General features: G+C 59.1%; 205 protein-coding genes, 3 pseudogenes and 1 riboswitch (2 of these 209 cut by a window edge). Of the genes and pseudogenes, 96 read left to right on the top strand and 112 right to left on the bottom strand.

The genetic code is table 11. The annotated features are described in order from the left end of the window. The 3 genes from AB3G35_RS13725 to AB3G35_RS13715 form a co-directional block, all read left to right on the top strand. Positions 1–1,106, top strand: the 3' portion of a protein-coding gene (locus tag AB3G35_RS13725; protein WP_369781621.1) for a NupC/NupG family nucleoside CNT transporter. It extends 154 nt beyond the left edge of the window; 1,106 of the gene's 1,260 nt are visible here — the last part of the coding sequence; the start codon falls outside the window, past its left edge; the stop codon is at positions 1,104–1,106. A gap of 77 nt (positions 1,107–1,183) precedes the next feature. After that, positions 1,184–2,272, top strand: a complete 1,089-nt coding sequence (locus AB3G35_RS13720) for an endonuclease/exonuclease/phosphatase family protein (protein ID WP_134048261.1) — start codon at positions 1,184–1,186, stop codon at positions 2,270–2,272. A gap of 50 nt (positions 2,273–2,322) precedes the next feature. Further along, positions 2,323–2,943, top strand: a complete 621-nt coding sequence (locus AB3G35_RS13715) for a TetR/AcrR family transcriptional regulator (RefSeq protein WP_134048259.1) — start codon at positions 2,323–2,325, stop codon at positions 2,941–2,943. Positions 2,944–3,235: 292 nt separating this feature from the next. On the opposite strand, the gene AB3G35_RS13710 is transcribed toward AB3G35_RS13715, so the two are convergent. Genes AB3G35_RS13710 through AB3G35_RS13695 form a run of 4 tightly spaced genes read right to left on the bottom strand, consistent with a single transcriptional unit; the run spans position 3,236 to position 6,928 of the window. After that, positions 3,236–4,102 carry an ABC transporter permease gene (locus tag AB3G35_RS13710; RefSeq protein ID WP_086796764.1) on the bottom strand — a complete coding sequence of 289 codons (867 nt, stop codon included), beginning with the start codon at positions 4,100–4,102 and terminating at the stop codon, positions 3,236–3,238. An 18-nt stretch (positions 4,103–4,120) separates the two neighbouring features. Further along, positions 4,121–4,981 (bottom strand): ABC transporter ATP-binding protein, encoded by an 861-nt coding sequence (locus AB3G35_RS13705; RefSeq protein ID WP_369781620.1) that lies wholly within the window; start codon positions 4,979–4,981, stop codon positions 4,121–4,123. A 5-nt stretch (positions 4,982–4,986) separates the two neighbouring features. After that, positions 4,987–6,006, bottom strand: a complete 1,020-nt coding sequence (locus AB3G35_RS13700) for an ABC transporter substrate-binding protein (RefSeq protein ID WP_016780706.1) — start codon at positions 6,004–6,006, stop codon at positions 4,987–4,989. 25 nt (positions 6,007–6,031) lie between these two features. Next, on the bottom strand, positions 6,032–6,928 hold the full coding sequence (locus tag AB3G35_RS13695; RefSeq protein ID WP_134048252.1) for a TauD/TfdA family dioxygenase: 897 nt from the start codon (positions 6,926–6,928) through the stop codon (positions 6,032–6,034). Between the two features lie 265 nt (positions 6,929–7,193). On the opposite strand from AB3G35_RS13695, the gene AB3G35_RS13690 reads away from it, so the two are divergent. Beyond that, positions 7,194–7,631, top strand: a complete 438-nt coding sequence (locus AB3G35_RS13690) for a hypothetical protein (RefSeq protein WP_029611386.1) — start codon at positions 7,194–7,196, stop codon at positions 7,629–7,631. Positions 7,632–8,556: 925 nt separating this feature from the next. Then, positions 8,557–8,727: riboswitch (yybP-ykoY riboswitch) on the top strand. A gap of 6 nt (positions 8,728–8,733) precedes the next feature. Further along, complete coding sequence (gene mntP / locus AB3G35_RS13685; RefSeq protein ID WP_083369494.1) at positions 8,734–9,303, top strand: manganese efflux pump MntP; 570 nt, start codon at positions 8,734–8,736, stop codon at positions 9,301–9,303. Between the two features lie 45 nt (positions 9,304–9,348). Here the strand turns inward: mntP and AB3G35_RS13680 are convergent, their stop codons facing one another. Further along, on the bottom strand, positions 9,349–10,533 hold the full coding sequence (locus AB3G35_RS13680) for a sugar transporter (protein ID WP_016780702.1): 1,185 nt from the start codon (positions 10,531–10,533) through the stop codon (positions 9,349–9,351). A 247-nt stretch (positions 10,534–10,780) separates the two neighbouring features. Between AB3G35_RS13680 and AB3G35_RS13675 the strand changes: the two genes are divergently transcribed. After that, positions 10,781–12,001, top strand: a complete 1,221-nt coding sequence (locus AB3G35_RS13675; RefSeq protein WP_086796749.1) for an MFS transporter — start codon at positions 10,781–10,783, stop codon at positions 11,999–12,001. A 55-nt stretch (positions 12,002–12,056) separates the two neighbouring features. Here the strand turns inward: AB3G35_RS13675 and nikR are convergent, their stop codons facing one another. Continuing rightward, a complete protein-coding gene (nikR, locus tag AB3G35_RS13670) occupies positions 12,057–12,464 on the bottom strand; it encodes a nickel-responsive transcriptional regulator NikR (RefSeq protein WP_029611385.1) in 408 nt (135 codons plus the stop codon). A 90-nt stretch (positions 12,465–12,554) separates the two neighbouring features. Between nikR and nikA the strand changes: the two genes are divergently transcribed. From nikA to AB3G35_RS13645, 5 genes are read left to right on the top strand one after another with little or no spacing between them, the layout of a single operon-like run. Beyond that, the gene (gene nikA, locus AB3G35_RS13665; RefSeq protein ID WP_369781619.1) at positions 12,555–14,129 is read left to right on the top strand and encodes a nickel ABC transporter substrate-binding protein; all 1,575 of its coding nucleotides are present in this window, start codon (positions 12,555–12,557) and stop codon (positions 14,127–14,129) included. 3 nt (positions 14,130–14,132) lie between these two features. After that, positions 14,133–15,074, top strand: coding sequence for a nickel ABC transporter permease subunit NikB (nikB, locus tag AB3G35_RS13660; protein ID WP_016780698.1), 942 nt, complete (start codon positions 14,133–14,135; stop codon positions 15,072–15,074). Next, the gene (gene nikC / locus AB3G35_RS13655) at positions 15,071–15,916 is read left to right on the top strand and encodes a nickel ABC transporter permease subunit NikC (protein WP_016780697.1); all 846 of its coding nucleotides are present in this window, start codon (positions 15,071–15,073) and stop codon (positions 15,914–15,916) included. The genes nikB and nikC overlap by 4 nt, the downstream gene beginning before the upstream one ends. Further along, positions 15,913–16,686: an ATP-binding cassette domain-containing protein gene (locus AB3G35_RS13650; protein ID WP_369781618.1), complete on the top strand. Its 774-nt coding sequence runs from the start codon at positions 15,913–15,915 to the stop codon at positions 16,684–16,686. The genes nikC and AB3G35_RS13650 overlap by 4 nt, the downstream gene beginning before the upstream one ends. Continuing rightward, complete coding sequence (locus AB3G35_RS13645) at positions 16,683–17,468, top strand: ATP-binding cassette domain-containing protein (RefSeq protein ID WP_169911401.1); 786 nt, start codon at positions 16,683–16,685, stop codon at positions 17,466–17,468. The genes AB3G35_RS13650 and AB3G35_RS13645 overlap by 4 nt, the downstream gene beginning before the upstream one ends. 177 nt (positions 17,469–17,645) lie before the next feature. Here the strand turns inward: AB3G35_RS13645 and AB3G35_RS13640 are convergent, their stop codons facing one another. Next, a complete protein-coding gene (locus tag AB3G35_RS13640) occupies positions 17,646–18,740 on the bottom strand; it encodes a polyamine ABC transporter substrate-binding protein (protein ID WP_369781617.1) in 1,095 nt (364 codons plus the stop codon). Next, entirely contained in the window at positions 18,737–19,561 is an 825-nt protein-coding gene (locus AB3G35_RS13635) for a carbon-nitrogen hydrolase family protein (RefSeq protein ID WP_315249532.1), read from the bottom strand. The genes AB3G35_RS13640 and AB3G35_RS13635 overlap by 4 nt, the downstream gene beginning before the upstream one ends. A gap of 93 nt (positions 19,562–19,654) precedes the next feature. Between AB3G35_RS13635 and AB3G35_RS13630 the strand changes: the two genes are divergently transcribed. Together AB3G35_RS13630 and AB3G35_RS13625 are read left to right on the top strand one after the other, a co-directional pair. Further along, complete coding sequence (locus AB3G35_RS13630) at positions 19,655–20,437, top strand: helix-turn-helix transcriptional regulator (protein ID WP_106117397.1); 783 nt, start codon at positions 19,655–19,657, stop codon at positions 20,435–20,437. 103 nt (positions 20,438–20,540) lie between these two features. After that, positions 20,541–22,280, top strand: a complete 1,740-nt coding sequence (locus AB3G35_RS13625) for a dipeptidase (protein WP_106117398.1) — start codon at positions 20,541–20,543, stop codon at positions 22,278–22,280. A 175-nt stretch (positions 22,281–22,455) separates the two neighbouring features. Here the strand turns inward: AB3G35_RS13625 and AB3G35_RS13620 are convergent, their stop codons facing one another. The 11 genes from AB3G35_RS13620 to AB3G35_RS13570 all read right to left on the bottom strand — a co-directional run bounded on the left by AB3G35_RS13620 (position 22,456) and on the right by AB3G35_RS13570 (position 33,835). Next, entirely contained in the window at positions 22,456–23,556 is a 1,101-nt protein-coding gene (locus tag AB3G35_RS13620) for a P1 family peptidase (protein WP_369781616.1), read from the bottom strand. A gap of 89 nt (positions 23,557–23,645) precedes the next feature. Beyond that, on the bottom strand, positions 23,646–24,746 hold the full coding sequence (locus AB3G35_RS13615; RefSeq protein ID WP_088377240.1) for a polyamine ABC transporter substrate-binding protein: 1,101 nt from the start codon (positions 24,744–24,746) through the stop codon (positions 23,646–23,648). 163 nt (positions 24,747–24,909) lie between these two features. Further along, entirely contained in the window at positions 24,910–26,334 is a 1,425-nt protein-coding gene (locus tag AB3G35_RS13610; protein ID WP_369781615.1) for an FAD/NAD(P)-binding protein, read from the bottom strand. Positions 26,335–26,419: 85 nt separating this feature from the next. After that, complete coding sequence (catA, locus tag AB3G35_RS13605) at positions 26,420–27,337, bottom strand: catechol 1,2-dioxygenase (RefSeq protein WP_369781614.1); 918 nt, start codon at positions 27,335–27,337, stop codon at positions 26,420–26,422. A gap of 42 nt (positions 27,338–27,379) precedes the next feature. Then, entirely contained in the window at positions 27,380–27,670 is a 291-nt protein-coding gene (gene catC, locus AB3G35_RS13600; RefSeq protein WP_016780686.1) for a muconolactone Delta-isomerase, read from the bottom strand. Positions 27,671–27,805: 135 nt separating this feature from the next. Continuing rightward, entirely contained in the window at positions 27,806–28,924 is a 1,119-nt protein-coding gene (locus AB3G35_RS13595; protein WP_369781613.1) for a muconate cycloisomerase family protein, read from the bottom strand. 26 nt (positions 28,925–28,950) lie between these two features. Beyond that, positions 28,951–29,712 carry a 1,6-dihydroxycyclohexa-2,4-diene-1-carboxylate dehydrogenase gene (locus tag AB3G35_RS13590; RefSeq protein WP_369781612.1) on the bottom strand — a complete coding sequence of 254 codons (762 nt, stop codon included), beginning with the start codon at positions 29,710–29,712 and terminating at the stop codon, positions 28,951–28,953. A gap of 20 nt (positions 29,713–29,732) precedes the next feature. Further along, positions 29,733–30,743: a benzoate 1,2-dioxygenase electron transfer component BenC gene (benC, locus tag AB3G35_RS13585; RefSeq protein ID WP_016780684.1), complete on the bottom strand. Its 1,011-nt coding sequence runs from the start codon at positions 30,741–30,743 to the stop codon at positions 29,733–29,735. Positions 30,744–30,813: 70 nt separating this feature from the next. Then, complete coding sequence (benB, locus tag AB3G35_RS13580) at positions 30,814–31,302, bottom strand: benzoate 1,2-dioxygenase small subunit (RefSeq protein WP_369781611.1); 489 nt, start codon at positions 31,300–31,302, stop codon at positions 30,814–30,816. Further along, complete coding sequence (gene benA, locus AB3G35_RS13575; RefSeq protein ID WP_369781610.1) at positions 31,299–32,657, bottom strand: benzoate 1,2-dioxygenase large subunit; 1,359 nt, start codon at positions 32,655–32,657, stop codon at positions 31,299–31,301. The genes benB and benA overlap by 4 nt, the downstream gene beginning before the upstream one ends. 221 nt (positions 32,658–32,878) lie before the next feature. After that, complete coding sequence (locus AB3G35_RS13570; RefSeq protein WP_134048214.1) at positions 32,879–33,835, bottom strand: AraC family transcriptional regulator; 957 nt, start codon at positions 33,833–33,835, stop codon at positions 32,879–32,881. 191 nt (positions 33,836–34,026) lie between these two features. Here AB3G35_RS13570 and AB3G35_RS13565 point away from each other — a divergent pair, with 191 nt between their 5' ends. After that, on the top strand, positions 34,027–35,358 hold the full coding sequence (locus AB3G35_RS13565; protein ID WP_369781609.1) for an amidohydrolase: 1,332 nt from the start codon (positions 34,027–34,029) through the stop codon (positions 35,356–35,358). A 67-nt stretch (positions 35,359–35,425) separates the two neighbouring features. Here AB3G35_RS13565 and mnmH read toward each other — a convergent pair whose 3' ends face one another. Both mnmH and selD read right to left on the bottom strand, forming a co-directional pair. Next, positions 35,426–36,523: a tRNA 2-selenouridine(34) synthase MnmH gene (gene mnmH, locus AB3G35_RS13560; protein ID WP_029611381.1), complete on the bottom strand. Its 1,098-nt coding sequence runs from the start codon at positions 36,521–36,523 to the stop codon at positions 35,426–35,428. Beyond that, entirely contained in the window at positions 36,523–37,557 is a 1,035-nt protein-coding gene (gene selD, locus AB3G35_RS13555) for a selenide, water dikinase SelD (protein WP_083369490.1), read from the bottom strand. Before selD ends, mnmH begins: the two co-directional genes overlap by 1 nt. Positions 37,558–38,142: 585 nt before the next feature. On the opposite strand from selD, the gene AB3G35_RS13550 reads away from it, so the two are divergent. Further along, positions 38,143–38,472: a hypothetical protein gene (locus AB3G35_RS13550; RefSeq protein WP_016780679.1), complete on the top strand. Its 330-nt coding sequence runs from the start codon at positions 38,143–38,145 to the stop codon at positions 38,470–38,472. A 51-nt stretch (positions 38,473–38,523) separates the two neighbouring features. On the opposite strand, the gene AB3G35_RS13545 is transcribed toward AB3G35_RS13550, so the two are convergent. The 8 genes from AB3G35_RS13545 to AB3G35_RS13510 all read right to left on the bottom strand — a co-directional run bounded on the left by AB3G35_RS13545 (position 38,524) and on the right by AB3G35_RS13510 (position 46,529). Continuing rightward, the gene (locus AB3G35_RS13545; protein ID WP_134048208.1) at positions 38,524–38,985 is read right to left on the bottom strand and encodes a hypothetical protein; all 462 of its coding nucleotides are present in this window, start codon (positions 38,983–38,985) and stop codon (positions 38,524–38,526) included. A 185-nt stretch (positions 38,986–39,170) separates the two neighbouring features. After that, positions 39,171–40,100, bottom strand: coding sequence for an electron transfer flavoprotein subunit alpha/FixB family protein (locus AB3G35_RS13540; RefSeq protein WP_369781608.1), 930 nt, complete (start codon positions 40,098–40,100; stop codon positions 39,171–39,173). Between the two features lie 2 nt (positions 40,101–40,102). Beyond that, entirely contained in the window at positions 40,103–40,852 is a 750-nt protein-coding gene (locus AB3G35_RS13535) for an electron transfer flavoprotein subunit beta/FixA family protein (protein WP_086796624.1), read from the bottom strand. 36 nt (positions 40,853–40,888) lie between these two features. After that, the gene (locus tag AB3G35_RS13530) at positions 40,889–42,316 is read right to left on the bottom strand and encodes a cytosine permease (protein WP_369781607.1); all 1,428 of its coding nucleotides are present in this window, start codon (positions 42,314–42,316) and stop codon (positions 40,889–40,891) included. A 76-nt stretch (positions 42,317–42,392) separates the two neighbouring features. Beyond that, the gene (locus tag AB3G35_RS13525; protein WP_369781606.1) at positions 42,393–43,535 is read right to left on the bottom strand and encodes an acyl-CoA dehydrogenase family protein; all 1,143 of its coding nucleotides are present in this window, start codon (positions 43,533–43,535) and stop codon (positions 42,393–42,395) included. After that, positions 43,532–44,692: a CaiB/BaiF CoA transferase family protein gene (locus AB3G35_RS13520; protein WP_369781605.1), complete on the bottom strand. Its 1,161-nt coding sequence runs from the start codon at positions 44,690–44,692 to the stop codon at positions 43,532–43,534. The genes AB3G35_RS13525 and AB3G35_RS13520 overlap by 4 nt, the downstream gene beginning before the upstream one ends. Positions 44,693–44,991: 299 nt before the next feature. Next, complete coding sequence (gene hutC / locus AB3G35_RS13515; RefSeq protein WP_369781604.1) at positions 44,992–45,744, bottom strand: histidine utilization repressor; 753 nt, start codon at positions 45,742–45,744, stop codon at positions 44,992–44,994. Positions 45,745–45,824: 80 nt separating this feature from the next. After that, positions 45,825–46,529, bottom strand: coding sequence for a YoaK family protein (locus AB3G35_RS13510; RefSeq protein ID WP_029611380.1), 705 nt, complete (start codon positions 46,527–46,529; stop codon positions 45,825–45,827). 260 nt (positions 46,530–46,789) lie between these two features. Between AB3G35_RS13510 and AB3G35_RS13505 the strand changes: the two genes are divergently transcribed. Next, a complete protein-coding gene (locus AB3G35_RS13505; RefSeq protein ID WP_016780670.1) occupies positions 46,790–47,464 on the top strand; it encodes a histidine phosphatase family protein in 675 nt (224 codons plus the stop codon). Between the two features lie 16 nt (positions 47,465–47,480). Here AB3G35_RS13505 and AB3G35_RS13500 read toward each other — a convergent pair whose 3' ends face one another. Further along, entirely contained in the window at positions 47,481–48,419 is a 939-nt protein-coding gene (locus AB3G35_RS13500; protein ID WP_369781603.1) for a DMT family transporter, read from the bottom strand. A gap of 203 nt (positions 48,420–48,622) precedes the next feature. On the opposite strand from AB3G35_RS13500, the gene AB3G35_RS13495 reads away from it, so the two are divergent. Together AB3G35_RS13495 and AB3G35_RS13490 are read left to right on the top strand one after the other, a co-directional pair. Further along, complete coding sequence (locus tag AB3G35_RS13495; protein ID WP_196882277.1) at positions 48,623–49,543, top strand: LysR substrate-binding domain-containing protein; 921 nt, start codon at positions 48,623–48,625, stop codon at positions 49,541–49,543. A gap of 14 nt (positions 49,544–49,557) precedes the next feature. Continuing rightward, positions 49,558–49,779: a YgdI/YgdR family lipoprotein gene (locus AB3G35_RS13490; protein WP_016780667.1), complete on the top strand. Its 222-nt coding sequence runs from the start codon at positions 49,558–49,560 to the stop codon at positions 49,777–49,779. 61 nt (positions 49,780–49,840) lie between these two features. Here the strand turns inward: AB3G35_RS13490 and AB3G35_RS13485 are convergent, their stop codons facing one another. From AB3G35_RS13485 to AB3G35_RS13475, 3 genes are read right to left on the bottom strand one after another with little or no spacing between them, the layout of a single operon-like run. Further along, positions 49,841–51,133 carry an FAD-binding oxidoreductase gene (locus AB3G35_RS13485; protein WP_016780666.1) on the bottom strand — a complete coding sequence of 431 codons (1,293 nt, stop codon included), beginning with the start codon at positions 51,131–51,133 and terminating at the stop codon, positions 49,841–49,843. Then, a complete protein-coding gene (locus AB3G35_RS13480; RefSeq protein WP_016780665.1) occupies positions 51,130–51,786 on the bottom strand; it encodes an amino acid ABC transporter permease in 657 nt (218 codons plus the stop codon). The genes AB3G35_RS13485 and AB3G35_RS13480 overlap by 4 nt, the downstream gene beginning before the upstream one ends. Before the next feature lie 59 nt (positions 51,787–51,845). Next, entirely contained in the window at positions 51,846–52,607 is a 762-nt protein-coding gene (locus AB3G35_RS13475) for an ABC transporter substrate-binding protein (protein ID WP_086796600.1), read from the bottom strand. Positions 52,608–52,778: 171 nt separating this feature from the next. On the opposite strand from AB3G35_RS13475, the gene AB3G35_RS13470 reads away from it, so the two are divergent. Further along, positions 52,779–53,555 carry an IclR family transcriptional regulator gene (locus AB3G35_RS13470; protein ID WP_106117445.1) on the top strand — a complete coding sequence of 259 codons (777 nt, stop codon included), beginning with the start codon at positions 52,779–52,781 and terminating at the stop codon, positions 53,553–53,555. A gap of 171 nt (positions 53,556–53,726) precedes the next feature. Beyond that, positions 53,727–54,782 carry a permease gene (locus tag AB3G35_RS13465; protein ID WP_106117446.1) on the top strand — a complete coding sequence of 352 codons (1,056 nt, stop codon included), beginning with the start codon at positions 53,727–53,729 and terminating at the stop codon, positions 54,780–54,782. A 35-nt stretch (positions 54,783–54,817) separates the two neighbouring features. Here the strand turns inward: AB3G35_RS13465 and AB3G35_RS13460 are convergent, their stop codons facing one another. From AB3G35_RS13460 to AB3G35_RS13425, 8 genes are all read right to left on the bottom strand, one after another. Then, positions 54,818–55,831, bottom strand: coding sequence for an AraC family transcriptional regulator (locus tag AB3G35_RS13460; protein ID WP_086796592.1), 1,014 nt, complete (start codon positions 55,829–55,831; stop codon positions 54,818–54,820). Positions 55,832–55,956: 125 nt separating this feature from the next. Beyond that, the gene (locus tag AB3G35_RS13455; RefSeq protein WP_016780660.1) at positions 55,957–56,994 is read right to left on the bottom strand and encodes a Rieske 2Fe-2S domain-containing protein; all 1,038 of its coding nucleotides are present in this window, start codon (positions 56,992–56,994) and stop codon (positions 55,957–55,959) included. A gap of 197 nt (positions 56,995–57,191) precedes the next feature. Next, a complete protein-coding gene (locus tag AB3G35_RS13450) occupies positions 57,192–58,028 on the bottom strand; it encodes an SDR family NAD(P)-dependent oxidoreductase (protein WP_086796587.1) in 837 nt (278 codons plus the stop codon). Between the two features lie 16 nt (positions 58,029–58,044). Continuing rightward, positions 58,045–58,812: an SDR family oxidoreductase gene (locus AB3G35_RS13445; protein ID WP_086796585.1), complete on the bottom strand. Its 768-nt coding sequence runs from the start codon at positions 58,810–58,812 to the stop codon at positions 58,045–58,047. 90 nt (positions 58,813–58,902) lie between these two features. After that, entirely contained in the window at positions 58,903–60,153 is a 1,251-nt protein-coding gene (locus AB3G35_RS13440; RefSeq protein WP_106117447.1) for a helix-turn-helix transcriptional regulator, read from the bottom strand. Between the two features lie 149 nt (positions 60,154–60,302). Further along, the gene (locus AB3G35_RS13435; protein WP_186350339.1) at positions 60,303–62,699 is read right to left on the bottom strand and encodes an RND family transporter; all 2,397 of its coding nucleotides are present in this window, start codon (positions 62,697–62,699) and stop codon (positions 60,303–60,305) included. Positions 62,700–62,721: 22 nt separating this feature from the next. Beyond that, positions 62,722–63,705 carry a YCF48-related protein gene (locus AB3G35_RS13430; protein ID WP_016780655.1) on the bottom strand — a complete coding sequence of 328 codons (984 nt, stop codon included), beginning with the start codon at positions 63,703–63,705 and terminating at the stop codon, positions 62,722–62,724. 303 nt (positions 63,706–64,008) lie between these two features. Next, a complete protein-coding gene (locus tag AB3G35_RS13425; protein ID WP_369781602.1) occupies positions 64,009–65,364 on the bottom strand; it encodes an MATE family efflux transporter in 1,356 nt (451 codons plus the stop codon). Positions 65,365–65,568: 204 nt separating this feature from the next. On the opposite strand from AB3G35_RS13425, the gene AB3G35_RS13420 reads away from it, so the two are divergent. From AB3G35_RS13420 to AB3G35_RS13370, 11 genes are all read left to right on the top strand, one after another. Beyond that, positions 65,569–66,252 (top strand): response regulator transcription factor, encoded by a 684-nt coding sequence (locus tag AB3G35_RS13420; RefSeq protein ID WP_016780653.1) that lies wholly within the window; start codon positions 65,569–65,571, stop codon positions 66,250–66,252. Next, on the top strand, positions 66,230–67,618 hold the full coding sequence (locus AB3G35_RS13415) for a HAMP domain-containing sensor histidine kinase (protein WP_016780652.1): 1,389 nt from the start codon (positions 66,230–66,232) through the stop codon (positions 67,616–67,618). Before AB3G35_RS13420 ends, AB3G35_RS13415 begins: the two co-directional genes overlap by 23 nt. A gap of 551 nt (positions 67,619–68,169) precedes the next feature. Continuing rightward, the gene (locus AB3G35_RS13410; RefSeq protein WP_369781601.1) at positions 68,170–69,993 is read left to right on the top strand and encodes an ABC transporter ATP-binding protein; all 1,824 of its coding nucleotides are present in this window, start codon (positions 68,170–68,172) and stop codon (positions 69,991–69,993) included. Positions 69,994–70,679: 686 nt separating this feature from the next. Then, positions 70,680–71,489 (top strand): energy transducer TonB, encoded by an 810-nt coding sequence (locus AB3G35_RS13405; protein ID WP_169904881.1) that lies wholly within the window; start codon positions 70,680–70,682, stop codon positions 71,487–71,489. Between the two features lie 53 nt (positions 71,490–71,542). Continuing rightward, a complete protein-coding gene (locus AB3G35_RS13400; protein ID WP_029611376.1) occupies positions 71,543–72,247 on the top strand; it encodes a MotA/TolQ/ExbB proton channel family protein in 705 nt (234 codons plus the stop codon). Beyond that, entirely contained in the window at positions 72,247–72,648 is a 402-nt protein-coding gene (locus tag AB3G35_RS13395; protein WP_016780647.1) for a biopolymer transporter ExbD, read from the top strand. Before AB3G35_RS13400 ends, AB3G35_RS13395 begins: the two co-directional genes overlap by 1 nt. A gap of 283 nt (positions 72,649–72,931) precedes the next feature. Further along, the gene (locus tag AB3G35_RS13390) at positions 72,932–75,646 is read left to right on the top strand and encodes a TonB-dependent receptor (protein ID WP_169909193.1); all 2,715 of its coding nucleotides are present in this window, start codon (positions 72,932–72,934) and stop codon (positions 75,644–75,646) included. 136 nt (positions 75,647–75,782) lie between these two features. Next, positions 75,783–77,660, top strand: coding sequence for an extracellular solute-binding protein (locus AB3G35_RS13385; RefSeq protein WP_369781600.1), 1,878 nt, complete (start codon positions 75,783–75,785; stop codon positions 77,658–77,660). A 1-nt stretch (position 77,661) separates the two neighbouring features. Then, on the top strand, positions 77,662–78,732 hold the full coding sequence (locus AB3G35_RS13380) for a microcin C ABC transporter permease YejB (protein WP_016780644.1): 1,071 nt from the start codon (positions 77,662–77,664) through the stop codon (positions 78,730–78,732). Beyond that, positions 78,732–79,754: an ABC transporter permease gene (locus AB3G35_RS13375; protein WP_369781599.1), complete on the top strand. Its 1,023-nt coding sequence runs from the start codon at positions 78,732–78,734 to the stop codon at positions 79,752–79,754. Before AB3G35_RS13380 ends, AB3G35_RS13375 begins: the two co-directional genes overlap by 1 nt. A gap of 8 nt (positions 79,755–79,762) precedes the next feature. Next, positions 79,763–81,370: an ABC transporter ATP-binding protein gene (locus tag AB3G35_RS13370; protein WP_106117076.1), complete on the top strand. Its 1,608-nt coding sequence runs from the start codon at positions 79,763–79,765 to the stop codon at positions 81,368–81,370. A gap of 155 nt (positions 81,371–81,525) precedes the next feature. Here AB3G35_RS13370 and AB3G35_RS13365 read toward each other — a convergent pair whose 3' ends face one another. After that, positions 81,526–82,269: a hypothetical protein gene (locus AB3G35_RS13365; protein ID WP_146133235.1), complete on the bottom strand. Its 744-nt coding sequence runs from the start codon at positions 82,267–82,269 to the stop codon at positions 81,526–81,528. A 204-nt stretch (positions 82,270–82,473) separates the two neighbouring features. Between AB3G35_RS13365 and AB3G35_RS13360 the strand changes: the two genes are divergently transcribed. The 3 genes from AB3G35_RS13360 (at position 82,474) to AB3G35_RS13350 (ending at position 84,762) form a co-directional block, all read left to right on the top strand. Next, the gene (locus AB3G35_RS13360) at positions 82,474–83,280 is read left to right on the top strand and encodes an ABC transporter substrate-binding protein (protein WP_016780640.1); all 807 of its coding nucleotides are present in this window, start codon (positions 82,474–82,476) and stop codon (positions 83,278–83,280) included. Positions 83,281–83,355: 75 nt separating this feature from the next. Continuing rightward, positions 83,356–84,084, top strand: coding sequence for an amino acid ABC transporter permease (locus AB3G35_RS13355; protein ID WP_106117078.1), 729 nt, complete (start codon positions 83,356–83,358; stop codon positions 84,082–84,084). A 3-nt stretch (positions 84,085–84,087) separates the two neighbouring features. Beyond that, on the top strand, positions 84,088–84,762 hold the full coding sequence (locus AB3G35_RS13350; protein WP_369781598.1) for an amino acid ABC transporter permease: 675 nt from the start codon (positions 84,088–84,090) through the stop codon (positions 84,760–84,762). Between the two features lie 151 nt (positions 84,763–84,913). Here the strand turns inward: AB3G35_RS13350 and AB3G35_RS13345 are convergent, their stop codons facing one another. From AB3G35_RS13345 to AB3G35_RS13330, 4 genes are all read right to left on the bottom strand, one after another. Continuing rightward, positions 84,914–85,249, bottom strand: a complete 336-nt coding sequence (locus AB3G35_RS13345) for a DUF3325 domain-containing protein (protein WP_134050702.1) — start codon at positions 85,247–85,249, stop codon at positions 84,914–84,916. Position 85,250: 1 nt separating this feature from the next. Further along, positions 85,251–86,789 (bottom strand): PepSY-associated TM helix domain-containing protein, encoded by a 1,539-nt coding sequence (locus tag AB3G35_RS13340; protein WP_369781597.1) that lies wholly within the window; start codon positions 86,787–86,789, stop codon positions 85,251–85,253. Next, on the bottom strand, positions 86,786–87,076 hold the full coding sequence (locus tag AB3G35_RS13335; RefSeq protein ID WP_016780635.1) for a hypothetical protein: 291 nt from the start codon (positions 87,074–87,076) through the stop codon (positions 86,786–86,788). The genes AB3G35_RS13340 and AB3G35_RS13335 overlap by 4 nt, the downstream gene beginning before the upstream one ends. Positions 87,077–87,180: 104 nt before the next feature. Next, positions 87,181–89,439: a FepA family TonB-dependent siderophore receptor gene (locus AB3G35_RS13330; RefSeq protein ID WP_016780634.1), complete on the bottom strand. Its 2,259-nt coding sequence runs from the start codon at positions 89,437–89,439 to the stop codon at positions 87,181–87,183. A 307-nt stretch (positions 89,440–89,746) separates the two neighbouring features. Here AB3G35_RS13330 and AB3G35_RS13325 point away from each other — a divergent pair, with 307 nt between their 5' ends. The 3 genes from AB3G35_RS13325 to AB3G35_RS13315 all read left to right on the top strand — a co-directional run bounded on the left by AB3G35_RS13325 (position 89,747) and on the right by AB3G35_RS13315 (position 91,957). Continuing rightward, positions 89,747–90,088 (top strand): FKBP-type peptidyl-prolyl cis-trans isomerase, encoded by a 342-nt coding sequence (locus AB3G35_RS13325; protein ID WP_016780633.1) that lies wholly within the window; start codon positions 89,747–89,749, stop codon positions 90,086–90,088. 73 nt (positions 90,089–90,161) lie between these two features. Further along, the gene (locus AB3G35_RS13320) at positions 90,162–91,232 is read left to right on the top strand and encodes a DUF1615 domain-containing protein (RefSeq protein ID WP_369781596.1); all 1,071 of its coding nucleotides are present in this window, start codon (positions 90,162–90,164) and stop codon (positions 91,230–91,232) included. Positions 91,233–91,417: 185 nt separating this feature from the next. Continuing rightward, on the top strand, positions 91,418–91,957 hold the full coding sequence (locus AB3G35_RS13315; RefSeq protein WP_016780630.1) for a DUF1523 family protein: 540 nt from the start codon (positions 91,418–91,420) through the stop codon (positions 91,955–91,957). Between the two features lie 36 nt (positions 91,958–91,993). Here AB3G35_RS13315 and AB3G35_RS13310 read toward each other — a convergent pair whose 3' ends face one another. Beyond that, the gene (locus AB3G35_RS13310) at positions 91,994–92,533 is read right to left on the bottom strand and encodes an Rrf2 family transcriptional regulator (RefSeq protein ID WP_016780629.1); all 540 of its coding nucleotides are present in this window, start codon (positions 92,531–92,533) and stop codon (positions 91,994–91,996) included. Positions 92,534–92,809: 276 nt separating this feature from the next. Here AB3G35_RS13310 and AB3G35_RS13305 point away from each other — a divergent pair, with 276 nt between their 5' ends. From AB3G35_RS13305 to AB3G35_RS13265, 9 genes are all read left to right on the top strand, one after another. Further along, positions 92,810–94,015 (top strand): NAD(P)/FAD-dependent oxidoreductase, encoded by a 1,206-nt coding sequence (locus tag AB3G35_RS13305; protein ID WP_369781595.1) that lies wholly within the window; start codon positions 92,810–92,812, stop codon positions 94,013–94,015. A gap of 94 nt (positions 94,016–94,109) precedes the next feature. Beyond that, positions 94,110–95,081: a fimbrial protein gene (locus tag AB3G35_RS13300; RefSeq protein ID WP_315247937.1), complete on the top strand. Its 972-nt coding sequence runs from the start codon at positions 94,110–94,112 to the stop codon at positions 95,079–95,081. A 54-nt stretch (positions 95,082–95,135) separates the two neighbouring features. Then, positions 95,136–97,952 (top strand): ATP-binding protein, encoded by a 2,817-nt coding sequence (locus AB3G35_RS13295; RefSeq protein WP_369781594.1) that lies wholly within the window; start codon positions 95,136–95,138, stop codon positions 97,950–97,952. Continuing rightward, complete coding sequence (locus tag AB3G35_RS13290) at positions 97,939–99,126, top strand: EAL domain-containing protein (protein ID WP_106117087.1); 1,188 nt, start codon at positions 97,939–97,941, stop codon at positions 99,124–99,126. Before AB3G35_RS13295 ends, AB3G35_RS13290 begins: the two co-directional genes overlap by 14 nt. Before the next feature lie 85 nt (positions 99,127–99,211). Then, on the top strand, positions 99,212–102,421 hold the full coding sequence (locus AB3G35_RS13285; protein ID WP_369781593.1) for an ATP-binding protein: 3,210 nt from the start codon (positions 99,212–99,214) through the stop codon (positions 102,419–102,421). A gap of 44 nt (positions 102,422–102,465) precedes the next feature. Beyond that, positions 102,466–103,110, top strand: a complete 645-nt coding sequence (locus AB3G35_RS13280) for a response regulator (RefSeq protein ID WP_106117089.1) — start codon at positions 102,466–102,468, stop codon at positions 103,108–103,110. A gap of 175 nt (positions 103,111–103,285) precedes the next feature. Beyond that, on the top strand, positions 103,286–103,873 hold the full coding sequence (locus AB3G35_RS13275; protein WP_134050688.1) for a fimbrial protein: 588 nt from the start codon (positions 103,286–103,288) through the stop codon (positions 103,871–103,873). Between the two features lie 69 nt (positions 103,874–103,942). Continuing rightward, positions 103,943–104,686 (top strand): molecular chaperone, encoded by a 744-nt coding sequence (locus tag AB3G35_RS13270; protein WP_106117112.1) that lies wholly within the window; start codon positions 103,943–103,945, stop codon positions 104,684–104,686. Positions 104,687–104,783: 97 nt separating this feature from the next. Further along, entirely contained in the window at positions 104,784–107,303 is a 2,520-nt protein-coding gene (locus AB3G35_RS13265; RefSeq protein WP_369781592.1) for a fimbria/pilus outer membrane usher protein, read from the top strand. Between the two features lie 10 nt (positions 107,304–107,313). Here the strand turns inward: AB3G35_RS13265 and AB3G35_RS13260 are convergent, their stop codons facing one another. Together AB3G35_RS13260 and AB3G35_RS13255 are read right to left on the bottom strand one after the other, a co-directional pair. Next, positions 107,314–108,615 carry an MFS transporter gene (locus tag AB3G35_RS13260; RefSeq protein ID WP_016780625.1) on the bottom strand — a complete coding sequence of 434 codons (1,302 nt, stop codon included), beginning with the start codon at positions 108,613–108,615 and terminating at the stop codon, positions 107,314–107,316. A gap of 273 nt (positions 108,616–108,888) precedes the next feature. After that, positions 108,889–109,752, bottom strand: coding sequence for a diguanylate cyclase domain-containing protein (locus tag AB3G35_RS13255; RefSeq protein WP_315247926.1), 864 nt, complete (start codon positions 109,750–109,752; stop codon positions 108,889–108,891). Positions 109,753–109,935: 183 nt separating this feature from the next. On the opposite strand from AB3G35_RS13255, the gene AB3G35_RS13250 reads away from it, so the two are divergent. The 4 genes from AB3G35_RS13250 (at position 109,936) to AB3G35_RS13235 (ending at position 114,353) form a co-directional block, all read left to right on the top strand. Continuing rightward, a complete protein-coding gene (locus tag AB3G35_RS13250; RefSeq protein WP_169885930.1) occupies positions 109,936–110,307 on the top strand; it encodes a GFA family protein in 372 nt (123 codons plus the stop codon). Positions 110,308–110,795: 488 nt separating this feature from the next. Then, entirely contained in the window at positions 110,796–112,154 is a 1,359-nt protein-coding gene (locus AB3G35_RS13245; RefSeq protein WP_369781591.1) for an 8-oxoguanine deaminase, read from the top strand. Between the two features lie 96 nt (positions 112,155–112,250). Beyond that, positions 112,251–113,765, top strand: a complete 1,515-nt coding sequence (locus tag AB3G35_RS13240; protein ID WP_134050679.1) for a nucleobase:cation symporter-2 family protein — start codon at positions 112,251–112,253, stop codon at positions 113,763–113,765. A gap of 222 nt (positions 113,766–113,987) precedes the next feature. Then, positions 113,988–114,353, top strand: a complete 366-nt coding sequence (locus AB3G35_RS13235; RefSeq protein WP_203304093.1) for a hypothetical protein — start codon at positions 113,988–113,990, stop codon at positions 114,351–114,353. Between the two features lie 45 nt (positions 114,354–114,398). Here the strand turns inward: AB3G35_RS13235 and AB3G35_RS13230 are convergent, their stop codons facing one another. From AB3G35_RS13230 to AB3G35_RS13190, 9 genes are all read right to left on the bottom strand, one after another. Then, positions 114,399–115,610 (bottom strand): YeeE/YedE family protein, encoded by a 1,212-nt coding sequence (locus AB3G35_RS13230; RefSeq protein ID WP_169845599.1) that lies wholly within the window; start codon positions 115,608–115,610, stop codon positions 114,399–114,401. A gap of 336 nt (positions 115,611–115,946) precedes the next feature. Next, positions 115,947–117,227 carry a C4-dicarboxylate TRAP transporter large permease protein DctM gene (dctM, locus tag AB3G35_RS13225; RefSeq protein WP_016780617.1) on the bottom strand — a complete coding sequence of 427 codons (1,281 nt, stop codon included), beginning with the start codon at positions 117,225–117,227 and terminating at the stop codon, positions 115,947–115,949. After that, complete coding sequence (locus tag AB3G35_RS13220; protein ID WP_086796503.1) at positions 117,224–117,862, bottom strand: TRAP transporter small permease; 639 nt, start codon at positions 117,860–117,862, stop codon at positions 117,224–117,226. The genes dctM and AB3G35_RS13220 overlap by 4 nt, the downstream gene beginning before the upstream one ends. An 87-nt stretch (positions 117,863–117,949) precedes the next feature. Then, positions 117,950–118,942 (bottom strand): TRAP transporter substrate-binding protein, encoded by a 993-nt coding sequence (locus tag AB3G35_RS13215; protein ID WP_369781590.1) that lies wholly within the window; start codon positions 118,940–118,942, stop codon positions 117,950–117,952. Positions 118,943–119,020: 78 nt separating this feature from the next. Next, positions 119,021–119,848: a CoA ester lyase gene (locus AB3G35_RS13210; protein WP_369781589.1), complete on the bottom strand. Its 828-nt coding sequence runs from the start codon at positions 119,846–119,848 to the stop codon at positions 119,021–119,023. Positions 119,849–119,864: 16 nt separating this feature from the next. Next, positions 119,865–121,070, bottom strand: coding sequence for a CaiB/BaiF CoA transferase family protein (locus AB3G35_RS13205; RefSeq protein WP_369781588.1), 1,206 nt, complete (start codon positions 121,068–121,070; stop codon positions 119,865–119,867). Beyond that, positions 121,067–122,437: an MmgE/PrpD family protein gene (locus tag AB3G35_RS13200; RefSeq protein ID WP_369781587.1), complete on the bottom strand. Its 1,371-nt coding sequence runs from the start codon at positions 122,435–122,437 to the stop codon at positions 121,067–121,069. Before AB3G35_RS13200 ends, AB3G35_RS13205 begins: the two co-directional genes overlap by 4 nt. 37 nt (positions 122,438–122,474) lie before the next feature. Then, a complete protein-coding gene (locus tag AB3G35_RS13195) occupies positions 122,475–123,638 on the bottom strand; it encodes an acyl-CoA dehydrogenase family protein (protein WP_095041078.1) in 1,164 nt (387 codons plus the stop codon). Between the two features lie 21 nt (positions 123,639–123,659). Continuing rightward, positions 123,660–124,487, bottom strand: a complete 828-nt coding sequence (locus AB3G35_RS13190; RefSeq protein ID WP_369781586.1) for a MaoC family dehydratase N-terminal domain-containing protein — start codon at positions 124,485–124,487, stop codon at positions 123,660–123,662. A gap of 123 nt (positions 124,488–124,610) precedes the next feature. Here AB3G35_RS13190 and AB3G35_RS13185 point away from each other — a divergent pair, with 123 nt between their 5' ends. Beyond that, positions 124,611–125,540, top strand: a complete 930-nt coding sequence (locus AB3G35_RS13185) for a LysR family transcriptional regulator (RefSeq protein ID WP_016780609.1) — start codon at positions 124,611–124,613, stop codon at positions 125,538–125,540. Between the two features lie 2 nt (positions 125,541–125,542). Here AB3G35_RS13185 and AB3G35_RS13180 read toward each other — a convergent pair whose 3' ends face one another. Further along, the gene (locus AB3G35_RS13180) at positions 125,543–126,601 is read right to left on the bottom strand and encodes a GlxA family transcriptional regulator (RefSeq protein ID WP_095041080.1); all 1,059 of its coding nucleotides are present in this window, start codon (positions 126,599–126,601) and stop codon (positions 125,543–125,545) included. A gap of 80 nt (positions 126,602–126,681) precedes the next feature. Between AB3G35_RS13180 and AB3G35_RS13175 the strand changes: the two genes are divergently transcribed. Next, positions 126,682–127,806: an aryl-sulfate sulfotransferase gene (locus AB3G35_RS13175; protein ID WP_369781585.1), complete on the top strand. Its 1,125-nt coding sequence runs from the start codon at positions 126,682–126,684 to the stop codon at positions 127,804–127,806. 66 nt (positions 127,807–127,872) lie between these two features. Here the strand turns inward: AB3G35_RS13175 and AB3G35_RS13170 are convergent, their stop codons facing one another. The 3 genes from AB3G35_RS13170 to AB3G35_RS13160 are packed head-to-tail and all read right to left on the bottom strand — an operon-like array spanning position 127,873 to position 130,175. After that, positions 127,873–129,048 carry a CynX/NimT family MFS transporter gene (locus AB3G35_RS13170; protein WP_369781584.1) on the bottom strand — a complete coding sequence of 392 codons (1,176 nt, stop codon included), beginning with the start codon at positions 129,046–129,048 and terminating at the stop codon, positions 127,873–127,875. Continuing rightward, complete coding sequence (locus AB3G35_RS13165; RefSeq protein ID WP_369781583.1) at positions 129,035–129,496, bottom strand: nucleoside deaminase; 462 nt, start codon at positions 129,494–129,496, stop codon at positions 129,035–129,037. Before AB3G35_RS13165 ends, AB3G35_RS13170 begins: the two co-directional genes overlap by 14 nt. A 19-nt stretch (positions 129,497–129,515) precedes the next feature. Beyond that, positions 129,516–130,175, bottom strand: a complete 660-nt coding sequence (locus AB3G35_RS13160; RefSeq protein ID WP_369781582.1) for an ankyrin repeat domain-containing protein — start codon at positions 130,173–130,175, stop codon at positions 129,516–129,518. A 108-nt stretch (positions 130,176–130,283) separates the two neighbouring features. On the opposite strand from AB3G35_RS13160, the gene AB3G35_RS13155 reads away from it, so the two are divergent. Continuing rightward, positions 130,284–131,150, top strand: coding sequence for a LysR family transcriptional regulator (locus AB3G35_RS13155; protein ID WP_029611370.1), 867 nt, complete (start codon positions 130,284–130,286; stop codon positions 131,148–131,150). Between the two features lie 2 nt (positions 131,151–131,152). On the opposite strand, the gene rssC is transcribed toward AB3G35_RS13155, so the two are convergent. The 3 genes from rssC to AB3G35_RS13140 all read right to left on the bottom strand — a co-directional run bounded on the left by rssC (position 131,153) and on the right by AB3G35_RS13140 (position 133,849). Continuing rightward, positions 131,153–131,635, bottom strand: a complete 483-nt coding sequence (gene rssC, locus AB3G35_RS13150; protein WP_016780601.1) for an anti-sigma factor antagonist RssC — start codon at positions 131,633–131,635, stop codon at positions 131,153–131,155. Further along, the gene (rssB, locus tag AB3G35_RS13145; RefSeq protein ID WP_029611369.1) at positions 131,632–132,816 is read right to left on the bottom strand and encodes a two-component system response regulator RssB; all 1,185 of its coding nucleotides are present in this window, start codon (positions 132,814–132,816) and stop codon (positions 131,632–131,634) included. The genes rssC and rssB overlap by 4 nt, the downstream gene beginning before the upstream one ends. Before the next feature lie 343 nt (positions 132,817–133,159). Then, positions 133,160–133,849 carry a VacJ family lipoprotein gene (locus tag AB3G35_RS13140; protein WP_086796475.1) on the bottom strand — a complete coding sequence of 230 codons (690 nt, stop codon included), beginning with the start codon at positions 133,847–133,849 and terminating at the stop codon, positions 133,160–133,162. Positions 133,850–134,156: 307 nt separating this feature from the next. Between AB3G35_RS13140 and AB3G35_RS13135 the strand changes: the two genes are divergently transcribed. Further along, the gene (locus AB3G35_RS13135; RefSeq protein WP_016780598.1) at positions 134,157–134,420 is read left to right on the top strand and encodes a DUF4404 family protein; all 264 of its coding nucleotides are present in this window, start codon (positions 134,157–134,159) and stop codon (positions 134,418–134,420) included. 79 nt (positions 134,421–134,499) lie between these two features. Here AB3G35_RS13135 and AB3G35_RS13130 read toward each other — a convergent pair whose 3' ends face one another. After that, positions 134,500–139,356 (bottom strand): NAD-glutamate dehydrogenase, encoded by a 4,857-nt coding sequence (locus AB3G35_RS13130; protein ID WP_369781581.1) that lies wholly within the window; start codon positions 139,354–139,356, stop codon positions 134,500–134,502. A 482-nt stretch (positions 139,357–139,838) separates the two neighbouring features. Between AB3G35_RS13130 and AB3G35_RS13125 the strand changes: the two genes are divergently transcribed. The 11 genes from AB3G35_RS13125 to AB3G35_RS13075 all read left to right on the top strand — a co-directional run bounded on the left by AB3G35_RS13125 (position 139,839) and on the right by AB3G35_RS13075 (position 153,691). Further along, entirely contained in the window at positions 139,839–140,192 is a 354-nt protein-coding gene (locus AB3G35_RS13125; protein WP_016780596.1) for a hypothetical protein, read from the top strand. A 37-nt stretch (positions 140,193–140,229) separates the two neighbouring features. Then, on the top strand, positions 140,230–140,976 hold the full coding sequence (locus AB3G35_RS13120) for an amidohydrolase family protein (RefSeq protein WP_095041084.1): 747 nt from the start codon (positions 140,230–140,232) through the stop codon (positions 140,974–140,976). Between the two features lie 356 nt (positions 140,977–141,332). Then, entirely contained in the window at positions 141,333–142,292 is a 960-nt protein-coding gene (locus tag AB3G35_RS13115) for a MoxR family ATPase (RefSeq protein WP_016780594.1), read from the top strand. Between the two features lie 3 nt (positions 142,293–142,295). Beyond that, a complete protein-coding gene (locus AB3G35_RS13110; protein WP_016780593.1) occupies positions 142,296–143,240 on the top strand; it encodes a DUF58 domain-containing protein in 945 nt (314 codons plus the stop codon). Beyond that, complete coding sequence (locus AB3G35_RS13105; RefSeq protein ID WP_016780592.1) at positions 143,237–143,731, top strand: DUF4381 domain-containing protein; 495 nt, start codon at positions 143,237–143,239, stop codon at positions 143,729–143,731. The genes AB3G35_RS13110 and AB3G35_RS13105 overlap by 4 nt, the downstream gene beginning before the upstream one ends. Then, positions 143,724–144,800: a VWA domain-containing protein gene (locus tag AB3G35_RS13100; RefSeq protein WP_088377171.1), complete on the top strand. Its 1,077-nt coding sequence runs from the start codon at positions 143,724–143,726 to the stop codon at positions 144,798–144,800. The genes AB3G35_RS13105 and AB3G35_RS13100 overlap by 8 nt, the downstream gene beginning before the upstream one ends. Next, positions 144,797–146,530, top strand: a complete 1,734-nt coding sequence (locus tag AB3G35_RS13095; RefSeq protein WP_369781580.1) for a VWA domain-containing protein — start codon at positions 144,797–144,799, stop codon at positions 146,528–146,530. Before AB3G35_RS13100 ends, AB3G35_RS13095 begins: the two co-directional genes overlap by 4 nt. Then, on the top strand, positions 146,527–148,161 hold the full coding sequence (locus AB3G35_RS13090) for a BatD family protein (protein WP_169868136.1): 1,635 nt from the start codon (positions 146,527–146,529) through the stop codon (positions 148,159–148,161). Before AB3G35_RS13095 ends, AB3G35_RS13090 begins: the two co-directional genes overlap by 4 nt. Before the next feature lie 66 nt (positions 148,162–148,227). After that, on the top strand, positions 148,228–149,469 hold the full coding sequence (locus AB3G35_RS13085) for an exonuclease SbcCD subunit D C-terminal domain-containing protein (protein WP_106116590.1): 1,242 nt from the start codon (positions 148,228–148,230) through the stop codon (positions 149,467–149,469). Next, positions 149,466–153,107 (top strand): AAA family ATPase, encoded by a 3,642-nt coding sequence (locus AB3G35_RS13080; protein ID WP_369781579.1) that lies wholly within the window; start codon positions 149,466–149,468, stop codon positions 153,105–153,107. Before AB3G35_RS13085 ends, AB3G35_RS13080 begins: the two co-directional genes overlap by 4 nt. Beyond that, the gene (locus AB3G35_RS13075) at positions 153,104–153,691 is read left to right on the top strand and encodes a glutathione S-transferase (protein WP_340079725.1); all 588 of its coding nucleotides are present in this window, start codon (positions 153,104–153,106) and stop codon (positions 153,689–153,691) included. The genes AB3G35_RS13080 and AB3G35_RS13075 overlap by 4 nt, the downstream gene beginning before the upstream one ends. Positions 153,692–153,807: 116 nt before the next feature. Here AB3G35_RS13075 and AB3G35_RS13070 read toward each other — a convergent pair whose 3' ends face one another. Beyond that, positions 153,808–154,347 (bottom strand): cytochrome b, encoded by a 540-nt coding sequence (locus AB3G35_RS13070; RefSeq protein ID WP_086796458.1) that lies wholly within the window; start codon positions 154,345–154,347, stop codon positions 153,808–153,810. Further along, complete coding sequence (locus tag AB3G35_RS13065; RefSeq protein ID WP_369781578.1) at positions 154,344–155,426, bottom strand: catalase family peroxidase; 1,083 nt, start codon at positions 155,424–155,426, stop codon at positions 154,344–154,346. The genes AB3G35_RS13070 and AB3G35_RS13065 overlap by 4 nt, the downstream gene beginning before the upstream one ends. A 162-nt stretch (positions 155,427–155,588) precedes the next feature. Between AB3G35_RS13065 and AB3G35_RS13060 the strand changes: the two genes are divergently transcribed. Next, positions 155,589–156,095: a sigma-70 family RNA polymerase sigma factor gene (locus tag AB3G35_RS13060; RefSeq protein ID WP_340079727.1), complete on the top strand. Its 507-nt coding sequence runs from the start codon at positions 155,589–155,591 to the stop codon at positions 156,093–156,095. Then, positions 156,092–156,826, top strand: coding sequence for an anti-sigma factor (locus AB3G35_RS13055; RefSeq protein ID WP_324708019.1), 735 nt, complete (start codon positions 156,092–156,094; stop codon positions 156,824–156,826). The genes AB3G35_RS13060 and AB3G35_RS13055 overlap by 4 nt, the downstream gene beginning before the upstream one ends. 179 nt (positions 156,827–157,005) lie before the next feature. Here the strand turns inward: AB3G35_RS13055 and AB3G35_RS13050 are convergent, their stop codons facing one another. The 6 genes from AB3G35_RS13050 to AB3G35_RS13025 all read right to left on the bottom strand — a co-directional run bounded on the left by AB3G35_RS13050 (position 157,006) and on the right by AB3G35_RS13025 (position 164,728). Next, a complete protein-coding gene (locus tag AB3G35_RS13050; protein WP_169844423.1) occupies positions 157,006–157,179 on the bottom strand; it encodes a hypothetical protein in 174 nt (57 codons plus the stop codon). A gap of 141 nt (positions 157,180–157,320) precedes the next feature. After that, entirely contained in the window at positions 157,321–158,493 is a 1,173-nt protein-coding gene (locus AB3G35_RS13045; protein ID WP_029611368.1) for a lactonase family protein, read from the bottom strand. Beyond that, positions 158,483–158,782, bottom strand: a complete 300-nt coding sequence (locus AB3G35_RS13040) for a DUF5629 family protein (RefSeq protein WP_086796434.1) — start codon at positions 158,780–158,782, stop codon at positions 158,483–158,485. Before AB3G35_RS13040 ends, AB3G35_RS13045 begins: the two co-directional genes overlap by 11 nt. 105 nt (positions 158,783–158,887) lie before the next feature. Further along, entirely contained in the window at positions 158,888–162,319 is a 3,432-nt protein-coding gene (locus AB3G35_RS13035) for a hemagglutinin repeat-containing protein (RefSeq protein ID WP_369781577.1), read from the bottom strand. 84 nt (positions 162,320–162,403) lie between these two features. Then, the gene (locus AB3G35_RS13030; RefSeq protein ID WP_369781576.1) at positions 162,404–164,116 is read right to left on the bottom strand and encodes a ShlB/FhaC/HecB family hemolysin secretion/activation protein; all 1,713 of its coding nucleotides are present in this window, start codon (positions 164,114–164,116) and stop codon (positions 162,404–162,406) included. 162 nt (positions 164,117–164,278) lie between these two features. Beyond that, the gene (locus AB3G35_RS13025; protein WP_134050647.1) at positions 164,279–164,728 is read right to left on the bottom strand and encodes a carboxymuconolactone decarboxylase family protein; all 450 of its coding nucleotides are present in this window, start codon (positions 164,726–164,728) and stop codon (positions 164,279–164,281) included. A 111-nt stretch (positions 164,729–164,839) separates the two neighbouring features. Here AB3G35_RS13025 and AB3G35_RS13020 point away from each other — a divergent pair, with 111 nt between their 5' ends. Next, on the top strand, positions 164,840–166,237 hold the full coding sequence (locus AB3G35_RS13020) for a PLP-dependent aminotransferase family protein (protein WP_016780575.1): 1,398 nt from the start codon (positions 164,840–164,842) through the stop codon (positions 166,235–166,237). 68 nt (positions 166,238–166,305) lie between these two features. On the opposite strand, the gene AB3G35_RS13015 is transcribed toward AB3G35_RS13020, so the two are convergent. Both AB3G35_RS13015 and AB3G35_RS13010 read right to left on the bottom strand, forming a co-directional pair. Beyond that, complete coding sequence (locus AB3G35_RS13015; protein ID WP_086796424.1) at positions 166,306–168,096, bottom strand: bifunctional diguanylate cyclase/phosphodiesterase; 1,791 nt, start codon at positions 168,094–168,096, stop codon at positions 166,306–166,308. A 129-nt stretch (positions 168,097–168,225) separates the two neighbouring features. Then, positions 168,226–168,654 (bottom strand): helix-turn-helix domain-containing protein, encoded by a 429-nt coding sequence (locus AB3G35_RS13010; protein ID WP_369781575.1) that lies wholly within the window; start codon positions 168,652–168,654, stop codon positions 168,226–168,228. A gap of 79 nt (positions 168,655–168,733) precedes the next feature. On the opposite strand from AB3G35_RS13010, the gene AB3G35_RS13005 reads away from it, so the two are divergent. Next, positions 168,734–169,228, top strand: coding sequence for a DUF2938 domain-containing protein (locus AB3G35_RS13005; RefSeq protein ID WP_369781574.1), 495 nt, complete (start codon positions 168,734–168,736; stop codon positions 169,226–169,228). Positions 169,229–169,261: 33 nt separating this feature from the next. Here AB3G35_RS13005 and AB3G35_RS13000 read toward each other — a convergent pair whose 3' ends face one another. Next, positions 169,262–171,466: an OsmC domain/YcaO domain-containing protein gene (locus AB3G35_RS13000; RefSeq protein WP_369781573.1), complete on the bottom strand. Its 2,205-nt coding sequence runs from the start codon at positions 171,464–171,466 to the stop codon at positions 169,262–169,264. Positions 171,467–172,877: 1,411 nt separating this feature from the next. Here AB3G35_RS13000 and AB3G35_RS12995 point away from each other — a divergent pair. The 24 genes and pseudogenes from AB3G35_RS12995 to AB3G35_RS12880 all read left to right on the top strand — a co-directional run bounded on the left by AB3G35_RS12995 (position 172,878) and on the right by AB3G35_RS12880 (position 199,279). Then, positions 172,878–173,318, top strand: a complete 441-nt coding sequence (locus AB3G35_RS12995; RefSeq protein WP_369781572.1) for a low molecular weight protein-tyrosine-phosphatase — start codon at positions 172,878–172,880, stop codon at positions 173,316–173,318. Between the two features lie 39 nt (positions 173,319–173,357). Next, positions 173,358–175,586 (top strand): polysaccharide biosynthesis tyrosine autokinase, encoded by a 2,229-nt coding sequence (locus AB3G35_RS12990; RefSeq protein ID WP_106116603.1) that lies wholly within the window; start codon positions 173,358–173,360, stop codon positions 175,584–175,586. A 399-nt stretch (positions 175,587–175,985) separates the two neighbouring features. After that, on the top strand, positions 175,986–177,317 hold the full coding sequence (locus AB3G35_RS12985; protein WP_369781571.1) for a UDP-glucose/GDP-mannose dehydrogenase family protein: 1,332 nt from the start codon (positions 175,986–175,988) through the stop codon (positions 177,315–177,317). Positions 177,318–177,361: 44 nt separating this feature from the next. Next, positions 177,362–178,627: a lipopolysaccharide biosynthesis protein gene (locus AB3G35_RS12980; RefSeq protein WP_369781570.1), complete on the top strand. Its 1,266-nt coding sequence runs from the start codon at positions 177,362–177,364 to the stop codon at positions 178,625–178,627. A 175-nt stretch (positions 178,628–178,802) separates the two neighbouring features. Further along, a complete protein-coding gene (locus AB3G35_RS12975; protein ID WP_369781569.1) occupies positions 178,803–179,894 on the top strand; it encodes a glycosyltransferase family 4 protein in 1,092 nt (363 codons plus the stop codon). A gap of 156 nt (positions 179,895–180,050) precedes the next feature. After that, the gene (locus AB3G35_RS12970; RefSeq protein ID WP_369781568.1) at positions 180,051–180,728 is read left to right on the top strand and encodes a glycosyltransferase family 32 protein; all 678 of its coding nucleotides are present in this window, start codon (positions 180,051–180,053) and stop codon (positions 180,726–180,728) included. Between the two features lie 175 nt (positions 180,729–180,903). After that, the gene (locus tag AB3G35_RS12965; RefSeq protein ID WP_369781567.1) at positions 180,904–182,013 is read left to right on the top strand and encodes an EpsG family protein; all 1,110 of its coding nucleotides are present in this window, start codon (positions 180,904–180,906) and stop codon (positions 182,011–182,013) included. Continuing rightward, positions 182,013–182,378, top strand: coding sequence for a glycosyltransferase family 2 protein (locus tag AB3G35_RS12960; protein WP_369781566.1), 366 nt, complete (start codon positions 182,013–182,015; stop codon positions 182,376–182,378). Before AB3G35_RS12965 ends, AB3G35_RS12960 begins: the two co-directional genes overlap by 1 nt. Positions 182,379–182,856: 478 nt before the next feature. After that, positions 182,857–183,468, top strand: coding sequence for a glycosyltransferase (locus tag AB3G35_RS12955; RefSeq protein ID WP_369781565.1), 612 nt, complete (start codon positions 182,857–182,859; stop codon positions 183,466–183,468). A gap of 43 nt (positions 183,469–183,511) precedes the next feature. Further along, the gene (locus tag AB3G35_RS12950; RefSeq protein WP_369781564.1) at positions 183,512–183,829 is read left to right on the top strand and encodes a glycosyltransferase; all 318 of its coding nucleotides are present in this window, start codon (positions 183,512–183,514) and stop codon (positions 183,827–183,829) included. Between the two features lie 254 nt (positions 183,830–184,083). Continuing rightward, positions 184,084–185,235: an acyltransferase family protein gene (locus AB3G35_RS12945; protein ID WP_369781563.1), complete on the top strand. Its 1,152-nt coding sequence runs from the start codon at positions 184,084–184,086 to the stop codon at positions 185,233–185,235. Between the two features lie 353 nt (positions 185,236–185,588). Next, the gene (locus tag AB3G35_RS12940) at positions 185,589–185,894 is read left to right on the top strand and encodes a hypothetical protein (RefSeq protein ID WP_340056103.1); all 306 of its coding nucleotides are present in this window, start codon (positions 185,589–185,591) and stop codon (positions 185,892–185,894) included. Between the two features lie 86 nt (positions 185,895–185,980). Further along, on the top strand, positions 185,981–187,093 hold the full coding sequence (locus AB3G35_RS12935; RefSeq protein ID WP_315247102.1) for a polysaccharide biosynthesis/export family protein: 1,113 nt from the start codon (positions 185,981–185,983) through the stop codon (positions 187,091–187,093). A gap of 13 nt (positions 187,094–187,106) precedes the next feature. Continuing rightward, positions 187,107–187,766, top strand: a complete 660-nt coding sequence (locus AB3G35_RS12930) for a YjbF family lipoprotein (RefSeq protein WP_369781562.1) — start codon at positions 187,107–187,109, stop codon at positions 187,764–187,766. Further along, the gene (locus AB3G35_RS12925; protein WP_369781561.1) at positions 187,763–188,530 is read left to right on the top strand and encodes a capsule biosynthesis GfcC family protein; all 768 of its coding nucleotides are present in this window, start codon (positions 187,763–187,765) and stop codon (positions 188,528–188,530) included. The genes AB3G35_RS12930 and AB3G35_RS12925 overlap by 4 nt, the downstream gene beginning before the upstream one ends. Continuing rightward, positions 188,527–190,608, top strand: a complete 2,082-nt coding sequence (locus tag AB3G35_RS12920; RefSeq protein WP_315247051.1) for a YjbH domain-containing protein — start codon at positions 188,527–188,529, stop codon at positions 190,606–190,608. The genes AB3G35_RS12925 and AB3G35_RS12920 overlap by 4 nt, the downstream gene beginning before the upstream one ends. Positions 190,609–191,191: 583 nt before the next feature. Next, positions 191,192–191,896, top strand: a complete 705-nt coding sequence (locus tag AB3G35_RS12915; protein ID WP_315247048.1) for a winged helix-turn-helix domain-containing protein — start codon at positions 191,192–191,194, stop codon at positions 191,894–191,896. Positions 191,897–191,990: 94 nt separating this feature from the next. After that, a complete protein-coding gene (locus AB3G35_RS12910; RefSeq protein ID WP_315247045.1) occupies positions 191,991–192,656 on the top strand; it encodes a helix-turn-helix domain-containing protein in 666 nt (221 codons plus the stop codon). A gap of 345 nt (positions 192,657–193,001) precedes the next feature. Then, entirely contained in the window at positions 193,002–194,318 is a 1,317-nt protein-coding gene (locus AB3G35_RS12905) for an undecaprenyl-phosphate glucose phosphotransferase (RefSeq protein WP_369781560.1), read from the top strand. A gap of 602 nt (positions 194,319–194,920) precedes the next feature. Then, positions 194,921–195,631, top strand: a complete 711-nt coding sequence (locus AB3G35_RS12900; RefSeq protein WP_315247039.1) for a serine protease — start codon at positions 194,921–194,923, stop codon at positions 195,629–195,631. 321 nt (positions 195,632–195,952) lie between these two features. Continuing rightward, complete coding sequence (locus AB3G35_RS12895; RefSeq protein WP_340056097.1) at positions 195,953–196,699, top strand: outer membrane beta-barrel protein; 747 nt, start codon at positions 195,953–195,955, stop codon at positions 196,697–196,699. A 152-nt stretch (positions 196,700–196,851) separates the two neighbouring features. Then, positions 196,852–197,209, top strand: a pseudogene (locus AB3G35_RS12890) (transposase); the annotation flags it as partial. Positions 197,210–197,531: 322 nt separating this feature from the next. Next, a complete protein-coding gene (locus AB3G35_RS12885; RefSeq protein WP_146133225.1) occupies positions 197,532–198,023 on the top strand; it encodes a hypothetical protein in 492 nt (163 codons plus the stop codon). Between the two features lie 419 nt (positions 198,024–198,442). Beyond that, a complete protein-coding gene (locus tag AB3G35_RS12880) occupies positions 198,443–199,279 on the top strand; it encodes an endonuclease (RefSeq protein ID WP_369781559.1) in 837 nt (278 codons plus the stop codon). Between the two features lie 82 nt (positions 199,280–199,361). Here AB3G35_RS12880 and AB3G35_RS12875 read toward each other — a convergent pair. Further along, positions 199,362–199,535: pseudogene (locus tag AB3G35_RS12875) on the bottom strand (nucleotidyltransferase family protein); the annotation flags it as partial. A 376-nt stretch (positions 199,536–199,911) separates the two neighbouring features. Here AB3G35_RS12875 and AB3G35_RS12870 point away from each other — a divergent pair. Next, entirely contained in the window at positions 199,912–200,478 is a 567-nt protein-coding gene (locus tag AB3G35_RS12870; RefSeq protein WP_106116624.1) for a DJ-1/PfpI family protein, read from the top strand. Positions 200,479–200,922: 444 nt separating this feature from the next. On the opposite strand, the pseudogene AB3G35_RS12865 reads toward AB3G35_RS12870, so the two are convergent. Further along, positions 200,923–201,232 (bottom strand): annotated as a pseudogene (locus AB3G35_RS12865) (DNA adenine methylase); the annotation flags it as partial. 869 nt (positions 201,233–202,101) lie between these two features. On the opposite strand from AB3G35_RS12865, the gene AB3G35_RS12860 reads away from it, so the two are divergent. Continuing rightward, on the top strand, positions 202,102–202,311 hold the full coding sequence (locus AB3G35_RS12860) for a hypothetical protein (RefSeq protein WP_369781558.1): 210 nt from the start codon (positions 202,102–202,104) through the stop codon (positions 202,309–202,311). A 54-nt stretch (positions 202,312–202,365) separates the two neighbouring features. Here the strand turns inward: AB3G35_RS12860 and AB3G35_RS12855 are convergent, their stop codons facing one another. The 33 genes from AB3G35_RS12855 to AB3G35_RS12695 all read right to left on the bottom strand — a co-directional run bounded on the left by AB3G35_RS12855 (position 202,366) and on the right by AB3G35_RS12695 (position 230,333). Continuing rightward, the gene (locus AB3G35_RS12855) at positions 202,366–202,575 is read right to left on the bottom strand and encodes a hypothetical protein (RefSeq protein ID WP_369781557.1); all 210 of its coding nucleotides are present in this window, start codon (positions 202,573–202,575) and stop codon (positions 202,366–202,368) included. Positions 202,576–203,334: 759 nt separating this feature from the next. Beyond that, positions 203,335–203,724 (bottom strand): hypothetical protein, encoded by a 390-nt coding sequence (locus AB3G35_RS12850; protein ID WP_369781556.1) that lies wholly within the window; start codon positions 203,722–203,724, stop codon positions 203,335–203,337. A gap of 440 nt (positions 203,725–204,164) precedes the next feature. Beyond that, positions 204,165–204,539, bottom strand: a complete 375-nt coding sequence (locus AB3G35_RS12845; protein WP_369781555.1) for a hypothetical protein — start codon at positions 204,537–204,539, stop codon at positions 204,165–204,167. After that, positions 204,536–205,069 carry a glycoside hydrolase family 19 protein gene (locus tag AB3G35_RS12840; protein ID WP_369781554.1) on the bottom strand — a complete coding sequence of 178 codons (534 nt, stop codon included), beginning with the start codon at positions 205,067–205,069 and terminating at the stop codon, positions 204,536–204,538. Before AB3G35_RS12840 ends, AB3G35_RS12845 begins: the two co-directional genes overlap by 4 nt. Before the next feature lie 73 nt (positions 205,070–205,142). Further along, on the bottom strand, positions 205,143–207,788 hold the full coding sequence (locus AB3G35_RS12835) for a GDSL-type esterase/lipase family protein (protein ID WP_369781553.1): 2,646 nt from the start codon (positions 207,786–207,788) through the stop codon (positions 205,143–205,145). A 117-nt stretch (positions 207,789–207,905) separates the two neighbouring features. Then, positions 207,906–208,367 (bottom strand): hypothetical protein, encoded by a 462-nt coding sequence (locus AB3G35_RS12830; RefSeq protein WP_315247700.1) that lies wholly within the window; start codon positions 208,365–208,367, stop codon positions 207,906–207,908. Positions 208,368–208,384: 17 nt separating this feature from the next. Further along, positions 208,385–211,441, bottom strand: a complete 3,057-nt coding sequence (locus AB3G35_RS12825; RefSeq protein WP_369781552.1) for a host specificity factor TipJ family phage tail protein — start codon at positions 211,439–211,441, stop codon at positions 208,385–208,387. Beyond that, positions 211,380–211,814 (bottom strand): hypothetical protein, encoded by a 435-nt coding sequence (locus tag AB3G35_RS12820; RefSeq protein WP_369781551.1) that lies wholly within the window; start codon positions 211,812–211,814, stop codon positions 211,380–211,382. The genes AB3G35_RS12825 and AB3G35_RS12820 overlap by 62 nt, the downstream gene beginning before the upstream one ends. A 2-nt stretch (positions 211,815–211,816) precedes the next feature. Then, positions 211,817–212,296 carry a DUF1833 family protein gene (locus AB3G35_RS12815; RefSeq protein ID WP_369781550.1) on the bottom strand — a complete coding sequence of 160 codons (480 nt, stop codon included), beginning with the start codon at positions 212,294–212,296 and terminating at the stop codon, positions 211,817–211,819. Between the two features lie 10 nt (positions 212,297–212,306). Further along, positions 212,307–215,828, bottom strand: coding sequence for a phage tail tape measure protein (locus AB3G35_RS12810; RefSeq protein WP_369781549.1), 3,522 nt, complete (start codon positions 215,826–215,828; stop codon positions 212,307–212,309). A gap of 92 nt (positions 215,829–215,920) precedes the next feature. Continuing rightward, complete coding sequence (locus AB3G35_RS12805) at positions 215,921–216,178, bottom strand: hypothetical protein (protein ID WP_019822897.1); 258 nt, start codon at positions 216,176–216,178, stop codon at positions 215,921–215,923. 29 nt (positions 216,179–216,207) lie between these two features. Beyond that, on the bottom strand, positions 216,208–216,558 hold the full coding sequence (locus AB3G35_RS12800; protein WP_369781548.1) for a phage tail assembly chaperone family protein, TAC: 351 nt from the start codon (positions 216,556–216,558) through the stop codon (positions 216,208–216,210). 9 nt (positions 216,559–216,567) lie between these two features. Continuing rightward, positions 216,568–217,059 (bottom strand): phage tail tube protein, encoded by a 492-nt coding sequence (locus AB3G35_RS12795; RefSeq protein WP_369781547.1) that lies wholly within the window; start codon positions 217,057–217,059, stop codon positions 216,568–216,570. Between the two features lie 57 nt (positions 217,060–217,116). Further along, the gene (locus AB3G35_RS12790; protein ID WP_369781546.1) at positions 217,117–217,482 is read right to left on the bottom strand and encodes a DUF3168 domain-containing protein; all 366 of its coding nucleotides are present in this window, start codon (positions 217,480–217,482) and stop codon (positions 217,117–217,119) included. Next, the gene (locus AB3G35_RS12785; RefSeq protein ID WP_369781545.1) at positions 217,482–217,955 is read right to left on the bottom strand and encodes an HK97-gp10 family putative phage morphogenesis protein; all 474 of its coding nucleotides are present in this window, start codon (positions 217,953–217,955) and stop codon (positions 217,482–217,484) included. The genes AB3G35_RS12790 and AB3G35_RS12785 overlap by 1 nt, the downstream gene beginning before the upstream one ends. After that, complete coding sequence (locus AB3G35_RS12780) at positions 217,948–218,283, bottom strand: phage head closure protein (RefSeq protein ID WP_369781544.1); 336 nt, start codon at positions 218,281–218,283, stop codon at positions 217,948–217,950. Before AB3G35_RS12780 ends, AB3G35_RS12785 begins: the two co-directional genes overlap by 8 nt. Then, complete coding sequence (locus tag AB3G35_RS12775; RefSeq protein WP_369781543.1) at positions 218,280–218,612, bottom strand: head-tail connector protein; 333 nt, start codon at positions 218,610–218,612, stop codon at positions 218,280–218,282. Before AB3G35_RS12775 ends, AB3G35_RS12780 begins: the two co-directional genes overlap by 4 nt. Further along, the gene (locus AB3G35_RS12770; protein ID WP_369781542.1) at positions 218,609–218,875 is read right to left on the bottom strand and encodes a hypothetical protein; all 267 of its coding nucleotides are present in this window, start codon (positions 218,873–218,875) and stop codon (positions 218,609–218,611) included. Before AB3G35_RS12770 ends, AB3G35_RS12775 begins: the two co-directional genes overlap by 4 nt. Before the next feature lie 37 nt (positions 218,876–218,912). After that, complete coding sequence (locus AB3G35_RS12765) at positions 218,913–220,082, bottom strand: phage major capsid protein (protein WP_237149447.1); 1,170 nt, start codon at positions 220,080–220,082, stop codon at positions 218,913–218,915. Between the two features lie 3 nt (positions 220,083–220,085). Next, complete coding sequence (locus AB3G35_RS12760) at positions 220,086–220,748, bottom strand: HK97 family phage prohead protease (protein WP_169883041.1); 663 nt, start codon at positions 220,746–220,748, stop codon at positions 220,086–220,088. A 17-nt stretch (positions 220,749–220,765) separates the two neighbouring features. Continuing rightward, entirely contained in the window at positions 220,766–222,037 is a 1,272-nt protein-coding gene (locus tag AB3G35_RS12755; protein WP_095003530.1) for a phage portal protein, read from the bottom strand. Then, positions 222,037–223,710: a terminase large subunit gene (locus AB3G35_RS12750; RefSeq protein WP_369781541.1), complete on the bottom strand. Its 1,674-nt coding sequence runs from the start codon at positions 223,708–223,710 to the stop codon at positions 222,037–222,039. The genes AB3G35_RS12755 and AB3G35_RS12750 overlap by 1 nt, the downstream gene beginning before the upstream one ends. After that, entirely contained in the window at positions 223,711–224,205 is a 495-nt protein-coding gene (locus AB3G35_RS12745) for a terminase small subunit (protein ID WP_340057521.1), read from the bottom strand. A 241-nt stretch (positions 224,206–224,446) separates the two neighbouring features. Continuing rightward, a complete protein-coding gene (locus AB3G35_RS12740) occupies positions 224,447–224,776 on the bottom strand; it encodes an HNH endonuclease (protein ID WP_369781540.1) in 330 nt (109 codons plus the stop codon). Beyond that, positions 224,773–224,970 (bottom strand): hypothetical protein, encoded by a 198-nt coding sequence (locus tag AB3G35_RS12735; RefSeq protein WP_369781539.1) that lies wholly within the window; start codon positions 224,968–224,970, stop codon positions 224,773–224,775. The genes AB3G35_RS12740 and AB3G35_RS12735 overlap by 4 nt, the downstream gene beginning before the upstream one ends. A 60-nt stretch (positions 224,971–225,030) precedes the next feature. Continuing rightward, positions 225,031–225,360, bottom strand: coding sequence for a phage holin, lambda family (locus tag AB3G35_RS12730; RefSeq protein ID WP_019829116.1), 330 nt, complete (start codon positions 225,358–225,360; stop codon positions 225,031–225,033). A gap of 303 nt (positions 225,361–225,663) precedes the next feature. Continuing rightward, a complete protein-coding gene (locus AB3G35_RS12725) occupies positions 225,664–226,215 on the bottom strand; it encodes a hypothetical protein (protein WP_369781538.1) in 552 nt (183 codons plus the stop codon). A gap of 156 nt (positions 226,216–226,371) precedes the next feature. Beyond that, positions 226,372–226,755 (bottom strand): antiterminator Q family protein, encoded by a 384-nt coding sequence (locus tag AB3G35_RS12720; protein WP_369781537.1) that lies wholly within the window; start codon positions 226,753–226,755, stop codon positions 226,372–226,374. 2 nt (positions 226,756–226,757) lie between these two features. Then, positions 226,758–228,053, bottom strand: a complete 1,296-nt coding sequence (locus AB3G35_RS12715) for a tyrosine-type recombinase/integrase (RefSeq protein ID WP_369781536.1) — start codon at positions 228,051–228,053, stop codon at positions 226,758–226,760. Then, positions 228,050–228,259: a hypothetical protein gene (locus AB3G35_RS12710; RefSeq protein WP_369781535.1), complete on the bottom strand. Its 210-nt coding sequence runs from the start codon at positions 228,257–228,259 to the stop codon at positions 228,050–228,052. The genes AB3G35_RS12715 and AB3G35_RS12710 overlap by 4 nt, the downstream gene beginning before the upstream one ends. Then, positions 228,252–228,947 (bottom strand): replication protein P, encoded by a 696-nt coding sequence (locus AB3G35_RS12705; protein ID WP_019829107.1) that lies wholly within the window; start codon positions 228,945–228,947, stop codon positions 228,252–228,254. Before AB3G35_RS12705 ends, AB3G35_RS12710 begins: the two co-directional genes overlap by 8 nt. Beyond that, positions 228,944–229,858: a DnaT-like ssDNA-binding domain-containing protein gene (locus AB3G35_RS12700; protein WP_369781534.1), complete on the bottom strand. Its 915-nt coding sequence runs from the start codon at positions 229,856–229,858 to the stop codon at positions 228,944–228,946. Before AB3G35_RS12700 ends, AB3G35_RS12705 begins: the two co-directional genes overlap by 4 nt. Before the next feature lie 238 nt (positions 229,859–230,096). Further along, positions 230,097–230,333: a transcriptional regulator gene (locus AB3G35_RS12695; protein WP_369781533.1), complete on the bottom strand. Its 237-nt coding sequence runs from the start codon at positions 230,331–230,333 to the stop codon at positions 230,097–230,099. A 30-nt stretch (positions 230,334–230,363) separates the two neighbouring features. On the opposite strand from AB3G35_RS12695, the gene AB3G35_RS12690 reads away from it, so the two are divergent. Beyond that, positions 230,364–230,686, top strand: the start of a protein-coding gene (locus AB3G35_RS12690) for a LexA family protein (RefSeq protein WP_369781532.1). The gene runs 421 nt beyond the window's last position; 323 of the gene's 744 nt are visible here — the first part of the coding sequence; it begins with the start codon at positions 230,364–230,366; its stop codon lies off the right edge, out of view.

The raw sequence follows: 230,686 nt of genomic DNA, 5'->3' as shown, positions 1-230,686 counted from the left end.
TGACGGCGATCAGCGAATCGGTAGCCCGCTTGCAAGACTATGGTAATGAAGGCATCAGCTTTGTGTTCGGGCCGTTGGCAGGTAGCCAGATGAGCGAAGTGTTTGGCAGCCAGGGTTTTGTATTTGCGATCAAGGTGCTGCCGTTGATTGTGTTTTTCAGCAGCTTTATCGCCATCCTCTATTACCTGGGCATCATGAGTGTGGTCATCCGCGTGATCGGCGGCGGCTTGCAACGGGTGCTGGGCACCAGCCGTACCGAGTCGATGTCGGCCACGGCGAATATATTTGTCAGCCAGTCCGAAGCGCCCATTGTGGTGCGCCCGTTTCTGGACGGCATGACCCGCTCCGAACTGTTCGCGGTGATGGTCGGCGGCATGGCTTCGGTGGCAGGTTCGGTGCTGATCGGCTACGCCAGCCTGGGCGTGGAGCTTAAATACCTGATTGCCGCCAGCTTTATGGCCGCCCCCGGCGGTTTGCTGATGGCCAAGCTGATGGAGCCGCAAACCGCTGTACCGCGCGACAGCTTCAGCGATATCGAAATCTACCCCGACGACAAACCCGCCAATGTCATCGACGCCGCCGCACTGGGGGTCAGTAACGGCCTGCAACTGGCCCTGAATGTGGGCGCAATGCTGCTGGCCTTTATTGCCCTGATTGCCCTGCTTAACGGCATCCTGGGCTGGGTGGGCAACTGGTTCGGCTTTGCCCACCTGAGCCTGCAACTGATCCTGGGGCATGTGTTTGCGCCGCTGGCTTTTGTCCTCGGTGTGCCGTGGAGTGAAGCGATGGTGGCAGGCAGTTTTATCGGCGAAAAACTGGTGCTCAACGAGTTCGTCGCCTATGTCGATTTCGCGGCCTATCTTGACCCGGTACAAGCCGCCGCCAAAGGCATCCAGGTGCTGTCGGGGCCCACCCAGGTGATCGTCACTTTTGCCCTGTGCGGTTTTGCCAACCTGTCGTCGATAGGCATCCTGCTGGGCAGCCTGGGCGTCATGGCGCCCTCCCGGCGTCAGGATATCGCCCGCCTGGGCCTGCGCGCCGTGATCGCCGGGACCCTGTCCAACCTGATGAGTGCTGCGTTGGCAGGGGTGTTTATTTCCCTGTGAACCCAATCCCGCCTTGAGCCACTCACAGTACAGGCTGACTCCCACCATCAAAAAAACTGTATCCCGGAAAAACACCTATGATTTTTTTGCGTAATCCGCTGTTGATCGCCCTTGGCGCCCTGTTTTTGAGCGCCTGCACCCACCACACCGAACCTCAGGCCGCACGCGTCTCGCTGATGACCTGGAACGTCGAAAACCTCTTCGACACCGAGCACGATGCCGGCAAGCAAGACTTCGCCTACCTGCCCCTGAGCGTGAAACGCGCCCACCCGGAGTACCTGGCCAGCTGCGCCAAAATCGAAGTCCGGGCGTGGCGCAAGGAATGTGAAGAAAACGACTGGACCCAGGCCTTGCTCGATGAAAAGCTCAAACGCCTGAGCGCAGTGATCAAGCAGATCGACCAGGGCCGCGGCCCGGACATCCTGATGCTCAATGAAGTCGAGAACATCGCGGTGATCGAACAGCTCAACGCGCGCCTTGATCAGTCCGGCTACCAGACCCGCGTGCTGATCGAAGGCCAGGATGAACGCGGTATCGATACCGCCGTGCTTAGCCGCCTGGCGCAATGGGACAGCGCCCGCCTGCACACTGTGCCCTACCAGGCGCTGGGCAATGACGACCCGGCGCGGGTCAGTAAAACCCGGGGTATTCTCGAGGTACGCCTGTTGTTGCCCGACGGTCAGAAGGCGGCGATTTTCTCCCTGCACCTGCCCTCCGGCGGCGCCCCGGGCTACCTGCGCCAGCAGGCCGTGACCTACCTGGCCCAACTCAAGCGCGAGCTGCCCGCCGATGTGCTGCCCATTGTCGGCGGCGATTTCAATATCAATGCCGGCGAAGAACAACAGCACGGCTATATCGCCAAAGACCTTGCCAGCACCTGGGCGGTGTCCCAGTTGATCGGCTGCCAGGGTTGCAAGGGCAGTTACTACTACCACAGCAAACGCGAGTGGTCGTTCTTCGACATGCTTCTGTTCCCGCCGCAAATGACCAGCGCCAGCGGTTTCAACGGCTGGCAGGTCGACCCGCAGAGCATTCGCCTGGTCCATCAGAGCCCGTATCAGGTCAACCGCTGGGGCTCGCCGGCGCGCTTCGATGGCGGCCGTCGCGGCGAAGGCGTTTCAGACCATTGGCCGTTGTACGCCGAGATCTTTCGCAACGGCAATTGATCTATGCTCACTGTCTGCCTCGCACCTCATCGCCTTAAGTCAGGAACCCGATGACCAACCCCAAAGTAAAGATCCGCCGCAAGAACATAGAGAAGATCCTGCTGGCGGCCGAGAAGGTGTTCGCCGAGCAGGGCTATGCCGGAACCAAGATGGCCGATATCGCCCAGCAAGCGCAGCTGCCGCGCTCCAACCTGCATTATTACTTTTCCACCAAGGACGAGCTGTACCGCGAAGTATTGGTCAACCTACTGGACACCTGGGAACTGGAAGGCGCGTGTTTCGAGAATTTCGACGATCCGCGGGTGGTGCTCACCAGCTACATCATGGAAAAGATGAACCATTCACGCACCCGCCCCCACGGTTCCAAACTGTGGGCCAACGAAATCATGCGCGGTGCGCCGCTGTTCCAGGACATGCTCGACGAGCACATGGCCAAGGGCGCCAAACTCATGGAGCTGAAAATACGCCAGTGGGTGGACGACAAGCGTATCAACCCGGTCGAGCCCTCGGCGCTGCTGTACATGATCTGGGCTTCGACCCAGCACTATGCCGACTTTGACTATCAGGTCTGCGCACTCAACGGCCATCAGCCGCTGTCCGACCAGCAGTTTTATCAGGCGACACAGACCATTACCGCCGTGATTCTGCGCGGCGTGGGGCTGAGCCTGTAAACATTCTGCTGCCGATCAAGGGCTCTTTGTAGCAGCTGACTCGCGGAGCGAGGCTGCGTCCGGCTGCGTAGCGGCCGTGAAGCCAGGGAGTCGGGTCCAACTGGCACACCGCAAGCGTCTGGTTTTACGACTGCTGCGTCGCAGTGGCGCACCAAACCGGACGCAGCCTCGTACTACTCGTCAACTGCTACAGGTGCAAGCGTAATCCGGGTGTGAATTCGATAGCCGCAGCCGATCGCAGCCTCGCACGGCTCGTCAACGACTACAAACTGCAACGGTCCTGTTTTGGTGGTTAGCGCTGCATGCCCCAGCGCTTGACCGTGACCCGTTCCAGGGTATCGAACACCAGGTTCTCCACCAACAGGCCAATCAGGATGACCACCGCCAGACCGGCAAATACCTTGTCGGTGTACAGCTCGTTGCGGTTCTGGAAGATGTACCAGCCCAGGCCACCCTTGCCGCTGGTGGCACCAAATACCAGTTCGGCTGCGATCAGCGTGCGCCAGGCAAAGGCCCAGCCGATTTTCAGGCCAGCGAGAATCGAGGGCAGCGCCGCCGGAACAAGGATAAACAGCACAAAGCGAATCCCCTTCAGCCCGTAATTGCGCCCGGCCATGCGCAAGGTCTCCGACACCCCGAGGAATCCCGCATAGGTGTTCAGCGCCAGGGCCCAGAGCACCGAATGCACCAGCACGAAGATCAGGCTGTTCTGCCCCAGGCCGAACCACAACAGTGCCAGCGGCAACAGGGCAATGGCCGGCAGCGGGTTGAACATCGAGGTCAAGGTACTCAGCAGATCACGGCCCAACTGGGTGGAAACCGCCAGCGTCGTCAGGGCAAACGCCAGCACGATGCCGATCAGGTAGCCCTTGAGCAACACCACCAGGGAAATGCCCACCTTGCTCAGCAATTCACCGCTGATCAGGCCGTCATACAGCGCACTGGCGGTTTGCAGAAACGTTGGCAGCAGCAAGTCGTTGTTCTGGTAGCGGGCCACCAGTTCCCACAGCACTGCCAGCACGATCAGGATCAGGCTCTTGCGCAACCAGCCCTGCTGCCACAGGCGCTGGCCCAAGGGCAGTTCACGCTCAAGCGGCACGCTCAGCAAAGGCTCCAGGACCACTTCATATTCCTGGCGTACAGATGATGATTGGCTCATCGGGCAATCCTCCACGGCTCAATAAGCGATACGGATATCGGCGAAGTTCAACGGTTGTTCGCCGCTGCCGGCGTCAGCTTCATCGAACAGCAAGCGATGGATGCGTTGCGCCGTATGCTGAAATTGCGCACCGCCAAGGCTGTGCAGGTTGTATTGATGGCTGTTGATCTCGGCCCGCACCCGTCCCGGATGCGGCGACAGCAGCAGGATACGGTTGCCGACCACCAGCGCTTCTTCGATGGAGTGAGTGACAAACAGCAGGGTAAAGCGCACCTCCTCCCAGAGCAGCAGCAGTTCTTCCTGCATCTTGCGTCGGGTCAGGGCATCGAGGGCGGCAAAGGGTTCGTCCATCAACAGGATTTTCGGCTGCATGGCCAGGGCCCGGGCAATGGCCACGCGGGCCTTCATGCCACCGGACAAGGTATGCGGGTAAGCATCGACAAACGCGGCCAGGCCGACCTTGTCCAGATAATGCAGGGCCCGTTCCTCGGCCTCGCGCCGCGGCAGGGTTTTCGACGCCAGTAGCGGGAACATCACGTTTTGCTTGACGGTTTTCCAGGGCGGTAGCTGGTCGAACTCCTGGAACACCACCATGCGGTCCGGCCCCGGCGCCGTCACAGGCTGGCCTTGCAGGCGGATCTGCCCTTCGCAGGGGGCATGAAAACCGGCCACGGCCTTGAGCAATGTCGACTTGCCGCACCCCGAAGGACCCAGCAGGATAAAGCGGTCGGCCGGATCGATTTCAAAACTGACCTGATGAGTCGCCCGCACCACACGCTGGGGCGTGCGGTACTCGAGACTGACCCGGTCGACCGACAACAGGGCTGGCCCTGTTGCGCTCAAGTGGCTGGCCGTGTGGCCTTGCACGCAGGCATTCATTATTGTCAGCTCCCCTGCAGCGGTTTTGCGTCCTGGAAGAAGTAATCCTTCCAGGAATCAGGTTTGTTTTTGATTGCCCCCACGCGGTACAAAAATTCGGCCAGCGGGTAGGTATTTTTCGGCGTCACGCTGAACTCGTACTGCGGGTTGTCGATGATTTTCAGCAGCTCGGCGCGGTCGATATTGGCCTTGGTCACCCGGATATAAGTGTCCGCAGCAGCACCCTTGTCGTTCTGGGCAAACTCGGCGGCTTCAGCCAGGGCCTCGACAAAAGCCTTGTAGGTTTTCGGGTTGTCGTTGCGGAATTTCTCGGTGGCAAACAGCACCGTTGGCGAGTTGGGGCCGAGCAAGTCGTAGGTGTTGAGCACCACATGCACGTTGGGGTTTTTCAGCGCCTGGTCCTGGAACGGCGGGTTGGAAAAATGCCCGCTCAGCTCCGTGCCACCGGCGATCAGCGCAGCGGTGGCATCCGGATGCGGGACAGCGATGGTGTATTTGTCCAGGCGGTTGAAGTCCTTGTCGCCCCACTGCTTGGCAGCCGCGTATTGCAGAAAGCGCGACTGCACTGAAACGCCTACGGCCGGTACCGCGATACGGTCTTTTTCGGTGAAGTCGGCGATGGTCTTGACCTGCGGATTATTGCTCAGCAGGTAGTACGGAAAGTTGCCCAGCGAGGCCACGGCCTTGACGTTCTGCTTGCCGTGGGTGCGGTCCCAGATGGTCAGCAGCGGGCCGACCCCGGCCCCGGCAATATCGATGGAACCGGACAACAAGGCATCATTGACTGCAGCACCGCCGGACAACTGAGTCCAGTCGACCTTGATATCGATGCCCTCCTCCTTGCCGTGCTTTTCAATCAGGTTCTGATCGCGCACCACATTGAGCAACAGGTAAACAATACCGAACTGCTCGGCAATCCGGATTTCACCTTCGGCCCGGGCGACATTCGGCGCCACAAGGCTGCCGGCAAGCAGGCTGATACTCAGGCCCAGACTTGCGGCCACGGTTTTGAACGATGCGGGCATGGCAATGCTCCTTGAAATGAGTCAATCAGAAAGGCGCGTTGCCCTGGATGGTGGTGCGATAGAGCTTGCGGCGCAGATGGGTTGGGCATCCGGCGGCGAGATGGATCAGCGAGCGGTTGTCCCAGAACACCAGGTCATGGGGCTGCCACTGATGGCGGTAGATGTTCTGCTCCAGCACGCTGTGGGCGTAAAGCTCGGCCAGTAACTGGCGGCTCTCGTCCTCGGGCAGGCCGACAATGCGAGTGGTAAAGCCTTCACTGACAAACAGCGCCTTGCGGCCGTTTTCCGGGTGGGTACGCACCACCGGGTGTACCACCTCGTTCACCTGCGCCAGTTGCTCCGGGGTCAGGGTCGGGCGCCAGTTGCCTTCGAATTTTGTTTCGCTGTAGCGCGCCGTATACGAATGCGCGGCCGAGCGCCCTTCAACCGCCTTGCGCAAGGTTTGCGGCAAGCCGTCCCAGGCTTTGTGCATATCGGCAAACAGGGTATCGCCGCCCTCGGCGGGCAGCTCCTGGGCATGCAGCATCGAGCCCAGGCTTGGCAGTTCTTTATAAGACAGGTCCGAGTGCCAGAATTTACCCGCATCGCCCAGGCCGATGGACTGACCGTTCTCAATGATGTTGGAGACGATAAGAATTTCCGGGTGACCGGTCAGCAAAAACTGCTTGAGCACATGGATCTGCAAGATGCCGAAGCGACGGCTGAAGTCGATCTGCTGCTGCGGGGTAATGCGCTGGTCACGAAACACCAGAACGTGATGTTCCAGATGAGCGCGATGGATACGCGCAAAGTCCTGGTCACTGACCGGCAGCGCCAGATCCAGACCGATGATCTCGGCTCCCACGGCGCCGTTGAACGGGCGGATGTCGAAGGCTTGAGGGGCGATGCTCAGGGCAATCGCAGAGGCAGACGGTGCAGACATAAATCACTCCCACGCAGGGCACGCCCAATGGCGCGCTGATCGATCAGAAACTCACGGAGGCTCCGTGCTGGTTCATTTCGTGCGGCGCGTCGATTGGTCGACCTGTACGCAGGGGTATGACTTTATAGATATAAGAAATTAAGTTTAAATACTTTTATTGCATAAGCATATGAGCGCTTGCCCGGCTTTTTTCAGCCGCGCCGTTAAAGAGCCAGCGCAACCTGCCGATGGCCTGTAAGACAACGAGTCTAAAGGACGCATCGACATGGTTGGCAGCATCAATCCCCTGGCATCGAGCCTGAACATTCAGAGCACGCCCGCCGCTACGGCCAGTAAGGCGACGGACAGCACCGCCGTAAGTGATGCCGGCGCGACGGCCACCGAACAGGTCAAGCCGCGGGCAGCGCGAGACGCCAATGCAGCACCGCCGGCTGACACGGATGACGACAGCTCGGACACGGTCAAGCAAATTAAAAAGCAGATCGCGCAGTTGCAAAAGCAACTTCAGCAGCAGATGCAGGCGCTGCAGAGCATTCAGGCCAGTGACCAGAACGAGGCCAGCAAGGCCGCGGCAGTGGCTGGCGCGCAGGCCCAAGTGACGGCGACGGCAGCGGCCTTGCAGGCGGCGACGGCCGCCTTGCTGCAAGCACTGACGGCCCAGGGCAGCGGCAGCTCGGGGTCGATGGTCAGCACGTCGGCATGAAGGGTGACAGGTAATCCCGGTAGAGATCCGGTATTACAATCGAGTGGCTACAACGCCAAACTCTTGTGGTTCCGGGCTTGCTCGCGATGGCATCGCTGCGGTGTACCTGCCAGACCGTGTTGTCTGCGTCGCAGGCAAGCCAGCTCCCACAGGTTATGCATGGCCAGCAGAATTCACGGCTTGCAGGATCATTGTGGGAGCGGGCTTGCTCGCGATGGCATCGCCGCGCAATACCTGACAGACCGCATCGCCTGCATCGCAGGCAAGCCAGCTCCCACAGGTTATGCATGGCCAGCAGAATTCACGGCTTGCAGGATCATTGTGGGAGCGGGCTTGCTCGCGATGGCCTCGCTGCGCAATACCTGACAGACCGCGTCGCTTGCATCGCAGGCAAGCCAGCTCCCACAGATTATGCATGACCAGCAGAATTCACGGCTTGCAGGATCATTGTGGGAGCGGGCTTGCTCGCGATGGCATCGCCGCGCAATACCTGACAGACCGCGTCGCTTGCATCGCAGGCAAGCCAGCTCCCACAGGTTATGCATGGCCAGCAGAATTCACGGCTTGCAGGATCATTGTGGGAGCGGGCTTGCCCGCGATGGCATCGCCGCGCAATACCTGACAGACCGCGTCGCTTGCATCGCAGGCAAGCCAGCTCCCACAGGTTATGCATGGCCAGCAGAATTCACGGCTTGCAGGATCATTGTGGGAGCGGGCTTGCTCGCGATGGCATCGCTGCGGTGTACCTGCCAGACCGTGTTGTCTGCGTCGCAGGCAAGCCAGCTCCCACCAGCGATGGGGTGCGCTCACCCTTTGGGGCCTCATGGTGGGCGTCAGCGGCTAGCGTTTTTGCGCAACCTTACAAACGAACAACCCAACACAAAATTTACCCTTTCACCCTTCCTGCACATTTTGCTGTTATCCTCAGCCCCTCTTTGGGGAGTAGCTGGCCGTCATGCAAGTGGCGGCGCTCTGGTCAACATTCTCGGCAACCTGCCGTGGCCACGGCATCCATCTGGATTTGCGAGACCAACGTCATACCTGTGCTGAAGTCGGGCGCGCAGTGCTATGTCGTTGTCTCAAGCCCGGCTGGATGACTCAATTGAACCCAATTGCCCTGATTCTCCTGGCATTCGCCATGTCCACCGACGCTTTTGCCGCCGCCATCGGCAAAGGCTCAAGCCTGCACAAACCCCGTTTTAGCGAAGCCCTGCGTACCGGCCTGATCTTCGGTGTGATCGAAGCCATCACCCCCGTGATCGGCTGGGCCATCGGCCAGGCAGCCAGCAGTTACGTTACCCAATGGGACCACTGGATCGCCTTCACCCTGCTGTTGGGCCTGGGCCTGTACATGATCTACAACGGGGTAAAACCCGATGAAGACGAACCCGAGGACAAACCCTCGCAACACTCGTTCTGGATTCTCGTGGTCACCGCCATCGCGACCAGCATCGACGCACTGGCGGTAGGCGTAGGCCTGGCCTTTGTCGACGTCAATATCTTCGTCGCCGCAGCCGCCATCGGCCTGGCAACCATGACCATGGTGATTATCGGCACCATGCTGGGTCGCGCGCTGGGCAGCCTGGTCGGCAAGCGCGCAGAAATTGTCGGAGGGGTGGTGCTGATGATCGTGGGTGCCACGATCCTGTATGAACATCTGAGCGTTGCATGACACTGCCGGGGGGGGCCGGCCTTGCGCCAGCCCCCCCCGTTTTATTCAAGTCGTCGAGCCGCTGCGGTTGAGCCGCTGCATGGTCCAGGCAAACCACGCCAGGGCCAGCCCCGCCAGCGTCCCCCCCACCAGACCGATCCATGCAAAGCCCAGGTGGCTGCCAACCGTGCTGCCCAGCAGCGCTCCACCGCCGATGCCGATATTGTAAATACCGGAAAACATCGCCATTGCGACATCGGTCGCATCAGGGGCCAGTGTCAGCACCCGGGATTGCATCGCCAGCCCGAATGCCATGATCGCAACCCCCCAGACAATGCTCAGTGCCCCCAGGGTGCCAATCCAGCTACTGGCCGGCAACAACAGCAACAGGCACAGCGCAAGCAGGCCTACCGCCGTCAGCAGGAAAGCCAGCGGGCCGTACTTGTGAAACCAGCTGAAGCACAACGAACCGATAATCCCTGCACCGCCGAACAACAGCAAGACCAAGGTCACCGTGCTGCCGCTCATGCCCGCCACGTTTTGCACAAAGGGTTCTATATAGCTGTAAGCAGTGAATTGCGCAGTAATGACCAGCGCAGTCAGCACATACACCGCCACCAGCGCCGGGCGTTTGAACAGCACCGGCAGGCTTCTGAGCGAGCCCGAATTCTGGCTCGGCAACAACGGCAAGGTGCGCACCAGCCATAGCACCAGCAGCACCGCCAAACCGGCAATCACCAGGAAGGTGGTACGCCAGCCCATCGCCTCCCCGAGCAAACGCCCCAGGGGCACCCCCATCACCATCGCCAGCGAAGTACCGGTGGCCAGCAGGCCCAGCGCCTGAACCTGCTTGCCCTCCGGCGCCAGCCGCACTGCCAGCGAGGCGGTAATCGACCAGAACAGGGCGTGGGACAACGCTACCCCAATACGGCTAACCAACAGGACGCCAAAGCTGTTCGCCAGGCTCGATAACACATGGCTGACGATAAACAGCCCGAACAACACCAGCAGCAACTTGCGACGTTCGACGTTGCGCGTCACCAGCATGATCGGCAGGGAAGCCAGCGATACCACCCATGCATAAATGGTGAGCATCAACCCGACATTGGCCGTGGTCATGTCAAAGCTGGCACCGATGGCGCTGAGCAGCCCCACAGGCACGAACTCGGTGGTATTGAACACAAACGCGGCCAGTGCCAGCGCGATAACCGGCTGCCAGTTGGTCTGGGAGGTAGAAGTGGGGTTGGTCATTTAAGGGGGGCGCTACTCGCTATCGGTAATCTGACAGGTTCATGGCCGGGGGTTTCGAGCCAGAACCACATGGGTCTGTAGTTTATAGCCTTCTCGCGAGGCCGGTGGTGAACATCAGGCAATTTTCTGTACGGGTTTGTTTAGAACAGGCCCATCTCAGGATTCAAAGGTTTGCATCCTGAGTCTGCCGGGTTGTCTGCTATTAAGGTTCGACGCAAAACCATAATCGAACCTCAAGGAAGACCCCATGTCATCCCCCCAACCCGCTCAGGCCAAGGTTGTTTTCGGCCTGTTCTGCCTTGCCAGCTACCTGTTGTCACTGGCCTACGGCATTACGTTTTTATTGGCCATGCTGCTCAGCGCTCACGGCGGCACTGAATCGGATGCGGGTACGATCATCTCGGCGGCCATGCTCAGTACCTTTTTTGCGGTGGTTTTTGCCGGGCACCTGACTGACCGCTTTGGTGCGCCCCGCACCATCGCCGCCGGTGCGTTGCTGCTGGCTGCGGCCTGCGTGGGGTTCGCCTGCGTGCCAGACTATGGCGCGGCGGTGCTGGCCTTCGGTTTGCTGCTGGGGTTGGGCTGGGGGGTGTTTTACACCCTGGGGCCAATTGTCGTGGCCCTGCTGGTTGAGCCCGCGCAACGGGTCAAGTACTTCGCCTTGCTGTCGGGCAGCATGATGACCGGGATCGGCACAGGCCCTCTGCTCGGTCGTGTAGCACAGGGGTTGGGTTATCCGCTGGCGGCGGCATTTATGGTGGCGGCCGGCGCCAGCCTGCTGGGTGGCCTGTTGTTCTTGCTGCTTGGCCCGAAGATCAAGGGTCAGGGGCCGGTCACAGTGTGCAAGATCACGCCCCGGGCCGCCGCGCTGGTGCTGCGCTCCAAAGCGGTCTTTGCCATTGTGATGGTCGGGCTGGGTGGCGCGATTTTCGGGGGACTGTCAAGCTTTCAGACCTCGTATGCCGCACTTAATCAGCTGGATTATTCATTATTTTTCCTGGGCTTTATGACTGCAGCGATCTCCTGCCGCTTGCTGGTCGCAGGGTTTATCGTCAAGCGCGATCCATATCTGATGTCGTGCCTGCTGACGGCCCTGATCGTGGTGTCGGTGCTGATGCTGATGTTTTTTGTCAGCAGCGCTCTCACCTATCTGCTGGCTGCGGTGGTGCTTGGGGTCGGCTATGGCCTGACCTATTCGGTGATCAACGGGCTGGCCGCCAACGAAGCGCCCACTGGCTACACACCACAGGCACTGGTGCTGTTCAGCATGGGGTATTTTGTCGGGGTATTCGGTTTTCCGTGGCTGGCCGGACGGGTGATTGTCAGCTACGGGATGACAGCATCGCTGTGGATCATTCTGCTGATCGCCCTGGGCAACTGGGCGATTACCCTGGGGCGGCTGGTGTGGCGCCGCAGTCGGGGTTTGGCCGGGGCGTGTGCGGTGTCGTCAGGTTCGGGCGCGGTTTAACGACAATACCGTCACGCCTTCAACACGAGCCTGCCGCTGCCGCAGAGGCCTGGGCTCACTCAATATCCCCCAACGGAATGATCTGCGCACTGCCATGTCGCACTCCGCGTTCGGCCATCACCTGGCGCGTGAGTTGCGTGACCTCCGCCACCGATCCCTTGAGCACCGACACTTCCATGCACTTGCCCTCGTCCAGATGCACATGCAACGTCGACAGGGTCAGGTCATGGTGCTCATGAAACGCCGTGTTCAGGCGCTTGGACAGCTCCCGGGTGCCATGCTCATACACATAACTCAGGGTCGCAACACAAGCACTGGCGGGGTTGCCCTGCTCCGGCTCCAGCAGCCCGGCGCGCAATAAATCACGTATTGCCTCCGAACGCCCCTGGTAGCCGTGGCTGCCTACCCGCTCATCAATCGCTGCCAACAAGGCATCGTCCAGCGAAATAGTGACCCGTTGCATCTGATTGGCCTCGCAGTTATGAACTTTTGACATAGACTTCATACCCGACATCTGATGAGGCTAACCGCCATCAATTGAGGGAGACGCAGTGTGAAGCAGTCACGGACTAAAAAACAGCTGGCCTTGTGGATGATTGGCGCCTGCCTGAGTACAGGTATTTCCACGGCCCGGGCCGCCGAGCCGGCCCCCACGCTTACCTACTCCTGGCCGACCAACGCCGGCCCGCTCGACCCTCGTGGCTACTCGCCCAACCAGATGTATGCCCAGGCGATGGTCTATGAACCCCTGGTGCGTTACACCGCCCAAGGCACCCTGGAGCCCTGGCTCGCCACGCAATGGCAAGTGTCGCCCGACGGCAAGACCTACACCTTTACCCTGCGCGAAGGTGTGACCTTCAGTGATGGCAGCCCCTTCAACGCCAGCGCCGCCAAGGCCAACCTTGACGCGGTGCTCGCCAACAGCAAGCGCCATCAGTGGATGGAACTGGTTTCTACCCTGGAACGCGTCGAGGCACCGGACGAACACACCCTGGTGCTCACCCTCAAACACCCTTATTACCCGACCCTGATGGAACTGGCGCAGGTGCGTCCGCTGCGCTTTGCCGCTCCCGACGCCAAGCCCGGTGTGCCGGTGGGTACCGGGCCCTGGGTACTGACCCAAACCCGCCGTGGCGAGTTCGACCGTTTTGAGCGCAACGCGCACTACTGGGGCGCCAAACCGGGCTACGGTTCAGTACTGGTGAAAGTCATCTCCGACCCGGACAGCCGCGCCATCGCCTTGCAAACCGGCGAGATTGACCTGATCCAGGGTGCCGACGGCGAAATCTCCCCCGGCACCTTTGTGCGCCTGCGCGATTCGGGTTTCAAGACTGCCATTTCCGCACCCCTGGCCACCCGTACCGTGGCGATGAACACCGCTCTGGCACCGACCAATGAACTGGCCGTGCGCCAGGCGATTAATCAGGCCGTGGACAAGGACACCATCATCGCCAAGGTGCTGCACGGCCAGGAGCCGCGCGCCGATGCGCTGTTCGCCAACAACATGCCGTATGCCGACCTGGGCCTCAAGGCCCTGCCCTATGACCCTGAACAGGCGAAAAAAACCCTCGAAGCGGCGGGCTGGCAAATGCCTGCAGGCAAACGCGTTCGGGAAAAGGACGGCCAGCTGTTGAGCACCGAACTGGTGTTCCTGGGCCCCAGCGCCCTGCAAAAAAACCTCGCCGAAATCATTCAGGGCGAACTGGCCAAGGTCGGTATCGAGGTCAAGTTACGCGCCGAAGAGGACGGCGCTCTGGTGCAACGCCAGCGCGAGGGCAAGTTCGGCATGATCTTCGCCGACACCTGGGGCGCGCCGTATGACCCGCACTCGTTTGTCAGCTCCATGCGCTACGCCGGGCATGCCGATTACATGGCCCAGCGCGGACTGCCGATGAAGGACGCCATCGACCGGAAAATCGCCGAGGTACTGGGCGAAACCGATGAAGCCAAACGGGCCGACGATTACCGCGAAATTCTCACTACCCTGCACGATCAGGCGGTGTACCTGCCGATTTCCCACCTCACGGCCATCAGCGTCAACGGCAAGACCGTCGACAACGTGCAGTTCGGCAGCACGCTGTTTGACGTGCCGTTTGAAGTCATGCACCCAACCACCGGGAAGCCCTAAACCATGCTGCGCTATATCATCCTGCGGCTTGTGCTGCTGATCCCGGTGTTGCTGGGGGTGTCATTGATCGTCTTTGTGCTGCTGCACCTGGGCAACGGCGACCCGGCCCTGGACTACCTGCGCCTGTCGCAGATCCCGCCCACCGACGCCGCGCTGGCCGAGGCGCGCCATGCCCTGGGCCTGGACCGGCCGCTGCCAGAGCAATACCTCACCTGGCTGTGGAATGCCCTGCATCTGGACTTCGGCATCTCCTATATCACCGGGCGCCCGGTGCTCGATGACATCCTCTATTACCTGCCCGCGACCCTGCAACTGGGCGGACTGGCGTTACTCACCACGCTGGTGATGAGCATTCCCCTGGGCCTGGCGGCGGCCCGCTGGAAAGGTCGCTGGCCCGATCAGGTGGTGCGTTTCATCACCTTTATCGGCGTATCGATGCCTAATTTCTGGCTGGCTTTTTTACTGATCGCGCTGTTCTCGCTGTGGCTGGGCTGGCTGCCGCCGATGGGCCGTGGCGGCCCGCAGCATCTGCTGATGCCGGTGCTGGCGATTGCCCTGATGTCGATGTCGATCAACGCCCGCCTGCTGCGCGCCAGCCTGCTGGATGTACGTGAGCATCGACACGTGTTCTACGCCCGGGCCCGCGGCCTGAACGAAAAGCGTGTGTGGCGTGACCATATTCTGCGCAATGCCTGGATGCCGCTGGTGACCGCCACCGGCATGCACATCGGCGAGCTGCTCGGTGGCGCGCTGGTGATCGAAACCATTTTCGCCTGGCCCGGCGTTGGGCGTTTTGCGGTCAGTGCGGTGCTCAACCGCGACTTCCCGGTCATGCAATGCTTCACCCTGCTGCTGACCACCCTGCTGGTGCTGTGCAATCTGGTGGTGGACATCTGCTACGCATGGCTCGATCCGCGCACACGTTTCTCGGGGGTGATGGCATGAGCACCGTGGCTGCTGTTTACACAGGCAAAAAGAACGGCGCGCGCATCGGTTATGCGCTGGTCGCCCTGCTGCTGTTGATGGCGCTGTTCGGCCCCTGGCTGGCGCCTTACGACGCCACTCTGGTGAATCTCGACGAACGCCTGCTGCCCGCCAGTGCCAGCCACTGGCTGGGCACCGACCACCTGGGTCGCGACGTACTCTCGCGGCTGATTGTCGGCACGCAACTGTCACTGGGCAGCGTGGTGCTGGTACTGGGTCTGGTACTGGTACTGGGCGTGGTGATTGGCGGTATCGCCGGGATTGTCGGGGGCAAGGTCGACATGTTCCTGATGCGCCTGTGCGACATGTTCCTGACCTTCCCCACCCTGGTGCTGGCGTTCTTTCTGATCGCCTTGCTGGGCACCGGCCTGACCAACGTGATCATCGCCATCGCCCTGTCCCACTGGGCCTGGTATGCACGCATGGTGCGCGGCATGGTCCTGGCCCAGCGCAACCGTGACTATGTGCTGGCATCGCGACTGGCCGGTGCCTCGCGCCTGACCCGGCTGCGCCAGCATGTGATGCCCAACGTCGTGGGGCAACTGCTGGTGCTGGCGTCGATGGACATTGGCCACATGATGCTGCATGTCTCGGGCTTGTCCTTTCTGGGCCTGGGCGTCAGCCCTCCGACTCCCGAGTGGGGGGTGATGATCAACGATGCCAAGGAATTTATCTGGACCCAGCCGCAACTGCTGCTGTGGCCGGGCCTGATGATTTTTATCTCGGTGATGGCCTTCAACCTGCTGGGCGACGCCTTGCGCGACCGCCTTGACCCTAGCGTACTGGCGGAGATCAAGGAATGAAGCAGACATTGGTGATTCGCGGCCTGACCCTCAAGCACCGGCAACGCACCCTGGTCGACCGCGTTGAATTGACCCTCAAGGCCGGCCAGGTGCATGCGCTGGTCGGGGCCAGCGGTTCAGGCAAGTCGCTGACCAGCCTGGGCATCCTCGACCTGTTGCCCCCCGGCGTGCACAGCACTGGTGCCAGCCTGTTGCTGGACGGCCTGCCGGTGGCTGCTGCGCAATTGCGCGGGCGCCAAGTGGCGCTGGTGCTGCAAAACCCGCGCAGCGCCTTCAACCCGGTGCGTTCCCTGCGCCAGCACGCCCTCGAAACCCTCCACGCCCGCGGCCTGCACGGGGTCGAGGCCGAGCAACTGATCCAGGCCACGTTGCATGAAGTGGGCCTGCACGATGACCGGCGGGTACTGGACTCATTTGCCTTTCAATTGAGCGGCGGCATGCTGCAACGCATGATGATCGCCCTGGCCCTGCTCGCCGACAGCCGCTTCTTGCTGGCCGACGAACCCACCAGCGATCTGGATGTGGTCGCGCAGGCGCGCTTTCTCGACCTGCTGCAGCGGCTGGTGGAGCAGCGCAACCTTGGCGTGCTGTTGATCACCCATGACATGGGCGTGGTGGCACGCTGTGCCGATCAGGTCAGCGTCATGGCCCACGGCCAAATCGTCGAACAGGCCGATGTGCACCAGATGTTCAATGCCCCGCAAAGCCAGGAAGCGCGCACGCTGCTGGCGGCGCACCACTCATTGACAATGGAGAGCTGCGCGCCATGAGTTTTATTCAAGTACGAGACCTTGAGCACGGCTACAGCGCCGGCGGACTGTTCAGCAAACGGCATCGGGTGCAGGTGCTGAGCGGCTTGAACCTGGACCTGCACGAAGGTCAAAGCCTTGGCCTGCTGGGAGGCAGCGGCAGCGGCAAAAGCACCCTGGCGCGCCTGCTGATGGGCCTGGAAAGCGCCGACCGGGGCAGCATTGTATTCAAGGGTCAGCCGCCGTTTTTGCAGCGTGTGCAGATGGTCTTTCAAGATGCACTCAGCGCCTTCAACCCCCAGCGCAGCATTGGCTGGAGCATTGCCGAGCCTTTGCGCCATCTTTCAGACATGGACGCCGCGGCGTGCAGGGCGCGGGTTGAGCAATTGCTCCAGCAAGTCCAGCTTGAGGCCCGTGACATCGACAAGCTCCCGGCACAACTGAGCGGCGGGCAACTGCAGCGCGCCGGTATTGCCCGGGCCATGGCGATCGGCCCGCAATTGATCATCCTCGACGAAGCCCTGTCCAACCTGGACCGGGTGCTGCAAGTGCAGATTCTGGATTTACTGGCGCAGGTACGGCGCGAGTCCGGCACCGGCTTTTTGCTGATCACCCATGACCTGAGCCTGGTGCAGCGATTTTGCCAGCGGGTGGTGGTATTGGCAGAGGGCAAGCTGGTGGAAGACCTGCCGGTCACAGCGCAAATGCGCTTTACCCACCCTGCAGCACGGACCTTGCAGGAGGCAGTGTTGCCGGCGATGCCGAGGGCCAGGACCGTTCGTGAGCCGCAGTTGCAGGCCTGAAGCCGCTGATCCCCGCCAACCGTAGCAGCTGCCGAAGGAACGAGGCTGCGTCCGATTGCGAAGCAATCGCAAAACCTGAACGCACGGTTTTCCTGCTAAATCGCGCATTCAGAATTTGCGACGACTTCGTCGTCGGACGCAGCCTCGTTCCTTCGGCAGCTGCTACGAGGGTTTGCTTCACGTTCCGCTTTTAACCTTGCTCCACACCCGCGTGCGCACCCGCTCAAGTTTCAGCGCCAGTGGCTCCAGCGGGAACAACGTTGCCATCACCTCTTTACCTGGGTAGATATCCGGGTTGTCGCGCAACGACTGGTCCATCAGGGGCCTGGCGTCCTGGTTCGCATTGGGATATTTGAGGTAGGTCGAAGTCTGGGCTATCACCTGCGGGCGCAGCATGTAGTCGATAAAGGCCAGCCCCTGTTGCGGGTTGGGCGCGTCGTTGAGCAATACCATGCTCTCAACCCAGATCGGCGCCCCTTCACGCGGGATGCTGTAGCGGATGTTGCGCCCATTGCCAGCCACCTGCGAGGCGGTTTTGGCGTCTTGCACCCCACCCGCCCAACCCACCACCACGCAAATGTTGCCATTGGCCAGGTCGGTAATGAACTTCGATGAGTCAAAATAGCGGATGTAAGGACGTAACGTCAGCAGCAACGCTTCGGCCTTGGCATAGTCCTGAGGTTGGTTGCTGTTGTACGGCAAGCCCAGGTAGTGCAAGGCGATGGGAATGATTTCACCGGGGGCATCGAGCATGGCCACGCCGCACTGGCTCAATTTGCTCAGGTTCTCGGGCTTGAAGATCAGGTCCCATGAATCCACCGGCGCATCCGGCCCAAGAATCGCCCTGACCTTGTCGACGTCATAACCCACCCCTGTAGTGCCCCACAAATACGGCACGGCATAGCGATTGCCGGGGTCATTGCTCTGCATCTTGGCGAGGATGGCGGGGTCCAGGTGTACGCGGTTGGGCAACTGCCCCGGATCGAGCTCCTTGAGCACCCCGGCCTTGATCAGGTTGGGTAGCAGGTCACCGGTGGCCACAACAACGTCATACCCGCTGCGACCGGCCATCAGCTTGCTTTGCATCACATCGCTATTGTCGAACACGTCGTACATCGAGCCTATGCCGGTTTCGGCCTGGAAGTTTTTCATCGTGTCCGATGCGATAAAGTCGTACCAGTTGTAGATATTCACCTGAGGCCCGGCGGCGTGAACCAGGCTGCAACCCAATAGCGCAGCCAGGGCAAGACCCATAGTGTTTTTAGTCTTCATTGGCTGGCTCCGATCAACAGTTCGCGACGCCCGTCCGGGTGCTCTGTCTGTTCGCCCGACAGCATCAATCGACGATCCTTGAGGTAATCGTAGTCACGCCGGGCAGCCTTGAGCTGACCCAGGTCCAGCTCTACAACATGGCGAACCTCATCGCGCCCTGCTTCAAACAGCACACGCCCGAACGGGTCGACCGCCATGCTGCCACCGGCAAACACCAGGCCGTCATCCCCCGCCCCGACACGATTGACCATCACCGCAAACAGCTGGTTTTCCTGGGCGCGGGCCATGATCGCAGTGCGATGCACCGGGCCGTAGGGGTCCATATTGCCGTTGGTGACGATGACTACTTCTGCCCCCAGTTGCGCCAGTGCGCGGCTGGTTTCCGGCAACTCGATGTCGTAGCAGATCAGCAGGCCAACCCGCACACCCCGCCAGAGCACGGTGGTAAAACGGTCGCCGGGGCTAAAGTCACTGCGCTCGCTTGGCCACAGATGGGTCTTGCGGTACTGCAGCGCAATACCCTCTGGAGTCACCAGTACCGAGGTGTTGTAGAACCTGCCTTGATGCACTTCGGCAAGCCCCACTACCGCCGCCACACCACGCTGACGCACGGCCTGCAACACAGTTTGCAGGGTCGCACCGTGCAAGGGCTCGGCCACCTGCGCCAGTTGCGCGCCGCCGACAAAACCGCTCAGATAGGTCTCCGGGAACACCAGCAAATCGGTATCGCCAGCGCAGGTGGCGATGGCATTCAGTGTGCGCGACAGGTTATAAGCGGTGTCGCCGTCACGGCCTGCCAGTTGCACCAATTCAATTTTCATCTCGGTTCCTTGCACGGTGGGATGAGCCGAGTATGGTGCGCGGTACCGCGCCAACAAATGACTTCGATGGGGTAACACCCGGTGGGTAGTGAGATGAATCTGACCTTGCAGGATGTGGCCTGGCACGACGCGATGGGCCGCGTGATCGAAACCCTCGACCGGCCTAATTTCTGGACTGCGCTGGTACGTTTGCTGGGCCGCTATATACCCGTGGACAACTGGGTGGTGCTGATCTACAGCGCCGGCAAGCCGCAGGTTCTGGCCGAGTCCCCCGGTGCAGACGGTGGCATGGATTCGTTGTTTCAGGACTATCTCAAAGGCCTGTACCTGCTCGACCCGTTCTATATTGCCAACCGCGAAGCACCACAGAGCGGGTTAGTCCGCCTGCAGGACGTGGCCCCGGAATGCTTTGAACAGACCGACTATTACCAGCGCTATTTCCGCGTCAATATCGTCACCGACGAGGTGCATATCAATGTGCAACTCGACAACCAACGCACCCTGAGCCTGTCACTGGGCAGCCAGTGCCGCTTCAGCCTGGAACAGGGCGCGCTGCTGGGGTTGGTACGGCCCTGGGTCGCAGCACTGATGCGTCAGCGCCTGATGTTTGAACGCGACCCCGGGGAGGCGCCGCAGCAGCCTGGCAACTGGCAAAGCCGCCTTGAAGCGGCTGCCGAGCAGCTGACCACGCCGCTGACCGCACGGGAAATGGAAGTCGCCCTGCTGCTGCTAAGTGGTTGTTCGAACAAGGAAATCGCCCGCAAACTGGTGATTTCCGCCGAGACCGTCAAGGTCCATCGCAAGCACATGTACGGCAAGTTGGGAATCAAGTCACAGTCCGAACTGTTCTCGTTGTTTTTACAGGCGCAGGAGTAAAAAGTACCTACCGTCGCACGTCCTCGCAGTGTAAGTTTGGAAATGTTTTGTTTCATTTATTGCATTTTTCTCTCCAACAACCTGTACAGGAATGCCCTGCAAAATGGACTTTTCACTTAAGCACCTGGCCGCTGCAACCATGATGATGGCCAGCCTTGCCGGGTTCAGCACTGCTGCCCACGCCACCATCACCCCGCAACAGAGCGCAGTGATCCTCAAGACTTTCAGCGACAGCAAAATCACTGACTTCCGGCAGTTTCTGGGGGCTTTGGGCAAGAGCGAGCTGGCGCAACAAGATAACCTCGGCTCGACCATCAGCGCCTTTATCGACAACAAGGCATTGAGCGCAGAGCAGCAGAACGAAATCTATCGCCTGCTGGGCCTGTATACCCGTCTCAAATATGGCAAGGCAGCCACTGAAACCCTGCGCGAACTGGTAGCCATCCCGACGGTAAACCTGGATGACGTGCCCCAGTACGAGAACCCGCAGTTCCTCAAGATCGCCGACAAGATCAAGGACCTCGCCAAGGCCTTCAACCTGAACTTTCGCAATATCGACAACCGCGTCTATGAAGTCTCCCTCGAAGGCAGTGGCGATGAAGTGGTCGGTATTCACGCCCACGCCGACGTCGTGCCGGTAACCCCGGAAAACTGGGTACTCAAGGACGGCACCAAGCTCGATCCGTTCAAGGTCACGCTGATCGGCGACCGCATGTACGGGCGCGGTACAGAGGATGACAAGAACGGCATCGTGGTGGCGATGTACGCCATGAAAGTCATCAAGGAAGAACAACTGCCACTGGCCAGGAACTTCAAGTTGCTGATCGACACCACCGAAGAAACCAGCGGTGATGCCATCCCTTATTACTTCGAACACAACCCGGTGCCCAATTACAACCTGGCGCTGGATGGCGGTTACCCGGTGGTGATCGCCGAGAAAGGCTACGGCACCGTTATGGCCAGCTTTGCCCGGCGCCCCGGTTCAGGCCAGGGTGCAGAAATCGTCTCGCTTACGGGCGGCATGGCAACCAACCAGATCCCGTCGACCTCGGTCGCCACCCTGGTCACCGCCCAGCCTGCTGAACTGGCGGCCAGCCTGAACAAGGCCGGGGCTGAATATGCCAAGCGCAATGGCGGCGATTTCGAGATCAATGCCAAGGTGGTGGGCAAGGATGTAGTGCTGACCGTGACCGGGGTTTCGGCTCATTCCTCGGAGCCCGAGTCGGGGGTCAACCCGGTGGCGCGGATGCTCGATTTTATCAGCAGCGTTGACGGCCAGATTGCCCTCAAGCACAACCACATTACCGATGCTGCGCACTATGCGGCCGACAACTGGGGCCTGGACTACAAGGGTGGCAAGCTGGGTGTCGGTTTTGCCGATGAGTTCATGGGGCCGCTGACCACTTCGCTGACGTTTGTGGGGCTGGACGACAAGGCGCTCAAATTGGCGGTCAACCTGCGCGTGCCCAAGGGCAAGTCGCCTGAAGCACTGAAAGCGCAAATTGCCGAAAAGCTGGCGGCCTGGAGCAAGAGCAAGCAGGTGCCGGTGACCTTTGACTACACCATCGCCGAGCCGATGTACCGCAACCCCGAGGGTGAGTGGGTCAAGGCGCTGCTGGCGGTGGCCAGTGAAAACCTGGGCATGGAACACAAGTTCGGCACTTCGGCGGGGGCAACCTCGGTGCATGAACTGCCCAATGGTGTGCAATTTGGCCTGGCCATGCCGGATGTTAAATACACCGGGCATACCGACAACGAGTTCAAGACGGTCGAGCAGTTTATGCTGGACCTGCAGATCGTCACCGAGATGATGGCTCGGGTAGGGCAGTTGCCGAAACTGTAAGGGCAAATACCCGTAGCAGCTGCCGCAGGAACGAGGCTGCGTTCGGCGGCGCAGCCGTCGTAAAATCAGACAATGCGGTGTGCCAGTTAGAACGGGTACACCGGGTTTACGACGGCTGCGCCGCCGAACGCAGCCTTCGTTCCTCGGCAACTGCTACGCAAGGTTGAATCAGCCCTCAGGGGGTTTTCCAGCCCACCTGCTGCAACGCCGCCAGCAAACGCTCAGGCTTGAGCGCCAGCACAGTGTTGCCGCAGCCCGTCAGGTCATCGGCGCCGAGCATGGCATTGAGTATCGCCTCCTCTACCGCATCCGCCGCCGCCACAAACAGCGGCGAGATGTAGTCGTTGTTGACCATCTTCAAGGCCGTGGTCGGCTCACCCGGATGGCCGAAGTTGGCTGCCGGCAAGTTGCTGTTACCCACCGCAAAGGCAATAAAAATATCGCCGCTGGAGTCTTCAGTTCCGCCCCCCACTCGCGCCAGCCCGACACTGGCACGCTGCGCCAGACGGGTACACTGGTGCGGCAACAACGGCGCATCGGTAGCAATGGTAATCACGATCGACCCCATGCCCGGCACCCCCACCTTTTTCTCGCTTTTAAACGGTGACGGCACGTCACCCAACACCGTACCCACCGGGTACCCCCCCACCCGCAAGGCTTCCCGCACCCCATAGTTGGCCTGCACCAACACACCGACGGTCCAGCCACCCTGCTCCGGGCTCAGCACCCGCGAGGAAGTGCCGATACCGCCCTTGAACTCGTGACAGATCATCCCCGTGCCACCGCCCACATTACCCTCCTGCACCGGGCCTGACCTGGCATCCTGCAGCGCCAGTTGCACATGCTCGGCCGTGACGTGCTGGCCCCAGATATCGTTCAGGGTACCGTCGTAGGTTTCCAGCACCACGGGCATGCACCAGTAGGTGTGCTGCTTGCCCATCTCGCGCTCGGCCGCCACCAGCGCATCGCGCACCACGCCGACGCTGTGGGTATTGGTATAGGCAATCGGTGAGGTCAGCAAACCTGCTTCGCGAATCCACTCCAGCCCCGTGGCATCGCCGTTGCCATTGAGCACATGCACGCCGGCAAAGCACGGTTGCAGGTGTGTGGCTCCAGCACGCGGTTCAATCACGGTGACACCGGAATGGATGGAAACGTCGCCGGTTTCCAGGTTGAGCGTGTGATGACCTACTCGCACACCCGGCACGTCGGTAATGGCGTTGAACACGCCGGGGGTGCCCGAACCGATGGTGATACCAAGCTCACGGATACGCATGGTGCTGTTCTCGTCGTTCGATTAAGTACGGCCAGTGTAGAAACCTGGCCGGCGCTTGACGATAACCCCCATGCACTACCCCCGAGGGGTTACTTGTCCGACTTGATACTGGTCCACACCCGCGTGCGCACGCGTTCCATTTTTTGCGGCAGCGGCTGCACCACATACAAGGACTTGAGTGCCTCGCTGGTCGGGGTCAGGTTGGGGTTGGCGGTGATGTCCTGGTTGATCAGCGCCAGCGAGTCCTTGTTGGCATTGGGGTAGCCGAGAAAGTCGCTGATCCCGGCAATGACCTTGGGCTCCAGCAGGTGGTTGAGGAACTCGTGGGCCTCTTCGACATTTTTCGCGCTTTTGGGGATGGCGAAGGTGTCAAACCAGATCGGCGCGCCCTCCTTGGGCAAGCGCCAGTCCACCACCACGCCGTTACCCGACTCTTTGGCGCGGTTGCCAAACTGGTAGAAGCTGCCCGAATAACCAATGGCCACGCAGATGTCGCCATTGGCGATATCGGTCATGTACTTGGCGGAGTTGAAGTAAGTCACATAGGGGCGGATCTTGAGCATCAGCGCCTTGGCTTTCTCGTAATCGGCCGGGTTCTGGCTGTTGGGGTCCAGGCCCAGATAGTGCAACGCCAACGGCAGGATTTCCGAAGGCGAATCGAGCATCGCCACGCCGCAGGATTTCAGCTTGGCCATGTTCTCGGGCTTGAACACCAGGTCCCAGCTGTCCACCGGGGCATTTTCCCCCAGCGCCGCCTTGACCTTGGCCGGGTTGAAGCCGATCAGCACGGTGCCGTACATGTAGGGCACGGCGTACTGGTTACCGGGGTCGTTGGTGTCCAGCAGCTTGAGCAGGGCCGGGTCCTGGTGCTGCCAGTTGGGCAGCTTGCTCTTGTCCAGCTTCTGGAACACCCCGGCCTTGATCTGGGTATCGAGGAACTGGTTGGACGGCACTACCAAGTCATAGCCGGAGTTACCGGTCAACAGTTTGGCTTCCAGGGCTTCGTTGGTGTCGAAAGAGTCCCAGGTGACCTTGATGCCGGTCTGTTTGGCGAAGTCCTTGGGCACGGACGGCAGGATGTAATCGGCCCAGTTATAGACCCGCAACTCGCGTTGCTCGGCATGTGCGGCGCTGGCCAGCAGGGTCAGCCCGCAAACAGTGGCGCCCATCAAGCGTTTTATCGTGTGCATGGATCGGTTCCCCGGGTCGGCGTAGGTGAGTTTGATTCTTGCCGACACCGGGGGACGATCACAGAGGGAGGCAGGCCAAAAGGGGATTTTGATGGCCATTGTGCGTGTCCGGTTCTATGTCCGGACGATACCCTGGATCAGTTGTGGGAGGATCAGGGGTTATTCACACAGCAGACTGCAGCCGCTGCGCCAGCGCCTTGGCTTGTAACGCGACATCCGTGACTGCGGTACTTTCCCACCACATGCCACGCAACGGTGGCCCCATCGCAAACAGCCGCTGCGCGGGCTGCAACTGTGCATTCAGCACCGCGCCGTCAGCATCGGCAGCAATGCCCAGCCCCAGGTTGCCGGGCACTACCAGCCCGCGCTGCAGCAATTGCCGGGGCAAGGCCTTGTCCACGCGGCGCCAGTCGTATTCGATACCCGTTGAGTTGATCAGGCCGTCGCCCTGCACCCACACCGCTTCGGTCTGCCCGCGATAACGCAGGCGAATACGCAGCTGCGAGCTGTCCACGCCTTGCAGCGACGCCGCATGGATCGTCAGCCGTCCTGCTTCCAGCAACCGTTGCAGCAAGGCATTGCCCTGGGGCGGTGAGCGATGGTGATGGCTTTCCCACCAGGGCCGCACATGGCGCACAAACTGGCGACGCTGGGCATCGCTGGCCTGGCTCCAGAGCCTGGCGATATGCACCCGCACCGTGTCCAGCGGCGCCTGCCAGTCGATGCCCCGGGCTTGCGCCAGGGCACATTGGCGACGCAGTTCACGCAATAACTGCAAAGGGCTGCGCACGCCCGGCGCCAGGCTCAGGAAATCTTCCCAGACCGGCGGCTGACGGCGCACATGGGGCAACAGGCCGTGACGGGAAAACACCTCGATCGGCCCCCGATGCCCGGCCTGGTTCAGCGACTCAAGGGCATCGACCATGGTCAGCCCCGAGCCGATGATCAGCACCCGGGCATCCACTGGCAATGCACGCATGGCTTCGACATTCCACGGGTCCAGCGCGGCCGCATTCAAGCCGCTGGATTGACGCTGCGCCGTGCGCGCCGCCGGGAACATGCCGGTAGCCAATACCGCTGCGCCTGCCAGCAATACTTCGCCGCTCTTGAGCGTGACCCGCACGCCGTGTTCGAGGGTGTGTAAATCGACGGTTTCATCACGCACATGGATTAGGCTTGAGCCGTTCGCTTCACCGATGACCTGTGCTTCGGCCAGGCGCTGGCGGGCATACCGACCAAACAGCCCCCGCGGCGGGAACAGTTCGGCAACCGGCACCTGCTGGCTGGCGGACTCGGGCCAGCCACCCGCAGCGATATGCGCTTGCAGCCAGCGGGTCAGGTCGTCGGCATCATCGGGGTCGACGCTCATGCGCGCGGCATTGCCGTTAAGGGTATGCCCCAGCTCGGTGGCGCTGTAGGCCTCGCCCCGGCCCAGTTCGGGGCGGGGTTCCACCACCGTGATGCGCCGGTCACCCGGCAAGCGCAGCAGTTGCATGGCCAGCAAGGCGCCGCTCAGGCCACCGCCCACAATCAGGACATCAGTGTCGCGGATGGCAGGGGTTGCCTGTGCCATGTGCGGTTCATTCATGGAGGGCTCTCTCGTACTTGGGTGCAGGATCGACCGCTGATCCTGCATCCAGCTCCCCACTGTGTCCAGCCCCGCAGCGATTGACTTATTGCAGCGCCCGCGGGCGGTGGCTGCGCTGTTCGGCAGCAGGCGCGACGGCCTGTTGCAACTGGAAGTCAAACGTCAACTCGGCATAACGCCCCGCAACATCACGGGCACCGTCGTCGCGAAACTGCACGTCGCCCACCAGGCCTTCGCGGGTGGCATAGGCAAAGTCGTCCCACAGGTATTTGTCCCCGGACAGGTTGATCTGGGTGGTCAGGTGACGGTAACCGGGGGCCGAGATAAAGAAATGCACATGGGCCGGACGCTGGCCGTGACGACCCAGTTGATCGAGGCATTCCTGGGTCGGCCCCTGCGGGTCGCAGCCATAGCCCGAGGGCACGATGCTGCGGGCGCGGTAGCGGCCTTCGGCGTCGGTGATAATGCGCCGGCGCAGGTTGTATTCGGACTGGCTCTGGTCGAAGAACGAATAGGTGCCCTTGGTGTTGGCGTGCCACAGATCGACCGTGGCCCCGGCCAGCGGCTGGCCTTGAGTGTCGAACACCTGGCCTTCGAGAAACATCACGGTGGCACCCTCTTCGCGGCCATCGTCCATCCGCGCCTGGCCTTCAAACACCGGGGCCCCGGTTACATACAGCGGGCCTTCGATGGTGCGCGGGGTGCCGCCAGTCTGGCCGGCCTGCTCGTCCTTGGCGTCTTGCAACAGGTCGATAAAATGTTCGATGCCCAACCCGGCCACCAACAGCCCGGCTTCCGAGCGAGCGCCCAGACGGTTGAGATAATCCACCGACTTCCAGAACTCATCCTCGCTGATGTCGAGGTCTTCGATGATTTTGGCACTGTCCTGCAAGACCCGCAGGATGATGCTTTTCAGGCGCGGGTTGCCGTTGTCGCTGGTAAAGCCGGCGGCTTCTTTGAAGAAGCTCTGGACGGCAGCGGTATGGGAAATTTTCACGGTCATGGGGCTCACCTCATCTTGTTCTTGTGCAAGGGATAGAAAGCGTTAACGGTCGTCGCTGTGGATCGAAGACGGATGACGGCACAGCCCTTCGATCTGGATATCCATGTAGGGGAAAAGCGGCAATTGCAGCAGGGTGTCGTGCAGGGCCTCGACACTGGCCACGTCAAATACGCTGTAGTTGGCGTAATGCCCGGCAATGCGCCATAGGTGGCGCCACTTGCCTTCCTGTTGCAGGCGTTGGGCCAGTTCCTTTTCGTCGGCCTTGAGCTGCGCGGCCTTGGCCGGGTCCATGTCGAGGGGCAGGTTGACGGTCATTTTTACGTGGAAAAGCATGGGGCTCTCCTTAAAGAAATAGGGGAAGGGTCTGTGGGAGCGGGCTTGCTCGCGATAGCATCAGCGCAGTTGGCCTGATGCACCGAGTTGTCTGCATCGCGAGCAAGCCCGCTCCCACAGGGGTTTTTCAGCGTGTCAGCGGCTGAAACGGGCCAGACGCTCTTCGTCCAGGCTCAGGCCCAGACCCGGCGTGCGCGGAATATGCAGCTCAAAATCCCGGTATTGCGGCGCCTCGGTCACGATGTCTTCGGTCAGCAGCAGCGGCCCGAACAGCTCGGTACCCCAGGTCAGTTGCTTGAGGGTGAGGAAGGCATGGGCCGACGCCAGGGTGCCCACCGAGCCTTCAAGCATGGTGCCGCCGTACAGGGCGATACCCGCCGCCTCGGCAATCTGCGCCGTGCGCAACACCGCACGGGGACCGCCGTTTTTGGCGATCTTGAGGGCAAACACGCTGGCTGCACCGTCCGCCGCCAGGCTGAAGGCGTCCTCCACGCTTTCGATGGACTCGTCAGCCATGATCGGCGCCGGGCTGCGCAGGTTCAGGCGCACCTGCCCGGAGCGGTTGACCCGGGAAATCGGCTGTTCGATCAGGTCAATACCGTTGTCACCCAGCACCTGGCAACCGCGGATGGCCTGGGATTCGTCCCAGTACTGGTTGACGTCCACCCGCACACTGGCGCGATCGCCCAGGGCCTTCTTGATCGCCAGCACATGCTTGAGGTCCTGTTCCAGCGGGTTGGCACCGATCTTCAACTTGAAGATGCGATGGCGACGCCTGTCGAGCATCTGCTCGGCTTCGGCAATGTCGCGGCCGGTGTCGCCGCTGGCCAGGGTCCAGGCCACTTCCAGGCTGTCGCGCACTCGCCCGCCCAGCAACTCGCTGACCGGCAGGCCCAGGCGCTTGCCCTGGGCGTCCAGCAGCGCGGTTTCGATACCGGATTTGGCAAAGGTATTGCCCTTGGCAATCCTGTCCAGGCTTTGCATGGCGGCGTTGATATTGGCCGCCGGCTGGCCCACCAGCATCGGCGCCAGATGCGCATCGATATTGGCCTTGATGCTTTCCGGGCTTTCGTAGCCATACGCGAGACCGCCAATGGTGGTGGCTTCGCCGATGCCTTCGATACCGTCGCTGCACCGCAGGCGCACAATCACCAGGGTCTGCTTGCGCATGGTGTGCATCGCCAGGGTGTGCGGGCGGATGGTCGGCAGGTCGACGATCTGGGTGGTCAGGCTTTCAATCAGGATTGGGTTCATGGCAATTGTCCATTCTGTCAGGGAGGTCAACCGAGGTCGCCGCCGCCCACCGGCAGGGTTACGCCGGTGATATAGGAAGCTTCGTCGCTGGCCAGGAACAGGATTGCGCCGACCTGCTCATCGAGGCTGGCGTAGCGTTTCATCAGACTGCTGTCGAGGGTCTGGTCGACGATTTGCTGGTACCAGATCTTCTCGTCAGGGCTTTGCTCGGCATCGTTGCGCGCAATCCGCCGCGGCGGTGCTTCAGTGCCGCCAGGTGCGGTGGCATTGACGCGAATTCCGCGCTGGGCATTCTCGAATGCCAGGCAGGCCGTGAGTGCATTCACGCCCCCCTTGGCCGCGCCGTAAGGTACGCGGTTGACGCTGCGGGTAGCGATTGAAGAAACATTCACAATCGCCCCGCGGCCCTGTTCAAGCATGTAGGGCAATGCGGCATGGCAGCACCACAAGGTGGGAAACAGCGAGCGGCGCACTTCGGCCTCGATTTCTTCGGCCTGGTAATGCTCGTAAGGCTTGGCCCAGATAGTCCCGCCCACATTGTTGACCAGCACGTCGAGACGGCCGAAGGTGTCCACCGCTGCGGCCATCACCCGCACACAGTCGGCGTACTGCTCAAGGTCGGCAGTCAGGGCCAGCACGCCCTCTCCTTGCAGTTCAAAGACCAGCTCGGAACGGTCGACCGCAATCACCTGCGCGCCTTCGTCCAGCAGGCGCTCGCACACGCGACGGCCAATGCCCTGGGCCGCGCCGGTGACCAGCGCGACCTTGTTGGCAAATCTGTTGTTCATCACAACCTCCGATTAAAGAATCAAGCCGCAGCGGCAAACTTCTCGTAGTAGAAATTGGCCGGGGTAATGCCCTGCTCGCGGATATAGAGGTTGACCGCTTCCACCATCGGCGGCGGGCCGCACAGGTACACATCGACATCACCGTGGTTGAGATGGCCCGGCTCGATATGCTGGGTGACATAGCCCTTGAGCGGATGCTGGCTCTGCGGGTTGGCCACGCAGGCACTGAAACTGAAGTTGGCAATGCGCTCGCTCAAGGCTTGCAGGCGATCGAGTTCAACCAGATCAAAATCATTGCTCACGCCGTAAATCAGATGCACCGGATGGGCACTGCCCTGCTCGGCGATTTTTTCCAGCATGGCAGTAAACGGCGCCAGCCCGGTGCCGCCAGCCAGCAGCAGCAAGGGCCGCTGGATCTGGCGCAGGTAGAAGCTGCCCAGCGGCCCGGCCAGGGTCATGCTGTCGCCCGCCTTGGCGATACCGGTCAAAAAGCTGCTCATCAGCCCGCCCGGCACGTTGCGGATCAGAAAGCTGACCTCGCCATCCTTTTGCAGGGTGCTGAAGGAATAGGCCCGCGTCTGCTCGCTGCCGGGCACGTTGAGGTTGACGTACTGCCCCGGCAGGAAGGCCAGGCTGCTCAGGGACTCGCCCTTGAGTGACAGGGCAATGGTGCTTTCGGACAACTGGCGCACATCACTGATGGCGGCCTCAAAGCTGGCCTGGCGGGTCTTGCACACGGATGAAGAGGCAGGCACCCGCACCACGCAATCGCTGGCGGCACGCATCTGGCAGGTCAGCACATAGCCCTGCTCGACCTCCTCTGCGCTGAGGGCGTCTTCGATATAGTCCTCGCCCAGCTCATAACGCCCGGCCTCGGCAAAGCACTTGCAGGTACCACAAGCGCCGTCACGACAGTCCAGCGGAATATTGATGCCCTGACGGTAAGCGGCGTCAGCCACGGTTTCCTGGCCATTGGTCTCGATAAAACGGGTCACCCCGTCTTCGAAGTTGAGGGCAATTTGAAAACTCATAATGTACCTCGCAGGCAATGCCGCGCCCCGGGCGCCCACAGGCACCGTGCAGCACGCATCACAGCCTTGATCAGATGTGGTAGATGTCGATGACCTGACGCACGTAGTCATTCTTGAGCACGACTTTCTTGGCCTTGATCAGCGGCTGCGGGGCGCGCATATCGAGGGTGTAGAAGCTGGTGCCGAAGTAGCTGTCGTAGGTCTTGTAGCGATAGCTGAGGGTGTGCCAGTTGAACCGCACATGGCACAGGCCATCGGCTTCGTCGACGATCTCGATATTGCTCAGGTTGTGCGAGGTACGAGTGTCGGGGATGGTCGCACTGGAGCGCTCGGTCTTGATGCGGAATACGCGGTCTTCCAGACCGCCACGGTTGCCGTACCAGATCAGCGAAATTTCGCTTTGCGGGTCTTCGGTCAAGGTGTCGTTGTCATCCCAGCACGGCATCCAGAAGCTGGCATCGGCGGCGTACAACTCCAGCCATTGATCCCACTGGCCATCGTCCAGGTAACGTGCTTCGCGGTACAGAAAGTCGCGCACAATCGCGTAGAGGCTGTTCATTGCACGGCCTCCACGGGGATCAGCGCCGGTTCGCCGGCGGCGGCCTTGAGCATGGTTTGCTGCCAGTACTTGTGTTGCAGCACAAACAGGCCTTCGTCCTCGGTGCGCACGCCGGAGAGCAGCGGCTTGAGATCGATTTCCTCGGCCGCCGCATCGGCGCCCTCGACCCAGTGTTCGGCCCCGCGGGACATGTCATTCCAGCCGCGCCCTGCGCCGTAACCGGTCTGGCAGGAGCGGAACTCTTCCAGGTCATCCGGGGTGGCCATGCCACTGACGTTGAAGAAATCTTCGTACTGGCGGATACGTTTGGTGCGCGCCTCGCTGCTCTCGCCCTTGGGCGCAATGCAGTAGATGGTGATCTCGGTCTGGTTCACGCTGATCGGTCGAGCAATACGAATCTGCGAGCTGAACTGGTCCATCAGGTACACATTGGGATACAGGCACAGGTTGCGCGAGTTCTCGATCATCCAGTCGGCGCGGGCCTGGCCGAAGTCGCGGGCCAGTTCGTCACGGCGCTCCCAGGCGGGGCGATCCTCGGGGTTGGCCCAGCGGGTCCAAAGCAGCAGATGGCCGTGGTCGAACGAGTAGAAACCGCCGCCGCCCTTGGCCCAGCTGCCGGCACTCATGGTCTTGATCTCTTCACCGGCTTCGCGCAGGGTGCGCTGGTTTTGCGTAGCGGCGTAGTTCCAGTGCACGGAACTGACGTGATAGCCATCGGCGCCGTTTTCGGCGGTGAGTTTCCAGTTGCCTTCATAGATATAGGAACTGGAGCCGCGCAGCACTTCCAGGCCATCGGCGGACTGGTCGACGATCATGTCGATGATCTTGGCCGACTCGCCCAGGTGCTCGGCCAGGGATTTCACGTCTGGGTTGAGGCTACCGAACAGAAAGCCGCGATAGGACTCGAAGTGCGCCACTTTGGTCAGGTCATGGGAGCCTTCGCAGTTAAAGCCTTCGGGGTAGCCGGCCGCAGCCGGGTCCTTGACCTTGAGCAGCTTGCCGCTGTTGTTGAAGGTCCAGCCGTGGAACGGGCAGGTATAGCTGGCGCGGTTGCCGGTCTTGTGCCGACACAGCATGGCGCCGCGATGGCTGCAGGCGTTGAGAAAAGCGTTGAGTTCACCGGCCTTGTTGCGCGCGATGAAAATCGGCTGGCGGCCCATGGTGGTGGTCAAAAAATCGTTGACGTTGGGGATCTGGCTCTCGTGGGCAAGGTAGATCCAGTTACCCTCGAAGATATGCGTCATTTCGAGTTCAAAGAGGTCGGGATCGGTAAACATCTCGCGCTTGCAGCGGTAGATGCCCTTATCCTTGTCGTCTTCCAGCATGGCATTCAAGTAATCGATACCCAGGGACATGGCCAGGGCCTCCGTTGTTATTATCCAGGCCGGGTCAGGTTAGGGAATCGATGTGCGGGGCAATATCCGTTTACTGCCAATCGTTATCCGATTAGTGCAGGCAGCCGGTTATTTCTGTGGGAGCGGGCTTGCTCGCGATGCAGACGACGCGATGATCCTGTGACACCGCAGCGATCCCATCGCGAGCAAGCCCGCTCCCACCCCAGCAGGTGGCGGCACGTTCAATACCGGCGCTTGAGGGTGCTCGAAGGCAGTTCGCCAAACTGCAGGCGGTAGCTCTCTGAGAACCGCCCCAAATGCACAAAGCCATAATCGAGCGCCAGTTCGGTGAGGCTGCGCACCGTGCAACCGGGGTCGCTCAAGCAAGTGTGGATACGCGCCAGCTTGCGCTGGCGGATGTACTGCAAAGGGGTCACGCCCAATTGGCGCTCGAACAGGCTGTAGAGCGAGCGCTGGCTGATGCACGCTTGCGCAGCCAGGTCTTCGCTGCTGATTTCCTGCTTGAGGTTGCGCTCGATGTAATCAAGGAGGCGCTCAATACTGGCACTGGCGGATGCCAGGTTTTCGCGGCTGATATTGGTCTGCATCAGGGTCAGCAACTTGCTGGCGACAATCTGCGTGTAATGCTCCTGCACCCGCAGCAGCGGGTCACTGGCCTCGGACTCCTGGCACACCATGCCCAGCAAGCCAAGAAAGCCTTCCAGCTCATCGAGCCGGTAGTGGTTGCGCATAAAACGCACCCCGCCCGCCGGCCGCCGCCAGCGCTGATCGTCACACACCGACTCAAGCAATTTGACCGGCAGCTTGAGGATGAACTTTTCACAGTCCTGAGAGTAAGTCAGATCCACCGGATCATCCGGGTTGATCACCAGCAGCTCCCCCGGCCCCAGATGCTGCTCGCGGTTCGCGCCGCGCCACAGGCAATTGCCGCGCAGCAGCACCTGCAAGTGAAAGATGCTCTCCAGTGCCGGCGAGGTCACGCGCACACTGCCGCCATAACTGATACGGCACAGATCCAGCTCGGCGAACTTGCGGTGATTGAGGCTGGCCAGCGGCCGGGTAGTTCGGGAAAGGCCAATACAGTGCTGCCCAACATGCCGGTTCACATAATCGGACACGGCATGGGGGTCAGCATGTCGGAACACACTACTGCGCTCGCTCAGCAGGCGGCTATCCATCGGTCAGGTACTCGGTGTTGTCATTATTATTGGCGTCACGTGCGCCAGAGTAGGCACGCCGACCCTGGCAGGGCAATTGGACCCTCGGCTAATGTGCGATAATCGAACGCTTTTAGCCGGGTGGTTGCGCCGCCCCTGCAAAAAACTGGCTTACCCTGTGCGCCCTAAAAACAACAAACAAGAGACTTTCGATGCTGCCCCGCCTTCGCCATGCCCCTTTGTACCTCGCCCTGTTGAGCACACTGACCGGAACCAGCCATGCGGCTGACCTGAACTGGGTCGACCCCGCCGTCGCGGCGGTCAATGACCAGGTGATTTCGCTGCGCCACACCCTTCACCAGAACCCGGAGATGGGTAATCAGGAATTCAAGACCGCCGCCCTGGTCGCCGAGCAGCTTAAAAGCCTAGGCCTGCAAGTGCGCACCGGCGTCGGCAAGACCGGCGTCGTTGGCGTGCTCAAGGGCGGCCTGCCCGGGCCGGTCGTGGCCCTGCGTGCCGATATGGACGCCCTGCCCGTCAAGGAAATGACCGGCCTGCCCTACGCCAGCACGGCTACCGGTATCCGCCTGGGCAAAACCGTACCGGTGATGCACGCCTGCGGCCATGACACCCACACCGCCATGCTGCTGGGCGCAGCCAGAATGCTGGCCGAGCATCGCGACCAGGTGGCCGGCACCGTGGTATTCCTGTTCCAGCCTGCCGAAGAAGGCGCGGCGGATGTCGACGAGTTCGAGACCGATACCCTGATCGGCGCCCAGGCCATGATCCGCGACGGTGCCCTGGACTCACCCAAGGTCGAAGCGATCTTTGGCGTGCATGTGATGGCGGGCTACCCCACCGGTCATCTGTATTACAAGGCCGGCACCGTGCTCAACAGCAGCGACGGCTTTCGCCTCATCGTCAAAGGCCAGCAGACCCACGGCTCGGCGCCCTGGAGCGGGGTTGACCCGGTGGTGGCCAGCGCCGCCATCATCGACGGCCTGCAAACCCTGGTCAGCCGCCGTGCCGACCTGTCACAAGGCATGGGGGTGATCAGTGTCGGCACGCTCAATGCCGGTTCTGCGGCCAATATCATCCCCGAGACCGTGGAAATGACCGGCACCATTCGCAGCAACAGCGCCGCGGTGCGCGACACCCTGCTGAAAAAAATGCCGCCGCTGGTGCAAGGCATTGCCAGCGCCTACGAGGCCAAGGCCGACCTGCTGCTGGTCAACCATGCGCCGGTCACCAGCAACGACCCGCAACTGACCGCAGCCATGGTCCCGGCCCTGCAACTGGCTGCGCCAGGCAAGGTGCAGTTGCTGCCTGCGTCCCTGTCGCCAAGCGAAGACTTCTCGTACTACGCCGAAAAAGTCCCGGGATTGTTTGTATTTTTGGGTGCTACGCCTGAAGGGCAGGACATGAGCAAGGCCGCCAACAACCACAGCCCCTACTTCACCGCCGACGATGCCACCCTGGCCACCGGGGTGAAGGCCCATGTGCAGTTTGTGATGAATTATCCGGGGCGGGTGCGCGGCAGTTGAATCGCAGGCAAACGCCTTGCCCACGCTGACAGCACGGCGCTGACGGGTTTGCCGTCAGCGCCACAGGCTAGTGGCTGGGTGTGCTGCGCAGATACTCCAGCACTGCGGCCTGATCCCCGGCAAAGGCAATGCGCGAGCCCTTTTTCTCGCGCTGGAAGGCGTACATCGGGTCGTAATACTCGCGCAGCAGGGCTTCGATCCAGACCCGGTGCAGGTCTACCGCACCGCAGCGTTCCTGCTCCTGCAAGGCCTCTTGCATGACCGCCTGCAAGCGCTGGTGGCGCTCGCCGCCCAGGCGCCGCTGGATATTGGCCAGGCTTTCAAGCAGGCGCCGGGAGAACAGGGCAAAGCCATGTTCGCCATTGCTGGCGGTGAACTCGGCACACAAGTCCACTACATAGTCGCGCAGGATGCGTTCAACCCGGCTTTCCAGGCGGTCTTCAAGCCAGACCACAGGGGCGCCCTGCATACGTTGATACAACGTCAGCGGCAAGGCGCAGCTACCCACCGTGCGGCTTTCGTCTTCAACCACAAAACCTTCATGGCCCTTGGCGCGCTTCTTCAGCACGTCAATGGCCAGCCGATTTTCAAAGTCGATATTCGACGGCTGCGCCGTGGCCCGCTTGCCGAAACTTGAGCCGCGATGGTTGGCATGGCCCTCCAGGTCCAGGCCATTGTTGAGCTGCACCAGCACATCGGTCTTGCCAGTGCCGGTCATGCCGCCGAGCACGGTCATGTCGCACTGGGCCACGGCGTCGTCCAGGGTCTGGATCAGGAAGCTACGCAGGGCCTTGTAACCGCCGGTCACGCGCGGGTAATCGATCCCGGCATCGTGCTTGAGCCACTGCTGGACAATCTGCGAGCGCATGCCGCCACGAAAGCAGTACAGGCAACCCTCGGGGTTGGCCCGGGCAAAATCGGCCCAGGCCTGCAGGCGCTCGGCCTTGACCTGCCCCGACACCAGTTGGTGGCCCAGCACCACCGCCGCCTGCTGGCCTTGCTGCTTGTAGCAGGTGCCCACCCGCTCGCGCTCGCGGTCGGTCATCAGCGGCAGGTTGACCACCCCGGGGAACGCCCCCTTGTGAAATTCGATCGGCGCGCGGGTGTCCATCATCGGCCGGTCATTGAGAAACAGCTCGCGATAGTCGGTGACGTCATCAGCCATCATGACACCTCAACCGCGTATGTCTGTCGCTCAACCAACTGGCCGATCGGCTCCAGGGTCAGGCCATGCTCACTGGCCATTTGCAGGAATGCCTGATTACCTTCCGGGCTCACTGCAACCAGCAGGCCCCCACTGGTTTGCGGGTCGCAAAGCACACGTTTGTGCAGCTCTTGCAGCGGCGACAGTTGGGCGGCGTAACTGTCATAGTTGCGCAAGGTGCCACCCGGCACGCAACCCTGTTCCAGGTAATACTCGACCGAGGCCAGGCGCGGCACCCTGGCGTATTCGATCTGTGCCGTCAGCTGACTGCCATCGGCCATTTCCACCAGATGGCCGAGCAGGCCAAAACCGGTTACGTCGGTCATGGCCTTGACCCCGTCGAGTTTGGCGAACTGGCTGCCCACCTTGTTCAGCGTACACATCCAGTCCCGCGCCAGGCCGACATCGGCGGTGCGCAACTTGCCCTTTTTCTCGGCGGTGGTGAGGATACCGATGCCCAGGGGCTTGGTCAGGTACAACAGGCATCCCGCCGTGGCGGTATCATTGCGCTTCATCTGGCGCTTGTTGACCACGCCAGTCACGGCCAGGCCGAAAATCGGCTCGGGGGTATCGATGGAATGCCCGCCCGCCAGCGGGATGCCGGCGTCATCACACACGGCGCGACCACCGCGGATCACTTCGCGGGCCACTTCAGGCGGCAACAGATGCACCGGCCAGCCCAGAATCGCAATGGCCATCAATGGGTCACCGCCCATTGCATAGATGTCGCTGATGGCATTGGTGGCGGCAATACGGCCGAAATCGTAAGGGTCATCGACGATCGGCATAAAGAAATCGGTGGTCGAAACCACCCCGCGCTCGTCATCCAGGGCATAGACCGCAGCATCGTCACGCGAGGCATTGCCGACCCACAGCTTGGGGTCGAGGTTTTGCGCGCCGCTGCCGGCAAGGATCACTTCCAGTACCTGAGGCGAAATCTTGCACCCGCACCCCGCACCGTGGCTGTACTGGGTCAGGCGGATCGGCTCGCTCATAAAGGTACCTCGGGTCAATTTCAAAGCAGCAGATACTAGCAGAGCCGAGCATTGCATGCGCCGGCAAGCCACGCGCGCACTCGGTACCCGGCCTGCATTGCGTCTGCATCAAGGGGTGACCGGCATACTGAAAAGCGACCTGCCGGTCACATATGTAGTGCCTGAAAATAATCACTACATACGTATTGACGGCACGATTTTCCCCCAGCATTATGCAGACGTCTTCCCCACCGGAAGCGCTGGAAAGGGTTGTTGCAAGCATGCCCGACGAGCTGTCGGGCTGTTCCGGGATAGGTACTGCCCACAAGGCAGAATTGATGAAGCTGACCTGGCTTGATCGTCCGCGTCAAAGACGACAGGGGCTAGCGAAACGTCCTCAAGAAGCTTGTGGCTGATGCGTCATGTCACTCAGGCATCCTGGTTCACGCTGCTCTCCTTCGCTTTACGCTCTTTATGTAGTGCCGAGCTTTACTACTACATATGACGAACTCAAGACAGATCTGCTTTGGATGGACACTACGCAGCGCTGCATGTGCAGTTGCGCGAATCAATTAGACAGATCAACGAGTAGTCAAGGAGTTAGCCATGAACCTGAATAACCAACCGACTGTTAACGAGCTGGCTCGACTCTTCGCTGCCCAGAAAGACACGCTGAACGACCACATCCTGTGGATCAGCGATGCCGGTGATGTGCGTATCGATCCTGTAACGTCGTGCAAGGAAGAAACCAGATTCGAGGAAGAACGCCCACAAATGCGTGCCCACCTCAAAATGTACCGCCGTGGCCAAGGCTACGTGGGCAAAAAGGCTGCAGCCGATAGCGACTACATGGCGCGCGTGCTGCAAACCTTGACCCTGACCTGGCAAAAAGCGCAAACCGCGCCTGCGCTGGTCAAGGTTAACAGCTACAGCTGATAGCCCCGCCGTACAAGAAAGCCCCGGATAACCCCCGGGGCTTTTTCAATTTCAGGCTTGCGGGGTTTTAATGCAGACCTCCGTGCCTCGGCCGCCGCCATTGTAGTCAGGCAGGTAATAGGACTTGTGCAGCGTGGTGGTGTATTGCCCCTTGCTGTCCTGGTCCCGGGTGATGGTCGCGAGCCCGACTCCGCGATCGGTGGCGGCCTCCAGGCTGTCATTGGCAAAATACATCGCCAGTTGCTGGCCCTGGGCTGCGGCGTAGCCTGTATAGATGGCCTTGTCGCTACCCAGGTCAACTTCAAGCTTGAACGTGTAGGCACCAAAGTTCTGGCTGAAGTGGCTGGATTTTTCATCCACCTTGAAACTCAGATCGCCCTTGAAGGCGCCGTCATGGCTGTCAAAGCCCGTGCATTTATAATCGCCGGCTATATACAACGGATCGTTGACTGCCCCATCTGCCAGCACAAAACCGGCAGGGGCCAAACTGGTCACGAGTACAAGTGCGTTCACTACATTCCTGGTCAAGTTACCCGACATGTTTCCCCCTCGAAACAATGTAATAAGGATGGGCTGTAACCGTCGGAAATCTACACATCTACCGGCACTGGCATCTACTGAACTACAAAACGGATTGTGGCAAAAATTGTCCTTCAAGCAGGTGGTTGTTTCCTGTGGGAGCAGGCTCCCACAGGGTGTCAGACCGCCTGCTCCAGCTCAGGCACTGCGTCGAACAGGTCCGCCACCAGGCCATAATCGGCCACCTGAAAAATCGGCGCTTCTTCGTCCTTGTTGATCGCCACGATCACCTTGGAGTCTTTCATGCCGGCCAGATGCTGGATCGCGCCGGAAATGCCCACCGCGATATACAGCTGTGGTGCAACAATCTTTCCGGTCTGGCCGACCTGCATGTCGTTGGGTACAAAGCCTGCGTCCACCGCCGCGCGAGATGCGCCGACCCCTGCTCCCAGCTTGTCAGCCAGGGCATACAGGTACTTGAAGTTGTCGCCGTTCTGCATGCCGCGCCCACCGGAAACCACGACCTTGGCGGCGGTCAGCTCAGGGCGGTCCGACTTGGCCAGTACCTCGCCCACGAACGACGACGTGCCAGCATCGTGAACCGCTGCAACCGCCTCAACCACTGCCGCCCCCCCTTGCGCGGCAACCGGGTCGAAACCGGTGGCACGCACGGTGATCACTTTCACCGGCGCAGTGGACTGCACGGTGGCAATGGCGTTACCGGCGTAGATCGGGCGGGTGAAGGTGTCGGCGCTGACCACCGAGATGATCTCGGAGATCTGGTCTACGTCCAGCTGTGCAGCAACCCGCGGCAGGATGTTTTTGCCGTTGGAGGTCGCGGCGGCCAGGATGTGGCTGTAGCCGGCACCCAGCTCTGCAACCAGCGGGGCAAGGTTTTCCGGCAACTGATGGGCATAAGCCGCGTTATCCGCAACCAGCACTTTGGCCACGCCAGCGATCTGTGCAGCCGCCTGCGCCACGCTGCCCAGCCCCTGCCCGGCCACCAGCAGGTGAATGTCAGCGCCGATTTGGCCAGCCGCCGCCAGCGTGTTCAGGGTTGCCGATGCAATACCGACACCATCATGTTCTGCAAGTACCAGGACCGTCATGTTCAGATCACCTTCGCTTCGTTTTTCAGTTTCTCGACCAGTTCAGCCACCGACTTGACCTTGATACCCGCGCTGCGTGCAGCCGGGGCTTCAACTTTGAGGGTCGAGTGGGTCGAAGCAGTCGAAACACCCAACGCGTCTGGCGTCAGCACTTCAAGCGGCTTTTTCTTGGCTTTCATGATGTTTGGCAGGGACGCATAACGCGGCTCGTTCAAACGCAGGTCGGTGGTGATGATCGCCGGCAAGCTCAGCGAAACAGTTTGCGCGCCGCCGTCGACTTCACGCGTGACGGCAACCTTGTCACCTGCCACTTCAACCTTGGAGGCGAACGTACCCTGGCCGAAACCGGTCAGCGCAGCCAGCATCTGGCCAGTCTGGTTGTTGTCGCTGTCGATGGCCTGTTTGCCCAGGATCACCAGCTGAGGCTGTTCCTTGTCGACAACGGCCTTGAGCAGCTTGGCCACGGCCAGCGAGGTCAGGTCTTCGGCGGACTCGACGAGAATGGCGCGATCGGCACCCAGAGCCAGCGCGGTACGCAGCTGTTCCTGAGCAGTGGTCGGGCCGATGGAGACGACGACGATTTCAGTCGCAACACCTTTTTCTTTCAGGCGTACGGCTTCTTCCACGGCGATTTCGCAGAAGGGGTTCATCGACATCTTGACGTTGGCGAGGTCAACGCCGGAGTTGTCCGCCTTGACGCGAACCTTGACGTTGTAATCGACCACGCGCTTGATACAGGCCAGCACCTTCATTGTTGCTCCCTCTATGGCTACTTGAATGGAAAAGCCCTAAACCGTTGCGGGCTCGACAGGCAAAATCAATTGATCCGGCACCGACTGCCCCGAGTTGCGCGCCACTAAGTAATACACCAGCGCCGGCAACGTCAGGCCAATGATCCACGAGATATCGGTGCCGCCCAGAGGCTCCACCAAAGGCCCGGTATAAAAGCTGGTGGCGATAAACGGCAACTGCACCACCACCCCGAAGGCGTACACCACAATACCGCGCAGGTTCCAGCGACCGTATCGGCCATTCGGGTTAGACAGCGCCGGTACGTCGTAGCGCTCCTTGCTGATCAGGTAGAAGTCCACCAGGTTGATCGCGCTCCAGGGCGTGAAAAACGCCAGCAAAAACAGGATAAATGCCGAGAAATCCTTGAGGAACGAATGCTGCCCGAGCAAGGCCAGCGCGGTGGCAAAACCGACCATCAGCAGGATGTAAAACAGGCGCAGGGTTTTCGAGATTTCATGGTTGCCACGAAAACCGCTGACGATGGTGGCCAGGGACATGAAACTGCCGTAGGCATTGAGTGTGGTGATGGTCACCTTGCCGAACACCACGCAAAAATACAGCAGCGCCGCCATCGCCCCGCTCGCCCCCATGCCGACGATGTACGACACCTCATGCCCGGCAAACTGGTTGCCCGCCAGCGCCGCCACGAACACGCCGAAGACCATCGAGATCTGCGAGCCCACCACCGAGCCCAGGCCCACCGCCAGAAAGGTTTTCAGCGATGAGGTCGAGGCTGGCAAGTAGCGCGAGTAGTCCGCCACATAAGGCCCGAAGGCGATCTGCCAGGAGGCTGACAACGAAATCGCCAACAGAAAACTGCTCAAGGAAAAGTGTTTGTTGCTGAGCAACAGGCTTATGTCGTTTTGCGAAATCAAGGTGTAGAACAGATAGAAAAACGCCAGCACCCCGACCACGCTTGCCACCCGGCCGATCATGTGGATGGTGCGATAGCCCAGGATGGTCAGCAGCACGATCAGCGCGGCAAAGATCAGGATGCCCCACGAGTCGCTCACCCCCACCAACTGCCCCACCGCCTGCCCGGCCAGCACCGAACCGCTGGCCGAAAAGCCCACATACATCAGGCACACCAGCACGATGGGAATCACCGCGCCATAGACGCCGAACTGCACCCGGCTGGAAATCATCTGCGGCAGGCCCAGCTTGGGCCCCTGCGCCGCATGCAACGCCATGATGGTGCCGCCCAGCACCTGCCCGATGAGCAGGCCGATCAACGACCAGAACACATCGCCACCCAACACCACGGCCAAGGCCCCGGTGACAATGGCGGTGACTTGCAGGTTGGCCCCGAACCACAGGGTGAACTGACTGAACAGACGCCCGTGGCGCTCCGACTCGGGGATGTAATCGATAGAGCGCTGTTCGACCAGCGAGGCCCGCGGTGAATCTTGGTTGAGCGTGGACATAAGCAGTTCCTTCAGGCTGGCACCCGGGGTGCGCCGTGTTGTTATGGGAAAGACTTTTCCAATCCTTGGCCGTTGGTTATCTGGCCGCGTCGAGCAAGGCGCGGGAGATGATGATTTTCTGCACCTCGGAGGTGCCTTCAAAAATCCGCAGGATCCGCGCATCGCGCACATAGCGTTCCAGCGGCAAGTCGCGGCTGTAACCGTAACCACCATGCAGTTGCAGCGCGGCATCAGTGATAAACCCGGCGCATTCGGCGGCCACCAGTTTTGCCGTGGCCGAGTCCAGGCTGAAACGCTCGCCGCTGTCACGCCGGGCGGCAGCTTTCATGGTCAGCAGGCGCGCACTTTCCAGTTGCGCGTACATATCGGCCAGGCGCCATTGCGTGCCCTGATACGCCGCCAGCGGCTTGGGCCCGATCTGGCGTTCGCGCACCCAGCTCAAACTCGCCTGCAATGCCGCATTGGCGATGCCCAGGGACATGGCCGCCACCTCTACCCGACCGCGGTCCAGCACCGCCATCGCCGTGTTGAAACCCTGGCCTTCAATACCGAGCAGTGCCGACGCCGGCAGCCAGCAGTCCAGCGCCAGTTCATAGATGGTACTGCCGCGCAGGCCCATGGTTTTTTCCGGGCTGGAGAAGCTGATGCCCGCCGTGCCCCGGGGCACCATAAAGGCGCTGATGCCCTTGTGGCCGGCTTCGGCGTCCGTTTTGACGTAGAGCACAATAAAGTCGGCCTCCTTGGCATTGGTGATGTAGTGCTTGTTGCCGCGCACCCGCCAGCCGCCTTCTTCACGCACGGCGCGGCTGCGCATGTCGGTCGGGTTGGAACCCGCCGCAGGTTCAGTCAGGGCAAAGGCACCAAGCAGTTCACCGCTGGCCGCGCGTGGCAACCATTCCTGCTTTTGCTCCTCGGTGCCGCCCAGCAGGATCGAGTCCGTGGCCAGGAAGTGCGCGGTCATGGCCGACGCGGTGGAGGCACAGGCCCCTGCTACCGCTTCCACCACGCGGCTCATGGCCAGGCTGCCGATGCCCGGGCCGCCATATTCTTCCGGCAGGTTGATACCCATGCAGCCCAGGTCGCCCAATGCCTTGATGCTGGCCAGGCAGAACGTTTCGGTTTCGTCATAGTGCTGGGCCAGGGGCTGGATCACTTCGCGGGCCACTTGTTCGGCACTGTCGACGACGGCCAATTCTTCTGCAGTCATTTCAAAGTTCATGGGTGTACTCCTGCCTTGCTAAAGCCGAATTCGGCGTTGTCGGCGCCCAGACGCGGGGCGATGGAAGTGCTATGAGGTTTACGGCCATTGAAGAACACCGGTTGCGGCACCAGTGCCAGCGCCGCGCCTTCGGGTTGAACCTGCAACTGGCGGACCCGGGCATGTTCACTGCTGGCCGCCTGCTGCAGGTCCCACACCGGCGACGACGGCACTCCGGCCTCGAGCAGGCCGTCGCACAACTGTTCCACACTGTGCTGCGCGGTCCAGCTTTCGATGGCGGCATGCAGTGCCGGCTCGTGCAAGGTGCGCTGGCTGTCATCGATAAAGCGCGCATCGCTCGCCAGCTCCGGCTGGCCCATGCACTGGCACAGGCGCTCGAACAAACGATTGCTCGCCACCGCAATCACCACCAGGCCATCCGCTGCGCGGTAGGTGTCAAACGGGGTGGAGACCGGATGCCGATTGCCTACCAGCCCGGGCGCCACGCCCTTGGCATAGAGGTTGGACAGGCCGGTCACCTGCAGACTGAACAACACATCAAACATGGCCACATCGATGTACTGCGCTCCCGGAGCATGCCGTTCCCGGGCAAACAGCGCCGAGCTGATCGCCCAGGCGGCATACACCCCGGCACACAGGTCGCCGATCGCCTCCCCACTGCGGGTGGGGCCGGTGGCAGCAAAACCGGTCACGCTCATCAGGCCGGACATGGCTTGCGCCACAATGTCGTAGGCCGGGCGCTTTGACAGCGGCCCTTGCTGGCCAAAACCGGAGATGCTGGCGTAGATCAGCCGCGGGTTGTGCTGCTTGAGGCTGTCAAAATCGATGCCCAGACGCTGCGTCACGCCAGGGCGGAAGTTCTCCACCAGCACATCGGCATCGGCCACCAGCTCATAAAAACGCTGGCGCTGCGCCGGGTTTTTAAAGTCGATCTCAACGCTGCGCTTGCCGCGGTTGATCAGGCCGAAATACACGCTTTCGCCATCCAGAAACGGCCCCAGGTGACGGGCATCATCGCCCTCCTCGGGTACTTCGAACTTGATCACGTCGGCCCCCAGATCCGCCAGCATGGCGGTGCAATGAGGTCCGGCCAGCACACGGCTGATATCCAGCACCCGCACCCCCTGCAGTTGTTGCGTAAACGGATTGTTATCCATGCTCCCCCCTCAAAGACTCAAGCAGCGCAGCAACTGCGCACTTATACCAACCTGTATGTACAAGTGAATGCAAGTGAGGGGCCAACACGCCGCAAGCATTGCGCCCACAGCTTTAACATTAAATTTAAATACGTTTAAAATCAGACAGTTAAAAAATTTATATTTTTTAAAAGAAAAAACCTAGGCGGGACAACACTGCACAAAGTTGCCGCAACTTTGTGCATATGCAGGTAGGAAGGTAACAAAAACGCACCAAAAGTAACGCGAGTAACACACCGCTACCCGCGACCCATGCCTCCTCAGTTGCCGCACTGCCCTTGCAGGCGGTAGCGTGAACCCGGGTAGACCAGCCGAGCACACCCTACCAGCCCCTGGGCAGCCCAGGTGCGGCGGCGAATCAGCAGGCAGGGCTCGTTGCGCTTGACGTTCAACAGCCGGCATTGCGCCGACGTGGCATGAATCGCTTCGACCTCATGCTCGCCACCGGTCAGTGGCGCCAGGTTCATCAGGTAGGCATAGGCCGTGGTTCGAGTGAAGTCCTGTTGCAGGTACTCAGGGGCAATCTCGGCGTTCACATAGCGCTCCTCGATCTGCACCGGCACCTCGTTTTCGTAATGCACCATCAGCGAGTGGAACAAGCGCTTGACCCCGTCCAGGGCAAACAGCAGCACAGGCGTGGCCTTGGCCGCCACCTCTTCGAGCACAATCACCTCGCAGCGATGCACATGGCCACGGTCAGCGATTTCCTGGGCGATATTGCGAATCTCGAACAACGCCGCATTGCCCTTGGGCACGGCAACAAATGTACCCACCCCCTGCATGCGCACCAGCAGCCCTTCGATGGTCAGCTCGCGCAATGCGCGGTTGATGGTCATGCGGCTCACCCCCAACAGGGTGAGCAGTTCACTCTCGGACGGCAGCCTGGAGTTGGGCAGCCAGGCCCCGGAACGGATTTTTTGCGTGATCGCCTGCTTGACCCGCGCATACAGCGGCGCCGGGCTCTCAATGGAAAATGACTCAAGGGGTGAATGGTCATCGACTGACTTGGACACAACAACTCCTGTTCGTAGGGCTGGGCATGCAGCCGGGCTGCGCCAGTTTACGCGCAGGCCGGGCCAAGCTAAACGGGGGATTAACGCGGCATGTAATCGCGTTGCCAACGTCGCGGAATGCGCAACGACACTAGCCCCAAAACAGCCGCCAAACCGGCGCTGAACAACATGGCCCTGAGGCCGAACTGCGCCTCCAGCACCGCGCCCAGCACTGCCCCCAGCAACATCCCGGTCCAGGGCACCAGTTGCACGCGCCAGCCACTGCGGCGCTCACCCAGCAACCAGCGGCCCAGGCCGCGGCCAAAACGCGACAACGCCCCGGTCACATAGGTCAGGCCCACCGGCAGGCCATTGACCTGTTCCACCGCCGCATTGAGCATGCCCATTGCCACGATTGCCGCCAGCAACGCCGGGACCTGGCTGGCGAACGGCAGCAGGGCCGATGCACACAACAAGCCGGCAATCACCAGCATCAGCGGCAAGGCCCGTCGCCCGCCCCAACGCCCCAGCAACACCCCCAGGGCATTGCCGACAATAAACGCCAGCACCGCAAACAGCAGGCGCACCGCCATACCCAGGTCACCGTCACCGATGGCCACTGCCAGGCGCGTGGTATTGCCACTCATAAATGAAACAAAATCACCGGTGGCCAGAAAGCCGATGGCATCAGTCATGCCCGCCAGTACCGACAGGCTGGCCACCATCGCCAGCCCTACCCGGCCGCGCCAGGCTCGCACTCGCACATGCACGGGGTTGCTCGGTTTTCGCAGTGGCGCTGGAAGCATGGCGCAAGCCTCTGTAGGAATACCCGACTAAAGAGTGAACGATTTTGTCATATAAAAAAGCCACCATAGCATTCGTCCTGTAGGACTATTCGTGTTCTTGCGCAGGTAAAATCGAACCAATTGCGAAAAAGGCATCTAATAAACGCTTCTGCCAAGGATGAGAAGCTCAGGTTTGCAGCAATGACAAGGATCAACACAGGGGCGGCCATGCCCGCTGTGCCAGGCCGGTCAGCCTTAACAGCTGTATGCAGAAGATCCCCATGAACCAGTCTGTTTGGATTAAACCTCGACTCAAGCCCTATGCCCTGGCGGCGATCCCGCTGCTCCTGGTTGCCGGCGCTGTGGCATTGGCGGTACACGCGGATGACGTCTTTGCCCGACCGGTGGACGGTGTGCAAACCCTGGTGTTTTTGCGCCATGCCGAAAAACCCGCCGATGGCCTCGGCCAGCTTACCTGCCAGGGGCTGAACCGGGCGATTGACCTGGCCACCCTGCTGCCGCAACGCTACGGCAAGGCTGACTACGTATTTGCCGCCAACCCTTCGCGCCAGGTCGAAGAAGGCGCCGACGATGACGCCTACAGCTATGTGCGCCCGCTGATGACCATCAACCCGAGCGCCATCAAGCTGGGCTTGCCGATCAATCTGGAGTACTCGGCCAACGACACCCGCCAACTGGCCAAGGAACTGACCGACGACCAGTACCACAGCTCAACCATCTACACCGCCTGGTCCCACGGCTACTTGCCGGAACTGATCAACAGCGTTGCCAGCCAGGCCCTGGGCCAGAAGACTTCGTTGACTGAAGACTGGTCCGGCGGCGACTTTGACTCGCTGTATGTGCTGACCCTGACCTGGAAAGACGGCAAGGCCAGCCTGCTCAGCCGCGTCGACAAACAAGACCTGAACAATGGCTCCAAGGCGTGCCCGACCTGATCTGCCTGCACCCGGATCACGGCGCGAGCGCGGTGCGCGCCGGGGCATGGCGGTGCACCGCCCAACTGACCCCGCCCAGCAGCATCAACACCGCCAGGGTTTCTACCCCGCTGGGCCAGCGTTGCAGGTAGATAAAGCCGTAGAGCAGCGCAAACACCGTTTCAAACACGATCAACTGCCCGCTCAGGGTCAGCGGCAAACGCCGGGACGCGGCATTCCACATACGATTGCCAAACCACGAGCCGAGCACGGCGCAGGCCAGGTTGACCAGCCAGAACATCTGCCAGCGCTGGTCCGTGGCCTCGACGGTTACCGCGTCCACCGCCAGCCAATGGGCACCCCCCCAGATCAGCACACCGAGCACCCCGGTGGTCACTCCCCACAACGTCGACCACTCGCCACTGTCAAAGCGGCTGAGCTTCAAATACCGCGCATTCTCGATGGCAAACCAGCTCCAGCATAGCAAGGCGCCGATACCGCACAGCACACCGAGCACCTTGGTGCCCAGCGGCTGTGGTGAAGTGTCGCCGAACAGGGCTTCGAGATTGATGCACAGCACCCCGCCCAGCACCAGCAGCAACGGCCATGCCAGCCGCGCCAGGGGCACCGCCCCGGCATCGCGGCGGCCCAGCCAGGTAATGCTCAGCGGCAATACCCCGATAATCAGCGAGGCCGCTGCGATACCCACCCACTGCACCGAGGCGGCCAGCAGCATGTAATAAATCAGATTGCCCAGCAGGGCGAACTTGACCAGGGTCAGCACATCGCGGCGGCTGAGCTGGAGCAGCAAGCGCCGGGCATTGGGTAACAGCAGCACCAGTGACACCGCGCCATACACGATAAAACGCCCACAGCTGAGCAACAGCGGGCTGAACTCCGGCAACAGCTTGGGCACCAGGAACACCAGCCCCCACACCGCACCGGCCATGCCGGCATAGACTATCCCGCGTTTCATGTCGCGCTCTCTGGCTGATCGATATCGGGCGAGAATAGGCGGTACGCAGTCCAAGAACAAAAGATCAATTGGCATGCTGGCATTCCACCACGGAATGGCTTATACCCTGTGGGAGCGGGCTTGCTCGCGATGGCAACACTGCGGTTTAGCTGACAGACCGCATCGCGGGCAAGCCCGCTCCCACACCATTCAAAAAGGCCCCCATGAACCGCTACGCCAAGAACCTGCCGCCCCTGGCCACCCTGATCACCTTCGAAGCCGTAGGCCGCAATGGCAGCTTTACCCGTGCCGCCAGCGAGTTGTGCCTCACCCAAAGCGCCGTCAGCAAACAGATCCGCGCCCTGGAAGACCACCTCAAGCTGGCCCTGTTCGAGCGCCAGGCCCGGGGTATTGGCCTGACCCTCGCCGGCGCCAGCCTGTTCAGTGAAGTCAGCACCCTGCTCGAACGCCTGCAACACAGCGTCAACCGGATCAAGGCAGCCCATGCGCCCAATGCCGTCACCGTGCTGTGTACCCATGCGGTGGCGCAGTTCTGGTTGTTTCCACGTTTGCTCGCCTTCAACACCGAGCACCCGTCGATCACGGTCAACATCCATGCCAGCAACGATATCGACGAATCCAGCGTCGCCGATTACGACTTCTGCATCTTGTACGGCGCCGGCCAGTGGTCATCGCTGAGTGCCGAGCCGCTGTTTGCCGAGAAGGTCTACCCGGTGGCCCGCCCCGACCTGGTGTTGAGCAGCATCAACCAACCTGCCGACCTGCAAGGCCTGCCCTTGATCGAACTGGATGCATCAGGCTGGAACTGCATGGACTGGCGCGACTGGTTCAACCATTTTGGCCTGGAACACAAGGCCGATGCGCAACGCCCCACCTTCAATCAGGTCACCCTCGCTTATCAGGCAATCGTGCAAGGCATGGGGGTGGGTCTGGGCTGGGACTTTATGGTTCGCGACAAAATCGAGCGAGGTGAACTGTGCCGCGTCGGCGCGTTTGAATTTTTAAGTACAAACGCCGATCATCTGGCGCACTCTCGGCAAAAAACGCTGTCTGATGCAGCAATGACTTTCCAGCGCTGGCTGCTTGATCAAGCCCGGCGCGATTTCTCTCCAACTTGCCCATAGCTCAAGGTACATGCATGAAGATCAAGGTTACCGGTTTACCCCTGCTGTTAGTGGCCTTGCTGGGACTGGCGGGCTGCGCGACTCCGAGCGTGGTGACCCTGCAAAACGGCACGCAATACCTGACCAAGGACCTGCCCGTCACCACCAACAAGGACGGCTTCTACGAGTTTGTCGATATCGCCGGCAAGCACGTCAAGGTTCGGGCCGAGGATGTCTCAACCATCAAGGCAGATTGAACACGGGCAGCCAGCGGCAAGCAGCGCTTTTTAACTTGCCGCTCACCACGCACCAAAGCCGTTACTCATTCAACGCATCCAGCAGCCGGTAGTAGCTGATACCCGCCGCCACATACAGACGTTGCAGGCTGTGGAAGGGGATGCGGCGAATCGGCGTGACCGGGAACGGGAAGTCATTGCTGGCCCCCGAAACCCGTGCTGCCAGGTGCTTGCCCAAGGTGGTCGCCATTGCAATGCCGCGGCCGTTGTAACCCATCAGGATCGACAGGCCCGGTTGCGGTTCGTGCAACTGCGGCAGCACGCTGTGATTAAGCGCGACCCGCCCGCTCCAGCGGTATTCGATCGCCACGCCTGCCAGTTGCGGAAACAAGCTGATCAGCGAGCGCTCCAGATGCGCCCAGTCTTCGGCGCGGCGCGGCTCGGAAAACGGCCCGCGCCCACCCAGCAATACACGCCCCTGGGCATCCTGCTTGAAGTACAGCAACAGGCGCCGCGCATCCGAGCACACTTCCCCACCCGGCAAAATGGTTTTGCGCAGCTCCGCTGAAAGCGGTCGGGTAGCTATCAGGAAGCTGTTGGCGGCCAGTACCGTTTGCCGCAGCCCCGGCCACAAGCCGTCGGTATAGCCATTGGTGGCCAGCACCACGCGTTCGGCCGTCACGGTGTGGCCCTGTGCGGCCGTCAATTGCCACAGCGGCCCCACACGACGCAAATCGGTAACCCGGGTGTCGCTGTGGATGGTCACGCCACGCCCCAGCGCCGACCTGGCCAGGCCCCGGGCATAGTTCAGCGGGTGCAGGCTGCCAGCACGCGGGTCAACCCAGCCGCCGACATAATTTTGCGTACCGATACGCTGGCAAACCGCACTGGCATCGAGCAACTCGGCCGCTACGCCTCGCTGCTGCCATTGCCGGGCGCGGTGTTCCAGGGCCTTCATGGTGGTGCTGGAAAACGCCGGCTGGATCCAGCCCTTGCGCGTGGCATCACAGGCAATGCCGTATTCGCGGATCAACGAGAACACTTCATCTGCCGCCCCGCCGCAGGCCTCGATAATCTTTTCGCCACGCTCGGCGCCAAAGCGTTCGAGCAACTGATCCGGGTCGTACTTGAGCCCGGGGATCACTTGCCCGCCGTTGCGCCCCGAAGCGCCCCAGCCCGGCTCACCGGCATCCAGTACGCAGACACTGACGCCCGACTCGGCCAGGCGCAGTGCGGTCACCAGCCCGGTGTAACCGGCGCCGACAATTGCCACATCCACCCGCTTGTTTTCCGCCAGGGCCTGGGTCAATGCGCCGGGGCGGGCCGTGGCCGACCACAGTGAAGGCGGCAATATCAGTTTCGACGGTGCTTTCATGTGCGCCTGCGCAGTGCAAAACGTCGTTCCAGACGACGCAAACCATAGGACAGCGGCAAGCTCATCGACAGATAGAGCAATGCCACCAGGGTGTAGACCGTCATGTTTTCAAAAGTCGACGACGCGATCAGTTGCCCCTGGCGAGTCATTTCAGCCACGGTGATGGTCGACACCAACGACGAGTCCTTGAGCATCATCACCAGGGTATTGCCATAGGGCGGCAAGGCAATCCGAAACGCCTGGGGCAGGACGATACGGCGCATGATCATCAGGCCGCGCATGCCAAACGACTCGGCAGCCTCGATCTGGCCCAGGTCGATGGCCTGGATCCCGGCACGGAAGTTTTCCGCCTGATAGGCCGAATAGGCTATGCCCAGGCCGATCACCCCGGCCTGCATGGCGCTGAGCTGGATACCGAAATCGGGCAAGACAAAATAGATATAAAACAGCTGCACAATGATCGGCAGCCCGCGAATCACATTGACCACACCAATGGCGAACAATGCGATGGCGCGAATTTTCGACACCATCATCAGCGCAAACATCAGGCCGATCACGGAACTGAGCAGGAACGAACCTGCCGTGACCTGCACCGTGACCACTGCGCCTTTGAGCAGAATCGGAAGAAAGTCCAACGCATCCTGGAGAAACATAAACTACCTGCGCACCGCTACAAGAAGCGGCCCACCGCGTTGCGGGGGCCACAGAATCATCAGTTCAACTGCCACTTCTCGATGATGCGTTGCAGCGAGCCGTCAGCCTTGATGGCAGCGATGCCCTTGTTCACCTGGGCCAGCTTCTCGGCGTCCCCCTGGCGCATCACCAGGCAGACATCCCCCATAACCACCGGCACATAGGTGCTCGACAATTTTACGTCCGGGTTTTTACCCTGGGCCAACTGGTAGGCAATGATCGGGCGATCACCAAATGCAGCCTTGATGCGGCCCAGCTTGAGGTCACGCATCAGGTCAGGAATGGAGTCGTAGCTGCGCACTTCCTTGAAGCCGCCGTGCTTGTTCAGGGCATCGAGGAAGACCGTGCCAACCTGGGCGCCAACCACTTCACCGGCCAGGTCATCCATGGATTTGTAATCTTTCTGGTCATCGGCCTTGATGATCAGGCCTTCGCCGTAGCTGAAAATCGGATCGGAATACTGCACAACCTTTTCACGCTCGGGGGTCTTGAGCATGGCGGCGGAAATCAGGTCGATCTTGTTGGTGGTCAACGAAGGGATCAGCGCCGCAAAGGTGGTTTGCTGGATCTCGGTGTCGAACCCGCCAGCCTTGCCCACGGCCTCGGCCGCGTCGACCATCATGCCCTGGATTTTTCCGCTCTTGATATCGAGAAAGGTAAACGGGATGCCCGTTGCCGTCGCCCCGACCTTGTAGACAGGCTCTGCAACAGCGCTGGCTGGTCCAATCAACCCGGCCGCCATTGCGCATACAAGCGTCAGCACTTGAAAAGGTTTTTGCATAGCGAATCTCCCTGTGGTCGCTTTTATTGTGGTGCTACGGCACTCAATAACCCTTGCACCCTCTGGTACAAAATGCCGCCATCGACTATAACCAATTTACTTAAATCGTAAAGAGATTTATAAATATCGCATATCGATATTTATAAGCCTGAAACAAGCCAAGGATGCGCCATGAGCGATAACAACAACCCTCTTTTCAACCAGTCACTGGAAAAGGGCCTGGCCGTACTTCGCGGCTTCGGGGCTGCGCGGCGCACCATGACCCTGGCCGATATCGCGGTAGCGGCGGACATCAGCAAAAGCTCGGCCCAACGCATGGTGCACACCCTTGAAGAGCTCGGCTATGTACGCAAGCACCCGCAAAGCCGGCGCTTTCAGCTGACGCCCAAGGTGATGGAAATCGGCTACAACTATCTGGCCGCCGATATCCTGGTCGATGTGGCCAACCCCTATCTGGCCGAGCTCAACCAGATCACCGGCGAGACCGTCAACCTGACCGAGCCCGACGGGCTGGACATGGTGTATGTGTCGCGCTTTGTCGCGCCGAAATTCATCCCGATCCATATGCCCATCGGCAGCCGCATCCCCATGTACTGCACCGGGGGTGGGCGCGCGTACCTGAGCGGCCTGGCGGATGACGAGATTCGCCGCGTGCTGCAGGACAGCCCGCTGACGGAACTGACGCGCTATACCCTGACCGATGCCGAGGCCATCTTTGAGCGGGTGCTGGCCAGCCGCAAACAGGGCTATGCCACCAACAAGGAAGAAATGTTTCTGGGCGACATGACCCTTGCCGCGCCGATTTTCAACAACAATGGCCTGCCAGTGGCCGCCGTGCATGTGGTGGTCCCCAGCAGCCGCTGGACCCTGCAAGAGGCGGAAGACAAACTGGCCTCGTCCGTGATCCAGTGCGCACGGGCAATCAGCAATTCGATCAGGACCTTGTAAACCCCTGCCCATTCGCCGAACACACGGTTGAGCCTTGCAGGGGCTATTGTGGCAGCGGGCTTGCCTGCTCCCACAAGTTTGGCGGCGCCTGCAGAATCCGGGCCGCCCCCACAGGGAGCAAGGAGCTTGAGGTATCATGCCGCGCTATTTCCCTGCGTTCGGTAATTCTTTATGCCCAGTATCTCCCCAGCCACGCCCACCCGAGGCTGGTCATTCTGGTGGAAACCCCTGCTGTTTCTGCTAGTCGCCGGTATTGGTCTGTACTACGTCAAGTGGTCGCCCTACTACTTCAAGGCCTTTGTCGCCGCCGACAACCACAGCATCGGCGCTTCGATCCTCAACGATAACCAGGGCGAGCCCATCGCCGCCGCACTGGCCTATGCCCAGGTGTACTTTCTGGCGATCTGGAAGGCTGCGGTACTGGCGGTGATCCTAGGCTCGCTGATCCAGGTGCTGATCCCCCGGGACTGGCTGCTGCGCCTGTTCGGCAAGGCGGGCTTTGGTTCGACCCTGCGCGGCGGCCTGTTCGCCCTGCCGGGCATGATGTGCACCTGCTGCGCAGCCCCGGTGGCCGCCGGCATGCGTCGGCAAAAAGTCTCGGTGGGGGCCGCCCTGGCCTTCTGGATCGCCAACCCGGTGCTCAACCCGGCCACCCTGGTGTTTATGGGCTTTGTGCTGGGCTGGGGCTTTAGCGCCTTGCGCCTGGTGGCAGGCCTTGTGCTGGTGATCGGCGTGTCGCTGATCGCACAGCGTATTTCGCGCCCTGAAAGCATCCCCGATGCAGCACTGGATGCGGTGTCCGAAGCCAGTGCGGTGGATCAGCAGAACTTCTTCAGCCGCTGGGGCCGCACCTTGTGGCAACTGTTCTGGAACACCATCCCGGTCTATCTGCTGGCGGTACTGTTGCTGGGCGCGGCACGGGTGTGGCTGTTCCCCCATGTGGACGGTGCCATGAGCGACAGCCTGGTGTGGCTGGTGCCGCTGGCCATTGTCGGCACGCTGTTTGTGATCCCGACTGCGGCAGAAATCCCGATTGTGCAAACCATGATGGCCTTGGGCATGGGCACGGCCCCCGCCGTGGCATTGTTGATGACCTTGCCGAGTGTGAGCCTGCCGTCGCTGCTGATGCTGCGCAAGGATTTCGATACCCGGGTACTGGTCAGCGTGGCGCTGATGACCATGCTGGTCGGCGTGCTTAGCGGTCTGGTGGGGATGTGGTTGCTCTGACACTGGCCCGCTCCCACAGAGGCAAGTCAAGCGCGTTAACTGTTACCCAGGATCAACCCGCGGTAATGCCCCGGATTGGTCCCTGACCATTTGCGAAAGGCCTTGTAAAACGAGCTGGTGTCGGCAAAGCCCAGGCGCAGGGCGATGTCGGCAAAGCTGTGCTCGGGTTCGGCCAGCCAGGCAATCGCCAACTCCTTGCGCACACTGTCCTTTAGCCCTTGATAGGTCTGCCCTTCGTCGGCCAGACGGCGCCGCAGGGTCGAGGCCGACATGCACAGGCTCTGCGCCATGGCCGGGGTTTCGGGCCACTGCGCTGCATGCAACCGACGCAGGGCCTGCTTGATCTGGCTGGCCAGGCTTTGCGGGTCACGGTACTTGACCAGGATATTGGCCGGTGCCTCGGCCAGAAACCGCTTCAGCTCCTGGGCGTTACGCCTGATCGGCGCATCCAGGCAGTCGGCGGCAAAGATCATCCGCGTGCGCGGCCGCTCAAAGCGCAGGTTCTCGGAAAACATGACCTGGTAGTCTTCGCAGTAGTCCGGCGCGGCACAGCGCAACTCGATGGCCAGAATCGGAATCCGTCGCCCGGCCAGCCAACAGGCCACGCCGTGAACGATCATCCAGTAAGTGAAGTAGGTAAAGCCGCGGGCGGGGTGCTGACCGGGCTCCTGCAGGACAATTTCCGCCAGGCTCTGCTGGCGCACCAGCTGTGCCGGTAACCGCTCGAGCATCAACGACAGAAACCCCAGTACCACCTCCAGCCCCTGGGCCAGGGTCGGCTGGGCCATCGCCGTGCGGCACATGAATGCCAGGCTGCCGGAGCGCAGCTTGCGCGGGTCCATGCCAAAGAACTCGTCGTCCATGCGCCTTGCCAACAGCCGCCACATCCGTGCATAGACCAGCGCTGGCACCCGCGCATCCGCCACGGCCAGCAACCCGGGATCCATGCCGACCTTGTGCAGCACTTCGTCCGTGGCGCTGCCCGGCGCACAGCTGTGCAACAGCGCCTCGCGTACCAGTTGAATGGAGATGGTGTCCTTGTTGCGCATTGGCGCCGTCCCGCCCGATCAGGTTTGGATGACGGCCATCTTAAGCAGCACGGATCAAAAAGCCAGCAGTAACTTGACCCTGTACAGGCAGCGCCAGCGGCGCTGCCTGTGGCTCAGGTACGCAATCAGCGGTTATCCACTGTGGTGATCTCACGGCGTTCAGCCATGCTCTGCGGCACGCTGTCTTCGTCGGTGAAAAACTGCTGGTACCACTCGCGCAGTTGATACACCGGGCCGTCGCCCTCGGCCAGGACCGGGTTGTTGACGCGCACCTTGTGGGTCCAGATATCCACGTCCTGATAGAACGAGTCGCGGTTGCGCTGCACATAGTCCAGTGCCAGGGCTTCGTTCTGCTCCGGCGTCCAGCCCTTCACCTTCTTGACCATACAACCAAAACGCAGCTCAAAGCTGTTGGGGCCGATCGGCACATGGCAGTTGAGCAGGATGGATTTGATTTCCAGCCCCTCGAACACCGCACGCATGCGCGTAAAGTGAGTGGCCGGGCCGAAGTAGGCCGACTCTGCAACCAGGTCGCCGCCCAGCCGCTCAGAGTCGCCGTGGAAGATCTGGTGGGCGATATGGCCTTCGAAAATATTGTGGAAGTACTTGGTCGGCGTGCCATGCACCGGGCCGAAATGCTGGGCATCCACCAGGTTGTCGACCAGCTCGCGAGGGTTGGTTTCAATGATCAGCTTGTCCATGTGCCAGCTGTGCAACCACTCATCGCTGTCCATCTCCGGCAGATGCGGGATCACCACCTCGTCGGCGGGCGGCTTGCCTTCGGGGTTGTTCCACACGAACAGCAACTTGTTCACTTCACAGGTCTGCCATGCGCGGGTTTTGGCCTTGGGTGGAATGCGCTTGCAGTACGGGATCTCGACACACTTGCCGCTGGCATCGTACTGCCAGTGGTGGAAGGGGCACACCACGCGGTCGTTCTCGATGGTGCCCTGGGACAGGTCAGCGCCCATGTGCGGGCAATGGGCGTCGAGCACACTGATCTCACCCGTGGACGTGGCGAATGCCAGCAACCGCGAGCCAAACACATTCAGGGTATGCAGCTTGCCATCACGGTACTCGTCGGCTTCACCCAGACAATGCCAGCCGCGGCCGAAGCGCGGCGACAAGGCGTTCTCGACGTGAATTTGTGCGAGTTTAGTCATTTTTATTATTCCTCAGGTTAAGGGCCAGGGCGCTTTACCCAATGATCTTCACCGAGGTGCGGGGCGGGTTCATCGTTCAGATGGACTAGAGCCCCCTCACCCTGTGGGAGCGGGCTTGCTCGCGATGCAGGCAACGCGGTACCTCGGTTGAACTGCGTCGATACCATCGCGAGCAAGCCCGCTCCCACAGAGGTAAGTCAGCGGCGCCAATCCTCGACAATTCCGTGCTCCAGCGCAAACGGCTGGCAGTGGATGGTCTTGCACTGGTAATCGACCGCGCCTGCATCGGTGGCCAGCCACAGCATTACCGCTGCTGGCACTTCGGGTGGCGCAGAGCCTGCACGCAAGGCAATCACGCCTTTGTCACCGATGGTCGCGCGCAATGCATCGGTGGTGACCACACCGGGGTTGAGGGTGTAGGCACGAATCCCCTGCTCCCCCAGTTCCACCGACAATATGCCCGACAACCGCGACACTGCCGCCTTGCCCGCACCATAGGCATACCCCCAGCCGCCCTTGCCTGCTGCCACTGGCGGATCGGTTTCGCCAGCACCGGAGGTCACGTTGATCACCACCCCGCCACCCTGTTCCAGCATCTGGCTGACCACGGCGCGGGTCAGCAGGAACGGACTCAGCATATAGCCCTGGAATACCCGTTCCAGGGTCTCGGGCTGCAATTGCATAAACGGCGCATTCAGATCGCTGCCCTGGTAAATGGCGTTGTTGACCAGCACATCCACCCGGCCATATTCGGCAAACACCGCCCGGCTGGCAGCCAGCACCGAGTCGCTGTCGAGCAGGTCCATAGGCACCACCAGCACCTTGCGCCCCAGTTCACGAACTGCCGCCGCAGTGGCATTCAAACTGCCAGGCAGTGGCGTACCATCAGGGTTGCGCAAACCGTGGGCATGGCTTTCCCCCTCGTCCAGGCTGCGGGCGCTGATGGCCAGGTCAAACCCCGCACGCGCAAACGCCAGCGCGGTTTCCCGACCGATGCCGCGACTGGCACCGGTAATAAATGCCACTTTGTTCATAGACACCCCTTAACGGTCAGAAACGCTGCGTACGCACCATCGCGTCCATGCCACCGTCGACAAACACCACACTGCCGGTCATGAAACTGGCCTGCTGCGATTGCATGAAAGCCACGACCCGGGCCAGTTCTTCAGGCGTGCCTGAACGCCCCAGTGGCGCAACAAACTCACGTACTGCCTTGCCAAACCGGGCATCGTCCTTGGCTGCCTGATGCAGCGGGGTTTCCACAGCGCCCGGCGCCACCACGTTCAGGCGAATGCCCTGCGGGGCCCATTGCACCGCCTTGCGCCGCGCTGCGCAGGTCACTGCATATTTGGAGCCGGCATAGGCCAGATGCGTCTGCCCCAGGCTATTGGCCAGTTCAAGCGCCTGCGCCTCGTCACCTGCCAGCATCGCGGCAACCATCGGTTCTTGCTCAGCCCCGGAATGGGTAGCCGCCACCGAACCAATCACCAGCGCCGCCGGGTGTTCACCCTTGGCCAGCGCATCGGCCAGACCATCGAGCAACTCACTGACGCCAAAGTAATTCACCGCCAGTACCAGACCACTGGAAGGAGCGGTCACCCCGATCCCGGCGCAGCACACCAGGCCGTCCAGCACCCCGCCGCTCTGCTCAAGTACCTGCGCCACTGCCGCCTGGCGCCCGGCACGGGTCGACAGGTCGGCAATCACTTCAGCATTGGCCCGGTCAATCCCGATAATACGGTGGCCCGCAGCCCGTAATTGCGCACACACGGCGGCGCCGATCCCGGAGGCGGAACCGCTGACAGCTGTTACTGGCATAAGATTTTCCTTGGTAATGCAGGCGCAACGGCCTGGCTGACGAAACACCGGCGGTGGCGCCCATCGTCACCACCGGCGCAGATAAAATCCTTAAGCGCTTTTACGCACCGGGCGCGCCAGTTGTGGCGCCGGCACCACCACGGACTCAGCCGCTCGCAAGGCGCACTTGGGCTTTCCCAACGCGACCACGCTGTTCAGCAAAATCCTCACCAGCTCGGTCTGACGGCGCACACCGGTCTTGGAGAAAATCGAGCGCAAGTGCGCCCGCGCGGTGTTGCGCCGGATATTCAGGTTTTCGGCGGCTTCTTCCAGGGACAGGCCGTTGGCCAGCTCCATCGCCAGCGCCGTTTCGGCCTTGGTCAAGTTGAACAACTGCTTGGTCACCACTTCACTGGCCAGGGACTTGCCCACCGAGTCACGGATATAGATCACCGCCGCCGGCTTGCTCTTGCCCTCGGCCCATTCCAGCGAAGGGATTGCCTCAACCACCAGCCCCAGGCTGACCTGCCCCGAAGGCCGCGTCACGGACATCGCATCGGCCGTCACCCCGCCATCGCGCACGTCCTGACTGAAGGCGTGCTTGACCAGGCGTTGCAGCTCGCGGTTGTCGCTGGGGTAAGTGGCCTCCAGCCGGCCGCCCACCAACTTGAGGCCATCGGCATTCTTGAGGATTTCCTCGGCCACCGGGTTCAGGCGCAGCACCTTGCCGGTTTCGTCGAGCACGATGGTCGCCACGGACAGGCGGCTGATGGCCTGGGCATACAACTCGCTCATCGACTCGCTGCGATCGAGCAGGTTGTGCAAGTGCAGGGCACGGCGCAAATGCGGCAGGAAGCTGCTGCACAGGGCACGTTCGGCACTGGAGAATGCCGGGGAAATTTTCGGCCGGGTGATGCGAAAGCGCAGCTTGCCGCCCTCGGGCGTGGAAATATCGGCGCCCATCACATGGTAGACATTTTGCGGCCCGCAATAGGCCTTGAAATATGCCGAGTGTACCCATTCGGCTTCGCTCATCAGGTCTTCAACGGTAAACACCTGATCCAGAGCCTGCCCGACAAACGGGGTGTTGGTTTGCGGGTAGGTCTGGTAGGTCAGCTCCCCCTCGCCTTCAATGTCTCCGGCCACGATCATCAAGCCCATGTCCGGCTGATCAGGCACCCGCAGAATCAGGGTCGCGTAGTTGGCCTGAAACATTTTGCGCACGGCACACAGGGTACGGCCCATGACCTTGGGGTCCAGCGCGCCATCGTAGAAGCTGCCAACCATTTGATCGTAATCGGCCAGTTCAAGCCCAAGACCGGCCAGGGTCTGGTGATTCAAGGTCACTGTATCCACGGACATTTCCTCGCATTGGGCCAGGTTCAAGACCGGCCCTTTTTATTGTTCTTATGACTCGCGGTGAACCTTTGCGCCACATCCGTAAAGCTGCGCAAAAGCGACTCAGTGTGTCTGTATGCTTGCCCTCATACAAGCCCGGCAAGGGGTCTGTTTCAGCGGTTTGACGAGTCCTTGGCGGCGACGCTCGGCTTGAGCGGGTAATGCCCGGCAGGCACCTGCGCGACTGCATTCCGGGCTTTGACCAGCGGTCGCCCCAGATTGAACCAGGCCGCCAGTGCAGGCAGCAGGAAGATTGCGCCGAGCACGTTGACCAGGAACATGAAGGACAGCAGCACGCCCATGTCGGCCTGGAACTTCAACGGAGCAAAGGCCCAGGTACACACGCCGATGGACATGGTCAACGCGGTAAACACCGCCGCCGTACCCCGTTGGCACATGGCCTGGTAGAAGGCATGGCGCAGGTCCTTGCCATCGGCCATCTCATGGGCAATGCGCTCATACAGATAAATCCCGTAGTCGACCCCTACCCCGACACCCAGCGCCATCACCGGCAAGGTCGCAACCTTCAGGCCGATGCCCAGGGTCGCCATCAGCGCATTGCACAGGATGGCGACAATCGCCAGCGGCACCAGAATGCACAGCACCGCGCGCAATGAACCAAAGGTCAGCCAGCAGAACAGTGCCACCGAGCCGAACAGCGCCGCGAGCATCACCACCTCGGCCTGCTTGACGGCCTCGTTGGACGCCGCCATCACCCCCACGTTGCCCCCCGCCAGCAGGAACTCCACATTGGGCCCCTGCAAACCGGCAATGATGCGTTGGGTTTCGTCCACCACATGGCTCACCGTCGAGCCTTCGTGATCGGTGAGGAACACCAGGATCTGCATGCGCTGGCAACTTTCAGTCACCAGCCCGTCGTCAGGCATGTAAGCGCGCGACCCCTGGCTCAGGCCGCGCTCGGAGCCCGGAATCGCCGACCAGCGCGGGTTGCCTTCGTTATTGCCGGCAATCACGGCTTTGCCCATGCCCGCCACGCTCTGCACCGACTGCACACCGGCCACGCTGCGGATCTGGAAGTCGAAGGACTCAATGGCACGCATCACCTGCGGCGCCAGGCAGCCTTCCTCGATACCCTTGACCTGTACGAACACCGACATCACATCCAGGCCGATGGAATAGCTGTTGATGATCTTCTGGTTGTCCTGGTTGTAGCGCGAATCGGCGCGCAGCTCCGGCGCGCCTACGCCGATATCGCCCACTGCCAGATCCCGGGCCTTCCAGGCACCGACACCGAGCAACACCAGGCTGAGCACAAACACCGCCAGCGCAGGCTTTGGCTCGGCCAGCGCCGACAGCCGCCACCACAAAGCGTGCTTGCCCTGCACCTTGAGCCCCTGGGCCATCGCGCCCGGCTCAAGCTTGAGGTATGAAAGGATGATCGGCAGCATCAGCTTGTTGGTGATGATCATCAGCATCACGCCGATGCAGGCGGTCACCCCCAGTTCATGGACGATGGGAATATCGATCAGCATGATCACGCCGAAGCCCAGGGCGTTCATCAGCAGCGCCAGAGAACCGGGGATGAAAATCTTGCAAAAGGCGCCCCGGGCCGCTTCTATCGAAGAACTGCCTGCAAGCACATCCTGCTTCCAGGCGTTGGTCATCTGCACCGCATGGGACACGCCGATGGAGAAGATCAAGAACGGCACCAGAATCGACATCGGGTCGATGCCCAGCCCCAGCAACGGCAGCAGCCCCAGCAGCCAGACCACCGGCAGCAGTGCCACCGCCAGGGCCACCAGGGTCAGGCGCCAAGAGCGCGAGTACAGCCAGAGCATCAGCGCGGTGATCACAAAGGCAATCACAAAGAAGCCGATCACTGTGGTCAGCCCTTCAATCACATCCCCCACCAGCTTGGCGAAGCCGACGATATTGATCTCGATATCGTCATTGCTGTACTTGGCGCGAATCGCCTCAAGTTGCCTGGCCACTTCGGCATAGGACACCGACTTGCCGGTTTGCGGATCGAGGTCCTGCAAGTCAGCACGCACCATCGAGGAGGTCAGGTCATTGGCCACCAGGCGCCCGACCTGCCCGGAGCGGGCGACGTTATTGCGCACCTGGGACAGCTCATCGGCCGAACCGGTAAAGCGTGGCGGTACCACGACGTCGCCGAAAAAACCGTCTTCGGTGATTTCGATATAGCGCACATTGGCGGTGAACAGCGACGTCACACTGGCGCGGCTGACGCCATTGATGAAGAAAACGTCATTGGTGACCTTGCTCAGGGTGTCGAGGTACTCGGGGTTGTAGATATCGCCCTCGCCCTTCCACTTCACACTGACCAGAAAGCGGTTGGCGCCGGTGAAGTACTGGCTGAAATTGAGAAAGTTGACCATAAAGGCGTTGCGCACCGGGATCTGCTTGTTAAAGCCCGGGTCCAGCTGGGTGTGCGTGGCGCTGTAGCCCAGGGCCAGGGTCAATAAAACAAACAGCGCCAGCAAGCCCTTGCGCCAGGTCATCAACAGGTCGGCAACACGTTCGACCATACGGTTTATCGTGCTTTTATGTTCACTCACGGGCACCTCCCAGTGCGGCAACGCCGCCGTCGGCACCCTGGAACACACCACGCTCACCGCCCACCAGCAAACGCCGGGAGCCGATCAGGACCGCCGAGGTCAACGTACCCAAACCGGGCAGGCGAGTGGCGCTGACCAGCTCGCCATTGCCGTCCAGGCGCACCAGCGAGCTGCCCGCACCGACAATCAGCAGACCGCCGCCATTGGGCAACAGTGCGTGGCCATAAAGCGGCAACTGATTGCCCACCTTCACCGGCTCCCAGGTGCGGCCAAAATCCTGGCTGACAAACACATGGCCGCGCATGCCGTAAGTCACCCAGCGATCAGGGCTCAGGCGCACCACGCCAAACAGCGAGCCGTTGTAGAAAGGCTCCAGCTTCTGCCAGCTGTGCCCGGCGTCGTCGCTGCGCAGCACCAGCCCCTGCTCGCCGACCACCATGCGGCGGCCATCGGCACCCCCGTCCATACCATTGAGGTGTGCGCTGTCCACCTCCAGCGGCTGGGCCTGCCAGGAGCGGCCATCGTCTTCTGACTGGTAAAACTTGCCGAAGCTGCCAAAGGCCAGCACCCGCTTGCCACCGGCACTCCAGATACCCAGCAAGGGTTCGGCGACGTCACCGTCATAGCGCACTTCGGACCAGTTTGCGCCCTCATCTTCGGAGCGCAGGATCCAGCCATCATGACCGACTGCCAGCAGGCTCTTGTCCTGCAAGGCCACCAGCGCGGTGAGGGTCAGGTCACGTTGCGGCTTGACCGCAGCAGGTTGCCAGGACAGCCCCTGATCATCGCTGAGCAAAATATTGCCGCGCTCACCGACCGCCACCACACGTTGATCCAGATACAGCATGCCATTGATCTGCAGGCGATCCGGGCGCAACTGGGCTGAGGCGACATCGGCGCCATGACGGGGAGAGAAGGTAAACGCGATGGTGACAGCGACGATCAGGCACACCCCATAGCCAATCATTGAGCGCATGGTCGATGCCTCGCTGCACGATTCAGTTGCTGGGCAGAATTCATGCGGCCAGTCCTCTTTTTATTATCGTGGATGCTCTGGTGGCGGCCTCGGCGAGGCGTCCAGAACCTGGCTTCGATAATCGGACTGGTGAGTCACAGGCACATCGTCCAAATGGCCTAGTGAGTTGATGGTCAAGGGGTGAGGGTCATGTCGGAGCTGGCTTGCCTGCGATTCAGGCGATACGCGGGGTCAGGTTAACCGCAGGGAAGCCATCGCGAGCGAGCCCGCCCCCACAGAGGGGCGGGATTGTGTGAGGCTGGCTCAAACCAGCCGCTGGATCTGCTTGTGCCGCCATACCAACCGGTAATACGCAGTCTGCAGCACCAGCATGGCCACATAAGTCACCGGAAACGCCATCCACACGCCCTGCAGGCCATAGTGAGCATCCAGTACATAAGCCGCCGGCAGTTCGATACACAGCACGCAGAAAATCGTGATCCCCATGGGCACCAGCACCACCCCACTGGCGCGCATGATCCCGCCGATCACCGCCTGGAAGCCAAATACCAGCACGCTCCAGAGCATGATATGCAGCAGATGCTCCGCCCGCACCCGCGCCTCGACATCGGTGATAAACAAGCCCAGCAACCAGTGCGACAGCACATAACCGAGCACCACCAGGGCACCGGTCAGGCACAGGTTGATCAGCAAGCCGGTGCGCAGGATCGGGCCGATGCGCTCGATGCGCCCGGCACCAATGGCCTGGGCGCCGAGGATCGAAGCGGTAATGGCAATCGACAGCGCCGGAAACTGCACATAGTTGACGATCTGGGTCACCGCGCCATAAGCCGCCGTGGCCTGGGAGCCGTGGCTGTTGACCAGCGCCAGGATCACCAGCTCCGACAGCGACAGCACCACCATCTGCACCCCGGTGGGCAAGCCAATGCGCAACACCTTGCCGAGGATCTCCCGGTTGAGGCGCAGCGCAACCCACAGCTCACGATCCGGGGCCATCACATGATTTTTGTGACGCAGGCGCAACACCAGAAACAGCATGGCCAGTACGTTACCCACCAGCCCCGCATAGGCCGCACTTTGAATGCCCAGGGTTGGCAGGCCAGCCCAACCCAGGATCAGCGCAGGGGTCAACAGCAACCCCACCGCCGTGGACACCATCAGCGCCAGCAACGGCGAAACCGTATCGCTGACCCCGCGCAAAATCTGCGTAAACAAGATAAAGACCAGCAGCAACGGCATGATCAGCATCATCACCCGGGCATAGCCGACGGCCTCCTCCAGCACGTCAACCGGGGTACCCAACGCCTGCAAGGCAGGCCGTGCCAGCAGGCTGCCGAGGACCGCGGCGACCAGGCCGATCGCCGCGCCAAGGGTCAGGGTTGCCCCGGTAATCTGCTTGACCAGTGCGGTTTCCCGCGCGCCCCAGGCCTGACCGATCAACACTGAAGCCCCCGCTCCCAGGCCAATCACCAGCGCGATAAAAAAGAACACGATGGGAAACATCCCCGACACCGCAGCCAATGCCTGGGTGCCCAGCAACTGGCCAACGTAAATCCCGTTGAGGGTGCCGGAAAAGCTCTGCAGGAAATTGGACAGGACCATCGGCGCCAGGAAGATCAGGTAGATCTGCCACAGCGGCCGTTGCGAGGGGTTTTGCATAAACACAGCGCCTGAAAAAATTATCAGCGGGGGTTATACCGCAAATGTATCCGGATGTTCCTGCTGAACATCATCAGCACGCCAGCCCAGTCATTTCAACTACGCTTTCTGACGGCTTGCTGAACATGAAGAAATATTCAGAAACGTTTCAGCTTTTTATGGGCAAAATGTGCTCACCGCTGAAAAAGCCCATCAGGTGACGGTATGACCCGTATTTTGACCATTGAAGACGATGCCGTAACGGCGAAAGAAATCGTGGCTGAATTGACCAGCCACGGCCTTGAGGTTGATTGGGTAGCCAATGGCCGCGAAGGCCTGGTTCGCGCCGTGAGTGGCGACTACGACCTGATCACCCTCGACCGCATGCTCCCCGAGCTGGACGGCCTGGCGATTGTCACCACCTTGCGCACCATTGGCGTGAGCACACCGATCTTGATGATCAGCGCCCTCTCCGATGTAGATGAGCGTGTTCGCGGCCTGCGCGCCGGAGGTGATGATTACCTGACCAAGCCCTTTGCCAGCGATGAGATGGCAGCCCGCGTGGAAGTGTTGCTGCGGCGCAAAAGCCCGGCCGACAAGTACGAAACCTCACTGCGTGTCTCTGACCTCGAACTCAACCTGATTACCCGCGAAGCCAGCCGCAGCGAGCAACAGCTGAGCCTGCTGCCCACCGAGTACAAGTTGCTGGAATTCCTGATGCGCAACACCGGGCAGATCCTCTCGCGGATGATGATTTTCGAGGAAGTCTGGGGCTATCACTTCGACCCGGGCACCAACCTGATCGATGTGCACATCGGTCGCCTGCGCAAAAAAATCGATCCGCCGGGCCAGGTGCCTCTGATTCGCACTGTTCGAGGCTCGGGTTATGTCATTGCCGAACCCCTCTAAGGGCTGGCGTTCTTCCAGCAGCCGGCTGCTGGCGCTGTACAGTTTTCTGTTTGTGGCCTGGAGCTGCATCCTGATGGGGGTGCTGTATTACGAAGTCTCGGATTACCTGGGCAATCTGGCCAGGCATTCGTTGATGCAGCGCCAGCACCTGTTTGCCCGCTTCGAAGGCGAACAACTGGATGAAGCACTGGCCACCAGCATGACGTTCGATATGCGTGCAGTGGATGCCTATGGCCTGTTCGATGAGCAACACAAGCCGCTGAGCGGGCCGATCCAGTCCATCCCTCAGGGCTTGCCGCTGGACGGCCAGATCCATGCCCTGAGCAGCTGTATCGACTCCGATGACCCCAACCTGCCGCAAGACAGCTGCGATGCCGTCGCCACGCAAACCCCTGATGGCCGATGGCTGGTGCTGGTGCGCGACAACGGCTCGCTGTTTGCCGTCACGCGGATCATTTTGCATGCGCTGGTCTGGGGCCTGTCGCTGACCATCATTCCCGGCATTGCCGGCTGGCACTTGCTGCGCCGCCGCCCGCTGCAACGCATCCGGGCCATTCAGGCCAGTGCCGAAGCCATTGTTGCCGGCGACTTGACCTACCGCCTGCCGCTGTCCAACCGGCGCGACGAACTGGACATGCTGGCCGCCATCGTCAATGCCATGCTCGATCGCATCGAACTGCTGATGCACGAGGTCAAGGGCGTGTGTGACAACATTGCCCACGACCTGCGCACCCCGCTGACCCGCTTGCGCGCCCAGTTGTACCGGATGCGCCAGCAAGCCGTCGAAGGTTCGGCCGAAGCGTTGCAACTGGACGAAGTGATCGGCGAAACCGACACCCTGATGGCGCGCTTTCGCGGTTTGTTGCGCATCTCCGAGCTGGAAGATCACCAGCGTCGCTCAGGCTTCCTGCAACTCGACCCGCTGCCGCTGCTGCAGGAGCTGTACGATTTTTACCTGCCGCTGGCCGAAGAGGGCCAGGTGACGCTGAAGCTCGAAACGCCAGCCGCCCTGCCCGGCCTCACGGGCGACCGGGCCTTGTTGTTCGAAGCCCTGGCCAACCTGCTGAGCAATTCGATCAAGTTCACCCCGCCGGGTGGTGAGGTGATCCTGCGGGCCACCGACGACAACGGCAGCCCGCGCATCGAAGTGCTGGATACCGGCCCCGGCATCCCCGAGGCCGAGCGAGTGGCAGTGTTCCAGCGCTTTTATCGGGTCGACGACAAACACGGCGGCTTTGGTCTTGGCCTGTCCATCGTGGCGGCCATCGTCAGCCTGCACGGCTTCAGCCTGGAAGTGAACAACCGCGAAAGCGGCGGCGCCTGGCTGACCCTGCATTGTCGCCAGAGCCTGATCAATCCCGGTTAACCGCGTCGCCTTCAATCGCGAGCAAGCCCGCTCCCACCTGGTCGATGAATATCCTGTGGGAGCGGGCTTGCCCGCGATTGCAGCACCACGGTGCTCCTGCACCAAACAATCTTCATGTTCGACCGACACAACTTGGCACAGTTTTTTCTTGGTATTTGCCGTTCGCAGTTATTTCCCCGGAATCACAGCTTCCAGGGGGTGCAACCCGCACCAGTTGCGAACAAGGGCGGTATAGCCGTCCATATTCAGTGCAAAGACGGACCAAAAGTCCCGTCGATGACCCGCTGTTATAAGGAAATTCAACGATGTCAGATGTGCGCTCGCCAACCAGCCCCCTCCGCTTCCGGTCCCCCCGCGCCCTGCATGCGAGCCTCCCCGGCCGCACCTGCTGTCCGGGCACCGACACTTAGCCAGCCCTGCACCCTGACGCCCCGCCTTGCACGCAGGGGCGCCGGATAGCTGCATCCCGTGTTTCTGCGTACGCCCTGTTCGCCCGCCTTGCTGCGCGGCGAAAACGGCTTTTTTGGCATTGCTCACAAGACAGGTATGTCATGTCCGAATTTGACGCTATAACCGTCCCCCCCAACCGGCCCTGGGCCCTGGTGTGGCATTACATCCGCCTGTACCCGCGCTGGTACTGGGGCATAACCCTGTTGCAAGTCGGCGCGGCGATGGCCGCCACGCTGATGCCCTATGCCATCGGCCGAATCACCGGTGCGGTCAGTGAGGGCGCGTGGCAACAAGGCGATCTGTTGCAGGCCAGCCTGCCCGCCCTGGGCCTGCTGTTCGCCCTGGCGGTGGTGCAGCTGCTCTGCGCACGAGGCGCCACGCTGTGCATGATCATGGTCAGGCCGCTGCAAAAAATCCGCATCGTGCGCGACCTGTTCGCCTGGTTGCAGCAGCATTCGGCCCGCTATTTCGGGGAGCACTTTGCCGGCAGCCTGGCCCACCGCATCAATGAAGGCACCATCGGCCTGCTGGAAATCACCTGGCTGCTGATCGTGGAAATGCTGCCGATTGTCGCGGTACTGGTCACCAGCCTGGTGATGCTGACCCTCGCCTCACCCTGGCTGGGCCTGGGCCTGCTGGTCTGGGTGACGACCTACACCTGGCTGGCGTATCGGCTGTCACTCAAGGCGCAGAAACTGGCGGGCAAACATGCCACTGCCCGTAGCCTGACCACCGGCAAGATTGTCGATGCGGTGGGCAACCTCAACAGCATCCGTCTGTTCGCCCGCCAGGATTACGAACTCAACTATCTGAACCGCTACCAGATCGAGGAAAAACAGGCCGGACAACGCTCGTTCTTCTACCAGGAAAAGGTCCGCATGCTGCAGGACAGCCTGGCCATTGTGCTGCGCGTCGGGCTGGTGGCCCTGGCGCTGTACTTGTGGCATCTGGGCAAGATCGATGTGGGCCAGTTTGTGATGGTGGCCACCCTGGGCCTGATGATTGTGGCGCAATGCAGTTTTCTGAGCATGCAGTTCATGCATTTCTTCGAGTGCATCGGCAATATCGAGAGCAGTATCGATACCCTCCTGCAACCCCATGAAATGCCCGACCAGCACAGCGCCCAGCCCGTCACTATCGACAAGGGCGCGATCCGCTTTCGCGACGTCAACTTCGGCTATAGCCCCGACAGGCCGATCTTCAAACACTTCAACCTGGATATTCGGGCCGGGCAACGGGTGGGTATTGTCGGGTTGTCCGGTTCCGGCAAATCAACCTTGTTAAGTCTGCTGTTGCGTTCGTACGACCCCCAGGGGGGCAAAATCGAAGTGGATGGCATTGATATTCAAACCATGACCCAACAATCACTGCACACCCATATCGGCCTGATCCCCCAGGAGCCCGGCCTGTTCCATCGCTCATTGCGCGAGAACATCGGCTATGGCGATGTGCATGCCGGTGAAGCGCAAGTCATCCTGGCCGCCAAACGCGCCCATGCCCATGAGTTTATCCTGCAGATGCCCGAAGGCTATGACGCCCTGATCGGGGAGCGCGGGGTCAAGTTGTCCGGTGGTCAACGCCAGCGGATCGCGATTGCCCGGGCACTGTTAAAGAACGCACCCATCCTGATACTGGACGAAGCCACCGCCAGCCTGGATTCAGAAACCGAAAGTCTGATCCAGAGCAGTCTTGACGACATTATGTCGGACAAGACCGTTCTGGTAGTGGCCCATCGCCTTTCAACTATTGCCCACCTGGACCGCATTGTTGTACTGGACAAAGGGCATATTGCCGAAGACGGCACTCACAGCCAGTTACTTGAGCGCAAAGGGCTGTATTACCGACTTTGGCAGCATCAGTCCGATGGTTTGTTAAGTGAACAAGATGAACTAAGGAATGACTTGCCAGTCACGGAACAGGTTTAAATATACCCGCACCTCACTAACTAAACGGCGCACTCGCGTATTTAACCATCTGGTACATAAGCCTTATAACTTAAAGTAACGTGCCTATAAGCACCTGCCCGCCGCTGTTCGGCCGACAGGTGCTTTTTTATTTGAGCACCCTGCGCAACCCCCAGCCCTGAGCGATCGATCCTGCACGCACCCTGTTGGCACAGCTGGCATCAGGGCAGCAAAGAGCTGAGCTGGCAACTGCACTGTTAGTTGGCAGTCACTGTTCACTTTGGTGCACTGTTTTATAACACTCTCTTATAATTGCCTGATTGTCAGACAATAACGACTAGTTAATTGCTCAACTAAGCCTGCTGTCATGGATGACGCCTTAGTTCATTGTCCATTCCTTGTCTTTTCACAGTCACTTTTAATTCAGCCCGTCACACCCGCACTAAATAACCTGCCGTAACGCCAACTTTCCTGCCCTTCTGGCATAGCTGTTGCTTTACATAACTTAACGGAACTTTACAAAGCACCCGCTAGTTCTTCAGTTGCTTCAGCCACAAGGAATGCCCATGAACAGCCTGCCCCTGATGACGTAATACAGCGCAATAAGTGGCCCCTCACTTATTGCCTCATCCTAAACCCAAGTTGTCGTCCCTGCGTGCAAGGGCGAACGGAGCCTTATTGCCCTTCATTTAGTCGAGGGACTGTTAATGAGTGACGAGGTAAAGAATAAAACGCGATCTGCCCCGCTGCTCGACGCCGAACGCGTACAGCAGTGGACGCACATCCCCCATGTAGCCAACACCTCGACACCCGGGGGCCTGGTGACATCGCGGGCGCTGCTGCTGGTAGGTCTGGTTGCCCTGCTGCACGCCGGCGCCTGGTGGGTGATGCAGCAGGCCAAGGCCGAACCTGTGGTCACGCCGCCCGAGATTCCGGAAATGACTGTCGAGCTGACCAGCCCGACACCACCGGCGCCCCCCGTGGAAGAACCACCGCCGCCACCGCCGCCACCGGAACCCGAGGCCCCGCCCGAGGATGAAGATGCGGTCAAGGAGCCGCCCAAGCCGGTGGAGAAACCCAAGCCCGTCGAAAAACCCAAGCCGGTGGTCAAGCCCAAGCCGGTACAAAAACCGCAGCCGCCCAAGCCTGCGCCACCGGCACCGGCAGCCCCCGCTGCACCGACTGCGCCAGCAGCACCTGCGGCGCCTGTCGCAGCGCCGGGCCCGGTCAAGGAGACCGCTGCAGTTTCAGGGCTGGCCAGCCTTGGCAACCCGCCGCCGGAGTATCCGTCCCTGGCCTTGCGCCGCAGTTGGGAAGGCACCGTGGTGCTGCGCATCAAGGTGCTGCCCAACGGTCGCGCCGGCACGGTCGAGGTCACCAAATCCAGCGGCAAGCAGGCACTCGATGACGCTGCAGTAGAAGCCGTACGCAACTGGAAGTTTGTCCCGGCCAAACGAGGGGATACCCCCATCGAAGGATTTGCCACCCAGACCATCTCTTTCAAATTGCCGGAATAACCCAGCTGGGTGCCGACACCAACTTTTATTTAGCCGCCGTGTGAGGTGTAACCATGAACGAGTCTCTGTCTTCCATGATTGTCCCCGGGGTGCTCTGGGCACTGGTGCTGTTTTCGGTGGTGAGCTGGGCTTTGCTGCTCATCAAGTCATCGCAGTACCTGCGCCAGAAAGCGCAGAACTCGCAATTCAGCAAAGCCTTCTGGGCCGCCCCTGACCTGCTGACCGCCGCCGAACACGCCAGCCAGTACCCCGGTGCCCTGGCCCGCATCGCCAACAGCGGCTTCGAAGCCATGATTGTCGATGACACGCCGCGCACCACTCAGCAACTGGCCCACACCATCAACCGCTCCGACCGCCTGGAGCGCAACCTGCGCCAACAGATCCAAAAGGAACGCCGCGCCCTGGAAAGCGGCCAGGCGATCCTCGCCAGTATCGGCAGCACCGCGCCCTTTATCGGCCTGTTCGGCACCGTGTGGGGGATCATGGAAGCGCTGCAGACCATCGGCGCCACCGGTTCGGCCAGCCTGGAAACCGTGGCCGGGCCCATCGGCCATGCCTTGATCGCCACCGGTGTAGGTATTGCGGTCGCAGTACCGGCGGTGCTGATTTACAACTTCTTCCTGCGCCGCCTCAAGCTGGCCTCGGCCAACATGGACGACTTCGCCCATGACTTCGACGCCCTCGCCCAGCGCAGCGCCTTTGCCATCGACCGCCAGGCCATTTCCAACAAGCGCACGCCGGTGCGGGAGGCAAGCTGATGTCTTTCTCAACCCAGGACAGCGACGAAGTACTCAGTGAAATGAACGTCACCCCGCTGGTGGACGTGATGCTGGTGCTGCTGGTGGTGTTTATCGTGACCACGCCGATGATGACCAACGCGATCAAGATCAACCTGCCCAAGACCGATGCCGTGGCCTCGGCCCAGAAAAAAGACCCGGTGGTGGTCAGCGTCGACCAGGACGGCAAGTTCTACCTGGCCAAGAACGAAGTGGCCCCCGAACTGCTGGAAAAAAGCCTGCAGGACGTGAAGGCCCAGGACCCGGAAGTGCGCGTGCAGTTGCAGGCGGACGAAGGGGTCAACTACGGCCAGGTGGCCAAGGCTATGGCCTCCATCGAGCGTTCGGGCATTACCAAAATATCGGTGATGACCGCCAGATGAAGCCCTCACCCCAACCCTCTCCCAAAGGGAGAGGGAGCTGGCCTGCGGTGTTCTTGAACCCGCGGGCTGTCAATTCCCTCTCCCTCAGGGAGAGGGTCAGGGTGAGGGGCTTTTGATCCTGTTGTAACCACGCACCACCCACGCCGCGCAGGAGCCTTTTGGCCCTTGCAGGGGAGCGGCTTGCTTGAAAAACGTGTTTTGCCCCGGGTCGACACAACCCAACTGGAGTCATGAGGGCTCACAAGGCCATTCCAATAAACGTCTGAATAAGTCGGAAATAACCATGCAGATGAAGAGTTCAGGTTTTACCCTCAAGCCACTCGTTGCAAGCTTGCAACGACACCGTTTTGTGCCGCTGTATCTGGTTGCTCTGGGGATGAGCACGGGCCAGTTGCAGGCAGCCGAAGTGACTGCAGCGGATGATTCGAGCGCCACCGTCAGCAGCGCTGATGCGGCGCCTGCGCCAGCCACCACACAGCTGGACCGGGTCGAAGTGACCGGCTCGGCGATCCGCCGGGTAGATGCCGAAACCGCCGTGCCCATCACCATCCTGCGTGCGGAGCAGTTGCGCAACGAAGGCGTGACCACCACTGCCGAGATCATGCAGCGCGTGACGGGCAACCAGTCATTGCGCAACTCGGCCAGCTCCGTGGGTTCCGGCACCGGGGGGTCGAGCTTTGCCGACATGCGCGGCATCGGTGCCAACAAGACCCTGGTGCTGCTTAACGGCCGCCGTTTGGGCAACAACGCCATCGACGGCTCAGCGGTAGACCTGAACACCATTCCGTTTGCCGCCATTGACCGCGTCGAAGTCTTGCGCGACGGCGCGTCGGCCTTGTACGGCACGGACGCGATTGGCGGCGTGATCAACTTCATCACCAAAAAATCCATGACCGACGGCACCCTGTCACTGGGCGGCGAAGGTGCAGACGCCAGTGGTGGTGGCGACAGCCGCGATATCAGCGGTAGCTGGGGCTACGGCGATCTGGAAAAAGACCGTTTCAACGTCATGGCCGTCGCCGGCTATAACAAGCAAAACGCCCTGCACGCCAAGGACCGCACGTTCGCCAGCAACTACGAACCGGGCCGCGGCCTGGATCAGACTTCCGGCACGTCCAACCCTGCCAACTGGAGCCAGGGCAATATCAATACCAACCCGCTGGCGGCCAATGGCTGCAACGGGGCAAACCTGGTCCTGCGCCAGGGGCTATGCCGCTATGACACGCGCAACTATATCGACCTGCTGCCGGAAACCGAGAAGACCTCCTTTTTCGGCAAGGCCACCGGCAAGATCACCGATGTCGACAACGTCAACCTGGAGTACTTCTGGGCCCGCAACAACAATGCCGTGGGTGTTGCCCCCGCCCCTCTGATCGGCGCCAGCATGGACCCGAGCTCGCCTTACTACCCGGGCAACGGCATAACCCCGGGTAGCAGCGATCCGTCCTTCGACCCAACGCAACCAATTGGCCTGAACTGGCGTGAAACCGCTGCCGGTGGCCGCCAGAGCAAAGACCAGAACACCAGCCAGCGTCTGGTATTGAGCTTCGATGGTGTGGCCAAGGGTTGGGATTACAATGTCGGTGCCTCGTACAACCAGAATCAGGTGAACTCCAGTGTGACGGGCGGTTACGCCAGCGACGCGGCCATGCTCAACGGCATTGCCGATGGCATCATCAACCCGTTCGGCCCGCAGACACCTGCCGGGCAGGCCTATATCGACGAGCACCAATATCACGGCCAGTACATGTCTTCGGTGGGCCGGGTCACCGGTATCGACGGGCGCATGAGCCGTGAGATCGGCGACTGGTTCGGCGCCGGCCCGTCCGGCCTGGCGATTGGCGGTGAATACCGTCAGGAGAAGTTCCACCAGACCTTCGATGGTTTTGTCGCGGATATTTCCAGCCTCGGCGCCGACCCTGACGCCAGCGTCTCGGGTGACCGTAACGTCAAGGCGGTGTACACCGAGCTGAACGTGCCCGTACTCGACAGCCTGGAACTGTCGGCCGCTGTGCGTCATGACAAATACAGCGACTTTGGCAGCACCACCAACCCGAAATACTCGTTCCGCTACCAGCCGATCAAGGAGCTGGTGGTACGCGGTGCCTACAGTGAAGGCTTCCGCGCACCGTCGCTGTACGAGCTGTACAACCCGCAGTACACCACTTACACCCAGGGCTACTACAACGATCCGCGCCTGTGCACCGGCGGCGTCGTGCAACCGGGCGGCAACGCCGGGCGCGACTGCGGCCAGCAGTTCCATAACCGCACCGGCGGCAACACTGAACTGTCCCCTGAAAAAGCCCGTAACGTGACCGTCGGTTTTGTCTACCAACCGGTGCGCAATCTGTCGATGGGTCTGGATTTCTGGTGGATTCACATCGCCAACCAGATTGCCGAGTTCCCGGAATCCACTGTCTTTGACGATCCCAATGCCTATGCTGACCGCTATATTCGCAATGCTGACGGCTCCCTGAACTACGTACAGACCGGTCTCGCCAACCTGGGTGCCGTTAAAACCAGCGGCGTCGATGTGTCGCTGGACTACAAGTTCCCCAACACCCCCTACGGTCAGTTCGGTCTTGGCCTGCAAGGCACCTACGTGTCGCGCTATGACTACCAGACCACCATTGGCGGCAGCTATACCGACAAAGTGGGCGCGTTCAAGGATGACGGCATGGTCGCGCGCTGGAAGCACGTGCTCAGCGGTACCTGGAATCTGGGCGCTTACCGGGCCTCGCTGGTCAACCGCTTCACCAGCGGCTATGACGATGCCGATCCTGACACCCACTCCCGTGTAGCGTCTTACACCTTGTGGGATATCTCCGGTGGCTACACTTTCAACAAGACCGTGGACCTGGATGCGGGGATCAAGAACATGTTCGACCGTAACCCGCCATTCTCCAACCAGGCCTACAACTTCCAGAATGGCTACGATCCACGTTACGCAGACCCAATGGGCCGTACGTTCTTCGCCCGTGCCACCTATCACTTCTGAGTGAGCACCGCTGCCGGCACACTCCGGCCGACAGCGGTTTAACTGCGAAATCGCGACCCCGCCGCGTTTTAACGCGCAATGCGGCGGGGATTTTTCCAGGCAGTCGATGGTTCTACACGCGGTACAAGGAAGCCCAATGATGTCTGCATTTTTCCTGCCCCTGCTCCGTTCGCTGCTGGTACCCGTGTTGTCTTGCGTGTGCCTGAGCGTCAACGCCGCGCCCGGCCATGCCCTGACGGTGTATGGCGAAGCGCCCAAATACCCGGCCAATTTCCAGCACTTCGACTTTGTAAATCCGGACGCGCCCAAAGGCGGTTCGCTGAGCCGCACGTCAATGGAAATCGGCCAGTTCACCTACCTGTCGCCCTATATCGACCAGGGCACCGGTGTGGCCCAGGTCGATCAATGGGTCAATGCCCCCCTGGCCTTCCGCTCGCTGGACGAGCCCTATACGGTCTACGCGCTTGTCGCGCAAAAAATCGAACGTGACCCCGATGGCCTGTGGGTACGCTTCTACCTGAACCCCAAGGCCCGTTTCGCGGATGACACACCGATCACTGCGCAGGACGTGGCCTTTACCTACGACACCCTGATGACCAAAGGCAGCCTGAGCTATCGCATGCTCTACGGCGAGGTCAAGGACCGGGTCATCGAAGGCCCGCTGCAAATCCGCTTCGACTTCAAGAACAACCAGAACCGCACCCTGGCGCTGGATCTGGCGAGCATGCACGTGCTGCCGGAACACTGGTGGAAGACCCGCGACTTTGCCGCCGGCGGCGGCTACGAGCCGCCGCTGGGCAGCGGCCCGTATGCGGTCTCCCAGGTTGATCCGGGGCGCAGTGTCAGCTTCGAACGCAACAAGAACTGGTGGGCCAGGGACTTGCCCGTCAGCAAAGGCCTGTACAACTTCGACCGTTTGAAAGTGATGTTCTACAGCGACATCGACGTGGCCCGCGAGATGCTCAAAGCCGGGGCGTTCGATTACAACCGCGAGTTTTCCGCCACTGGTTTCAGCATCGGCTACGCCAGCCCGGTACTTAGCGACGGGCGCCTGCAAAAAGGCGTGTTCGCCAAGGAAAAACCCAGTGCCGCCCAGGGGTTTACCTTCAACCTGCAAAACCCGTTTTTTCAGGACCGCCGGGTACGCGAGGCGCTGAGCCTGCTATGGGATTTTGAGTGGACCAACAAGCAGATGATGCGCAATTTTTATGTGCGCGCGCAGAGCTACTTCCCGAAAAGCGAAATGTCCGCCACGGCCCTGCCCGATGCGCGTGAGCTGGAAATTCTCGAACCCTTGCGCGGGCAGATCCCCGATGAAGTGTTCACCCAGGTGTACCAGGCGCCGAAAACCGATGGCAGCGGCTATATCCGCGATAAACAGCTGCAAGCCCTGGCGCTGCTCAAGGAAGCCGGCTGGACACCGAAAGACAACCTGCTGGTCAACGCCAGGGGCGAACCCCTGCGCTTCACCTTTCTCGACAGCCCCAGCGGTTTCGATCGCATGGTCCTGCCCTGGAAACGCACCCTGGCGCAGATCGGCATCACCATGGACATCCGCAAGGTCGACTCGGCGCAGTACATCAACCGCACCAACGCCCGCGACTACGACATGATGGTCGGCCAGTTCCCCCGCAACGGCCAACCGATTGTTTCGCCGGGCCGCGAGCTGTACGACATGTTTGGCTCACGCAGCGCCACCCAGGCCGGTGCCTCCAACAACATGGTGCTGCGCAACCCGGCCGTCGACAAACTGATCGACGGGGTGGTACAGGCCAACAGCCGCAGCGAGATGGTGCATTACACCCGCGCCCTCGACCGTGTACTGCTGTGGAACTACTACATGATCCCGCACTACTACTCGGTGGGTACCCCGACGGTGTACCTGAACCGCTTCGGCCAGCCCGCCAAGGAGGCCAAGTTCGATGAAGGCCTGGACACCTGGTGGGAAGTCAGCAAAACCCCGTTAACCAACGCGGCGTATGGCCAGGCCAGCGCACAGCCGGAGGGTCATTGAGATGCTGCATTACATCAGCCGTCGCCTGTTACTCATCATCCCCACCCTGCTGTGCATTCTGGTGGTCAACTTTCTGATCGTGCAGGCCGCCCCCGGTGGCCCGGTGGATCAAGCGATTGCCCGCTTGCAGGGCTTCGGCGGCTCGGCGGTGGGCGGTGGTGGCGGGGAAATGGCCGCGTCCGCAGCCGGTGCCAGCCGCAGCAGCCGCGGTCTTGACCCGGCGCTGATCGAAGAAATCACCAAGCATTACGGCTTCGACAAACCCATGCACGAGCGTCTGTGGCTGATGCTCAAGAACTACGCGCAACTGGACTTCGGCACCAGCTTCTTTCGTGGCGCCAAGGTCACCGACCTGATCGTGGAGAAGCTGCCGGTGTCGATCTCACTGGGCTTGTGGGCAACGCTGATCACCTACCTGATTTCAATTCCGCTGGGCATCCGCAAAGCCATCCACAACGGCAGCGCCTTCGATGTATGGACCAGCACCGCAATCATCATCGGCTACGCCATGCCGGCATTTCTGTTCGCCATTCTGTTGATCGTGGTGTTTGCCGGCGGCAGTTATGTCAGCTGGTTCCCGGTGCAGGGCATTGTCTCGGACAACTTCGATAGCCTGAGTTTCTTCGGCAAGATCGGCGACTACCTGTGGCACATGGTGCTGCCCGTATCGGCACTGGTGATCGGCGGTTTTGCCACGCTGACCATCCTTACCAAAAACAGCTTCCTCAACGAAATCAGCCGCCAGTATGTGGTGACCGCGCGAGCCAAGGGCCTCACGGAACGACGCGTGCTCTACGGCCATGTGATGCGCAACGCCATGCTGCTGGTGGTGGCCGGGATTCCCCAGGCGCTGATCGAAGTGTTCTTTGCCGGTTCACTGTTGATTGAAACCATCTTCAACCTCGACGGTATCGGCCGCATGAGCTACGAAGCGGCAGTGTCGCGGGACTACCCGGTGGTGTTCGGCACACTGTTTCTGTTCACCCTGTTCGGCCTGCTGATCAAGCTGATCGGCGACCTGTGCTACACCCTGCTCGACCCCCGTATCGATTTCTCGGCGAGGACTGCCTGATGTTTACCCTCTCTCCTCTTGGCCGTCGCCGCCTCAAGCACTTCAAGGCCAACCGCCGTGGCTGGTGGTCGCTGTGGATCTTTATCGGGCTGTTCGTGGTGTGCCTGGGCGGTGAACTGATTGCCAACGACAAGCCCTTGGCCATTCACTACAAGGACAGCTGGTATTTCCCGATTGTCAGCAGTCACCTCGAAAGCGATTTCGGCGGCGAGCTGCCCTTTGAACCGGACTACCGCAGCGACTATGTGCGCAAGCTGATTACCGATCAGGGCGGCTGGATGCTGTTTGCGCCGATTCCGTTCAGCTACGACACGGTCAACTACGACCTCCAGGAGCCATCACCCAGCCCGCCGAGCGCGACCAACTGGCTGGGCACTGACGACCAGGCTCGGGACGTGCTGGCCCGGGTGATATTCGGCGCACGGATCTCCATTCTGTTTGCCTTGATCCTGACGGCCATCAGCACCGTGGTCGGCATTACCGCCGGCGCCCTGCAAGGCTTCTACGGTGGCCTGGTCGACCTGCTTGGCCAACGGGTGCAGGAAATCTGGGCCGGGTTGCCGGTGCTGTACCTGCTTATCATTTTGTCCGGCTTTGTGGCGCCGAGTTTCTGGTGGTTACTAGGCATCATGGCGCTGTTCAGCTGGCTGGCCCTGGTGGACGTGGTGCGCGCCGAGTTCCTGCGCGGGCGCAGCCTGGAATACGTCAAGGCCGCGCGGGCATTGGGCCTGACTGACGGCGCACTGATGCGTCGGCATATCCTGCCCAACGCCATGACCTCCACCCTGACCTACCTGCCCTTTATCCTGACCGGCGCTATCGCCACCCTCACCGCCCTGGATTTTCTCGGCTTCGGCATGCCGCCGGGCAGCGCCTCGCTGGGCGAACTGATCGGCCAGGCCAAGCACAATCTGCAGGCGCCGTGGCTGGGCCTGACCGCGTTCTGTGCGCTGGCGCTGATCCTGTCGCTGCTGGTGTTTATCGGCGAAGCCTGCCGCGATGCCTTCGATCCCCGGAACTGAGAATTGACATGACCAACACACTGATAGAAATCCGCGATTTGCGCGTGAGCTTTGCCGGGGCAGAAGTGGTTCACGGCCTCAACCTCGATATCCGCCGTGGCGAGTGCATGGCGCTGGTGGGCGAGTCGGGCTCGGGCAAGTCGGTAACGGCGCACTCGATCCTGCGCCTGCTGCCGGGCAAAGACGTGCAGACCCAGGGCAGCATCCGTTATGCCGGCACCGACCTGGTTACGGCCAGTGACAGCCAGTTGCGCAGCTTGCGCGGCAACCGCATTGCGATGATTTTCCAGGAGCCGATGACCTCGCTCAACCCGTTGCACACGGTGCAAAAGCAAATCAGTGAAATCCTGGTCACCCACAAGGGCCTGAAAAACCGGGCAGCGCGGCAGCGCACCCTGGAGCTGCTGGAACTGGTGGGCATCCGTGAACCGGCCAAACGCCTCAATGCCTACCCGCACCAGCTGTCCGGCGGGCAGCGCCAGCGGGTAATGATTGCGATGGCCCTGGCCAATGAGCCGGAGCTGTTGATTGCCGATGAACCGACCACGGCACTGGACGTGACGGTGCAGCAAAAAATCCTCGAACTGTTGATCGACCTGCAACAGCGCCTGGGCATGTCCTTGCTGCTGATCAGCCACGACCTCAACCTGGTGCGTAAAATCGCCCAGCGCGTGTGTGTGATGCGCGGCGGCGAGATTGTCGAGCAGGCCAGTTGCGCGGCGCTGTTCCGCGAGCCGAAACACCCCTACAGCCGCATGCTGATCGAGGCCGAGCCTAGCGGTAGCCCGGTGCCCGGCGAATACCGGCATAACCTGCTGGAGGTCAGCGACCTGAAGGTCTGGTTCCCCCTGCCCAAGCCGCTGTTCAGCCGCGAACGACACTATATCAAGGCGGTGGACGGGGTCAGTTTTGAGCTGAAAAAGGGCCGCACCCTGGGCATTGTCGGCGAGTCCGGCTCGGGGAAGTCGACCCTTGGCCAGGCAATCTTGCGACTGGTGGATTCCGAGGGTGAAATCCGTTTTGGCAACAAGCAACTGAACATCCTCAGCCAGAACCTGCTGCGCCCGCTACGCCGGCAGATGCAGGTGGTGTTCCAGGACCCGTTTGGCAGCCTGAGCCCGCGCATGTCAGTGCAGCAGATCATCAGCGAAGGCTTGCTGGCCCATGATATTGGCACTGAGCAGGAGCGCGAGGCGGCGGTGATCCGGGTTCTGCAGGAAGTGGGCCTGGACCCGCAAAGCCGCCATCGCTACCCCCATGAGTTCTCGGGTGGCCAGCGCCAACGCATCTCCATTGCCCGCGCGCTGATCATGGAACCGGACTTGATATTGCTCGACGAGCCGACCTCGGCGCTGGACCGCACGGTGCAAAAACAGGTGGTCGACTTGTTGCGCGACCTGCAAGCGCGGCATGGCCTGACCTACCTGTTTATCAGCCACGACCTGGCGGTGGTGCATGCCCTGGCCCACGACATGATCGTGATCAAGGACGGCAAGGTGGTGGAACAGGGGGATGCGCAGTCCATCTTCGACAACCCGCAACACCCCTATACCCGGGAACTGTTGCAGGCCAGCAGCTTGAAGACACAGGAAACTGCGCTGGCCGATGTTGTGTAGCCGCTGACGAGCGGAGCGAGGCTGCGTCCGGTTTGGTGCGCCACTGCGACGCAGCAGTCGCAAAAACAGACACCTCGCAGTACCAGTTTAATCCGCTCCTCAGGTTTTACGGGGGGACGCAATGCTGGCAACGCAAGCCTTTTCGGTGGGAGCGGTCAACTCCACAGGCTGCGTATCCGCGCCACTGCCCGTGACAACAAGGCTGTGGCCTTGTAGCAAAGGCAATCGGTGTCAGGCACATACCGCGCAGCGGTGCGCACCAGCCCCAAAGCGACCAGGTCGCGGGTAAAAGAAACTCTGGAGGCATAGAAGGTCTTGCTTGCCCAAGCCGACGCCACAAGGTAAGCCAGGCTCCAGAGCACCACCCCCCAGTGATAGTAGTGCTGGACGCAGTGGTTTACGGTATCCATTACAGCCGCGACGCGGGAATCATTCCTGGCAAACAGGTACACGCCCCATACAGCCAGCAAAAAGCTTATCAGCCCCCAGTCAAAGAGTCGCCGCGTATTGATTTTCAGGCTTTGGCAACGCGCTCGTCGCTTCGAGCGGATCGGCACAATCTGGATATCACGGATATGGATAACATTGCCGTGGATGCGCTGATCGTTACTGGACCAGGTCACATCCCCAACCTTGCGGGTCCAGTACTGGCCGTTAAAGCACTTGAAACCCAGCAGAGTAAACCACGGGTGCAACTCGAATTTGTCTAGTGCCTTATCGGTGAAGATCAGCACACATCGAGGGGATATGGAGGCAGTGGTGTGGCCCGGGGAATGGTCGAACAAATCCAGGGTGTACAGGCGGCCCTGGGTGTTGACCTTGAAAAGGCGCTGTTGGAAATCGCTGACAGACACTTTGGAATAATGAATCAAGGCTTTGGGTTTACAAAACAGCTTCACAGGCAGTTCAGTCCAGAAAAGCCGTACAGCCTAGAGCAGTTTTTGGCCAATGGCCACTATCTAGCGAGCAAGACTCAGGGCGCTTGCACTGCTCAGCCCTCATATCTCCAAATAGAATATATAAATCGTTTTATATTCTTTTTTAAAAGCTAATTTTCCTGCAAGACTCTCGTCATAAATCTTCCAACTCATGATGAGAACGAAATGAAAACATTCACTGCCCTCACCGCCCTGACCCTGGCTGTTTTGTCTGGCCTGGCCCACGCCGATCGTCTGGATGACATCAAAAAATCCGGTGTGCTGCGCGTGGCGTCCTTTGACAGCAACCCGCCCTTTGGCTTTGTCGATGCCAAAAGCAAGCAGATCGAAGGCCTCGACGTGGACTACGCCAAGGCCATCGCCGACAAGCTGGGCGTGAAGTTGCAGTTGCAGCCGACCAACCCGGCCAACCGCGTACCGCTGCTGGTCGCGAACAAAGTCGACCTGGTGCTGGCCAACTTCACCATCACCCCCGAGCGGGCCGAGCAGGTGAATTTCAGCATTCCGTACTTCGCTTCGGGCCAGCAATTTATCGTCAAGAAAGGCACCCTCACATCCCCCGACGAGCTGAACAAATGGCGCGTGGGCGTGGACAAGGGCACGGTCAACGAAGGCGTATTGCGCGAGAAGTTCCCCGGCGCCAAAGTGGTGGCCTACGATGACACCCCATTCGCCTTCACTGCCCTGCGCAACGGCAACGTCCAGGCCATCACCCAGGACGGCCCAAAGCTGATCGGCCTGCTGGCCAATGTGCCGGACAAGGACAAATACGAAGTGCCGCCCTTCACCATTTCCAATGACCTGATCGGCGTCGGTATTCCCAAAGGCGAAGCGCGCCTGACCGAAGTGGTCAACCAGACCCTCACCGACCTGGAAGCCCAGGGCAAGGCCCAGGGCATTTATGACGCCTGGTTCGGCCCGACCACCAAGACCCCGCTGACCCGCCTGTACAAGATTGGCGACAAGAGCTAAGCCTCCTTCGCGACACCCTCAGCCCGTCACGGTCAACCGGACGGGTTTGCTCGTTTCTGGATGGACGCTGTTTCTATGTTCGGTGAACTGCTTGCCCCGCAATACCTGCACTGGTTGCTCGATGGTTTTGTCCTTACCCTGATCCTTTCCCTGCTGACCTGCCTGGTGGCGACCGGGCTGGGGTTTTTACTGTGCCTGGCACGCCTCTCGCCTTTGCGTGTGTGGTCATGGCCGGCACGGGCCTACCTGGCCCTGTTTCGCAATACGCCGCTGCTGGTGCAGCTGTTTTTCTGGTACTTCGGGGTCACGGCCATGCTGCCCGAAGGGCTGGTGATGTGGCTCAACCAGCCCCGCAGCCTGTCCCTGGGCCTGTTTGAAATTGAATGGCCGTCGTTTGAATTTCTCGCCGGGTTCTGGGGGCTGATGCTCTACACCGCCGCCTTCATTTGCGAAGAGTTTCGTGCAGGCGTCAGCTCGGTGCGCGTAGAACAACGGGCGGCGGGCCTGGCACTGGGCCTGCGGCCGGCACAGGTGTGGCGCTATATCGTGTTCCCGCAGGCGCTGCGCACGGCGTTGGGGCCGTTGCTGGGGCAGTACATGAATGCCCTGAAAAACTCGTCACTGACCATGGCCATCGGTTTGGCCGAACTGTCCTATGCCTCGCGGCAAGTCGAGACCGAAACCTTCAAGACCTTCCAGGCCTTCGGTTTTGCCACCCTGCTGTATGTGGCCAGCATTGCCTTGATCGAAGTGCTTGGCCAGTTGATTGCCCGCAGCAAGTGGTATCGCCAGGGAGGGGTGTAAGTCATGGATTTCACAGTTATCAGCGACAATTTTTCGTATTTTATGCTCGGCGCCTGGCCCAACGGACCGTTGGGCGGCGCGGCACTGACGCTGCTGCTCAGCCTGTTGTCAGGGATCATTTCGGCATTGCTGGGGCTGGTGCTGGGTATTGCACTGGTGATGATTCGCGGCAAAACGCGCTGGTTGCTGCTGGGGGTACTGGGCTTTTTGCGCGCAATCCCGGTGGTGATGCTGATTTTCTGGAGCTACTTCCTGCTGCCGATCCTGTTCAAAGTTGATGTACCCGCGCTGGCCACCGTGGTATGTGCGCTGTCGCTGATAGGCGGTGCGTACCTGGCGCACTCGGTGTATGCCGGGATCAGCAGCCTGCCGCCCGGGCAATGGGCGGCAGGCACGGCGCTGGGCCTGGGCAAGTGGCAGGTGCTGCGCCTGATCATCCTGCCCCAGGCCTTGCCGATGATGTTGCCGTCCTTTCTCAACCAGTGGATTTCACTGATCAAGGACACTTCGCTGGCGTATGTGATCGGCGTGGGCGAACTGTCGTTTGTCGCCACCCAGATCAGCAACCGGGTAATGGTGCACCCGACGGAAATCTTCCTGTTTGTGGCGCTGGTGTACTTCGTGTTTTGCAGCAGCCTGGATCTGATTGCCAATCGTTGGGTGCGAAAACCTGCATAAAACATGTAGCAGCTGCCGAGGAACGAGGCTGCGTTCGGCGGCGCAGCCGTCGTAGAGTCAGAATGCACGGTGTGTCAGGTTAACCGCGAACTCAGGTTTTACGGCGGCTGCGCCGCCGAACGCAGCCTCGTTCCTCGGCAGCTGCTACGGTTTATGCCAGGGTTGCGATCACCGCCCAAACCGGCACAAACCCCATTGGCAGCCACACGGCCAGTCGCGGCCGATACGGCAACAGCATCAGCAGGCTAAAACCACTCAGCGAGAGCAGGCCAAACCAGCCCACCGGCCCCATTGCCCAACCCCAGGCCTGCGCGCAAAACCACAAGCTGAGCCCCAGGCTCAGCCAACCTGCAGCCCTTAGCCCACGCCGTAACTGCGTCGACGGCGGCTTGCCCCACACCTGTTTGTAATGGCGTTCCAACCCCTGGCACAAGGCAAGCATGCCGACATAGGCAAAACCCAGTGCCGCAAAAAAATCAGCCAGCATCTCAATTCACCTCGGCCATGACGGCGGTCTTTTTGCGCGGCACCCGCTCCACCGCCGGTTGCGATACTTTCCAGCACGCCCACAACAACATGGCGCCCAGGGCCATCGCGGTCAGCTCAACGCCCATGCTGCTGGGCAGCGCCCAAGGCCGGTTGACGGTGAACACACTCAACAACGGCAAGCTCAGGCACATCAAACCCGCCAGCCCCAGTTGCTCGCGCCAGGCCTGCATGCGCGGGCGCAGCAAGGCATGGACACAACTCAACGCCCACACACCAAAGAACACATTCAACTCAGCATCAGCCCGTTCGGCCATTCCCGACGGCAACAGCCGGTTGCCCCACAACAGGCTGATACAAGCCAGGCTCAAGCCGGCCATAACGGTGACGTTGATCGCCTCGACCAGACGGTAAAGCACCTGGGCAACCCGACCTTCGCTGGCGTATTTGCGCCGCCGCTTGACGGTGAACAGCACCAGCCCGCTGGCAATCATGGCGCTGCTGATCAGGCCGCAAATAAAGTACAGCCAGCGCATCGGGTAGCCGCCGAACTGGGCAAAGTGCAGCCCAGAAATCACCCGATGGGTCAGCACCGTGGGGCGCATCTCTGTGGGGCCGGACAACTGCTCGCCGGTGACGCCGTCAAAGCGCATGCCCTGGCCCTTGGTCAGGGCAATACGGTTGCCCAGGATCGGACGAATCTGGATTTCGGCATTGCTCATCCCGGGGTTGCTGATGCTGATCCCGCCCAACGGCCCCATGACCGCCCGAGCCTGGCTCAGCAACGGCCCCAGGGCTACCAGCGGTGCAGGCTCTGCGGTTGCCGGGCGCTGCACGGCAACGCTGGCCGGCGTCTTGTCCTGCGCCTTGAAAAAGGCCTCGCGGTCGCCATCGAACAACGCGTCCATCGCCGCCGGCATATAGATCACCAGGAAAATCGCCAGCCCGGTGTAGGTGATCATCAAGTGAAAAGGCAGCAACAGCACGGCACTGGCGTTATGCGCGTCAAGCCACGAGCGCTGGCCTTTGGCGGGACGGAAGGTGAAGAATTCCTTGAAGAACTTCTTGTGGATCACGATGCCGCTGACCAAAGCCGCCAGCATGCCCATGGCCAGCGCACCGACCAGGTAGATGCCGATCATGCGCGGCATGTGCAAGGTGAAGTGAAACAGAAAGAAAAACCGCCCCCCTACTGTTTCCCGCACCGGCATCACTTCGCCGGTGTCAGGGTCCAGGGTCACCGACACGCCATCACGGCGCCCGCCGGTCGAGGCCTGCAATTGCGGCGAACGCTCATAGGGCAGGCTGATGCCCCACTGCTTTGCGTCGGCCTTGTGGGCCTGCAGGTAAGTCAGTGCCCGTTGCGCGGCCTGCTCGTCGGTCAACTGATGGGCCGGCAGCTCGGGGGTCATCCAGTTGTCGATCTCCTGATCGAACACGGCCAGACTGCCGGTCAAAAAGATCACGAACAACAACCAGCCGACGATCAGGCCACCCCAGGTGTGCAGCCAGGCCATGGATTGGGTCAGGGTCTGTTTCATCCCAGTTGCTCCAGCAGTTGCGGCCAAAAACCGATGGCGGCCAGGGGCACGGCGAGTACCGCGCCCATCCAGGCCGACCACTGGTGGCGGGCAGCAAATGCCCACAGAATGGCGAAGGTGTAGATCACAAATGACAACAGGCTGGCGACGATCATCGCGTCCACCTTGTCCAGCGGCAGCAGCCGCGCCAAGGCAGCGGTAAAGGCATAGGTAAAGACATAGCCGCCGACCAGTGCTGCCAGGGTGCGGGACACGATCGGCGCCCAGGCCGACGTTGCAAGTTTCATTTTTTCAATCCCTTATCAAGCTCCGGCTTTTTGCCCGTGCCAGATGCGACAACGGCGCGACACCCGTTTTCACGGATATCGCGCCTGCATGGGTCACAGTGTGATCAGAACGAACTGGTCACCGAGGCAAAGTACGCCCGGCCCGCTTCGTTGTAGGTTTGCGCCCCCGCTTCATCGGCATTGCCCTTGCGGTACAGCTGTTTGTCGAACAGGTTGTTGATGCCCACTCGCACGCTGAAGTTTTTATTGAACTCATAGCCGCTGCTCAGGCCCACCAGACCGTACGGGTCGACCGGCTTCTGCACGGATTTGTCGAGTGCTTCGTTGGCGCGGTTGTTGCGCTTGGGCGCTTCCTGCTTGCCGTAGTAAGTGCCGCTGACCTGGAACGACAGTTTTTCGGTGGCGTACCAGTCGAGCATGGTGTTGAGGGTGTATTTGGGGATGATGCTCAGCGGGTCGCCGGTTTCCTTGTCCTTGCTTTCGATCATGTAGGTCAGGTTGGTGTTCCAGTCCAGATCCTCGCGCAGGCTGACAAACAGGTTGCCTTCCACCCCTTGCACGATGGCCTTGCCGCTGTTTTCCCATTGCAGCACGCGACGGCCGTTGGGCAGTCGGAATGCCGCTTCGTTGCTGGCATTGATCTTGTTTTGGTAGTCGTTGCGGAAATAGGTACCGCTGGTGCGCCAGGTGCCCTTGTCGAACGCCAGGCCGATCTCTTTGTTGACGCTGATTTCCGGCTTGAGGTCCGGGTTACCGACCAGGTAGCAGCCACCGATGTTCACTTCCACCGAGCTGCAACCCGCGCCACGGCTGTACAACAGATAGTTGGGGTTGGACTGGTACAGGTTCGGGGTCTTGTAGGCCCGGGCAATACCGCCCTTGATGCTCAACTCATCGGTGATCTGGTGCGAGGCATTGAGGCTCGGGCTCCAGTTGCCGCCAAATTCGCTGTGATGGTCGAAACGCACACCGGGAGTGACGATGGTTTTGGCGCCGGCTTCGATATTGTCCTCGACGTAGAATGCATAGCTGTTGGCCGTGGATTTGGTTTCGGTCCGGTCAGTGCCCGGCAGCGCCGCGCTGCCGTCGGCACCCGGGTCCCAGCTTTGCGGGCGCAGCGAGCCCGGGTCGTTGAGCGATTCGTAAAGGTACTCGCCGCCCAGCGTCAGCACCTGGGCGGTGCCCATGTTCAATGGCAGGTTGACTTCGCCGGTGGCGCGGGTGTTGCGCAGGCGCGATTCGAACCTGCCGGCACTTTCGGACGGTGCGCCTTCGCCATAACCGGCCAGGCCTTCGTTGAGGCGGGCGTTGCGGGTCAGGTCATGGGTCAGCGAGGCCTTGGTGGAGCCCCAGTCGAACGAACCATTGTGGGTGGCCGAGAAGGTGCTGCGTTGCAGTACGCTGGTTTCCTTGCCGGTCAGGCTGTTGACGAAGTCACCCCCGCTGTTGAGCATGGTGTCGCCGGCAAAAATATTGCCCTGGCGGCTGTAACTGGCTTCCAGGTCCAGGGTTTGCTCAGGGGTGAACTGCCAGCTGAGCAAGCCGTTGACGTCCTTGTTGCGCACGCCTTCGCGCCCCGCCACCACGCTGTCGGGGGAGGCCTGGGCGGCGGTGTTGATGCCCGGGTCATCGGCGTCGGTCTTGTTCAGGCCGCCATACACACGAAACACCAGATCATCCGTGATCGGCCCGCTGAGGTTGAAGTTGGTACGCTTGCTCACGCCTTCGGCGTCGTCTTCCGGCGCCAGGTAGTAAGCGGTCAACGAGCCGCTGAGCTTGCTCGAAGGGCGCTTGGTGATGATATTGACCACCCCGCCCATTGCCCCGGAACCGTAGCGTGCCGCTGCCGGGCCGCGCAGGATCTCGATGCGCTCGACCTCTTCGGCCGGTACCCAGTTGGTTTCCCCACGGGTATCGCGGTCGCCGCTCCAGCCATAACGCTGGGCGTTGCGCGAAGAAGACGGCTTGCCATCAATCAGGATCAGGGTGTTTTCCGGGCCCATGCCGCGCAGGTCGATCTGGCGGTTGTTGCCGCGGGCACCGCTGGAGCTGTTGCCGGTGAGGTTGACCCCCGGTTCGCGGCGGATGATATCGGACAGGTCATTGGCCGGCGGGCGCTTCTTGATATCTTCGGCGGTGATGATCGACACCCCCGGCGCTTGCTTCAATTCCTGTGCAGCGGTGCCCAGTACGCGGGTTTCTTCAAGTTGCAGCGCCTGGCGGGTACCATCCACCGGCAAATCGGTGGCCTCTACCGGTACTTCGTCACGCTCGCGCTCAAGTGCGTCAGCGAGCAATGTGGGCGAAGCCAGAGCGGCCATGAAAGCCAGTGAAAGATGACTGCGGTTGAATCGAGACGACATGTCCAGTTGATCCCTTAACAATGGAGTGTGCTCAGCAGGCCAAAGGCTGGAAATCGCTGACGCACGACCTCGAAAGGACACAACGTTTTTTAGCGCTCCCCGGCACTGCCAGGGCTGCAATGATAAACACTCTCATTTGAGAGTAAAGCGCAACTGACAACAATCCTCATTCGCAAGTTCCGCAATCCCTTTGTTTTAGAGCCTTTTCCTACATAAAAAAATTAATACAAATTGCAACAATGCCCTCAGATCAAGAAATCCCCTGCCCTGTACAATCCCACATCCTACATTTTTGAGCCTTATCGCCATGACTGACGAACTGCACATCACTGACCTGTTACCCGGCGACGGTAAAGCCGTGGTCAAGGGCGCCCTGATTACCACGCACTACACCGGCTGGCTCGAAGACGGCAGGGTATTTGACTCTTCGCATCAACGCGGCAAGCCGTTCCAGTGCGTGATTGGCACCGGACGAGTGATCAAGGGTTGGGACATCGGCCTGATGGGCATGAAGGTCGGCGGCAAGCGCACACTGCAGGTGCCCGCGCACTTGGCGTATGGTGAAAGAAGCATGGGCGCGCATATCACACCGAACTCCAACCTGCGATTTGAGATCGAACTGCTGGAAGTGCTGACGCGCGACGACTAAGCGCTGCGACACGTTGCACATTAATAGGAGTTGAACGCTGGTGAATCGATTTTTCAGGTGTTGTTTACCGATTATGCCGCTAGTGGTACTGGCAGGTTGCAGCAGTCAGGGCACGCAGACACTGCCGAGCCTGACGCCCGACCAGACCCGTGCCCGCATCGTACAACTGCTGCCGGCCAAGACTGCGGACCGCGCGGGCTGGGCGACTGATATCCAGGTGGCGTTCACGGCCCAGGGCCTGGCCCCCACCGATGAAAACCTGTGTTCTGTGCTGGCCGTGACCGAGCAGGAGTCGACCTTCCAGGCCGACCCGCCGGTGCCGGGGCTGGCCAGGATCGCCCGCAGCGAAATCAACCGCCGCGCCGGCAAGCTGCATATCCCCGAGTTTGTGGTGCGCAGTGCGCTGAACATCACCTCTCCCGACGGCAAAACCTACAATCAACGCCTGGACACGGCCCGCACCGAAGGCCAGTTGAGCGCCATTTTTGATGATTTCATCGGCATGGTACCGCTGGGCAAAAGCCTGTTTGGCGGCCTGAACCCGGTACACACCGGCGGGCCGATGCAGGTCAGCATCGCCTTTGCCGAAAAACGCGCCCGGGACTACCCCTACCCTGTGGCCCGCTCCATCCGCCAGGAAGTCTTCACCCGCCGCGGCGGCATGTATTTCGGCATCGCTCACCTGCTCGGCTATCCGGTGGACTACAACCAGTCACTGTACCGTTTTGCCGACTTCAATGCGGGCTGGTACGCCAGCCGCAATGCCGCTTTTCAGAATGCCGTCAGCCGTGTGTCTGGCATCCCGCTGGCACTGGATGGCGACCTGACTATTCCGGGCTCTTACGCGATTGGCTCCACCGAGCTGGCTGTACGCGCCCTTGGCAAGCAGTTGGGCCTGAGCCATAACGCTATCCGCCGTCAGCTCGAAAAAGGCGACAGCCTGGAGTTCAACGAAACCGATCTGTACCAGGACGTGTTCGCCCTCGCCGACCGCCAGCAGGGCAAGCCGCTGCCGCGAGCGGTATTACCGGGCATCACCCTGCAAAGCCCGAAAATCACCCGCAACCTGACCACCGCCTGGTTTGCCCAGCGGGTTGATGAACGGCGCCAGCGGTGCATGAGCCGGGCAGCGGCCAGCCGCTGAATTTCTGTGGGAGCGAGCACAGATGAAGAGGTGCGTAGGCCTGCGGGCAAACGCACCGCTAAAATGCTACAAATTATGTAGCCAGCGCATGCAGGCCTTGTAGTCCTTTGGGCAGGCTGCGATAAGCTGCGCCGCAAGTTCAATCAACAGTCATCAGGAATAATTGATATGTGCGTGGTTTTTGCATGAAATGGCTCAAAGGCATCATTCTGGGGGTCATCCTGCTGGCAGTCGGCGCAGTGGCGCTGGGGCTGTTTTACTTTCTGCCCCAGCACGATGTGGTGATGGTCACGGGGGTTGAGGTCAAGCGCATGGATCACAACGGCGTGATCAGCGCAGAAAACCCGGCCGACGGTCCGACCCGCGATGTGTACTTCATCAACACCGAGGACCCGGTGACCAAGGAGGTCATGGTTTATCGCAACGAAGACACCGGCTGGTCCTTCCCCTGGTATTTCAAGTTCGATTCTGCCGATATCCAGGCCAAGGCCCAGGGTTACTCCCGCGATGCCAACCAGCTGGCGCTGATCCGCTACTACGGCTGGCGTATCAAGATCTTCTCGGTATTTCCCAATATCACCGCGATTGAGGCCACCAACAGCCGCGACGAGCCCTTCCCATGGTTCAACACGGTATTCTTCAGCGTGCTGGCACTGCTTTTGATCGTGATTGCCGTTTTTATCAAGCGTCGCGTCAAACGTCGCCCGCAAATGCCGGTCAACTGATCGCTGCGCCCCTGCGGGGGCGCATTCACGGGGGCGTCAATCACTGACGTCCACCAGCGGCACATTGCCCCTGCCGCCACGCCGGCTCTGCATCCACTCATTGATCCCCGCGGAAAACCCCGCGGGTGCCTTGCGCCCGAACGAGCGCGACAGGTCGAGAATGGTCTGCTGGCTCAAGGCTTCTTCCATACGCTTCTGTGCCGTGATCATGGCACCGTGAATGGCGCAGGTGCCTTGCGTTGCCCACGGCGGCGCGTCGCCCTCGAACAGCGCGCAGCGACCACGCACTTCGCGACACTCGAACATGGCCTTACGCCCGTCGATGGCCTGGGCGATATCCAGCATCGAGATCTCTTGCGCGAGCCGACCCAATCTAAAGCCCCCACGCACGCCCTCGGTTGCGATCACCAAACCGGCCTTGGCCAGTTTGGTGAAAATCTTCGCCAAGTACTCATGGGGCACGCCTTGCAGATCGGCGAGCTCGCGCACACTGGCCTCCCGGCTGTCGCCCAGATCATCGACCAGAAACAACAGGCAGTGGATGCCGTACTCGACCCCCGCGCTATAGAACGCCATATCAACTCCGACTGATTCATTCCAGACAAAGCTATCAGTAGCCCCCTATTGAGGCAAATTCAACCTTGGCAAAAGCGCCTTCTACTTCTAATAAATTACATTTCAATTACTTTGCACCTCATTGAAATTAATAGTCTTTATAGATCAAAAACACTGCCCACAAATAATTCCCGTCAGAACAGGCCTTGCCAATCGATAACTACGACAACTATAGTCGTAGTTATCGAGCAGCCCAACGACACTGCTCACAGCCCCCTCATGACCCGGGAATGACTTATGAAAAAGACTATCTTGATTATCGGCGCCGGCTTCGGCGGTTTCTGGAGTGCCCTGAGTGCCGTACGCCTGCTCGACCAGCACGACCGCCAGGACATCAGCGTGCAAGTGCTCGCTCCTGTGGCCGAGCTTAGGGTGCGTCCACGCTTCTATGAACCGCAGGTCCACACAATGCGCACCTCGTTGACCCAGCTGTTTGAGGCTACCGGCGTGCAGTTCATTCCCGGCCTGGCCCGGCAGATTGACGTTGCACAGCACACCGTCACTTATCAGGACACTGCCGGGATGACGGCCACACTGGGCTACAGCGCGCTGGTGCTGGCGGCCGGCAGCCAACTCAACCTGCCGGATATCGAGGGTTTGCAGGCGCACGCCTTCAATGTCGACTCAATTGAACAGGCCGAACGCCTGGAAACCCATATGCAACGCCTGGCGGCCTTGCCCGACACCCCGGCACGCAGCACGGTGGTGGTTGCAGGTGGCGGCTTTACCGGTATCGAAACGGCCTGTGAAATGCCCGCGCGCCTGCGCGAAATCCTCGGTGCCGATTGCCAGCCCCGGGTCATCATCATCGACCGCGGGCAAAGCGTAGGTGCCTCAATGGGCACCGCCATCGCCCCGGTGATCGCCGAGGCAACCGCCGAACTGGGGGTCGAATGGTGCCTGTCCAGTTCGGTTGTCGCGGTGGACGAGCACGGCGTCACCCTGGCGGACGGCCAGCGCATCGACGCTGCCACCGTGGTCTGGACAGCAGGCGTCAGGGCCAGTGAGCTGACGGCCCAGGTGCCTGCCGAGCGCGATCCGCTGGGCCGCCTGCATGTCGACGCCAATTTGCGGGTCATCGGTTCGCCAAACGTTTTCGCCACCGGCGACAGCGCCTTTGCTGCCTGCGACGAGCTGGGCAACCATGCACTGATGACCTGCCAGCATGCCATTGCCCTGGGCCGCTCGGCGGGCAATAACGCCGCCGCCCAGTTACTCGGTGTGGCACCGGTGCCTTACCGCCAGAGCAAATATGTCACCTGCCTGGACCTGGGCGCCTGGGGCGCTGTCTTCACCGAAGGCTGGGACCGCCAGGTCAAGCTGGTACGCCAGGAAGGCAAGGCGCTGAAAACCCAAATCAACACCCAGTGGATTTACCCGCCCATCGCCGACCGCGACGTGGCGCTGGCGGCGGCGGACCCGCTGATTCCGGTGGTTGCGTAAGGCCTTGAGCGCAGACTAAGGATCGCCTGATGTTCACAGGCCGGGGTGATGGTTAACGTGGGGCACTCCTTGGCCAACGTGCAACCCTTTCACTATGAGACTGACCTCACCCTCCCTGAGCCGCCTGCTGAAAATGGCTGTGGTGATGACGGCTGCATACTCATCAGCCGTCATGGCCGCCAATTGCACCTTCAGCGATAGCAGCACCACCAGGACCGCAACTTTCGGTAGCAATCTGGCGGGCAAAAGCTTGACGGTCGCTGCCGACACTCCCAATGGCACGGTGATCTATCAAGACAGCGTTCAAGTCGAGGGGCAAAGCTGGGTCTGCACCGCTGCCAGCCAATTCGGCATGGTCCCAAACCCATCACAGGGTACCCCAACAGACTCCACCACCCTATTCCCCTTGGGCAAGTCAGGCCTGTCTTACCGACTGTGGATTGATGTACTGAGCCGCTATGAGCAACTGGCTTTTAGCCTCAAGGCAAGCAACTACGGCATCGGTGCAGGCCTCTACCGGCTTGAAATCGTCAAGACAGGCGAGCTGGCAGCCAAGATAAAAGTCCCCTCGGGTTCCCTTGGCAAGCTGCGGGGCGGCGAGCTGGATCTGACCCTGCTTAACTTGAGCAACGCCATCGTGCTCAACGCTGCCTCCTGCCAGACCCCCTCGGTGCCGGTCGCGATGGGCGATGATTATCGCCTGATTGATTTTGACCGTGCCGGCGCCACGCCGCGGGTGGTCAAGTTTAATATCGGCCTTAACGATTGCCAGACCGGCGTCAAGAAAGTGACCTACTCACTCAAGGCCACCACCCAGGTCATCAATGCGCAGAAAGGTATCGTGGCACTCAACGGCACTTCTACCGCCAAAGGCCTGGGCCTGCAATTGCTCAATGACGCCGGGCAACCCCTGGCCCTGGACACCACCTATACGTTCAGCGCGTTCAATACCACGGGCAAAAACTTCAACATTCCACTGGCGGCGGCCTACTACCGCTTGGCCGAAGAGGTGATCACGGCGGGCAGCGCCAACACCGATGTCACCTTTATCATCAGCTACCTGTAACAGATTAAGGATCGTCTGATTTTCTGCCGCCCTGCTCCTGCCTAAAGTGGCGGCATGAGATTGAAGACCTACCTCCACCAGATCAGCCCGATCCTTTCCACCCCTGACGCCGCACGGCGCTTGCTGCGCATCTTTGCCCTGGTGTTGCTGATAGGCATTCTGGGTGGGGTGTACAGTTTTCTGCTGTTTACCTTCAACAATGAGGTTTCCCAGCGTCGCAGCGCCATGAGCGGTGCGATTGCCGAGGCTCATACCTTCTTCACCACCCGCGAAGCCCTGCTCAAGAGCCTTAGCCTGGCGGCCACACGCAAGCCCCAAGGGGCATTGGCAGCCGCCTCGACAGAAGAGGCCCGCCTGTTGCTCGGCCACACACCCGGCAAGCAGTGGAGCATCTGGTTAACCCAGCGCATGCGTGACTACCTGCTGGCTCAGCAGCTCAACCTGCTCTATATCAGCAGTGGCGCCGAAGCCAGAGTGACGCGCCTGTACACCGCCACCGACAAGGCAAGCCCGTTTCCCCCGGCGCTGCTGTCCCAGCTCGAAGCCCTCAAGCGCGACACTCGTACCAGCCTGCGCGAACTCTGGCTGACCCAAAGCAATGATGTTCACGCGCAGCTGTATATTTTCATTCGCCTCGATGAGCGCGATCCGAACTCCGGCTGGCTGGGCCTGGAAATGGACGGCAAGGCCGTGGCCAACACCCTGAGCGACCAGTGCTCAGGGCAGTTCACCATGTTCAATTTTGAGGGTGTGCCACTGTTCAGCAACAGCTCCAGGCCACCCTCCAGCCAGGACCTGCGTGCGGTCAATCAGCAAGATTTCTTCGGCCTGGTTGGCTCCGGCTGGTTGCCTGAACAGCTTGTACTACGCAAACAGTTGCGGTCTTCTGACTGGCACCTCGTCTACTCCATCGATCTGCGGGCCGTGCTCACCTCGCTCTGGCCGCAATTGGCCGGTGCCCTGCTGTTCTGCCTGCTCAGCATCAGCCTGGTATGGCTGTTGATCCGCCGTATCGAATGCCGGTTTATTACCCCGGCCATCAGCCGTATCCAGGCGGTGGTCGAGAGCGAGCTGTTCAGCCGCGATGTGATCCAGACGGCTCCAGTGGCCCTTTGTGTTTTGCGCCGCGCCAACGGCCAGGTAGTGCTGGAAAACACCCTGGCCCAGCACTGGCTGGCCCCGGGTGGCGAGCGCGAACAGCTGAGCCCGGACTGGATTCAACGTGCCTTTGATCCTGCCAGACCGTCCTTGAGTGACTACTTTGAAACTGCTGCCGGACGCCACCTGTACCTCAGTTGCGTACCCACCCGCTACAAGGGCGAAGAGGTGCTGCTGTGCGCTTTCAGCGATATCAGCACTCGCACCGAGATCGAAGCGGCCCTGAAACAGGCACGCCAATTGGCCGATAGCGCCAATGAGGCCAAGACGTTGTTCCTGGCCACCATGAGCCATGAAATCCGCACACCGCTGTATGGCGTACTGGGCACCCTTGAATTGCTGGCCCGCACCCGCCTGGACAGCCAGCAAAGCAGCTACCTGCGAGCCATCGAGGGTTCCTCGGCGACCTTGTTGCAACTGATTTGCGATGTGTTGGATGTGTCAAAGATCGAAGCCGGGCAACTGGCCCTGGAATGGAGCGAGTTCTCGGTACTGGCGTTGATGCGTGAAGTGGTCCAGGGATACGCCGCGGCCGCGCACAGCAAACGATTGCAACTCTATGCCTGTCTCGACCCGCGATTGCCAGACCGACTGATCGGCGACCTCAGCCGGATCCGGCAGATCCTCAATAACCTGCTGAGCAACGCCGTCAAATTCACCGACACCGGGCGTGTGGTCATGCGCGTCAAGCTGCTGAGCCGCGAAGGCGAGCGCGCCAGTGTGCAATGGCAAGTTTCGGACACCGGCAAAGGCATCACCCGCGACGATCAGGCACTGATTTTCGACCCCTTCTACCAGACTGAAGGCAACAGCCATGTGGTCGCCGGTACCGGCCTTGGCTTGCCGATATGCCTGCGCCTGACCCATTTGATGAACGGCACCCTGCGTATGGTCAGCGAGGCGGGGCTGGGCAGCAGCTTTACCCTGACCCTGCCTCTGGAGCAGCCTACCACCAGCGCTGCGCCGGACATGAGCCTGAACCAGGCCAGCATTTATATCCTCTCTCCCATCCGCGAGCTTGCCGAAGCCATCGGTGGCTGGTTACGACGCTGGGGCGCCCATGCGCAAATCGGCCTGCCATCCTGCATGGACCTTGGCCCCGATTGCCTGCTGATAGAGCTGCACCCTGGCCCTTTGGAACAGCGTCTGGCACCTGAATGGAACGGCCCGCTGGTGCTGGCAACAAGCGACGGCACCCATGAACCGCAGCGTCGCGACGAAGGCTGGAAGGTCAATATCAACGATCTCCATGCCCTTCATCAGACCGTGAGGCATGCCTTGGGGCAACCGATGATCAACGCCGAAAAACAGCACGAACAACACGACCTGCGCAAGCTGCAACTGCATGTTCTGGTCGCCGAGGACAACGTCATCAACCAATTGATTCTGCGCGACCAGCTAGAAGAACTCGGCTGCACCGTGGAACTGACCAGCAACGGCGAAGAGGCGTTGTCCCTGTGGAGCGCCACGGCATTCGACATTGTGCTCACCGACGTCAACATGCCCAGGCTCAACGGCTACCAACTGGCGCAAGCATTGCGCCGCCAGAGCTGCACAACCCCGATCATCGGCGCCACCGCCAACGCCATGCGCGGTGAGGAAGCCCTTTGCCTTGCGGCTGGTATGAACCACTGCCTGGTCAAACCCTTTACCTTGCGCGCCCTGTTCAATTGCCTGGCCCCTTACCAACGAGTCACCCATGAAGACCTGTAGCATCTTGATTGTCGAAGACCATCCCTTCCAGCATCTGTATTTGCAAAATCTGTTCAGCGAGCTGGGGGATTTTCATCTGGAAATGGCCAGGGATGGTGAACAAGCGTTGGCGCGTCTTGAAAAACGCAATTTCGACCTGGTCCTCACCGATCTGCTGATGCCCGGCATGGATGGCGTGCAGTTTATCCAGGGCCTTGCCGCCCTGCCCACGCGGCCAGCACTGGCGATCATGAGTGCCGCGTCACGGCGCATGTTGATGGGCGCCAGCCTGGTGGCAAGTAACCTGCAGGTTAAAGTCCTCGGCCTTATTTCCAAACCGGTCAATGCTGCGGCCTTGCGTGGCCTGACCGATCAATTGCTGGCACTGCGTCAGGTCGCCCCGCTCAAGGTCACCCCCGGCATTGATCGCCGGTCCATCCTCAACGCACTGAAGAGCGGTGAGCTGCAAGCCTGGTTCCAGCCCAAAAAAGCCCTGGTCAATGCCCGCATTGTGGCCGCCGAAGCCCTTGTGCGCTGGCTGCATCCCGAGCATGGGGTTTTATTGCCCGGCATGTTTCTGCCCGCACTCAAGGCCCATGGCCTTGAAGAATGCCTGCTCTGGCGTGTGCTGGAGCAGGCCATCACGGCCCAGGCCAACTGGCGCCAGCAAGGCTATGACATCCCGGTGTCAATCAACCTGCCGACCCATCTGCTCAACAGTCACGACTTGCCCGACCGCATACTGGCGTTCGTACTCGAGCATAAAGGCCTGCCGGGGAGAATCTGCTTTGAGCTGATGGAATGTTCGGTGCCCAATGACATCAGCAACTTCTACGCTGGAGCCTGCAGGTTGCGGATCAAGGGGTTTGACCTGTCCCAGGATGATTTTGGCAAGGGTTACAGCTCCTATATGAACCTGGTTTGCGCACCCTTCACCGAGCTGAAAATCGATCGCGAACTGGTGCAGGGCTGTAACCACAATGAAGAGCTGGCCCAGGCATTGACCAGCATTGTCAAACTGGGCCGAAAATTGGGTTTGACGGTGGTCGCTGAAGGTGTAGAAACCGCGCAGGAGCTTGCCCTATTGCGTAAAATCGACTGCACTCAGGTCCAGGGATTCCTGATTTCCCATGCTGTCTCTTCGGACCAGTTCCAGCAGTTGCTGACCCATGACGGCCCGGCAAGCGCCTACTGAACCGCGCGACAGTGTTTTCAGCGTCGATTGCGTCAGAGGTCATTGTGCCCAACATCTATCAACCCACCGCACGCAGCGCTGTGTAATGAACCATCCCAATACCTTGCTGGAGAAACTGGCCAGCAGCTCCCTGCGCCGCAATAAAAGCCTGATTGTGCTCGGCGCGCTGGTGCTGCTGTTGCTGGGCATCAGTTCTGTGGGCGTGCAGCGCATGATTGAAGAGCAGCGCAACACCATGAACTTTCACTTTGCCCGCCTGATGGAAGATCTTCACGAACAGGAAACCTTCCTGCACAACATTGCCCACAAGAGTAAAAGGGATGAGTTCAGCCTTGTGCATACCCTTCCCCCGTTTCAGCAAAAACCCTTGCCCGATGAAGGGCCCAACATCTATGAAGGGCGGGAGTATTCGTTCTCCCTGCCTTTTAGCGTCAAGATCAACCCGGACAAGATTGCAACCAGCCAATATGCAAAAATATTTGCCCTGGGGACTTACCTGAGCAACTACTACAGTGCCTTTTGGTCCGCGTCACACTATCAATCGCCGCAAGTCATCCTGTTCAACACACCGGACAATTTCGACATTGCAGTACCCGCAGCGGGTCGTCTGCGCGATGTCGGACAGCTACAGGGCGGCAGCTTTATCGGGGTGATGCAGCAAGTCACCCAGCGCTTGCATGAGCAGGGCTCACAACCGTTGAACGACCGTGTGCATTGGGTCCCCTACCCACCACTCGACAATAAAGCGCCATCACCAATTTTGCTGGCCTATGTGAATATCGAGTTGCCCACAGCCCGCCCCACTATCCAGGGCGCCCACTCATCTGTTGTGGTGGCCTCGCTGCTGAACCTGTCGCAGATCAACAATATTGAGCGGCTTATGCAGTGGTCGATCTATGATCGCTTCACCCTGATTGCCCCCTCAGGTGAAGTGCTTGTCGGCGAACTCAAACCCGGGCAAACCCTCGATGAGGGGGTGAATTTCAGCCATGACGGCCTGATCCTGAAATTGACCAGCCCAGGCGAACAACCCTGGACGGGTATCTATGTCATTACTTTCAAAACCTTCCTCGATCACGCCTTCTGGCCATTACTGGGTTTGTTGCTACTGGTCCTTGCGGGCCTGGGTTGTGGTCGCGCGTTCAATCGCTGGTACCTGGAAACCGTGGTCATGCCCGCCCATGATGCCCACGCAAGTATCGCCGAAAGCGAGGCGTTCAGTCGTGCGCTGATTGATACCGCGCCCACCGGCCTGTGCGTGGTACGGCGCAGCGATCATAAGGTGCTGCTGGAGAACCAGATCGCCCAGCACGGCCAGGACACTGACCGCCTGATCAGCGAGCTCAGGCAGCAGCACGACTTGAACGAAGCCGGCCAGGCGGATCTGGAGATGGAGGGTCGTCATCTGCATGTGGCCTTTGTCGGCACCCGCTACAAGGCGCAGGATGCCTGGCTCTGCGCCTTTCATGATGTGACCCGGCATATCGAAGACGCCGCCGCACTGCAAGCTGCACGCAAGGCTGCCGACTCGGCCAACGCAGCCAAAAGCAGGTTTCTCGCGACCATGAGTCACGAGATCCGCACACCACTGTACGGCGTACTGGGCACCCTGGAACTGCTGGAACTGACCACGCTGGCGCCGCGCCAGCAGAACTATTTGCACACCATCCAGCGCTCTTCCTCAACCTTGTTCCAGTTGATCAGCGATGTGCTCGATGTATCAAAGATCGAAGCCGGCCAGATGAACATCGAGGCCCGGGACTTCTGCCCACTGGAGCTGAGCGAAGACTGCGTGCGCACCTACAGCGCCGTCGCCGAAGCCAAAGGCCTGCAACTGTATGCCTGCATCGATGCGACTCTGCCGGACCGGGTGTGCGGTGATCCGCTGCGGATTCGCCAAGTGCTCAACAACCTGCTGAGCAATGCCATCAAGTTCACTGAAAACGGTCGCGTGGTACTGCGCGTTCACGTCATCCAGACCCAGGCCGGTATCTGTCACCTGACCTGGCAGGTCAGTGACTCAGGCATCGGTATTTCCCCGGCCCAGCAACACCAGCTGTTCGACCCGTTCTACCAGGCCAGCGACGCCACCAGCCAGGGCGGTGCCGGGCTAGGCCTGGCTATCTGCAAGTGGCTGGCCGAACTGATGGGGGGTGAGCTGGAGGTGGTCAGCGAGCCAGGCCTGGGCAGCAGCTTTATTCTGCAACTTGCCCTCCCGACCGCACCCGGCGAACTGCTCAATTGCCCGCCATTCAGGGTGGGTGGCCCTGCAGTCCAAGTGCGTACGCAAACGCCAGAGCTGACGCAACACCTATGCGCCTGGCTTAACCGCCTTGGGGTCGATACCCGTCCGATAAACGTGCAGACAGCGCAGCCGGCCTTACTGCTCGACGTATCGCCAAGCGCCAGTGAGGGCCCTTGGGCAGGCCCGCGGGTCGTTGCCACGGCTAACGGGCGTAACCCGCCGCAGTACACCGGCCAGGGTTGGGAAGTCGACCTGCATGATATCCGGGCAATTGCCTGGGCGATTTTCCTGCAGCAACAGGGGGCAACCAGCCCGCCGCCGACGGTTATCGACGAAAAACTGCGCAAGCTTGACCTGCGCATCCTGGTGGCCGAGGACAACCCCATCAACGGCGCGATCATCAAAGAACAGCTTGAAGCCCTGGGTTGCTCGGTGGTGATTGCCGTCAATGGCGAACAAGCCCTGGCCAAATGGCTGCCCGGTCAATTCGACGTGGTGCTGACCGACGTCAATATGCCGATCATGAATGGCTACGAACTCGCTGCGGCCCTGCGCGACCGTGACGCAGACCTGCCCATTATCGGTGTGACCGCCAACGCCTTGCGTGAAGAGGATGAGCGCTGCGCAGCCGTGGGCATGAATGCCTGGATAGCCAAACCGCTGAATCTGCAGACCTTGCGCGCGCACTTGGGCAAATACAGCAAGATTACCGGGGCGGCGGCCGTTATGGTCGCCGCCGAAAACCCGGCCCCGGTGCCCGCGCACGACCGCCTGCAACTGTCGGCCAACATGCGCGAACTTTTTGTCAGTACCCTGCAAGAGGATCTGCGTATCACGCTGCAGGCGCTGGACAATGGTGATGCCAGCGCGGTTGCCCAACAACTGCACAGCATGGCCGGGGCCCTGGGCGCAGTTCAGCTCAGCTCTTTGGCCAGAGCATTGGCCGCACTGGAGTGCCAGTTAACGGGGTTTAGCGTCACCCCTGCCCTTGCCCAGGAAGTTCGTCTGCTGCTGCAACAACTCAACACGCTGCTGAGTACACAGCAATGATCCCGATTTCGCCCCCTTCAATGCCACCTCACGGATATATCGTCATGGATAAACTCAACGTAGTGATCGCAGACGATCATCCCATCGTCCTGGTGGGCGTACGCGAACTGGTGGAGCGTGATGAACGCTTTTGCGTGGTAGGCCAGGCAACATGCTCCAATGATCTGGTCGCGTTGCTGGATCAGGTGCGCGTAGACCTGGTGATCACCGACTTCAACATGCCGGCCGACTCGCCTTATGGTGACGGCCTCAAACTGGTGGAGTACCTCAAGCGCCACTACCCCTCAGTGCAGATTCTGGTGCTGACCATGATTTCCAACCCGCTGATCCTGACCCGCCTGCAAGAGCTCGGGGTGGTCGGGGTGATCCAGAAGTGCCAGTTGCATGACGAAATCCAGGCTGCGCTCAAGGCCGTTGCCCTGGGTAATCCATTGCAAAATTCCGGGCCGCAAGCTGTTTCGGTGATTGAGGCTGCTGCCCTGGATCAGCGTTTCGCCAGGCTTTCACCCAAGGAGCACGAAATATTGCGCCTGTTTATATCCGGGCAAAGTGTCAATGACATCGCCCGAGGTTTGAACAGAAGCGCCAAAACCATCAGCACGCAAAAAATTTCAGCCATGCGCAAACTGGAAGTCAGCAGTGACCAGGACTTGCTGGCCTATTGTATTGAGCGCCAGTTGTTTAACTGACGCTATTAATATTTCGCACCGATTGTTTGCCAGCACCCTGACTTTCATATTTATCAACGCTTCTTCTTCATACCCTCAAGGCACTTCTAAGGATTGTCTGATTCCGCCATTAACAGGGGTTCTATATCGTGCTCATGCACTTCTTGAACCCCTAATAGAACTAATGGTAATCACAATGAACAGATTCTCCCTGGCTTTTATCACCCTGTCCCTGCTTGCCACCACGGGCAGTGTAATGGCAGCCGATCCGGTACCCGTCAAAGCAGGTTCCGGCACCATCAACTTTACCGGCGTGATCAACAGCGATGCCTGCTCGGTCGAAGGTACCAACCTGAACCGCACCATCTCCGTACCGATGGGCGAAGTCTCGATCAAGGACATGGGTACCGCTGAAATGCCAAAAGGCAGCGGCAAGCTGAGCGCCGAGAACTTCGACATGAAGATCAGTTGCAACGCAGGCACCAAAGTCGCGCTGATTTTCGAGCCTAAAACAGGCGCAGGTTCAGGTGTTGTCGGCGAGACCGGTGTACTCAAATTGCTCGAAGGCTTGGGCGCCGCGAAGAACATCGGTATCGCCCTGCTCGATGCCGATGGCGCGCTGATCAACCTCAACTCGCCAACTACCGCACGCATTTCCAACACGATGCAGGATGGCAGCACTTCGCTGAAATTCTCGGCGGCTTACGTGACCACCGCTGACTTGAAAACCGTCGTCGCTGGCCAGGGTGACGCGACCCTGCCGTTCACCTTGCAATACGAATAACCTGCGAATCATGCCAGCCAATGCAGGGCCCGGCGCCCTGCATACCCTATGAACCCAACGGTGATCATCATGTCTTATCGTCCCTTAATCTCCCTGGGGCTGCTTGGCCTGCTGGCGGTCAACCAGGCGGCTGCGAGCATTTCCTTGAGTTCCACCCGGCTTATTTTCGATGGCAAGCACAAGGAAGCAAGCCTCACCGTGCGCAACAGTGGTGAGGACGTCTTGATCCAGTCCTGGGTCGACAGCGACAACCAGACTGCAGCCGTGCCCTTCGCCGTCACGCCGCCGCTGGCCAGGATCAGCGGCCAGGAGCAACAACTGCTGCGGGTCATTTATGAAGGCGCGGGCATGCCAAACGACCAGGAGTCGGTGCTGTGGCTCAATGTCCAGGAAATCCCCCAAGCCTCGAAAATCAAGAACACCCTGCAATTGGCGGTACGCCAACGGATCAAGCTGTTCTTTCGCCCGGCGGGCCTGACCGCCCAAGCCTACAGTGCGCCGAGCGAGTTGCTGTGGCAATTGCACAATCGTTCCGGGCACTCACTCCTGACGGTTAAAAACCCCGGGGTTTACCATGTATCAATGAGCGATATCACCGTTGTTTCAGGTACTTCATCAGAACTGGCCGCTGAATCAAGCATGATTGCACCTGGCCAATTAAAAGAATTCCCGCTCAAGCAGTTACATTCGCCCAGCCGAGCCCAGTTGAGCTTTGCCAGTATTAATGACTATGGCGCACTGGATGCCTATAGCGCGCAACTTGTCAGTACGGCCAGCACCACAGCCCGGTTGAACAAAGAGTCTCCTAAATAAGGCGACCTGAAAAACCGCTGTTCTTCTTAGTATTCTTTTCACTCCGCGTAGTTACACATACCCGGGGGTGATACAGGTCATTTGCATGTTATTAATCATGAACAGCCGCCCCGATCACGGCGTCACTCATTGTGCGCGGCTATCCAATACTTGCCCATTACTGATCACCCTCCTGCTTAGCTTACCGGGGTTTGCCGTTGCATCCGAACTGGAGCAGTTGGCGCGATTCAACACCTCGTTCCTGAAAGGGGCGCAGGCGGTTGACCTGCAATTGCTGCTGAGCGCCAATAGCGTATTGCCGGGCAACTATCGCGTTGACCTGTACAGCAACGAGACGCTGGTGGGCCGTCGTGACATCGAGTTCCGGCGCACCCAGGCATCGGGCAAGGTCGAAGCCTGCCTGACCCTGGACATGCTGCAACAACTGGGCATCGACATGGCCCAGTTACAGGCCGCCGGCAAGCTGACAGACGATGATCCGCAGGCCTGCCATGACCTGCCCGCAATGATTGAACACGCCACGGTGCGCTTCGACGCGAGCCGCTTGCGACTGATGGTCAGCGTGCCGCAGCAGGCCATGCAGCGGGGCATGCGCGGCTATGTCGACCCTGCGCTATGGGATCACGGCGTGGCAGCGGCCTTTTTCAACTACCAGTTGAGCAGTAGCCGCACTGGCACTGAACATGCCACCACTCACTCCAATAACCTGGGCTTGCGCAACGGCATCAACCTGGGCGCCTGGCGATTGCGCAACGAGTCGAATCTGAGCACTGCTACTGGCCAGCCCAACCGTTTCACAAGCAACCGCAGCTATGTGCAACATGACGTGACCGCGCTAAAGGGCCAGTTCAGTGCCGGTGATATTTTCTCTGACACCGACCTGTTCGACAGTGTGCGCTATCGCGGCCTGAAACTGGCTTCGGACGAAGGTATGCGGGCGGACAGTGAGCGCGGTTATGCGCCGATTATCCGTGGCGTGGCACAAACCAACGCCACCGTGAAAATCAGCCAGAACGATTACATCCTCTACACCGCCAGCGTGCCGCCAGGGCCGTTTGAAATCAGCGATATTTACCCTAGCGGCTCCAATGGCGACCTGCAAGTGACCGTGATCGAAGCCGATGGCCAGCGCCGGGTGACCGTGCAGGCGTTTTCCAGCCTGCCGATCATGGTCCGCGAAGGCCAGCTCAAATACAGCGTGTCGGCGGGCCGCTACAACAGCAACAGTGCTGACCAGGTATCGCCGCAGTTTGTCAGCAGCACCCTGGCCTATGGCGTGAGCAGTAACCTGACAGGCATTGTCGGCATGCAGACCGCGGAAAACTTTCAGGCCCTGGCCATTGGCGCGGGTCGCAACACGCCTGTGGGTGCTGTCTCGGTGGACTCGACGCATTCCGCCAGCCGTACCCCCGGCCAATCACTGCGGGGTAACAGCCTGCGGGCGCTGTATGCCAAAACGTTCAGTGGCACCGATACCACCTTCACCCTAGCCGCCTATCGCTACTCGACCGAGGGTTATCGAACCCTGAGTGACCATGTCCAGGCGCTCAGCGCCGACGGACCCACCCTCTGGGGCAACTCCAAGACCCGCACCGACGTCACGATCAACCAGAGCATCGGCCGCAACCAGCAATATGGCAGCATTTACCTCAACGCCAGCGACCAGCGCTACTGGGGTCGCGGTGGTGCGCGCAGCCTGTCCACCGGCTACAGCAACTATTGGGGCGAGGTGAGCTACAACCTGGGCGCCAGCTACACCCGGGACATCGGCAACTATGGACCGTCGAACAATGACACCCAGGTCAACCTGTCAGCCTCTTTCCCGCTGGGTTCCCAGCCACGGGCTCCGCGGGCCTATCTGTCTGCCTACAGCCAGAAATCCGGCGACAGCACTCAGGTCGGAATCAATGGTTATGTATCCGAAAGCAGCGACACCTATTACTCCGTGCAGGCCGGTAACAGTGCCAACAGCGGCAGCTCCGGTTCGTTCAGTGTGAATACACGGACTTCGGTGATGGATATCAGTGGCGGCTACAGCCAGGGTCGTGGTTATAACGCGCAAAACCTCAACCTTGCCGGCTCAGTGGTGGCCCACGCGGGCGGGATCAACCTGGGGCAAAGCGTCGGTGAAACCTTCGCCCTGGCCGAGGTGCCCGGCGTGGCGGGGGTGAAAGTGGGCAGTTACAGCGGCGCCACCACGGGTGCCAACGGCTTTGCAGTGGTACCAAACGCGCAGCCATACCGGGTCAACTGGATTACCCTGGACACCCGCGACCTGGGTGCAGAGATCGACATCGACAACGCCACCCAACAAGTGGTGCCTCGCCGTGGTGCGGTGGTGGTGGCACGTTACATCGGCAAGACCGGCCGCCGGGTGCAGTTCGAGCTGTTCGATGCCCAAGGCAGTCCACTGCCGTTTGGTGCGGCCCTGGAAGATGCTGACGGCAAACAGGTCGCCATCGCCGATCCGAGCGGCAAGGCTCTGGCCCTGACGCAAACAGATGCCGCCACCCTCACCATCAAATGGGCGGACCAGCAGTGCCAGGCGCCCTACTCGCTGCCCGAACGCAACAAGGCACTTAACTACGAGCGGGTGCGCTTGATGTGTACATCCTGACGTTTACAAATCAGGCTTTGCCGACAATCGCCACCTGCTCATCCTGATCCGCACCATCGACCTCGCGCTCATGCTCCAGCACGGCCTGGGCCAGGTCTTCGGTGACGCGCATCTCGACCCCGACGGCCGACATTTGTGCCGCTGCGGTAAAGGGTGCAGCGGTCACAGGCTCCGAGCCCTTGGCGCGGCGCCAGGCAAACAGCAGCACCAGGCCCACGTTCAGTGCAGCCAGGGCCCAGAACAGCCCGGCTTCGCCGACCCGGGTCATCAGCGGCGAAATCACCAGCGGGCTGATGGCACAGCCCAGCGAGTTGATCAGCAACAGGCCCTGGATCATGCTCACGATCGCTCCCGACGATGCCCGGTCCGCCGCGTGGCTGACCGCCACCGGGTAAATCGCGAAGATACCGCCCCCCAGCAGAAAAAACGCCACTACCAGTAATGGCGAACCGGCTGGCAGCATCAGGATGATCAGCGACAGCAGCGCACAGGCAGCGCCCAGCACGATCAATACCAAGTGGCGGTCCTGATGGTCCGACCAGCGCCCGACCGGGTACTGCAGCAGCATGGCGCCGAGAATCACCCAGGCCATCATATGCCCCACTTCGGTCACGTCCAGGCCGATACGTTGCAGGTACAAGGGCAGCAACGCATAGACCGCGGCAATCGCAATGCCCGAGCCAAAACAGCCAATCACGCCGGTGGGCGTCGCACGCAGCAACTGCAGCGGCATCAGCGGTTCTGCGCGCTCAACAATGGGGGTTGCCCGCGGCAACATGACAATGGGCAACATCGACAGCGAAGCCAGAATGGCGGCGATCATAAAGGGCACCGTGTCACCGGTCAGGGCAATGGCCCCCAGGTTGACCTGCCCCAGCAACCCCGCACCGTACAGCGCAATCATGTACAGGGCCAGCAGGCGCCCGCGAATCTTGGGGTCGGCGGCCATCAACAGCCAGCTTTCCACCACCAGGAACACGCCGACGCTGGCCCAGCCATTGACCAGGCGCAGGACAAACCATGTCCAGGGCTCGGATGACATGCCCTGGAACAGGATCGAGGTGGCAATCAGTGCCGCGAAGCAGCTGTAGGCGCGGATATGGCCGATGCGCACAATCAGCCGGTCATTGAAGATCGAGCCCAGGGTCAGGCCGATAAAATAGGCCGAAGACACGATACCGACCATGGTCGCCGACTGGCCCATTGTGTCCAGGCGCAGGGTGGTCAGCGAGGCAAGCATGCCGTTGCCGATACTGATGATAAACAGCCCAAGTAACGGCGCCAGCGCCATCGCCAGCAATTGGACAGACATGATTGACTCTAGACCTCATTGATCAATGGCTAACCCGCTCGGGCAAAAGCACAGCGGCACCTGCCGGCACAGGCCGGGGCGAGACAGAAAAACCGGGGTGTGTGATTGTGCGTCCTCGACGCCACGGACGTGGCGAACAAGTGACAGGCAAGGCTCAAGACAAGCATCGACCAGGCAGAATCAGGGCGCGCATAGTAGCCGCACACAGGTACAAGTTGAAGAGAGCGGCCGGGGATTTATCAGGCCATTTTGCCGCAGGTACCCAGCCCCTTGTCACCCGGCCCTGGAGCGCTGCCTTTTAATCCGGTACATATCGCCATCGGCATGGCTGAGCAGCGTATCGGCATCCTCCCCGTCCACGGGGTAAAAGGCCATGCCGATACTGCAGGACGGCATCTGGATCCCGCCGAATTCAGCCCCGAGCGGCTCGGCCATCGCCACACTAATCTGTTCGACTTTCCATGCCACATCGTCGGTTGACTGGATATCGGTCAACAGCACGGTGAACTCATCACCGCCCATGCGCGCCACCGTGTCCGATTCACGCACGCAACCGTGCAGGCGCTGCGCAGCCATACGCAACACGCGATCGCCAATGGCATGCCCGTAGACATCATTGATGCCCTTGAAATCATTCATGTCCACAAACAGCAGGGCCAATGTGCTGTTGCGTCGGCGCGCAGCGCGCAGGGCCGTTTCCAGGCGGTCATTGAACAGCGCACGGTTGGGCAGTTGGGTCAGCGGGTCGTGATGAGCCAGAAAGCGCAATTCGTCCTCGGCCGCCCTCAAGGCTGTCACGTCCCGTGCAACCCCGATCCGCGCACCGACATCCTCAGACCAGAAGGCGGCCCAGAGGATATGCACAACCCTGCCATCCTTGCGGATATAGCGGTTGCGAAAATCAACATGGGGCTGGCCATTCATCACCCGGACAATGGAGGCGCGTGAAATCGCCAGGTCCTCAGGGTGGATATAGTCCGTGATCAAGGCCCCCGTAAGCTCGTCGGCACGGTAACCAAGCAGGGCCTGGCAGGCATCACTGACAAAGGCAATGCGGTTGTCCCTGTCGACCACAAACACCGTGTCCAGCATCAGATGGATCAGTTTGGGATAGAGCGCCTGCAGGTCAACGGCCATAACTCGGGGTGTCCAATTGGAAAAACGCCTTGATCATAGCCTGATAGCAAATTAATGGCCAAATAAGCGTTTTATGTGGCATTTTTGGCGCCAGATTTTGGACAATGACGTCATCGCGAACGTCGTTCAAGGGATTGCGTCGAGGTGCTAGAGTCCGTTTTTTTCAGGGTCAGGGACGTACACATGCCAGAGCGATATCAAGGAAGCTGCCTGTGCGCAGCGGTGCGCTATGAACTGCTAACGGCGCCAAAAGCGGTGAGCCATTGCCATTGCGGCCAGTGTCGCAAAGGCCACGGTGCGGCCTTTGCCTCCTATGCCAGCGTTGCGCGCAGCGCACTGCGGGTGCTTCAGGGTGCCGACAAGATCACCGCCTACCCCTCCTCGGCCACGGTGGTGCGCGAATTCTGCTCGCAGTGCGGTTCCAACCTGTTCTGGTCACGCAGCGAAGGTGAATTCGCCGACTGGGTTTCCATTGCCCTGGGCACGCTCGACACGCCCTTTGTGGCGCACAAGCAAACCCATATCTATGTCGACACACCAGTTCACTGGGTTTAAGCGCATGGCTTGCCCGGCCGTTGCGGGCAACACCCTTCTGTGAGGGGGCTTGGCGTTGCCTGGGCAATCCTGCGCCTGGAGCAAGGCCAAAGCCCGACATCAGCGGCTAAACAGGCCCCATGCTGAGCGGATTTACCCACCACACACCCGCAAAACCTCATCCCAGCCACAATCGGCAACAACACTGCATTTTTAACTGTATACAATAATAACCAATTCTGGTTACATCGCTGCACGCCTACGACACCGGCAAACGCCGCTGCGTATTGCGACGGTCAATCACCATGCAGCTTGCACAGCAGCTTCAATCCACCGCGCCAAACCGGCGCATGTCATCCCGCTTTCACTGCGCCCATGGGTGTGCCAGTGAACCGACCGCCCCTGCCCGGCCATGCTGTATCCGGCTGCCAGGGCTTGGCTCAAGCCGAAAACCGATGCCTGCAACAGCATTACGTTGAAAGCAAACTCCAAACGGAAGAGGAATACCCATGGCAAAGACTTTACTGGTCAAGAACGCCGAACTTCTGGTCACAATGGATGGTGAACGCAGGGAAATCAGGCGCGCTGGCCTGTTTATCGAAGACAACCTGATCAAGCAGGTCGGCCCCAGCGAATCCCTGCCGCAACAGGCCGACATGATTCTGGACATGACCGGAAAGGTGGTGATCCCGGGCCTGGTCAACACCCATCACCATATGTACCAGAGCCTGACCCGCGTTGTGCCGGCAGCCCAGGACGGCGAGTTGTTCAATTGGCTCAACAACTTGTATCCAATCTGGGCGCGACTCACGCCGGAAATGATCGCGGTTTCGACTCAAACGGCAATGGCCGAGCTGATTCTTTCCGGCTGCACCACCTCCAGCGACCACCTGTACATCTACCCCAACGGCTGCAAGCTGGACGACAGCATCCATGCCGCTGCAGAGATCGGCATGCGCTTTCACGCCGCACGCGGCAGCATGAGTGTGGGCCGCAGCCAGGGCGGCTTGCCGCCCGACTCGGTGGTGGAGAAAGAGACCCATATTCTCAAAGAGTCCCAGCGTCTGATCGAGGACTACCACGACCCGCGTCATGGCTCGATGCTGCGCATGGTCGTGGCGCCCTGCTCGCCCTTCTCGGTCAGCCGCGACCTGATGCGCGAGGCCGCAGTACTCGCCCGCCAGTACGGGGTATCGCTGCACACCCACCTTGCCGAGAACGTCAGTGACATCGCCTACAGCCGCGAAAAGTTCGGCATGACCCCTGCCGAGTACGCCGAAGACCTGGGCTGGGTCGGCCCCGATGTCTGGCACGCCCATTGCGTACAACTCGATCAGCACGGCATTGAGCTGTTCGCCCGCACCGGCACCGGGGTTGCCCACTGCCCGTGTTCGAACATGCGCCTGGCTTCAGGTATCGCGCCGATTCGCAGGATGCGCGACCACGGCGTGCCGGTGGGGTTGGGGGTGGACGGTTCGGCGTCCAACGATGGCGCCAGCATGATCGGCGAGGTGCGCCAGGCCCTGCTGTTGCAGCGGGTCGGGTTTGGCCCCGATGCGATGTCCGCTCGCGAGGCCCTGGAAATTGCCACATTGGGGGGCGCCGAGGTGCTTAACCGCAATGATATTGGTGCACTGGCACCTGGCATGGTGGCGGATTTTGTCGCTTTCGACCTGGGCCATCTGGCCTATGCCGGGGCCCATCACGATCCGTTGGCAGCGCTGGTGTTCTGTACCCCGACCCACGTCCATACCAGCGTGATCAATGGCCGCGTGGTGGTCAAGGACGGTCAGCTCACCACCGTCGACCTGCCGCGGGTGCTGGAACGCCACAACCAGTTGGCCCACCAGTTGGTCAGCGGTGAATAACCCCTTCAGGCCGTTGAGTGCCTGAACGGGCTCAACGGATGCAACTGAAAACGTGCTGTTAGACGCATCTAAAATAACAAAAGCGAGCTACTCACCATGACTTCTACCGCTTCCCCTCGTCCAGAAGACGAAAACCTCGGTACTGGCGCCAACCTGGCCTACGGCCTGCAGCACGTCCTGACAATGTATGGGGGCATCATTGCGGTGCCCCTGATCATTGGCCAGGCAGCCGGCCTCTCATCGGCCGACGTTGGCCTGTTGATCGCCGCTTCGCTGTTCGCCGGTGGCCTGGCCACACTGTTGCAGACACTGGGCATCCCTTTCTTTGGCTGTCGCCTGCCGCTGGTGCAGGGGGTGTCCTTCGCCGGTGTCTCCACCATGGTCGCCATCATTGGCGGTGACGGCGCAGGAGGCCTGCCGGTGGTGTTCGGGGCGGTGATCGTGGCTTCCGTGATCGGCCTGCTGATCACCCCGCTGTTTTCCAGCATCACCAAGTACTTTCCGCCCCTGGTGACGGGTATTGTCATCACCACCATCGGTCTGACCCTGATGCCGGTCACGGCACGCTGGGCCATGGGCGGCAACAGTCAGTCACCTGAGTTCGGCAGCATGGCCAATATTGGCCTGGCGGCAATCACCCTGGTGCTCGTGCTGCTGCTCAGCAAGCTGGGCAGCGCCAGTATCTCGCGCCTGTCGATTCTGCTGGCAATCGTTATCGGCACACTGGTGGCGAGCGCCGTTGGCATGACCGACTTCTCCCGGGTGCTGGAAGGCCCGCTGGTGGCATTGCCCGAAGTACTGCACTTCGGCATGCCCGAGTTCCGCCTCGCTGCCATTCTGTCGATGCTGATCGTGATTATCGTGACCATGGTCGAGACCTCCGCCGATATCCTCGCGGTGGGCGAGATCATCGAAACCAAGGTCGACGCCAAACGCCTTGGCAATGGTCTGCGCGCCGACATGATTTCCAGTGCACTGGCGCCGCTGTTTGGCTCCTTCACCCAGAGCGCCTTTGCGCAGAACGTTGGCCTGGTCGCCGTGACCGGAATCAAGAGCCGCTATGTGGTGGCCACCGGCGGGCTGATCCTGGTAACCCTGGGACTGCTGCCGGTGATGGGGCGCCTGGTCGCCGCCGTGCCGACTGCCGTGCTGGGCGGTGCTGGCCTGGTGCTGTTTGGCACCGTCGCAGCCAGTGGCATCCGCACCCTGGCCCAGGTGGACTATCGCAACAACATGAACCTGATCATCGTCGCCACATCGATCGGTTTCGGCATGATCCCGATTGCCGCACCCAACTTTTACCAGCACTTCCCGACCTGGTTCGAGACCATCTTCCACTCCGGCATCAGCTCGGCCGCAATCATGGCCATCCTGCTCAACCTGCTGTTCAACCATCTGCGGGCCGGCAACTCCGACCAGCAGTCGGTATTCGTCGCCGCCAGCGACCGTATCCTGCGTTCACGGGATATCAGCTGCCTCAACGATGGCGATGTGTTTCGCGATGGCAAGCTGTTTGACTGCAATGGCAAGGAAGTCCCCGTAGTCGAGTCCGACGAGCATCCTGAACAGGCTCCGGCCCTGCGTAAAAAAAGCTTCGAGCAAGAGCACTAGGCAGCAATAACCTTGGCAAAACGGCGCTCAGGCGCCGTTTTTTATGGTGCTGTGGTGAAAGCCGATGCCTGCTGGCGGGTGCATGCAAGCAACAGGCTATCGAACTTTTCCCGGTTTACCTGTCTATGTGAATACGCTTATCTGCCCGGCAAGCGCGCCCCACGCGGCGTTGCGCAGCAGAGAGCCACACATTCGAATGATATTCAGAGGTTATCTTCGCTCATGAAATTCCACGCCCCACGGATGGTGCTTTTGAGCCTGTTCGCGTTTGCGGCAATGGGCTCGGCATCTGCTACACCGACAAAAGCCTTGCCCGCGGCTTTTGCCACTCAACCTGCAGCCCTTGAAGCGGCGGTAGCCAACCCCTGGCCAGCGCTGGTCGGTGAACAACCCGCGCCCCTGCTTGCCCGTGACGACCACCACCGCTACGACAACCGCTGGCAAGCGCGCCGGGACGAGCGACGCAGGGAAAACTGGCGTCGCGATCAATGGCGCCGCGAGCAAGCCCGCCGTGAAGCCGAGCGCCGCCGCCATGACCGGGCCATGCACCAGCGCTACGACAACCATCACCGCGATTATCGCCGCTGATCCAAAAGGGGCTGCAGTCCATCAGGCAGCCCCTGCCCGGAATATTCAGCAGCCGCTCAACGCCACCTGTGGCCGCTCGCCGGCAAAGAACAACGGCCGCAGGCGCACGCCCACACTGTTGCCGATAAACGCCGCCACCAGCCATACCCAGCCATGCAGGCTGCCCGAAGCGATGCCGCTGAAGTACGCGCCAATATTGCAGCCATAGGCCAGACGCGAACCATAGCCGAGCAGCAAACCACCAATCACCGCCGCCAGCAGCGAGCGCAGCGGAATATTCAGGCTGGGGGCAAAACGCCCGGCCAGACCTGCGGCCAACAGCGCACCGAGAACAATACCAATGTCCATCACGCTGGTGATGTCTTCCCACACCGGCGCGGCCAGTGCCTTGGCATTGCCCGGCATCTGCCAGAACCCCCAACTGCTGACATCAACCCCCAGCCCGCTGGCCGCCTTGGCGCCCCATAGCGCGAACGCCGAGGTAATGCCCCACGGCCGCCCGGCCAGGGCCAGCGTGGCGTAGTTGAGCAGCGCGAGGCCAATCGCCCCCCACACCAATGGCCACGGCCCACGCAAAAAGCGTCGCAGGCCCTGATGCTCACTGGTCACGCCTGCTTCAAGGGTACCGTGCCGGGATTTCTCCAGGCGCACAGTCACCGCGGCGATGATCGCGAACACGGCCAGGCTCAACAGCAAGGCAGGAACCACGCCGAGGCTTTTGACGATAGAGGTCGCTGGAAACGCAGGCAGGGCAAACCACCAGTCAACATGCTGGGTGGCAATCAATGATCCGCAGATAAAGAAAAACAGGGTCACCAGCATGCGCGCATTGCCGCCGCCCACGGTAAACAGGGTGCCTGAGGCACAGCCGCCGCCCAGTTGCATGCCGATGCCGAAAATAAACGCACCGAACACCACCGACACCCCGATCGGCGCCACCAGCCCGACCACCGGCTGACCAAACAGGGTGCCCGCGCCCAACGCCGGGAAAAACAGCACCACGGCCACAGCCAGCATCACCATTTGCGCGCGCAAGCCTGCGCCACGGCGATCATTGATAAAGACCCGCCAGGCCGAGGTAAAACCGAATGCCGCGTGGTAAAGGGTAAGGCCCAGTGCTGCGCCAACAATCAGCAACAGCACCTGGCGCGAACCGACACTGTTTTGCAGAAACACGGCGCCCAGCACCAGCAAGACAAAGGCCACCAGCGGCGCAATCGGCTTGCGCGCAGGCGTTATGGAAAGAGAACTGCTCATGGGGAATTCCGATACAGATGAGTTGGGTGGGTTGCGAGGCGCACGAGTATACCTCCCCGAGCGGCGCCTGCCCCAATGAGCAGGCGCCCCGGTCCAACCGACTGACTTGGCAAGGTGCCAAGCTAACCGGTTGGCCCGCTACAACCTGTCGCAGACCTGTGGGCGCTGGCTGGCAGCACCTCGGTTTAACTGACAGACCGCGCCGCCCGCATCGCGAGCAAGCCCGCTCCCACACTGTTCGCCCCCACACTGTTCACTGCAAGGCGACACACAACCTGTGGGAGCTGGCTTGCCTGCGATGCAAGCAACTCGTTCTACCTGACAGACCGCCCGCCTCTACATCCCCAACCAGTTCGGCAACGCCAACGACACAAATGGCACATAGGTCACCAGCACCAGGAACGCCAGCATCACCAGCAACCAAGGCGACACCGCACGCACCACGCGAGTCAGCGGCATGCCCGTCACCGCCGAGGTGACAAACAGGTTAAGCCCGGTGGGTGGCGTGATCAGGCCGATCTCCATATTCACCACCATGATGATGCCCAGGTGGATCGGATCAATGCCCAGTTGCATGGCAATGGGGAACAGGATCGGCGCCAGAATCAGGATGATTGCCGAAGGCTCCATAAAAGTACCGGCAACCAGCAACACGATATTGACCACCAACAGGAACTCAATCGGGGTAAAGCCCTGCTCCACCACCCAGGCGGTGATCGACTGCGGGATCTGTTCAGTGGTCAGCACATGGGCAAAAAGCATGGCGTTGGCGATGATAAACATCAGCACCACACTCAGTTTGCCCGCCTCGACAATCACCTTCGGGCATTCACGAATGGTCATGTCCTTGTAGATAAAGATCGCCACGAATGCCGCATAAACCGCCGCCACGGCAGCCGCTTCAGTCGGTGTGAACATGCCCGAGTAAATGCCGCCAAGGATGATCACAATCAGCATCAACCCCCAACCGGCCCGGCGCCCTGCAGTGACGATTTCCTTGAACGAAGCGCGAGGCAGCGAGGGCATGTCTTTCACCCGCGCCATGATGTAGATGGTCACCATCAATACCAGCCCCAGCAACAGGCCCGGCACAACACCGGCCATAAACAGCTTGCCCACCGAGGTTTCGGTGGCAGTGGCATACACCACCATGACGATCGACGGCGGTATCAGGATGCCCAGGGTACCGGCGTTACACACGATACCGGCGGCAAAATCCTGCTTGTAGCCAGAACGCACCATGCCGGCAATCACGATCGAGCCCACTGCCGCCACGGTGGCCGGTGAAGAGCCACTCAGCGCCGCAAACAGCATGCAGGCCAGGATTGCGGCGATGGCCAGGCCTCCCTTGATATGGCCGACGCAGGCGTTGGCGAAATCGATCAGGCGCCGAGCCACGCCGCCGCTGGTCATAAATGCACCCGACAGCAGAAAGAACGGGATCGCCAGCAATGTGTAGTGCTCGCTGGTTTCAAACAGCTTGATCGCCAGTGAACGCACCGAGTCGTTACTGAAAAACAGGATGGTCATGGCCCCGGACAAACCCAGGGATATCGCCACCGGGATGCCGACAAACATCAGCACGAACAGGGCGACAAAAAGGAAGGCAATGGTCATTTTGGAGTCCCCTGCTGGTCGTTCTCCGCCAGTTTGACGGCGTCATCCACTTCACTGTGCAAGCCCAGGCCTTGCTGCTTGCCCTGGATGATGCGGATAAAAATCTGCAGGAAACGCACGAACATCAGGGTAAAACCGATCGGCACGATCATTACGATCTGCCATTGCTTGATACCAAAGCGATCCAGGTCTTCAGCGCTGGTGCCCACGGCATACAAGGTGGCTACCCACTGCTCGCTGGAGTACGCCATGAGCACGCAATAACCCAGGCAAATGGCCACGGCGAGCAAGGCCACCCGCCGCTGGTTGGCAGGCTTGAACTGGCGCACCAGCAAGTCGACACCGATATGCGCACCAATGCGCACGCCCCAGGCCAGGCCGACGAAAATCAGCCAGCCAAACATGGCCTTGGTCAGCGCCACACTCCAGGTCATTTCCTGGGCGACGTAAAGAATGCTGTCGCCGATGCCGAGCATGGCCTCGTTGGCGAACGGCAGCGAATCCCCCAATGAATAGAAAATCCCGTAGAGGTTGTTGAATACCACATACGCAAATGTAACCAGGGTCATGCCTGCAAGCAGGAACGCCACCAGCATTTCTTCCGCGTGATTCCAGACACGAACGGCTGCGTGCATGGGTTATCTCCCTTGAAAGAGCGATCGCAAAGCGACAATAGGCACCGCTGGCGGCACCGTCCGGGGCCGCCAGCAACAATAAGGTGCTTAGCTGTCCTGGTTGGCCTGCTCGGCGGCGGCGATCACATCAGGACCGATATCGCTCTCGAACTTCTTCCACACCGGGCGCATGGCTTCACGCCACAACTCGCGCTGCTCCGGGGTCAAGGTGATAATTTCGCTGTTGCCGGAATCGGCAATGCGCTGACGGGAGGTCTGGTTCAGCGCCTCGGCCTGCTTGTTCACCTCCACGGTGACCTCGGCCATGACTTCGTCCAGGGTTTTGCGCACCTCTTCAGGCAGGCCATTCCAGAACTTGGTGTTGGTGATCACCATGTAGTCGATGGCGCCATGGTTGGACTCGGTGAAAAACTTCTGCACCTCATACACATTCTGGCTTTCGTAGTTCGACCAGGTGTTTTCGGTGCCATTGACCACACCGGTCTGCAAGCCCTGATATACCTCGGCAAAGCTCATCTTGCGCGGCGCCGCACGCAGGGCCTTGAACTGTTCATCCAGCACCGCAGAAGCTTGTACGCGGAACTTCAGGCCACGCGCATCCTTGGGCTCGTACAGCGCCTTGTTGGCGGACAATTGCTTCATCCCGTTGTGCCAGTAACCAAGCCCGGTAATCCCCTTGCCTTCCATCGACTTGAGCAGCGCCTGGCCTTGCGGGCTTTGCTGGAAGCGGTCGAGTGCATTGATATCGGTAAACAGAAAGGGCAGGTCGAAGATCTGGATCGGCCTGGAGTAATGCTCGAACTTGGCCAGCGACGGCGCCAGCAGTTGTACGTCTCCGAGCAGCAGCGCTTCCATTTCCTTGCCGTCACCAAACAGCGAGGAGTTCGGATAGACCTCGACCTTGACCTGCCCCGGCAGACGTTCCTCGGCCAGTTTCTTGAACATCAACGCGCCCTGCCCCTTGGGCGTGTGCTCGGCGACAACGTGGGCGAACTTGATGCTGATGGGGTCGGCAGCGCTCGCCAAACCTGCGAATAAGGGAAGTGCGCAGGCCAGAGCCTTGAGGGTGTGCTTGAACATGGGTACATACCTCTTGTTGTTATTGATTTGGTAGTGCCTGGTGTTGCCTGTAGTGCGTTTGAACCTGTTCGCCCGACCTCAGGCCGGCGCCAGACCGGCCCGGCGCAATACCCGCCGGGCAAGGCCGATCACCGGGGCGTCGACCATCTGCCCGTCGACCACAAACACCCCGCCCCCGGATGCAACGGCATCCAGCACCCGGCGAGCCCAGTCCACTTCTTCCGGGCGAGGCATATAGGCGCCGTGAATCAATGCCACCTGGCTCGGGTGAATGCAGAGCAGGCCGCCAAAGCCCATGTCCCGGGCATCGGCGGCCATTTGGCGCATGCCGTCAATGTTTTTGATGTCCGCGAACACGCTATCCAGCGGCGGCGCCAGTTGCGCCAGGATGCTGTGCAGCAAAATGGCGTAGCGCGCCTGATCAAGGATGCGCTGCGCAGCCTCGGTGCCGCTGGCCAGGCCCAGATCCAGGCCCAGGTCCAGCGCACCGAAGCTCAAACGTTCAACACCGCGGGCTGCGGCAATGGCCGGCAATTCAAGCAGGCCCCTGGCGCTTTCGATGATCGGCCACACCGGCTTGCCGCATGCCGTCGCCAGTTCGACCTGCGCAGCGCTTTCGGCCTTGGGCAGCAAGACCGCCACCACGCCGGGCTGGCGACGGCATAACTGAAGGTCCAGCGCCTGCTGCTCGTGCTGTGGCGCATTGATGCGGACCAGTACCCGGGCCTCGGGGTTGGCATCAAGAAAGGCATCCAGATTGGCCCGCGCCTGGGCCTTGAGGGGTTCGGCTACGGCGTCTTCCAGATCGACGATCACCGCATCGGCAGCGCTTTCCAGCGCCTTGGGTATCCGCTCGGGACGAGTGGCCGGGACAAACAACGCTGAACGAATCGGGGGGTTATCCATCACTGTGCTCCATGCCTTAAACCGCTCCTTGTTGATGCAAACGCTGGATCGCATCCGCGCCATAACCCAGTTCACCCAGCAGCCTGTCGGTGTGCTCGCCCAGGTCGGGCACTGCATCCATACGAGGCTCGAAAGCCGTGTTGCGCCCCGGTGGCAAAAGCGCTGGCAACTTGCCCGCCGGGCTGTCCACCTCACGCCAGCGTGCGCGGGCAGCCAGTTGCGGATGAGCCCACACACCGGCCATATCGTTGACATGGGCATTGGCTATCGCTGCCCCGTCGAGCCGGGCAATCACCTCATCGGCGCTCATCCTGGCAAAGGCTTGCACGATAATGGTCCGCAACTCGCTACGGTTCTCGGAGCGCCGCGCATTGGCATTAAAGCTCGGGTTACTCGCCAGGTCTGGTTGCAGCAACACCTTGTGGCAAAATTGCTGCCATTCGCGCTCGTTCTGCAGGCCGAGCATCACCGTGCCGCCGTCGCCGGCAGGGAACGGTCCGTAGGGGTAGATGGTGGCGTGGGCGGCGCCGGCTCGCGGAGGCGGCGCGGCACCGTCGTAGGCGTAATACAGCGGGTAGTTCATCCACTCCACCAGGCTTTCCAGCATCGACACATCGATACGGCTGCCCTCGCCGGTCTTGTCCCGCAGCAGCAAGGCCGAGAGCACACCGGTATAGGCGTACATGCCGGCGGCGATGTCGGCAATCGAGCAGCCGGCCTTGGTCATGTCGTTTTCCCCGGGCCCGCCGGTCACGGACAGAAAGCCGCCTTCGCTCTGGATCAGCAGGTCATAGGCTTTTTTCTGCTCATAAGGCCCGCCCTCGCCGTAGCCGGAGATATCGCAGACGATCAAGCGTGGAAAGCGCTTGTGCAGGGTTTCAAAAGACAGCCCCATGCGCTCTGTCGCCCCCGGCGCCAGGTTCTGCACCAGTACGTCGGCGCTGGCCAGCAGCTTGTCGAGCACAGCCGCAGCCTCCTGCTGCTTGACGTCAAGGGTCAGGCTTTCCTTGGAGCGGTTGGTCCACACAAAGTGCGAAGCCAGGCCATTGACCCGCTCGTCATAGGCGCGGGCGAAATCGCCGGTACCCGGGCGTTCGATCTTGATCACCCGCGCCCCCAGGTCAGCCAGCTGGCGAGTGCAAAACGGCGCGGCAATGGCGTGTTCCAGACTGACCACGGTAATGCCGTCCAGTGGCCGCGGTTTGTGTGCAGTGGCGCTCATGATGGGCTCCCGGTGCGCGTCAGCACACTCAAGTTGTCGAGATGGCGCAGGTTCCAGACCCGCTCGACCAGCCCGCTCGCTTGCTCGTTGCTGCGCGCCCCCGAGAAAGCCAGCAGGCGGCGAAACTTGTCTTCCAGTTCGGCGCGGCTGAGGGTATTGCCCGGGTCGCCCTTGGGTTCGTCGATGCTCCCGTGCAAGGTAGTGCCCTGCACCGTGGTCACCGTTACCCGGCCCAGCCAGCGCTGCGGATAGGCACTGTCGACTTCCTCGTCCAGTTGCATGCGCACCTTGTCGCGAAAGTCGCTGATGCGCGGATCGGTCAGGGCATGCTGATGAAATTCGGGCAACCCGGCCTTGCCATAAACGGCGATCAGGCCCAGCACGGTGCCCATGGAGAACTTGGCCTGGTGCACACTCTGCGGCACCTCTACGCGACCCAATACATCGATGGCGCCCTGATGCACCCGGGTGGTGACGCTGGCAATGTCTGCTGCACCCAGGCCCTCGCGCTGCATCAATGCCAGCAGCGCATCGGCCGCCGGGTGGGTGTGGCGGCACGAGGCGTGAAACTTGAATGAAGTTTCCGTCAACGCCCAGCGGCTGCCCAGGCGATCGGACAGGCAAGCCGGGTTGGCATCACTGGACATGCCGGCAGCCATGCCTTGCTCGCCTTCAAGGATATTCTTCGCCCCGGTCAGCCCTTCGGCTGTCATGTACGCCGCCAGCAAACCATCGGCCGCGGCCTTGGCGGTATGCAGCTGCTTGGAGTCTGCCGCGTCACGCAGAAACTCCCACAAGCCCGCCGCCTGGGTACCGGCGCTGCCCAGTAAATGGGTGAACTGCTGCTGGTTGAAATCCATCAGTTTGCCAACGGCCACCGCGGCCGCCAGGGTGCCGACCGTGGCCGTTGTGTGAAAAATGCGGTAATGCGAGCGGCCAAGAAATTCGCCAATGCGAATGCCCGCCTCATAACCGGCGACAGCGGCGAGGATCAGCTCGCGGCCGGTTTTGCCCAGGTCCTGTGCTGCCGCCAGCACCGCTGGAAACACCACCGTCGCCGGGTGCAGCACCGAGCTGTTGTGCAGGTCGTCCTGCTCCACCAGATGGGAGCTGGCGCCATTGACCAGCGCGGCAAAATACGCCGAGGTGGTTTGACCATTGACCAGAATCCCGGCAGAGCCGCTGGCCGGGCCCATCTTCGCGGCGTAGCGCTCGAACAGCGGGATCGGCTGTGCGCCCTGACTGGCCAGGGCCGAGCCCAACCAGTCGAGAAACAGATCTTCGGTACGGCTGATCACCGCTTCGGGCAACTGCTGGTCATGCAGGCTGGCCAGGAACCCGGTGAGCGCTTGTGTGTGCTGACTCATGTAGCCTTCTCCATCAATGTCGACAGGCAGAACCGGTTTAGAAGGAACGCGGCAACTCAAGCAGATGCTCGGCCACATAAGACAGGATCAGGTTGGTGGAAATGGGCGCCACCTGATACAGACGGGTCTCGCGGAACTTGCGCTCGACGTCGTATTCATTGGCAAAGCCGAAGCCGCCGTGGGTTTGCAGGCAGGCGTTGGCGGCCTCCCAGCTGGCCTTGGCCGCCAGGTACTTGGCCATATTGGCTGCGGCTCCGGCCTTGCCGCCGCTGTCATACTCTTCACAGGCGCGCCAGCGCATCAGGTCGGCGGCCTCCAGCTCGATATGAGCTTGCGCAATAGGAAACTGTACGCCCTGGTTCTGCCCGATCGGGCGACCAAACACCACGCGATCACGGGCGTACTGCGCGGACTTTTCATTGAACCAGCGGCCATCGCCGATGCATTCGGCGGCGATCAGCGTACGTTCGGCATTGAGCCCGTCGAGGATATAGCGAAAGCCTTTGCCCTCTTCGCCGATCAGGCTGCTGGCAGGGATTTCGAGGTTGTCGAAAAACAGCTCGTTGGTCTCGTGATTGACCATATTGGCAATCGGCTGCACGGTCAGGCCATTACCGATGGCTTCGCGCAAATCCACCAGGAAGATCGACATGCCGTCGACTTTTTTCTGCACATCGGCCAACGGCGTGGTGCGGGCCAGCAGGATCATCAGGTCGGAATGCTGCACCCGCGAGATCCACACTTTCTGGCCGTTGATCACATACTTGTCACCCTGGCGCACAGCGGTGGTCTTGATTTTGGTGGTGTCAGTGCCCGTAGTCGGCTCGGTCACCCCCATCGACTGCAAACGCAGCTCACCGCTGGCCAGCCGGGGCAGGTAGTAGCTTTTTTGTGCTTCGCTGCCATGACGCAGCAAAGTGAACATGTTGTACATCTGCCCATGCACGGTGCCGGAGTTGCCGCCACAGTGGTTCACTTCCTCCAGAATCACCGAGGCCTCGGCCAGGCCCAGGCCCGAACCGCCGTATTGCTCCGGGATCATCGCCGACAACCAGCCGGCCTCGGTCATGGCGGTCACAAAGGCCTCAGGGAAGCCCTTGGCTTCGTCAATCCGGCGCCAGTACTCGGCCGGAAACTCCGCACACAGGGCGCGCACACCCTCGCGAATGGCGTTGTAGTCTTCGTTCAGATACGGATTCATTACAGATCCTTATTGGAGTTATTAGTCGAAGCTCACTTCGCCCTGCTGGGCGATGCCCTCTGAATTGCCCACCCACAGCTCGGCCTTGCCCGCCGCCACGACACGCCCGCGCACCACAAAAGGATGGGGCGCAATCAGTGGCCGCACGCCGCGATAGGCAAAGCGCCGCACCTGGGCCTGGGGATTGGCGCGGCAGAAAGCGCGCAGGCTCAGGGTGGCCATCAGCGGCCCGTGTACCACCAGGCCCGGATAGCCTTCGGTGTCGGTCGCATAGGGCCAGTCGTAGTGGATGCGGTGGCCATTGAAGGTCACGGCCGAATAGCGGAACAGCAAGGTCGGGCTGGGGGTGATCGACTCCTGCCAGATACCCGTGGGCATGGGCTCGCCACCTGCCAGCTTGGGCGGCGTGGGTTCGCGGTAGACGATGTCCTGCTCTTCGCGAATGGCCAACTGGCCGTCCTGCAGATAGTCATGCTGGACCGTGACGAACAGCAACGAACCGGTTTTACCGAGCTTTTCCCGCACATCGAGAATCGTGGAAATACGTGTCGCCCGGGCGTCCACCCTGAGTGGCGCGTAAAACTCGACACGCCCGCCTGCCCACATGCGGTTGCGGTTATCGGCGGGTGGCAAAAAACCGCCCCGGGCCGGATGCCCGTCACCGCCGAGGCCATCCTGCGCAATTGCGGGCTGAAAAAAACACCACTGCCACAACGCCGGCAAAGGCTCCCCGGCCTGCGGCACCTTCTCGCCAAAAGTGGCGGCGATACGGGTGACCAGATTCTGGCTCAGATGGTCATGGATTTCTTCAGTGCGGCCGATCCAGTCGCTAAGTGCGTTATCGCTCATCGGTGATTGCCCCGTGGCTTGTTATTTTGGCCATGATTGCCAAAAGCCGGGCGATCTGTGAATCTGCGATTCGGTAAGGGGGCGTTCGGTTTTGGTTAACGCCCCAACCAGTGGAAATCCAATATGCATTTTGATCTTGTCGACCTGCGCCTGTTTATTCATATCGCCGAATCCCCCAGCCTCACCCAGGGTGCGCGCAAAGCGTTTATCTCACCGGCAGCGGCCAGTGCGCGGATCAAGAGCCTGGAAGAAAACCTCGCCAGCCGCCTGCTCTACCGCGACAGCCGCGGCGTTGAACTGACCCCTGCCGGTGAGCTGTTTCTGCAGCATGCACGGGTGATCATGCGCCAGGTGGACTACATGAAAAGCGAGTTCACCGAGTACGACACCGAGGCGTCCGGGCATATCAAGATCTTCGCCAACACCACGGCGGCCAGCGAATTCTTGCCGGAAATCCTGGCCGGTTTCCTGGCCGAACGCCCCGGTGTCACAGTGGACCTGCAAGAGCGCCTGAGCCGCGATATCGTCCGCGGGGTCATGGATGGCTCAACGGATATGGGCATCATTGCCGGCCCGGTCGAAGCCGATAGCCTGCAGGTCATCCACTTCAGCACCGACCAGTTGATCCTGGTCACTCCCCTCGATCACCCCTTGGCCCGCTGCAAGTCGATCAAACTGGCCGACACCCTGGCGTATCCCCATATCGGCCTGCACGAAGGCACGACCCTGCTGCGCTTTTTGCATGAACAGGTCGCCCTGCACGGCAAGACCTTGAACATGCGCATCAAGGTCTACAGCTTCGAGGCCATGTGCCGCATGGTCGAAGCCGGGGTGGGCATTGCCATCCTGCCGGAGTCTTCGGCCCATCGCCATCAACAGACCATGGGCCTGTCGGTGATCGAACTGGACGAGCCCTGGCGGGTGCGCGAACGCAGCATTCTGGTGCGTGATCTGCAGGCACTGCCCAAGGTGACCCGGGCCTTGATCAATAGGGTGCTGGCCCATCACAAGGGCGTTGGCCAGGCGTCAGGCCCGGTATCCGTGCAGCCCTGAGATCAGTCTGGCAGCACAGCGCATGGGCTCTGGTTTCGGTAGGCGTGCGGGCTGATGCCCAACTGCTTGTGAAACACGCGCCGCATGCGCTCCTCCCGACCAAACCCTGCAGTTTCGGCAATCCGCTTGATCGGCTCGCTCGTGTTTTTCAGCAACTGACATGCGGCATCAAGGCGCAACAACTCTACTGCCTGGGCGGGGGTATGTCCGGTAGTGGCCACATAGGCACGGGCAAAATGGCGCGGACTCATGCCAAATTGCTCCGCCAGTTTCTCCACCCGCAGATCGCTTTGCAGGTTGGCCGCAATCCACCCATGCAGGCGCACCAGACGCACGTCCGGGTCGGTCCGCAGGGCCCGGGACTGGGCATTGAGCGACGCACTGAGCTGGGGCTGTTTGGCCGAACGCCAGAGGAAAACGGTGAAATAGCGCGCCAGCTCCAGGGCGGCATGGGCGCCGAGATCCTGCTCCACCAGCCCCAGCGCCAGGTCAATACCGGCAGCGGCCCCCGCACACGTCCAGAGGTTGGCGTCGTGCAGGTACAACCCTTCGCTCTGGCACTGCAGCGCCGGGTAGCGGGCTTGCAATTCTGCGGCAAATTTCCAGTGGGTCACCACCTTGCGCCCATCGAGCAGGCCGGCTGCGGCCAGGGCGAAGGTGCCTGTACCTATGGAGCACAGCCTGCGTATATGCGCGGCGCGGCTGCGTAACCAGCTGCAGACATGCGCGCTGGCTTCAAGTGCTGACACACCCGGCCCGCCAGCCACTATCAGGGTGTCGATCACTGGCGCCTGGCGGTCGAGCTGCTCCAGGGACAGTGTATTGACGCTGATCCCGGAAACCGACGTGATCTGGCCTCCTGCCGGTGATACAAGCACCAGCCGATAAGGCGGATGACTGGCAAAAGCGCCACCCAACAGCCGGGGTATGGCGGCGAACACCTCCAGCGGTCCCGCCGCGTTGAGCAGCAACAGCTCATCGAACGCCAGCACCACCACCGTGCGCGGCATGGCAGCAAAAGAGGGGTGTTTGGCATGGAGCGCCACGGTTTGCCTCGACATACTCGATTCCACACACAGGGGCGCCCGACAATGCTCCCCTGCTGCTCACAATGCCAGTGGAACCTTGCGGGAGTCACACCATGTCAAAACTGCACAGCACCACCCTCAAACGCCAGAAGACCGGCCTGATCGGCGTCGATCATTCCCGCAGCGCCGGTGGCTACACGCTGTTCGCCCCGCAAACGGCCGATGGCAATGTATTGCTGATCGACCTGGACGGCGAAATTGTCCACCGCTGGAAGCTGCCCCAACGCCCCGGCCGCGACGCGGTGATACTGCGCAACGGCAACCTGGGCTACAACGGCAACCACCCTGAATCCCCTGATCTGTTCCCGGGCTGGTCGGTCTGGCATGGCGGGGCCTTCAGCGAGGTCACCCCTGACGGCGAAGTGGTCTGGGAGCACACTGACCTGTTGCACCATCACGATGCGCAATGGCTGGACAACGGCCACCTGCTCTACACCACTGTCGCGCCATTGAGCCCGGAGCTGGCCAGTCGCGTAGTGGGCGGCATTCCTGGCAGCGAGGCGCCGGGCGGGGTTATTTATGGGGATGTGGTCAAGGAAGTCGACCGCCAGGGGCATGTGGTCTGGGAGTGGCGCAGTTGGGAACATCTGCGCCCTGAAGACTACCCGCTGCATGATGCGTTCGAACGCTATCACTGGCCCATGACCAACGCCGTTTCGCCCGGCCGCGATGGCAAGGTCATCCTCAGCTTGCGCAGCGTTTCGTCTGTGATTGCCGTTTCCCGCGACAACGGCGCGGTGCTGTGGCGCCTGGGCCATGACCTGGTTGCGCAACAGCACTGCCCGAGCGAGCTGGAAAATGGCAATGTACTGGTCTTCGACAACGGCATTTCTCGCCCGTACAGCAGCATGCCGCACTCGCGAATTGTGGAAATAGAACCACTGAGCCAGCGGATCGTGTGGCAGTACGCCGATACCCCGGGCTATGCCTTTTTCAGCCCGTTCATGGGTGGCGCGCAACGCCTGCACAACGGCAATACGCTGGTGACTGAAGCCAATTTTGGCCGTCTGTTTGAAATCACCGCGACGGGAGACGTGGTCTGGGAATATATCAACCCCTACTTCGCCCCGTACCCCGATGCAGCAGCCAGAGCCTATCTGCCGGGTGAAAACAACGCGATCTTTCGCGCGCACCGTTATCAGCGCCAGGATATTCCCTGGCTGGGTGATCCACGCTAAAAGCCCCTCGCCCCGCCCCTCTCACGGGAGAGGATTGGGGGCGTTTGCTCTACATGCAGCCACAACTCACACCCCCCGGCTATTACTCGCTGGGCTAAAGATCCGCGTCAGCACCAGCATCGACACAACCGCTACCACCAACACCCACCAGGCACTGACAAAACTGCCCGTCAGTTCCCGCAGCCAGCCGGTCATCCACGGGGATACGGCATTGAGCAAAAACCCGGCCCCTTGCACAAAACCTGCAAGCTGCCCTGCTTCAGCGGGTTTGCGGCAATGGTCCAGGACCAGAATCAGGCTCAGGGCAAAACAGGCGCCCAGGCCAAAACCGATCAAGGCCACCCACACATGGGGTGAACCCAGCGGCCACAGCACCAGCCCGATATAACCCACGGCCTGTGCCCCCAGGCTAATCGCCAATAGCGGACGCCGATCGCTGCTGCGATGGGCCAGCGCCGGCATCACCAGCGCGGCGATAACCTGGAAAATAGTCATGAACGCCAGTAGCGAGCCACTTTGGGTCGCACTCCAGCCCATTTGCAAATAGTACGCTGGCAACCACGCGACCATGCTCATATAGCCACAGTTCACCAGCCCGAAGTACAGCGCCAGTAACCACGCCCGGCGACTGGACCACGCGCGGGTCGACACCCCCTGCACCGGCTGCGCCGTGCCTGCAAAGGGCAGCAACCACCACATCAGCAGCGCCACAAGCGCCGGCAGCAGCCACATCCCCAGCCCGGCCTGCCAGTGGCTGAAATGCTCCGCAACCTGCGGGCTGACCAGTGCAGCCAGACCGCCGCCAGCCATCAGCGATGCGCTATAAACGCCCAGCGCCAGGGCGACGCGATGCTGGAACTGGCGCTTGATCAGCGCCGGTACCAATGCCTGGATCAGCGCAATACCGGCACCGCCCAACAACGCCGTGGCCATCAGGGTTTCGCCCTGGTGAGCAAACAAACGCCACAGGCAGGCCGCCACAATCATGCACAAGCCCAGGGCCACGCCATTACGCTCGCCCAAACGGGCTTGCAAGCGCAGCCCGAGCAAGGCCACCAGGCCCATGCAAATCACCGGCAGGCTGGTCAACCAGGCGCTGGCTTGAAAGCTCATGCCGGTGTCGGCACGGATTTGCAGCAACAACGGGCTGATCGAACTGAGCAGCGGGCGCAGGTTAAGCCCAAGCACAATCAGCAAGGTCCAATGGGCAACAACTCGTAGCGTGCCTTTATCCAGGGACATGCAACGCCTTCCAGTTCTGGTAGATCGCCGTCATGGCCGGTTGCGGCAGATGCCGCACAGGCAACTGCTGGTCACTCAGGGGCAATGCCATCTGCTGGTAGATCGCGGCGGTAGACAGCCCGAAGGGCTCAGCCTGCTGGTTGGTCGCGGCATACACCACCCTCGACACACCGCACAGGTACATGGCGCCCAGGCACATGGGGCAAGGCTGGCCACTGGCGTAGATCACACAGCCATCCAGTCTCGCCCCCAGTTGCTGGCTGGCACCACGGATCGCCAGCATTTCTGCGTGTGCGGTCGGGTCCTGGCGGATATGGATGCTGTTGACCGCCTCGACAATCACTTGATCGTGCCGCACCAGCACCGCTGCAAAAGGCCGGCCCCCCGCGGTGACATTATTGGCGGCCAATTCCACGGCACGTTGCAGGTAAATCTCATCGTTGTTCATGGCAACTCCAGAACGCTATTCAGTGGGCACCAGCATCGCGCAGCAATTGTGCAATCGCGCTCTGACCGCGCTGTTGCGCTTGCTGCAACGGGCTCAAGCCATTGCTGTCAGGCAGGTTCAAGTCAGCACCGGCAGCAATCAACTGGCTGACAATCTGCTGATGGGGCGCGCCCCCGTCGGAGAGCACGATGGCTTCCATCAAGCAGGTCCAGCCCAGGCGATTGACATGGTTCAGATCAACGCCTGCAGCGATCAGCACGGCCACCGTATCAACATGGCCACGCTCGCATGCAGGGATCAAGGCGGTACCGCCGTAGCGGTTGGTACTCTTCAGGTCGGCACCGTGGGCCAGGGTCATCTTGAGGATTTCAGTGTGCCCGCTGGCGCCTGCCAGCAGGTAGGGGCTGTCCTGGATCAGGTTTTTCTGGTTAACGTCGGCGCCCGCCTCGATCAACGCCCTGGCGATATCGATCTGGTTAGAGCGGGTTGCCAGCAGCAGCGCACTGCTGCCATCCAGCGCCCGGGTATTGAGATCCGGACCTTGCGCCAGCAGTTGCTGCACCCTGCCCAGCTCGCCGTCTTTCACGGCAGTCAGCAGCGTTTTGTCGCTGGCCATCACCCCCGCGACGAGCAGCAGCCCAGCCGTCAACGGAACATATTTAAATAAGCGCGAACCCATGTCAGGCCCTCTTACCAATTGCATGAAAAGCCAGTATGGTCAGGCCCACAGGTATTCTGAAATTAAATATAACCATGCCTTGCAGTGGCAATCTGAATGGCGGTACCGATGTTCGATCCCATCCTGTTGCGCAGTTTTGTGGCCGTCGTCGACTGCGCCAATTTCACCCGTGCGGCACAACGCCTGCACCTGACCCAGTCCACGGTCAGCCAGCAGATACGGCGCCTGGAAGACAGCGTTGGCTGCAAGCTGCTCGACCGTGAACAGCGCCGGGTAATGGCCACCCCTGAGGGTGAGCGCTTGCTGGCGTATGCCCGGCGCATCCTGGCACTCCAGGAAGAAGCCCGCGAGGTGCTGGTCGATCTGCAAAGCGAGGGTGTGTTGCGCCTGGGCGTGCCTGAAGACTTTGCCGCCGAACGCCTGATGCCGATCCTTTCCCGGTTTGGCCTGGAGCACCCCGGAGTACGCCTGGAAGTCACCTGCGGCCTGGGCCCGGAGCTGATGCGCGTGTATCGCCAAGGCGAGTTCGACCTGTTGCTGGTCAAGCAGATGGGGCAAGGCGTCGATTGCCTAGCGTGCTGGCCCGAACCCATGTGCTGGGTCGACAGCCGCTCAGCCCCGGCCTTTGGTCGCGACCCGCTGGCCCTGGTGGCCTTTCCTGTGGGTGGGCTGTACCGCAATGAAATGCTGCATCATCTGGAGATGGCGGGCTGGCACTGGCGCATCAACTACTCAAGTGCCAGCTTGGCCAGTGTCTGCGCCGCCGTGGCGGCGGGCCTGGGCATCAGTTTGCTGCCAACCCGGGTAATCGGCCCGCAGCACAAGGTGCTGCAGGCCAGTAGCGGTCTGCCGGACATTCAGGGGGTGTATCTGGCACTCTATGCCCAGCCCGGCCTCAGCCATGCGGGCCATTTACTGCTGGGCCAGTTACGCGAACTGTGCGAAGCCCCGCAGCCGAGGACCGCTGCAACCTGATATCAGTGGCGCTCGAGGGCATTCACCAGGTCATGGAAAGCTTCACGGTTGGAGTCGTTGAGCCCCATCAGAATCTTGTGCGCTTCCAGTACCTTCACCCGCACCACCTCTTCGGTCTGGTCCTGTGAAGGCAGGTCGGTCAGACACTCCGGGCACGGAATCGGCTTGCCGATAATGTTGAACACCTGGTCGAAGCCCATCGACTCCAGCAAGCGGGTGATGTCTTCGTGGGTGGTGACCACCGTCGGCAGCAGGCCGATTTTTTGCCGCGACAGGATCGACAGTTTCGCCAGCAAGCCCAGGGTGGTGCTGTCGATACTGCGGGTTTCGGTGAGGTCGATCACGATGGCGTTGAAGTTCAGCGCCGTGAAGATCCTCTCGATTGTCGCATCCAGTGCCGAACACAAGGTCAGACGCACTTCACCCACAAACTTCAGGACGAAGGTGCCATCCTGTTCGGCGAACTGAATTCTACCGGTACTCATTTAAGGTTCCTGCTCAACACCAACAAGGCGATATCATCCGGCATCTCACCTAGCGTAGCTAATCCAAACACCCGGCGCAGGCCATCCAGGCTGCCGCCTGCTGTTTTTACCAATTGCGGTAAAGCAGCTTCTTTCTCTTTGAGTGTCTGCTCGGTCAAAAGATCCAGAATTCCGTCCGACATCAGCGTCAGGCTGAAGGTTTGCGGCAATTTCAGGACCTGGTCTTCGTAGGTGGCTTCGTTGAACAAGCCAACGGGCAACCCCCGCCCTTCCAGATAACTGACACTGTCTGGAGTGTAGAGCACCGGCAAGGGCAAGTGCCCGCCAATGCTGTAGGTCAGTTCGCCGGTTTCTTCATTGATCACGCCGCCCACCATCGTCACATGCTTGCCCAGCTTGCAGTTGATCAGGCCACGGTTGATGTGCCCAAGCACTTCGGAAGGCTTGAACTCAGGCAAGGTGCCATTGCGCTTGGACTCGAACAGCAGGCGCGTGGTCATGAACTTGAGCAGTACCGTGACAAAGGCCGAAGAGGCACCGTGCCCGGAAACGTCTGCCAGATAAAAGGCCACACGATGCTCGTCAACCCGGAAGTAGTCGACAAAATCGCCAGACAGGTACAGGGACGGGATGATCTTGTGCGCAAAGCTGAACTCATCCGTGGTCCAGGGGCTGACCGGCAGCATGTTCATCTGCACCTGCCGCCCGGCATTCTGGTCTTCCTGCAGCAAATGCAGGCTGGCTTCCAGTTCGCGGTTGGCTGACTCCAGCTTGTCCCGATAGCGCTGGTTCTCAAGCTGCAGGCGCGCACGATCCAGGGCACGGTGAACCGAGTGCTCCAGCACTGCAAGGTCTTCCAGAGGCTTGATCAGGTAGTCGGCAGCGCCCAGGCGCAAGGCCTCGACCACATCGCTCATGACCCCTGCACCCGAGATGACGATCACCGGCGTCTGTGCCGAGCGCTGGGCAACCTGGCGAATCAGCTCCAGACCACTCATTTGCGGCATGCGCAGGTCACAGATGATCAGATCTGGCTGCTCTTGCTCGAACATCTGGAGGCCTTGCACGCCATTGCTGGCCTGAAGGACGCTGAAGCCGCTGTCTTCGAGGTAGGCCGCCAGACTTGCGCGTACAACTTCGTCGTCATCAATGATCAGCAGCGTGGCACTGGTTTTTTGCATGTGGGCAAACGGCGCCAGAATTAGGTTGTCGTTGAGGTTCGCAAACGTCGAACTCAACAACTGAAATGGCTTGTGAACATCCCTGATTCAAATCGACTGTATTGCTCGATCCTACAAAGGTGCCCGTGTAAGGCGCAGACGGTACTCCCATCCGCGGGGGGTTTCAAGCTCAGGCCGATGGCGGCCTGAGGTGTTCGTCACGTTAAATTACCGCGGGTTATAAGAACCACGTTTACGGCAACCAAAACTTAGGTTGCGGCCTTTCTTAAACGGAGTGTTTCTCAACTGCAACAATGCAAAAAACGGCCACCAGGGGCCGTTTTTTCAGGAGGCATCGAACGAATCAGAAGTCGTCGACAACTTGCCCGTCTTTGACTTTGAATTCACGGCTTTGCAGATACGCATTGCGAATGAAAATGTACTTGTCACCGGTGATCAGCTTTTCAGCAGACAGCAGGTTGGCGCGGGCATCGATGATTTTCATCCCGGCAACAGTGTTGCGCGCCGAGACGTCATGCATGTAGCGGTAGGGTTCGGCATAGGAGTCCGGGTAGATGCCCAAGGCGTCACGCACGGTACTTGGGCCCAGCAGCGGCAGCACCAGGTACGGGCCGCTGCTCAGGCCCCAGTAGCCTAGGGTCTGGCCAAAGTCTTCGTCGTTGCGCTGCAGGCCCATCTTGGTGCCCACATCAAAGAAGCCGCCAACACCGACAATGGTGTTCATCAGCAAACGGGCGGTATCCACGCCCGCAGCGTGTGGCTTGACCTGCAACACGTTGTTGGCCAGGTTGCGCACGTCACCGACGTTGCGGTACATGTTGTGGATGCCATCCTCCAGAAACTGCGGAGTGATGAACTGATAGCCCTGGGCAATCGGCTTCAGGGCATAGGTATCGAGGGTGTCGTTGAATTTGAACACGACCCGGTTAAAACCTTCCCAAGGGTCATCCTCGGTGGCGGCATTGGCTGCCAAAGGCATCATGGTCACACCGGCACAGATAAACAATGGAGCGAGACGAACAGTCCAGCGCATAGCAAAACTCCCTGAAGTTACTCAACACTTGGGCGCTATGCCCTGAGTCAGGCCATTAGTATAACGGGAAATGTCTTTTAGGCAGCCCCCAAGCAATAGCCTAAACAGACTTGTATTAAAGATAGACGTTCCCGCCCTTGCAGATTCTTTTAAAACCACCTGCCGGCACGACAAAAAATCACCCACAGTGGATTTTGATAGAGATCATGCACTTCGGGCGCGAGTGGATTAATCTAGAAGCCCGCTTGCAGACCTTTTGTTCACTTCGAAGGTCTACACCAGAGCCTATCAATAAAGGATGAATGCTATGCCTGCCCGCGACCTGCAAGAACAACTCAACACCTTGCGCGAGCAACTGGAACAGAATCCGCCGCTCACCCAGGAAGAGCGTGAGCATTTGAACCAGCTCGCGACACAAATCCAGGCTCAGATCGATATCGAAAAGGCCACCAACGATTCCAGCCTGGCCGACAACGTCAACCTCGCGGTTGAGCGCTTTGAGGTCGACCACCCCACTCTGGCCGTTACCCTGCGCAGCATCGTGCAAACCCTGGGCAATATCGGTATCTGATCAGCCCGCGACCGCAAGCTAACAAAAAAGCCCCGGCTCATGTCACATGAGCCGGGGCTTTGTTTTGCAACTCAGGCTGTCAGAGCCCTGATTGACCGCTCAACGCCAGGTCCAGCAGCTCGCGGTTGGCTACCGCGTACATGGCGTAGTCATTGCCCGTGGCAGCCCGCAAATCCACCAGCATCGCGCGCCAGCGCTCAACCATCGAACTGTTTTGCTCAAGCCACAAGGCAAGACGCGCCTCGATACTTTCACCGGCATCGGTCATCTGCAGCACCGAAATGGTAATTGCCCGCTGCTGCCAGTCGATGTCGTCACGGAACGCTTCACGCGCCAGCGCCTGCCAGTTGTTCTCCACCGGCAGGTTGCTGATCTGCTGCAAGTACCAGGTCAGGTCCAGCGCGCTGCCCACGGCAAAGTAAGTCTTGGCCACATCTGCAGCGTTCTGCCCGGTCACATCCGAAGCTTCGATAATCGGCAACAGGGTGTACAGGTGCGTCGTACCCGCCACCATGCGCGCCAGCAATTCAGGCACGCCCGCTTCGACGTAAGCCTGATAACGGGTTTGCCAGCCTTCGCGGGTCGGGCCTTCCAGCAGTTCGTCGAGCTTGAGGCCCAGCGCCGCCAGATGCGGGCCGAAGTGCGCCACATCCCGCGCCGCGTCCAGTTCGTTGCGACGGCTGCGCAGGAACCAGCGCGTAGCGCGACGGCCCAGGCGCATCAGTTCATCCATCAGCGCCAGCTGGATTTCAGCCGGCACCTGGTAGTCCAGCGCTTCGATTTGGCGGAACCAGTGCGGGAGATGGAAAATGTCCCGCACAATCACATAGGCACCGGCCACGTTGGCAGCACTCATGCCGGTCGACTCTTTCAGGCGTTCGACAAAAGTGATACCCATGTGGTTGACCAGATCGTTGGCGATCTGGGTGCTGACGATTTCACGCTTGAGACGATGGCGACGCATGGCTTCGGCAAACTTGCTGACCAGCATCGGCGGGAACGCGGTTTCCATGTCGCGGGTCAGGTAGTCGTCATCCGGTACCTGGGAGTTGAGCAGTGCTTCCTTGAGGTCGATCTTGCTGTACGAGATCAGCACCGACAACTCGGCACGGGTCAGGCCGTGGCCCGCCGCTACGCGCTCGTTAAGCTGCTCTTCAGACGGCAGGAACTCGATGGCACGGTCCAGCTTGCCACGGGCTTCCAGATCGTTCATCAGGCGCTTGTATTCGGCAATCCGCTCGTAAGCCTTGCGTGCTGCCAGCGAAATCGCCTGGGTCTGCTTGTAGTTGTTGCCCAGCACCAGACCGCCAACCTCGTCGGTCATGCTGCCCAGCAGCTGGTTGCGCTGCTTCTCGGTCATATCGCCGGCCTGCACCACTTCATTGAGCAGGATCTTGATATTCACTTCGTGGTCAGAGCAGTCGACGCCGCCAGCGTTGTCGATAAAGTCGGTGTTGGAACCGCCGCCGTTGAGGTTGAACTCGACACGGCCCAACTGGGTCATGCCCAGGTTGCCGCCCTCGCCCACCACCTTGCAGCGCAATTCGTTGCCATTGACGCGCAACGCATCGTTGGCCTTGTCGCCAACGTCAGCATGGCTTTCGCTGCTGGCTTTGACATAAGTACCGATACCACCGTTCCAAAGCAGGTCCACCGGCGCCTTGAGCAAGGCATTGAGCAATTCGGTCGGGGTCAGCTTGTCAGCGCTGATGGCGAAGCGCTCTTTCATCTCCGGGGAGATGGCGATGCTTTTCGCGCTGCGCGAGAAGATCCCGCCGCCCGCCGACATGATGCTGGTGTCGTAATCCGACCAGGCCGAACGCGGCAGGTCGAACAGGCGCTGACGCTCGGCGAAGCTGTTGGCCGGCTCCGGGTTCGGGTCGATAAAGATATGCAGGTGGTTGAAGGCCGCAACCAGTTGCAGCTTGTCGGACATCAGCAAACCGTTGCCGAACACGTCGCCGGCCATATCGCCCACGCCGACCACACTGATGCTGTCCTGCTGGACGTTGATCCCGCGCTCCTTGAAGTGGCGCTGCACGCCCACCCAGGCGCCCTTGGCAGTAATGCCCATCTTTTTATGGTCATAACCGGCCGAGCCGCCCGAAGCGAACGCATCGCCCAGCCAGAAGCCGTAATCGATGGCAATACCGTTGGCGATATCGGAGAAGGTCGCGGTGCCCTTGTCGGCGGCCACCACCAGGTACGGGTCATCGTCATCGTGACGGACCACGTTCAACGGCGGCACCAGTGCGCCGTCTTTCAGGTTGTCGGTAATGTCCAGCAGGCCGGAAATAAAGATCCGGTAGCAGGCAATCGCCTCGGCCTGGATCTCGTCACGGCCGCCGCCCAATGGCAGGCGACGCGGCACGAAGCCGCCCTTGGCGCCCACCGGCACAATGACCGAGTTCTTCACTTGCTGGGCTTTTACCAGGCCCAGCACTTCGGTACGGAAGTCTTCTTCACGGTCCGACCAGCGCAAACCGCCCCGCGCCACGTTACCGAAGCGCAAGTGCACGCCTTCAACCCGTGGCGAGTAGACGAAGATTTCAAACTTCGGCACCGGCTTTGGCAGCTCGGGGATCAGGTGCGGATTGAACTTGAAGCTGAAGTACGAACGGTTGTGACCGCTGGCATCCGGCTGGTAGAAGTTGGTGCGCAGGGTGGCCTTGATCAGGTCCAGGTAGCGACGCAGGATACGGTCTTCGTTGAGCACCTGAACATCGTCCAGGGCCGTCAGGATCGCCTGCTCCAGACGCACTTGCTTGTCTTCCAGGACTTCGGCCGTCAGCTTGCGCGCCAGGTAGAAGCGGGTCTTGAACAGCCGGGTCAATTCGCGGGCGATATCGGTGTGGTTGTTCAGGGTACTGGCGATATAACCCAGGTCAAAGCCCAGGCGGATCTGCTTCAGATAACGGGCGTAGGCACGCAGCAAGGCCACGTCGCGCCACGGCAGGCCGGCGGTCAATACCAGGCGGTTGAACGCATCGTTCTCGGCATCGCCGCGCACAATATGCACAAACGCATCCTGCAGCGTGTCGTTGAGTTGCTGGATATCAAGGTTCAAGCCTTCACCGGCGGTAAAGGCGAAATCATGGATCCAGAACTCACGACCATTGGCATGCCGCAGGCGGTACGGGAACTCACCCAGCACGCGCAGGCCGAGGTTTTCCAGGATCGGCAGCACGTCGGACAGCGCCAGCGGCGTGTCGGCATGGTACAGCTTGCAATGCAGTTCCTGGCCAGCGCTTTGCCCCAGCGGCTGGTAGAAGCTCATCACCAGCGGGTTCTTGTCGCTCAGGTTCATCAGGTGCTGCATGTCGACCACGGCCGAGTGCGCAGCAAAACGCTCGCGATAACCTGCCGGGAAGCCTTTCGGGAAGTCGGCCAGCACCTTGGTGCCATTGGCCTCACCGAAGCTCTCGACCACCAGGCTGGCGTAGTCGTCCTGCCAGCTGCGGCAAGCCTGGATGACTTCTTTTTCCAGCAGCAGCGGATCGATATCGATGCGGTTTTTTGGATCAACCCGCAGAATCAGCTGCACACGGGCCAGCACCGATTCCGAGAAGAAAGTCCAGAATTCGCAATCCGACGCCTGCAGGCGCTCCATCAGCACCTGCTGGATTTTCTGCCGCACTTCGGTGGAGTAGATATCACGCGGCACATAGGCCAGGCAGTAGCAGAAGCGGCCATACGGGTCTTTGCGCAGGAACACGCGAATCTTGTTGCGCTCCTGGATCTGCACGATCGACATCACAGTGCTGAACAGCTCGTCCACCGGGGTCTGGAACAGGTCGTCACGGGGCAGCACTTCCACCACCTGGGCCAGTTCCTTGCCCAGGTGCGCCTTGGCCTGGAAGCCCGAACGACGCTCGATCTCCGCGACCTTGCGGCGGATGTACGGGATCACCCGCACGCTTTCGCCATACACCGAAGAGGTGTACAGGCCCATGAAGCGGCATTCCTTGATGACCTTGCCGCTGGCGTCGATCTGGCGGATCGACACATAGTCCGGGTAAGCCGGGCGATGCACGCGGCTCGGGTGTGCGGCCTTGGCGAACGACAGCAGGGTCGGCTCGCGCAGGTAGCTGACGGCGTAATCCTCGATGCGCAGGTCTTCGCCGGTCAGGCCGGCGCGCAGCAGCTTGGTAAGGCCGAGGAACGAGTCGGCGTCATATTCGATATGCCCGCCATCGGCATCGTCGCGTACCACAAATTCTTCATAGCCCAGGAACGTGAAGTGGTTGCCCACCAGCCATTCCAGGAAGCTTTTGACTTCGGCTTTCTCATCCGCATCCACGGCGTACTGGCAGTTGTCGACACTGGCCAGCAGCTCCTGCACCTTGGCCTTCATCGGCTCAAAGTCAGCCACTGCAATGCGCACTTCACCCAGAACCTGTTCCAGTTCCTTGCTCAGCACATTCAATTCGGCGGCATGGGCGCAGCGATCGATTTCCAGGTACATCAGCGACTCTTGCGAGACGCCTTCGCCCGTGGTGCCCTTGGGCAGGATTTCCAGCAGCTCGCCCTTGCTGCCGCGACGAACGCTCAACACCGTGGTTTGCAGGGTGTGGATGCTGTAGCCGCGACGGTTCAGCTCGGTACGCACCGAGTCCACCAGAAACGGCAGGTCGTGGTGCAGCACTTCCACTGCTGTGTGGGTGGACTGCCAGCCGTGGCGCTCGTAGTCGGGGTTGAACACCCGTACTTGCGGCTGGGCCGGGTCGAAGCGCTCCAGCAGGCGCCAGGCCGACAGCGTGCAGCCGGCAAGGTCGGACATGCGCCGTTGGGTGAGTTCATCCAGAGAAATGATGCCGAAGAATTGCTCGGCGAACAGCGCCACTTGTGGCAGTGCCTGTTCACTGATGTGCTGCGCCAGTGCCGCTTGCAGTTGGTGCTGGAAGTCGGCTTTGCTGGCTGCGGTGAAGAACGCCATCTGTGGTACTCCGCTTGGGCTTGTTATTGAGAGAAGCGTCGCATGTTGGAGCTGTCGACACTGTGCGAGGCCTGACCTGGCAGTTCACCTTCAACGCACAGCATGACAGGGAGGTGAAGCTGGCCGTGACCCACGGGTCACATTCACGTCCGGGATGGTGATCTGCAAAAACGACTGCCGGATAAACAGGCTGTGCCTTTACGGATAACAATCACCGCGCAGCTTAACGATTGCGCTGTACGGCCTGCTTACGGTGCGGCGACATATTCGGTCATCGGGACGCAACCGCCCGGGTTGTCATAGAACAACCCTAGCAGTGGCAAGCGAAAAAACTTCATAAAAGCACCTTAGTTTCCGTAGTCAGTATCGGAAATGACTGACCATTTGCCCTGGTGTTCCATTCAAACCTGCACAAATCGGCTCAGGCTGGCAAAATTGCTCCCTGATCGACCCATTCGCGCCCAGAGCGCCAGGAATTAACTATGCAAATGACCACCGACCACCTGCTCGCCAACCCGTGCGACGACGAAGAAGACAATATGGCGATGCTGTGTTGCCACACCAATACGGGCGAGATGTTCCTGATGACCCGCTACCCGGACGAGGACGAGCTGGAAATCACCCTGGAAGACGAGCCTTCGACCCTGGACGGCATCAAGGTGACCCTGAGCCCTACCCGCCTGCTGATTGAAATCGGCGCGGGCGATACGGATGTGCTCAAGGGCGATGACCACCTGGAAATCCTGCACAGCACCGCCGCCGCAGACCTGGCTGAAGTTGAACTGACCCTGCAGAATATCCTCAAGGGCACCGGCACCTACGTCAGCGAACTGTAACAAGCCCGCGCCTGCCCCCATGCAAAGGTATGCACCCATGCCCCCGATCTTCGATGCCCACTGCCATATCATCGACAGTGCTTACCCGTTGATTGCCAACAACGGCTATGTGCCCGAGTTTTTCAGTGCCGATGATTACCTGACCCGGGTCACACCCTTGGGGGTCGTTGGCGGCGCGGTGGTATCGGGCTCTTTCCAGGGCTATGACCAAAGCTACCTGATCGCGGCACTCAAACGCCTGGGGCCGGAGTTTGTGGGCGTGACCCAGTTGCCCGCCAGTGTCACCGATGCCGAACTGGCAAGCCTGCATGGCCACGGCGTGCGGGCCCTGCGTTTCAATCTCAAACGCGGCGGTTCCGGGCAGCTTGACCAGCTCGAATCATTGGCCATGCGCGTGCATGAGCAAGTGGGCTGGCATGCAGAGCTGTATATCGACTCGCGAGAGCTGGCGGGGCTTGAGCAGCGGTTGCGGCGCCTGCCTGCGCTGAGCATCGATCATCTGGGCCTGAGCCAGGACGGCCTGCCCAGCCTGCTGCGCCTGGCGGAGCACGGTGTACGGATCAAGGCCTGCGGCTTTGGCCGGGTTGATTTCGCCGTAGCGCCCGTGCTGCAACAGATCCACGGCATCAACCCCGATGTGCTGATGTTTGGCACCGACCTGCCCTCGACTCGCGCGCCACGGGCATTTGAGGACAGTGATATCAACCTGCTGGTTGAGGCATTGGGGGAGGAAGGTGCGCACAAAGCTTTATGGCAGAACGCCCGGACGTTCTACGGCCTGTAATTGCAACCGCTCTAAACCGTAGCAGCTGCCGTAGGAACGAGGCTGCGTCCGGCGGCGAAGCCGTCGTAAATCCTGAGAACCAGGTTTAACTGACACACCGCTGTGCCTGGTCTTACGACGGCTTCGCCGCCGGACGCAGCCTCGTTCCTTCGGCAGCTGCTACGCAACATCCCCTCCTTTTTATCCGCCATACCCCATGCAGATGAGCACCATTCTCAACAACACGGCTCATTTCAGTTTTTTCCGTAAAAAGCCCCACCGCTATTAGTCCGCAAGGCCTCCAATGGATTAAAGTAACGCCCCCAGCCCCGACGTAATTCTTGCGCCGCCGGTGTCCTTTTCAGGAACAGTATTCGATGGAACATCGTGAAGCGCTGCTAGCGCTGCGAACCTTTCTTTCAACCCAGATCCTCGGTCAGGAAAAGTTGATCGACCGCCTGCTGATCGCGTTGCTTGCCGACGGTCACATGCTGGTCGAAGGCGCCCCCGGGCTGGCCAAGACCAAGGCCATCAAGGAACTGGCGGAAGGCATTGAAGCGCAGTTCCATCGAATCCAGTTCACCCCCGACCTGCTGCCCGCCGACATCACCGGCACCGAGATCTATCGCCCGGAAACCGGCAGTTTCGTGTTTCAACAAGGGCCGATCTTTCATAACCTGGTGCTGGCGGATGAAATCAACCGTGCCCCGGCCAAGGTGCAATCGGCGCTGCTCGAAGCCATGGCCGAACGCCAGGTCAGCGTCGGGCGCAGCACCTACGAGCTGTCGCCGCTGTTTTTGGTGATGGCCACGCAAAACCCCATCGAGCAGGAAGGCACCTACCCACTGCCCGAGGCCCAGCTCGACCGCTTTCTGATGCATGTAAAAATCGGCTTCCCGGACGCCGCCGTCGAGCGCCGCATCCTGCAGCAGGCCCGTGGCGAGGCCCTCAATGGCGAAACCAAGCCCGAGCGCCGGGTCAGCCAGCAGGCCATCTTCGCCGCACGCAAGGAGATCCTTGGCCTGTACATGGCCGATGCGGTGGAGGAGTACCTGGTGCAACTGGTGATGGCCACCCGCACTCCGGGCAAGTTCGACCCGGAAATGGCCGAATGGATCGCCTACGGCGCCAGCCCGCGTGGCTCGATTGCCCTGGACCGCTGCGCACGCGCCCATGCCTGGCTGGCCGGGCGTGACTTTGTCAGCCCCGAAGACATCCAGGCCGTGTTGTTTGACGTGCTGCGCCACCGCATCATCCTGTCGTTCGAAGCCGAAGCCGCCGGTATCGACCAGGACCGCGTGGTGCAGCGCATCCTCGACGTCGTTGCCGTTGCCTGACCGATGAACACCCCCCTGCCCGCCGAGCCCGGTATCCGCATCACCCTGGCGCAACTCATCGAGATGCGTCACCGGGTGCGCGAGGTGCAGCTGTTTTCTTCGCCCAGCCAGCGCAGCCCGCTGGTGGGCCTGCATCACTCCAAGCTGCGCGGGCGCGGGGTCGACTTCGACCAGGTACGGGTCTATCAGGCCGGCGACGATGTGCGCACCATCGACTGGCGCGTCACCGCCCGCACCCAGGAACCTCATACCAAGATGTTCCATGAGGAGCGCGAGCGGCCGATCTTTATCCTCGCCGAACAAAGCCGCCGGCTGTTTTTCGGTTCGGGGCTGATGTTCAAGTCGGTGCTCGCCGCCCAGGCCGCCAGCCTGATCGGCTGGGCCGCGCTGGGCCATAACGACCGTGTCGGCGGGTTGGTGTTTGGCGACCATGAACACTATGAAATCAAGCCTCGGCGCAGCAAACAAAGCCTGCTGCAACTGCTCAACCGCCTGGTGCGGGTCAACCAGTCCCTGCACACCGAGGTGCAATCGGACCGCGACGCCCTGGGCATGGCCCTGATCCGCGCCCGCGAAGTGTTGCGCCCCGGCAGCCTGGTGATCGTGATCTGCGATGAGCGCGCCCTCACGGACGCCGCCGAACAGCAACTGAGCCTGCTGTCGCGCCATTGCGACCTGATGTTGCTGCCGTTGTCCGACCCCCTCGACCATGCCTTGCCCGCCGCCGGGCTGCTGCGCTTTGCCGAGCGCGGTGCGCAGCTGGAGCTGGACACCCTCAACTATGATCTGCGCCAGGCCTACCGGGCCCAGGCCGAGGCCCGTATTGCACGCTGGGAACTGTTGGCGCAAAAATTACGGGTGTTGCTCATGCCGCTGAGCACGCAAAGCGAAATGGTCGAACAGCTGCGCGAATACCTCAACGCCAAACGCCCTGGCAAAGCCTCATGAAAGAACTCGAACAACTGCAACCGCTGATCACCCCGCCCGCGGTCGGCCTGTGGCCGCCAGCGCCGGGCTGGTGGCTGCTGCTGATCGTGCTGCCTGCGCTGGGCTGGGGCCTGTGGTGGCTGCGCCGCTACCTGCCCGCCAAGCGCCAGCCGGCTCGTGCCGAACAACCGCTGGACCCGGTGCGCCTGGCCGCCCTGGAAGAACTGGCGCGTTTTCCCAAGCCCTACGACGGCGCGCCCGCCGGCGCCTGGCTGCAGCAACTCAACGGCCTGCTCAAGCGCCTGTGCCGCAACCACTACCCCTACAGCCAGAGCCACACCCTCAATGGCCGCAAGTGGCTGGCGTTCCTCGACAACCGCTGCCCGGCTGCCGGCCTGACCCGCTGGATGGTACTGGTCGAAGGCGCCTACAAGCCCGAGTGCAAGCTCGACGACAAGGCCATCGCCGGGCTCAATCAGGCGGTTGAAACCTGGATTCGCAAGCATGTTTGAATTTGCCTGGCCGTGGCTCTTCGCCCTGCTGCCCCTGCCCTGGCTGATGCGCCTGGTGCTGCCGCCTGCCGACAGCGGTGAGGCGGCGCTGCAGGTCAGTTTTCTCAGTGACCTCGAACAGCTGGCCCGGCGCAAGGCCCGCACCACCCTGCCTTCCTGGCGCCAGCAAATCCCCTTTGTGCTGCTCTGGCTGCTGTTGTTGAGCGCCGCCGCCCGCCCGCAATGGCTGGGCGAGCCGCTGCCGATTGCCGCCAGTGGCCGTGACTTGCTGGTGGCGGTGGATGTGTCGGGGTCGATGGACTACCCCGACATGCAATGGCAGGGCGAAGATGTCACCCGCCTGGACCTGGTGAAGAACCTGCTCGGCGAGTTTCTGGAAAACCGCGAAGGCGACCGCGTCGGCCTGATCCTGTTCGGCAGCCAGGCCTATCTGCAGGCCCCCCTGACCTTCGACCGCCACACCGTACACACCTGGCTCGACGAAGCGCGTATCGGCATCGCCGGCAAGAACACCGCCATTGGCGACGCTATTGGCCTGGCCCTCAAGCGCCTGCGCCAGCGTCCGGCGCAGAGCCGGGTGCTGATCCTGATTACCGATGGCGCCAACAACGGCGGGCAGATCGACCCGCTGACCGCCGCCCGCCTGGCCGCTGAAGAGGGGGTCAAGATCTACCCGATCGGTATCGGCGCCGACCCTGAGGAAAGCAGCAGCAAGGGCATGTTCACCATCAACCCCGGGGTCGACCTTGACGAGCCGGCACTCGAAGAGATCGCCAAGGTCACCGGTGGCCGCTACTTCCGCGCCCGCAACGGCGGCGAACTGGCGGCCATCAAGGACACCCTCGACCAACTGGAACCCGTGGCCCAGCAACCAACCCAGGCGCGCCCGGCACAGGCACTCTACAGCTGGCCGCTGGCTGCGGCGCTGTTGCTCAGCGTGCTGCTGGTGATCCGCGAGCTGTGGCCCAACAACCGCGTGCAACGCTGGCTGAGCAAGGAGCATTTTCTGCAACAACACCCTGACTGGCGGGCGCGACTCAAGCGCCTGCGTCTGCGCAGGCGCCGATGAGCATGCTCTGGCCGCACTGGTTGCGCCCCGAATGGCTGCTGGCCCTGCCCCTGCTCGGCTGGCTGCTGTGGCAACGCTGGCACCGGGAAAAACGTGCTGGCCGCTGGCAAAAAATCCTGCCCGTGGCCTTTCATCGGGTGTTGCTCAGCGGCGGCACTGGCCGCAGCAGCAAATTGCCGTGGATCGCCCTCGGGCTTGGCTGGCTGCTGGCCCTGCTGGCATTGCTCGGCCCCAGCTGGCAACGTGTTGAGCAGGCCACGCAAAAGCCCGAAGACCCGCTGGTGGTGATGCTCGAACTGACCCCCGAAATGCTCGCCACCGACAGCTCGCCCAACCGCCTGGAGCAGGCACGGCGCAAGCTCTACGACTTGCTGCAAAATCGCAGCGACGCGCAAACCGCGGTGATCGTCTACGCCGGCAGTGCCCACACCCTGGTGCCGCTGTCTGATGACATGGGCACCAGCCGCAACCTGCTCGAAGCCCTCAAGCCGTCGATCATGCCGCAGCCGGGGCATCGCGCCGACCTGGCCATCGACAAGGCCCTGACGCTGCTGGACCAGGGCGCACTGGGCCAGGGCCGCCTGCTGCTGATCACCTCATCGCTCAGCGAACAGGAACGCAGCGGCATCCGCCAGGCCTTGCAGGGCCACGCCCCGCAATTGCTGATCCTGGGCATTGGCAGCCGCGAGGGCGCGCCGGTGGTCGATGAAAGCGGGCAGTTCCTCAAGGACGATCAGGGTGCCATTCTCCTGCCGCGCCTTGACAGCCCGAGCCTGCGCGCCTTTGCCCTGGATGTGGGCGGCCGCTATCGCCAGGCGCGCCTGGATGACAACGACCTGCGTGGCCTGGGCTTGCTCGACGGCCCGCGCCACCTGCGCGATGACGGCCAGCCCCTGCAACTGGACAGCTGGGCCGACCAGGGTTACTGGCTGTTGCTGCCGCTTCTGCTGCTGGTGGCCTGCGCAGGCCGCCGTGGCTGGCTGTTCTGCCTGCCCCTGGTGTTTATCCTGCAACCGCAGCCAGCCCAGGCCATGAGCTTTACCGACCTGTGGCTGCGCCCCGACCAACAGGGCCTGCGCCTGCTGCAGCAAAACAAGCCGCTGCTGGCCGTGGAGCACTTCAGCGACCCGCTCTGGCAAGGTGTGGCCCTGTACCGCGCGGGCGACTATGCCGGCGCAGCCCAGCGTTTTGCCGAGGTCAACAGCGCCAGCGCCCACTATAATCGCGGCAATGCCCTGGCCATGAATGGCGAACTGGAGGCGGCCATCGACGCCTGGGAGCAAGCACTGGAGCTGCAACCGGAGCTTGAGGCCGCCGCGCAAAACAAAGCCCTGGTTGAAAAACTGCTGGAGCAGCAACGCGCCGCAGCCCAAAGCGAGCAGCCCGCCGAGCCACCTGCGCCTGCCGAGTCTGAAACCCCGCTCAGCTCCAGCGCCCAGAGCTCCGCCAGCAGCACCACGCACAATAATGAAGAGCACAGCTCGGCCAGCAACCCCGCCACCGAGCCTGTGCCCGACGAGCAGCTCGACCCCGAACCCGTCCCGCACGCCGATGGCGAACCTGGCGACGAGCAGACCACGCGGGCACCTGTACCCACCGCCAACCAGACCGCAGAAGAACAACGCCAGGCCCTTGAACAATGGCTCAGACAGATCCCCGACAACCCCGGCGAATTGTTGCGGCGCAAATTCTGGTACGAACAGCAGCTCCATCAGGACACGCCCAAATGAACCGCCTCTGTGTTTTGCTTCTTTTGCTGTGTTGCTGGACCTTGCCGGCGCACGCCCTGGGCCTGGTCGCCAGCGTTGACCGCGACCAGCTCAACTCCGGGGAAACCGTTGAACTGACCCTGGAATCCGACGACGTCACCCAGTTCGGCAAACCCGACCTGGCGCCGCTGGACGGCCTGTTTGAAGTGCGCGGCACCCGCCAGGTCAACCAGCTCAACAGCCTCAGCGACGACAACAAGGGCACCACGCGCTGGATGATCACCCTGCAACCCAAACAGACCGGCACGGTGATCATCCCGTCGCTGCAAGTCGGCGACTACCACAGCCAGCCGATCACCCTCACCGTGACCCAGAGCGTGGCCAGCGACAACGCACTGGCCCCGGTATTTATCGAAGCCAGCCTCGACCAGCCCAGTGTTTATGTGCAGGCCCAGGCCTTGCTGACCCTGCGCATCTACCACTCCGTGGCGCTGTACGACGACAGCAGCCTGACCACCCTGCACCTGGACGACGCCATCGTCGAGCAACTGGGCGAGTCGCGCACCTATGAAAAGTTGATCAATGGTGTGCGCCACGGTGTGATCGAGCGCCGCTACGGCATTTACCCGCAGCGCAGCGGCGAGCTGATCATCCCGGCGCAAACCTTCAGCGCCACCCAGGTTGACAGCCAGCAAGCCAGCGCCCCGGCCCCCCTTGGGCCAAAACCGGGCAAGATGGTGCATGTGACGTCCGCCGAGATACCGTTGAGCGTCTTGCCCAAACCCGACACCTGGCCGGCCAATGCCCCCTGGTTGCCGGCGCGCAGCCTGAGCCTGAGCGAAACCTGGAACCCCGAGCCTGACCACACCATGGTCGGGGAGTCCCTGACCCGCACCCTGACCCTCAAGGCCGAAGGCCTGTCCAGCGCCCAGTTGCCGCCCCTGCCCGCCACCGACGTCAACGGCCTGCGGCGCTACCCCGACTTGCCGCAATTGAGCAACCAGGTCACCGAAAATGGCCTGATCGGCAGCCGCGAGGAGCGTGAAGCCCTGGTGCCGACCCGGGTCGGGCAAATCGAACTGCCCGCCGTCGAAGTGGTGTGGTGGAACACCCACGAAGACCATCTGGAGCACACCTACCTGCCGGCCCGTACCCTGCTGGCAGCGGCCAACCCCAACCAGGCCGTGGACACCCCCGCCAGCGGTACGCCGACGGCATTCAACGAAGCGTCATCGCTGTGGCTCTGGCAGCTCAGCACCCTGCTGCTCGCCTGTACCACCCTGGCGAGCCTGGCCCTGTGGTGGCGTGCGCGCTGGCAACCGGCGATCTCGCGTGCCGCGCAAACCGGGCCAAGCCCGCGCAGCTTGCTCGACGACCTCAAGCGCGCCAGCCTGGCCAACGACCCCCAGGCCACCCGCCAGGCCCTGGACGCCTGGGCGCGGCAACAGCCGGAAACCCTGGCCGACATGGCGGCGCGCTTTGTGCCGCTGTCCGATGCCCTCGACGGCCTCAATGGCGCGCTCTACAGCGAAACCGGCCAGTACTGGCAAGGCGAGGAACTGTGGAAAGCCATTCGCAGCATTCCTGCCACCGAGCGTGAGCAAGACGCCGCCAGCGAACCCAGCAGCCTGCCGCCGCTCTACCCCAAATAATTGCCCAGGCAACCCGTGCCCGCCTGAGCGAGCGGGTTGCCAGCCCATTTTCAAACGGATCCTGTTATGCGCCTGTTTCACACTTCCGACTGGCACCTGGGGCAAAACCTCCACGGCCAGGACCGCGACTTCGAGCACGCCTGTTTTCTCACCTGGCTGCTGGCCCAACTGGGCAGCGAGCAACCCGATGTGCTACTGATTGCCGGGGACATCTTCGACACCGTCAACCCGCCGGTGAAGGCCCAGGAGCGGCTCTACGACTTTATCGTCAGCGCCCACGAACAACAGCCCAAACTGACCATCGTGATGATCGCCGGCAACCACGACTCCGGCTCGCGGATCGAACTGCCCGGGCCTTTGATGCGCCGTTTGCGCACCCATGCCCTGGGCCGGGTATTGTGGCTTGACGACGGCCAGCTCGATGCCGAACGCCTGCTCATCCCCCTGCCCGACGCCAAGGGCAAGATTGCCGCCTGGTGCCTGGCGCTGCCGTTTTTGCGCCCGGCCGAAGTCACCGGCGCGCACCTGGGGGATGACTACCTGCGCGGTATCGGCCAGGTCCATGAGTGGCTGATCGAGGCCGCCAATGCCAAGCGCAAGAAGGGCCAGGCGCTGATTGCCATCAGCCACGCCCATATGGCCGGTGGCTCTGTCAGCGAAGATTCCGAACGCAGCCTGATTATCGGCAATGCCGAGGCCCTGCCCGCCAGCCTGTTTGGCCCCGATATCAGCTACGTCGCCCTGGGCCATTTGCACAAGCCGCAGCGGGTCAATGGCGAAGAACGCATCCGCTATTGCGGCTCGCCGATCCCGTTGTCCTTCTCGGAAATCGGCTACCAGCACCAGATCCTCGATGTCACCCTCAAGGGCGAAACCCTGGTCAGCGTTGAATCGCGCCTGATCCCCCGCGCAGTCAACCTGCAGCGCATCGGCCCGCTGCCCCTGGCCGACGTGCTTGCGCAACTGGCTGAACTGGCGGATATCGACCTGCTTGCCGACCTGCAGCGCCAGCCCTGGCTGGAGGTGCGAGTCAAGCTCGATGAGCCGCAGCCTGACCTGCGCCAGCAGATCGAAACCGCCTTGCAGGGTAAATCCGTGCGCCTGGTCCGCATTGGCGCCGAATACGCCGGCAGCGCCGGCCGCGACGATGACGACGGCACGCGCCTGATCGAACTCGACCAGCTCAGCCCCCAGGAGCTGTTCAGCCGCGCCTGGCAGGAAAACTACGGCAGCGAAGCCGACGAACAGACCCTCAAGGACTTTGCCGTGCTGCTGCAGGAAGTCCAGCAGGAAGGTGAACAGCCATGAAAATCCTCGCCATCCGCCTGAAAAACCTCGCCTCCCTGGCCGGCCCCTTCGAGCTGGACTTTACCGCCGAGCCCCTGGCCAGCGCCGGGCTGTTCGCCATCACCGGCCCCACTGGCGCCGGCAAAAGCACCCTGCTCGACGCCCTGTGCCTGGCCCTGTTTGGCGCCGTGCCACGGCTGAACAACACCGGGCGCGATGCCAAGGTGCCGGATGCTGACGGCGAGATTGCCACCGGCGACCCGCGCACCCTGCTGCGCCGTGGCACCGGTGAGGGCTATGCCGAAGTCGACTTTGTCGGCATCGACGGGCGCCGCTACCGCGCCCGCTGGGAAGCCAACCGCGCCCGCGAAAAGGCCACCGGCAAACTGCAGGCCAGCCGCCAGAGCCTGCGTGACCTGGACAGCGACCAACTGCTGGCCAGCCAGAAAGGGGATTACAAGGTCCAGCTCGAAGCGCGCCTGGGCTTGAACTTCGAACAGTTCACCCGTGCCGTGATGCTGGCCCAGAGCGAGTTCAGCGCCTTTCTCAAAGCCGATGACAACGAACGCAGCGAACTGCTGGAGAAACTCACCGACACCGCCCTCTACACCCGCCTGGGCAAGCGCGCATTCGACAAGGCCAAGGAAGCCAAGGACGCGCACAAGCTGCTGCAGGACCAGGCAGTCGGCGTCACCCCGCTGGAGCCCGAGGCCCGTGCCGAACTGGATCAGCGCTTCACCCAGGCGCAGCAGCAATTAAAAGACCAGCAAGGCCAGCTCAAGCAGCTGGAACAACAACACAGCTGGCTCAAGACCCTGAACGAGCTGCAAGAACAACGACAGCGTGCAGCCGACCAGTTGCAGCAGGCCCAAGCCCTGTACGACAGCCAGGCCGAACAGCGCCAGACCCTGCATCTGCTGGAGCAACTGGCGCCGCAGCGCCATCAGTTCGCCCGCCTCGCCGAACTCAATGGGCAACTGAGCCCGCTGGCAGAGCAGATCAACGGGTATTTGCAGCAACAAACCGAACTGGGCCAGCACCAGGCCCAGCTGGAAGCCGAACTGCACCAGGCCAAACTGGCGGCCACCCAGGCGCAGGCCGAGCAACGGGAAGCGGCACCGCGGGTGCAGCAAGCCCTGCTGGAGCAGGCCAACCTCGCGCGCCTGACCCAAACCCTCAACACCCAGCAAGCCCTGCAGCAACAGGCCGAGCAGGCCTGCAACCAGGGGCAGCAGGCCCTCAACGCCCTGCTCGAGCGCCAGCAACAAGGCAGCCAACGCCTTGCGCACATTGCCGCGCAGCTTGAACGCAGCAGCGAACTGGCCCCCCTGGCCAGCGCCTGGGATGCCTACCGGCCAAGGCTTCAGCAACTGGTGCGGCTAAGCAATAACCTCAGCACCGGGCGCAAGGAACTGCCCGGCCTTGAGCAGCGTGCTCAACAGGCTGCGCAACAACTCACCGAACTGCGCAACAGCCTGGAAATCCTGTTTCAGGAAGCCGGCGCCGAACCCCATGCGGTCAACGAACAGATCCAGACCCTGGGCAGCCTGCTCAACGACAACCGCCAGCAACAGCGCGCCTTTGAAGACTTACAGCGTTTGTGCAGCAGCCAGCAGGCCCTCGATACGCGCCTGCAGGAGCTGCAAGCCAAGCAACACAGCGTGCAGCAGGAACGCGAGCGCCTGAGCCAGCAAGGCATTCAGGCCAAGGCCGAACTTGAGAAGGCCGAGCAAACTTTGCAGGTCACCCGCCAACTGCTGGAGCGCCAGCGCCTGGCCCGCAGTGCCAGCGTCGAAGAACTGCGCGGGCAGTTGCAGGATGACCAGCCCTGCCCGGTGTGCGGCAGTGCCGAGCACCCCTATCATCAGCCCGAAGCCTTGCTGCACAGCCTCAGCCGTCACGATGAACAGGAAGAGACCAATGCCCGCGCAGTGGTCGACGGGCTCAAGGAAACCCTGGCCCAGTTGCGGGAAAAAGTCGGCGGCCTGATCGCCCAGCAAAAAGAGTTTTTGCAGCAGCAGGAGCGTATCCATCAAGAGCAACAGGCCCTGGCCCCGAGCCTTGAAGCCCACCCGCTGTACCCACAATGGCTGGCCCAGGCGCCGGACAAGCGCGAGCCGTGGCTGGCCCTGCGCCTGAGCCAGCTGCAACACAGCATTACCCAGGACGAGCAACGCCAGAACGCGCTGCTGGCCCTGCAAAAGGAAGCGGCCCACCTGCAACAGCAAGTGCAGCGCTGCACCGAAGCCAGCACACTTGCCAGCCAACAGCTGAGCGAGCAGCAAGCCCATCTTAATGCCGACAGCCAGCGCCTTGAGGACGAACTCACCGCGTTTGCCAACCTCTTGCCCGCGGCCACCCTCACGGCCCTGCGCGATAACGCCTCGGCCTGCTTTATGGCCCTCGACCAGCAAGTGGCTGAGCGCGTGGCCCAACTCGACCAGCAGCGCGACGAACAGGCCGAACAGCTGGAGCGAACCAGCAGCATCGAGCGTGAGCAGTACCAGCAAGCCAGCCGCCGCAAGGAACTGGAGGCCCTGCAAAGCTCGCTTGGCGAACTGAGCGCACAGCACCAGGCCAGCCAGCACACCCTCAAGCAGTTACTGGGCGACTACCCCAGCGCCGAACACTGGCAGCAGGTCCTAGAGCATGCGCTCGAACACACGCGTACAGCCCAGGCCCGGGCCGAGCAAGCCCTGCAAGCCTGCGCCAACCAGCAGCTGCAACTGGCTGCCGAACTCAAGGCCGGGCAAGCTCGCCTGCAAGCCCTGCAACAGGAACACGGCAACCTCAGCGCCCTGCTCCAACATTGGCGCGCGCAACACGGCGAGCTTGATGATCAGCGCTTGCAACAGCTGCTGGCTCAGGATGACGAACAGGTCCGCGAACTGCGCCTGCAGCTGCAACACAGTGAAAAAGCGGTCGAACAGGGCCGTGTACTGCTGCAAGAGCGCGAAGAGCGCCTGGCCCGGCATCAAGCGCAGGCCAACGGCAACCTGGACGCCGAAGCCCTCGACAGTGCCCTTGTGGCATTGCACGCACAGCTGGCGGCCAGCGAGCAACTGTGTGCCGAATTGCGCGCCCAGCAAAGCGAAGACCAGCGCCGCCAGCAGGCCAATCAAGCCCTGAGCCAACGCATCAGCCAGGCCTATGATCAATGGCAGCGCTGGGCGCGCCTCAGTGAACTGATCGGTTCGGGCACCGGCGACAAATTCCGCAAAATCGCCCAGGCCTACAACCTCGACCTGCTGGTACATCACGCCAACGCGCAACTGCGCCAGCTGGTCCGTCGCTACCGCCTCAAGCGCGGCGGCAGCATGCTGGGCCTGCTGGTGATGGACACCGAAATGGGCGACGAACTGCGCTCGGTGCATTCACTGTCGGGGGGCGAAACTTTCCTGGTATCGCTGGCCCTGGCCCTGGGGCTGGCGTCGATGGCCTCCAGCACCCTGAAAATCGAATCGCTGTTTATCGACGAGGGCTTTGGCAGCCTTGACCCCGAGTCGCTGCAACTGGCGATGGATGCCCTGGACGGCTTGCAGGCCCAAGGGCGCAAGGTCGGGGTGATTTCCCATGTGCAGGAAATGCACGAGCGTATTCCGGTGCAAATCCAGGTGCAGCGCCAGGGCAACGGTTTGAGCACCGTGGAGGTGAAATGAACGCACACGTACTGTATTCCTTCCGCCGCTGCCCCTATGCCATGCGAGCGCGCATGGCCTTGCGTTACAGCGGCGTGCCGCTGTCTATCGTCGAGGTCAGCCTCAAGGCCAAACCGGCCGAAATGCTCGCTGCCTCGCCCAAGGGCACGGTGCCGGTGCTGGTGTGTGCTGATGGTCGGGTGATCGAGCAAAGCCTGGAGATCATGCACTGGGCATTGCGCCAACATGACCCGGACAACTGGTTGCAAGCAGATCACGCAGGGCTGATCGAGGCGAATGACAGCGTCTTCAAGGTGCTGCTGGACCGCTACAAATATGCCATCCGCTACCCGGAGCAGCCGATGGAGCACTACCGGGCACAGGGTGTCGGGTATTTGCAGCGGCTGGAAGATTTGCTGGCGCATACGCCTTACCTTGCGGGGCCTGCGCTGAGCTTGGTGGATGTGGCCCTGGCGCCGTTTGTGCGGCAGTTTGCCCATGTTGATCGCGAGTGGTTTGCGCAAGCGCCGTTGCCGCATTTGAATGCCTGGCTGGAGCGGTTTTTGGCGTCGGCGCTGTTTGGCTCGGTGATGGAAAAAACCTGAACCCACTCACTCCCCCTGTAGGAGCGGGCTTGCTCGCGATGCAAGCGCTACGGTCTGTCCGGCCAACCGTGGTGATGCCATCGCGAGCAAGCCCGCTCCCACAATGAGCCTTTAGCTCAGTCCTTGCCGCGCACCATGCTCTGCAGCACCCCGTCGCGCCTGACCCAGCCATGAAACAGCGCCGCCGCCAGATGCGCCAGCACGGTAAAAAACAACAAATACGCCAAATAGGTATGCGCCCTGCGCAAAAAGGCAAACGTCGTCGCATTGGCAGGCAAAATCCCCGGCAACTGCCATGAACTGCCCAACATCACCGGATCCCCCGCCGCCGAAATCATCGCCCACCCCACCAGCGGCAATATAAACATCAAGGCATACAGCAACACATGCGACAGCTTCGCCGCCAGCACCTGCACCGCAGGCAAATCCGCCGGCAACGGCGGCTGACGAGTCGCAAAACGCACAAACAAACGCACCACCACCAGCAACAAAATGGCGATCCCCAACGGCTTGTGCAAACCCAGCAGCCACTCATGGCGCTGCGACACCGAAGCCGCCATGCCCGCGCCAATAAACAGCATGGCAATAATCATCAGCGCCATCAGCCAGTGCAGCAGGCGCGCCAGCGGGGCGAAATGCGAAGTGGGGGCGCTCATGGTTGTGGCTCCTTGGGTAGCTGGTCAACTTCACGGGTACGCCGTACATAGGAACTGGCATAGGCCGCCGAACGCGCCGCCAGCAACGGATCAGCCGAGCCCTCGATGCCACTGGGCAAAATCAGCGGGTCGTAATTGATATCGCGGCATTCGCCGTCGTTTTGCGCCTGGGCCTTTTCCAGCACCAAAGTCCCCGCGTTCACCACCTGCCGCCCCGCAGGCCAGGCCTGGCTGGCATCATTGATCGGGTCACCCGCCGCGGCCAATGTCAGGTTGAGCTGCCATTTCAACGGCCCTTGCGCCAGACGCTTTTCCAGGTCCCGCTGCAGATAATCGGCATCGCCGGGCGCCACAGTACCCGGTGCATCCTGCCCCAACGGCACCACTCCCCAGCGCACCGCCTGACGTTGCCCGGCGGCGTTGACCAGATAAAACGCATTGATCCCGTTATAGTTTTCAGTGGCATAACTGGCCGACGGTTTTGCCGTCTTGACCCACTGCAAAAACGCCGCCGTTTCAGGGGGCGCCGCAAAAAACGCAGGCATCGCCCCGGGTGCAGGCTTGCCCGTGGCCGCTTCTGGCGCACCGGCTTGCAGCATCTGGTAGAACGCCTCGGGCGTGCCCACCGGGAACACCGGCATGCTGTTCATCCCGGTGCGCCACTGCTGACCGTTGGCCTGGGTAAAACGCAGGGCAAAACTGCGGATCGGCACGCTGCTGTCAGGCGCATAAGGGTTGCCACTGGGCAAGGCAAACCGTCCGACCACCGGCGTGCGCTGGGTGCCGAACACTTGGGCCACGGACAAGCCCTGCGCCGCACCACTGCCCTGGAAATACCCCACCACGCACACGCCCTTGGCATGATTGCGCCGGTAACCGGGGTAAACGCCGTTGTTGTGCTCCAGTGCATTGACCAACTTGGCGGGCCTCAACCGCTGGGGGGCCAGCGTGCCATTGACGTAGTAAAAACCGCCCAGGACAACCGCCACCACCGCGCCAATCGCCGCCAGGCGCAGCATTACGCTGGCAGGGCTCAACGGGGGTTGTTCGGGCCGCACAGGCGGTAATTGATCGACCATAAAAAACTCCGGGGCCACAAGACCGTGAGGTGAATGGCCTATAAGACGCACGCCCCTGGGGTCTATTCCCGCCTCGCGGAAGATTGTTTTTTTGCACACCTGCGGGAATAAGGTTTATTCATAAGCGTCTGCATTGCACCCACCCAGCCAATTGGCCCGACCATGACCTCACTTGATGAGCAACTGCGCGAACTGATCCCGCGCCTGCGCCGGTTTGCGCTGTCGCTGACCCGTCATGCCAGCAATGCCGATGACCTGGTGCAAACCTGCCTGGAGCGCGCCCTGGGCAGCGTTGCCGAGAAACGCCCCGAGGGCGACTTGCGCGCCTGGCTGTTTACCATCCTGTACCGCCAGTTTGTCGACCAACACCGCCGTTCCCGGCGCTATGCGCGCATGCTGGAGTTTTTTACCGGCCGCGATGACACCCAGCCCTCCACCGAGCGCACGGTGCTTGCGCAATCGACCCTCGAAGCCTTTGAACAGTTGAACAGCGAACAACGCGCCCTGCTGCTCTGGGTGTCGGTTGAAGGCTTGAGCTACAAGCAAGTCGCCGAAATCCTTGATGTGCCCATCGGCACCGTCATGTCGCGCCTGTCCAGGGCGCGTACTGCCTTTCGCCAACTCAGCGAGGGCGAAATCACCCGCCCGGCCCTGCGGAGACTCAAATGATCACCACCCCGCCCAGTGAGCACGACCTTCACGCTTACGTCGATCACGCACTCAGCGCCGCCGAACGCCAGGAAATCGAGCGGTATCTGCAGGCCAACCCGCTAATCGCCGCGCAGGTCGAGGCCTGGCAGCGCGACGCGCAAAACCTGCGCAGCGCACTGCATCAAGGCTTGCTGCAAGCTGCCAACCCGGCCCTCGATCCTGCGGCCATACGCCAGCGCCAGCGCCGCCAGGCACGCCGCCATTGGGCCAGTGCAGCGGTATTGCTGTTGGCCGTGGGCATCGGTGGCATAGGCGGCTGGCAGGCCAGGCAAATGACCCAGGCAGGCAGCAGCTTGCCCATGAGCGACGCACTGGCGGCCCATCGCATGTTTGCCGAAAAAGGATTTTTGCCCGCGGACTATCACGTTGCCCAGGGCAGTGAGATGCAGGGCTGGCTTGACCGTTATTTCAGCCGTGCCGAACGCTTGCCGGACTTGACCGGCGCAGGCTTCCAGCCGGTCAGCAGTCGCTTGCTGAGCACCGACCAGGGCGGTGCGGCGATGGTGCTGTACCAGGACCGGCAAGGTCGGCAGATCAGCTTCTATATCCGCCCACCTGGTCCGCACAACAGCCTGCTGCCACGGGGTAGCCGCCAGGATGGAGAGTTGCAGGCCCAGTACTGGTCGGGCCCTGGCTACAACTACGCCGTGGTCGGCCCGGCCGGGCTGCTGGAAACGGTGGGGCTGTGAACGGTGCGGCACATTCCCTGTAGCCGCTGTCGAGCGGAGCGAGGCTGCGACCGGCGGCGAAGCCGTCGTAAAATCAGGCGCTTCAGTGTGTCAGACAAGTTGAGTGCTCAGGTTTCGCGACGGCTTCGCCGCCGGTCGCAGCCTCGCTCCGCTCGACAGCGGCTACGGATAATGTGCTCTCAAGAGCGGGTTTTATGATCCAGCGCCGCATAAAAATTGGCGCTTTGTTGCAGGTATTTTTGCGTGTAGGACGCGGATTTCTTGTCGCTCACCACGGTGCTTGCACTGGCAGGCAGGGCCACGGTGGCGGAGATGGCGGAAGCCGCAATAACGGAGAAAAGATTGAAGTTCATGGCACTAACCCTCGACGATTCAGTTGGCTTGCTTGCCTTTTCAGGCCGTGAAACCAACTTAACGCCAAGGGTCATCGTGCAGAAATTCATTGCAGCACTAGCGTCTATCAGTGCGATTGATACAAGGCTGCATGCCCATGATTACGGGCGGTTGATGAATTTCACATCAGACGGTGCATCCATCGCCAGGGTCTGTACGGTCTTGCCCAGCTTGCCGGTTGCCGGGTCGCGCTCCAGCACCACGATGGCATTGCTCATCTGGTTGGCAATCAGCAGGAACTTGCCGTTGGGGCTCAGGGCAAATTCACGCGGGTGATCGCCATCCACCGAGCGACGCTGGATTTCACTCAGCTCACCATTGTCCGGGTTGATCGCAAACACCAGGATTTCATTGGCCTTGCCACGGTTGCTGACATACAGGAACTTGCCGTCCGCCGAGGCATGCACCGCACCCGCCGCGCGGTTTTGCGCCGGCATGCCCTTGGCCAGCTCCAGCGCCTGGCGCTGCTTGAGGCGACCATTGTCATAGTCGAACACAAACACCTGGGCACTCATTTCCGTGGTCAGGTACGCATGCTTGCCGTCCTTGGAAAACAGCAGGTGACGCGGCCCGCTGCCTGGCGGCAGTTCAATGAAGGCAGGCTCGGCCGCCACCAGCGGATGCTCCGGGTTGGCAGCCGGGTCGTAGCGGTAGACAAATACTTTGTCCGCCCCCAGGTCACTGGCGTAGACAAACTTGCCGTCCGGCGAGGACACCACCGAATGCACATGGGCCGACATCTGCCGCTCGGGGTTGACCTTGCTGGCCGGGTGGCTGCTCATCTGCGTCACCGGCTGCAACTGGCCTTCGGCATTGATCGGCAATACCGCCAGGCTGCCGCCCGGGTCGGCGTGTACGCCGTAGTTGGCAACAAACAGGTAACGCTCGTCGGCACTGAGGCTGGAATGGGTCGGCTCTTCACCCAGGGTCTTGACCTGGTTGATCAGGGTCAGCGCGTTGGTTTTCGGGTCAATCGCCACGCTGCTGGCACGCCCCACCACGTCGGCTTGGCCCTTGCCGTTTTCATTGACCACAAACAGGCGGGTCTGGTCCCTGGACAGGGTCAGCCACGAAGGGTTGGCGGCCTTGAATACTTGCAGCGGCTCGGGGGCAATGCGGCCCTTGTCGCTGTCAAACTGCAGGCGGTAGATGCCCTGGCTCTTGCCCTGGGTGTAGGAACCCACCAGCAGCTCCACTTCATTGCGCGATTCGGCCTGGGCCGACATGGCGCCCACGCTCAACGCCATCAGCATCGGCAGGTTTTTAAACTTCATCCGTCACCTCGGTGTCATCGTCATCGTTGTTTGCGCTCAGGGCGCTGAGGCAAACCAGGCGATGCTCACCCGAGTCGCCGGTCAGGGTCCAGCTTTGCAGGCCCTGGTCAAATACCGCCGCGTCAATCTGCGGCGCGGTGAAGTGCCAGCGTTTTTCAGCACGCCCGTCCATGCACTTGATGAGCAATTGCACATCGTCCAGAGAAAAATCCCAGGCATGCAGCCCGTCAATCACCAGCATATCGCTGGTTTCAAGGGCTGTGCGCAAGGTCTGGTTTGAATCGCTCATTAATCAATCACCTGTTGGAAAGGCGTAATGATAGGTTAAATCCGCGGTGCAACCCATAAGCGCGACACGTGAATGCACGCTTATGGGTGCAGCCTGCTGCCTCTTTTAGTTTATCGGTTGATCAATGCCCGCCTGTAACCGCTGAGGTTCATCGCCCTTGAGCACCTCACCGTCAACAGTGGCACCTGCCAGTTGCAGGCGCCCCTGGCCCTGCACGGAGGCAATCCGGGCCTCACTGCCCTGCTCGCTCTGGTACTGGATCTGCGGTTTCAGCTCGCCGCCCGGGGTGAAACCACCGTCCTTGGCGGTTTCCAGCTTCAGCGATGCCGTGGCTCCCAGGGTGCTTGAGCTGCCGCTGTGGCTGTCCGTGGCCTGGTTGAGCGCCAGCGTGCCGCCCGCCTTGAGACTGACATCGCCGGCACCGCCGTCAAACTCGCCACCGGCGTAGCGGGCATCGTTGCGCGTCTGGATACTCACGCCCTGGCTGCCAGCGTAGCGCCCTACCTGAGCGCTGCTGCGGGTCTCCTCGGCTCGCTGGTACTTGCCGGCGCCATTGGCGCGCAGGTTCACGTCCTCACCGGTGGTGGTGTAAACACGCAGGCCGAGCCGGGCCTCAACCCACTGCTCGCTGCTCTGGTGGCTGTCGCTGGCAGCAATGGCGTTGTGGCTGGCGGCCTTGATGTTCAATGCGCCGTCGCCGGCACGGTAGCGCGTGCCTTCATCCTGCAGTGCACCGCGAACATTGAGCTGTACCGCGCCAGCGTTGAGCTGGCTGACAACCGCCGTGCTGTCCTGCCGGGTTTGCTGCTTGGCGTTATAGCCCACCAGCCCGTCGAGCCCCACACCGGCCAGCTCGATCCCCTTGAGCCATTCGCCCTCGGGCAGCTTGCCCTGGCCCAGGCCCTTGACGACTTTTTCCAGCGGCCGGCTCAGGCCCTTGATCTCGGCACTGACTCCAAGCCCGGCCTGCCAGCCTTGCTCGCTGTGGCTGGTGCTGTCAGTCGTGTGGGCAGCCTGGTTATCGACCCGGCCGGCCTCCACCCGCAACTGCTTGCCCGCTTCGATTTGGGTGCCCTGGTTGACCAGTGCATCCGCCGCCTGCAACAGCACACTGTGCGTGGCCGTGACGCCGGTGGGCCTGGCGGTGCTCTGGTTGCGACTGTCCTGCTGGTGCTGGCGCTGGTACTCAAGGCCACTGCTGACCTTGTCCAGGCTGGCAGTCCAGACCACACCACCGGCATTGACCAGGGTGTCAGTGCGGCTGTCTGCCGTGTCGTGGGCTGCCAGCAGGTCGATATGCTGACCGCTGAGGCGCACATCGCCGGCAGTGGCCGCGAGGTCGGAGCCCTTGACGCTGAGGTCGCCCCCTGCGCTCACGGCCAGATTCGCGCCACTGACGCTCGCGCCCTGCTGCTGGCGATTGTCGCTGATGCGCTGTTGCTGTTGATCCTTCAAGCCCACAGCCAGCCGATACTCATGGCTGCCGGGTGTGGTCTCGCCGGCCCCGGCCGTAAAGCCGCGCGAGTGGGTGCGGGTGTCGTCCTGCACGCTGCTTTCGCCAGCCACCAGGTGGATATCGCCCTTGGCTGCCAGCGTGTTCTGCCCGTTGGCCGACACCCGCGAGCCGCTGACGGTGATGTCCCCGGCGCTTTGCAGTTCAAGATTGCTGTCCGAATGCAGGTCGCTGGCGACCAGGTTGCTGTCACTGCGCACCTGATGACGCTCGTCGTTGATCAGCGAGAAGAACTTGCTGTCCTTGTCATGCGTGTTGCTGCGCAAGGTGTCCTGCACGCCGTCGATCACCAGCGCGCCGCTGTCGCTGATCACGCTGGCCTGGGTGCCGCCACGCACCTGGCTGGCGCTGACATGCACCGAGTCGGCCTGGACAATCAGCTTGCCGTCGGCATTCACCCGGCTACCCGTATGCAGGGTCTGGCCCTGGTCAGCATCACCCTGGCGGCCGAAAAAGCTGCCGCCCACCAGGTCGCCGGAGTAATGGTTGCCGCTGCTGCTCTGGCTGCGGCTGGCACTGCCGATCGCCACATCCCGCGCCTTGAGACGGATATCCCCGGGGCTTGTCAGTTCGGCGCCTGCCAGCTGCAGCGTGTCACGGCTGGTCAGTTCCAGGCCCTTGCCCGCCTTGAGGCTGCTGGTAACACTGCGCTCATCGTGGCGGCTGTTGTCCCAGTTCTCCTTCCACAGGTGTTTGCGATGGCTGCCCTGATCGCGGGTTTCATGGGTCTCGGTGGCAGCCGTCAAGCGCAGGCTGGCGCCGCTGTCGATGCGCAACTGATCGCCCGCCTCGACACTGCTGGCCTTGACCAGGGTGTCGCCCGCCGAAGACAGCCGCGCATCGTGCCGGGCCTCGACCCGGGTGCCATGCTGGCGCGAGTCGCGATCACGGGTGGTGCGGTCAAAGGTCTCGTAGGTCACGAACAGGGCCTTGTTCTGCCATTGTTCGTGTTTCTCCTGCAGGGCCGTGCTTTCCAGGCTGCTCAGGGTCAGGTTGCGACCGGCATCAAGGCGCACGTTGCCGCCGCTGATATCGGCCCCGGCCAGGCTCAAGTCACGAGCACTGTGCAGTTCGACATCGCCCTGATGGCTCTGCACCACGGCGCGGCTGGCGTCCAGGCTGTTGGCGTGGACCTGGCCGCTGACCACCAGATCACCGGCCGAACTGACACTGACCCCCTCGGTGCCCGACACTTGCCCCGGGCCGATATGCACACCCGCGCCCTCGGCGGTGCTGACGATATTGATGCGCCCGGCTTTCATCGCGCCGAACAGGCTGGCGTCGATACGCGCAGGGCCGGCATCTGACGACGGATAAACCTTGCTCACCTGGCCGCTGGCCGCGTCGACGCGATTGCGCCCCACCACCAGATCCAAGCGGTCACGCGCAGTGACAGGCCCCTGGCTATCGATCTGCGGGGCGATCAGCCTGATGGCCCCGTCCGGGTTGCTCAGGCCACCGCCCTGCACCTGCAGCTGCCCACGCGCCGCACCGCTGTCCAGGGCTTGCAAGGTGCCATTGGCCACGTCAGGGCGGCCCACCACCAGGCTGGCATTGCCAGCATTGATAAAACCACCCCCATTGACCGAAATCCCGTTGGGGTTGGCCAATACATAATCGGCCTGGCGCCCGAACACCTCCTGGCGGCCGTTGAGGGCCGAGGCCTTGGTGCCGACCACTTCATTAAGGATCACGCTGGCGGCCTGGCCGTGAAACTGCGGGTTGCCCGCCAGTTGCCCGGCCAGCTGGGACTGACCAGCCTGCAAGGCATTGTTGAGCACCGCACCCTGGCGATCGACGTTGTAATCGAGGAACTGATTGTGTGACAGCCCCCCGGCATTGGGCGCCACGATATTGACGATCGGCACCCCGCCCTGGTTGAGCAGCTGCGCCGTGCCACCCGGGCCGTCGGCCACGGTAATACCATTGGCCAGCGCCCAGTGCGGTAGTACGCACAAGCCGGCAATGGCCCAGCGCAATTGCCCCTGGGCAGACAGATGAAAGCGTTTTTTTCGAGTCGACATAAAAGTCTTCCTTTGCGTGAGTAACGAGGCGACAAACGTCGCCCCAAGTAACGCTGCAGGGGCTTGCCGTGGCCCCTGCAGGCGTTATATCTGCACGCTCAGGCGTGCCAGCCAGACCGGAGGTTCATGGCTAAAACCCTTGGCAAGATTCAGCGCGTGCTGGTAATCGAGGTCCAGTTGCAGCCTGTGCCAACTCAGGTTGAGGCCGACACTGGCGCCGCTCAGGTACAGCCCCGGTACACCGTGCTCAGGCTTGACCCAGCCGTGGTCCAGCCCCAGCCGCGCCGTGAGGGTGACGGCCCGGTTGCTGCGCACGGGCATATAAAGAGTGTTGCGCCAGAGCGCGCCAATGGCACCCGAGGCACTGTTGCGGCGATAACCGCGCACGGCGGAATCATCGGTGCCCAGCAGTTGTTCGATGGCGGGTAATGGGTCCGGGCTGTACTGCAGCGACAACTGGCTTTGCCACTGCAAGGGCTGCCCGCCGAGCTGGCTGCTGCGCCACTGCACCAGGCTGGCCCGGTAGGTCTGCGACTGCGCCCTGGGCAGGTTGGGCAATACCCGATCGCTGTCGCGGTCGGCCCCCAGCCACGTCAGGCCCCGGGTGTAATTAAGGTCCAGGCTCCAGACCGCCGCGTCATGCCAGAACAGGTTGAAGCCGGCCTCGGCCAGGGTCAGGGTCGGGCTCTGAATGCCCAGGCGGGCTTTTTGCAGATAAGCGTCGACATCCTTGTGGGCCAGTTGCAAGTGAGCGCTCAGTTGATGGCCCTGGTTGCGCCACAACACCCGGTCGACGCGCAGGCCAAACTGGTCGGTGCGGCCGCTGCCATACAGGGTGGTCGTGGTGAGCTTGAGCGGGGCGCGGTATTCGATATGGCTGGCGAATGCGCTGAGGGTCCAGTAGCCATAAGGCACGGAGTAGAACAGGCCCGTGCTGCTGCTCAAGCGTGGGCCGTGGTTGAGGGTGTTGCTTGCGCTCAGGCTGAGCGCGTCATTGAGCTGCAACGGGCTGTCCAGAGTCAGGCCCAGCGTCTGCCGCTCAGGCCCGGTGCCGGCATTGCCGGTGTTGTCCAGGCCCAGGTCCAGGCTCCAGTGAGCGGCGCTGGCGGCCGCGCGAAGGATGATCCGCGAAGCGCCCTGGCGGCTGCCGGGCACGATATCGGCGGTCATGTCCACCGAGCGCAAGCGGTTTAGCTGGTCCAGCCCCTGCTCCAGGTCGCGCAGGTTCAGGGGCGTACCCAGCATGCCGGGAAACGCCCCGCGCAAGCTCAGCGGCAGGCGCTGGTCGGCCAGCTCGATGGCCTCGACATAGCCCTCGTCAACCGTGATATCCAGCGTGCGCCCGGCCGCCGGCATATGGCGCAAGTAAGGGCGCACGGCAATAAACCCGGCGGCCACATACACGCGGGTGATCTCGGCCAGCAGGCGGTTGATTTGGTGGACACCCATGCAGGGCGCCATATGGGCCTTGATACCGGCCTCCAGGGCCGAGGCTGGCAACAGCGTCACCCCGGCCAGACGCAGCCCTTGCAGGGGCCAGCAGTACTCGTCCTGGGCGGCTTGCCCGGGTAGCGCCGGGGCTGACGCCGGGGCCTGCGCGCCACCGCGCTGCAACTGCCGGCGGCGTTGCTCCAGTTGCAGGCGTTGCAACTCCCGTTGCTGTTGCTGCTGCAGGCGCAGGCTTTCCTGACCGGGTTGCAGGCCTTCGGCGGCGACCAGCGCCGATGAATAAAGACACAGCGAACACAGGATTCGCCTCGGGGTAAAGCGCCGGGGTGTACCACAATGCCGGTTCATCGTACGACATCCTCAGAGCGCCTCGAAGGCGAGTCAGGCCCCCGAACCCACTGCCAGGTTCAGGGCATATGCCATATATGACACCTACCAATATGTATTATTACATCCCGAAAAACAATATTACAAACCGTAATAAATCTGTAGCCGTCTCCCCCCCTTTGCTTACACCGCAGCCGCTGGCCGCAAACCAAAAGCCACGCCAAAACGGTTGTAGGCGTTCATCAGGCCGATGGCATAGGTCAGGTCCGTCAACTCCTTGTCGCTGAACTCGCTGGCAGCGGCCTGGTAATCCACCTCTGCGATACCGCGCTCGGCCACTCGGGTCACGCGTTCCGCCCAGGCCAGGGCCACCTGCTCGCGGGGGCTGAACAAGCCACCTGCTTCGTGCCACACCGGCACCAGCACCAGCTTTTCCACGGCCAGGCCGGCCTTGAGCAAATCCCGCGAGTGCATGTCGATGCAGTACGCGCAGCCGTTGATTTGTGACACCCGCAGGTACACCAGATCAATCAGCCCCTTGGCCAGCCCGCTGCCCTGCAGATACGCATACACCCCGCCAAACGCCTTGTAGCCCTCGGGTGCTGCCTTGGAATAATCGATACGCTGCGTCATGACGTGCCCTTGCATTGGCTGTTTAAGTGGCGCCATAGTGCGGCTTTATGGCCTTGCCAAAAAGAGCCATGATTGGCCTTTATCACCAGGCCATGTTCTGCAAGGACCCCCATGCAAACCCCGCCGCCGCCCTTCCCCGACCTCGACCGCAACGCCAGCGAACCCATCTACCGACAGCTCTACTGGCGTTTTCGCGAGGCCATCGCCAATGGATTGCTGCGCCCCGGCGAACGTGTGCCTGCGGCGAGGGCACTGGCCAGGGAACTGGGGCTGGCCCGGGGCACCATCGACACCGCGTATTCGCTGCTGACCTGCGAAGGTTACCTGCAAGCCCGTGGCCAGGCCGGTACCATCGTTGCGCCCGATATCGGCACTAACCCCCTGCCCGCCAGCCGCAGCCCCCAGGCCAGCCCGGCGATCAGGCACACCGCCCAGCCCCTGCCTTTTCAGCTCGGCGTACCGGCACTGGACGCCTTCCCGAAAAAGCTCTGGGCCCAAATCGGTGCACGCTGCGTGCGCAGCACCTGCGCCCAGGACATGGCCAACCCTTCAGCCTATGGCCTGCAGGCATTGCGCACGGCCCTTGCCAGCTATCTGCAGGTTTCCCGGGGCATCAGCTGCGTGCCCGAGCAAGTGTTTATCACCGCGGGCTACCAGGACAGCCTGGCGCTGATCACCCATGCCCTGCTCAAGCCCGGCGACCGGGTACTGATCGAAGACCCCGGCTACCCGCCGACCCGCCAGTTGCTGCAGCACCTGCAGATACAAACCGTGGCCCTGGCCGTCGACCACGAGGGCATGCGCTTGCCCGCAGCACACACCCGCGCCCAGGCCGCCGTGGTCACCCCGGCCCATCAAAGCCCGCTGTGCGTGTCGCTGTCCCTGCCGCGCAGGCTCGAGCTGCTGGCCTGGGCCAACCGGCAACAGGCGTGGATCATTGAAGACGACTACGACGGTGAATACCGCTATATCAGCCGCCCGCTGCCGGCCCTGAAAAGCCTGGACCGTGAAGGTCGAGTGATCTACAGCGGCACCTTCAGCAAAGTCCTGTTTCCGGGGCTGCGCCTGGCTTATGTAGTGGTGCCTCAGGCCCGGATCGAACGCTTTGAACACGCCAGCCGGAACGTTCGCAGCAGTTGCCCGCAACTGACCCAGGCCATCGTCGCGAGCTTTATGACCCAAGGCCATTTTGCCCGGCATATCCTGCGCATGCGCAAACTCTATGGCGAGCGCCGGGCGTTTACCCGCACCGGCCTGCAAAATGTGTTGGGTGAGCATGTGCGCATCGACAGCAGCCCGGGGGGCATGCACTTGATCCTGCGCCTTGGCGGGCAGCAATCAGACGTCGAACTGGCCCGGCGCATGCACAAGGCAGGCTTGTTTGCAGAGGCCCTGAGCGAGTGGAGCCACCTGGGGGAAAAGCCTTCGGGGCTGCTGCTGGGGTTTGCCAACATCGATTCGCAAGCCAGCGCCGAAGCGCTGGGCAGGCAGATATTGGCGCTGATGTGAGATGCAACCCCCTGTAACCCGTAGCGGCTGACGAGCGCAGCCGCGCACCGCACTTGAGCGGCTAGATCTCAGATAAAACTGCGCGGCTCGCGCAACAAGGCCTCCAGCTCCACCGCTGGCAGGGGCCGGCAAAACAGATAACCTTGCACCTGGTCGCAGCCGTTACGGGTCAAAAACTCCAGTTGCTCACGGGTCTCCACCCCTTCGGCGATCACCTGCAAATCAAGGCTGTGCGCCAACTCGATAATCGTCCGGGCAATGGCCGCATCCTGCGGGCTGAAGGTCACCTCGCGAATAAACGCGATATCGATTTTCAACTTGTCGATCGGAAAGCGGCTCAAATACGCAAGGCTCGAATACCCCGTGCCAAAGTCGTCAATGGAAATCTTCACCCCGATATCACGCAGCGTCAGCAGGCTGGCCACGGTATGCGGCGTGTTCTCCATCAACGACCCTTCGGTCAGCTCCACTTCAAGCAATTGCGGGTCGAGTTGATGGGCCTTGAGCGAGCGCTCGATATCATCGACCAGGTCCCCCTCGCAAATCTGCAGGGCCGACACGTTCACCGCGACCTCCACCCCACCAAGGCCCGCACTCTGCCACTGGGCGATCTGGCTGCAAACCCGGTCAATCACCCACTGGCCCACCTTCGAAATCAGCCCCAGGCTTTCCAGCAGCGGCACAAACACCGCCGGAGACACCGTGGCATGCCCCGGCCGGTGCCAGCGCAACAGTGCCTCAACCCCGCTGATGCGCCCGTCTGCCAGGTTGATCTTGGGCTGGTAATACACCTCGAACGCCTGCTTGCGCACCGCATCACGCAGCGCGGTTTCCAGCTCCTGGCGGGCCAGCACCTCGACGTTCATCTGCGCCGTGTAAAAACGATACGTATCCTTGCCCGCCTGCTTGGCCAGGCCCATCGCCGTATTGGCATGCTTGATCAGGCGGTGCGCCTCGGCGCCATCGTCCGGGTACAGGGCAATCCCGTAGCTGGCCGTCATCGGCGTATCATGGCCATGCAGCTTGAACGGTTCGCGCAGCACTTCGCGGATCCGGTCGACCATCTGCCGTGGCCCGGCCTGGCCCTTGCGGATCATCAGGATCAGGGCAAGCTCATCACCGTCCATACGCCCCAGGGTGTCACTGACATTCAGGCAGTTGGACAGGCGCTGGCTGAACTCGGCCAACACCTGATCGCCCATCAAATGGCCCCAGGTCAGGTTGATATTTTTAAAATCATTGAGCCCCACCGTCACCACGGCCAATTGCCAACCCCGCAGCGCCGCCTGGGTCAGGCCCATCTGCAGCGTGGTGTAAAACAGGTCGCGATTGGGCAAACCGGTCAGCGGGTCGTAATTGGCCATTTTCAGCAGCCGCTCATCGGCCCCCATCGCCGTGCGAAAGCCCTCCAGGTCGATGGTGCGTTTTTGCAGTTGCTGCTCCAGCATCATGGTGTGTACGGCCTGGTAGTCACCGAAGGCCTTGAGCCGCAACAGATTGCGTACCCGCAACCACAGCTCGTCACTGGCCACGGGCTTGAGGAGGAAATCCTCGGCCCCGGCCTCCAGCCCCAAAAGACGGGCGCTATGTTCGCCCTGCCCCGACAGCATGATGATCGGGATATTGGCCGTCGAGGTATTGGCCTTGAGCCTGCGTGCCACCTGGTAGCCGTCCGTGCCCGGCATCATGGCGTCAAGCAGGATCAGGTCCGGTGGTTGTTGCGCCACCGTCGCCAGCGCCTGCTCCCCCGAATCAGCCGTCAGCGTGCGGTAGCCCTGATCTTGCAGCAGGGACTCCAACAGCTGGCGCACATGAACATCATCGTCAACGATCAACAGTGTGGCAGGTGTATTGGACATGGATAGCGCTCAAATAAGAGGCTGTTAAGACAGCTAAGTGCCTGATCTGCCGGCATCCCTGCGCAGCGTTTCGTGCCCGTTTAAAGATTCAGTAAAGCACCGATCTGAACCCTTCACCACGCCAGTCGCTCAATCCGCAGGGCGGATAAAACGGCGGACGGCGGGCCCTCTGCCAGCGGCCGTATCGAGCAGGTTTTGAAAGCTGGGGCAGTCCGCATGCCGCGGTGCAGGGCATGCCGCCGCCCGGCGCAGTTCATCCCGAGCCAGACAGAGCCTGCCGATCAGGCCGTCCAGCTCGGCAGCCTTGTGCAGTAACCGGGTGCGGTCCAGATCGGTAAGGCCATCGCCCTGCACCATCGGGGCAATATCATCCAGGGAAAACATCAGCGACTGGGCCAACGCTATCAGCGCCAGTTTATCCAGCACATCGGCGCGAAAGACCCGGCTCAGGCCACGGCGGCCCACGGAGCGAATCAACCCCTTGTCCTCGTAATAACGCAAGGTCGACGCCGCGACCCCCGAGCGTCGCGCCACTTCACCGATGACCAGCTCTTTCATGCTTGACCTCAAGTCGACTTGAACTTGCACACTCACTGATTCAAGCAACCAGACACACACCAGGCAAGGGGCAATTGAGATGAATATCGTGGAAGTCATGGTCAACGGCGCCGTTATCGGCACAGGCGCAACCCTGTTTATGGACGCCGTGGCCGTTGGCAAACAGCATCTGGCAGGCATCGCGTCGCTGGATTACAGACTGGTCGGCCGCTGGCTGGGCCATATGTGCCAGGGCCGCTTCAGCCACCGCTCGATTGCCGCTGCCAGCCCCACCCGATATGAACAACTGATCGGCTGGGGGTTCCATTACCTTACCGGCATGGTCTTTGCGACCCTGCTGGTGGCCAGTGCCGGCAGTGCATGGCTGGCCCGGCCAACCTTGCTGCCGGCCCTGTTAACAGGCCTGATCAGCGTCGCCGCACCCTGGCTGCTGATGCAACCGGCGTGGGGCATGGGAATGGCCGGCGCACGCACCCCCAAGCCCTGGGTGGTGCGGCAAAAAAGCCTGACCACCCACCTGACCTTTGGCCTGGGGCTGTATATCACGGCGCGGCTATTGGCAGCCTGCGGATAAAGGACAGCGTGGGCGCGCAAGCAACGCAGTGATTTAACCCACCAGCCCCGCCGCCCGGGCCCGCGCCGCATGCAGCTTTTTATAGCTGTCGATCAGGCGCAGATGCTTGTCCAGCCCTTCGAGCTTGATGCTGGTCGGCGTCAGACCATAGAAGCGCACGCTGCTGTCCACCGACCCGATAGCCGCATCCATGCGCTCGTTGCCAAACATGCGGCGGAAGTTGGCTTCGTAGTCTTCCAGCTCCAGGTCTTCATCCAGCTTCATCTCCAGCACCGCATTCACGGCCTGGTAGAACAAACCGCGCTCCACCGTGTTGTCGTTGTACTGCAGGAACATCTCCACCGCCTCTTTCGCCTCTTCATACTGCTCAAGGGCGAGCCAGATCAGCAGCTTCAACTCCAGGATGGTCAACTGGCCCCAGGCGGTATTGTCATCAAACTCGATGCCGATCAACGTGGTGATATCGGTGTAATCATCCAGCTCGCTTTCCACCAGCCGCTCGACCAGCCCCTGCAACTCTTCTTCGTCAAGACGATGCAGGTTGAGGATATCGGCACGGAAAAACAGAGCCTTGTTGGTGTTGTCCCAGATCAGGTCATCAGCCGGGTAGATTTCCGAATAATCCGGCACCAGGATACGGCACGCCTTGGCGCCGATATGCTCGTACACCGCCATATACACCTGCTTGCCCATGCCTTCGAGAATGCCGAACAAGGTCGCGGCTTCCTCGGCATTGGCGTTTTCGCCCTGACTGGTGAAATCCCAGTCGACAAACTCGTAATCGGATTTTGAGCTGAAAAAGCGCCAGGACACCACACCGCTGGAATCGATAAAGTGCTCGACGAAATTGTTCGGCTCGGTCACCGCCTGCCCTTCAAAGGTCGGCTGCGGCAGATCGTTAAGCCCTTCAAAACTGCGCCCCTGCAGCAACTCGGTGAGGCTGCGCTCCAGCGCCACTTCCAGGCTCGGGTGGGCACCGAACGACGCAAACACACCACCGGTGCGCGGGTTCATCAAGGTCACGCACATCACCGGGAACTCGCCGCCCAAGGAGGCATCCTTGACCAGCACCGGGAAGCCCTGCTCTTCCAGCGCCTGGATCCCGGCCAGAATCGACGGGTACCTTTCCAGCACGGCCTGCGGCACATCCGGCAGGGCGAATTCACCCTCGATGATTTCACGCTTGACCGCCCGCTCGAAAATCTCCGACAGGCACTGCACCTGGGCTTCGGCCAGGGTATTGCCCGCGCTCATGCCGTTGCTCAGGAACAGGTTATCGATCAGATTGGAGGGGAAATACACCACCTCGCCATCCGACTGGCGCACGAAAGGCAGCGAGCAGATACCGCGCGCTTCGTTACCCGAATTGGTATCGATCAGATGGGAGCCGCGCAACTCACCTTCGCGGTTAAACGCCTTGAGGCAGTACGGATCGAGAATCTCACCCGGCAGCTCGTCGTTGGGCCCCGGCTGGAACCAGCGCTCGTCCGGGTAATGGACAAACTCGGCATTGGCGATCTCTTCGCCCCAGAACTGATCGTTGTAGAAGAAGTTGCAGTTAAGGCGCTCGATAAACTCGCCCAACGCCGACGCCAGCGCGCCCTCCTTGGTCGCGCCCTTGCCGTTGGTGAAGCACATCGGCGACTGCGCATCGCGGATATGCAGCGACCACACATTGGGCACGATATTGCGCCACGAAGCGATTTCGATCTTCATCCCCAGACCAGCCAGAATGGCCGACATATTGGCGATGGTCTGCTCCAGTGGCAGGTCCTTGCCGGCGATAAAGGTACCGCCCTCAGAACCGGACGCCGGCATCAACAGGGCCTGGGCATCGGCGTCGAGGTTTTCCACCTCTTCAATCACAAACTCGGGGCCGGCCTGCACCACCTTCTTCACCGTACAGCGATCGATGGAGCGCAGAATGCCCTGGCGGTCCTTCTCGGAAATATCCGCAGGCAACTCGACCTGAATCTTGAAAATCTGGTTGTAGCGGTTTTCGGGGTCGACAATATTGTTCTGCGACAGGCGAATATTCTCGGTAGGAATATTGCGCGTCGAGCAGTACAACTTCACAAAGTAGGCCGCGCACAGCGCCGACGACGCCAGAAAGTAATCGAACGGACCAGGAGCCGAACCATCGCCCTTGTAGCGGATGGGCTGATCGGCAACCACGGTGAAGTCATCGAACTTGGCTTCAAGTCGGAGGTTGTCGAGAAAGTTGACCTTGATTTCCATGCGGGATTACCAGAATTGCCAGACAAATAATGGCGGCCATTATCCGGTTTTTCGCCGGCAAGTGTTGTGCTTTCGCGCAACGGCCGCCGACCGGACAAACATAAAACCGCGTAGTCGCTGACGAGCGAAGCGAGGCTGCGTCCGGTTGCGCAGCGACCGTCAAACCTGAACCCACGATTTGCCTGAAACCCCGTCGACTCAAAAGAGCAGCCACAAACCCCTGTAGCCGCTGACGAGCGAAGCGAGGCTGCGTCCGGTTGCGCAGCGACCGTCAAACCTGAGTCCATGATTTGCCTGAAACCCCGCCGACTCAAAGAGCAACCACAAACCCCTGTAGCCGCTGACGAGCGAAGCGAGGCTGCGTACGGTTGCGCAGCGACCGTCAAACCTGAACCCACGATTTGCCTGAAACCCCGCCGAGTCCGGCGACACACTCAAAGAGCAGCCCCAACCCCCCTGTAGCCGCTGACGAGCGAAGCGAGGCTGCGTCCGGTTGCGCAGCGACCGTCAAACCTGAACCCATGATCTGCCTGAAACCCCGCCGAGTCCGGCGACACACTCAAAGAGCAGCCACAAACCCCTGTAGCCGCTGACGAGCGAAGCGAGGCTGCGTCCGGTTGCGCAGCGACCGTCAAACCTGAATCCGGGATTTACCTGCCCCCCCACAGCGCCCCCCAACCGTGACCACAAACAACATTCCAGTCACCATCATGGTGCAACTCACACATCCCCTATATATCGGCACAAACTTGATGCACAAACTCACATTAAATCTATATATGCACCACTTATAACCATAACTAACCCACGCACTTCCAAACAACTAACTGGCCAGTAACACCACCAATAAAAAGACCGTTTACACAGTCATATCATAGCGCCATCATTGCGACACACTGGCGCCCAAGGGCCCGCGACTCAGCCAACCTGCTGCCAGAGCAGCGGCTTCCAGGCCAAAAATACCGGCCTGCACATCACCTCCTACCCGTACACGGCCCCGGCAAGGGCCGCCCCACAAAGTCCGGGGCAGCGCCCGCTAGCACAGGGCCCTGCTCAAGACACCTGCCATTGGGCGGAGTTATTTTTGGTCGGCAACGGCCGAAATGTTATTTATTGTCGGCCAATAAATATTGAAATACGCCTATATAGCTCAAATAAAATCATCTGCTGATTTAAAGGTTGATATTGCAATCGGTTCGCAGTTAATATTTTGCCCGTTCAACTTCGTACCGACCCTTTATCTGTAATAAAGCCGGAGCAACTGTGCTCCCGCCCAGGCCATCGCCACATCATACTGATGCCGGCAGCCTTTATTGATAGGCACTGCCACTCCCTGGACAGGGAGTATTGGTCGTGACGATTCGTTAAGTGCTCTCGCCGGCTGAGCATGTATGGCACAAAGGAAGCTGCCTTGTTTAAACGAATCTTGATTGTCTGCATTGGCAACATTTGCCGCAGCCCTACCGCCGAACACCTCTTGCGGGTCGCCCTTGCGCCCACCGACATCGTCGTGAGCTCCGCAGGCCTGAGCGCCGTAAAAAGCAAGCCCATCGAAGCCACTGCTGCTGCTGTTCTAGAAGAACATGGCCACGCCGTGCCCGAACACATCTCCACCCAGCTGACCGCTGCCAAGATAAATGAAGCCGATCTTATTTTGGTCATGGAACAACATCATATTAATGGTGTCCTAAACCTCGCTCCAGAGGCTCGGGGCAAAGTATTCCTGCTGGGCAAATGGCAAGACAACCGCGAAATCAACGACCCGTACCGCCAGGGCAAGCCTGCTTTTGTGCATGCGTACGCACTGATTGATACCGCTGTAAATGCATGGGCCCAGCGGATCAAACGCTGAGTCATCCCTCGAATTACCGTGAAGATAAGAAACCGACTTATGCAGCAAGCACCCGTGACAAAGCCCCATGAACAAGATGACGATAACGACGAAATCGACCTGATGGGGTTGTTGGGTACGCTGATCGACCATAAATGGCTGATTGCCGGCGTCACGGGCGTGTTTATGGCGGCAGGCGTTGCCTATGCCCTGCTGGCTACGCCGGTGTACCAGGCAAATGCGTTGATTCAGGTAGAAGCCAAGAAGAATGATCCGCTGGGCTTTTCTGATATCAGCAGCATGCTGGGTAAAGAATCGCCGTCGGCGACGGAAATTGAGCTGATCAAGTCCCGCAGGAATATCGGTGCTGCTGTCGATAATTTGAAGCTGGATATTGAGGTAGAGCCCAACCGTTTTCCGCTGATTGGCGAGTTTATGGCGCGACGGTTCAAGCCGGATGCAGAAAATGCAGTAGCCAGCCCACTGTTCGGTATGAACAGTTATGCGTGGGGTGGTGAAAAGCTGAAGATTGCTGAGTTGGAATTGCCGCAGGAATTGCTGGGCAAGAAGCTCACACTGGTTAGCGGAGAGGCCGGGGATTTTACCCTGCTGGATGACGATGACAACGTGTTGCTCAAGGGCCAAGTTGGTAAAGATGTCAACGAAAATGGAATTTCGCTGACAGTAGAAAACTTACAAGCCAACCCGGGCACTACTTTTAGCGTAATCCGTAGCCCTCGCCTCAGCACGATCATGGGCTATCAAAAAGCTCTGGATGTCACCGAGCGAGGTAAAGAGTCCGGCATGATTGCCATGGCGCTCGAAGACAATGATCCGGCTACCGCAATCCAGACTCTGAATGAAATTGCCCGTCTCTATGTGCATCAAAACATTGAACGCACGTCTGCTGAAGCCGCACAAAGCCTGGGCTTTTTGAAAGATCAATTGCCACAAGTTCGCAAGGATTTGGAAAAAGCCGAAAACGCACTGAATGCCTTCCAAATTCGCAGCAAGTCCATTGATATCAGCCTGGAAGCCAAAGCCATCCTCGACCAGATAGTGGCGCTGGACACCAGCATCTCAGCCTTGAAACTGCAACAGGCCGAGATGGATCGCAAGTTCACACCACAGCATCCGGCTTACCGCGCCCTGATGGGACAACTGGCCGAGTTGACCAGCAAGCAAAACCGTTTAGCCAAACAGGTTGAAGGTTTGCCAAGCACCCAGCAAGAACTCCTTAGCCTGACCCGCGACCTGAAAGTCAGCACCGAGATTTACACGCAGTTGTTGAACAAATCTCAGGAGCTTGACGTGATGCGCGCTGGCGCAGTGGGCAATGTACGTCTAATAGATACTGCCGATGTTGACCTGCGAAATCCCGTCAAACCCAAAAAAGCACTGATCGTATTGATCGCTACTCTTTTTGGAGCATTCTTGGCCATTGGTTATGTTCTGTTCCGTAAGGCACTGAACCGTGGTGTAGAAAACCCGGATGACATTGAAAAACTTGGCCTACCAGTTTATGCGTCGATCCCTTTCAGTTCGCTGCAAAAAGTTGAAGATGAAAAGAGCCCTGGTGGTCGCGGCACCCGAGTAACACCGCTGCTGGCTAGCAGCCATCCAACCGATCTGGCAATTGAAGGCTTGCGTAGCCTGCGTACCAGTCTGCACTTCGCCATGCTGGAAGCCGATAACAACCGCTTGATGATTTCTGGCCCAAGTCCAAAAGTAGGCAAGTCATTTGTCTCTTCCAACCTGGCCGCTGTCATTGCCCAGTCGGGTCAGCGCGTGTTGTTGGTCGACGTGGATATGCGCAAAGGTTATATCCACAAAATGTTTGGCATTCCTGTAGAGAACGGTTTATCCGATCTATTGGCTAAACGTTGCGATCTCAATACTGCTACTCATAAAACGGAAGTGGAAAACCTGGATGTTATTGGACGTGGTCAAATCCCTCCAAACCCATCTGAATTGCTGATGCACAAAAATTTTACCGAGTTCCTGGAGCACGTGAGTGCTAACTACGATCTGGTGATTTTGGATACGCCACCATTCTTGGCCGTAACGGACGCCGCTATTGTTGGCCGCCAATCGGGCACCAACTTGATTGTTACCCGTTTTGAACTGAATCCGGCCCGCGAAGTCGAACTGACCATGCGTCGATTTGCCCAGAACGGGATTAACCTGAAAGGCGCTATTTTCAACGGGGTAGAAAAACGTGCATCGGCTAAATACGGCTACGGCGCCTACGGCTACTACAACTATGAATACAAGTCCGACAGCGTTTAATTATAGCGTATAAATAATCACGAGCGCCCCCGATCACTTGAGGGCGCTCTTTTAATGCCTCAATACCGAAGTAACAACACATTTCATCAGAACTCACCGCTCTCAAGGATTGGCGAATAATCTTGTGGCGGTAGCGTGTCTAAATATATGTAATAAATCTTATAGCCTAAAAAATCATTATTGCGCATAGGTATATACACCTCACACTGTCTCGCCTCCCCGCCCTATTCATCTACATTGAGTTATCGATACATCATGACCAGGGCTAATTCTTTTGCATATAAAAGTAAAGCAAAGAAACTTTTATACAGTGTATATACCTATGCTCACTTATCAATGTGGGTAATATTTTAGTTTACTCCCATCTTTCCATTCGCAATACGCTCAAAGGGAATCGGCATGAAAGTTACAGTTTTTGGCATCGGTTACGTCGGCCTAGTCCAAGGCGCCGTCCTTGCAGAAGTCGGCCATGACGTCGTCTGTATTGATATCGATGCCAACAAAGTCGAACGCCTGAAACAAGGTCATATTCCAATCTATGAGCCGGGCCTTGAGGCACTGGTAAAAGAAAACCATGCTGCAGGTCGCCTGAACTTCACCACAGATGCAGCCGCAGGCGTTAAACACGGTGAAGTCCAGTTCATCGCTGTAGGCACTCCACCAGACGAAGACGGGTCCGCCGATCTTAAATATGTGTTGGCTGTAGCAGAAACCATTGCCAAGCATATGGAACATCCGCAAATCATTATCGATAAATCAACTGTCCCGGTCGGCACCGCCGACAAGGTCAGCGCGAAGATCACACAAGTACTGGCGACTCGTGGGCGTGAAGATCTGGACTTCAGCGTGGTGTCCAACCCTGAGTTCCTGAAAGAAGGCTCAGCTGTTGCAGATTGCATGCGCCCAGACCGTATCGTCATCGGCACAGACAACAAAAACGCAGAAGATGTCATGCGTGAGTTGTACGCCCCCTTTAACCGAAATCACGAAAAAATTATCGTGATGGACGTGCGCAGTGCCGAACTGACCAAATACGCAGCCAACTGCATGCTGGCAACAAAAATCAGCTTTATGAACGAAATGGCAAACCTGGCTGAAATGCTCGGCGCTGATATCGAGATGGTTCGCCAGGGCATCGGTTCAGATCCACGTATTGGCTACCAATTCTTATACGCCGGCGTTGGCTATGGCGGCTCCTGCTTTCCTAAAGATGTACAGGCACTGATTCGAACTGCCGATAGCATCGACTTTGATGCAAAAGTGCTTAAGGCAGTAGAGAGCCGTAACGATGAACAGAAATCCGTTCTGTTTAAAAAGATATCAAAACACTTCGACGGAAATTTGAGCGGCAAAACTTTTGCACTTTGGGGCCTAAGTTTCAAACCCAACACCGATGACATGCGAGAGGCTCCAAGCCGGGTATTGATGGAGGCTCTATGGGAAGCAGGTGCCAAAGTGCAAGCTTTTGACCCGGAAGCCATGGAAGAAACTCAACGTATTTATGGTGCTCAGGAAGAACTGAGCCTATGCGGTACAAAAGAGTCGGCGATAAAGGGCGCTGATGCACTAATTATTGTGACCGAGTGGCAAGAATTTAAAGCTCCTGATTTTGAATATATTAAGCAACAACTTAAATCGGCGTTGATATTTGATGGCCGAAACCTTTTCGAACCAAAAAGAATGAGTAAAAAAGGAATTACTTACTATTCAGTAGGTCGCCAAAACCAATAACACTATCAATTAAGCTAACATTAATCAGCAAAGGCAGACCTACTTTGTTCAACAAGATCAGGCAACTCACACAAAGTAAGTTTGCTCGCAATGTGGCAGTTGTAGCTACGGGAACTGCTGGCGCCCAAGCAATTGCAATGGCTTTCTCGCCCGCAATCACTCGGATCTATGGCCCAGAAACTTTTGGTGCTATGGGGACATTCATCGCCATTTTTGAAATGGTAAGCCCGTTGGCTGCTCTCAGTTACCCATTGGCAATGGTGCTACCAAAGCAGGATTCAGATGCAATCGGGTTAGCGAAAATATCGCTCTGGATTGCATTGCTGACCTCATTGATCACTGCACTGGTGTTGATCCTTTTTAAAACACCTATCGTAGAAGCTTTCAATCTGCATGCCATTGAACCGTTCTTGTTAATTCTACCTGTCACCATGTTCTTTTCAGTCCTGATGACTAGTTCAAGCCAATGGACAATCAGAAAGAGACTATTTAACCTCAAAGCCAAATCTGCCATTCTCCAAGCTTTTATTATCGGTTTGATGAAAGCCGGGCTGGGATTGCTTAATCCGTCAGCAGTAATTTTGATAGGAACAACTTCCTTCGGCTATTTATTGCAAGCGATTCTTATTGGAGTTGGCGTACGGGAGAAAAACAAGGAAGACAAGCCGAGTAAACTTTCGAATTATGAGGCCACAGGTTTACTCAAGCAGTACAAAGACTTCGCGTACTACCGCACCCCGCAAATATTTTTGAATAGCGTTGGCCAGAGCTTGCCTATATTGATGTTGGCAAATTTATTTACCCCTGCCGCAGTAGGATTTTATGTACTGGCTCGCACAGTTCTTTTCGTACCTTCAAATTTAATCGGCACTTCAGTTGCAGAGGTGTTCTATCCAAAATTTGTCGAAACAATTCGCAATGGGGAAAGCGGAAAAAAACTGCTGGTGAAAGCATGTGCCACTTTAGCGGCCATAGGAAGCCTTCCATACCTTGTTTTAATAGCCTTTGGCCCCTGGTTGTTCGCATTGATATTTGGCGCTGATTGGAAGGAGGCAGGTGAATACTCCCGCTGGATGTCTATATGGTTGTTTGTCGTACTAGTTACACGTCCGATAATCGCTGCTATCCCCGCACTGTCTCTTCAAGGATTATTCCTGGCATTCGAGGCAATTGCTGTGCTGATTCGGGTGCTGGCGATATTGATTGGGTATTTATGGATCGGGACCGCGTTAGGCGCTGTGATGGCATTTAGTTTGAGCAATGCAATAATATATGCTGCACTAACCGCGCTGATCATCCGGAAAGCCTGAAGCACAACTGTTTTCTACATATATAACAAACGCTAAAAAACTGGCAACACCTATACAACTTATAAAACAGCCATATTATTAGAATTCAATCGCATCAAATTGAAAGTTTCGGCAGATCTGCTCCAACACTCTAACATCACTTCCACAATTCACTCTTAAGAATCATTAATTATATATGATACTATTTATACTTTATGAGTTTGTATCGAGCACCCAAAAAGGGGCGTCCGGAGGAAATATTTCAAACTACTTATTAATTGATAAACTTAGACAGCACAAAAAAATCGGCATTATAGCTCCCAACATATCCAAAGACTTGGTGAATGAGCTCGAAGATAAAGGCATCTTCGTAGTTACGGACAACCTGGAACTTAGACCTCCATTCGGAGGACTTAAGAAAAGGCAATGGTTCAAAACTGCGATTGACCTACTTATCCGCTCCCACCCAAAATTGATTTCAGAACTCGATATAGTAGTCACATCAAATGGTACATGTGATTTAACTGAAAAACTCAGGACAAACAAAACACAGTTCTACATATTATGCAGAGCATTTGAAGATTTTTTTGATCACGAATCACATTACCCACTACAAGAAAAAATCAGACGTAAATTTAAAAAAATTTATGCAGCCAAAAAAATTGCCTTGGCTTACCGAAGCGCAGATAGAATAGTTACAAATAGCGAGTTCATGAAAGATTTTATTGGCACATATTATCCTAAAGTCGATATTAGTGTTTTATACCCCCCCATAGATATCCCTCTTAAAAACCTTAAGCCAATACCATCCAAGCCCAGAGTGGGAATTATTAACCCTTCAGCTCGAAAAGGCGAAGGGGTATTTCTATCATTAGCACACAATCATCCTGAACTAAATTTTGTATACTTTTCGCAAAACCCAAAAAAATACTCCTCAAAAAACATTCATTATGCTGGTTGGTGTAGCGACAGGGATAAGTTATTCACGCACATTGACATACTTATTGCACCCTCAGCTTGGACCGAACCATTTGGGAGGGTAAGTGTAGAGGCTGTTCGATCAGGCATACCTGTATTAGTATCAAACATAGGAGGGTTGCCTGAAACTGTTGACTCCTCGTTTGTAGTTACAACTCAGACCATTGAGTGCTGGGAAGACAAATTAAGCTGGATTACTAGTAACCCGAATGAAGTGGAAGAAGCGTGGAGTCGCTCAGTTTTAAAATCTGCTGATTTTGAGCAATCATCGCATGATAAAAATGCACTGAACATCTTTGCCACACCCTGAAGTTTCGCACAAAAATATCAAGCGCTCAAAAATAATATTTCAAATATAACAATCGCACAACACCCACTGTATTCACTGCATCGAACACAGTGCATTCAGCACTATGCGCATCATGAATTAACCTACAATCATCCGCAGAATATTTTGGATATATATATGATTCCTAAGAAAATACATTACATCTGGTTGGGGAAAAACCCACTACCTGAAACAATAAAAAAATGTATAGCTAGCTGGAAAAAAACTCTTCCTGATTACGAAATTCAATGCTGGGACGAAAGCAACTTAAATATTACTGACCCTGCATATCTAAAAACTCTTGAGGCAAAAAAATGGGCTTTTGCTTCAGATATCGCACGCCTGCATGTTTTGTATAATCATGGCGGAATCTATTTGGATACCGACATGGAAGTCATCAAAAGCTTGAACCCACTGCTCGACACTGACATGTTTATCGGACTTGAAGATGACAAACATATCGCTGCAGGAATTATTGGCTGCACTGCGAAGAACGCCTTCATAAAAGATTCACTTGAAGCGGTTACTCGCTCGCTTTCAACAGACACCATACCGATTCCGCAGGTGATGACAAAAGTATACGAAACTCAAAAAGGCAACTACACATTCAACCACAAGATATATAGCAAGGAATTTTTTTATCCCTACAACCCTTTCGCATCGGAAATTAAAATCTTGTTTTATTCCGATGTCGTTGAAAATACGTATGCCATTCATCACTGGGGGCATTCATGGAAAATGGGTATAGCAGAGAAGATATTTCAAAAACTTAAAAGAACTTTAAAAAAACACTTTCTCAAAGGTACAACAGCATAAAGCCAATCTCTGGCCAAGGTCACTTTTACACGCAGTCAACATCGAACCACCAATTAAAGCCACGCGTCAATTTAGATTTACGCCAAGCTATTTCATTTGCTAATTGAATCCAAATAGATGCATACGTGATTTTTAATAGAGCAAAGCACTCCCCATCAGATTAAGTATTGGCCAGATGAACAGCATAATTATATTAACTTCATACTTTGTAGCTAGCTGGACAATCTGTGCGCTTTTACATAAAGGCGACTCCATTTTACTGAAAAACAATGAGCACAACGCGCATAAATTAATATTTCTAACCCTCCCCCCTTTAATCTTAGGTTTTTACTTCATTGCACTACGACCCTTCGACTCTGGTGGCGACACTGTAACGTACCTGGCTTCTTATAACCGCCTAAGCTCGCCCATAACCGCAACATTAGACACAGGATTCGGCACTGAACTATTGTTCTGGCCTGTGCAAGCCCTAATGAAACCTTTCCTCGATGAGCGTGGATGGCTGATTGCTAATTACTTCATAATTTTGTCATTGACGTATTTTGCATATAAAAAGGCGACGGACAAAACTCCTATTTCGCCCCTTCTTTTTTCTTTGGTCTTTATGACGTTTTTTGCGGTATACGCAGGGAACGCAATGCGTCAAATTTACTCAATACCATTGGGCTTACTAGCGTTCCACTACTGCTATCAGAAGAACTATTCTCGCTTCGTCATATTTGCAGCTCTCTCAATTGCGTTCCATTGGTCTGCTGTCATCATTTTGGCTAGCCCGTTATTCACCAGATTACCAAACAAGAAATCCTACTATATTGGTATTCCAATAGCCGCACTAGCTTGCTCATCACTCATAGGGCCATTTGTAGAGTTGGTTACCAGCTTGACCGGATTAGATTGGCTATCGGATAAGTCGAACCTTTACCTGAAAGGTGGTCGCGTATCTCATATCGAGGCTGTCTGGAAAACAGTTAATTTTTGGTTATGTGTTATCATTTATCTATCGTTGGTGTTTACAAACGCCATATCCGATGAAAAACATCAAAATATCTCCAAGTTTCTTCTGATGTTTTTTTCGCTGATGCTTTTCGCTGTGACTAACGCAGATGTCTCTGAACGGTATATGGTGTGGTTTCTCTTCTTGGTCCCGCTAGCTGTTGCAGTCATATTTTCCAAGATCAAAATCACCTCTGCACTTAAGAACCAATTTCTTTTAATACTCTTCATGTTAATGGCCGCGCTTGTGTTCACGCGCGAAAGTGCAATGGCCACCTTGGGAATTTCGTAATGAAAAAATGTTGTGTGCTAATACCCTATTATAATGCAGGCCACTCACTCATCCAGGCAATTGACTCTATTGACCACGACTACATCACTCCAGATATAATAGTAGTCGATGATGGAAGCGAACAAATAAAAGCAGCAGATATACTGCGTGAATACAAGGGAGTCTTACCGATAAAGCTATTGGAGCTCAAATTTAACCAAGGTATTGAGCACGCTCTTAATCACGGACTAACAGTACTAGGTCGAGATTATGAATTTATTGCGCGATTAGATTGTGGTGACATCTGCAAGAACAACAGATTTCAAAAACAACTAAAGTTTCTCGAACAAAACCCTACACTGTTTCCTTGTTGGCAGCTGGGTTGACTTTACCGATATGGACGGCCAAAAACTTTATACTGTTGCTCATGCGTCCGACTTCGAATTACTCAAGAAAAAAATGTTTTTGAATGCAACATTCACGCATCCAACTGTCATTTTCAAAAGCCAGGTTTTGGATACTATTGGCCTGTATCCAACCGACGCTCCAGCAGCTGAAGATTACGCTTATTTTTTCAAAATAATTCAAAAGCATTATGCAACCAACATTCAAGAAAGTTTAGTTTCCTGCACTATCGACCCTAATGGAATATCGACAAAGAAACGTAAAACACAAATAAAAAGCCGGATGTCTGTCATCATTAAACACTTCACTCTTAATCGATATTCCATTTATGGTTTATTTCGCTCAGCCCTTCTACTATATACACCAAGAAGCTTTACAATCTTCCTTAAGACATTTTTACGCCCAAGTCGATAAGTACAACTTCCCAATCATATAATTAAGCAGTGACAAAGTGGTCCAATGGCTAATATAGAAATCCTACATTGCGCGGAAACTATCAAAGGCGGGATAGCAACTTATTTGAGGGAACTTTTGCCCCTTCAAGCTGAGACCTTTGGTGCTGAGGCAATTGCAGTAATTATCCCCGAATCTCAACGTACCGAGCTTCCTTCTCTCAAGGGCGTGAAGATACTTACCTACAAAGATAAAAAAAACCGTGCTTTAAACTCCATCTCTATCGCTAAAGTCACAGCTCATTTTATACGTGAAAACCCCACAAAAATCGTGCATATACACTCGACGTTTGCCGGCGTTACTCTAAGGCCGCTGATATGGATTTTATATAGAAAGGTTAAAGCTATATATTGCCCTCATGGTTGGGCATGGGATAGGCCAATGTCTCGTTGGAAGCGAACGTTGACGATCTGGATTGAAAAAGCCCTTTCACATTTATGTAAACGTATAATCTGCATATCTCAACATGAAAAAAATACCGCAATAAAGATAGGTATCAATGAGTCCAAGCTATCCGTTGTGCTAAACGGCATGGGTTGCGCTCCTTGCCCTAGCACTAAACAATATGCTGCATGGCCGGGAAGCGGAAGAAAGCTTTTATTTATAAGGTCGTTTTGACAATCAGAAAGGCGTAGATATTTTTTGCGACTCATTACGTCAATTGAAAAACAAAGCAAGTGGCATAATTGTTGGCGACTATGTGCTGGGTGATAGTGAGCAACTTGAATTACCCTCTAACGCTAGGCATATAGGCTGGCTCACCGCCGAAGACTTGCAATCTCTCTACTTAACAGCGGACATATTGATTGTTCCTTCCCGCTGGGAGGGATTCGGACTTGTCGCTGTAGAAGCCATGCGTGCGGGATTACCTGTTATCGCCTCAAATGTTGGGGGACTAGCAGAAGTTGTGGAAGACAATGCTACAGGTATTTTAATTGATCCCAATAGCGTCCAAGCCTTGGTAGATGCTCATCAATAGATTAAGCTTAGAGTCCTTGAAAGAAATGGGCATGCTTGGAAAACTCCGTTTCAGCCAATGCTTTACGATTCCAGCGAGTGCATCATGAGCTTCTAGGGATCTACCATAACCTTTGAATCATACAGCACTAATAGAAGCCAATTTTTTGCGCTGCTTAAGCACTATTCATAATCCAATCATTATAAAATCTTTATATTCATTCTTCACCCACCACCTATCCCACTTGAATGATACCCCAAAACAATGGATTACTAATGAGCAAACTAGGTTATTTAGATTCAATCAGGGGCTTGGCTTGTATCTGCGTAGTACTCTCCCATGCTTCTCTGGTTTTCTTCCCATACATCCATGCTTTTTTTGGTGATATTCCAGAGACCAATCAAACTCAAAACCTCATCCACAACAGCCCATTTACATTTGTATTTTCTGGAACAGGGGCAGTATATGTTTTTTTTGTCTTGAGCGGTTTTGTGCTTAGTAGAAGTATGCACAATAAAGATGCGTCAGGATTTATTTCAGCGTTTTTTGCAAGATACCCAAGGCTAATGATTCCCGCCCTATTCTCTTGCATTTTCGCCTTTCTCATTTACAGCGTCATAGTACTCCTTGCACCGCCACAAAATTTATCCCCGTGGTTTTACAACCAGCTTGTTAATACACCAAACTTTTTTGACTCCATAAAATCTGGCGTTATAGATGCATTTTTCCTGGGCAAGAGCAATTACAACAACGTTTTATGGACGATGAGCATAGAACTCTCAGGATCATTTTTAATCTACTTGTTTATGTACCTAAACAATCATATCAATAAAACCATTTCTTCGGCATTATTTTTAGCCACCATTATTCTGATAGCACCAATATCCACTAAATATGCGGGTGGCTTTTTCTGCTTTTGGGTAGGGTTTACAATTTACATAACCGATTTCAAAATTCGTGGGTTTTGGCTATCGCTATCAGCTTTATTGTTAGGCCTCTACTTGGCTGGCGTACATTATGGCAGTTATTCTTACTCATGGATTGATTACCTTTTAAAGCAGCGCTCATATTTGGCATGTAACATTTTCGCTGGAATTTTAATTGTTTGGTCAATTTATTCATCCGAGACCTTCCAACAGCTACTCACCAAAAAATGGCTGATCTGGCTTGGTAAAAAGTCTTTTTCAATATATTTACTTCACATGCCGCTGATGATTCTTACCAGCTACCTTTTTTTTGATCTTTTCGACAAACAATTTGGTTATGATATAGCAGCACTTTTAATGACTCTATCGGTTGTGCTTTTAAGCGTGATAACCTCTGCCTTATTTTCATTTATAGATGATTATGCTGTTGCTCTTTCGAAGCTCACCGGCGAAAAAGCAAGCCGTTTTTATTGTGCCCTTAGAGCTAACTCTCCAACCTGAATCTCAGACTCAGCCTAGGGTGTTTAACTCAAAAAAGTTTTAGCTCCGACAACAGATTTTCCGCCTCAAGGGCATTTGTAAACGAAATCATATGCCCAGTTGCAGCAAACCTGCAGCTAAAGTATAGAATCAAGAGCCCAGTGTTATAAAAAGTCAGCACGCACAATAGCCCTGCACAGGTATTCTTGAGCCGTTATTGCACATTAAAATGCCTGTACAGAATCACTTGAGTGCCTGACCCATTAGAACCTTTCACAGGTCTAAGAGTCATATCCAGGGTTCGACGTTCATAGCCTTGGACATAGGCGCTCCGCCACAACCGCCAATACAGACTTTTTCAAAAGGATTTTCAAATGAATAAATTCATCGTTTCCGCACTCGCCTTGGCTCTGAGCTCCACCGCTTTCGCCGCCGAACCTGTTGCAGTATCTGCTGACGACGCAGCAGTTGAAGCACCTGCTGCAGAAGCCGGCTCCCTGGCAACTGAAACCGGCGTTCTGGGTGGCGTAAGCACCACTACCGCAGTTGGTGTGGGTGTTGCCGCAGCAGCCGGCATTGCGGCCGCAGCTTCGGGCGGTGGTGGTGGTGGCGGTGGCAACGGCGGCACTACTGGCACCACAGGTACTACTGGCACCACGGGCACTACCGGTACCAACTAAGTACCTGCCAGGTCGAAAGGACTAAACCACCTGGAGCATTCCAGGCATTTGATTTTGATGTGTTTCCTTTACAAGTGTCCTCAATGATGATTCGTAGTTTGTCGCTCGCGGTACTTGCAGGGTTCGCCCTGCAAGGTTGTATGTTTGCGCCCGGTCAATACCTGGATACCAGTGAGATCGGAACTGAAGGCTCTCCAGAAAGCAGTCGGGTCGAGTTAATCCCCATCACCCCAAAACTGATTGCGCAAAACGCGGCGACATACGTCTCAAGCTCGGTGCCGGCAGAATTGCTGGCATTCAAGCCCCAGGCTTACCGGATCGGTGCCAACGATGTGCTGTATATCACTGTTTGGGACCATCCTGAGTTGACGGCGCCCTCCGGCGCACAACAACAGATTGACGCGAACGGTCGCCTGGTGCGGCCGGACGGCACTATCTTCTACCCCTATATCGGCAAGCTTGATGCAGCGGGTAAAACTATCGAAGAACTGCGCTCCACCATTGCCCAGCGTTTGGCGCAGTATGTGGATAGCCCTCAGGTCGATCTGAGTGTGCTGCGTTTTGCCAGCCAAAAAGCCATTCTTGCCGGCGCAGTGACCAAAGCTGGCCCGATGCCCATTACCACTTCGCCAATGAGTGTGGTTGAAGCCATTGGCGCAGCCGGCATTGAGCCGCTCAATGCCGATTTATCTAGCCTTACATTGACCCGCGATGGCCGCGAATACATCCTTGATCTGGATTCGCTCAACGGTCAGGGGGCACAGTTGCACAATGTCTTCCTCAAGGATGGCGACCAGTTATATCTGCCGTACAACGATCGCAAGAAGATTTATGTGATGGGTGAAGTCCTTGCGCCGCAGGCAGTCAAGTTCAAGACCAAGCATATGAACCTGGCTGATGTTGTCGGCTCGGTGGGCGGTTTGAATCAAACCACCTCCAACGGCAATGCGCTGTATGTGATCCGTGGCGCCGAGAATCTCGAGACCGAACCGGCCAAGGTCTTCCAGCTGGATGCCGAATCCCCTACCGCCTTTGCGATTGCCAGCCATTTCGAGCTTAAACCTCAGGACATCGTTTACGTAGGCCCTGCGCAAGTCACCCGCTGGAACCGTCTGATCAGCCAGTTGCTACCTTCGGCAACCATCCTGGGTACAGGCGCGGCCGCCGGTAACAACCTCAGTGAAGCCAACAGCCGATAAGGTTTGAGCCGTTTTGAAAACTCTTCGTAACCGCTCATGCCTGATGGCGTGCCTGTTGCTGTGTGGCTGTAGCCCGCTGATGCAGGGCTCGCTCGATACCTTCAAGGCCGCCGTACAAGGCGTAGAGCCGCTGCAATTGAAAGCGGCCGACGTTGCGGCCGTGCCTTATGCGCAAATCCTGGTCACCACACCTTCCAGTGAAGGTGTGATGGCCAAACTTCGCCAGCAAGGGGACTTGCAGTACTGGGTCGCCTCGGGCAAGCAAGTGTTGCTGATGCGTAACGGCCTTGTGGTGCGCACTACCGGGCTACAGCCCGCCCTGGACGGTACCCGTTTCGACGGGCAGTCGCCGTTCAAGCGAGGCCTGCATCTGGTGGCGGACGGCGAGCGCAGCACGCGCTGGATCGATATGTATCAGGGTCAACAGGTCGGCCTGGCGGTTAATAGCCGCTTTGTCCGTAAAGGCCTGGAAACCGTGACCATTCTCGACAAGCCTTATGTGCTGCAGCGTATCGATGAAAAATTTGAAATTCCGGCCCTTGGTTTTAGCGGCACCAACCATTTTTGGGTCAGGCCCGCAGATGGTGTGATCCTGCAAAGCGAGCAGTACGTCACGCCGGGGCTTGAGCTGCACATTGTGCATCTGCGACCTGACTGGGAGGCTGCCCAGTGATCTCTTTGAAAAAACTGACCCTGTGCGTGCTGCTCAGTCATGCCGCAATCAGTCAGGCCGCTGTGTCCGTCAGCGGTGATGTACTCAAGCCCGTCAGCGTGGCATTCAAGCCAGGCATGCGTTTGCTGGATGTGATCAGCCAGGCCCGGCCCAACCCTGAAAGCTACTGGCTGGCAGCCGCATGGCTGCATCAGCCAGAAGTTGAAAAGCAGGTACGGCTCAAGGTTGGCGTGCTGTTCGACCTGAAAATGCTGCAACGCGGCGCCTTGCTCAACAACAACGACGGCCTCGCGACTGTGGCGGCGCGCCTGCACCAGGACATCAGCCAATTACCGGTTACTGGCCGCAAAGTGGTAAGCCTTGACCCGGTCGCGCTGGAAGTCGGCTTTGCCCACAACTATCTGCTCAGTGATGGCGACAAGGTAACTTACCCGACGCGCACCAATAGTGTGTCCGTGGTAGGCGCAGTTGAACATGACTGCACCCTGCCCTATCAGCCCCTGATGGAAGTACGTGACTACCTCGACAACTGCCCGCGGCTGAAAGAGGCGGAAGCGGATTTCCTGTGGTTGATACACCCTGATGGCACCTACAAGCGTGTTGCCATTGCTGCCTGGAACCGTGAGGACGGCGTGTACGCGGTCGCTGGCAGCAAGATTCTGGTGCCCGTGCGCAACGACAACGCCGATTTGCCTACACCCGATTTGAATGAGCAGTTGGCGCAGTTCCTCGCCACCCAACCGCTGGCTGAGGTTGCACCTTGAAGTTACGTTTTGTTGTTGTCGCCTTGTTACCTTATAGCTTGGCCCATGCAGAGCCACGCTATACCCAGAATGACTTTGGTGGTGTGGGCCTTTTGCAAACACCGACTGCACGTATGGCACCTGCTGGCGAGTTGAGCCTGAACGCTAACCGCACTGAACCGTATTCACGTTATAGCCTATCCTTGCAGCCACTTGACTGGCTGGAAGGCACTTTCCGCTATACCTCCATTACCAACCGGATGTACGGCCCAGAAGGATTAAGTGGGACCCAAAGCTATAAGGACAAGGCGGTAGATGCCAAAGCCCGGCTCTGGCAAGAAAGCCACTGGCTACCGGAAGTGGCACTGGGTTTCCGCGATATTGGTGGTACCGGCCTGTTCTCCAGTGAATATTTTGTGGCCAACAAACGTTACAAGAACCTGGATTTCAGTCTGGGTATCGCCTGGGGTTATATCGGTAACCGTGGTGACTTTGCCAACCCGCTAGGCTATTTCGATGACCGGTTTGATGACCGGCCCGTCAGCACTACCGCTGGTGATGTAAACACCAGTTCTTACTTCCGGGGCAGGCCAGGCCTGTTTGGCGGTGTCGCATATCAAACTCCGTGGGCGCCTTTGAGCGTTAAAATCGAGTTTGACGGCAACGATTACAAGAACGAACCGCAAAGCAACAATCAGGTTCAGGACTCGCCGATTAACATTGGTGCAGTCTACAAGCTCAATGACAATATCGATCTGACCGCAGGCTGGGAGCGCGGCAATACCGCCCTGTTCGGAATTACCCTGCATACCAACTTTGTCAGTCGCAAGGCACCCGTCAAGAGCTTTGACCCACCAGCGCAGCCGCTCCCAGCTAAGGCACCTGTCGCACCTCTGGAAGAGATCGACTGGGCTGCGGTATCGCAAAAACTGGAGAAAAACGCAGGCTATAAAGTCGAGCGAATCGCCCAACGTGATTCCGAGCTGATGGTGTATGGCGAGCAGTCGAAGTACTTTTACACCGCCAAGGGCGCAGGCCGGGCCAGCCGGATTCTGGACAATTCCGCCAACGATCAGATCGAGTGGTTCACTATGGTGAACAAGCGTTATGACATGCCAGTGGAAGAAATCAGCGTCCCACGCTCGACCTTTCGCGACGTCGTCAATAAAGAGCAGGATCTGGTCAATCTGCATCGAACTACGGAGGTCAACCGCGCTACGGCCCACTATGACAAAACCCTGTATCAGCAAAAACCTGACCCGTTTACCTATGGCTTTGGCTTGGGTTATCAGCAGAATCTGGGTGGCCCTGACGGCTTCCTGCTTTACCAGATCAGCGCCTATGCCGAAGGGCAATATCGCTTTACGCCTAATACATGGGCAAGTGGCGGCGTCAGCGTCAATCTGTTGAACAACTATGACAAGTTCACTTATGACGCGCCAAGCAACATGCCGCGTGTACGTACCGACTTGCGCCAATATGTCACAACGTCCGATGTCACCATGCCGGCCTTACAACTTAACAAGGCAAAGCGACTGGACCAGGACCTATATGGCATGGTCTATGGTGGTTATCTTGAGTCGATGTATGCCGGTGTCGGCGGCGAACTCTTGTATCGCCCAATGGGCGAGCGCTGGTCGATCGGTGCCGATCTGAACTATGTGCGCCAACGGGAATTTGACCAGGGCTTTGGTCTGCGTGATTACCGGACGGTAACCGGTCATGTCACCACTTACACCAAGCTGCCCTTCGATCTGGACGCCGCAGTCAGCGTCGGCCGTTATCTGGCCCGCGACTGGGGTACCACCATCGATATCTCCCGCGAATTCACCAATGGCGTGAAATTCGGTGGCTGGGTGACTCGTACCACTGCGTCCAAGGAAGAATACGGCGAAGGTAGTTTCGATAAAGGTATCTATATCTCGATTCCATTCGACGAGATGATGAGTGTGTCGACCATGAGCCGTGCCAATATCGCCTGGGCCCCGCTGACTCGAGACGGTGGCGCTATGCTGCATCGCCAGTACTCGCTGCATACCATGACCGATGGGCGCAATCGTGATGCCTTTTACGAGAACTTCGAGAAGATCACCGAGTAGGTCAACTGATTCAGCGCTTGGCTGCTCTGCCCTTCTGGCTGCGCTCACTGCTGTTTTTGGCAGTGTGCGCAGGCCTGCTGTTTGCCGGCCTGCGCACTCGGCCAATTCCGTAGTTTTTTGCCTAGGAAAACAAGTTCCATCATTTTATTGGCTTCTTAACCCTGTCATTCAGTTGCCATCTTGCCTTTTTGCACATCAGGCTGCTTTGACCCGCCATTGGCTGCGTATTGGCAGGGGTATTGATTGAATATGCCCAGGCCCTTATGCCGTTGCGCACCGCGTCGTTTTATAACGCCCTTGCCAACACCGCCGGCGTCGCTGTCGGGCTGGCACCAGCTTGGCAATGTTCGAGCCATTCGAAGAAAGATTGGCAAAACAGATAAAGCATGGTAAGGCAGGTCAATCCCATGCCTTTTCCGAGGTCTTTAACACTGTTTATCTCGAGAAATCGACCTTCGATATCCAAATTCTCTAAAAATGCCAGCGAAAAAACACCAAATGTATCAAATGTTATAAAATGTCGGATTAAAAACCGGCTTATATGGCAAAATCCCAAAGCCTCTAAGTACTTGGGTTAGGTGATATGCTTGTCGCAGGATGCAATACCGATATACAGGCCCCCAAAGCGCTTAATTTTGTACACAGCCAAGCGTTGGTCGACGATATAGAACAACTCATCACTTCTGAGGTGAGGCATCTTGACGCCTGCAATACTTTGGCTAACCTGGCTTGCGATTTCCGCCACACAGAAGCGGTCTTTATTGAGGTCAATACGCCCGACGCCATCAACGACAGCCTCGAGTTGCTCAAACATATTCGCCTGTTCAACCAGACCGCCTGTATCTTTATACTGGTCACCCATAACAAGTCATTTACCAGCATCAATCATTATCTTGCAGGGGCTGATCACTGCATAAAGTTACCGGTTGACCCCCTGGAAAAGCAGGCACTCCTGTCTCGCACTTTCGAAGAGTCGCACTGGGGAACCAATACCCAACTGACCCTTGACCGGACACGGCTTTTATTGTGCAATGCCACCAGCAAGATTGAAATCTCATACACTGAAATGACTATTATCGACGCTCTTGCTAAAGCGCCGCAGCATGTATTGAGCCAGGACAGCATTGCAAAAACACTAGACCCCAACATTGTCTTTTATGATCCGCGCGCACTGGAAAAAACCATTAGCCGCTTAAGAACAAAGATCAAAAAAGCCTATAATCTGGAATTAATATTTAGTGTTCGCGCATTCGGCTATCGTTTACGTCGAGGCACAATCACAGCATAACCGATCATCTATAATTACTTCATGTGCTGCACTGCAGACCGCTGTAATTGCCAATTGGCATCAGCCTTATACCGACGAATGGAGACGTTGAAACATGAAGGTAACACTCAGTTTTTCTACTTATATACCCTCAACAAAAATCAACCCGCCTGCCGATTCTTCCGGTTTGCTCTGCGCAACCCTTGTGCCACGCTCCGCAAGCCTGCAGACCTGCGAACGCACCCGCCAATGGCGTACGCCACACTCGGCGCCTTGGGGCTGCCGGGTCAATGAGCAACACGGCGTGGTATCTGCACATCAGTACACCCCTGAAGTAGCCAGCCTGATTACGGCAAGAACACCTTACTTGCTTAAACCCCACCCCTACTCCCTGGGCCTGACTGTTATCCCTACCTTGAAAACTATCCCGACATCTCCCCAAACCCCTAAATCCAACGCACACTATTCCGATAGCCCTGATACTTGGTTGTTTTGCTCTGCAGCACAATACCTGTGCAACAACACCGCCTGCATTCAGTTAACCGCCATTGAATCGTTGCTGATCAAGACGCTGACCCAAACAGAAGAACGCATTTGCAGCAAACAAGAACTTATTATCGGCATCAGTAAAGACGCATACAGTTATAGCGGTCTGGAAATGTGCCTGAGCCGACTTCAGAAAAAGTTTAAAGGCATGTTTGGTGAGCGCCTTTTTCGCTCGGTACGTAATCGCGGCTATTGCCTGGTGCAAGATGTGAAGGCTGCCGAAAAAGTGGCATAAAGCAATCACTCTACCGACCGATACAGGCAGTTAGCTATTATAACGACATCACTCAAAGTCATAATTTTCTGATCCATTGAAAATAACAACCGACCCACGCATTGTTATAAAACGTCGAACCCTTGCTACTGATTACCTTTATTATTAACGTTTCGTGTGGCCATTAACTGTTTCAGCTATTGCGCCACGCAACGCCTGCACATGGAAGAGTGCTGTGATTTATTTCTGTCAGTTGCTCCCCTATAGTCAAGTACTTATCACAAGGCTGCTCTCTTGATTCATACACGTCTAGATCGAAAAACCGTGGCCAGAGGGCTGACTTTTTGGGGCCAGTGGTCTGTGGCCATGGCCTTTGTCGTCGCCTTGTTAATGGCACTGGTCTATACCAAATTCGGCAGCGTCGACTTCCATTACCGAATCCTCGCCGTTCTGACCCTGCTGGTATCAGTGCCCGCCTATTCCGCCACACATGTTTACTATAAAAGGCACAATGCTTTTAACGGCTGCATCCGCCTGTTTCTGGGCTGGATGCTGACCCTGGCATGCCTGTGTACCATTGGCTTTGTGACCAAATCCGGCGAACTGTTCTCTCGCGAAACCCTGATCAGCTGGGCCGCGCTGGGTTTTCTGATTCAAGTACCGCCGTATTTGATACTGCATCGACTGTCCAGATTTTATCATCAGCGCAATAACCATCATTACAACAGCCTAATTATCGGCTCTGATGGTGTAGCGTTGAAACTGGCCGACAGCTTTATTCAACAAAATCATTTCCCGCTGGTCGGCGTGGTCAGCGCCTCTCCATTTGAAGATGCCACCAATTCCCCACTTATTGTGGGTGAACTAGCCCAGCTACGCTCACTGATTACCGAGCATAATATCCGTCGGCTTTATATTTCCTTGTCCCTGCAAGAAGCTCAACGTATTGAAGCGCTATATATTGACCTGCTGGACCTGAATGTCGATGTGGTCTGGGTTCCCGATCTGGACAGCATGATGCTGCTTAACCATTCGGTCAGTGAAATCGGCGGCCGTCCAGCCATCCATTTGAATGAAAGCCCGCTTACAAGCTATCCGACTGCAGCCTTGAGCAAGGCATTGATGGAGCGCTCGCTGTCACTGGTCGCCATTGTTTGCCTCAGCCCGGTACTTGCAGTAATTGCCATGGCCGTAAAGTTGTCGTCCCCAGGCCCGATCCTGTTCAAACAGCATCGCCATGGCTGGAATGGCAAGGTCATCAAGGTGTGGAAGTTCCGCTCCATGCAAGTTCATGATGACAAACAAGTCAAACAAGCCAGCCGTAACGACTCGCGCGTCACCGCTGTTGGTCGCTTTATCCGCCGCACTTCGCTGGACGAACTGCCACAACTGTTTAATGTGCTACATGGTGATATGGCACTGGTAGGACCACGTCCACACGCGGTGGCCCATAACGACTATTACACCGGCAAGATCCACGCTTATATGGCCCGCCACCGCATCAAGCCCGGCATTACCGGCCTGGCACAAATCAGCGGTTGCCGCGGTGAAACCGACACCATCGAGAAGATGCAAAAGCGTGTTGAAATCGATCTCGACTACATCAACAACTGGTCGCTGTGGCTCGATATAAAAATCATGATCAAGACTCCGCTTACCTTGATCTCGAAAGATATTTACTGACCCTTGCTCCTTGTAGTCGCTGTCGAGCTCATTGCAGCCGCGGCGACTACATATACCTCCCGCCTGCAACTCGTTCATCCAGATCCCCCCCTCAATTTTCTATCAGCGCCTGGAACCACCCATACCCTGGCTGTTCACACACGCCGCTTTCGCTACTGCGAGGCTCAAACACCAGCGATCCATTGAATTGGGTGTGTCTTCAGGAACAAACCGGGATCTACCCTGAACTCATCGAGCAATGCCCAGGCGCTCAGCACTGGAGCCATGATCATGCAAAAAGTCAGCATCCCGAGACTCAATGGCCAAGGCACCACGCTCTGCGCCGTTATCCAACAGCCTGAAAACAACGATCCATACATCAAACCAGCCTCAGCCTCCCACCATTTGCCAACACGATCCCTCGCGTCGCCCAAGCGACCGTCACCGAAAGCGCGCAACTCTTAAAATAGCCTAAAGCTGAATTTAGTAATTCGCATTATTTAAATTCGACTATAAATAATGCAGCGCCCACTAGAATAGATCATCAAATCGCTATCCCCTACGCAGTCAAAATACTGACAACCATCCTCGACTGCATTATTTAACTGAGCAGATAATTTACAATGATCAAGATAATAAGTATTTTGTTAGCCGCAATTTCCATTGCAGGATGCAACGGCTTAGTAAAACCTGATTTTTCAGACCCCGTTAATGACTTATACTTTGTAGTCTACTCAGGCTTGCCTGCACCGTTTCTATATACTGCCTCGGCAGTACAATGGAACGAAGACTATGCCGTAACGACCCGACATACTCCATTCTTGCCCGATGTGGCATACACGTGCAGTACAGGCTGTGACCTAGCCTTCATCAAACACAAAGCAGACGGCCGCCTTCCTACCTGGCGAGCACCCTGCCTGGGCGAGGACGTAACTGCTGTCGGGATGAGCCCCTATATGATGACTACCACGGGCAAGGGCAAGGTGTATCAAACCCCCTTTCTCAATTTAAAGGAAAATAGCGGTGACCTATATGGCATCCACGATGGCCCATTGATCAAAGGGATGTCGGGTGGGCCGGTCATCGGCAATGACGGCAGTGTCGTGGGTATTAATGCCGGTTACTACTCGGTCACACCGCACGACATTGCTGCTCAGTCCGGTTTAAGAGGTGCCAAGAGGGTGAGTATATTTGTCCCATACTCCATTATTATGCGTGAGTGGAGGATGTTCCAGGCACAGCTTGATGGCAAAAATGGCCCGGCAGGCCCTGCCCTGAAAACTGATTTCTGCTCTAACGCAGGTTTGAGCCCACTAAAAATACCGACCAAATAAACAACAATGATGTTTACCGCCAGCAAACGCAGCTTGAATACGTTTGTTTTTATATATCTTCAGGGCTGACTTTCAGTTGCCCTGATTTTTTGCTTTTCGATTACGGAATTATTTCGCAGTCAGCTCTGCGTAACGCTTGGCTGTACTTCAGCGTTACCACCCTGAACAGCCTTCCGTCGAAAAAGTTTCGGCGGATCGACGGAATCAACACTTACTCAGGAGCAAGCGTTGGCTTTTATATCGATCTGCCCTGAACTTTTCAGAGCCGTTATATCTAAACGGTCGTAACCATTTTTATTAACGTCATAGAGACATTCACTAATGCTTACTGCAAAACTACTGCGTCACACCTGCGCCCTGGCGCTGATCAGCGCACCACTGGCAGCGATGGCCGCCCCAAGCACCGACCCCCTCTTCACCATCGGCCTGCTGGGCTCCTACAGTGACTTCAAGTTTGAAGGCGGCCACAGGTCAGACAAGGAGCACATGGCCCAGGGCGGTGTTTTCGCCAACTTTGGCAACAAAATGACCGCGGAATCCGGTTTCATTTACCAGATTGGTGGTGAAGCCAAATACAGCAAGAAAAATGACAACAAGCTCAAGGAAGCCCAAGCCGACCTCGACCTTGGCTGGCGCGCCGCGCTGGATGCACGCAACTCCGTCGACATGATAATCGGTGGCGGTTACGGCTGGACCCGTTTCGAACCTGAGATCAACGATCTGGATACAGAACTGACCCTGAAATCGCCATTTGCCAAGGCAGCACTGGGCTACAACCACCAGTTCGACACCTCTACCCTGCGCCTGGAAGTGGGCGCACGGCGCTCAATGGATGGGCGCGCACGCCTGAAGGTCGACGGCTTCGGCAGCGACAGCGTCGACATGAAAGACCGTACCAACCCTTACGCAGAAGCTTCGTTGCTGATGAACCAACAGGGTGCCATGCCGATCAATGCTGGCGTGTACTACACCCGCACAGAGTACAAGATCGACGAGGACTCACCGGTTGCCGACAACACCAAGCTCAAGCGTGACGAGTTCGGCTTGAAGGTTGGCCTGGCGTTCTGATCTCATCCTTGCCGGCCCCATCCGCTGTTGGGGCCTGCATCGGCTGCCCCCCCTTCTCCCTCTGTCTCATCAATATGTAGTGGTCTAATGAAACCAGACACCCATTTAGGCGACAATGCTCGCCATATCGCGGTGTCAAATGGCAAAACAACATCGTGTTTTTTTCCGCTGAATTCAAATGCGAGGCTGCCGATTTCGTACTGAAGCGAAACTACAGTTTCATCGAAGCCAGCCGCTGACTCGGTATTGGCGAGTCGGCCCTACGACGCTGGGTTGGCCGGCTTCTGAAAGAGCGCTAAGACACGTTCGAGTTACTACGCCCATCGCCTCAGGCGGCGATCTCCGAGCGTTTAAAGAATTTGATTACGCATTCGGGCCAACAAACTGTTCACCCAAAGCCGAAGCGCTTCTGACAGCTGCACTATCTTGTCTATCATGCAAGAAGATGGTGTGCAGATAGGCCGTATCAATGTGCATGGCTTAATGCGGGAACTGGGATTAATAAGCAAGTAACCGGGGTCACACACCTACACATATCCTTATCCCTATCCTAAATAAGTTGCTTGAACATTGGGCAGGCACTTTATTGACGTCAATATATTATTGGCTTTACATCCAACTACTGTGCGTTCAAACACCCTCATATCCTCGACAAAAAAGACATATGGCAATATGCTATCACCCCATTAATCCCCACCCCCACTCAAACAGGATGTTTTGTGTGCCGACGTTCTTTTACACGGACTGCGATATTAGCGATCTAAAGCGTGCCGACGTTCATGGGGACGTATTCACTGCCCAGATAAATGGTCGCACGTCCAAACACCTGGTCATGACCAACGATATCTATCACAGCCTGGGCGCTTCTGGCAGCCATACAAAAAGCCGGGTCTGGTTTTACGCGCCCGGTTTGAATAGAAAGCTCATCATTGCTGCCGTACAGAACTCAACCCATAGGCACAGTGTGTTACGCAACCGTTCAATCAGCAGCTTATATGCATTGACCTCCAGAACCTTGCTTGCCGGCCTGCTGGCCTGGTTCGCCACCTGGGCCTTGCTGGCGATTCCGGTGCTGTCCTGGTATGGCGCCAATGCGCCCAAAGGTGTGCTTGTGCTCGAAACGCTCAGCATTCAGATCGGGGCTGGTGTTGCAGCCTTGTACTTGAGCTACCTGTTGTGGGTCAGGGCAAAAATAAACAGGCTCGATAGCTGGCAACCGGGTGATATAGCGCCTTATACCCGGGCACTAAAAACCAAAACACAAACCGCTCCGCAAACCCAACCCTCGCCCGTCAAAGTGATTGCCCCTGAACTTGTCGACTAATGGTCCTGGTTGCTGCTGGCAGCCCCTCTGAGGTCCACAGGCACTGCTTGGTAGCAATGCGCAAGCAGTGGGAGGTCTGGCCTGTTCTTCAGCTGTGTTCAGACATGAACCAGGCCATTGAGATATTCGCAACCAGAGTCCCATCTGGTAGGCGAAGATTGACTCAGTTCAACCGTCTAAACCTTCTAGATATCGAAGTTGATTGTTGCCATTGGAATTATCCGCCTCGAGCCATGTCTAGTAAGTTGTATCCCGGCTCACCTGCCATACGGTTCAGCCATAAGTATCGAGCAATGGATAGCAACCAGTACCTCGAATAGTACGGACCTATATCAGCGCTGCCCATTTGATAATGTGTCCGGGTTGAAATTGGAAGTGCTCACTCTCTATATCCCCAGATCAACCACGAAGGCACCCGCATGCCCGCCCCCACAGCCCGCCCCGACCTTGTGTATGAATACCCGGCGCACCTGCGCGCTCAGGTTGAGGCCGCTCCGCGAGCACCCGGGGTGTATTTCTTCTACGCTGAGGGCGATTCGATACCGCTCTACATCGGCAAAAGCATCGATATCCGCAGCCGACTGCTTTCTCACCTGCGCTCACCGGATGAAGCCCGGATGCTGCGCCAGGCGCAACGGATCGAGTACCGGCAAACCGCTGGAGAAATCGGCGCCCTGCTGCTGGAATCCCGATTGATCAAAGAACTGCAGCCCTTGAAGAACAAGCGGCTTCGGCGCCAGCAGCGCCTGTGCTCGCTACGAATTCGCGACGGGGTGCTGGAGATCATCGACACTACCGCGATCTGCGAAGGGCCGCAGTTGTACGGGTTGTTCCGTAACCGGCGCATGGCCACCGAGGCCCTGATGCTGATGGCGGACGAGCACCGACTCTGCCACACGCTGCTGGGTCTTGATAAACCAACCGGACGTAGCTGCTTCAGGGCTCAAATCGGCAAGTGCGCCGGGGCATGCAAAGGCGCAGAAAGCCTTGAGGCGCATACACAGCGCTTGTTGAGTGCTCTAGAACGCTGGGCCGTGCATCACTGGCCGTATCCAGGCGCAATCGCATTGCACGAGCGCCACGGCGAGATCGAGGAGTACCACGTCGTGGACAGCTGGCGTTATATCGGAACCTATGCCTGCGAAGCAGAAGCCCGACTGGCACCGAAGCTGACCGGGCAAGCATTCGATGCTGACTGCTACAAGATCCTGGTACGACCCGTGTTGCTCGAAAGTACTCCCATCATCATGTTGTAGTAGCCGATGGCTACATACAGCCTGGCGCAGCGAGACGTCTACATTGATCCGCAGTTTTCATGCTCTAGCCATATGCACTGGACTAAACGATCCGTAACCACGGCCAGCGTGATTGATAGCTTGTAGCCTTTTGATGGAACAAGTCAGGCTGAAGATTTTTGCTGTTGGGCCGCAGATACCCCAGTGCAACATCATCCAATCCGTAAGGCGCATATACCTCACCCGTGCCAGGGTCCAGGCCAATGCAGGTACCCGATTGGTCATCGCTATCGTGACCAGGCGCTCAGGAGTCAAATTCACTTCAAGTCCTCAGGTTTCGACACGGCACGCTGTCCCTTAAAGGGCATCCAGGATAAAGCCGACACCTCTACTTTGCGTCCGTATATCCGTGTTATGGCGGCTGTGCGTGGGGGACCTTTGGATCTGCCGGGGACCTGCATGCCCGGTCCGTCAACCTGCGTACAGCTGCCACATTCATTCGTTTGACGGCGAACAGTGGCAGATCCTCACTGAACTGACCTTCCATGTGGAACGACGGTCGGAGTCAGGTCGTCGCTAACCGACCCGAAGCATCCCTTGATGTCTGTTTGTTGTCGTCATATGTTGTCGGCTTTCAAGGAGGATTCTGACTGATGGCACGCGTGGGTTTGATACTGACACCCGGTTTTGCGGACTGGGAATATGCCTTCATCGCTGGCACGGCGTCTCCGTTTTACGGAATCGACGTGAGGTTTTTCGCTCCTGCTACGGGGCAGTTTCGTTCGCAGGGTGGATTGACTGTAACGGTCGATAACAGCTTGCAACAATGTCTGGAGTGGAAACCGGACGTTGTCGTCGTCATTGGAGGAGTGGTCTGGGAAAGTGCTGAAGCCCCGGATATTCGAGACTTTCTTCATGCCAGTCGTTCAAGTGGAGCAACTGTTGCCGGTATCTGTGGAGGAACACTGGCACTTGCGAGGGCCGGGCTTCTAGACACGGTTCCTCATACCTCGAACAACGCTGACTTCTTACAGAATGCCGTCAATTATAAAGGCGGCATGCTTTACCGAAGCAGCTCAACAGCGGTGATGGCAGATCGCATCATTACTGCTCCAGGCACCGCTCCCGTTAGCTTCACCTGCGCAGTGTTTGAAGGTGCCGGGCTATCTTCAGAGAGCATTTCTCAGTTCAGGTCAATGTTGGCAGCGGAACATGGGTGATCGCGTAGTCCCGGTATGTCGGGCACATTCTCAGGAGATAATTGATGAGCGCTGGCGATGTACCTGTGGGGCAAGTGGTACAAGGCTACGTAACCTTTGTCGGGAGTGAGGGGCCGTGGATTGGAGCGCAGTTCATGTGCTTCAGTTATAGCGTCAATAGAAAGCGGTTTCACAAGTCACTCAACGAAACCGTTGACGCGTGGTCAAGCGCAACTCTGCGTAAAGCCTCATACGGGCTGAAGGTAGGCGACCCTGTGTCGGTTTGGTGCTCTCTCGGCGACCCGGACGTGTGTTGCATCGGCGAGAAACCCGCCGAAAAACCAGCCTTGTTGCGTTTGATTGAGGCTCTGGGAGCGATAGGATTTCTAAGTTGATCCACGCGGCACAAGTCGACATGTTTTGGGGCGTTTACTGCATAGGCGCGCTGGATCATTCGATGCCTGAATCCTGGCGCGCAAAATGAAACCCACCAAAAACCCGACGAATCTCCGCCTGGTCATTGATGCTAACCATTACCCTCCCCTGACACCCGCGCATAAACTCCGCCATTCGCTCGTCATTCTCGAACCCGAATACGACACCATAGCCCCGCCACCTGCCAATACAGCGGGTCCATGAAGTGAAACGTATGAGGCCGGTCGTAGCGTTCAGCGCATTCAAGCCAAGGTCAGTTCTCGATATAGACCCCAGCCAGCCGCTGCCATGCTGCTTACAGCTTTTCTTTAATCCGCAGCAAATTGACGGGCTGGCCGCTCTTTCCCGGAGCAATTCAACGCTTTTTGGCTTGATTGTAAACGGCGCTGTGTTCTTGTTTGCCGACGGTATTCACCGACACAATGATTCGCTCATCAATGACCTTGTGCACCAGCCGACAGCCCGCAGCCCGCAGCTTCATTTTGCGGAATACATCCCCCCTTTTCCGCAGCCATAAAAAAACCCCGCAGACCTAGATCTGCGGGGCTTTCGAAGGTGGAGGCCGAAGCCGGAATCGAACCGGCGTGGGCGGATTTGCAAGCCGGGTCTGAAGTCCTTTATAACCGCTACCTGTAGGCTATTTGGTGTTCCATTAGTAGGTGATTTCCAATGCCTTGCAAGCCGCATTCCGCCTAGGCTCTGTCTTAGGTTATGGACCCAAAAAAACATCAATTTCACAGCGCTCTGCTGGTTGAGTAAAACCCAGGACCATCCACCTACCCGCCTAGTACCCCACTCAAGCTGGACTTACTCAGCGCCAGCAAATACGGAATTCCAGCAACAGGCGCTCGTTGCAACGACGCCCAACGCTGCTGGATACCGAGTAACAATGTCATTCGAAAAGTCACTGAGGCTATTCTCCCCTCTCCCGGAGCTCTGCCGGGCAAACAACCCCAAAAAAATTTAAAGCTATAACAAGGAACTTAAAATCCCTCGCTCGCAAGGGCGTGCCGGCTCGATACCTGGTTCGGGCACCAAACAAATCAACGACTTGCATGAAGTTCTTCGTACAGGCCCTTTTTTTTCGTTCCGCAGTTCTGAAAGCTGTTCCGCAATTCTCCGTTTTTACCCTGCCCCTGGCGTCCTGCCAACGAACGAAAAACCATTCCTCCTTCGCCTGCTAGACTGCTCCCTCATAGAGGATCAATTATGCCGAACTCAGATCTGATTCCCGCACTGCTTTACAAACTCAACGAAAATCAACTTGCCTTGGAAGCTGCCATCATGGAGATAACGATATGGGTTGAGCAGCAAGGTTCATCTGAGGTAGGAGGAAATATTCGTGGGGCGCTAGAGATCATTACGCTGAACGAAGAATTCATCAACGCTTCGCTGACTGAGCTCATGCCCCCTGAATGAGCAGCCGCACAGATCTGGACATGTGTTTCTCCACAATAAATTACTTGAAAATGATTAGTGACGCGTGATGGCATTGGCTTCGTCCGCCAGAAGCTGATAATCAGTTACCGCCTGGACAAGCGAGTCAGCCAAGATTCGCAGACGTTCAACTTCTTCAGTTGGGCGTCCTGTTTTTTTGGCCTCTCGATAATGATCCTGTGCCACTAAAGCCGCTGAGATCAACGCCTCCCCAGCCTCGGCCATTCCCAAAATCGTCCTCTTCATCAGTACTCACCCACTTGGTATAACATCAGTCTAGCTGCTGGCAACTAAGTGTTGGCTTCTACAGATGGCTTCCTTGAGCTCCTAGCACCCCATTCAAGCTGGACTTACTCAGCGCCAGTAAATACGGGACTCCAGCAACAGGCGCTCGCTGCAACGACGCCTAACGCTGCTGGATACCGAGTAACGATGTCACTCGAAAAGTCACTGAGGCTTTCCCCATTTATCCAGGTGCTCTGCCCTACAAAGAAAAACCAAAAAATAGTTCAGAAAAAAGCTGCAGCGGTGCACGGGCTCCACTCCTCCAGGTCCGAGACTGAACTGATTTTCAATACTCCTCCATCATGCTACAGCCCGAACACAGCACCCAAACCTCTGTACATAAAGCCACTAAAAAAATTCACTCCTGTTTATTTTTTATTATCTGTATTAACTCCTCTAAAGTAGGCGACTTGCGCAACCTAATCAAATTACGAAAAAGCCAGAATATACAAATAAGCCCAAACATTAAAAACAAGGCCTGCCATGTATCGGCCGACAAACCAAACGCCACCTTAAAGGTTGACGAACAAAACACAACTATAATTACAACCAAAAAACTTAATGGCATATGCCAAGAATCCTGCTTCTCCACACATGCCAAATGATATATAAGAGCAAGCCTGAGCTTATCCGTGGTAATACTTATAACCTCCTGCGAGGTATTATCATGTATCTGATCAACACTAACCACCTTCCTAATAGAACTCCGAGGAGATACCGTCATAACTTAGGGCTCACCATAAACTGGAATTCCACCTTGGACACCTTGCCAAACTTATAAATAGCAGCCAGGAAATATACCTGTCGCGTCCCGCTGTCAAATTCAGCGATAGTTTGCGGAGCTTGCAAAGTCTGCCCAAATGACTTATTGAAATTATGAAACCTCATTACAACGCAACCAATTTCATCACTAGAACCAAACGCTATTTGGTCCCCACCTGCGCTTTCGTACTCAACTACAAACCCCGGCTCAGATTTACTTGTACTGGCAGCAGATGTACTTTCATCGTCCTGAGAAAATTCCATCCTCACTTGTAGCGGCGCTATATCCCCAATGGAAACATCCAAATACACAACTTCAGAGTCAGGAACGAAAAGAACCTCACTCATCACGATTTCCAAACTACCTAGCTTTATCAATTTGCATACCGTTAGCAAGTAAAAAAACACGAAAAATAGGTTCAATCCTACATGTATAAATCAGAAAAACCTAAACTTACACATCCTAAAGCGGTTACAACGAGCCCATTTTCTTACGAACAGGCTACAACCAAAGCTCGCACTGAACAATAAAGGTCACTGGCAACCAACTAAGGCGGCTAGCAGTTCCTTCTCATATCCCTTCCGCTGACGACGCTCAGCAAGCAACGCCCTCACCTTTACTTCGAGCGGATCAGACTTCTTGAGCCCGACTGCGGCCCAGGGCGGTGGCACGATCTCCTGAGCTTTGCATGGAACCAACACAGGAACATCTACCCTCACGATACTCATCTCTGGCTCACGAGTGCAACACCCAGCCATTACAACCACCAACCCCATCAGCAGCCACTTCATAACCCCAACTCCTGATCAATGATCGATGCTGCAGCTACGGCCGGATCACCACCTGCTCGCTCCCGCAGCAGTTTATTGGCTGCGACATAATCTGGCTGGGCGTCTTCCTTGGCTTTGGCGATGGCCAGTGCCGCATTCCGCTCCCGCAGCTCACCTGCCAGAACCAGCTCGCCCAACTTCCTGCCTTGCTCACCCGCTAGGGTTTCGAGGTTGCCGCGGGCTTGCTTGGCCGTGGCCAGGTCAGTGTTTGCTGTATCAATCAACGGTCTGTAATGACATGCGGCCAGCCAGCCCCCGCCAGCGCCGCCCAACGCCAGCAGCAGGGCCAGCGCAAGCCCCACACCTGTCAGTTTCCAAGCCCCGGGCGTCACGCCAGCACCTTCAGCGCCCTGGCATACAGCGCCTGACGATCCACTGCGCCGTTCTGTCCACCGTTGATGCGACTGGTAATCTTGCTGAAGCTGCCAGCATCGGCCAGCGTATTCAGTCCCCTGCTCGCCCAGAACCAGGCCGCCGACATGCAGGCGTGTTGAGGCTTCTCCAGCAGCTCAGGGTGATTGATCAGGTCGAGGCTCAGGGCTTCGCCGCACGCCATGTAGTTGGCCCGGCCGGTGATCTGGATCAGGCCACGGCCACGGTACTTGGAGCCGTCACCTGCCAAAGTATTGCCCAGGTCTGTCCTGCCCTCGTATTTGGTCTGCGCTTTGGTTGGACCCCAGATCTCTTTCACGTATTTGAGCTGACCAGACTCATGCCCAACTTGGGCGATGAAGGCGGCAATACGTTTGGTACCAACAATCTGGTACCGGCCCATCGCTGTGTTTAAGACAGGTACAAAAACGCCGGCAACTTGGCCGGCGTTGGGGAGGATCTGCAGCAGTTGCTGCGCGGTGATTGGCATTCTTTCTCTCCAGACAAAAAAACGCCCGCACGAGGCGGGCTGCGAGCCATTTGGGTTTGCCTAGGACATTGGGCTATGAATGCAAGATCCTGTAACCCACATATTTACCGATACGCTCCACCCCCTGCTCGTTCGGATGCAGACCGTCATAGCTATATGTCCGGATGTTCTTAAAGTCGACCCCGCACTCATGTGTGGCATTGAAATACTGCACCGAATAGAACCTGGCAATGGCCGTCATGGCCACCACTACGGCATCCATTGGAACGATTGATGGTTCACGATGGGTTGCCGAGATCAGATAGATCACGGTCAGTGGGTTTTTCCACTTCACGTACTCGATGCACAGCGACAGGTTCCCGTAGTAGGTGTTGGGAAACAACGCCCAGTACTCGTCCGGGGTCGAAACCAGAACACCGCCTGCCGTTGTAAATGGCAAGTCTTGGATGCGTTGGGTGGGAATGCTGGCAAGGCTGCCGTTGATACCTGCCGCCGTGGTGCCTGCATCGTTACTGCCGATCATGATCGTAACCGCCGCAACATCCGTGTAGTCGGGGGTCACTTTCTTGGCGGTTCCGTCGCGAGGGTCAAGGTTGGTCACAATCCCCACTAGCCTGCTAGACCATGCGCCAGAGCTGGCATAGTTAGTGCCCTGGCATTGCAGAATTTCGGTGATACGGTTCGTGTAACTGGGGTACCCACCACCACCTCCCTCCGTAATAGAGTCGCCGAAATAGAAGACTTTCTTCCCCGTAAAGCGGCTAGGAACACCGCGACCAAGCTCCGCGAGCTTTACTTGAGCTTCCCGATCAATGATCGGAACTCCAGCTACTTCAGCCATCGCCGTAGCGTAGGCTTCCGGCGCTGTAAAGCCTGTGTCATATGCAACAAACCACTGATGGTCTGTACCCTGGTACTCAGTATTCAGCACCAGGTATTTGGCACCTGCTGGCACCACGTCACGCCTATAGGTCAGACCTGCACTATTGATTAGGGTCGGGGTCGTGATGAGCGGGTCACTGAAGTTGCGAATCTTGGTTGAATTATTGGTCGGGACTTCAGAAAAGAATGCGGCCCCATACCCTGAATAAGCAAGGTAGTTACCCGCCGGGTTGTGTATTACAACCGGCATACCTTCAGTCACTGGAATCGCCAGCGACCTGCCGGTGGCCAGCGCCCCGTAATTGGCTTGGCCATTCAAGCCAAGATCGACGGCGACAGGTGCGGCAGGGTTCAATAGGTTGTACCGGCCTGTGCGCTGACTGATCGCCGCGCTGAGTTCAATCAATGCGGATCGCGCCTTCGAGTCTTTTACCGGCAGTCCATTTACTTTGGGCAGGGTCGGCTCATACGGAAGCACGCGAACTGGCACAGTAGTGCCTTCCCGGATAATTAGAGACGCAGTGAAATCAATATCGCCACCTGGCGGTTTGATGAACACGTTGAAATAAAAGTGCGTAATGCCCTGTTCTTTGGGCACTGTAAACGTGCGGACAAATGAATCAGTCGTAGCCACCAAGGTAGCCATTGCTCCGCTCGCAGCCGGGTCCGACCCTGCTACGCCGTAGCTTCCCATTACCGGGAAGTTCCACGCGCTGCTGCCCGTATAAAGTGCGTATACCCTCCCTTCTACAACCGGTATTTTCACGTAGCGCCAAGCTGCATTGTCTCGCCGAACACCGCCTGTCGACGACAGATAGCCCACCAACAATCCGCTCGAGCTGTAAAGGTTCTCAGCCCCCTCTACGGCAGAAAATGCGGCAACAAACTGGCGGTTCAACTTTCGGTCGAAAACCTGTTGCCCATCCATCCGGGCAACAACAGCATCGAAAGCCACCGCCCTGGTAAAAACGGTGTCGTATGCGGCAAACCAATTGTGCTGCACGCCCTGAAACTCGGTGTTGAGCACCAGGTATTTCGCACCCACGGGCACTACGTCTGCTCGATAGGTGAGCCCTGCAAGGTTTGTCTGTGTTGTGCCATTGAAAGCAGCAACCTTATTGCTCGCTGACGGCAGGTCAGAAAAGAAAGCTGCGCCGTAACCCCCGCCGGCGGAGTAGTTCCCCGAAGGGTTGTAAATGATTATTGGCTGACCCGCAGTCACGCGAATTGCTAGAGATTTGGCCGTTGCCACTCCGGTGTAATCGTTGGATCCATTGAGACCCACTCCGGAGGTTACCTGAGCGCTGGGGTTGATCAGGTTGTAGACGCCTTCAACCCCGGTTTTTGGAACGCCCTGCGCAGATGGGTACCGCTTCATTTCCAATGCCGTGCCGGCGTTGTTTTTGTACTCGATAATGTAATCAGCGGCATCCGGCGCAAGCACGGTAAACGACTGGCCAGAAACCGTATCCCTCAGCCCTTCTGCAATGTCAGCTTTTCGACCAATGTTCAAATTGAACGTATCGCGAGCTGCTTCGGCCTCTACTTTTGCAGCAGCAGATCTTTCGGCCTCTACCCTAGATTGTTCCGCTTGTTGCTCGGAGCGTTCAGCTTGGGACTCAGATCGCTCTGCCTGCTGTTCAGAACGCAAAGCCGCATCAATTGCTGGAATTGCCAAAGCAGCATCCTCAATCCACTTGAGGCTTTTGCGCGATCGCCCAAGCCGGTCGTCGTATTCGTAGTCGTCGCCATTGGCAAATTTGTCGAGGTTTTCGGCGTTGTCGCTCAAGTCTTTTGCCGCAGTGGAACCGATCGGGTTACCGGTGTTGTTGGCCATTCGAGTTTTCTCGCAGACACGCCTTCGGCACTGCTATCAAGGCAGCGTTAAGGTCATGAGTGTTGGTTGTTCCGGCTAGTTGCCGGCGGATAAACGTGAGTGTTTTGGGCTGCGCCGCTATTCGGTCTGCTCAGGCCACTTCTGATTCATGGCTCGGTCGAAGATGTCCGCATCAATGATGTAGTCAGGTACTTCAATCACTAGATCCCTATCAACGAGTGGCCGCTTGAAAAGGCTGAGCTGGGCGCTAAACCGCCAGCGATCAACGCCCACCAGTACGGGACCGCTGTAGATGTCGACGAAGTTGGCGCGGTACGGCTCCATCCCCATTGGGGTCAGAAGTGGGCATTCGAACGGCAATGATCCAGACAGCAGAACGTATTCAAACCACCCTTCAAACAACTGCGCCTCGGAGGGTGTCAACAACCAGGTGACAGTCGCCACAGTAGGAGTACTGACAAAGGCCCGACGACGCTCCGAACGCCCGCTCACCAGTTTTGTGCTGGTCATCGGGCTGACAGGATCAAAGCCGTAGCCCTCCCGCTGCGGCGTTGGCAGACCTTCAGGGTATGCAAGCATGGTTAGCAGATCCTATATCAGTCAGGCGCCGTTGCGTGGTCGTAGGTGTAGACGCGGGCGTCATAGGGCATTCCCTTCATTGAGACGTTACCACCGGAAGGATCGGCCGAGGTCACCAGCACCGGGTAAGCCCACTTGTCAGCAGGGCCAAACAACAGGCGTGGCAAATTCAAGGCTGGATCGTTGCTGGGCACGAAGTCCAGGTCATCGACCCTGACGTGGAACTCATCGATTTGAGTGGCTGGATAAGGTCCGGACAACGTGCCGTCCAAGCGACTGATACCGATCTTGTGTGCGTCGCCGGCAATCCAGACCAGAGGTTCCGAAGACTCCAATATGAGACCACCGACTACCGGTTGAATGCCCAGTAACAGCGCACTCTGGCAAAGCCCCGGTGTATCACTGGCCACCGCGCAAAAGCTCAAGTAACCCGAGTTGCGCCCGGCCAACGTTGTCGCCCAGGTGTAAGTATCCGATCGGAACAGTTGGTGCCCCCGGCGGCGCATACCCCACCGATAGGCGCGGTCTCGATCAGTCACCCCGGGTAGTTTGACCTTCTCGACCTTCAGTCCAAGATCACCAGGCCAACGGCATTCAACGGTTTCCCATGCCCAGCTTTTACTCGAGTAAAACTCAACGTCTACAGCGTCATAGTCATTGATCGAAGGAAGCGGACCGCTGATTTTCAAGGCAGTGGTCATGTTCTGCGGCGAGTAGGTTTGGGTCTTAGGGCCGTACTCGCGCTCAAATACGGCTCTAGGCTCATCGCGGACTGGCCTGATGAGCCCGTTAGCGATGGTCAGTTCAGCCCAGCCGCAGGCGAGCGCATTATTCAGCGCTTCCTTGGCAATACTTGAGGCATCAATCGTCTCGTCGTAGAGCTGTCCATCGGCAATACAGGACGCGTGCAACTGGTCAAACTCTTCAAGGTCGATATCGGCGTCGGTGTAGCCCAGCGATTTGAGTACATTCAGCACCCACGGCACGATGTCGCGTGTAGGTGCAGGTGCTTGCCAGGCGCCGCCGCTGCGCAGTGGCAGGATTCGGGTGGCCTCCAGATTCACCTGGCTCTCTGATTGCGCTGAGAGCCGGTCAGCACCACGGATTTTGGCCGAGATGACTGTCATGCCCGGATAGCTGGTTGGGCGAATCTGACGCAGCCCGCGCAGGCTGTACCACATTATGTCGTCGTTGACCTCGTCGGCGTTCGCGCCGCCGATTTTGGGTAGACGCTTGAGGCGACACTCAGGGCGCATTGGATAAGGCAGCTCATGGCGGAAGGTAAAACCCTGGGCGTCACGCGAAGCACCACTCACCCATTTCGGCAATACCGTCCAGGCACCGGCCATATCCGCATCCCGGTACTCGAACTGATGGCCTGATGAAATAGCGTACATGTCCCCTTTCTTTCCGAGACCAATCAGGCCGTTGGCCGCAAAGACGGAATACTCAATGGCGGTGACCTTCTCCCCGACCGGGCTGCAGACGAAGGGACCGCGGTACCCACCCTGCAGGCTGGAGGGGTCGAGGTTGATCACGCTGTTGACGGTTTCCAGATAGCTGAACCCAGGCCATTCCTCATCAACGGCACCTGCAGAGGTCAGACGCTCGACCTCAATAATGGAACTACCGGAGGCTGTGATGCGATACCGCAACCCTCTAGGACCAATGCAGGCCAAGCCAGTGCCCAGCGCAAGACCATTCGCAGGCGCTCCGCCGTCATAGTTCAAGGTCATCTGTGCGGGCTGCTGAGGCGACCCGCTGGTTGGCGCAGTGCCGGTGTTGCTGATTGGACTGCTACCGAAAAGAGTCGCGTCCGTCGATGTCAGCGGCAGACCGGTAAAAGCGGACGTTTCCGTGATCAACAGGCGGCCCAGCGAGGCGCTGGCAACGAATGGCGCAGCGCCCTTGGCAGCGTTGAACGCCGACACCAGACCGGCAAGGTCGGTTGTCGCAGTGTTCAGGGTGACCGGGTACGCCGTCCCGCCTCGGCTGACGGTGAACGACAACGGCGTCACATCAAAGTCGTAGCGCGACGGAGGACTGGAGCCTCGCAGCGTTGAAGCCGTACCTGCGCCGGGCGGTATTGCAGGCGCATAAGGCGTATAGCTGTTGACGATGTACAACCCGCCGTTGGCACCTACGACCTCGATCGGCATGCCGACTTTAGGATTGAGCATCCCAAGCGGGCCTTGAACGATGTCGCGTCCCGCGCCGCCATCGATGACCGTGTATTCGTAGTAAGCCAGCGCACGAATCACTAAGCCGCTGACCCAATCCACAGGGAACGCACCCGCCCCCGCAGGGATCGAGATGGTATCGCCATTGAACTGGTAGGCCGAAGCCCGCGCCGATGGAGTGATGCTGTTCGAAACCGTCAGCTGTAGGCCAGCCGATCCGCTCGAACTCGCTCCCACCTCGGCCACATTGAACCAGAGCATCGATGCGGTATCACCCGACACATCCGCACCAGGCGGATAGATCGTCACGCGGGCATCAGCACCCAGCGAAATCAGTGGAGTTTCGCCCACCTTAATCTTGCTGATTGGGATATCCAAATCACCCGCCGAGACGTACAGCAGCATCTCGATCCACTGCTCCCGTGGAGAAACAAACCAGGTGCGCGGTTCAGCCAGGTAGGACGGGTATACCTTTTGGTGGCCAGCTATCTGGCGAATGGTGTCGCCCAGCTTGACCTTGTTGCCCTTGGCGCTGGCCTCGGTCAGAGGGCTGCCCTGCACAGTAGAGTTCGAAGGCATGCCGGGCATCTTCGGCACCATCATCTTCATCACCGCTTTCGCGCCTGCGAACAGGGCGTAGGTGATGCTGAAGGGGTCGGTGCCCTTGGGCTCGCGATAGATCTCGACATGATCAGACGGCTTGAAAACCACCTTGTGCCAGCGCTTCGCTTCAATCAGTTCGTCATTCAGCGCAATACTGATCGGAGGCGACTCCATCCGCTGGTAGCTGGGCGACTGCTCGATCAGCCATTGCTCCAGCGTCATGCGCCGATCAGTCGTGTACGTGACCATCGGCGCCGAGCCGGCCATCTTGTTCGGGAAAAATTCGATCACGGTAGAAGACCACCCTTGGAAAGTCAGTTTCAAACTCACGGACGGTGCGCAGTCGTGCACCACCTGGGTTGGTGTCCAGCACCTTGAGCCTGCCATCAGCCTCGACCACCACGCCGACATGCAGGCACAGCGCGCCACGAAACACCGCCGCAATGGCGCCGACCTCTGGAGGGCACGTTTCCATGCCCTGCTTGAGGCCGTGGTAAGCGTGGGTGTTCTCGCGTATCCGGTCCTTGCCTACAGCGCCCAGGCTGGGCAGCAGAGGCAGGCCCAGTAGCTGATGGCGAACCGCGATGCACAGCCCCCAACAATCGAAGGCAATAGGTCCCCGGCCGCCATCCCGGTAAGGGGCGGATAAGTAGTGTTTGAGCATGGTTAGATGTACTTCAGGCCAGGTGCGACCAATGTGGTGAGCTTGTCTCGCGGGAACCCAATGTTCAGCAGGTCAAAGAAACCGCAGGAAAACTTGGCTGTGTTATCGGCGTACTCTCGATCCAGCACCGTGAGGTGGTAAATCGATGTTGGATAGCTCAGATCGCTCAGCAGGTATTCGCGGTGAGTGATGTAAATCCGCTTCCCAGCAAGCCGGTATTCTTCGACGACCTTCTGCACGTTGCCCAGAGTGTTATCAATTTCGATGTTCAAGCTTTGGTATCCGCTGCCGTCACTCTTGGGCAGCGCATCCCCCATCGCCACACCCGGGAAGGTCAGCTCCCTGCCGTCCTCGGTACCGCACGTCCAGTCATCGAAGCCCTGAGAAAAGAGCATGGTGTCACTCTCTCCTTCTGCTCGGACTTCGACGGTCTTTATGATCATGTCTCCGCCAGAGGCGTAGCACTGTTCGATTGCGCTCATGCGATACCTCCTATCCAGCTTGGCGCTTCAGCCCGTAGGCGGCCTCGAGTGAATCTGACGCCTCGTTTCCTCCGGATCGAATTTGCGCTGCCCATAGGTTCAGGTATTCAGAGCCATCAGAATTGGTACCTCGCTCGCTTTGCCCTGCACGAGATCTGTCCTCGATGAGATTTACGGTCAGGCCTTTCCCGCCTGCCCCTCCGCCTTGCGCGACCTGCTCCAGCGTACGATCCAACTTGGCACTGGTCTGAGCAGTAGTAACCCGCTCACCCTTTTGCAGCAACCAGGTGCCGGTTTCCGGTACCGCATCGATGCCGTCGTGCGCCATACCGGCCACAGAGCCGATCATCCCCATGAAGCTGCCCGCTGCACCCAGGGCGGAAGCCGCAGCCGCCGGCGCCGCAAACGGGCCAACGATAGGAATGGCTGCCGTCGAGGTGAAGGCGTTCAGAGCAGCCATGGCTACCTGAGCCGTACCCCACTGAATCAGCATCTTCAGCGCGGAACTGGCGAACGTCGCGGCCATATCTGAGAAGGACAGCTTGCCAGTGGTCACGAAGTTGTACAGCGCGTCATTCATGCCAGAGAAGGCATCGGTGAACATGTCCTTGGTCTGGCCGGAAATGTCCCGACTCTGATCCAAGTAGTTGTTCCAAGCATCGCCCACACCGTCCATCCAGTTGCTCTGGGCGGCATCGAGCTGGTTGTAATAGTCCTGCTGGATCACCATGCGTTCGGCGAGTGCCTCGCTGAGCAGCTCGGTTTCCTGCTCGTACAGCTCCTGACTGATATCACCAGCATTGCGCTGTTTGAACAGGTCAGAGACCTGCTTGTCATGCTCCTGTTGGATTTCCAGATCAGCCTGTAGACGCTCTTTCAGCTTATCGCCGGAGCCTGCGCCGGATAGTTCAATTCTGTAACCCTGCCTGATCGTTTGGTTGGTGTCTTTCAGGGTTGCCCCGAATGCAGCCAGCTTGGCGGCGTCTTCGTTGGCCTGTTTCAGCTGTTTCAGGCTGTCCAGTTCGACAGCCAGACCTTCAAGGCGCTTTTGCTGCAGGGCATTGATGCCAACCAACTTGCCACTGGTGATCTCGAACGCCAGCTTGGCGACTTCCGTGGCGTTTTTCTGCTTATCGGTGGTGGTGTTGATCAGCTCAATTTGCCGCTGATAGTCCTCTTCAGTGCTGTCGAACGCTTTCTGGTTGGCCTTGACCGCCGAGGTGTTGTCTTTGGTTGCCTTGGTGGCTTCTTTGTTGGCATCGGTCTGCGCCTTGATCGCATGACTTGTCGACAAGATGGCAATCCGGTCGCTTTCAGATAAGTCCGTATGGTCTTCAATGTGCCGGGTCGCTTCCTTGACGGCATCACCGTTGTCCTGAAGCTTTTTAAGTTGCTCCTGCAACGTTGCCAGGTACTTTTGCCCACCGGCAGTCATCCCCGCCTTGGCCTGGGTGTTGAGCTGGGTTTCGGTGGTGTTTCGGGTGAGCGAATTGCTGAGCACATCGAGGCGCTCGGTTGTTTGGTCAAGCACCTGCTGGGCATCACCGACCTTGCCCGCCAGATCAATCCAGTTTCTTGCAGCTTCGGGACGCACGCCGGGGTTACTGGCCAGTTCATCCAAAATAGGCGTCAGTGACTGGCCATTGGCGCGCGCCTCCTGAAGGCGAGTCGATAACTCTTCAAACGCTTTCAGCTGCTTGGTGTGCTCCGGGGAGCGGACATTGGACAAGCTGACCATTGACGATTTAATTGATGTTTCAAGCTCGTCATAAGCATCCTGGACCGCCATCGTCGCGCCGAGCTGCTTGTCCTTCCACTCACTGATCTTGGCGCGCTGCTGATCTTCGTTAAGCCCGGCAAAGCTTTGGCGCAGTTGATCGACTGTGGTTTGAAGATCACTCAAATCACCCATCAGTTTTTGGGATTTGCTGCTCCAGTCGACAAATGAAAGGGCTACAGCGCCCGCAATAAAGGCCAGCCCCAGTGGGCCGCCCATCATCGTGAGCAAGCCCGCACCCGCTGCGCGAAGCCCGGCGAATGCACGAGCTGTAACGCTTGCTGCGGCCGCAGCCCGATCGGATGCAATAACAGCAGCGTTCACCACCGCGGTTGTCTCGCCATAAGCCAGAGTGGCGGCGGTACGCATGGCGTAACCCGCCTGAATCTGGGCGGATGTTGCCGATGTAGTGGCCGCAAGTGACCGCTCGGCAATTTCGACCTGTTTTATCGTGGCAATTTCAGCCAGTCGCACTTCAGCCAAGCGCGCAATCGATAAGGTCCGACCCTTTGCTGAAATTTGAGCAAGCAACCGTTGCTGCTCCAAGTTGCGCTCAGCAAGAAGTGTTGCTTGCACAGCCTGTAGATTGGCCAGTTCGGATGTCTGCCGCACCCGGTCCGACGCGAGCTTGCCCTGCGCCGCCACGATTTCAAGTTCAGCCCGGGCCACCATAGCCTTGGCATCGATCTGTTTGGCCTGGGCGGCCCACAAATCCTGCTTTGCCGTTCGTGCGCTGGCCGTGAGTGCGGTTTGATTTGCCTGGGCGGCGTACAGCGCTGAAGCACCTTGCTGTGCATACCCGCCTGCAACCCGGGCAAGGGCTACAAGCAGCCCTGTAGTAAGCGCCTGAGCCAATGCATCTGAATTGTTTTTAACCCCTGAAATAGCACCCGGCAGGCTGCCATCAATAGCCTTGGACACGCTGACAAATGCAGTCGCGATCTGATTGCTGGCTCCCGTTGCCTGATCAAGCTCACCCACAAAGTGGGTGAGTGAGTTGCCAATTTTGGTGAAGCTGTTGCCAATAGTGGTCGCCGTTTTGTCGAACAGTGCATCCACTGCGCCGACCTGACTTTGCAGGGCTTTAACCACTGCCTGGGCGGTCAGTTCGCCAGCCGCGCCCATTGAACGCAGTTCGCCAACAGTTTTGCCCATACCCGCCGCAATGGCCTGGGCCAGTGCAGGGGCCTGCTCCATCACGGAGTTCAGCTCCTCGCCACGCAGCACACCCGAGGCAAAGGCTTGGCCCAACTGAATCAATGCAGCGTTGGCACTTTCAGCGGACGCACCGGACACCGCCAGTGTTTTACTGATGGTGCCAACGACACCCGCCACACCCTCACCGGAGAGCTTTAGCGCCTCCTGGTTGGTGGCGATACGCTGATAAAGCTCTGCGGTCGAGGCCAAAGGCTGAGCCGATGCCTGAGCGATGTTGAACACCGCCGATTGAGCAGCTACCAGCTCTGCTGAGCTGCTGGTCACAAGCTTTAAACGGTTTGTCAGAGTGCCATAGGCCTCTGTCATGTCGTACACGCCCTTGACGCTCAGGGCGGCAGCCAACGGACCCGCGATACTGGCGGCAACACTGGCCAACGACCTGAAGCTGTTTTGCAGCGTGAGCACTTCCCGTGAGGATGCGCTGGCCACCGACGCAGTCCGGGACACCGAGCGTGAAGCACGATCCATGCTCTGCTCAAAGCCGCCAATGCGTGCAATGAGATCGAGCGTCAACGTGCCGAGTGAGCGCGAGGCCATTTATCAATCTCCAGATGTGAAAAAACCCGCCGGGGCGGGTTTGGTGTCCTGTTTTGGTTCATCTCGAATACGCCGCAGCAGCGCTAGTAGCCTTACTTCCATGTCGCCATGGCCTCTTCCAGGCTAATCGTCCCTTCTGCCTGGCTGTAAACCATGAAATCGCTCAGATCCATTTTTCCGCCGGCCACCCTGCTGGTCAGGTGAGTGAGCAGCGCAAAGTGACGTTCCAGACGGCGGTTTTGATCGAGAGTGCCGTACTTTTCTCGATAAGCGATCCAGTCCAGCACTTCGCGGTGGGTCAGCCGCTCCTTGGCTTCAGCAATGGTGCTGCCTCCGATGCGGTTCAGCACCAGTTCGTGCCAGAACTCATCGGAGGCGCTTAGTTTTTTGCCTGATCCTTCCCGGTGCCGTTGGCTTCATTGACCGCGTTGAGAATCGCAAAGCCCAGGGACGACTCCAGATTGAAGGCGTCTTCATAGGTGAGGGGCTCGGTACCCTCTTCGCCCAAAAGAACGCTGCCTGAAATGTACTTGGCATTTCGGCTTTGCTCGGCTTCGCCCGGAGCAAACAGGCGCTCGATGACGCCGAACGACTGACGGCGGATATGCACATCGAACTTCTCAGTTACTTCCTTATCGGTTTTTGAGTCGATGTGAACCCAGATCACTTCTTTTTTAACCAGTGCGCCGTCGACGATGCCGCCTTTGGCTTTGAGTTGCTTGAGGTTCATGTAAAGCCCTTAGATGGTTTTGCGGATCCAGGCGAGACCGCCGGAACGCTGAATGGAAACGGTCGAGGCAACCACTGCGTTTGCCGCGAAAGAAAACGGGAAGTCGGCCACATAACCCTCAAAGGCACACCAGGTGCGCGTTTTGGGAAATTCAAAGTCATCACCCGCCTCATTCAAGGTCGGCGGCGCAGCCCCATCGGCCCAACCAATGGCCCACTTGATGTTGTCCTCGTCATCCGCTTCGGAAAGCTGATGCACACGGACGTGGCTTGCATTGGTGGGGTCAGCGTTGAGGCCAATGGATGCCTGGCCGGGCGTGCGCAAACCCTTCTTGTAACGGCGATCTTTATCGCTGAGGCAGGTGTCTTCAATCTGGTCTGCCGGTGAGCCCGCCGGGTCGAAGGTGGTGATGCACTCCACCTCCATGACGGTCAGCGGGCCTGTACCGGGCGCAGCCGACACGAGGATGTAAGCCTGCGTGCCCTGTGTGAGAACGGACATGGGTGTCTCCTTTAAACGAAAAAGCCCGCACAAGGCGGGCCGGGGATCGGTGTTGGTTTAGCGCGGTACCAGCCAGTCCACATCGAAGCTGTAGCGGTAGGTATTGGTAGTAGGGTCGTGTGAGTCGCCGCCCCAGCGCGCAATATTGGCCTGGAGTTCAATAGCGTTTCTGACGGCTTTGGCAACGTCACGGGCCTGGGTCACGGAGAGCCCATAAACATCGATTTGCAGACTGAAACCGTCGATGTCCGGGCGGTGAGCCAGATAATTTTCAGGATTACCGCCGACCATCTGCCACACCACATAGGGCTTGGCCACCCCTTCAGGCGCTTCGCCAAAGGGGTAGATCCGCACAGGCGAAACGCCCAGCAAGGCCGTTACCGCCGGGTCAGCGGCGCACACGGCGAAAATCGGTGCGTACATCAGCGAGCCCCCAACAAAGCGTTGATTTCAGTGTTCAACACCGCGACAAAGCGATCGGTGACCGCCTGCACGTTGCTGGAAAAGGCCGGGCGCATAAACGGCACCGCCGGGTTGTGCTCGGTACCGAACTCGATGTAACGCCAGTGCCGGGTGTCGCCGCCCGGGTTGCCGGAGGCGTCCTTGCTGTGCTGATTTGAGCCCGAGCCGCCGCGCACGCCGACCCGCATCACCACCCCGCCTTCGCGTTTGGACTGCTTGCTCGACTCCTGGGTGATCAGGTTGCGGAACACCTTCTCTTTGGTGGCCGGATCGTCGATGGCCTTGGCGTTGGCTTTCGCGGCGTCACGCACGATGTTCATCGCTGCCCGCGCCGCTTTGCGCAAACCTTTCTTTTGCAGCCGTGGGCCCAGGGTGCGCATTTTGTCGACCACTCCATTGAGCCCCTGAATATTGAAGTGCATGCCGTCAGCCATCATTCACCCCCGTAGCGACAACAAGGGTCAGATACTCCAGGCCCGAGTTTCTGTCCGGGAGCGGTTGACCAATGATTGTGAAGACTTGCCCGCGATGCAGAATGCGCATGGTTGGCAGCACGCCCGGGCGATAGCGGATCGTGATGCGTCCGCTGGCCTGGGACTGGCTGGCCTGCGCGGCAATCAGGTCGCGGGCGCTGAGTGGATCGACAGCAGCCCAGACTCGCGCAAAATCGACCCAGGCTGTGGCTACCTCGCCTGTGGCCGGGTCTTGCTGTGTGGTTTGGTGCTGGATGACGACCGGGTGTCGCAGATCCCCCGCTCTCATGGCTCAGGCTCCTTTCTGGCCGGGCCAGTGAAGTTGCGGGACGACCACAGCAACGACTCCACCCCGAGCGGCACCTTGTCCGCCGTGGTGCCCACAACAACCGCTTCGCGGACGGCGTAGGAGTTGCCAAGCAGCAATAGCAGCGCTGATTTGAATGATGCGGGTATGTCGCTGGCTTGAAGAAATGCAGGGTTGTCGCAGTACCAAAAAGCCCAGGCCAAAGCAGACTCTGCATACAGCTCGATCAGGTCGTCGTCCTCCTGGTGATCGACCCGCAGGTGCTTGCGCATCAGCTCAATCGACAGAAGATCCGCGACGGTGATGGTCATTTTTTCGAGCCTTTCTTCTCAAGGTCGACTGGAGTTGTGGGCTCTGGCTCTGGCTCTGGCTCTGGCTCTGGCTCTGGCTCTGGCTCTGGCTCTGGCTCTGGCTCTGGCTCTGGCTTCAGGATTGGATCGGCCTGGACCTCTTCTGCCAAGCCCATTCCGATCAATGCTTCTGCATATTCGTCTTTAACCACCCGCACTTCGAACTGGTTGAAGCTGCCAGCGTGATAGTGCGAGAACTGACGCAGTGCGCGAATTTTGGTCATTGCGGTACCGGGGCAGTTACCTGCCCCGCCTCGATAATCAGCCGCCTGCAGCTGGGGTGAAGGTGCCTTTGATGATCGCGGTTGGACGGTAATGAGCCAGGGCCAAACGCTCTTCACACAGGATGGTCAGCATGTTTTTGACGAAGTTGTCGCGATCCTGATTGCTGACCTCGACCGTGGCGTCCATGCGATCCCATACCTGCGAAGCGAGATCAAAACCGCCCACGGTGAAGGTGCCCAGCGCCTGGGCCTTGGTGGCCACCACCGGCAGGCCCCACATGACCTTCGCCGCAAATGCAGCTGGGCCACCGAAGATGTAACGGCCATCCGCGTCTTTCAGCAGCGCAATGGCGTGCCAGTCACGGGGGTTGAGGATCAAGCCCGAGGCTTCGAACTCGGATTCGCTGGTCTGGAAGATCGCATGGGCAATCTGGTCGGCACGGGTATCGCCCTCGACATCCAGGCCAGCATCGTAGGCCGTAGCCACCTTGTTCAGGCCGATCAGGTTGTCGCCCGTGCCGTCACCGTTGAGCAGTTGGCCCTCTTCCACCAGCGCCAAACCAAACAGCAGGCGGTTGTTGACGTAAGACTCCAGCATCGGCGCGTCATCCATCACCTGGCGCGATGCCTGAATCCAGTGGGCAATGGTTTTGACGTTGGCGGTTTCTTTGGTGAAGGTCAGCTGAGATTCAGGCTTCAGAGTGCCTTCGGCCACCGATGCGGCGCTGTTGACGAAGACGTTTTCACGAACGTATTCGATTGCATTGGACGTGGTGCGACCCTGGGCCAACAGGTCACGGATGGTCAGGCGGCGCAGGCCGGGCATCAGGATGCCAGGGTTTTGCTGCGCCTGAATCAGCGCTCCCGCCGAACCCGAGCCACTGCCCAAAGCCTTGTTGAACGTCTTCACGTCAACTTTCCCGGAGGTCGAGCCGTTCCAGGACTTCTTGAGGTCTTCAGCGGTGCGCTCGGCGAAGGACTTTTTGGTCTCAGGGTTGTCCAGGCTGCCAGCCGCCAGCTTCTGCTCCAGATCAAACAGCCGGGTGCTGGATTTGGTCAGATCGGCCTGGACGGTCTGCAGGTCGGTTTGCAGTTTCTTGCTGATCTCGCCAGTGGCGGCGATCTCTTTTTTCTGCGCATCGAACAGTTGGGTCATGTTCGTTTGCGCGGTTTCGATTGCCTTTTGGATATCAGCCAATTCGGACATGAATTAGTTTCCTACAGATGGGAAGGACTTGATGCGATCAAGGATCGCGTTGATTTCGCCACCTTCGGAGTCGCTCCGAACTGCGGACTTGATGCGGGCGATAAACGCCAACGCTTCCGACTTGGAGAGCCCGGCGGAATCTCTCAGCCAGTTCTCCGCGTCACGGATGGTTTCAATGGTGTCCATGCTCTTGAGCGCCGATACCGTGGCGTGCTCATTCGCGGGGAAGGTGCAGATGCTGATTTCGCTCAAGCGGGAGACGTTTTTGAACGAATAGCCGGTCGCAATGGGCGCGCAGTCACCTTTTGCCGCCGAAAAGCCCACCGACATGCCGCCCACGGTGCCGTGGATCATTGCCGCCTTGAGGGCGTCCGACTGCGGGTTGCCGGGGGTCAGCTCACCCCGGACATGCAGGCCCGTGCTGTCCTCCGACAGATCCAGCCACTTGCCCACCGGGATTTCATTGCGCCGGTGGTTGAAGAACATCGCCACCGCCCGGGATTGGGTTTTCAGTGCGGCAGCAAAGGCGCCCGGTTCCATAATGTCGCCGTCGCTGTCGACCACGCTGAAGACGCTGGCATAGCCTTCGAAAATGCCTTGGGCGCCGCCGCTGGAGAACTTGATTGCGGCCTGATCGAAGGCCAGTGTTTTGCAAATGCTCGGCATTTCAGTCTCCAGAAAAACTAAACCCCGCTGGGTGCGGGGTTCGTTTTGCCAAGTTGGGTAAGCGGCACGTTCTGAGACTGCCGGGTTGCGACATCGCCGCCAGGGAGTGGCGGCCGGTTACCGACACGTCTGCCCTCGTTCACCGTAAGCAGGCCCGTGTCGATTTGGGTTTTCATGTAATTGGCCCGGGCCGTCGAATCACCGCTCAACAATCCGTCGCGGTTGTGCTCGGCGTGGATGCGGCCCAAGTCAGCGGGCTTGATCAGCCAGCGCAAAATGCTGGTTTCCCAGATTTCGAGGTACGGGTCCAGGGTGTACTGCAGGAAACCGAGGTTCTGCTGCTCGATGCCGGAGCCCCAACTGGTGGACTTTTCGACATCGCCCACCAGGTGCGGCGGTACGCCGAAGAATCGGGCCAGCTCGCTAACCTGAAACTTGCGCGCCGCCATGGTTTCGGCGTCCTGCGGGCTGACGCCGATGGCCTGAGTGGTGAACCCTGCCTCCAGCACCCACAGGCGCTTTTTAACCGGGCCACCGGAGATCTCCTTGAAGTTTTCCTCAAGCTGGTCGCGCTGGGCCTTGTTGAGCGTCTTGCCGTCGCCGGTCATCAGGATCTGCGGCGACTTCGCACCATTGGCATAGAAGTCACGCTGCTGATCCTCCATCGCCACCGCGACACCGACTGTTTTGGCGCCGAAGGCAATCGGGGAAAGCCCCACCAGCCCGTTAAAACCGAAGCCCTTGAGGTGGAAAATCTCCGACTGTTTGAAGTCGGCGTATTCACTGTCGCGGCGGTAGCGGTACACGACACGCTTGCCTTCAAGCCGCACGTCCATATTGACCGACATCAGCGGCACCAGGCTGATGATGTCGCCCACGCTGTTGCGTTCGATCAGCGCGTAGGCATTGCCGTAATAGCAAAGCTGCATGGTCATGGCGGCGCGGAAGTCGAAGGCGGTCATAAACTGGTTGGGGCTGTAACGCAGCAGGCGTGCCAGCGGATTATCAAAGCCAACTTTGGATCGATCCTCGCCCTTGGTTTCAAACACGTCCAAGGGCAGGCAAGCCGTTACGCTGGAGATAAGCCGCACGCAGGCGAACACGGTGGAGATTTGCAGCGAGCGTTCATCGTTGACGACTGAGTCGCCCACCACGCCGGTGGCGGAGACAGGCCCGGTCTGCGAGCCCTTCTCGGGAGAGACCAGGCGCCCACCAACGAAGAAGCTCGCCATACGCGCCCAGAAAGGACTGCGGGTGCGCAGGTCAATGCTGTAGTCGGTGTCTGCCATTACATACTCATTGGTCGATTGAGGAAGTCATCGATGTTTGCCGAAGGCATGGGGTTCAGTGACAGCAGCGTCACCGCGTTAAACGTGGCCATCAGCGGGTCGATCTTGGCCGAGCCCGAAGCCTGTTTGGTGATCAGGATCGAGTTGCCGCGTGGCTCGACTTTGGCGTTGCCGCAGCACCAGGCCATCATTGGCTGGCCGCCGTGGATCAAGGTGCCTTCGGCCAGCTTTCGCTCAGCGGTTTTGATTGCGCCGCCGAGCTTCCAGCCCTGAGAGATACCAATGACCTTTTCTTCGGGTACGCCGGCTTCGACAAGGGCGTCGAGAATCGCGCCGATACCCGCCGGGTCGAGCCCGACCTTGTCCAGCAGGCCGGATTGCTCAACCCGGGCAACCAGATTGGCTACCTGCTCCACGTCCTGACCGATCTGGTCGACCAGGGTGAGGTTTCCGTCTTTGGCAAAGTCGTGGAAGTTGGCAGCGACGGACTGGCGACGGACCAACACCGAGGGGTGAGCCCAAGCGTGATTCCACAACAACCACTCGCGTGTCACCCGATGCCTACCAGCCGCTGCAAAGCCCAGCAAGTCATCCAGCCCGCCGCCGTCGATGCCGATATCAATCACTTCGCACTGGCGTAGCAGGTCATCGAAGCTCAAGCCAGGGCGCTTGCCCTGCACCTCCCAAAAGTCCGCCCCGGCCCAGCGTTCGGACAGCAGCGCCAGACCGACTTCGATATTGGCGTGCTTGGCCAGAAAGCCGCGCAGCTCTTCTTCGCCCGCTTCCTGCGCCATTTTGAAGCTGCGCAGCAGGAAGGCTTCGTCCACCGAGAACCCCATGTTCGGGTTCACCAGGTGGAAGTTCTCGACCAGGCGGGCTTCGCCGCTCTTAATCATCGCCTGCGGAAACTCGTAGATCACCGGCAGGAACTGGTTGTCATCGATACGCCCGTCGCGTACGGCGCGGGAGTACTTGAGCTTTTCGCGGAACACACCGGCGGGCGGCTCGTTGGACTGCGTGGTCAGCCAGATCACAAAGCCTTCAGGCCTTGACGCCAAGCCGCCCGTGGCTTCGCGGATGATGTCCGGCGCCTTCACGTTCTTGCCGAACAGCCAGGCTTCGTCGATCAGCACGCCCACGGCCTTTTTGCCGCCCACCGTGTCGCCATCGGCGGCCACTACCTTGAGCGTTGCGCCGGTCTCGCGGTGGGTGATGGTGCGTAAGTGCGGCTGGACGTGCATCAGGTCGCGCAATTCTTCGTCGTGCTTGACCATATCGGCCGCAGGCTTGAACGAGTTATCAGCAATTTCCTTGGTCGGGGCCAGGATGATGAACTCGGCCGACATGCGCCAATTGCGGATCAGCGCGGTAAGCATGATCCCGGCAGCAATGGTCGACTTGGAGTTCTTCTTCGGAATACACAGCATGTACTCCGAGATCATCCGGCGCCCGGTGGTGTAATCGTAGGCGCCGAAGATCGCACCGGCAAAGTCGAACACCCACTCGGCGCAGGACTCGCCAATGGTCGGACTGCCCGGGGCGTCGACGATCTTCAGTTCGCGCAACACCGCCAGACCCGCTTCGGCCTCTTGTGGAAATAGAGGGCGCGGGATAATCGACTGCCCCAGGCGCAGTTTCTGCTCCCAGTCCGGGCAGGCGGTCGTCCATTGCATTTACTTGACCGCCTTCAATGGGGGTGGGCTTGAGCCGAAGCGCCCTGCCCCGGCAACCTTCGCCGCGTTTTCGCGCTCAGTCTTCTTGCCGGTCTCGCCTTTGCGCGGGTGCATAAAGGGCATCAGCGCTTTGGCGGCATCGACCCGCAGCTTTGCCTCGGCTTCATGGTCATTCATGGCAGCCAGCAGGAACGCTTTCGGGTCGGAGAATGACAAGGCCCTGTTCAAATCGAATCCCGGGCCGTCATCGGGATCAGCTGCTTGTGGCGCATCAGCAGCCGGTTGTTGCGCTGCTGGAGCTTTAACAATTTTGTTAACTTTTTTGTTAAAGGTGGTCCCGGCCATTGCAGCCATGACGTAAGGGTCTTTTGCCAGCCGTGATCCGGCAGCCGATGCGCTGGACGCCGCGTAACCTGCGGCGATGGCTGCGTCCTTGTTTGAGGCACCGCCCCGCAAAGCGTCGACGAATGCCCGCTTCTTGGGTGTTAAAGCCATTAACAAAAATTCCTGAAAAGGGGAAAAAATGTGCGCGTGCGGGGATGGGTGGTCTAGGAGCAAAAGGCCTCTGGAGTTTTACCCTCCCCCCTCCACCAAATGAGAAATATTCTCATCAAATCAAATAAGAATCATTCTCAGATTTACAAATAAGAATTAATTGCAACAACTTTATTGATAAATATTCTTATTTGCATATTTGTGACCGGAACGAGCAATAAAGATTGACATTTCAGCCTGTTCAACCTGCTGATTCCTCTCGTTTTTTTACGATATCGTGGCAAGGTCTGCACAGCGACTGCCAGTTGTTGCGATCCCAGAACAGCGTCATGTCGCCACGGTGCGGGATGACGTGGTCGACCACGCTGGCCGCTGTCACCCGGTCATCACGCTCGCAGTAGACGCATAGGGGATGGGCATTGAGGTGCACCAGTCGCGCCTGTTGCCATGCGTAACCGTAACCACGCTGCGTCGAGGTGGCCTTGTCATTGCGCCATGACCCAGGCACTGCGGTTGCGATGCGATTGGCTTGGGGTTGCAGGCGTGTGGCCAGTGTCTTGAGGCGGCTCATGCTGGATGGCGCGGTGCGCCGCTCATGTAGGTCAGAGGCTCTGACTCGGGGTCCTGCTCAATCCCCTCTTCCGCCAAGGCTGTGATCAATTGGGTCTGCTGGGTAGATATCCGCTGGAGGATCGCTGTCTGATGGATCTGTTCGGCCAGTACCTGGCTGAGCAGGCCAGCCAAAGAGCTCTGCTGCTCGCTCATATGCAATCGCCTTCCACTTGTTGAGTTGTTCACGCCGGGCGGCGCATCCGCTGCAGGCCATCACTCGGACCGCCGTGGCAGCTTGAAGTCAGCGAAGCGGTCAGCCAGGTCGGCGATCTTCTTCACACCCAAGAAACCAATCCAGATGCCTGCCGGGGTAGCCAGGCTGGACGGCAGGCCGAAGTACTCCAGCACCGCGATCAGGCTGGTGGTGAGCAGCATGCAGATGGTTGCTTCGAGCATCGCCTGCCGCCGAGTGCCCCCGCCATAGATGATCCGCAGCGCCGCCATTACAAAGGACAGTGTGGCGGCATAGATCGTCGGCGAGTGCTGACTCAGCCACGCGAGCGCTATCACCCAGGTGTCTGGCTTATCAGGCATATGAGGCATCCGGTGTCCTCCCGAGCTGGGAGCAGAATAGGTTCGGCCCCGACAGCACTCCCAGCTTGAGGCGATGGGTGTGGCGGGGCCGAAAACGAAAAAGCCCCGGCAAATGCCGAGGCTGGATATGGGTGCACAGAGTAAATGCTGAAACGACTTGCTGGAGCACGTACCTCAGCTTCTCATCGCGTAACTGATCAGGAAGCGCACGGCTTTGGCAGACTACACAGCGCAGCTGTGGTCTTTACTTGCGCACGCTATCTGCAGAAGCGACGAAGCCCAGTTGAATGCTTGGGCTTTTAATCGTTCGACCTACGAAACCGAGCCAAGGATATCCGACTTAACCAACTCCATTTGCCCGGTGCTTTTATATCCGAACTTAACAACATCGATTTCCGGTCGCAGCTGAAGTAACCAGTGCTTTAGAAGGCTTGTCTCGGTTCGAGACTCAGACCTGAAAGCTTCGAGTTTTCCTCTGTTTTCCGGAAGGTTGAAGAAATCTGCTAACTGTCGTGCCGACTTCTTGTCTCCGGTTTTGAAATACCAACAGGCATCGCCTTGGACGTCTACAAACCAATCAAGCTCATAGAGTTCCTCAACATAAATCTTAAGAAAACTAACCTTTAGAACACCTGCCTGATTTTCGTCCTGAGGTTGAGCGACGGTCACTACTGGAACTGCCCCGTCCGCGACTTCAGCAAGCCTAGTCTGAAGCCCAACTCGTATCTCTTCGGTCTGCTCTTCCGTAAGGGAATTTGAAAACAGAGGAACCCCACCTGAATAACCTTCTGGGCGCCCACTACCCAACAGGCCGACGACAGCATCAAAAAGGGTTTGAATTTCGCTAGAGATTATCGGATTCACTATATGAGGTCTCGTTCCATTGAGCCTAGAGAATGCAGCAGGTAATTAGATAATGCAAAAGCCCGACTCAATGATCGGGCTTTATCTGTGGTGTCCCGCTGTAACAGCTAAACACGGTGCTATGAAAACAGAGCTATTCCATATGGACAACTCTTTTTACGCAGCTTCGCGCAGGGCATCGAGAGCGCAGTCGATCCAGGCCACACCCGCCTTGATCAGCTCTCGCGCCTTCATCTCACTCACCTTGAAGTGCCGACCCACCCGCACTGCCGGCCACTTGGATCCGTAGTAAAGCCACACCATGTCGCCCATCTGCTGGTCACGCTTGCACAGCCTGGCTAACGCCCCATCAACGGCACATGCCAGCTCGTCGGTGATCGTGTACGACTTCGTGCTGGATGGCAGCGCATCACGCATCAGGGCAAGCATTGGCGAGGCATAACTGGGAATCCCCATACCGTCCATTCGCCACCAGCCCCACTGCTCAAGCATGTGTTCGGTATCACCCAAAGGCCGGTGCAGCGTTTTACGAATCATCATTTTTAATCCTCACCTATGGTTGTTTTCTGAATAGCGCTGCACGCCCCGCCGTTAGAGGCCTCCAGCGTATTACCGGATTCTCCGAATCTAACGCCTGTCTGCCCGTGGATCAGGCTGAAACCCTTCTGGTCTAGATGGCCGTGCCACTTATCCAGCGCGTCACGCTTGCGGCCCATCACGTCCGACTGGATGTACACCTTCACGTTGTGACCCATCGCGTGATTGATCAGCAGTTCACCGATCAGGTGGTCGATGCCGAGGTCTGCCCAGCCGGTACGGGCCACCTTGCGCAGGTCGTGACTGGTCCACTCGCCCTTGCCCAACCGGGTGAACACGGCACTGGCCTGCCCTTCACTCAGTGCCTTGCCATTGCGCGCCGGGAACAGGTACTGGCCGTCATAGCCTCGGGCGGTTTGGGTTTCGCGGTACTGGATCAACAGGCTGCGCACCTGGTCGGTCAATGGCAGGTGATGCTCCACGCCTGTCTTGGTGTGCTCAGCCGGAATAAACCACTCGCGTTCGGCCAGGCTGATATGCGGCCATCGTGCTTGCCGGGTCTCCCCTATTCGCGTGCCGTGACAAAGCATCATCAGGGCCAGCATGGCGTCAGCCGGAGCGTTCGCAATGGCCTGACCCAATTCGCCCAGCAGGTCCTGCAACTGCACACCACGCAGGCGCGACGGCTTGATCCCGACCTTGGCCTTGGAGAAGTCGCTGAACTTGATGCCCGCCATTGGATTGGACGTGATCAGACCCAGCTTCAACGCCTGACGGAATGCCAGGGCCAGCAACTGGAATGCCAAGCGCACATAGTCGATGGAAAGTGCTTCCTGCAGTGGCCACATGAACAAGGTATCGAGCGCGGCCTTGTTGACCTCAACTAGCGGCAAGTTACACAGGCGCGGCAGCAGGTGGCACTTCATGGCCGAGGCGCCGGTGTTCTTGCGCTTGGCCGACAGGCTGCGGTCACGAGCCATGCGATCGGCGTACCAAGTGAGCAGCTCGCCGGTGGTAGCCCACTGGGAAATGGTTGAGCCCGCATCAGCTGAAACACGCAAGCGCACGGCCGGCAGCTCGGCCAACACCTGCTTGGCGCTCAAGGCCGGAAAGGCGCCGATGCGATGCCAGCGGCGCTTATTGACCAAGTACCAGGAGCCCCGGGTGCGGTTCTTGGAGAAACGAAAGTGCAGCGCCGGGTGGCCAGCATCGCGCAGGTCGCGCACATGCTCGAGCTTGGCATTCCGCCCAATCTCGGCGTCGGACAGCTTCACGGTCAGGGTTTTGATTTTGACGTTCATTGCCCCGCTCCCACAGGTGATTGCAGGTCCACCACTTCAAAGGTGCTGGGCCACATCAGCCCGCCGAAGTACCTTGCCGCGCTTTCGTGCTCAAACAGGGCCACGGCCCGGTCGGGCTTATGGCTCAAGTCGAGCTTGTACGAGCAGCAGTGAACGGCCCAGCGGTAGGCGCTCAGTTCAACCGGGGCCAGATGATGGTTAGGCATGTGCAGCACCTCCCGAACGCATGGCCCGCAGCGCCGCCAGAGCCTTGTTGCCCACTTCGGGCGCGCTGCGTTCAATGGCCCGGGGCGGCAAAGCTAGCGGCATTTTCTGCAACGGCAGGCCCGCCAGAATGCGGCGCACCGTGATCGTGTAATTACGCTCAAACAGCTTGATGCTCAGGTCATGGGACAGCCGGTTGAGGTTTTCAAAACCGCACTCTTTGGCCGTGTGCCACACCGCGTCATGGGTCCACTTGGCCTGGCCGGCCATCGACGGATGTGCGTTACGGCAAGCCTCGCGGTGAGCCGCAGCCAGCCTCGGCAGGCCGAGCATTTCCGCTGTAGGCGTACACCAGCCGATAAACACGCCCACGTTCGGCACAAAATCCTTGGCGGCCTGGCGTGCCTGCATCAGGCCGAAGCGCAGTTGCTCAGTGCTGCAGATCCCGGCCTCAAGGAACCCGCGCATCCACTGCTGCTTGGCGGCTTTGTAGGTCGCCATATCTGGCCAAGCCTGCTTCCACGCCGGGAAAATCGATCGCAGTTCGCGGAACAGACCGTTGATGACCTTGGCCGTGGCCTGGGACAGCTCGGCGGCGGGCTGGATGTTTTCGCTTTCACCGGCAGCGATGAACTGGCCGGTCTGCACTTTGGCCCACAGGCCGGTGGCAATTACTGAAACTTGATTCATTGGGTGGACTCCTGATTCAGCCAGGTGGTGTCTTCGTCGTCGTAGGCGTCCTCAGTTCGAGGCTTGGCCGGAAACTGGCGGACGTTGCTAGTACGGGTGCTATCTGACTTCACCCACCTGACCAGCAGCGAAACCCACTTAGCCTGGGTGTTCAGTGCGCCTTCGGTTTGATGGTGAGCGGTGAATGGGGCAACAGCCTTCTTGGTGAACAGGTCAGCTGATACGCCGAAGTGAATGCAGTAGGTCTGCAAGAGATTGGCATCGGGCATCCAGTCCAGAGTCATCTCTACTGGGACCTTGGGGTTAACAGATTCCGGGGCTGGCTCTGGCTGAACTGCCGAGGATTCAACGGTTGTCGAGTTTTGCTCAGGCTCCGTAGGCGAAAAATTGTCGTCCGCGCCAAGAGTGTGGTTTTGATCTTCTTCAGGGATCTGGAATCCGGAATCAGGAATCAGGGCGTTAAGTAACGGTGGGTTAACCGCCCCTAACGATGCAGTAACGGTATTGCCCAGTTCCTTAACGTGAAACTTGCGGGCAGAACCCTTAACGACGAGTTTGTTTTTCCGTTCGTTAACGGTCAGATAACCGTTAACGTCTGGTAGCTCGCTGTCTTTCTCTGACCCGTGGGGGTTCTGGTGTTTCGTAAAGTTGCTGACCTCGATAACCGCATAACCCTCCGAGGTGTAGCGCGTAATAAAGCCTGCCCCAGCAAGGTTATTCAGGCCCACCTCGATGTCGTAGTTGTCACAGGGAAACAGCTCCATTTTGATACGCCTGACACGGTCTTCAAGCCGCCCTTCTCGGTCTGCCAGGCACCACAAACCAATGAACAGCAGGCGGTCAAATGCAGGGAGATCAACAAGCACTTCGTTAGTGAACAGTCCGGGCTTGATATTGCGTGCGCGGGCCATTACACGACCTCCCGCGTGGTGGCCACGGTAATGAAGAAAGGATTCAACGCAGGGCACGGCATTGAGTCGGCGGTATTGCTTGATGCTGGAATGGTGCTCATAATGGCTCCTTCAAATTGCTGTAAAGCTGTGGAAAAGCCGGTCTAAGCCACCGGCTTTTTTTGCCTGCGATTTGGTAACTGGATGGATTAACAGCTAATCCGAGGTGCTATTTCCGCGCTTGAAACGAGCGGATAATTCACTCACTCGATGCTTCAAGTGCTTCCAAGGGATAGAGATCTGGTCGCAACTGGTGTCGAGTCACCTGCCCCTTCACGGCCTTCTCAAACGGGATGACGAGGTCAGCAGGAACTCGCTGGTTGCGGTTGATGCACTGCCAGATACGTGGCTGACTCGTATTGCAGCGGCGAGCCAACTCAGCCTGCCCTCCTGCGAGTCGAACCACCTGGTCTATGGGTCTTTCTTTGCCTGGCATGAATAAGTGCCTCAATGGGTCGTGCCAAAAATGATAACTCAAGTTATAAAAATGGCCAACACATGTTATTTGAATGCCGATAACGTGTGTTTTAACCTTCAAGGTATGCAAACAAACAGCGAAAGCCTTAAAGACCGTATTCACGCCAAGCGCGTTGAGCTCAATTTGAGCCAGCAGCAGCTCGCGGAAAGGGCGCATGTCAGCCAGGTAACGATCCAGCACTTGGAGAGCGGGCGTAATGCCACGTCCAAGCGATTGGTAGATATCGCGAAGGCTTTAGGGGTGAGTGCCGAGTGGCTCACATCGGGGAAGGAAGCGCCTCAACAGTCCGAGAGCCATTCGAGCAACCTTCG

This window comes from Pseudomonas sp. WC2401 (assembly GCF_041200115.1).
In the GTDB taxonomy this organism is placed as follows: domain Bacteria; phylum Pseudomonadota; class Gammaproteobacteria; order Pseudomonadales; family Pseudomonadaceae; genus Aquipseudomonas; species Aquipseudomonas fragi.
This window is presented reverse-complemented; position numbering and strand designations above follow the sequence as displayed.

Excerpts from the sequence above, each read along its gene's own strand:
- AB3G35_RS13720 (WP_134048261.1), top strand. The coding sequence starts at position 1,184 with ATGATTTTTTTGCGTAATCCGCTGTTGATCGCCCTTGGCGCCCTGTTT.
- AB3G35_RS13715 (WP_134048259.1), top strand. The coding sequence starts at position 2,323 with ATGACCAACCCCAAAGTAAAGATCCGCCGCAAGAACATAGAGAAGATC.
- AB3G35_RS13710 (WP_086796764.1), bottom strand. The coding sequence starts at position 4,102 with ATGAGCCAATCATCATCTGTACGCCAGGAATATGAAGTGGTCCTGGAG.
- AB3G35_RS13705 (WP_369781620.1), bottom strand. The coding sequence starts at position 4,981 with ATGAATGCCTGCGTGCAAGGCCACACGGCCAGCCACTTGAGCGCAACA.
- AB3G35_RS13700 (WP_016780706.1), bottom strand. The coding sequence starts at position 6,006 with ATGCCCGCATCGTTCAAAACCGTGGCCGCAAGTCTGGGCCTGAGTATC.
- AB3G35_RS13695 (WP_134048252.1), bottom strand. The coding sequence starts at position 6,928 with ATGTCTGCACCGTCTGCCTCTGCGATTGCCCTGAGCATCGCCCCTCAA.
- AB3G35_RS13690 (WP_029611386.1), top strand. The coding sequence starts at position 7,194 with ATGGTTGGCAGCATCAATCCCCTGGCATCGAGCCTGAACATTCAGAGC.
- AB3G35_RS13680 (WP_016780702.1), bottom strand. The coding sequence starts at position 10,533 with ATGACCAACCCCACTTCTACCTCCCAGACCAACTGGCAGCCGGTTATC.
- AB3G35_RS13675 (WP_086796749.1), top strand. The coding sequence starts at position 10,781 with ATGTCATCCCCCCAACCCGCTCAGGCCAAGGTTGTTTTCGGCCTGTTC.
- nikR (WP_029611385.1), bottom strand. The coding sequence starts at position 12,464 with ATGCAACGGGTCACTATTTCGCTGGACGATGCCTTGTTGGCAGCGATT.
- nikB (WP_016780698.1), top strand. The coding sequence starts at position 14,133 with ATGCTGCGCTATATCATCCTGCGGCTTGTGCTGCTGATCCCGGTGTTG.
- nikC (WP_016780697.1), top strand. The coding sequence starts at position 15,071 with ATGAGCACCGTGGCTGCTGTTTACACAGGCAAAAAGAACGGCGCGCGC.
- AB3G35_RS13650 (WP_369781618.1), top strand. The coding sequence starts at position 15,913 with ATGAAGCAGACATTGGTGATTCGCGGCCTGACCCTCAAGCACCGGCAA.
- AB3G35_RS13645 (WP_169911401.1), top strand. The coding sequence starts at position 16,683 with ATGAGTTTTATTCAAGTACGAGACCTTGAGCACGGCTACAGCGCCGGC.
- AB3G35_RS13640 (WP_369781617.1), bottom strand. The coding sequence starts at position 18,740 with ATGAAGACTAAAAACACTATGGGTCTTGCCCTGGCTGCGCTATTGGGT.
- AB3G35_RS13635 (WP_315249532.1), bottom strand. The coding sequence starts at position 19,561 with ATGAAAATTGAATTGGTGCAACTGGCAGGCCGTGACGGCGACACCGCT.
- AB3G35_RS13630 (WP_106117397.1), top strand. The coding sequence starts at position 19,655 with ATGAATCTGACCTTGCAGGATGTGGCCTGGCACGACGCGATGGGCCGC.
- AB3G35_RS13625 (WP_106117398.1), top strand. The coding sequence starts at position 20,541 with ATGGACTTTTCACTTAAGCACCTGGCCGCTGCAACCATGATGATGGCC.
- AB3G35_RS13620 (WP_369781616.1), bottom strand. The coding sequence starts at position 23,556 with ATGCGTATCCGTGAGCTTGGTATCACCATCGGTTCGGGCACCCCCGGC.
- AB3G35_RS13615 (WP_088377240.1), bottom strand. The coding sequence starts at position 24,746 with ATGCACACGATAAAACGCTTGATGGGCGCCACTGTTTGCGGGCTGACC.
- AB3G35_RS13610 (WP_369781615.1), bottom strand. The coding sequence starts at position 26,334 with ATGAATGAACCGCACATGGCACAGGCAACCCCTGCCATCCGCGACACT.
- catA (WP_369781614.1), bottom strand. The coding sequence starts at position 27,337 with ATGACCGTGAAAATTTCCCATACCGCTGCCGTCCAGAGCTTCTTCAAA.
- catC (WP_016780686.1), bottom strand. The coding sequence starts at position 27,670 with ATGCTTTTCCACGTAAAAATGACCGTCAACCTGCCCCTCGACATGGAC.
- AB3G35_RS13595 (WP_369781613.1), bottom strand. The coding sequence starts at position 28,924 with ATGAACCCAATCCTGATTGAAAGCCTGACCACCCAGATCGTCGACCTG.
- AB3G35_RS13590 (WP_369781612.1), bottom strand. The coding sequence starts at position 29,712 with ATGAACAACAGATTTGCCAACAAGGTCGCGCTGGTCACCGGCGCGGCC.
- benC (WP_016780684.1), bottom strand. The coding sequence starts at position 30,743 with ATGAGTTTTCAAATTGCCCTCAACTTCGAAGACGGGGTGACCCGTTTT.
- benB (WP_369781611.1), bottom strand. The coding sequence starts at position 31,302 with ATGAACAGCCTCTACGCGATTGTGCGCGACTTTCTGTACCGCGAAGCA.
- benA (WP_369781610.1), bottom strand. The coding sequence starts at position 32,657 with ATGTCCCTGGGTATCGATTACTTGAATGCCATGCTGGAAGACGACAAG.
- AB3G35_RS13570 (WP_134048214.1), bottom strand. The coding sequence starts at position 33,835 with ATGGATAGCCGCCTGCTGAGCGAGCGCAGTAGTGTGTTCCGACATGCT.
- AB3G35_RS13565 (WP_369781609.1), top strand. The coding sequence starts at position 34,027 with ATGCTGCCCCGCCTTCGCCATGCCCCTTTGTACCTCGCCCTGTTGAGC.
- mnmH (WP_029611381.1), bottom strand. The coding sequence starts at position 36,523 with ATGGCTGATGACGTCACCGACTATCGCGAGCTGTTTCTCAATGACCGG.
- selD (WP_083369490.1), bottom strand. The coding sequence starts at position 37,557 with ATGAGCGAGCCGATCCGCCTGACCCAGTACAGCCACGGTGCGGGGTGC.
- AB3G35_RS13550 (WP_016780679.1), top strand. The coding sequence starts at position 38,143 with ATGAACCTGAATAACCAACCGACTGTTAACGAGCTGGCTCGACTCTTC.
- AB3G35_RS13540 (WP_369781608.1), bottom strand. The coding sequence starts at position 40,100 with ATGACGGTCCTGGTACTTGCAGAACATGATGGTGTCGGTATTGCATCG.
- AB3G35_RS13535 (WP_086796624.1), bottom strand. The coding sequence starts at position 40,852 with ATGAAGGTGCTGGCCTGTATCAAGCGCGTGGTCGATTACAACGTCAAG.
- AB3G35_RS13530 (WP_369781607.1), bottom strand. The coding sequence starts at position 42,316 with ATGTCCACGCTCAACCAAGATTCACCGCGGGCCTCGCTGGTCGAACAG.
- AB3G35_RS13525 (WP_369781606.1), bottom strand. The coding sequence starts at position 43,535 with ATGAACTTTGAAATGACTGCAGAAGAATTGGCCGTCGTCGACAGTGCC.
- AB3G35_RS13520 (WP_369781605.1), bottom strand. The coding sequence starts at position 44,692 with ATGGATAACAATCCGTTTACGCAACAACTGCAGGGGGTGCGGGTGCTG.
- AB3G35_RS13510 (WP_029611380.1), bottom strand. The coding sequence starts at position 46,529 with ATGCTTCCAGCGCCACTGCGAAAACCGAGCAACCCCGTGCATGTGCGA.
- AB3G35_RS13505 (WP_016780670.1), top strand. The coding sequence starts at position 46,790 with ATGAACCAGTCTGTTTGGATTAAACCTCGACTCAAGCCCTATGCCCTG.
- AB3G35_RS13500 (WP_369781603.1), bottom strand. The coding sequence starts at position 48,419 with ATGAAACGCGGGATAGTCTATGCCGGCATGGCCGGTGCGGTGTGGGGG.
- AB3G35_RS13495 (WP_196882277.1), top strand. The coding sequence starts at position 48,623 with ATGAACCGCTACGCCAAGAACCTGCCGCCCCTGGCCACCCTGATCACC.
- AB3G35_RS13490 (WP_016780667.1), top strand. The coding sequence starts at position 49,558 with ATGAAGATCAAGGTTACCGGTTTACCCCTGCTGTTAGTGGCCTTGCTG.
- AB3G35_RS13485 (WP_016780666.1), bottom strand. The coding sequence starts at position 51,133 with ATGAAAGCACCGTCGAAACTGATATTGCCGCCTTCACTGTGGTCGGCC.
- AB3G35_RS13480 (WP_016780665.1), bottom strand. The coding sequence starts at position 51,786 with ATGTTTCTCCAGGATGCGTTGGACTTTCTTCCGATTCTGCTCAAAGGC.
- AB3G35_RS13475 (WP_086796600.1), bottom strand. The coding sequence starts at position 52,607 with ATGCAAAAACCTTTTCAAGTGCTGACGCTTGTATGCGCAATGGCGGCC.
- AB3G35_RS13470 (WP_106117445.1), top strand. The coding sequence starts at position 52,779 with ATGAGCGATAACAACAACCCTCTTTTCAACCAGTCACTGGAAAAGGGC.
- AB3G35_RS13465 (WP_106117446.1), top strand. The coding sequence starts at position 53,727 with ATGCCCAGTATCTCCCCAGCCACGCCCACCCGAGGCTGGTCATTCTGG.
- AB3G35_RS13460 (WP_086796592.1), bottom strand. The coding sequence starts at position 55,831 with ATGCGCAACAAGGACACCATCTCCATTCAACTGGTACGCGAGGCGCTG.
- AB3G35_RS13455 (WP_016780660.1), bottom strand. The coding sequence starts at position 56,994 with ATGACTAAACTCGCACAAATTCACGTCGAGAACGCCTTGTCGCCGCGC.
- AB3G35_RS13450 (WP_086796587.1), bottom strand. The coding sequence starts at position 58,028 with ATGAACAAAGTGGCATTTATTACCGGTGCCAGTCGCGGCATCGGTCGG.
- AB3G35_RS13445 (WP_086796585.1), bottom strand. The coding sequence starts at position 58,812 with ATGCCAGTAACAGCTGTCAGCGGTTCCGCCTCCGGGATCGGCGCCGCC.
- AB3G35_RS13440 (WP_106117447.1), bottom strand. The coding sequence starts at position 60,153 with ATGTCCGTGGATACAGTGACCTTGAATCACCAGACCCTGGCCGGTCTT.
- AB3G35_RS13435 (WP_186350339.1), bottom strand. The coding sequence starts at position 62,699 with ATGGTCGAACGTGTTGCCGACCTGTTGATGACCTGGCGCAAGGGCTTG.
- AB3G35_RS13430 (WP_016780655.1), bottom strand. The coding sequence starts at position 63,705 with ATGCGCTCAATGATTGGCTATGGGGTGTGCCTGATCGTCGCTGTCACC.
- AB3G35_RS13425 (WP_369781602.1), bottom strand. The coding sequence starts at position 65,364 with ATGCAAAACCCCTCGCAACGGCCGCTGTGGCAGATCTACCTGATCTTC.
- AB3G35_RS13420 (WP_016780653.1), top strand. The coding sequence starts at position 65,569 with ATGACCCGTATTTTGACCATTGAAGACGATGCCGTAACGGCGAAAGAA.
- AB3G35_RS13415 (WP_016780652.1), top strand. The coding sequence starts at position 66,230 with ATGTCATTGCCGAACCCCTCTAAGGGCTGGCGTTCTTCCAGCAGCCGG.
- AB3G35_RS13410 (WP_369781601.1), top strand. The coding sequence starts at position 68,170 with ATGTCCGAATTTGACGCTATAACCGTCCCCCCCAACCGGCCCTGGGCC.
- AB3G35_RS13405 (WP_169904881.1), top strand. The coding sequence starts at position 70,680 with ATGAGTGACGAGGTAAAGAATAAAACGCGATCTGCCCCGCTGCTCGAC.
- AB3G35_RS13400 (WP_029611376.1), top strand. The coding sequence starts at position 71,543 with ATGAACGAGTCTCTGTCTTCCATGATTGTCCCCGGGGTGCTCTGGGCA.
- AB3G35_RS13395 (WP_016780647.1), top strand. The coding sequence starts at position 72,247 with ATGTCTTTCTCAACCCAGGACAGCGACGAAGTACTCAGTGAAATGAAC.
- AB3G35_RS13390 (WP_169909193.1), top strand. The coding sequence starts at position 72,932 with ATGCAGATGAAGAGTTCAGGTTTTACCCTCAAGCCACTCGTTGCAAGC.
- AB3G35_RS13385 (WP_369781600.1), top strand. The coding sequence starts at position 75,783 with ATGATGTCTGCATTTTTCCTGCCCCTGCTCCGTTCGCTGCTGGTACCC.
- AB3G35_RS13380 (WP_016780644.1), top strand. The coding sequence starts at position 77,662 with ATGCTGCATTACATCAGCCGTCGCCTGTTACTCATCATCCCCACCCTG.
- AB3G35_RS13375 (WP_369781599.1), top strand. The coding sequence starts at position 78,732 with ATGTTTACCCTCTCTCCTCTTGGCCGTCGCCGCCTCAAGCACTTCAAG.
- AB3G35_RS13370 (WP_106117076.1), top strand. The coding sequence starts at position 79,763 with ATGACCAACACACTGATAGAAATCCGCGATTTGCGCGTGAGCTTTGCC.
- AB3G35_RS13360 (WP_016780640.1), top strand. The coding sequence starts at position 82,474 with ATGAAAACATTCACTGCCCTCACCGCCCTGACCCTGGCTGTTTTGTCT.
- AB3G35_RS13355 (WP_106117078.1), top strand. The coding sequence starts at position 83,356 with ATGTTCGGTGAACTGCTTGCCCCGCAATACCTGCACTGGTTGCTCGAT.
- AB3G35_RS13350 (WP_369781598.1), top strand. The coding sequence starts at position 84,088 with ATGGATTTCACAGTTATCAGCGACAATTTTTCGTATTTTATGCTCGGC.
- AB3G35_RS13345 (WP_134050702.1), bottom strand. The coding sequence starts at position 85,249 with ATGCTGGCTGATTTTTTTGCGGCACTGGGTTTTGCCTATGTCGGCATG.
- AB3G35_RS13340 (WP_369781597.1), bottom strand. The coding sequence starts at position 86,789 with ATGAAACAGACCCTGACCCAATCCATGGCCTGGCTGCACACCTGGGGT.
- AB3G35_RS13335 (WP_016780635.1), bottom strand. The coding sequence starts at position 87,076 with ATGAAACTTGCAACGTCGGCCTGGGCGCCGATCGTGTCCCGCACCCTG.
- AB3G35_RS13330 (WP_016780634.1), bottom strand. The coding sequence starts at position 89,439 with ATGTCGTCTCGATTCAACCGCAGTCATCTTTCACTGGCTTTCATGGCC.
- AB3G35_RS13325 (WP_016780633.1), top strand. The coding sequence starts at position 89,747 with ATGACTGACGAACTGCACATCACTGACCTGTTACCCGGCGACGGTAAA.
- AB3G35_RS13320 (WP_369781596.1), top strand. The coding sequence starts at position 90,162 with ATGCCGCTAGTGGTACTGGCAGGTTGCAGCAGTCAGGGCACGCAGACA.
- AB3G35_RS13315 (WP_016780630.1), top strand. The coding sequence starts at position 91,418 with ATGAAATGGCTCAAAGGCATCATTCTGGGGGTCATCCTGCTGGCAGTC.
- AB3G35_RS13310 (WP_016780629.1), bottom strand. The coding sequence starts at position 92,533 with ATGGCGTTCTATAGCGCGGGGGTCGAGTACGGCATCCACTGCCTGTTG.
- AB3G35_RS13305 (WP_369781595.1), top strand. The coding sequence starts at position 92,810 with ATGAAAAAGACTATCTTGATTATCGGCGCCGGCTTCGGCGGTTTCTGG.
- AB3G35_RS13300 (WP_315247937.1), top strand. The coding sequence starts at position 94,110 with ATGAGACTGACCTCACCCTCCCTGAGCCGCCTGCTGAAAATGGCTGTG.
- AB3G35_RS13295 (WP_369781594.1), top strand. The coding sequence starts at position 95,136 with ATGAGATTGAAGACCTACCTCCACCAGATCAGCCCGATCCTTTCCACC.
- AB3G35_RS13290 (WP_106117087.1), top strand. The coding sequence starts at position 97,939 with ATGAAGACCTGTAGCATCTTGATTGTCGAAGACCATCCCTTCCAGCAT.
- AB3G35_RS13285 (WP_369781593.1), top strand. The coding sequence starts at position 99,212 with ATGAACCATCCCAATACCTTGCTGGAGAAACTGGCCAGCAGCTCCCTG.
- AB3G35_RS13280 (WP_106117089.1), top strand. The coding sequence starts at position 102,466 with ATGGATAAACTCAACGTAGTGATCGCAGACGATCATCCCATCGTCCTG.
- AB3G35_RS13275 (WP_134050688.1), top strand. The coding sequence starts at position 103,286 with ATGAACAGATTCTCCCTGGCTTTTATCACCCTGTCCCTGCTTGCCACC.
- AB3G35_RS13270 (WP_106117112.1), top strand. The coding sequence starts at position 103,943 with ATGTCTTATCGTCCCTTAATCTCCCTGGGGCTGCTTGGCCTGCTGGCG.
- AB3G35_RS13265 (WP_369781592.1), top strand. The coding sequence starts at position 104,784 with ATGAACAGCCGCCCCGATCACGGCGTCACTCATTGTGCGCGGCTATCC.
- AB3G35_RS13260 (WP_016780625.1), bottom strand. The coding sequence starts at position 108,615 with ATGTCTGTCCAATTGCTGGCGATGGCGCTGGCGCCGTTACTTGGGCTG.
- AB3G35_RS13255 (WP_315247926.1), bottom strand. The coding sequence starts at position 109,752 with ATGGCCGTTGACCTGCAGGCGCTCTATCCCAAACTGATCCATCTGATG.
- AB3G35_RS13250 (WP_169885930.1), top strand. The coding sequence starts at position 109,936 with ATGCCAGAGCGATATCAAGGAAGCTGCCTGTGCGCAGCGGTGCGCTAT.
- AB3G35_RS13245 (WP_369781591.1), top strand. The coding sequence starts at position 110,796 with ATGGCAAAGACTTTACTGGTCAAGAACGCCGAACTTCTGGTCACAATG.
- AB3G35_RS13240 (WP_134050679.1), top strand. The coding sequence starts at position 112,251 with ATGACTTCTACCGCTTCCCCTCGTCCAGAAGACGAAAACCTCGGTACT.
- AB3G35_RS13235 (WP_203304093.1), top strand. The coding sequence starts at position 113,988 with ATGAAATTCCACGCCCCACGGATGGTGCTTTTGAGCCTGTTCGCGTTT.
- AB3G35_RS13230 (WP_169845599.1), bottom strand. The coding sequence starts at position 115,610 with ATGAGCAGTTCTCTTTCCATAACGCCTGCGCGCAAGCCGATTGCGCCG.
- dctM (WP_016780617.1), bottom strand. The coding sequence starts at position 117,227 with ATGACCATTGCCTTCCTTTTTGTCGCCCTGTTCGTGCTGATGTTTGTC.
- AB3G35_RS13220 (WP_086796503.1), bottom strand. The coding sequence starts at position 117,862 with ATGCACGCAGCCGTTCGTGTCTGGAATCACGCGGAAGAAATGCTGGTG.
- AB3G35_RS13215 (WP_369781590.1), bottom strand. The coding sequence starts at position 118,942 with ATGTTCAAGCACACCCTCAAGGCTCTGGCCTGCGCACTTCCCTTATTC.
- AB3G35_RS13210 (WP_369781589.1), bottom strand. The coding sequence starts at position 119,848 with ATGGATAACCCCCCGATTCGTTCAGCGTTGTTTGTCCCGGCCACTCGT.
- AB3G35_RS13205 (WP_369781588.1), bottom strand. The coding sequence starts at position 121,070 with ATGAGCGCCACTGCACACAAACCGCGGCCACTGGACGGCATTACCGTG.
- AB3G35_RS13200 (WP_369781587.1), bottom strand. The coding sequence starts at position 122,437 with ATGAGTCAGCACACACAAGCGCTCACCGGGTTCCTGGCCAGCCTGCAT.
- AB3G35_RS13195 (WP_095041078.1), bottom strand. The coding sequence starts at position 123,638 with ATGAATCCGTATCTGAACGAAGACTACAACGCCATTCGCGAGGGTGTG.
- AB3G35_RS13190 (WP_369781586.1), bottom strand. The coding sequence starts at position 124,487 with ATGAGCGATAACGCACTTAGCGACTGGATCGGCCGCACTGAAGAAATC.
- AB3G35_RS13185 (WP_016780609.1), top strand. The coding sequence starts at position 124,611 with ATGCATTTTGATCTTGTCGACCTGCGCCTGTTTATTCATATCGCCGAA.
- AB3G35_RS13180 (WP_095041080.1), bottom strand. The coding sequence starts at position 126,601 with ATGTCGAGGCAAACCGTGGCGCTCCATGCCAAACACCCCTCTTTTGCT.
- AB3G35_RS13175 (WP_369781585.1), top strand. The coding sequence starts at position 126,682 with ATGTCAAAACTGCACAGCACCACCCTCAAACGCCAGAAGACCGGCCTG.
- AB3G35_RS13170 (WP_369781584.1), bottom strand. The coding sequence starts at position 129,048 with ATGTCCCTGGATAAAGGCACGCTACGAGTTGTTGCCCATTGGACCTTG.
- AB3G35_RS13165 (WP_369781583.1), bottom strand. The coding sequence starts at position 129,496 with ATGAACAACGATGAGATTTACCTGCAACGTGCCGTGGAATTGGCCGCC.
- AB3G35_RS13160 (WP_369781582.1), bottom strand. The coding sequence starts at position 130,175 with ATGGGTTCGCGCTTATTTAAATATGTTCCGTTGACGGCTGGGCTGCTG.
- AB3G35_RS13155 (WP_029611370.1), top strand. The coding sequence starts at position 130,284 with ATGTTCGATCCCATCCTGTTGCGCAGTTTTGTGGCCGTCGTCGACTGC.
- rssC (WP_016780601.1), bottom strand. The coding sequence starts at position 131,635 with ATGAGTACCGGTAGAATTCAGTTCGCCGAACAGGATGGCACCTTCGTC.
- rssB (WP_029611369.1), bottom strand. The coding sequence starts at position 132,816 with ATGCAAAAAACCAGTGCCACGCTGCTGATCATTGATGACGACGAAGTT.
- AB3G35_RS13140 (WP_086796475.1), bottom strand. The coding sequence starts at position 133,849 with ATGCGCTGGACTGTTCGTCTCGCTCCATTGTTTATCTGTGCCGGTGTG.
- AB3G35_RS13135 (WP_016780598.1), top strand. The coding sequence starts at position 134,157 with ATGCCTGCCCGCGACCTGCAAGAACAACTCAACACCTTGCGCGAGCAA.
- AB3G35_RS13130 (WP_369781581.1), bottom strand. The coding sequence starts at position 139,356 with ATGGCGTTCTTCACCGCAGCCAGCAAAGCCGACTTCCAGCACCAACTG.
- AB3G35_RS13125 (WP_016780596.1), top strand. The coding sequence starts at position 139,839 with ATGCAAATGACCACCGACCACCTGCTCGCCAACCCGTGCGACGACGAA.
- AB3G35_RS13120 (WP_095041084.1), top strand. The coding sequence starts at position 140,230 with ATGCCCCCGATCTTCGATGCCCACTGCCATATCATCGACAGTGCTTAC.
- AB3G35_RS13115 (WP_016780594.1), top strand. The coding sequence starts at position 141,333 with ATGGAACATCGTGAAGCGCTGCTAGCGCTGCGAACCTTTCTTTCAACC.
- AB3G35_RS13110 (WP_016780593.1), top strand. The coding sequence starts at position 142,296 with ATGAACACCCCCCTGCCCGCCGAGCCCGGTATCCGCATCACCCTGGCG.
- AB3G35_RS13105 (WP_016780592.1), top strand. The coding sequence starts at position 143,237 with ATGAAAGAACTCGAACAACTGCAACCGCTGATCACCCCGCCCGCGGTC.
- AB3G35_RS13100 (WP_088377171.1), top strand. The coding sequence starts at position 143,724 with ATGTTTGAATTTGCCTGGCCGTGGCTCTTCGCCCTGCTGCCCCTGCCC.
- AB3G35_RS13095 (WP_369781580.1), top strand. The coding sequence starts at position 144,797 with ATGAGCATGCTCTGGCCGCACTGGTTGCGCCCCGAATGGCTGCTGGCC.
- AB3G35_RS13090 (WP_169868136.1), top strand. The coding sequence starts at position 146,527 with ATGAACCGCCTCTGTGTTTTGCTTCTTTTGCTGTGTTGCTGGACCTTG.
- AB3G35_RS13085 (WP_106116590.1), top strand. The coding sequence starts at position 148,228 with ATGCGCCTGTTTCACACTTCCGACTGGCACCTGGGGCAAAACCTCCAC.
- AB3G35_RS13080 (WP_369781579.1), top strand. The coding sequence starts at position 149,466 with ATGAAAATCCTCGCCATCCGCCTGAAAAACCTCGCCTCCCTGGCCGGC.
- AB3G35_RS13075 (WP_340079725.1), top strand. The coding sequence starts at position 153,104 with ATGAACGCACACGTACTGTATTCCTTCCGCCGCTGCCCCTATGCCATG.
- AB3G35_RS13070 (WP_086796458.1), bottom strand. The coding sequence starts at position 154,347 with ATGAGCGCCCCCACTTCGCATTTCGCCCCGCTGGCGCGCCTGCTGCAC.
- AB3G35_RS13065 (WP_369781578.1), bottom strand. The coding sequence starts at position 155,426 with ATGGTCGATCAATTACCGCCTGTGCGGCCCGAACAACCCCCGTTGAGC.
- AB3G35_RS13060 (WP_340079727.1), top strand. The coding sequence starts at position 155,589 with ATGACCTCACTTGATGAGCAACTGCGCGAACTGATCCCGCGCCTGCGC.
- AB3G35_RS13055 (WP_324708019.1), top strand. The coding sequence starts at position 156,092 with ATGATCACCACCCCGCCCAGTGAGCACGACCTTCACGCTTACGTCGAT.
- AB3G35_RS13050 (WP_169844423.1), bottom strand. The coding sequence starts at position 157,179 with ATGAACTTCAATCTTTTCTCCGTTATTGCGGCTTCCGCCATCTCCGCC.
- AB3G35_RS13045 (WP_029611368.1), bottom strand. The coding sequence starts at position 158,493 with ATGAAGTTTAAAAACCTGCCGATGCTGATGGCGTTGAGCGTGGGCGCC.
- AB3G35_RS13040 (WP_086796434.1), bottom strand. The coding sequence starts at position 158,782 with ATGAGCGATTCAAACCAGACCTTGCGCACAGCCCTTGAAACCAGCGAT.
- AB3G35_RS13035 (WP_369781577.1), bottom strand. The coding sequence starts at position 162,319 with ATGTCGACTCGAAAAAAACGCTTTCATCTGTCTGCCCAGGGGCAATTG.
- AB3G35_RS13030 (WP_369781576.1), bottom strand. The coding sequence starts at position 164,116 with ATGAACCGGCATTGTGGTACACCCCGGCGCTTTACCCCGAGGCGAATC.
- AB3G35_RS13025 (WP_134050647.1), bottom strand. The coding sequence starts at position 164,728 with ATGACGCAGCGTATCGATTATTCCAAGGCAGCACCCGAGGGCTACAAG.
- AB3G35_RS13020 (WP_016780575.1), top strand. The coding sequence starts at position 164,840 with ATGCAAACCCCGCCGCCGCCCTTCCCCGACCTCGACCGCAACGCCAGC.
- AB3G35_RS13015 (WP_086796424.1), bottom strand. The coding sequence starts at position 168,096 with ATGTCCAATACACCTGCCACACTGTTGATCGTTGACGATGATGTTCAT.
- AB3G35_RS13010 (WP_369781575.1), bottom strand. The coding sequence starts at position 168,654 with ATGAAAGAGCTGGTCATCGGTGAAGTGGCGCGACGCTCGGGGGTCGCG.
- AB3G35_RS13005 (WP_369781574.1), top strand. The coding sequence starts at position 168,734 with ATGAATATCGTGGAAGTCATGGTCAACGGCGCCGTTATCGGCACAGGC.
- AB3G35_RS13000 (WP_369781573.1), bottom strand. The coding sequence starts at position 171,466 with ATGGAAATCAAGGTCAACTTTCTCGACAACCTCCGACTTGAAGCCAAG.
- AB3G35_RS12990 (WP_106116603.1), top strand. The coding sequence starts at position 173,358 with ATGCAGCAAGCACCCGTGACAAAGCCCCATGAACAAGATGACGATAAC.
- AB3G35_RS12985 (WP_369781571.1), top strand. The coding sequence starts at position 175,986 with ATGAAAGTTACAGTTTTTGGCATCGGTTACGTCGGCCTAGTCCAAGGC.
- AB3G35_RS12975 (WP_369781569.1), top strand. The coding sequence starts at position 178,803 with ATGATACTATTTATACTTTATGAGTTTGTATCGAGCACCCAAAAAGGG.
- AB3G35_RS12970 (WP_369781568.1), top strand. The coding sequence starts at position 180,051 with ATGATTCCTAAGAAAATACATTACATCTGGTTGGGGAAAAACCCACTA.
- AB3G35_RS12965 (WP_369781567.1), top strand. The coding sequence starts at position 180,904 with ATGAACAGCATAATTATATTAACTTCATACTTTGTAGCTAGCTGGACA.
- AB3G35_RS12960 (WP_369781566.1), top strand. The coding sequence starts at position 182,013 with ATGAAAAAATGTTGTGTGCTAATACCCTATTATAATGCAGGCCACTCA.
- AB3G35_RS12955 (WP_369781565.1), top strand. The coding sequence starts at position 182,857 with ATGGCTAATATAGAAATCCTACATTGCGCGGAAACTATCAAAGGCGGG.
- AB3G35_RS12945 (WP_369781563.1), top strand. The coding sequence starts at position 184,084 with ATGAGCAAACTAGGTTATTTAGATTCAATCAGGGGCTTGGCTTGTATC.
- AB3G35_RS12940 (WP_340056103.1), top strand. The coding sequence starts at position 185,589 with ATGAATAAATTCATCGTTTCCGCACTCGCCTTGGCTCTGAGCTCCACC.
- AB3G35_RS12935 (WP_315247102.1), top strand. The coding sequence starts at position 185,981 with ATGATTCGTAGTTTGTCGCTCGCGGTACTTGCAGGGTTCGCCCTGCAA.
- AB3G35_RS12915 (WP_315247048.1), top strand. The coding sequence starts at position 191,192 with ATGCTTGTCGCAGGATGCAATACCGATATACAGGCCCCCAAAGCGCTT.
- AB3G35_RS12910 (WP_315247045.1), top strand. The coding sequence starts at position 191,991 with ATGAAGGTAACACTCAGTTTTTCTACTTATATACCCTCAACAAAAATC.
- AB3G35_RS12905 (WP_369781560.1), top strand. The coding sequence starts at position 193,002 with ATGGCCTTTGTCGTCGCCTTGTTAATGGCACTGGTCTATACCAAATTC.
- AB3G35_RS12900 (WP_315247039.1), top strand. The coding sequence starts at position 194,921 with ATGATCAAGATAATAAGTATTTTGTTAGCCGCAATTTCCATTGCAGGA.
- AB3G35_RS12895 (WP_340056097.1), top strand. The coding sequence starts at position 195,953 with ATGCTTACTGCAAAACTACTGCGTCACACCTGCGCCCTGGCGCTGATC.
- AB3G35_RS12885 (WP_146133225.1), top strand. The coding sequence starts at position 197,532 with ATGACCAACGATATCTATCACAGCCTGGGCGCTTCTGGCAGCCATACA.
- AB3G35_RS12880 (WP_369781559.1), top strand. The coding sequence starts at position 198,443 with ATGCCCGCCCCCACAGCCCGCCCCGACCTTGTGTATGAATACCCGGCG.
- AB3G35_RS12870 (WP_106116624.1), top strand. The coding sequence starts at position 199,912 with ATGGCACGCGTGGGTTTGATACTGACACCCGGTTTTGCGGACTGGGAA.
- AB3G35_RS12860 (WP_369781558.1), top strand. The coding sequence starts at position 202,102 with ATGCCGAACTCAGATCTGATTCCCGCACTGCTTTACAAACTCAACGAA.
- AB3G35_RS12855 (WP_369781557.1), bottom strand. The coding sequence starts at position 202,575 with ATGAAGAGGACGATTTTGGGAATGGCCGAGGCTGGGGAGGCGTTGATC.
- AB3G35_RS12850 (WP_369781556.1), bottom strand. The coding sequence starts at position 203,724 with ATGAGTGAGGTTCTTTTCGTTCCTGACTCTGAAGTTGTGTATTTGGAT.
- AB3G35_RS12840 (WP_369781554.1), bottom strand. The coding sequence starts at position 205,069 with ATGCCAATCACCGCGCAGCAACTGCTGCAGATCCTCCCCAACGCCGGC.
- AB3G35_RS12835 (WP_369781553.1), bottom strand. The coding sequence starts at position 207,788 with ATGGCCAACAACACCGGTAACCCGATCGGTTCCACTGCGGCAAAAGAC.
- AB3G35_RS12830 (WP_315247700.1), bottom strand. The coding sequence starts at position 208,367 with ATGCTTGCATACCCTGAAGGTCTGCCAACGCCGCAGCGGGAGGGCTAC.
- AB3G35_RS12820 (WP_369781551.1), bottom strand. The coding sequence starts at position 211,814 with ATGCTCAAACACTACTTATCCGCCCCTTACCGGGATGGCGGCCGGGGA.
- AB3G35_RS12815 (WP_369781550.1), bottom strand. The coding sequence starts at position 212,296 with ATGAGCGCAATCGAACAGTGCTACGCCTCTGGCGGAGACATGATCATA.
- AB3G35_RS12810 (WP_369781549.1), bottom strand. The coding sequence starts at position 215,828 with ATGGCCTCGCGCTCACTCGGCACGTTGACGCTCGATCTCATTGCACGC.
- AB3G35_RS12800 (WP_369781548.1), bottom strand. The coding sequence starts at position 216,558 with ATGAACCTCAAGCAACTCAAAGCCAAAGGCGGCATCGTCGACGGCGCA.
- AB3G35_RS12795 (WP_369781547.1), bottom strand. The coding sequence starts at position 217,059 with ATGTCCGTTCTCACACAGGGCACGCAGGCTTACATCCTCGTGTCGGCT.
- AB3G35_RS12790 (WP_369781546.1), bottom strand. The coding sequence starts at position 217,482 with ATGTACGCACCGATTTTCGCCGTGTGCGCCGCTGACCCGGCGGTAACG.
- AB3G35_RS12785 (WP_369781545.1), bottom strand. The coding sequence starts at position 217,955 with ATGGCTGACGGCATGCACTTCAATATTCAGGGGCTCAATGGAGTGGTC.
- AB3G35_RS12780 (WP_369781544.1), bottom strand. The coding sequence starts at position 218,283 with ATGAGAGCGGGGGATCTGCGACACCCGGTCGTCATCCAGCACCAAACC.
- AB3G35_RS12775 (WP_369781543.1), bottom strand. The coding sequence starts at position 218,612 with ATGACCATCACCGTCGCGGATCTTCTGTCGATTGAGCTGATGCGCAAG.
- AB3G35_RS12770 (WP_369781542.1), bottom strand. The coding sequence starts at position 218,875 with ATGACCAAAATTCGCGCACTGCGTCAGTTCTCGCACTATCACGCTGGC.
- AB3G35_RS12765 (WP_237149447.1), bottom strand. The coding sequence starts at position 220,082 with ATGTCCGAATTGGCTGATATCCAAAAGGCAATCGAAACCGCGCAAACG.
- AB3G35_RS12760 (WP_169883041.1), bottom strand. The coding sequence starts at position 220,748 with ATGCCGAGCATTTGCAAAACACTGGCCTTCGATCAGGCCGCAATCAAG.
- AB3G35_RS12755 (WP_095003530.1), bottom strand. The coding sequence starts at position 222,037 with ATGGCAGACACCGACTACAGCATTGACCTGCGCACCCGCAGTCCTTTC.
- AB3G35_RS12750 (WP_369781541.1), bottom strand. The coding sequence starts at position 223,710 with ATGCAATGGACGACCGCCTGCCCGGACTGGGAGCAGAAACTGCGCCTG.
- AB3G35_RS12745 (WP_340057521.1), bottom strand. The coding sequence starts at position 224,205 with ATGGCTTTAACACCCAAGAAGCGGGCATTCGTCGACGCTTTGCGGGGC.
- AB3G35_RS12740 (WP_369781540.1), bottom strand. The coding sequence starts at position 224,776 with ATGAGCCGCCTCAAGACACTGGCCACACGCCTGCAACCCCAAGCCAAT.
- AB3G35_RS12735 (WP_369781539.1), bottom strand. The coding sequence starts at position 224,970 with ATGAGCGAGCAGCAGAGCTCTTTGGCTGGCCTGCTCAGCCAGGTACTG.
- AB3G35_RS12730 (WP_019829116.1), bottom strand. The coding sequence starts at position 225,360 with ATGCCTCATATGCCTGATAAGCCAGACACCTGGGTGATAGCGCTCGCG.
- AB3G35_RS12720 (WP_369781537.1), bottom strand. The coding sequence starts at position 226,755 with ATGATGATTCGTAAAACGCTGCACCGGCCTTTGGGTGATACCGAACAC.
- AB3G35_RS12715 (WP_369781536.1), bottom strand. The coding sequence starts at position 228,053 with ATGAACGTCAAAATCAAAACCCTGACCGTGAAGCTGTCCGACGCCGAG.
- AB3G35_RS12710 (WP_369781535.1), bottom strand. The coding sequence starts at position 228,259 with ATGCCTAACCATCATCTGGCCCCGGTTGAACTGAGCGCCTACCGCTGG.
- AB3G35_RS12705 (WP_019829107.1), bottom strand. The coding sequence starts at position 228,947 with ATGAATCAAGTTTCAGTAATTGCCACCGGCCTGTGGGCCAAAGTGCAG.
- AB3G35_RS12700 (WP_369781534.1), bottom strand. The coding sequence starts at position 229,858 with ATGGCCCGCGCACGCAATATCAAGCCCGGACTGTTCACTAACGAAGTG.
- AB3G35_RS12695 (WP_369781533.1), bottom strand. The coding sequence starts at position 230,333 with ATGCCAGGCAAAGAAAGACCCATAGACCAGGTGGTTCGACTCGCAGGA.